This is a genomic window from Azospirillum sp. FG154 (assembly GCF_057809575.1).
Genome location: NZ_JBMDKF010000001.1, coordinates 279,833 through 478,762 on the forward strand (window position 1 = coordinate 279,833; position 198,930 = coordinate 478,762).

A 198,930-nucleotide genomic window follows, 5' to 3' on the forward strand; every position below is an offset into this window, starting at 1 on the left:
TTACCGCTGCTCCCGCTGCGATTCCCGCGACACCGAAAGCCGCCCGGCGCTGGTCCTGCCGACCGCGCTGGAGCATGAGGACGCGCCCGATCCGTCGTTCGACGCCTCGCTGGCGGCGCTGAACGGCCTGTTGGCCTCGATCCGTGGATCGGATCACGAGGAAGGGGGCGCCCCGAAGCGGGCAAGCGACCCAACGCCCGACTCGATGCCCGACTGGAACCTGGACAGCAGCGCCCCGCTGGACGCCCTGCCGCCAGACGACGAGTCGCTGGACGATCATCCGCCAGCGCGCCGCCATGACCTCGCCGACACCGACGATGAGGACGACGACCTTCCTGATTGGGCGAATTGGCGCAAAACGCTGGCCGGTCATGTCGATGAGCCTCGACCGTCCAGCAAACCAGACAACCCGCCGCCCAACCGCCCCCTGCCCAACCGCCCCCTGGAGGAGTTGATCGCCGACGGTCCCCTGGACGACGCCGATCCGCTGTGGGAGCCGGTGTCTCTCGCCGACATGGCCAGCCGCAACGGCGCGCCGCCGCCCGCCCTGGAGGATGACGCGGAGGACTGGTCGCCACCCAGCCGCAAGCCCGCGCCCATCAGCGATGACGCGCCCGCCGACGAGACGCTGGACGCCATGCGCCGCTTCTTCGCCCAGGCCGATCTTGAGGAGGAGGAGGAGGACGCCCCGGCTCCGGAGCGCGACGACGATGAGGGAGAGGACGATGAGGGAGAGGACGGGGCGCGCGCCGATCAGGACGGCGAGCCTCCGGTCTTCTCGCACAAGGCTCTGGTCCGCCGCGATTTCGACGAGGATCTGGACGAGGATCTCGATGATTTCGAGGATGGCCTCGCCGAGGAGGATGTCGCCGGCGACAAGGCCGCGACCAGGATGGAGGCGCGCGGTTGGGCCGACAGCCTGGACGATGAAGAGCTGACGGAGGAGGAGCCGACGGACGAGGAAATCCTCGCTTTCGCCATCCGCGATCCTGAAAAGCTTGCGCCTCTCCCGTTCCCCCCTCCCCCGCCTTCGGTCAAGGCCAAGGCCGACCGTCCGACAAAGCGCCCCGCCGCCAGCGCCGAGGAGGATGGCGGTTTTGACAAGACCTTGGCCGCGTTGCGCTCAATGATCGAAGACGCGGCGACCGAACCGAAGGCGGCGCCGCGACGCAAGGCCAAACCGGCGGCTCCGCCGCCAGTGGAGGACGATGAGGCGGACGACGCCCCCCCGCCCTTCGCCCCGCCATCCTCCGCCACCCTGGACGAGGACGCGCCGCCGCCGCGCAAGCCCGCCGTCAAACCGTCGCTCAGCAAGGGCGGCAACGCCAAGCAATCGGCTCAGGAGCGCGAAATCGAAGAGGCGATGAAGGCCTTGCGCGATCTGGTCGAGGATGACGAAGAGGCGCCGCCCAGAGCCGCCACGCCGCCGGGCGACCGGAAAGCCCCGCCCGCTTCTTGGGACGATGATGAGACGGAGAACGCTCCGCCCAGCCGCGCAAGCGCCATGCCCCCGCCCCGCCCGGCCCCGCCTCGCCCCGCCTCGCCTCGCCCCATGGACGATGACGAACCGCTGCCGGTCGAAACCTTCACCCGGAAGGCTCAAGCCGACAAAGACGCCAGCCCGCTCAGCAAGACCATCGCCACCTTGCGCGGGATGCTGGAATTGGATGGACGGAAAAAACGCTGACGGCGACGCCGTTCAGCCATTCTCCGCCAGAACCGATCCGGCCAGATAGAGCGAGCCGCAGATCAGCACGCGGGCCGGGCCGTTTCGCCCGGCGACCAACGCCGCCAGCGCCGCCGCCACGCTGTCCGCCGCCGCCGTGTCGGCGATGCCGCAGGTCCGCCCGGCCTCCGCCGATTCCTCGGCGGTCAGGGATGCTTCCTCGCCGGGAATGACCACGGTGCGCATAGCGTGGGCGAACGGGGCCAGCGGGGCCAGAAACTCATACGGATCCTTGCTGGCCAGCATGCCGTAGATCAGCAGCAGCGGGCGGGCGCCGTCGGAACGTTCGCCATCCGCTTCCGACCAGTCCACCGCCTGCCGGGCCAGCACCTCGCCCGCCGAATCATTGTGGCCGCCGTCCAACCACAGCTCCCACCCCGTCGGCAGGGACTCGGCCAACGGGCCGCGCGTCAGCCGTTGCAAACGGGCGGGCCATTCGACCGCAGCCAGCCCCCGACGAATCGCCGCCTCGTCCACCGTCAGCGGCAGATGATCCAGACACGCCAGCGCCAGACCGGCGTTGCCGATCTGGTGCGCGCCGGGCAGGCCGGGCATCGGCAGGTCAAGCGTCCGCGCCGCGCTGGCAAAACGGAAGCCGCCCGGCTGCGGCGTGGCGGTCCAGGCGTGGATCGGCGCGTTGATGGCGTTGGCGCGCAGATTCAGCGCCTTGCGCGCGTCCGCCGCCGGTTGCTCGGCCATCACCACCGGAACGCCGGGCTTGAAGATGCCAGCCTTCTCGCTGGCGATTTCCATCAGCGACTCGCCCAGAAACTGGCGATGATCGTAAGAAATGCGGGTGATCGCCGTCACGGCGGGCCGGTCGATGACGTTGGTGGCGTCCAGCCGCCCGCCCAGGCCGGTTTCCAGCAGCACGACGTCCGCCGGAACGCGGGAAAAGGCCAGAAAGGCGGCGACCGTCGTCACCTCGAAAAAAGTGATCGGGCCGCCCGCGTTGGCCGTCTCGCACTCTTCCAGCAGAGCGGCGAGATGGTCGTCGTCGATCAAGGTTCCCGCCAACCGGATGCGCTCGTGAAAGCGCACCAGATGGGGGGAGGTGTAGACATGGACCCGATGACCGGCGGCTTCCAGAATGGCGCGCAGGAAGGCGACGGTCGATCCCTTGCCGTTGGTTCCGGCGACGTGGACCACCGGCGGCAAACGCCGTTCGGGATGGTCCAACGCCGCCAGCAGCCGGTGAACCCGGTCCAGCGACAGGTCGATGACCTTCGGATGAAGCCCCTTCAAACGATCCAGAACCGGATCGGAACGGTGTGAGTCGGTCATCGCCGCCTGTCCCTTGCGCCCGCTGTCCCTTGCGCCCTCTTGCCCGTCGCGTCCGCCGTCAGTCGTCGCCCGCGACCGGCTGGGACGACGACGCCGTCGTCACGACCACGGCGTTGCCGACCGGAGCCTCTTCAAAATCGGCGTCCATCACCTCGATCTCGCTGCGGACGGGTTGCGTCAACAGGTCGATCACCCGAACCAGAGTGTCGCGCAGGTCGCGGCGGTGGACGACCATGTCGACCATGCCGTGTTCCAGCAGATATTCCGACCGCTGGAAACCCTCGGGCAGAGTCTCGCGGATCGTGCCTTCGATGACGCGGGCGCCGGCGAACCCGATCTGCGCGCCCTTTTCGGCGATGTGGATGTCGCCCAACATGGCGAAGGAGGCGGTGACGCCGCCGGTCGTCGGATCGGTCAGCACGACGATGTAGGGCAGACCGGCTTCCTTGACCATCTCCACCGCGATGGTGGTGCGCGGCATCTGCATCAGCGACAGAATGCCTTCCTGCATCCGCGCCCCGCCCGAGGCCGGGACGACGATCAACGGGGCCTTCTTCGCCACCGCCAGCTTGGCGGCGGTCAGCAGCCCTTCGCCGACGGCGACGCCCATCGAGCCGCCCATGAAGCCGAAATCAAAGACGGCGACCACGGCGGACAACCCGCCGATCAACCCGTTGCCGACGACGATGGCGTCGGTGCGCCCGGTCTTGGCCTGCGCCTCTTTCAGGCGGTCGGTGTAGCGCTTCTGATCGCGGAATTTCAGCGGATCGGCGACCGACTTGGGCAGTTCCACCCCGTCATAGGCGCCGTCGTCGAAGATCGATTGCAGCCGCTTGATCGGGTCGAGCCGCATGTGAAAGCCGCAATGCTGGCAGACATGCAGATTCTCTTCCAGCTCGCGGTGGAACAGCATCGCCTCGCAGCTCGGGCATTTGTGCCAGAGGTTGTCGGGAACCTCCTTGCGGGCGTAGAGGGCGCGGATCTTGGGGCGGACGTAATTGGTAAGCCAGTTCATGGAACGCCTTTCAACGACACGGCGATGCGCTCGATGTCTTTGGCGGTCTCCGCGACATCGGGGATTTCGGTCAGGAGGTCGCCGTGAGCGATCTTGTTGCGGGTGTCGTAAAGCTCTTTGATGAGCTTGTAAACGGTCCTGCCCTTGTCGGTCAGGAGGGCGACGCGATCCATGAAGTGGATGTTGCGAACACCCCGTTGCCGGAGCACCTCCCAAGCCCGCCGTTGAGTCCAATCGGGCAAATCGCATCCTGATCGGATTGCATCCTCGCAAAGCCGGTTCACTTCCGTCTCAAGCTGGGTGAACAGAAGAACGAAATAGGCTTGGCGGTTGATGGTGCTGCTTCTCAGCATCTCCTGCAACAGGGAGATGTCGGCGTTGTCCGCAATCGCCTTGAGCGCACGCTGATCGGAATCGGCGTTGGTGATCGTGAAGGCGGCGACGACGTCGTGGAAATGCTTCACCGCCTGCCCTCAAGAAGCCCGTGCAGGATGTCGGCGCTCCATGGATCGCCGCCGCGCTTCCAACTGTCCGCATCCCAGTAAACCCAACGAAGACGCCCGTTGTCGTCTTCCTTGGCCAGCAGGGTCTCCCAGCGGTCATTGCCGATGCCGATTCTCACACGCCCTCGCGTGAACATCACCCAACGCCCATCGGGGCGGAAGATCAGCACCCGTCTGCCATCGCGGCGAATCTGGAGCATCGGCGCCTCGTAGGGTGGAAGCTCCAGCGCTTGCAGCATTTGTTCATAGACCGGGGCGACCCATGACAGATCCGCTTCATAGCCCATACCCTGCGGCAACCAACCGATGACGTCGCGGTAAAGCGCGTCGATCCGCTGTTTCCAGTCGGCGACTTCGGCCAGGACCTCCTCCCGGCTGGGAAGGAGGTTAGGCTCTGGCTCGTCATCGACTTCCTGGTAGGCCATGGCTTGGGTCTCCCGTTCGGAGTTCTTCCCTCACTATAGCCTACCCCCGCGCCCCGCGCACGCCCTCGGCCAGCTCGCGGACGAAGCCCAGCACATCCTCCACCACGCCGGGGCGCAACGCCCCGCTCTCGTCCAGCCCGTCGGCCAGACGGGTGACGATGGCCGAACCGACGACGGCGGCGTCGGCGACGCGCGCGATCTCGGCGGCTTGGGCGGGCGTCTTGATGCCAAAGCCGACGGCGATGGGCAGATCGGTGTGACGCTTCAAGCGGGCCACCGCCGCGTCCACGGCGGTGTTGGCGGCGCTGGCCGTGCCGGTGATCCCGGCGATCGACACGTAATAGATGAAGCCCGAGGTGTTTTGCAGAACGGCGGGCAACCGCTTCTCATCGGTGGTCGGCGTCGTCAGGCGGATGAAGTTCACCCCGGCCTTCAGCGCCGGGACGCACAGCTCGCCATCCTCTTCCGGCGGCAGATCGACGATGATGAGGCCGTCCACCCCGTCGGCCTTGGCGTCCGCCAGGAAACGGTCCACGCCATAGGCGTAGATCGGGTTGTAGTAGCCCATCAGGATGATCGGGGTGTCGGCGTCTTTCTTGCGGAAATTCCGCACCAGTTCCAGCGTCTTGCGGACGCTCATCCCGGCGGCCAGCGCCCGCAGGGACGACGCCTGGATCGCCGGGCCGTCGGCCATCGGGTCGGTGAAGGGCACGCCCAACTCGATCAAATCCGCCCCGGCGGCGGGCAGCCCATCGAGCAGCGCCTGGCAGGAGGCCGGATCCGGGTCGCCCGCCGTGATGAAGGTGATGAGACCGGCGCGGCCCTCGGCCTTCAACGCCTGGAAACGGCGGTCGATTCGCGATTCGGCGGGACGGCTTTCGGCAACGGCGTTCACAGGCTGACTCCCAGATGCTGGGCGACGGAGAAGATGTCCTTGTCGCCACGGCCCGACAGGCACAGGACCATCAGATGGTCTTTCGGCAGGGTCGGGGCGCGCTTGATGATTTCGGCGATGGCGTGGGCGGATTCCAGCGCGGGGATGATGCCCTCGGTCTTGGCGCAGAGCTGGAACGCCTCCAGCGCCGCCGCGTCGGTGGCCGAGGAGTATTCGACGCGACCGACGTCGTGCAGCCAGGCGTGTTCCGGGCCGACGCCGGGGTAATCCAGACCGGCGGAAATCGAATGGCCTTCCAGAATCTGGCCGTCCTCGTCCTGCAACAGATAGGTGCGGTTGCCGTGCAGCACGCCCGGACGCCCGCCGTTGATCGAGGCGGCGTGGTCGAGCGGCCCCTTCTCGATGCCGCGCCCGGCGGCCTCGACCGCGATCATCTGAACCGACGGATCGTCGAGGAAGGGGTGGAACAGGCCGATGGCGTTCGATCCGCCGCCGACGCAGGCGACCAGCGAATCGGGCAGGCGGCCTTCCTGCTCCTGCATCTGGGTCTTGACCTCGTCGCCGATGACCGATTGGAAATCGCGGACGATGCTGGGGTAGGGGTGGGGACCGGCGGCGGTGCCGATGATGTAGAAGGTGTCGGCGACGTTCGTCACCCAATCGCGCAGCGCCTCGTTCATCGCGTCCTTCAGCGTCTTCGCGCCGGAGGTGACGGCGCGAACCTCCGCCCCCAAAAGCTTCATGCGGAAGACGTTCGGCGCCTGACGGGCGATGTCGGTTTCGCCCATGTAGATGACGCAGGGCATGTTGTAGAGCGCGCAGACGGTCGCCGTCGCCACGCCATGCTGACCCGCCCCGGTTTCGGCGATGATGCGGGTCTTGCCCATGCGCCGGGCCAACAGGATTTGCCCGATGCAGTTGTTGATCTTGTGCGCGCCGGTGTGGTTCAGCTCCTCGCGCTTGAAATAGATCTTGGCGCCGCCCAGCAGCTCCGTCAGCCGCTCCGCGTAATAGAGCGGGTTGGGGCGCCCGACATACTGCTTGAGCTGCTGGCGCATCTCGCCTTCAAAGGCAGGATCGGCGCGGGCCTCGCGGTAGGCCTTTTCCACGTCGAGGATCAACGGCATCAGCGTTTCGGCGACGTAGCGCCCGCCATAGATGCCGAAATGCCCCTGTTCATCGGGACCGGAGCGGTAGGTGTTGGGTCTGGTCATCGTCTGGGGAACTGCCTGAAGCGAGGTTGACGCGCCGTCAAAGGCGTCACCATAGCGGTGACGAGCGCCGATTTGAAGCGTCCGGCCAATCATCGGGGAAATCAATCCCGCAAATCAGACCGTTGCGCGGCGCCGCATCAGGAGATGGGGCGGTCTCCGGCCTCGACAAGCGGCGTTGCCGCCCATGGGCCGGGCGCTTACAGTGAAATCCCACGCCCCCGGCTGTTTTCGGAAAGCGCCGCCCATGCCCGCCCCCCTCTCCCCCACGCAACCGGAACCGACCGCGCCGCGCCGCATCCTGGTGGTGGAGGACAGCCCGCTGAACCAGATGATCGTCAACGCCGTTCTGACCGCCGCCGGTTATCGGGTGGAGATGGCCAACAACGGGCTTGAGGCGGTGATGGCGGCGCAGGCCGGCGGATTCGACCTGATCCTGATGGATCTGTCGATGCCGGAGATGGACGGCTTGACCGCCACCCGGCTGCTGCGCGATTTGCCCGGCCCCGCCGGACAGACGCCGGTGATCGCCATGACCGCCGACACCGACGAGGCCGACCGCCTGCGCTGCCGGGAGGCCGGGATGAACGACCATGTTTCCAAGCCGGTGGAGCGCGCCCAGTTGTTGAGCGTCGTCGCCTGCTGGCTGCGACCGGCGGACCAGCGTGGCGCGCCCGCGCCCTGCGCGCCCGCCCTGGATCGAACCGCCGACGCGGTGCTGGATCTCGACGTGCTGCGCCAGTTGGCCCAGGATCTGGACGATGATTTGCTGGCCGAGGTGCTGCAACAGTTTCTGGCGGAAACGCAGGACCGCATCATCCGCATCATCCAGGAACCCGACCTCGACGCCCTGACGCGCGAGGCGCACACGCTGAAAAGCACGGCGGGAACCTTTGGCGCGCACGCCCTGTGCGTGGCCGCCCGCGCCCTGGAAATGTCCTGCCGCGCCAACGCGGCGGCGGAGGTGCGGGCGCTGCGCTTCGACATCCCCCGTCTGGCCGAGGAGGCCATCGCCGCCTACCGCGCCGCCGGTTATCTGCCCTGAACGGTTATCTGCCCTGAACGGTCGTCGGCGCCAGCTTCAACACGGTTTTCCCCCTCCCTAACCCTCCCCCGCCTTTGGCGGGAGAGGGAACTCCGCCGCACGCCGACAAGGTTTCAGGCTCCCTCTCCCGCTGACAAGCGGGGGAGGGTCGGGGAGGGAGCAAGCGGGGCGAAAGCCCTTACAGCTTGCCTTCGGCCTGCCAGGCCAGACGCTTGCGGTAGATGGTGGACGCGCTGATTTGCAACAGGGCGGCGGCGCGCGGGATGTTGCCGTCGCAGGCGGTGATGGCGTCCTCGATGGCGTCCTTTTCAACCTCCCACAGCGGCTTGATCGCGTCGGGCGTCAAGGGCTGCGGCGCGCGTGGAGCCGGGGCGGCGGCCTCGAACACGGTCGGCGTCAGCGGAATCAGCCCCGGCGCGCCCAGCGGCGCGGGCAGCATCTGCGGCAGAACCGTGTCGCCATCGTGCAGAACGGCGACGATGCGCACGACGTTCTGCAACTGCCGGACATTGCCCGGCCAATGGTAATGGCGCAGCGCCTGTTCGGTTTCCGGCGAGAAATGGGTGAAGCCCTTGTTCTCTTCCGCCGTGAATTCGGCCAGATAATGGCGGGCGATCTCCAGCACGTCGTCCTCCCGCTCGCGCAGGGGCGGCAGGTGGATCGGGATGACGTGCAGGCGGTAATAGAGATCCTCGCGGAACCGCCCTTCCTCGACCTCGTGCAGGGGGTCGCGGTTGGTGGCGCAGACGATGCGCAGATCGACCTTTTCCAACCGCGACCCGCCAACCGGGGTGTAGGTGCCGGTCTGGATGAAGCGCAGCAGCTTGGTTTGCAGGTCCGGCGCCAGCTCGCAAATTTCGTCCAGGAACAGGGTGCCGCCGTCGGCCCGCGCCGCCGCGCCCTCGCGGTCGGCCACCGCCCCGGTGAAGGAGCCTTTCACATGGCCGAAGATCTCGCTTTCCATGAGATCTTTGGGGATCGCGCCGCAATTGATGGCGATGAAGGGGCGGCCCGACCGCTGGCTCTGCCGGTGAATGGCCTCGGCGCAGACCTCTTTGCCGGTGCCGGATTCGCCGGTGATGAAGACGGTGGCGCGCGACGAGGCGGCGCTGTCGACGATCCGATAGACCGCCTGCATCGCCAGCGACGAGCCGATGAAGCCGTGATAACGCGCGCGCCCCAGATCCTGTTCAAAGCTGTCGACGATCTGGGCCAGCCGCAGCCGCTCCACCGCGTTGCGCACGGTGACGACCAGCCGATCCGCCGAGAATGGCTTGACCAGGAAGTCGTAGGCGCCGTAACGCATCGCCTCCACCGCCGCGTTCACCGACCCGTGGGCGGTGATGACGATGACGGCGCAGGGCAGGGCCTGGGCGTTGATCCGCTTCAGCACCTCCATCCCGTTCATGTCGGGAAGCTGAAGGTCGAGCAGCACCACCTTGGGCGCGCCGTCGGCCAGTTGCTCGATGGCGGCGGCGCCCGTCTCCACCGCGACGACGGTGTAGGCTTCCTTCTTCAGGAATTCCGCGTAGACGCGCGCCAACGACGGCGTGTCTTCGATGAGCAGAACGGGAATGGGGCCAATGGGCATGCGGAATCGGCACGCTGTGGTGGAGAGGAAAACGCTTCGCGTTCCATGTCTAGCAGATATTTTGTGAAAACCCACCCTGCACAATCGTTAACGCTGATGAAACAGACGAAACCGTGATCGGCAAGATTGCTGCGTCGGGTCAGCGCCTGGGAAGCGGCGCGGAGGGAGGCGAGACCGGACGCCGCTTGTCGCGGTCGGCGCGATGGACTATCTGCAACGGGTCGGGGCAACCCCCGAACCAACCGGGAAGATGGGGTAGGGCCATGGTCGATCACGCCAGTTTGTCCGGCAAGCGCGTCCTGCTGGTGATCGCGGGCGGCATCGCCGCTTACAAGTGCCTTGACCTAATCCGCCGCCTGCGCGAACGCGGCGTCCGCGTCCGCGCGGTGTTGACGGAGGCGGGCGCCCGCTTCGTCACCCCGCTGTCGGTCCAGGCGCTGACCGAGGACACGGTTTACCGCGATCTGTGGTCGCTGACCGACGAATCGGAGATGGGGCACATCCGCCTGTCGCGCGAGGCCGATTTGGTCGTCGTCGCCCCCGCCACCGCCGATCTGCTGGCCCGCATGGCGGCGGGCATGGCCGACGATCTGGCCGCCACCGTCCTGCTCGCCACCGACAAGCCGGTGTTGGTCGCCCCGGCGATGAACGTCCGCATGTGGGAACATCCGGCGACGCAGGACAACATGGCCCGGTTGGAGCGTCGCGGCGTGCGGCGCGTCGGCCCCAACGACGGGGTGATGGCCTGCAACGAGTTCGGGCCGGGCCGCATGGCCGAACCGATGGAGATCATCGACGCTATCGCCGCCCATTTCGCCGCCTTGGCCTATAGACCATTGTCGGGCAAACGCGCCTTGGTGACGAGCGGCCCGACGCACGAACCCATCGACCCGGTGCGCTACATCGCCAACCGCTCGTCCGGCAAACAAGGCCACGCCATCGCCGAGGCGCTGGCCCGGCTGGGGGCCGCCGTCACCCTGGTCAGCGGCCCGACCCGGCTGCCCGACCCGCCGGGCTGCGCCGTGGTCGCCATCGAAACGGCGCGCGAGATGCTGACCGCCTGCGAGGCCGCCCTGCCGGTGGACATCGCCGTTTGCGCGGCGGCGGTCGCCGATTGGCGGGTCGCCGGAACGTCGGACCGCAAGCTGAAAAAGGACGGCGGCGGCCCGCCCAGCCTGTCCCTGACCGAAAACCCCGACATCCTCGCCACCCTGTCGCAGGCCGGGCCGCGCCGCCCGGCGCTGGTCGTCGGCTTCGCGGCGGAAACCGGCGACGTCGTGGCCTACGCCACGGCCAAGCGCGCCCGCAAGGGCTGCGACTGGATCGTCGCCAACGACGTCTCGCTCGGCACCACCACCTTTGGCGGGGCCGACAACACCGTCCACCTCATCCGCGCCGACGGGGCGGAGGCGTGGCCGACCATGGGCAAGGACGCCGTCGGCGCCCGACTGGCCGAGGCCATCGCCGCTCATTTCCAAACACCCGCGCCCTGATCCGCCCGCCCTGACCGGAGACGTTCCGCCGATGACCGCCGACACCCCCGTGATTTCCTTCCTGCGTCTTCCCGGCAACGCGGATCTGCCCGTCCCCGCCTACGCCACCGCCGGGGCGGCGGGGTTCGATCTGCGCGCCGCCGTTCCAGCGGGAGAAACCCTGCGGCTCGATCCCGGCCAGCGGCTTTTGGTGCAGACCGGCTTCGCCGTCGCCGTGCCGCCGGGGTGGGAGATGCAGATCCGCCCGCGTTCCGGTCTGGCGGTGAAGAACGGCGTCACCGTGCTGAACAGCCCCGGCACGGTGGACAGCGACTATCGCGGCCCGGTCGGCGTCTGTCTGGTCAATCTGGGAAGCGACCCCTTCGCCATCGCCCATGGCGACCGCATCGCCCAGGGCGTGATCGCCCGCGCCCCCCAGGCGCGGCTGGTCGAGGTCGCCACACTGGACGCAACCGAACGCGGCGCGGGTGGCTTCGGCTCCACCGGAATCGCCTGAACCGGAAAGACGAGAGGCGTGTCAGCCGCTCAATCTAGCCGCCCAATCTACCCGCCCAAGGGCGGCGCGTAGAGCAGGCCGCCGGCGTTCCACAGGGCGTTGGCCCCGCGTTCGACCCGCAACCCTGAGCTGCGGCCCAAATTCCGCTCGAAAATCTCGCCATAATTGCCAATTTTCCCGACCATCCGCAGCGCCCAATCATCGTCCAACCCCAGATCCTGACCAAATCCCGGACTGCTCCCCAACAGGCGGCGGGTTTCGGCGTCGCCAAGGCTTTTTTGGGCGGCGGCGTTGGCGCTGGTGACGCCCTTTTCCTCCGCCGCCAGCAGCGCCAGCACCATCCAGCGCACGATGGCCTCCCACCCCCGATCATCGCCGCGCACCATGGGGGCCAGCGGTTCCCGGGTGATGATGTCAGGCAAAATCAGATAGTCCCCGGCGTTCGGCGCGCTTTGCGCCCGTTGGCCGTACAAGGCGAGACGATGGCCCGTGTACAGGTCGCAATGATGGTTGAAGAAGGCGCCCAGCGCCCCTTCGGTGGAGCGCGCCCGCTTGACGACCAACTGGGCGGCGTTGCGGCTGATCCAGCTTTCCAGGCTGCTGGCCGCCGTGGTCCCATCGACCACGCAAACGCTCGCCGTCCCGGCTTGGGCCAGCGTCGCGATTTTCAGCGAGCGGTGAACCATCAGGGCTTGGCCGTCGAACAGATAGACGACGGGAAAGGCGACCCCCTGGCCGCGTTCGCGTTCCTGCGTCCAGGTCGTCGCGTCCATCACCACATCGACCGCGCGGTCGCGCAGAACGGCGAAGCGGTTTTCAGCGCCAACCTCAACAAAGGCCACGGCCTCGGCCTTGCCCAACGTGGCGACGGCCAAGGCGCGGCACATGTCGGGGAACAAGCCGCGCCACACCCCAGCCTCGTCCAGCGTGGACAAGCCCAAACCGCTGGGCGCCACGCCGCAACGCAACACCCCCGCTTGACGCGCCTGCTCCAACGTTCCCGCCGAACCGCTTGTCACGACGCACAGGGACAGCAGCAGAATCACCAGGATTCGGATCGTCATCAGTCCGCCATCCCCGAAAAAAGACGCTGTGATTGCGTGAGACCGCCAAGGGAACCCCGCCGCGCGAACGCGCGCGCGATGAGCGCTGCGTCCAATCTATGTTCAGCACGGTGAAACACTGATTAACGCCGCCCCATCCAGGACTTGGCCGATCGCGTCGCGGCCAAACGGAAAAGGGCGCCTCCCGCAGGGGAGGCGCCCTTTCCAAAACCTGTCAGCGCGGGGGGCCGAAGCCCCCAGGCCAGACCAATCAGCGGATCATTCCGCCTTCTTGGTCAGGTCTTCGCCGGTGGCCTGATCGACCTGCTTCATCGACAGCTTGACCTTGCCGCGATCGTCGAAGCCGATGACCTTGACCTTGACCGAATCGCCCTGCGACACGACGTCCGCCACCTTGGCGACGCGCTGCGGCGACAGTTCCGAGATGTGAACGAGACCGTCGCGCGACCCCAGGAAGTTCACGAAGGCGCCGAAATCGACGACCTTCACGACCTTGCCGGTGTAGACGACGTTCATTTCCGGCTCGGCGACGATGCCCTTGATCCATTCGATGGCCGCTTCGGCCTTCTTCTGGTCCACCGCCGACACCTTGACGGTGCCGTCGTCGTCGATGTCGATCTTGGCGCCGGTCTGCTCGACGATCTCGCGGATCACCTTGCCGCCGGAACCGATCACGTCGCGGATCTTTTCCTTGGGGATGTTGATGACGGTGATGCGCGGGGCGTTCTCGTTGACGCCGTCGCGGGCGCCGGTCAGCGCCTTCGACATTTCGCCGAGAATGTGCAGGCGGCCATCCTTGGCCTGACCCAACGCGATCTTCATGATCTCCTCGGTGATCGAGGTGATCTTGATGTCCATCTGCAACGCGGTGACGCCGACCTCGGTGCCCGCCACCTTGAAGTCCATGTCGCCCAGGTGATCTTCGTCACCCAGAATGTCCGACAGAACCGCGAAGGCGTGGTCTTCCTTGATGAGGCCCATGGCGATGCCCGCCACCGGACGCAGCAGCGGCGCGCCCGCGTCCATCAGCGACAGCGAGGTGCCGCAAACGGTCGCCATTGAGGAGGAGCCGTTCGACTCGGTGACTTCCGACACCACGCGCAGGGTGTAGGGGAAGTCTTCCTTCTTCGGCAGCAGGGGATGGATGGCGCGCCACGCCAGCTTGCCGTGACCGATTTCACGACGACCCGGCGATCCCATGCGGCCCGCTTCACCCACCGAATACGGAGGGAAGTTGTAGTGCAGCATGAAATGTTCGCGGTATTCGCCTTCCAGCGCGTCGATGATCTGCTCGTCCTGGCTGGTGCCGAGCGTGGTCACGACCAGCGCCTGGGTTTCGCCACGGGTGAACAGGGCCGAACCGTGGGCGCGCGGCAGAACGCCGACTTCCGACACGATCGGGCGGACCGTCTTGGTGTCGCGGCCATCGATGCGGCGACCGGTCTTCAGAACCGCGCCGCGCAGGATGTCGGCCTCAAGCTCCTTGAATTCGGTGCCGATCTGCTGGGCCTCATACTCGCCCGCCAGCGTCTCCAGGGCCTTCGCCTTGGCGGCGCCGACCTTTTCATAGCGCGACTGCTTGACGGTTTCCGTGTAGGCGGCCTCGACGGCGGCGCCGACGACGTCGCGCAGACGGGCCTTCAGGGCCTTGCGGTCATAGGCGGGTTCCGGCAGATCCCACGGCTCCTTCGCCGCCAGTTCGGCGAGGTCGATGATCGCCTCGATGACCGGCTGGAAGTTCGTGTGGCCGAACATGACGGCGCCCAGCATGACCTCTTCGGTCAGCTCCTTGGCTTCCGACTCGACCATCAGCACGCCTTCGGTGGTCCCGGCGACGACGAGGTTCAGGTCGGTGTCGGCGATCTCGTCGGCGGTCGGGTTCAGAATGTACTGGCCATTCTTGTAACCAACGCGCGCCGCGCCAATCGGGCCGAGGAACGGAACGCCCGAAATCGTCAGCGCGGCGGACGCGCCGACCATCGCGACGATGTCCGGATCATTTTCCAGATCATGGCTGAGAACGGTGCAAACCACCTGGGTTTCGTTGCGGAAGCCCTCGGCGAACAGCGGACGGATCGGCCGGTCGATCAGACGGCTGACCAACGTTTCCTTTTCCGTCGGACGGCCTTCGCGCTTGAAGAACCCGCCGGGGATCTTGCCAGCGGCGAACGCCTTTTCCTGATAATTGACCGTCAGCGGGAAGAAATCGATGCCCGGCTTCGGCGCCTTGGCGGCGACGGCGGTGCACAGGACGGTGGTGTCGCCATACGTCACCAGCACGGCGCCATTGGCCTGACGAGCGATCTTGCCCGTCTCCATGACCAGCTTGCGACCGCCCCATTCGATTTCTTTACGATGCACAGTAAACATTGAGTCTTTCCTTCCATCCGACACCCGAGACGGCCGGATTGCCGCCCAGAGCCAGGGCCGCCAGTCGTAAGGCCCCGCAGAGATTATGATTGTCGAAACATCAGAGAATTGGCGTGAAAAAGGCCGGTTCCCGAGGCATCGGGCCGGCCTGTTCCTCACAAAGCTCTAAACACCAATGACACAAAAAAATGCGCGCTTCCAAAAACGAACGACGCCCCAACCGGCGCACCGCGCCCGCCGGAACCCGAAGGCGCGGCGAGGCGATGGCTGGTCAGGGCGTTGCATCCGGTCACAGGCTGAACGGCGCGTCGATCAACGACGCAGGCCCAGACGCTCGATGAGCGTGGCGTAACGGGACTGGTCCTTCTTCTTGAGGTAATCAAGAAGACGACGACGCTGACCAACCATCACCAGCAGACCACGGCGGGAGTGGAAGTCCTTCTTGTGGCCCTTCAGGTGTTCAGTCAGGTTGCTGATCCGCTCGGTCAGGATCGAAACCTGGACCTCGGGCGAGCCGGTGTCGGCTTCACCGCGCGAATATTCCTTAATCAGCTCTTGCTTGCGCTCGGGCGTAATCGACATCGGGGTCTCCTAAATGTTCAGAGGTTGAGCACGCGCACCGGACGGACCTCCGCCCCCTCGACCCGCGCCAGCGCCACCGGCTTTCCGCCGAAAAGCGCAATGACAGCGCCATCCCCACCAACAGCCCCGCGAAGCGCCTCCAGGCGTTCGCGGTCTTGTCGGGTGAGGAGAGCCACCGTCTGGCCGTGTCTCAGTCGGTGCGCTTCCGCTTCGGTCAGGGCCAGCGCCGGGATGTCGTCCAGCGCGGTCTCGATCGGCAACAGAAGTCGTTCGACGGCGGCACCTTGCTCCAAGCCCGCCAATTCGTCCAGGGAAATCGCGTTGTCCAGGGTGAAGGAGCCGACGCGCAGGCGGCGCAACAGCGCCACATGGCCGACCGTGCCCAAGGCTTCGGCCAGATCGCGGGCCAGCGAGCGCACATAGGTGCCCTTGCCGCAATCCACCTCGAACAGCGCGTGGTCGTCGTCGATGATCTCGACCAAATCGAAGCGGTCGATGCGCACCCGGCGCGAGGCCAGATCCACCACGTCGCCCTCGCGCGCGATGTCATAGGCGCGCTCGCCGTCGATCTTGATGGCGCAATATTGCGGCGGCACCTGGTCGATCTCGCCCAAAAAAGCGGGCAGGGCGGCGTTGATCGCGTCGACGGTCGGGCGCAGGGTCGAACGGTCGATCACCTCGCCTTCGCGGTCGTCGGTGCTGGTGCGTTCGCCCCAGCGCACGGAAAAACGGTAGGTCTTGGCCCCGTCCATCGCGTAGGAGACGGTCTTGGTCGCCTCGCCCAGCGCGATGGGCAGAATGCCGGTGGCCAGCGGGTCGAGCGTGCCGCCGTGACCGGCCTTTTCCGCGTTCAACAGGCGCCGCACCTTGGACAGCGCCTGAGTCGAGCTGATGCCTTCGGGCTTGTCGAGCACGATCCAGCCATGGATCGGCTCGCCCTTGCGCTTACGAGCCACGACGCTCGCCCTTGCCGCTCTTGTCCTCGTCGTCCAGCGCGGCGGCGTCTTCGTCGCTCTCGCGGTCGAGGTCGTCGTCCTCGTCGTCGGGGGACTCGTCGCCGTCCTCCTCGTCATCCCACGAATCGTCGTCATCCTCCTCGTCGTCATGGTCGTCGTCGCCGTTGACGCGGCTCAGGTCACGGGCGACCGCCGGGCTGTGCAGGATGGTGTCGATGTGGTGGGCGTAGTCGAACGAGGTGTCGCCCTCAAAGACCAGGGTCGGGGCGTGGCGCAGATTGACCATGCGGGCGACTTGCCCACGCAGGAAGGCCGCCGCCCGGCGCAGAGCCACCGACGCCTCTTCCATCTGACCGCCGCCCAGCGTGGCGAAGAACACCGTGGCGTTGCTCAGATCGGGGCTGATCCGCACCTCGGTGATGGTGATGTTGAAAGAGGACAATTCCGGGTCGTAGAAATCCCCCCGACGGAACAGATCGGCCAGAGCGTGGCGCAGTTCTTCGCCGACGCGCAATTGCCGCTGGGACGGGGGTTTTCCGGCGTTGACCGCGCTGCGCTTCTTGCTCGCCATGGGGTGTTCGTCTTTCGTCGCTGTCGTGTCGTGTCGGACGGCTGTGGATCGCGGAACCGGAACCGGGGTTCAGGACCAGAGAACCGGCGCGTCATAAAGTGTGACCATTCGGTCGGCGCTGACCAGGGCGAAGAGCGTGTGTTTCGCAGCAGGTCACGCGGGTGCGGAGGACTCTTGCAAGGTCAACTCCGGCCAATCCTCATCAAGAGCCAGACCGTAAAAACTCTTAAGAAGGTCCTCGGGCAAGGGATCATCAAAATCGTCGGCGATCCAAATCAACCCTTTGGCAAGGCCAAAGCGAACGGAAGGTTTGGATGAAATCAGCGTTTCCGACAGCGGCGCCCGGTCCATGCGTCACGCCCTTCCGATAAGGATGCGGAAAACCCGCCCGCCCCTGGTTGAGACAACCAAGGGCGGGCGGGCGATCCAAACCCGCTTGGCTTTACAGCTCGCGGGCGATTTCCTCGATCTCGAAGGCTTCGATCTGATCGCCCGGCAGGATGTTGTCGTAATTCTCGAAGGCCATGCCGCACTCGTAACCCTCGCGGACGTCTTTGACTTCGTCCTTGAAACGCTTGAGCGTCTTGAGCGTGCCTTCGTGGATGACGACGTTGTCGCGCAGCAGTCGGACGCCGGCGCCGCGCTTGACGGTGCCTTGCGTGACCATACAACCGGCGACCTTGCCGACCTTGGTGATGTTGAAGACCTCGCGGATCGTCGCGTAACCGATGAAGCGTTCCCGCAACGTCGGCGACAGCAGGCCGGTCAGCGCCGCCTTCACATCGTCGATCACGTTGTAGATGATCGAGTAGTAGCGGATTTCCACCCCGTCCCGCTTGGCCATGTCGCGGGCCTGCGGGTTGGCGCGGACGTTGAAGCCGATAATCATCGCGTTCGACGCGTTGGCGAGCGTGATGTCGGATTCGTTGATCGCGCCGACCGAGTTGTGCAGAACGCGGACCTTGACCTCGGTGTTTTCGGCCGTGAGCTTCTCCAGCGAGCTGGCGATGGCTTCGATCGACCCCTGCACGTCGCCCTTGATGACGACCGGCAGTTCCTTGGCTTCGCCCGCCTGGATGCGGCTGAACATGTCCTGCAACGAGCCGCGCGCCGTCGCCGCCACCGTCGCTTCGCGCTTCTTGCGCTGACGGAATTCGGCGATTTCACGGGCGCGCGCTTCGGTTTCGACGACCGAGAAGTCGTCGCCCGCCATCGGCGTGCCGTTCAGGCCCAACACCTCCACCGGGACGGCGGGGCCGGCCTCGGTGACGTTCTGGCCACGGTCGTTGATGAGGGCGCGGACGCGGCCCCATTCGGCGCCGGTGACGAACACGTCGCCGACCTTCAGCGTGCCGCGCTGGACCAGCACGGTGGCGACCGAACCACGGCCACGCTCCAGCTTCGCCTCGATGACGACGCCTTCGGCGCTGCGGTTGGCGTTGGCGCGGAGTTCCAGAATTTCGGCCTGAAGAAGGATCGCCTCTTCCAGCTTGTTCAGGTTCCGCTTGGCCTTGGCCGACACCTCGACGTCGAGCACGTCGCCGCCCATCTCTTCCACCACCAGCTCATGCTGGAGCAGTTCCTGACGGACCCGTTCCGGCTTGGCGTCGGGCAGATCGCACTTGTTGATGGCGACGATGATCGGAACCTTGGCCGCCTTGGCGTGGCGGATGGCTTCGATGGTCTGCGGCATGACGCCGTCGTTCGCCGCCACCACCAGCACCACCACGTCCGTGACGTTGGCGCCACGGGCGCGCATCTCGGTGAAGGCGGCGTGGCCGGGGGTGTCGATGAAGGTGATCTTGGCGCCCGACTCCAACGTCACCTGATAGGCGCCGATGTGCTGGGTGATGCCGCCGGCCTCGCCCGACACCACGTCGGTCTGGCGCAGCGCGTCGAGCAGAGAGGTTTTGCCGTGGTCGACGTGGCCCATGATCGTGACGACCGGGGGACGCGACACCAGAACGGCATCCGCCTCCTCGTCGGCGCGCAGACCGATTTCGACGTCCGATTCCGACACGCGGCGCACGCGGTGGCCGAATTCGGTAATCAGCAGTTCGGCGGTGTCCGCGTCGATCGGCTGGTTGATCGTGGCCATGACGCCCATGCGCATCAGCGCCTTGATGACGTCCGCGCCACGCTCGGCCATACGGTTGGCGAGTTCCTGCACGGTGATGACTTCCGGCAACACGACGTCGCGCGTCACCTTCGCCGTCTCCTGACGGCTCATCAGGCGAAGACGTTCGCGTTCACGGGCGCGGCGGACGGCGGCCAGCGACCGGGTGCGGTCGCTGCCATCGTCGCTGAGCGCCTGCGACACGGTCATCTTCGACCCCTTGCGGCGATCGCCGCCGACCGGCGCCTTCGCGGCGGGACGGGCGGGCGCGGCCTTCGCCGGACCACCAGGACCGCTGCGGCCACCCTTGCGGCGGTTGTCGTCCTCGTCCTCGGCGCGGGCCGGGGCGGCGGACGCGCCGGGCGCGGGGCGGGCGTTGTCCGTGCCGCCGGGACGCGCCGGAGCGGCGGACGAGCCGGGGCGTGAATCGCCGCCCGAACGGGACGGACCGACGCCAGCGGGGCGAGCGCCCGCGCCGCCGTCTCGGCTGCCGCCGTCACGGCCATCACGACCGCCAGCGGCCTCGCGGCGCGGAGCCGGTTCGGCTTCGCGGCGCTTGGCCTCTTCGGCTTCCTTGCGGCGGGCCTCTTCTTCCTTGCGGCGGCGCTCGGCCTCCTCGGCGACCTTGCGCTCCTCTTCCTGAATCGCGCGCATCTCTTCCAGCTCGCGCTGGCGGAGGGTCTCGGCGTCTCGGATGATCGGGGCGATTTCTTCAACGGGGGCGGGGGGCGGCGCGGCCTCGGCGGCGGCGGCGGCTTCAACCGCTTCGGCGGCGGCGGCCTCGGCGCGGACGGCTTCGTCCTCGGCGTCGATGCGGCGCTGCTCTTCCTCCTGCACGGCGCCACGCAGGGCGCGCATGCGGGATTCCAACTCCTCGCTGGTCAGTTTGCGGCCGCCCGTGGGGGCGCCGCCACGCGGTCGTTGACCGGCCGCGCCACGAATGGGCAAGCCCTGGGCGGCCTGACGAGCGGCGGCGCCGCCATCGGCGATGCCGGGGACGGCGCCCTTTTCTACGTGACGCTTGCGCTTGACCTCCACGGTCACCGCTTTAGACCGGCCATGGGAGAAGCTCTGCCGGACCTGGGTCTCGACCGGCTTCTTCGACTCCAGCTTCCCTTTGCCGGAGCCGGAGAGGTGCAAGACTTTCTTCTGGTCCTGGTCGTTGCTGTCGGTCATCGGTTCCCGAATGGTCAGACGTTACATCGCAGGCCGGTCGGCGCCATCGCCGACTCCCAAGCCCTTATCACACACCGGGGGCACCTGCCCCCTAAGCCCCTTAAGGCGGGCCGCATCGCGCGCCAGCCCCTTGGCCAGCCTGCCGCGCGCCACCACCGCGTGCACCGCGTGATCCCGCCCCAACGCGGCGGCCAGAGCGGCCGACTCGAAAAGGGCGATCACGGGAAGCGTCGGCGCGAGCGCCGTCACCTTGCCGCGTTGGTCGAGCGAACCGTCGGCGGCCTCGACCAGAAGGGCCGGCGGGGGACCCGCGCGACCAACCTGGTTGACCTTCAACGCCTCGCGCACCTTCTCATACCCAGCCAGAACGTGGCCCGCCCGGCGGGCCAGGCCCAAACCGTTCAAGCAACGCCGTTCCAGCAGCCGATCCAGCCGTTCGGCCAGATCCGGCGGCACCTTCACCGCTCGGCGCGCGGCCTTGGCGAAGACGGACTTCCCCATGGCCTTCGCCAGAGCCGCCCGATCCGCCGTGACCCACAGGCCACGACCGGGCAACGATTCCTCAAGGTCGGGAACCACCTCGCCGTCGGGGGCGATCACGAAACGGATCATCCCATCCTTCGGCCCAACCGTTCCCGACGCGATGCAGCGGCGCAAAGGCCCCTTCTCGTCGTCCGCCGGTTGGTGGTCCACCACCTCCGGGGCCGCGTCGGCGGCGGCGTTCGGCGCCTGTGGGTCTTCCCGCTCGGTCATCCGTTCGTCATCCGCCTTTCGCGGTCCTCAAACACTCAACGCCGGTTCGTCGCGATTCAGCCGATCAGGCCGACGCGCCCTGACCCTGCTCGCCAGCCTCGCCGCCAGCCGCCGCGCCTTCGCCCTCAAACCAGTGAGCGCGCGCGGCCATGATGATCTCGTTGGCCTCCTCTTCCGAGGGGCCGTCCTTGCCGAGAATCTCCACCAGCTCGTCGCCCGCCAGATCGGCCAGATCGTCCAGCGTCTTCACGCCGTTCTCACCCAGCTTGACCAGTTGCGCGGCGGTGCAGCCCGTCAGTTCGGCCACGACGTCTTCGACGCCCAGCTCCAGACGGCGCTCGTTCGCCTGGCTTTCCTGTTCGTCGAGGAAGGCCAGCGCGCGCTGCTTCAGCTCGTCGGCGACCGATTCGTCGAAGCCCTGGATTTCCGCCAGCTCTTCGGTTTCGACATAGGCGATTTCCTCGACCGAGGAGAAGCCTTCGGCGACCAGCAGATGGGCGATGACGTCGTCAACGTCCAACGCCTGCATGAAGACGCCCGAACGGTTCTGAATCTCGTCGGAACGACGGTCCGATTCTTCTTGTTCGGTCAGAATGTCGATGTCCCAGCCGGTCAGCATCGAGGCCAAACGCACGTTCTGGCCACGGCGACCGATGGCCAGCGACAATTGGTCGTCCGACACCACCACCTCGATGCGGCGATTCTCATCGTCCAGCACGACCTTGACCACTTCCGCCGGGGCCAGCGCGTTGACGACGAAGGTCGCCGCCTCGCTCGCCCACGGAATGATGTCGATCTTTTCGCCCTGAAGCTCGCCGACCACCGCCTGAACGCGGCTGCCGCGCATGCCGACGCAGGCGCCGACCGGATCGATCGAGCTGTCGTGGCTGAGAACGGCGATCTTGGCGCGCGAACCGGGATCGCGGGCGACCGCCTTGATCTCGATGATGTTGTCGTAGATCTCCGGCACTTCCTGGGCGAACAGCTTCGCCATGAACATCGGATGGGTGCGCGACAGGAAGATCTGCGGACCGCGCGGCTCTTCGCGCACGTCGTAGATGTAGGCGCGCACACGGTCGCCGTTCTTGAAATGCTCGCGCGGCAGCAGTTCGTCGCGGCGCAGGATCGCTTCGGCGCGGCCCAGATCGACGGTGACGTTGCCGTATTCGACGCGCTTGACCAGACCGTTGACGATCTCGCCGTTGCGGTCCTTGTACTCATTGAACTGGCGCTTGCGCTCGGCGTCGCGCACCTTCTGCACGATGACCTGCTTGGCGGTCTGCGCGGCGATGCGGCCAAAATCGATGGGCGGCAGCGGATCGACCAGGACGTCGCCAACCTTGGCGCCCGCCTTGCGACGCTGGGCGTAGGCGAGCGTGATCTGCGTCGCCTCGTTCTCCACCGTCTCGACCACCTCAAGATGGCGGGTCAGATGGATGTCGCCGCTCTTGCGGTCGATGCGCGCGCGGATGTCGTGCTCGTGCCCGTATTTGGACCGACCGGCCTTCTGAATCGCCTGCTCCATCGCCTCCAGGACTTCATCCCGGTCGATGTTCTTTTCGCGAGCGACGGCGTCAGCGACTTGCAGCAGTTCCATCCGTTACACTTCCTGGGTCGGCGTGTGGTCTTAGGGGAGAGGCGGCGGAGGGATCAACCCTGCTGCTCTTGGCTGGCGCGGATCAGTTCGTCCGTCAAAACCAGCTTCGCGCGCAGGATGTTGTCAAACTCCAGCCGGGCGGCTCCCTGTTCGGTGTCGATGCACACGAGGCCGTCTTCGACGCCCTTCAATATGCCTCGGAAGCGCTTGCGTCCGTCGCTTGAGGCCAGACGGGTGTCCAGCTTGGCCTCGAAACCGGCGAACCGGGCGAAATCTTTCAAACGGGTCAGCGGTCGGTCGATGCCGGGCGAGCTGACTTCCAGCGTGTAGGCGTCGCGGATGGGATCTTCGACGTCCAGCAAAGCGGAGACGGAGCGGCTGATGTCGGCGCAATCTTCGACGGTCATCGCCGCGCCGTCGGCGCGTTCCGCCATGATCTGAAGGATCGACCGCTGGCCGCCCGAAATCTGAACACGCACGATCTCGTAGCCCATGGCCTCGACCGACGGCGTGATGATCTGTTCGATGCGACCTGATGCGTCCATATCCACCCAACCTACAGCCTGTGACCGGGATTGAACCGATCCAGGTTTCCACCCGTGCGTCGCCGCACGCCGATAAAAAAATAAGTGGGCCAAAGCCCACCCGCAAAGCGTCCCGACGGTCCAGTTTCCCGGGCCGCCGATCCGTATGGGTTCATGAAGGCTGACTATAGTCATTCCGCCCGATCCCGCAAGCTTTTTCCCTAGCCTTGTCCCGCGCGGCAAGCAAGGCTGGGGCGGCGTCATGATTTTGCGGGAGCGCGACGATGATTTTGGAAGCCGCTTTGTTGATGGTCCGACCAGGGCAGGAGCGGGATTTCGAGCGGGTGATGGCCGAGGCCCGCCCCTTGATCGCCGCCACACCCGGTTTTCGTGGTCTGGAGCTGCGGCCTTGTCTGGAGGTTGGCAACCGTTACCTTCTGCTCGTCCAGTGGGAACGGTTGGAGGACCATACGGAGGGCTTCCGTGGGTCCGACCGTTACGCGCGGTGGAAGGCGCTTTTGCACCCTTTCTACGACCCGTTCCCGCTGGTCGAGCATTTCGCCGAACCGGTGGTGGCGGCGCCCGATCCGGTTTCAGCTTAAGCGGAAGCGCGCGGGTTGCGGACGAAGCGCAGGAAGACCGGCTTGCGCCCGGCTTCGATGGCCTTTTCCTCGTAACGGGTGGGCGGCCAATCGAACGGGCGGACCCGCCAGTCCGACGGAACCCGCGCCGTCCAGGCGAAGTCCGGATGCTTGACCAGATGCTCCAGACTCCAGCGCACCAGCCCCATGTCGTCGCTGGCCACGCGCAGCTCAGCCCCATCCTTCAGCACGCGCGACAGGCGGGCGAGATTCTCCGGGCCGATGAAGCGGCGGCTGTGGTGGCGGGTCTTCGGCCAGGGATCGGCGAACAGAACGAAAGCCCGGCCAACCGAGGCGTCGGGCAAGGCGTCGATCAACGGACGGGCGTCGTCGGGCAGAATCCGCACCCGCTTGTCCAACCCGGCGTCCTCGACCAGAGCCAGCAGGCTGGCCACGCCGTTGATGAAGGGTTCCGCCCCGATCACGCCGACCGTCGGGTTTTCGGTCGCCACCTGGGCCAGATGATGCCCGCCGCCGAAACCAACCTCCAGCCAAACATCCTCGACCGGCGCGTCGAACAGGCTGAACGGGTCGAGTCGGTCGCCGGGCGCGGGCGTGGGGATCTCCAGCGTCGGCAGCAGGCTGGTCAACAGGCTGGTCTTGCGCTTGTGCAAGGGCCGCCCTTTGCGGCGTCCATACACGCGGTTTTTCACATCGCCCGAGGTCGCGTCGGCGTCGGAATCGGCGGGAGGAGTCGAGTCGGTCATGGCGGTGCGGAACGCTTTTCAGAAAATCCAGGCTTCAAAAACACGGCAGGGGCCGCGAACGGCCCCTGCTGTCTCGTCACATCCGTTGACGGGCGACGGGCGTTAGAGCAACGCGCTGCGCAGATCGCCCACCAGATCGGTCTTCTCCCACGAGAAGCCGCCATCGGCGTCCGGGTTGCGGCCAAAATGACCGTAAGCGGACGTGCGGGCGTAGATCGGCTTGTTCAGGCCCAGATGCGTGCGGATGCCGCGCGGGCTGAGATCGACGAGCTGCTGCAACACCTGCGACAGGCGATCCTCGTCCACCGCGCCGGTGCCGTGGGTGTCGACATAGACCGACAACGGCTTCGACACGCCGATGGCGTAGGACACCTGGATCGTGCACTTCTCCGCCAATTCCGCCGCGACGACGTTCTTGGCGAGGTAACGGGCGGCGTAGGCGGCGGAACGGTCAACCTTCGTCGGATCCTTGCCCGAGAAGGCGCCGCCGCCGTGCGGGGCCGCGCCGCCGTAGGTGTCGACGATGATCTTACGGCCGGTCAGACCGGCGTCGCCGTCCGGGCCGCCGATGACGAAGCGGCCGGTCGGGTTGACGTACAGGCTGGCCTCGTCGCACATCCAGCCTTCCGGCAGGCAGTTGACGATGTGCGGGCGAACGATCTCGCGCACGGCCTCCTGGTCCAGCCCTTCGGCGTGCTGGGTGGAGAGCACGATGGCGGTGGCGCCGACCGGCTTGCCGTCGATGTAACGCAGCGTCACCTGGCTCTTGGCGTCGGGACCGAGCTGCGGGGCCGCGCCCGAATGACGGGCCTCGGCCAACGATTTGAGAATGGCGTGGGAGTAATAAATCGGCGCGGGCATCAGCGCCGGGGTTTCGCGGCAGGCGTAACCGAACATGATCCCCTGGTCGCCGGCGCCTTCGTCCTTGTTGCCAGCGGCGTCAACGCCGACGGCGATGTCGGCGGACTGGGAATGGACCAGGCATTTGACGTCCATCTTTTCCCAATGGAAGCCGTCCTGCTCGTAACCGATGTCCTTGACGGCGGCGCGGGCGACTTCGACCAGATGATCGGCCTTGATGCTGTCCGGTCCACGGACTTCACCGGCCAGAACGACCTGGTTGGTGGTGGCGAGAGTCTCAACGGCGACGCGGGCCTGCGGGTCGTGCGACAGATAGAGATCGACGATGGCGTCGGAAATGCGGTCGCAGACCTTGTCGGGATGGCCTTCCGACACGGATTCGCTGGTGAAGACGTAGTTCAGCTTAGCCACGGGGAACCTCGGCTTTTGGCGGCGCGCTATTTCACAAGTCGATACGACAGATCGGTACAGCGCCCGCAGGACACCGACCCAATTTCGTATTTGACAAGGATTTCCCCCGGGGTCAAGCAATCTCCCCGTTCAACATACGGGCGTCATCAATAATGGTGGCGAACACTGTTTTTCATCATCGAATGGGGAATGCGGCCAAAAATCGCACTCCCCTTCGATGATCGGCATGATCCGACGTTATTCCGCCGCTTCGGCGACGGCGGCGTTGGCGACGGCCTTGGTCAACTCGAACAGGCGCTTGCGCACCGACGGGTCGTTGATCTTGTAATAGGCGCGCACCAGCTCCAGCGTTTCCCGCTTGGCCATCGGATCGGGTTCGTAACCGCCGGTCGCCCGGTCGTCGCCCGCCGCGTCCTCGTCATCGTCGATGCGCGCCGCCGCCGCTTCGGCCGGCATGTCGTCGAAGAAGAAAGACACCGGCACATCCAGCACGCGGCTGAGGTCGAACAGACGCGACGCGCCGATGCGGTTGGCGCCGCGTTCGTACTTCTGCACCTGCTGGAAGGTCAGACCAATGGCTTCACCCAATTTTTCCTGGCTCATGCCCAGCAGCGTCCGGCGCAACCGGACGCGCGATCCGACATGAACGTCGATCGGGTTCGGCTTTCCGGTCTTCGGACGACCCGCACCCGCACGGCGCCCGCGTGGCGCCCCTGTTGCTGCTTGCATCTGGCTAATCCCTGTAACAGTTGTGCAACTTTGATATGGCATATCCACGTATGCAGTCAAGCCCGCCGCTCCTTTTCCTTCATGTCAAAGGAGAAAATTCGCTCAGATCTCGGCCTCGTGGATCGCGTCGGGCGAAAGCGGAAACAAGAAAACACGCGACAAGCACGAAGCCGAAGAGACGATCCCCGGCACGGCTATAAAGAGTGGTTCCATCCGGCGCTTTCGGCAACGTGGTATCGATGACGCCGCGTTCCCCCAACCCGAGTGACTGTCTCACACGCCCATAGGCGTCCACCAGCCCGGAGATACCCGTATTGGCGACGCGAACCAGCGGCAAACCCTCTTCCACGGCGCGCACCTGATTGATGGCGAAATGCTGGTGCGGGCCAGCGGTGTGGCCGTACCAAGCGTCGTTGGTCAGATTCAGCAGCCATTGCGGTCGGTCGGTCGGGTCGGTGACGGCGCCGGGGAAGATCCCTTCGTAACAGATCAGCGGACTGACCGGCGGCAGTCCCGCCAGACGCAGCGTCTTCGGGCCGGGACCGGGCGAGAATTCGGCGCCGTTGCCCGCGATGGCGCCGACCGGCATCCAACGCCGCAGCGGCATGTATTCGCCAAACGGCACCAGATGGGCCTTGTCGTAGCTTCCCGCCACCGCGCCGCTGCCGTCCACCGCGATCAAGCTGTTGTAATAGCGCCATTGCCCATCGCTGGTGGTTTCCGAACGCGGCGCCCCGGTGATGAGCAAACCGCCGGACGGCGTCACCGATCCCAACACCTGCCGAACGCGGGCGTCGCGCTCGATGAAGAAGGGAACCGTGGTTTCCGGCCAGATGATGTGGGTGATCGGCTCCGACGCGGGCAGGGCGGAAAGATCGAGATTCTCCTGAACGTTCTTTTCACGTTGGCCATTGGCCCATTTCAGCTTCTGGTCGATGGCCGCCTGGACCAGCCGCAGCCGCACGCCCGGAACCACCGCGTCGGACGCGGTCGCCAGCCGCCAGCCGCCCCAACCGCCCAGCGCGACGAACAGCAGCAGCCCGGCGGCGACGGCGCCCCAAGCATGCCTTGGCCTTATTCCCGGATCGGCCAGCGCGGCGGGCAGGGACGCCGCCAACACCGTCAGCAGCGACAGACCGTAAATCCCAAACAGCGACACGCTTTGCAGAACCGGCAAGACGTCAACCCAGCCATAGCCGATCAGGTTCCACGGAAAGCCGGTGAACACATGACCGCGCAGCCATTCCAGCAGCGCCCAGCACCCGGCGAACAGCAGCGGCCCAGCCAACCCGCCACCGAACCCGCGCGCGCGCAAGACGTGGAACAGCCACCCAGCCGTCCCGGTGAACAGCCCCAGCAGCACCGGCAACCCGACCGCCGAAAAGGGCAAGGCCCACCAGAATTGCTTGATGTCGGTGAACAGCGCCGCGCTGATCCAATAGAGGCCCAACAGGTGATGGCCAAAGCCGAAGAACCAACCAACCGCGAAGGCCCGGCGACCGGACGTCGCGCCCTCCAACAGCCAGATCAAGCCGGGAAAGGCGATCAACAGAACGGGCAGGGCGTAGGCCGGGGGCAAGGCGAAGGTCGCCAGCCCGCCCAGCCCGGCGGCCATCGCCCAGCGCCGCCATCCGGTCAGGGACAGTAGGAACGCGCGCGCGTGGCCCAGCCGCGACGGATTGGGCGCCGTGTCAAGAACGGTCACAACAAGAACTCCGGGATCGGCGACGGCGATGCAGCCCATAAATGGCGCCGCGTGTGACAAACACAATCCCCCACCGTCAAACCCTGGTCGGGATCAACGGCGTGGGGGTGTGACAAAGAGGGGATCGTCAGGCGGTTTCGGCCAGCGCCGAGCTGTTCGCCGGGGCGTTGCGCACCCGCAGCCGCTTCAGACGACGGGAATCCGCGTCGATGATCTCGAACTCCAGGCCCGACGGGTGGGTCAGCAACTCCCCCCGGCCCGGCACGCGGCCCGCCAGCGAGACGACCAAGCCACCCAGCGTGTCGATGTCCTCGCGCTCCTCGTCGGTCAGAACCGGGCCGACGCGCTCCTCGAAATCCTCAATGGGGAGGCGGGCGTCGACGATCAGGCTGCCGTCGGGCCGTTCGTCCAGCCGGGGGGCGGCGGCCTCGTCATGCTCGTCCTCAATCTCGCCGACGATTTCCTCGACCAGATCCTCGATGGTGACAAGCCCGTCGATGCCGCCGAACTCGTCCACCACCAGGGCCAGATGGCTGCGGCTCTGCCGCATCTCGACCAGCAGGTCGAGCACCCGCATCGACGGGGCGACGATCTTCACCTCGCGGACGATGCTTTGCAAATCGGCGTCGGCGCCTTCGCCCAGCGCTTGGCGCGCCATGATCGTCAGCACATCCTTGATGTGGATGACGCCGATCACGTCGTCGAGCGTTTCACGGTACACCGGCAGCCGCGAATGGCCTTCTTCGGCGATCTTCTGAATCAGCGCGGGAAAGGGGGTGTCGATGTCCAGCGCGACGATGTCGGCGCGCGGCACCATGACGTCGGCGACCGTGCGCCCGCGCAGCTTCAAAATGTTGGTGAGCAGCGCGCGTTCGCCCGCCCCCACCGATTCTTCCGCACTGTCGGAATCGTCGATCAATTCCTCGATGGTGGCGCGCAGCGAGGAATCGCCGCGCCCCCCCATGACCGTGCGGAGCCATCCCTTGAACAGATGGCCCAGGGAATGATGGTCTTCGGCCCCGTCGTCACGGGGCGTGCGACTGTCGGAAATTTCGCTCATTGGTCCGGCGGTTCATGGTTGACGGCATACGGGTCGGCGACGCCAAGGGTGGCGAGCAACCGGGTTTCCAGCGCCTCCATCTCTTCAGCCTCGTCGTCCGTTTCGTGATCGTACCCCAGAAGATGCAAAACACCATGCACCACAAGATGGGTCAGGTGATCGTCGGGGTTTTTGTTTTGCTCGGCGGCTTCGCGTTGGACCGTCTCATAGGCCAGAATGACGTCGCCCAGCAGGATGGGCGCGCCCTCCTCCAGCTCCGGTTCTTCGGCTTCGGTCAGGGCGAAGGACAGCACGTTGGTCGGCTTGTCCTTGCCGCGATAGTCGCGGTTCAGTTGTTGGACCAGCGCGTCGTCGGCCAGCACCACCGACAATTCGGCGGGGCCGTCGTCGGGCGGGTAGCTGGCGGCGAGCGTGGCGTAAGCGACGCGTTCGGCCAGCGCCTCGGCGCCGTCCGGCCAGGCCCCCGCTTCACGTGAAACGCACACCTCAAGCTCAGGGGCCGCCGCGTCGGGGGTGTTCATGCCGTTCTCAGCCTCGGTCATCGCGCGTTCTCCCAGGCGCGGGGGGCCGCCGTCGTCGCCCGCTGCGCGTCGGCCCGGTCATAAGCGCGGATGATGCGCGCGACCATCGGGTGGCGCACGACATCGGCGTCGGTGAATTGGACGAAGCGCACGCCCTCGACCCCCTTCAGGATCTCCATGGCGTCACGCAGGCCCGATCTGGCCCCGGTGGGCAGGTCGATCTGGGTGATGTCGCCGGTCACGGCCATCCGCCCGCCCTCGCCCAGACGGGTCAGGAACATCTTCATCTGCATCGGCGTGGTGTTTTGCGCCTCGTCCAGAATGACGAAGGCGTTGCCCAGCGTCCGACCGCGCATGAAGGCCAGCGGGGCGATTTCGATCTCGCCCGATTCCAACCGCTTCTTCACCTGTTCGGCGGGCAGCATGTCGTGCAGCGCGTCGTAGAGCGGGCGCAGATAGGGATCGACCTTGTCCTTCAGATCGCCGGGCAGGAAGCCCAGCCGCTCCCCAGCCTCCACCGCCGGGCGCGACAGGATGATGCGGTCCACCTGACCCGTGGTCAGCAGGGCGACGGCCTGCGCCACCGCCAGATAGGTCTTGCCGGTGCCGGCCGGTCCCAGCCCGAACACCAGCTCGCTTTCCGCCAGCGCCTGGAGATAGGCCGCCTGCATCGGCGAGCGCGCGGTGATCGAGCCGCGCCGCCGGGTGCGCAGGGTGATTTCGGTCGAGGCCACCGTCGCCAAGGTCTGCAAACGGGTTTCCTCGTCGGTGTCGGAGGTCGCCATGCGGACGGCGGCGTCGATTTCCCCGGCCCCCACCGGCAGCCCCCGGCTCAGCCGGGCGTAGAGCGCGTTCAGGGCCGAACGCGCCGCGTCGGCGGCGTCGGACGGGCCGGAGACGATCAGCGTGTTGCCGCGCGAGGTCAGCGACACGCCCAACAGCGCCTCGATCCGGGCGAGGTGGCGGTCATGCTCCCCGTACAGCATCGGCAGCAGCCGGTTGTCGTCAAACTGAACGTCGATCCGCCGATCAGGCTGGCCGTTCAAGCGCGTGCCTCCAGAGCATGGACAGGGTTGCGCGCGGTCGAGGCGTAATCGCCGGTGACGACCGTGCCCGCCAGACTGTTGGGCCGGGCGTCGTCGATCCGCACCTCGACGATGTGGTTGAGCAGCCGCTCGTTCGCTTCGGCGTGGACCGACTGCATCCACGGGCTGCGGCCCAGCAATTGGCCGGGACGGCGGCCCTTGCGGTCGAACAGGATGGGCATGGTCCGCCCGACGAAGCCCTGGTTGAAGGCGACCTGCTGCGCGCCGATGAGCTGTTGAAGGGCCTGCAAGCGGGCCTCCTTCACGTCTTCGGGCACCTGCGCGCTTTCCAGAGCCGCCGGGGTTCCCGGACGCGGGCTGTATTTGAAGCAATAGGATTGGGCGTAGCCGACATCCGTCACCAGCTTCAGCGTCGCCGCGAAATCGGCGTCGCTTTCGCCGGGGAAGCCGACGATGAAGTCGCTGGACAGCGCCAGATCCGGGTTGACCCCGCGCAGCCGGTCCACCAGACGGCGGTAATCGTCGGCGCTGTGCTTGCGGTTCATCGCCGCCAGAACGCGGTCCGACCCCGATTGCACCGGTAGATGCAGATAGGGCATTAGTTGCGGCACGTCGGCGTGGGCGCGAATCAATTCGTCGTCCATGTCGCGCGGGTGCGAGGTGGTGTAGCGGATGCGCGCCAGCCCGTCGATCTCCGCCAATTCGCGGATCAGACGGCCCAACCCCCAGGTCGATCCGTCGGGACCGTCGCCGTGCCAGGCGTTGACGTTCTGGCCGAGCAGGCTGATTTCCCGCGTGCCGCCCGCCACCAGCCGCTTGGCCTCGACCAGAATCTGGTCCGCCGGGCGGGAGAACTCGGAGCCGCGCGTGTAGGGCACGACGCAGAAGGTGCAAAACTTGTCGCAGCCTTCCTGCACCGCCAGAAAGGCGGCGACGCCCTGGCTGGTCGCCTCTTCCGGCAGGAAATCGAACTTCGACTCCGCCGGGAAATCCGTGTTCAGCACGCTGCCCGCCGCGCGGCTGGCCTTGGCGACCATTTCCGGCAGGGTGTGGTAGGTCTGCGGGCCGAACACCATGTCCACATAAGGCGCGCGGGCGACGATTTCCTCGCCTTCGGCCTGGGCGACGCAACCGGCGACGGCGAGGATCATCGTGCCGTCCTGCGCCTCGGCCTTTTCGTCCTTCAGGATGCGCAGGCGTCCCAACTCCGAGAAAACCTTGTCCGCCGCCTTTTCGCGGATGTGGCAGGTGTTGAGGATCACCATGTCGGCGCCGTCCGGCTCATCGACCGGACGATAACCCAGCGGCGCCAGGACATCCGCCATCCGGGCGGAGTCGTAGACATTCATCTGGCAGCCCCAGGTCTTGATGAACAGTTTCTTGCTCAACCCGCACCCTTCCGCGCAAAAGCCGGCGTCAAAACGCCCGGCGCAAAAACAAACAGCGCGCCACACGGCAGGGCGTGGCGCGCGAGTCGCCGTTCAATCGGCGTCGCTGTGAAGCAAGATGGTAGCACGGGCGGGGCAAAGCGAGTCAATGCCCGTCCGCCCCGCGTTCTTCCGTCCAGCGCTCTTCGGCGCCAACGGGATCAGCCTGCGCCGTCCCCGTCAGGGCCGCCAACCTCACGCCGCGCTGGCGGCGTCCGACCACATCCGATCCCGCCAAGTCCGGGAGAAGAGAAAAGACAGCGGGGCCGCCTCCTCAATTTCAGGAACCAGCGTGACGCCCTGCGGCGGAACCCGGCCGATCATGCCCGCCACGCCGTCCAGCGCGCCGTCGACCAGTTCCAGACCCAACAGCCGGTTCATGTCCACCGGGCCGGGCATCTGCATGCCCATCGTCAGCGCCCGGGTGAAGCCGAACCGCTCGTAATAGGGGGCGTCGCCAACCAGGATCACCGATTTGTAGCCCAAGGCCACCGCCTTGTTCAGGCTCATGCGGATCAGCTTGCTGCCCAAACCGCCGCCCTGGAGATCGCCCGACACGGCGATGGGGCCAAGCATGATCGACGGGGTGGCGCCGACCATGATCGGCCAATAGCGGATGGTGCCCCGCAGGACTTCATGACCATGCTCGTCATGGTCGATGGCGACGAGGTTCAACTCGGGGATCGAGTCGATTCCGTCCCGCAGCCGATAGGCGGTTTTTTTGAAACGGTCAGGCCCAAAGGAGGCGTCGAGCAGGGCTTCGATGGCGCAGGCGTGCTTGGGCTGTTCAACCGTGATAATCATGCGATGGCTCCCGGCGGGAAGAATGGTCTTCTGCTGCGGGTCGCGCCGTCGCCTATGGCCCTTGGGGATCAGGTCCCGCTGTGGCCTTTGGCGTTCGCACGCGACCCAAGGACGGCCGCACCCGCGTTTTGCGGGGCGTGGCTCCGTCGTCGGATGCGAAGGGCGTGCGAACGAGACATTGCGTAGGCTCATGGGCCGTTTCAGACGATTGCGCATATAACACCCACACCCCCCCAGCGCAAGACCATGTTGACCCCTATGGAACGCATGACTGCCTCCACCCGCCGCCCCTGATTTTTCACAGGCTTTCCAAGGGGGTTGGCGGGGCTTCCAGCGGTGGATGACGGGGCGGTCGAGTCGGTGTCTGGACAGTGGGGGAGACCCGCCTTTATGGTGATGGCCGTTGATCCCGCCGCCCTGTTAGGCCACCCGATGTACACCGCCGTCACCCGCGCGATCCGCGTCACCGTCCAGCCCGTTTTTCTGGAAGACCAGTCGGCCCCCGCCGAGGGCCGCTATGTCTGGGCCTACCACGTCCGCATCGAGAATGAGGGGGAGGAGACGGTGCGCCTCCGCACCCGCCATTGGCGCATCACCGACGCCATGGGCCGGATGCAGGAAGTGCGCGGCCCTGGAGTCGTCGGCGAACAGCCGGTGTTGGAGCCGGGCGGCTCCTTTGAATACACCAGCGGCACCCCGCTCGGCACGCCGTCGGGCATCATGGTCGGCAGCTACGGCATGGAAGACGCCGACGGCGCGGCCTTCGACATCGCCATTCCCGCCTTTTCGCTGGACAGCCCGCACCAGCCGATGCGCCTGAACTGATGCCCCCGCGATTTTGTGGTCATTTGGTCCCTTGAAAGTTGTGGGGCTTGTGCAATTTTGGGATTCTCGACCGGCTGGCGGGTCAAGGCTCAGGGTTTGCGCAAACAGGCTTGAGCCGATGATCCACGCCAGCCTTCGCCGCGTATCGACGCGCACACGCCGGACCGGGCCGCCCAACGACAGGCGGGCGCCGGAATTGCGGCCCAGCATCGAAAGGTTTTCCCCGTGACGGCTTCCAAGACCCCGCTCGCCGAGAATGTGGTTCCCGGCCCCGGCCTGCCGCGCGCCGCCGCGCCCGAGATCGTTCGCCCATCCCGCGAGGAGGCTGAAGAGGCGGTGCGCACCCTGCTGCGTTGGGCGGGCGACGACCCGTCGCGCGAAGGGCTGGTCGGCACCCCCGACCGCGTGGCGCGGTCTTACGAAGAGTTCTTCGCCGGTTACACGATTGATCCGGTCGATCTGCTCCAGCGCACCTTTGAAGAGACCGACGGTTATGACGAGATGGTGATTCTGCGCGACATCCGCGTCGAATCCTATTGCGAGCACCACATGGTGCCGATCATCGGCAAGGCCCACGTCGCCTATCTGCCCAAGCGCCGGGTGGTCGGCATCTCCAAGCTCGCCCGTCTGGTCGAAGCCTACGCCAAGCGCCTGCAAATCCAGGAAAAGATGACGGCGCAGATCGCCAACACCATCGATCAGGTGTTGCAGCCCGACGGGGTGGCGGTGGTGATCGAGGCGCAGCACCAATGCATGACCACGCGCGGCGTCCACAAGACCGGCGTCACCATGGTGACAAGCCGGATGTTGGGGGCCTTCCGCACCGACCCCTCGACCCGGCGTGAATTTCTGACCATGATCGGCAACCCGGCCTCGCGCGGCGAGTGACGCCCAGCGAATGATCGGGCCGGACGGCCTCATGGATGGGAAACGATGGCGGCGAAGGTGACACCGGCGGTCAACGCGGCGAAGGCGGCGGGAGTCGCCTTCCGCTTGATGGAATACGACTATGACCCCTCCGCCGACGCCATCGGCCTGCACGCCGCCGCCGCCCTGGGGCTGGATCCGGCGCTGGTCTACAAAACCCTGATCGTCCAGTTGGAACCGAAGGGGCTGGCCTGCGCCGTCATCCCGGTGGCGGCCAAGCTGGATTTGAAAGCCATAGCGGCGGCGGCCAAGGTGAAAAAGGCCGATCTGGCTGATCCCGCCTTGGCCGAAAAAACCACCGGCTATCTGGTCGGCGGCATCAGCCCGCTTGGCCAGAAAAAACCCCTGCCGACCTTCGTGGACGCCAGCGCCGAGGGCTTGGCCGAAATGGTGGTGAATGGCGGACGGCGCGGCCTGCAAATCCTGCTGGCCCCCGCCGACCTCGCCCGAATCGCCAAGGCGACGGTCTGCCCGATCACGGCGGGTTGACCGGGTCGGCGGCAGTCCCCTCTCCCGCTGACCAGCGGGGGAGGGTTAGGGAGGGGGCCGGAAGGAGCAAACCCGCGATGTCGCGCGCCGAACGGCTTCTTGATCTGATGCAAATCCTGCGGCGTCACCGCCAGCCGGTCAGCGGCCCCACGCTGGCGGCGGAGCTGGGGATCAGCCTGCGCACGCTCTACCGCGACATCGCCACCCTGCAAGGGCAGGGCGCCGGGATCGAGGGGGAGGCGGGCGTCGGCTATGTCCTGCGCCCCGGCTTCCTGCTGCCGCCCCTGATGTTCACCGAGGAGGAGGTGGAGGCGCTGGTTCTCGGATCCCGCTGGGTGGTGGACCGGGGCGACAGCCGTCTGGCCGGAGCCGCGCGCAACGCGCTGGCCAAGATCGCGGCGGTTCTGCCGCCCGACCGGCGCGAGGGGATGGACGGGTCGGCCCTGCTGGTCGGGCCGGGCGCCCCCATCGCCGCCGGAGACGCCGAACTGGCCGCCATCCGCCAGGCCATCCGCGCCGAACACAAGCTGGATCTGTCCTACCGCGACCGCGACGGTTCGGAAAGCCGTCGGGTGATCTGGCCCTTCGCGCTCGGCTTTTTCGACCGGGTCCGGGTGGTGGTGGCGTGGTGCGAGTTGCGTCAATCCTTCCGCCATTTCCGCACCGACCGCATCGTCGCCCTGACCCCCACCGATGCCCGTTACCCCCGCCGCCGTCAGGCGATGCTGAAGGAATGGCGCGCGGCGGAGGGAATCCCGACGCCCCGCTGACAAGGGACTTGCCTCTCGCGACCGCCGAAGTGGTTTCCCTTTGTCCGTTTCCCGTATATTCCCACTCGCTCCTCTGGCGCCCTCCCTTTTCGTCTGGAACGCTGATGACCGCACTGATCCACCGGCTCGCGCTGCCCGTCTTTCTCACGCTGATTTGCCTTGCCGCCGGCGCCGCCAGCGTCTGGGTTGGCCAGGACATCAACGGCGATCAGTTGATGTATCATCTCTACACGCCGCATCTTTTGCTGGATAATCGGTTTGAGCTGGACATCGCCGCAGGCGGAATGGGAACCTTCACCAATCCATTGCCATTCCTGCCCTTTTTCCTCGCGGCGCATGCCCTTCCGGCGGTGGTGGTCGGGTTTCTCATCGGAGCGTTTCAGGGATTGAATCTGGTCGCGGTCTTCTTGATCGCGATGCAGTTGGTTGATCGGCGCGAGACCTCCGCAAGGTTTGCCTTTGCCCTTGGGGCCGTGTTTCTGGCGGCGGCGCTGCCGATGAACCTTCTGGAGCTGGGACGGAGTTTTGCCGACAATTGGGGCAGCGTTCCGTTCCTGTTCGGCGCGTTGTTGGTGATTCGGCAGCTCAAACGGCCTGATCTTGGCCTCGTGCTTCTGCTGATTGGCGGCGCTCTGGTCGGGTTCAGCGGTGGACTGAAAAACACCAATCTGGTTCCATGCATCGCCTTCGGCTTTGCGTATCTTGTGACCACGCGCGCCATCTGGCCGACCATCATCCTTGGTCTGTCCATGATCGCTGGTTTTGCGCTGTCGAGCGGTTACTGGCTGATGTTGATGCAATCGCATTACGACAGTCCGTTGTTTCCCTATTACAACGCGCTGTTCAAGTCGCCGCTCTACGACATTGTCAACTGGCGCGACACCCGTTGGCAGGCCCATGGGGTCCGTGATCTTCTGCTGGCGCCGTACCATCTCCTGGTGGATGGACAGAGATTTGCCGAGGGCGGTCTCCGCGATGGGCGGTGGCTGACGTTCCTGGTTGTCCTTACGCTCACAGCGGTCGTCACGCTGGCAAACCGGTTGCGCCGCCAGCCTCCGGTCGCCACAGCCACCGAACCGGCCAGCAACCACCGGCCATTGCTGTTCGCTGCCATCTTCGTCCTGACAGGCTTCGCCCTGTGGGCCGCCATGTTCTACTACGCCCGTTATCTCCTCATCGTCGATTATGTGATGCAAGCCGTTCTTGTCGCGTTGTTCGCGGCGTTGCCGCTGCCGCGAGACGCGCGGGCCATGATCGCCGGAATCGCCGTTGGCGCGCTCGTCATATCCTCACAAGCCCTGCCGATGGGGTGGGCGCGCCTGCACAAATGGGGCAAATCGTGGTACGAGATTGAAAATCCAGATCTGCCGCCCGGATCGGTCGTGCTCCTGGGCAACGGGATCGGATCATTCGCGTCGTTTCTGCCAACATCCGTGCGCGTTGTTGGGATCGGGTCAAACTACTTCTTCACAGGCGGCGACTCCAAACCAATGCTGAAGCGGGTGCAGGACGCCATCAATGACAGCCAGGGCAAAATCGTGCATCTGGAGATGCGCGGTCTTCCCCGTCCTGATCCATACGCTGACCTCGCCAAGATTTATGGGCATTTTGGGCTGACATTCGGCGCGTGCCGTGTCCTTAAGGGCAATGTGGCGGATTTTGATCTTTGTGAATTGTCACGCGTCGCTCCGAACTGGGATGCTCCCGTCTCGCTTTACGGTCGTCTGCCTGGAACATAAGGACAGAAGTTTTGGGTCTTTTGCAGGCCGCCGCCGGATCGGCCTGCCCCCCAACGTCACGCGCAGATCCACCATGCTGACAGAATCTGACAGCAGGTCCGCCTAAGGTTTGTTTCACCGGACGGGACGCCCCCGACCGGCTCCTTCGACAAACCAAACGGAAGCGACCCATGCCCGATCTGAATTTCGTCCTGCTCTATGTGGACAGCCCGACCGCCAGCGCCGCCTTTTACGCCGACCTGCTGGGCAAGCAACCCGTGGAAGCCTCGCCCACCTTCGCCATGTTCGCGATGGACTCGGGCGTCATGCTCGGCCTGTGGTCGCGCCACACGGTGGAACCGGCGCCGAGCGCGGGCGGCGGCGGGTCGGAGATCGCCTTCGCCGTCGCCGACGCCGACGCGGTCAGCGCCACCCACGCCGATTGGGCGGCGCGCGGGCTGCCGATCCTCCAGACGCCGACGGCGATGGATTTCGGCCATACCTTCGTCGCGCTCGACCCCGACGGGCACCGGCTGCGCGTGTTCGCGCCGTCCGCCCCGCCGTCGGCCTGATTTCAGGATCTCGGGCCATGGGCCGGAACTGGATCGCCGTGGCCTCCGCCGAGCATGTCCGGCGGGGCCGCGCGGGCGGCTTCATGCAGGTGTGCCACGGCAAGGCCGCGCCCCTGCGCCGCATTCAACCGGGCGACCGCGTCGCCTATTACTCGCCGACGGAGAGCTTCGGCGGCAAGGACCGCGCGCAAGCCTTCACCGCCATCGGCGTGGTGCGCGACCGCGACCCTTATCCGTTCGACATGGGCGGCGGCTTCGTGCCGTTCCGGCGCGACGTGGCGTGGCTGGACGGGGTGGAGACGCCGATCCAACCCATGCTCGACCGGCTGGATTTTTCCGCCGGGGTCAAGAATTGGGGCTATCAACTCCGCTTCGGCCTGTTCGCCGTCAGCGACCACGACGCCGACCTCATCGCGCAAGCGATGGGCGTCGCCTTTCCGGTTCCAGCCCAACCAGCGCTTCTGTAAAGAATTTTTGCCACGTCCGCGCCGGGGAGAGGGATGAAACGCCCGTTCCCCGGCGTCTGGCGTTCAGGCCCTGTTCAGCAATCTCATACCATCGTCGGATCGGGGATGGACAGGCGGTCCCACCTGACCAAGATCAAGGCGAAACCCCTCGCGCTCTGGCATCCATGCGCTTATATCCTCGGCAAGAGCTATTGTAAGGCCCCCATCCGTAAGGCCCAGCCCGATGCACCGTTTCGCCAATCCCGCCCGCTTCCTGCGCCTGTCGGCCCTGCTGCTGCCGTGGAGCGCCGGGGCCACCGTGGTCCTGCTGATCGTCGGGCTGTATTTCAGCCTGTTCGGCTCGCCGCCCGACTACCAGCAGGGCGACACCGTGCGGATCATGTACATCCACGTCCCGGCGGCCTGGATGAGCCTGTTCGTCTACACCAACATGGCCGCCGCCGCCGCCGCCGGGCTGGTGTGGAAACACCCGCTGGCCGACCTGTTCGCCAAGGCCGCCGCGCCCATCGGCGCGGGCTTCACCCTGGTCTGCCTCGTCACCGGGTCGCTGTGGGGGGCGCCGATGTGGGGAACCTGGTGGGTGTGGGACGCGCGGTTGACCAGCGTGCTGATTCTGTTCTTCCTCTATCTCGGCTACATGGCCCTGGTGAACGCCTTTGACGATCCGCAGCGCGGGACGCGGGCGGGCAACGTTCTGCTGCTGGTCGGCATCGTCAACGTGCCGATCATCAAATTCTCGGTCGATTGGTGGAACACGCTGCACCAGCCCTCCAGCGTCATGAAAATGGGCGGCCCCAGCATCGATTCCAGCATGTTGATTCCCCTGCTGGTCATGGCGGGCGCCTTCACCAGCTATTTCATCGCGGTCGTCATCCTGCGGCTGCGGACGGAGATCGCGCAGCGCAAGATCCAGACGCTGCGCTTCAGCGTCGCGGGCGACGGAGCGACGGGGTAAGAGCATGACCGACTTTTTCGCCATGGGCGGGTACGCCGCCTTCGTCTGGCCGTCCTACGCGCTGGCCGCGCTGGTGCTGCTGGGCCTGTTGATCGCCAGCCTGAAGGGCCTGCGCGACGCCGAGGCCACGGTCAAGGCGCTGGAAAGCGCCCGACCGGCCCGCCGCCGGTCACGACCCGCCGTCAAACCCGAAACCGACAGCGCCCCCGATCTGCCGGGGAAAGCGAGCGAAGGATGACCAAGAAGAAACGCCGCCTCTACATGCTGGGCCTCGCCCTGCTGGGGCTTGGCGCCGCGACCGCCCTGACGCTGACCGCGTTCCAGGACAACATCGTGTTCTTCTACAGCCCCAGCCAGTTGCAGACCCAACAGGTCGGCGAGCGCAATTTCCGCCTGGGCGGGCTGGTCGAACAGGGCAGCGTCCGCAAGCTGACCGACGGCGTCACCACCGAATTCCGCGTCACCGACACCGCCCACACCATCGACGTCCGCTATCGCGGCCAATTGCCCGACCTGTTCCGCGAAGGGCAGGGGGTGGTCGCCGAAGGCAAGCTGACCGGCGGCGTCTTCGTCGCCCGCGAAGTCTTGGCCAAGCATGACGAGAACTACATGCCGCCGGAGGTGTCGGAGGCCCTGAAGCAGGCGGGCGTCTACAAAAAGCCGACCGACGCCAAAACCGCCGCGAACGACGCGCCCGTCACCACCTCCGCCAGTCCGGCGGCGACGAAGAAGGAGTAGCGGGACCGTGATCCCCGAACTCGGCCATTACGCGCTGGTGCTGGCGCTGTTCGTCGCCTGTGTCCAGGCCGGGCCGCCGCTGATCGGCGCCGCCACCCGCAACGCCGCCTGGATGAACGTCGCCGGTCCCGCCGCCATCGCCCAGATGCTGCTGGTGCTGGTCGCCTATGGCGCGCTGACCTGGGCGCATGTGGCGTCGGATTTCAGCGTGCAGAATGTGGTGCAGAACAGCCACTCGCTGAAGCCGATGCTCTACAAGGTGTCGGGCGTCTGGGGGAATCACGAAGGCTCGATGGTCCTGTGGATCGTCATGCTGACCCTGTTCGGGGCCGCCGTCGCCGTCTTTGGCCGCAACCTGCCGCCGACGCTGAAGGCGCGGGTTCTGGCGGTTCAGGGCTTGATCGGCATCGGTTTTCTGCTGTTCATCCTGACCACCTCCAACCCCTTCATCCGCGTGATCCCGGCCCCGCTGGACGGCAACGACCTGAACCCGCTGTTGCAGGATCCGGGGCTGGCCTTCCACCCGCCCTTCCTCTACGCGGGCTATGTCGGCTTCTCCATGGCCTTTTCCTTCGCCGTCGCCGCCCTGATCGAGGGGCGGGTCGATCCGGCCTGGGCGCGCTGGGTGCGGCCCTGGACGCTGGCGGCCTGGTCCACCTTGACCATGGGCATCGCGCTCGGATCCTGGTGGGCCTATTACGAGCTGGGCTGGGGCGGCTGGTGGTACTGGGATCCGGTCGAAAACGCCTCTTTCATGCCGTGGCTGGCCGGTACGGCGCTGCTGCATTCCGCCATCGTGGTGGAAAAGCGCGACGCGCTGAAAAGCTGGACCATCCTGCTGGCCATCGTCACCTTTTCGCTGTCGCTGATGGGCACCTTCCTGGTGCGGTCGGGCATCTTGACCTCCGTCCACGCCTTTGCCGTCGATCCGGCGCGCGGGGCCTTCATTCTGGTGCTGCTGGCCATCGCCACCGGCGGGTCGTTGCTGCTCTACAGCCTGCGCGCCCCGGCGTTGAAGGGGGGCGGGCTGTTCGCCCCGGTCAGCCGCGAAGGCGCGTTGGTGCTGAACAATCTGCTGCTGTCCACGGCGACCGCCACCGTCTTCATCGGCACGCTCTACCCGCTGTTCCTCGACATTCTGAAGATGGGCAAGGTGTCGGTCGGCCCGCCCTTCTTCAACGCCACCTTCGTGCCCATCGCCATTCCGCTGGTCGCCGCCATGGTCGTCGGCCCCTTCCTGTCGTGGAAGCGGGCGGATCTGGGGGCGGCGCTGACCCGGCTGTGGGTCGCCGGGGTGGTCGTGGTGGTCTGCGTCGCCGTCACCGCCTATCTGACGGCGGGCGGCGGGCCGCTGCTGGCGCTGGTCGGGGTGGCTCTCGCCGCCTGGGCCATCGTCGGCTCGCTGATCGAATTCGCCGAGCGCATCCGCCTGTTCCGCATCCCCTTGGCCGACAGTTGGACGCGCGCCGTCCATCTGCCGCGCAGCGCCTGGGGCATGACCATCGCCCACACCTTCATGGGCGTGTCCATCGCGGGCATGACCGCCACCTCGGCGTGGCAGAGCGAGCGGATCGACGCGATGCGTCCAGGCCAGACGGCCAGCCTCGCCGGGTACGAGTTCCGCTTTGACAGCGTCGGCCCGGCAGCGGGTGAAAATTACAAAGCCGACCGCGCCGTCTTCACCGTGACGAAGGACGGCCAGCCCGTCGCCACCCTGACGCCGGAACGGCGCAGCTACCCCGTCACCCGAATGACCACGACGGAATCGGCGATCCACACGACGATCTTTTCCGATCTGTATGTGGCGCTGGGCGACCCGACGCAGAACGGCGCGGCCTGGATCGTCCGCATCTATCACCACCCGATGGTGCCCTGGATCTGGATCGGCGGCGTCGGCATGATGCTGGGCGGGCTGGTCAGCCTGACCGACCGCCGGTTCCGCATCGGCGCGCCCGAACGCCGCCGCGCCGCCAAAGCCGGGGTTTCCGCCCCGGCCCAGCCCGCCGAATGAAGACGAGAACGCCGTCATGCGCCGCCTGCTGTATCTGCTGCCCTTCCTGCTGTTCATCGGCGTCGGCGCGGCCTTTTATCTGGGGTTCCAGCGCGATCCGCGCGACATCCCGTCAGCCCTGATCGACAAGCCGGTCCCGGCCTTCGACCTGCCGCCGCTGCCCGGGCGCGCGGAAGGGCTGTCGTCGGCCCGGCTGACCGGCGACGTCACGCTGGTCAACGTCTTCGCTTCCTGGTGCATCCCCTGCAAGGCGGAACATCCGGTCATCACCCGGCTGGCCCGCGAGCAGGGCGTGACCGTCCGCGCCATCAACCACAAGGACAAGGCCGAGGACGCGCTGAACTGGCTGGCCCGCAACGGCGATCCCTACGCCAGCATCGGCGCGGATCTCGACGGGCGGGTGTCGATCGACTGGGGGGTTTACGGCGTGCCGGAAAGCTTCCTGATCGACCGGCAGGGCCGCATCCGCTTCAAGCATGTCGGCCCGCTGACCCCGCAGGTGATCGAGGAGCAGATCCTTCCCATGGTCAAGCATCTGAGGCAGGGATGAGCGCGCGCCGTCTCGCCGCCGCGCTGGCCCTGTCGGCGCTGGTCCTGTCTCCCGCCCTTGCGGTGCAGCCCGACGAGGTGCTGAGCAACCCGGCGCTGGAATCCCGCGCGCGGGACATCAGCAAGGATTTGCGCTGTCTGGTCTGCCAAAACCAATCCATCGACGACAGCAACGCCCCGCTGGCCCGCGACCTGCGGATTCTGGTGCGGGAGCGGCTGACGGCGGGCGACGACGACGCGGGCGTGATGGCCTACGTCACCGCCCGTTACGGCGATTACGTGCTGCTGCGCCCGCCCTTCAAGGCGACGACGCTGGTTCTGTGGATCGCCCCCTTCGCCATTCTGGCGTTGGGCGGTCTGGCGACCGCGCTGTTCCTGCGGGGACGGCGCGGCGTGACGGCGGGGGCCGACACCGCCCCCTTGAGCGAGGATGAGCGGCGTCGGTTGGACGCGCTGCTGCGGAAAGACGACGCCTGATGCTGTTCTGGATTCTCGCCGCCGCGATGACGGCGGCGGCGCTGCTGCTGATCCTGCCGCCGCTGCTCCGCGCGGCCCCCCCGGCGCCGACCCGCGAGGCGTATGACCGCGAAGTCTACCGCGACCAGTTGGGCGAGGTGGACCGCGACCACGCGCGCGGCCTCATCAACGCCGCCCAGGCCGACGCCGCCAAGGCGGAGATCGCACGGCGGATGCTGGCCGGAAGCGACGCCGCCGCCAGCGCCCCGGCGACGCCACGCGCCGCGCGGGTTCTGGCCCTGCTGCTGGCCCTGCTGGTCCCCGTCGGCGCCGTGACCGTCTACGCCGTGCTGGGCCGCCCCGACGCGCCAGCCCAGCCGCTGGCGTCGCGCGCCTTGGAGAAGGAACGCTCCGGCCCGCCGCAATCGGTGCTCGCCGCCGTCGAGTCGCTGAAAAAGCAACTGGCCGAAAACCCGGACGATCCCCAGGGCTGGACCATTTTGGGCCAAGCCTACGTCAAGATGAACCGCCCGGCCGAGGCGGTGGACGCCCTGCGCCGCGCCGTCGCGCTGAGCAAGGACGACGCCGAACTGCTCGGCCTGTTCGGCGAGGTGCTGACCGACGCCAACGACGGCACGGTGACGGAAGAGGCGCGCAACGCCTTCGATCAGGTGCTGGTCAAGGATCCCAAGGACGCCCGCGCCCGCTTCTTCGCCGCGCTGGGCCGCTTTCAGGCGGGCGCCCAGCGCGACGCGCTGGACCGTTGGCGCGCCCTGCTGGCCGATTCACCGGCCAACGCCCCGTGGGTGCCCATGGTGCAGACCCAGATCCGCGAGGCGGCGGTCGCGCTCGACCTTGACCCCGCCACCGTCATGCCGACGCCGCTGCCCGCCGAACAGCCCCCAGCCAACGCCGCCGCGCCGCAGGCCGCCACCGCCGGACAAGCGCCAGGACAGCCCAGCGCGGAGGACCGCGACCAGATGATTCGCGGCATGGTCGCCAATCTGGCCACGAAGCTGGACGCCGACCCGTCGGACATCGACGGCTGGCTGAAGCTGATCCGCTCCTACGGCGTGCTTGGCGAGCGGGCGAAAGCCATGGAGGCCGCCGCCAAGGCCAAGGAACGCGCGCCCAACCGGCCCGACGTGCTGGTCGCCTACGCCGGGGCGATCCTGCAATCCATCCCGCGCAGCGACACCCCCGCCCCGATGCCGGGCGAGGTGACGGCGGCCTTGCGTCAAGCGCTGGCGGTTGACGCAACCAACCGTGACGCCCTGTGGCTGCTGGGCCTTGACGCCATGACCACAGGCCACAAGGCCGACGCGCAAGAGTTTTGGGGCCGTCTGATCGCCCAATTCAAGCCGGGCGACCCGGAACACACCCTGTTGAAGGCGCGTTTGGACGCGTTGAAGGCGGGCGGCTGAGCCACGTTTGACCCTGTTGAGTCGCGTGGTGGGTTGGGGCGCGTGGTGGTGTTTTCTTCCGATCCTGGGCGGGCTATGCTGCCGCCCATGATCGTGCTGTTCACGGATTTCGGCCTGTCCGGTCCCTACACCGGGCAGGTCAAGGCGGCCCTGGCGCAGCAGGCGCCCGGCGTTCCGGTGATCGACCTGTTCGCCGACGCCCCCGCCTTCGACCCGCAACTCTCCGCCTATCTGCTGGCCGCCTACGCCCCCGCCCTGCCGCTGGGCAGCGTCTTTCTGTGCGTGGTCGATCCCGGCGTCGGAACCGACCGCCATCCGTTGATCGTCGAGGCCGACGGGCGGCTGTTCGTCGGTCCCGACAACGGCTTGTTCGCGATTCTGGCCCGGCGCGCCGCGACTCTGCGGGTCTGGCGGATCGACTGGCGACCGGAACGGCTGTCAGCCAGCTTTCACGGGCGCGACCTGTTCGCGCCCGTGGTCGCCCGTTTGGCGCTGGGGCAGGGGGTGGAGCGAGGGGCGTTGGACCCGGCGGCCATCGCGCGGCCCGACTGGCCGGATGATCTGGCGCGGATCGTCTATGTGGACGTCTACGGCAACGCCATGACCGGGCTGCGCGCGGCGACCCTGCCGGACTCCGCCCTGTTGCGGGTCGGCGAACGCGCGGCGCGGCGGGGCCGGACCTTCGCCGACGTCCCGGCGGGGGCGGCGCTGTGGTACGAGAATTCCAACGGTCTGGCGGAAATCGCCGTGAATTGCGGGCGGGCCGACCGGGATTGGGGATTGGCGGCGGGGGATTGGGTGGTGGTGGGGTAGGGGAGGTTTTGGCCGCGTTTCGGCTTCGATGGCCCCCTCCCTAACCCTCCCCCGCTAACGCGGGAGAGGGGATTGCCGCCGCCTCCCTGCAAAGCTCCCTCTCCCGCGAAGCGGGGGAGGGTTGGGGAGGGGGCAAAAGGCGCTTACCCGATAAAACTCAAATCGACTTGGTGTCGAGCGCGTAACCCGCTGACCGCACGGTGCGGATCAAATCCAGTTCGGTTTCTTCGTTCATCGCCTTGCGCAGGCGGCGGATGTGGACGTCGACCGTGCGCGGCTCGACGTAGACGTCATGCCCCCACACCAGATCCAGAAGCTGTTCGCGCGAGAAGACGCGCCCCGGATGCTGCATGAAATGGCGCAGAAGGCGGAATTCGGTCGGGCCGAGATGGACGTCGCGCCCGTTGCGGCGGACCCGGTGAGCCGCCAGATCCATGGTGACGTCGGCGAATTGCAGCGTCTCGTCGGTCATGCCGGGCGAGGCGCGGCGCAGCACGGCGCGCATGCGGGCGACCAGTTCGGTCGGCGAAAAAGGCTTGGTGATGTAATCGTCGGCGCCGGAATTCAGGCCGCGCACCCGGTCGCCTTCTTCCCCGCGCGCCGTCAGCATGATGATCGGGATGTCGCGGGTCTTGGCGTTGCGGCGAAGCTGGCGGCAGACCTCCAGCCCGCTCATCAGCGGCAGCATCCAATCGAGCAGGACGATGTGCGGCGTCTGCTCCCCGGCCAGCAGCAGGGCCTCTTCGCCGTCGGTGGCGGTGACGACGCGGAAGCCATCCTTTTCCAGGTTGTACTTCAGCAAGGTGACGATGTCGGCCTCGTCCTCGACGATCAGGACGAGCGGCTTCAGCGCCGCGTTCATGGTGGCTCCGTTGACTGCGCGCGCTTCGACGTTACCCAGCATCTTCTTTTCCTTCAACAGAACAAGGCGTCAAGCCCGCCCGAAACTCCCCCTCCCAAGACGGGAGAGGGAGAGCGCGGCGGCGATCAGCCGTAACGGCCGGTGATGTAGCCCTGGGTGCGCTCGTCGCGCGGGTTGGTGAAGATTTCCTCGGTGTCGTCGCACTCCACCATGTCGCCCAGATGGAAGAACGCGGTCTTTTGGGAGACGCGGGCCGCCTGCTGCATGTTGTGGGTGACGATGACGATGGTGAAATTCTCACGCAGTTCGTCGATCAGCTCTTCGATGTGGGCCGTCGCGATGGGGTCGAGCGCGGAGCACGGCTCATCCATCAGGATGACTTCCGGGCTGACGGCGATGGCGCGGGCGATGCACAGGCGCTGCTGCTGACCGCCCGACAGGCCGGTCCCCGGCTCGCGCAGGCGGTCCTTCACCTCGTTCCACAGACCGGCGCGCTGCAACGACTTTTCGACGACCTCGTCCAACTCTTCACGACCCGTGGCCATGCCGTGGATGCGCGGGCCATAGGCGATGTTGTCGTAGATCGACTTGGGGAACGGGTTCGGCTTTTGGAACACCATGCCGACGCGGGCGCGGAGCTGCACGGCGTCGATGCTCTTGCCGTAGATGTCCTCGCCGTCGAGCGCGATCAGGCCATCGACCCGGCAGTTCTCGATGGTGTCGTTCATCCGGTTCAGGCAACGCAGGAAGGTGGATTTGCCGCAGCCCGACGGGCCGATCAGCGCCAACACCTTGTTTTCCTGAATCTCGACGTTGATGCCCTTCAGCGCCTGCTTGGCCCCGTAGAACACCTTGACGTCGCGGGCGATCATCTTGTTCGGCACGACCGTTGCGGAACGCGCGGCGGCTTGCGGCTTGGTGTGGATCTGGGTCTGGACGCTCATGGCTTACCACCGCCTCTCGAATTTCTTGCGCAGGAAAACGGCCAACCCGTTCATCACGATCAGGAAGCCCAGCAGGATCATGATGGCCGCCGAGGTGCGTTCGGTGAAGGCGCGCTCGGGGCTGTCGGCCCACATGTAAATCTGAACCGGCAACACGGTCGCGCTGTCGGTCAGACCGTGCGGAATGTCGACGATGAAGGCGACCATGCCGATCATCAGCAACGGCGCGGTCTCGCCCAGGGCGCGGGCCATGCCGATGATGGTGCCGGTCAGAATGCCCGGCATCGCCAGCGGCAACACATGGTGCGTCACCGTCTGCAACGGCGAGGCGCCGATGCCCAGCGCGGCTTCGCGGATCGACGGCGGCACCGATTTCAGGGCGACGCGGGCGGAGATGATGATGACCGGCAGGGTCATCAACGCCATCACCAGACCGCCGACCACCGGCGCCGAACGCGGCAGACCGAAGAAGCCGAGGAACACCGCCAGACCGAGCAGACCGAAGATGATCGACGGCACGGCGGCGAGGTTGTTGATGTTGACCTCGATCAGGTCGGTCCATTTGTTCTTGGGCGCGAACTCTTCCAGATAGACCGCCGCCGCGACCCCGATGGGAACCGACAGCGCCATCGTCACCAGCAGCGTCAACATCGAGCCGACGATGGCGCCCCAGATGCCCGCCTGTTCGGCCTCGCGGCTGTCGCCGGCGGTGAACAGGGTGGTGTTGAAGGCCTGAACCAGCGACCCTTGCGCGACCAGCGCGTCGATGGCGGCGATCTTCGCCTCGCTCAGGCGGCGCTCGGCCTCCGGCGCGTTGCGGGAGAAATAGCCTTTGACGAACTGGTCGATCTCGTCGTCCGACCGCACCCAGACGGTTTGCGTCGTGCCGACGATGGCCGGGTTCTGCTTGACCAGCGCCTCCAGCTCATAGGGCGCGCCGGACGAGAGCAGCTCGTTCAGCGTCCGCTTGCCAGCGCGATCGGTGATCTGCGGGAACTGGGCGTAGAGCGCCTGACGGAGGATAGCGACGTAGTTCCGCTCCTCCACCTGGGCCTTGTCCAGCGTCACCTCAAGACGGATCTGCGACTGCCAGAAGGCGGTGTAACCCTTCGACACGATGGAGGTGAGCAGCACCACCAGCATCATCGAGGCCAGCGCCAAGGCGGCGACGCCCGCGATCTTGAAATTGCGCTCGGCGGCGTAGCGACCGCGCAGGCGACGAGCGAACTCTTCGCTCTGGTAATGGGATTTGGCGGCGGTTACGGACATGGCCCGCGTATCCTGTTGCACGAGATCAGTCATATTTCTCTCGATACTTCTGGACCACCCGCAGGGCGACCATGTTGAGGGAGAGAGTGACGAGGAACAGCACAAGGCCAAGGCCGAAGGCCGACAGCGTCTTGGGGCTGTCGAACTCCTGGTCGCCGACCAGCAGCGTGGCGATCTGCGTCGTCACCGTCGTCACGGCGTCCAGCGGGTTGGCCGTCAGATTGGCGGTCAAGCCCGAGGCCATGGTCACGATCATCGTCTCGCCGATGGCGCGGCTGACCGCCAGCATGACGGCGGCGACGATGCCGGGCAGGGCGGCGGGGATGACGACCTGACGGATGGTTTCCGACTTGGTCGCGCCCAGACCGTAAGAGCCGTCGCGCAGCGACTGCGGCACCGCGTTGATGACGTCGTCCGACAGCGAGCTGACGAAGGGGATAATCATCACGCCCATGACGATGCCCGCCGACAGCGCCGATTCAGAGCTGACGTCAAGGCCAAGCCCGTGCCCGATCGAACGGACGAAGGGGGCCATGGTCAGCGCGGCGAAGAAGCCGTAGACCACCGTCGGGATGCCCGCCAGAATTTCCAGGATCGGCTTCAGCCAGGTCCGCACGTTCGGATTGGCGTATTCCGACATGTAGATCGCCGACATCAACCCGACCGGAACCGCCACGACCATGGCGATGACGGTGATGAGCAGCGTGCCGGAGAAAAGCGGGATGACGCCGAAGGACCCCGACGAGCCGACCTGATCCGCCCGCATCGCCATCTGGGGACTCCAGTGGGTGCCAAGCAGGAAGTCGATGGGGGAGACGACCGAGAAGAAGCGCAGCGCCTCGAACAGCAGCGACAGGACGATGCCGACCGTCGTCAGAATGGCGACCATCGAGCAAACGACGAGCGCGACGCTGACCACCCGCTCCACCCGGTTGCGGGCGCGCAGGTTCGGGCCGATGTGCTGGCGGCCATAGGCCAGCCCAGCCACCGCCAGGCTGGCGCCGATGGCCAGAAGGCTCCAGTCGCTGATCGCGCGCAGGCTGTTGTAATGGGCCGCCGCCGCCGTCACCGCCGGATCAACCTCGCGCCCGGTGGAAATCCCATGGGCGATGTTGAGAATGTCGGCTTTCAGCAGGTTCAACACCTGGGGATCGCCGCCGCTCAGCCGGTCGGGCAGGGCCGACATGACCATGCGCATGATGAGCCAGCCTTCCGAGGCCGTCCACAGCACGAACAGGAACAGCGCGGGCAGCCCGGCCCACAGGGCGACGTAGAAGCCGTGATAGGACGGAACCGAGTGAAGCTCGACAAGACGACCACCGACGGAGGCGGCCGCACGCGTCCGGCCCATCTGGTAGCCGGACACGGTGAGCAAGGCCAGGATGAGGACAAGAACTGTGATCTGCATGCGGAACCGCCGGGTCGGGGGCCAAAGACGCCCACTTCAACGCGCGAAACGGCGGCCCCGTCAAGGGCTGCCGTCCGCGCGTCGCGTCAGGATCAGAGGTGGAGCGGCGTCAGGTTGATCGCCGAGCTGCGGGCCGCCTCGCGGGCGTCCTTCGGCTCGGGGATCAGGCCCTTGTCGACCAGATAGCCGTCGTCGCCCATGGCGCGGTCGGCGGTGTATTCGGCCAGGAACTCGCGGATGCCGGGGATGACGCCCGCATGCGCGTTCTTGACATAGACGAACAGCGGACGCGACAGCTCATACTTGCCGCTGGCGACGTTTTCGGCGGTCAGCTCGACGCCGTCCATCTTGGCGGCCTTCAGCTTGTCGCGGTTCTGGTCGATGTAGCTGTAGCCGAACACGCCGAAGGCCGACGGGTTGGCGTTCAGCTTCTGAACGATCAGGTTGTCGTTTTCGCCGGCTTCCACATAACCGCCGTCTTCGCGGATGGTCATGCAGGCCTTCTCGAACGCCTTTTCGTCGGCGATGATCGCCTTGACGTCCTTAACCTTCTTGCAGCCTTCGAGCATGGCCAGCTCGTTGAAGGTGTCGCGCGTGCCCGAGGTCGGGGGCGGGCCGATGACTTCGATTTCCTCGTTCGGCAGCTTGGCGTCGATGTCCGACCACTTCTTGTAGGGGTTGGCGACCATCTTGCCGTTGACCGGAACTTCCTTGGCCAGCGCCTTCCAGATCACGGCGGTGCTGAGCGCGACGTCCGGGCCTTTCTTGGAATAGGCCAGCGCGATGCCGTCATAGCCGATCTTCAGTTCGGTGATCTGCGTGACGCCGTTGGCGGCGCACTGCTCGACTTCCGACTTCTTGATGCGGCGCGAGGCGTTGGCGATGTCCGGATGGGCCGGGCCGACGCCGGCGCAGAACAGCTTCAAGCCGCCGCCGGTGCCGGTCGATTCGATGACCGGGGTCTTGAACTTGCCGCCCTTGCCGAAGGCTTCGGCGACGGCGGTGGTGAAGGGGAACACCGTGGACGAGCCGACGGCGCGGATCTGGTCGCGCGACTGCGCTTGAGCGGAGGTGCTGACGCCAGTGACGGCGACGGACAGAGCCACGGCCGCCGCTGCGGTGAAGACGTGCTTCCTGGTAATCACGGGTAAACCCTCCGAATTGATCTGATGGTTCGCGGGCGCGGCCCGCTGGCCTTGCCCCGTTGCGCGAAGTGGCTCGAACACCCCATCCGCGTTTCGCCGGACCTTAGTCAGGGAGGGAGACGCAATGATTACGGATTTATGACAGTTTCGTGACGTCGTGTCCGCGACGTATGCCCACCATGCCCAAAACGGGCGCATGCTGGGCGAACTCTGGATTCAGGCCCGTCATCCGGCCTTGCGCCGAGCCGCCGCGTCGGACACTTCGTCCGCCGCAGGAAGATAGACGGTGAAGGCGCTGCCAATCCCGACCTCGCTCTCGATGGTCAGGCGTCCGCGATGGCGGTTGAGAATGTGCTTGACGATAGCCAACCCCAGCCCGGTTCCCCCCATGGCGCGGGAGCGCGCCGCGTCCACCCGGTAAAAACGTTCGGTCAAACGGGGCAGGTGGGTCCGGGCGATGCCCTCGCCCTGGTCGCGCACCGACACCGACACCATGGCCGCGCCTGCGCGTCCGGCCCGACGGCCAACGGTGGGAAGCCCGGCGAAACCGACCGCCGAACCGTCAACCAGCGCGACGCTGACCGTCACGTCGCTGTTTTCACGGGTGTATTTGATCGCGTTGCTGACCAGATTCTGGAAGACTTGCGTCAACTGGTCGTCGTCGCCAACCACGCGCGGCAACCCTTCCGGCGCGTCCAGGATCAGCCGGATCCGGCGTTGCGCCGCCTTGATCTCCAGCGCGGCGATGACGTTTTCCAGCTCGTCCAGCACATCGACTCGACCGTTGGGCGGCATATGCTCGTCCAACTCGATGCGCGACAGCGACAGGAGGTCGTTGACCAGACGGCTCATCCGGCTGGCTTGATCGTGCATGATGGCCAGGAAGCGTTCCTGCGCGTCGGGATCGTCGCGCGCCGGTCCTTGCAGCGTTTCGATAAAGCCCAGCAAGGAGGACAGCGGCGTCCGCAGCTCGTGGCTGGCGTTGGCGATGAAGTCGGCGCGCATCTGTTCCGACCGGCGGGCGGCGGTGACGTCGTGCAGCGCCAGAATGGCCATGCGAACGATTTGCGGTGGCGGCAAGGGCGCGGCGACGACTCCGTCAATGGGATCCGGCAGCGGATCGGCGACGGGCAGGCTGCGCTGAAAAGGCTTCACCTGCGCTTCAAAGGTCCGCTCGACCGGCACCGGCAGGGTGAATTCGATGACCCGCGTCGCCCCGCCGCGCAGCACGGCGTCCACCGCCTCCAGCACATGCGGGTTGCGCAGGGTGGAGGCCAGATCGCGGCCCAACACCTTGTCGCCGAACAGCTCTCGCGCCGCCAAATTGGCCCGCGCCACCTGCCGGGAAGCGTCCATCACCACCAGCGGATCGTGCAGCGCGTCGAGAATCGAGTCGTTGGCGTCCAGTTGAGCCTGAACGCTTTCCGTCCGCCGGGCGGCGGCGCGGTGCAGCCGGGCGACCGCCGCGACCAGCCCCCCCATCGCCACCGGATGTCCCGCCGGAGGCGTCGGACTCCCCGCGTCGCTCAGCCGGGTGGCGTAATCCGCCACAGCGGCGGCCTCGCGCTGGTGAATCCGCAAGGCCAAGGCCGCGCCCAGCAGCGGCAGCAAGCCGACCAGAGCGGCCAAACCGGGCCGCAAGGCTTCGGACCGGACCGCCAGCGCTAGCGCCAGCAGCAGCGGCGCCAGCATCAGGCCAACGGCGATCATCAATCGGAAGGGCGGCATCGCCTTGAGGCGCATGGCGGCACCGGAATGGTGGAAGGGACAAACGATGCGCCGTTTTACACCATCACTGTGTCTCTTGCGCGATGGTCACAAAAGATTCACTCGCGCCGCACACCAAGGCGTGCGCTCCACCGCAATCCCGAAGGATCGCGGGGGAGCGGGCCACAGCGCCTCTTACCAGGGCGACCTCTTACCAGGGCAGCGAATCATGCGCCGCCAACGCGGCGGCGGTGACGATGTCGTTGACCGACGATCCCATGCTGACGATCTGGGCGGGCTTGTCCAAACCAATCAGCAACGGGCCGATCATCTGGCCGCTCGCCATCTTGCTCAGCAGCTTGGCCGAGATGTTGGCCGAATGCAGACCGGGCATAATCAGCACGTTGGCCGGGCCGTTCAGCCGCGAGAAGGGGTAAACCCGCTTCATCAACTGGTAATCCAGCGCGACGTCGGCGGACATTTCGCCGTCATACTCGAAATCGACGCGGCGGCTGTCGAGGATGCCCAGCGCCTCGCGGATCGGGTCGGTGTTGGGGTGCGGCGTCTGCCCGAAGTTGGAGAAGGACAGCAGCGCCACGCGCGGCTCATGCCCCATCTGTCGGGCCTTGGCGGCGGCGCCGACGGCGATGTCGGCCAACGTCGCCCCGTCGGGACGGACATGCACCGTGGTGTCGGCGATGAAGACCGTGCGGTTGCGGGTGATGAACAGATGCAGGCCGAACACCGGCTCGCCAGCCTTGGCGTCGATGACCCGGCGCACCTCTTCAAACGCCACGCCGAAGCTGCGGGTCAGGCCCGTCACCATGGCGTGGGCGTCGCCCTGCGCCACCATGCAGGCGGCGAAGACGTTGCGGTCCTGGTTCACCATCCGCTGGCAATCGCGCAGCAGGGCGCCCTTGCGTTGCAGGCGACGGTAGAGATGGTCGCTGTAACGGCGGTTGGCGTCGGACAGGCGGGCGTTGTGGATTTCAAAAGTCACGTTGGGCTGGCCCATGGCCGCCAACTGCTCCTTGATGACCTCTTCCCGACCGATCAACACCGGCGTGCCATAGCCCGCGTTGCGGAAGGACATGGCGGCGCGGATCGTCCGCTCCTCCTCGCCCTCGGCGAAGACGACGCGGCGCGGGTTGGTCCGCACCTTTTCCAGGATCAACTCCAGGCTGTCCGCCGTCGGATCCAGGCGGGTGCGCAGGGTGTGGCGGTAGGCCGACAGATCGACGATCGGCTTGCGCGCCACCCCCGATTCCATCGCGGCCTGCGCCACGGCGGCGGGGATGGTGACGATCAGGCGCGGGTCGAAGGGCACCGGGATGATGTATTCCGCGCCATAGCGCAGACGACGGCCCGAATAGGCGGCGTCCACCTCGTCCGGCACATCCTCGCGCGCCAAAGCGGCGATGGCCTTGGCGGCGGCGACCTTCATCGCCTCGTTGATGGTGGTCGCCCGCACGTCGAGCGCGCCCCGGAACAGATAGGGGAAGCCCAGGACGTTGTTGACCTGGTTGGGATAGTCCGACCGCCCGGTGGCGACGATGGCGTCGCCGCGCACCGCCTTGACCTCTTCCGGGGTGATTTCCGGGTCGGGGTTGGCCAGCGCGAAGATGATCGGCTTGGCGGCCATCGACTTGACCATCTCCTGCGTCATCGCCCCCTTGGCCGACAGACCGACGAAGACGTCGGCCCCGGCCACCGCCTCAACCAGCGTGCGGCGGTCGGTGTCGGTGGCGAAGGCCGATTTCCACTGGTTCATGCCCTCGGCGCGGCCGCGATAGACGACGCCCTTGGTGTCGCACAGCGTGATGTTTTCACGTGAAACACCGACGGTGCAGAACAGCTCGGCGCAGGCGATGCCCGCCGCGCCGGCCCCGTTCACCACCATCTTGACGTCCTTGATGTTCCGCCCGGTGATGTCGCAGGCGTTGATGAGACCGGCGGCGGCGATGATCGCCGTGCCGTGCTGGTCGTCGTGGAACACCGGAATGTCGAGCAGTTCGCGCAACCGCTCTTCGATGATGAAGCAGTCGGGCGCCTTGATGTCTTCCAGATTGATGCCGCCGAAGGTCGGGCCGAGGAAGCGCACGCAATTGACGAACTCGTCCACGTCGCGGGTGTCGACCTCCAGATCGATGCCGTCCACGTCGGCGAAGCGCTTGAACAGCACCGCCTTGCCTTCCATCACCGGCTTGCCCGCCAGCGCGCCCAGATCGCCCAGGCCAAGCACCGCCGTGCCGTTGGAGATGATGGCGACCAGATTGCCCTTGGCCGTGTAGTCGTAGGCGAGCGAAGGATCCTCGGCGATGCGCAGGCAGGGCACCGCCACGCCGGGCGAATAGGCAAGCGCAAGGTCGCGTTGCGTCGTCAACGGCTTGGTCGCCGTGATCTCCAGCTTGCCGGGCCGCCCGCTGGAATGCAGCAGCAGGGCTTCTTCGTCGGTGACGCGCTTGTTGTCAGACATGGGTGTCGTGTTCCTCAACGGAGAGCTGATGCCCGTCGGTCGTCGTTGGGCCTGCTGCGGTTGTGTCCCGGTGGGTCTCGCTGCCGACGGTGGGGTTGCGATGTTAGCCTCCCCACCGTGGCGTCGCCAAGCCCGCTTTGCGGTTTCCCGCACGAAAGATGCAAAAAAAGAGCCGTCTGCGACATAACCCGTCATGAAGCGGCAACAAGCCGCACGCGGGCCGTCCGATTCCGCCCGCCTCGACAAAGCTCCAGCCTCCCTCTCCCGCGAAGCCTACGGCATTCACCCATCTTTTTCTTTCCGCAACCAATTGAAATAAAACGGATTTTCCGTCATCCCCGCGCAGGCGGGGATCCAGAGTTTGCCAGACGAACCCTATGGGTAAGTCTGGATTCCCGCCTTCGCGGGAATGACGGAGAAAAGTTCTTTTTCTTCCAATGAGTTGCCTAAACTGAAGATGTGTGAATGCCGTAGCCCGCGAAGCGGGGGAGGGTCGGGGAGGGGGCAAGCGTTTCCCGCATGGCCGTCGCGATTTGGCGGGAGCGCAAACCATGTCTACAGTGCCTTCACATCCCTTCTCGTCCTTCCCATTCCGTCGGAGCCATCCGCTTGTCCCTGACCCCGCAGGAACGCCGCCTCACGCTGGTCATCGCGGCGGTGCAGTTCATCAACATCCTGGATTTCATGATGGTGATGCCGCTTGGTCCCGATTTCGCCAAGGCGCTCGACATTCCGGTCGCCCACATCGGCTACATCGGCGGCAGCTACACGGCGGCGGCCAGCGTCGCCGGGCTGCTCGGTTCGCTGTTTCTCGACCGTTTCGACCGGCGCAAGGCTCTGGCCGTGGCGATGGCCGGGCTGGTGCTGTCCACCGCGCTGGGCGGGCTGGCCTGGGATCTGCCCTCGCTGCTGGCCGCCCGCGTGCTGGCCGGACTGTTCGGCGGCCCGGCGGTCGCCATCGCCATCGCCGTGGTCAGCGACAGCGTGGCGGCGGAGCGGCGCGGGCAGGCGACCGGCATCGTCATGTCGTCCTTCTCGCTGGCCGCCATCGCCGGGGTGCCGGTGGGGTTGGAGTTGGCCCGACTGGGCGGCTGGCGGTTGCCCTTCTTCGCCGTGGCCGCCGCCGGTCTGATCGTCGCCGCCGTCGCGCTCGCCATTCTGCCGCCGCAGCGCGGCCATCTGACCAGCGAGACCGGCCCCGGAGTTTGGGTCCGCTTCACCGCGCTGTTGACCCGGCGCAAGACCTGGCTGGCCTACGCCACCGTGGCTTTGGTCCAGATCCAGCAATTTATGATTATTCCCAACATCGCCTCCTATGTGCAGGGCAATCTGGGCTTCCCGCGCGAGCATTTGGGGCTGTTCTATCTGATTGGCGGCAGTTTGAGCTTCCTCACCACGCGCTGGGCCGGGCGGCTGGTGGACCGGATGGGGGCGTCGCCGGTGACGTTGGCGGGGACGGTTGGTCTGACGGCGGTCATCTACGTCGCCTTCATCAACTACCCGGTCTGGATGCCGGTGCTGGCGGTGTTCCCGCTGTTCATGATGTTCATCGGCATCCGCATGGTCGCCAACGGAACCGCCCTGTCGCGCGTTCCCGACCCGGCGGAGCGCGCCGGATTCATGGCGCTGGTCTCCGCCGTGCAGCACATGAGTTCGGCCTTTGGCGCCTTTCTGTCCGCCCACATCCTGGAAAACGCGGCGGATGGCGCGCTGGTCCATGTTCCCTTCATGGCCACGGTGTCGATCGGAATCGGCCTCGCCGTGCCGCTGCTGACCCTGTGGCTGGAACGCGCCTCGCGCCCCGCCGTTGCGGCGCTGGACGCGGTGGGGCGGAGTCGGTAGCTTGCGCCGACTTGACAACCGACCGTTTGGATGACGCCCATGCGCCCCTCAGGCCGCGCCCTCGATCAATTGCGCACCGTCTCGCTTGAACCCGGATTCAGCAAATACGCCGAAGGGTCCTGCATGGTGCGCTTCGGCAACACGCATGTGCTGTGCACGGCCAGCGTGGACGAGACGGTGCCGCGCTTTCTGAAGAACACCGGCCTCGGCTGGGTCACGGCGGAATACGGCATGCTGCCGCGCTCCACCCACAGCCGCACCGACCGTGAAGCCGCCAAGGGCAAGCAGTCGGGCCGCACGCAAGAGATTCAGCGTTTGATCGGCCGCGCGCTCCGCGCCGTCACCAACCGCGCGGCGATGGGTGAGAAGCAGATCAAGATCGACTGCGACGTCATCCAGGCCGACGGCGGCACCCGCACCGCCGCCATCACCGGCAGCTACGTCGCCCTGCATCTGGCCTTCCAGCATCTGATCGACATCGGCGCGCTGAAAACCATGCCGTTGACCGATCAGGTCGCCGCCGTGTCCTGCGGCCTCTACAAGGGGAACGCCGTTCTCGATCTGGATTACCCCGAGGATTCCAACGCCCAGGCCGACGCCAATTTCGTGCTGACCGGCAAGGGCGGCATCGTCGAAATCCAGGGCACCGCCGAGGAAGCCCCCTTCACCGAACCGCAATTCCTGGAACTGCTGGCGCTGGCCCGCAAGGGCGTGGACGAGCTGGTGGCGCTGCAAAAATCCGTTCTCGGCGTCAAGTAAGGGCCAATGACCATGAGCGCGCCCCGCCGCTTCACCGGCGACACCCTGGTGATCGCCAGCCACAACGCTGGCAAGGTCCGCGAGATCGCGGAACTGCTTGGCCCCTACGCGGCGCATTTCACCACGGCGGGGGCGCTTGGCCTGCCGGAACCGGAAGAGACCGGCGACAGCTTCGTCGCCAACGCCGAATTGAAGGCGCGGGCGGCGGCGGCGGCGGGACACGTCGCGCTGGCCGACGACAGCGGGCTGGTGGTTCCGGCGCTGAACGGCGATCCCGGCATCTATTCCGCCCGTTGGGCCGGGCCGGAGAAGGATTTCAGCCTCGCCATGCGCAAGGTGGAAGAGGGGTTGGCGGGCAAGACCGACCGTTCGGCCTATTTCGTCTGCGCCCTGTCGCTCGCCTGGCCTGACGGCCATGTCGAAACGGTGGAGGGCCGCTGTTACGGCACGCTGGTGTGGCCGCCGCAGGGGGAGCACGGCTTCGGCTATGACCCGATGTTCCGCCCCAACGGCCACGCCATCACCTTCGGCGCGATGGACCCGGCGGAAAAGCACGACATGAGCCACCGCGCCGACGCCTTCGCCCAGTTGGTGGAGCGTTGCTTCCAGTGAGTCCTGATCCGGGCTTCGCCGCCCCCGGCTTCGCCATCTATGTCCATTGGCCGTTCTGCAAGTCGAAATGCCCCTATTGCGACTTCAACAGCCATGTCCGCGAGCGGGTCGATCACGACCGCTGGCGGGCCGGTCTGTTGCGCGAGCTGGACCATTACGCCGACCAGACCGCCGGACGCCGCGTCACCTCGGTGTTTTTCGGCGGCGGCACCCCGTCCTTGATGGAACCGGCGACGGTCGGCGCGGTGATCGACCGCGTCGCCCAACGCTGGTCGGTCGCCGACGGGCTGGAAATCACGCTGGAGGCCAACCCGACCTCGGTCGAGGCCGACAAATTCCGCGCCTTCCGAACCGCCGGAATCAACCGGGCGTCGCTGGGCATCCAGGCGTTGGACGACACGGCTTTGCGCTTTCTCGGTCGTCAGCACAGCGCGGCGGAAGCCACCGGGGCGATCACGCTGGCCGCGACGATCTTTGACCGCTTTTCCTTCGACCTGATTTACGCCCGCCCCGGCCAGAGCGTCGCCGCGTGGGAGGCCGAGTTGACGCAAGCGCTCGACCACGCGGTCGACCATCTGTCGGTCTATCAGTTGACGATCGAGGAGGGGACGGCCTTTTTCCCCCTGCACGCGCGCGGCGATCTGGTGTTGCCGGACGAGGATTTGGCCGGTGATCTCTATGAGGCCACGCAAAGCCTGCTGAGCCGCGCCGGCCTTCCGGCCTATGAGATTTCCAACCACGCCCGCCCCGGCGAGGAAAGTCGCCACAATCTGACCTATTGGCGTTATGGCGACTACATCGGCGTCGGGCCGGGCGCGCATGGCCGTTTGACCCTGGACGGTGAAAAAGTCGCCACCCGCGCCCACCGCGCCCCGGAAATCTGGCTGGAGCGGGTGGAACGCGACGGCCATGGCGCGGCGTCGCCCGATCCCATCGATCGGCGCGCGCGCGGCGCCGAGTTGCTGATGATGGGGCTGCGGCTGACCGAAGGCGTTCCGCTCGCCCGTCTGGTCGAGGAATCCGGCCTGGATCTGGGGGCCTTCATCGACCCGGCGGCCCTGAACCGGCTGACCGACGGCGGGTTCTTGACCGTTGAGAACGACCGCCTGCGCGCCACCCATGAGGGGCGGCAAAGGCTGAACGCGGTGCTGGCGGCCTTGCTGGCCTGAGTCGGGCGGGGTAGGGATGGGAAAACCTATGCCCCCACCCTAACCCTCCCCCGCCAACGCAGGGGAGGGGATGACAGCCAAGCCCGCAAAAGGCCCCCTCCCTTGCGAAGCGGGGGAGGGTTGGGGTGGGGGCATTCCCGCAACCACTCATCCCAAAGGAACACCCTCTGCATGCGCATCACTCTGGTGGTCGCCGCCGCCGCCAACGGCGTGATCGGCAAAGACGGCGGCCTGCCCTGGGATTTACCCAGCGATCTCAAGCGCTTCAAAGAGTTGACGCTGGGCAAACCCATCCTGATGGGCCGCAAGACCTGGGACTCGCTGCCGCGCCGCCCGCTGCCCGGTCGCGACAATCTGGTGGTCAGCCGAACGCAAGCGACGGGACCGCGCGACGGCGCCCAGTGGTTTCGCGATCACACCGGCGCGCTGGATTGGGCGCGCAAGGTGGGTCCGGCGGAGCTGTGCGTCATCGGCGGGGCCGCTCTGTTTGCGGATATCATGCCGCTGGCCACCCGCATCCACTTGACCCGCATCGACCACGCCATCAACGGCGACACCATCCTGCCACTGCTTGGCGACGGTTGGGTCACGCGCTGGTCAAGCGACCCGCAGGAGGAAAACGGCCTGCGGTTCCAGTATGTTGATTATGAACGGGACAGGGTTGGAGAGGGGTGAACCCCGCCAACCACGCCCCCAAAAGCCTTACGCCTCGCCGCCCAGCCGGTGCAGCACGTCGTCCAACTGGTCCAGCGTCTGGTAATGGATGGTGATGGTCCCGCGTTGGCCCTGCGGGTTGATCGCCACCTTCAGCCCAATCCGGGCGGAAATTTCCTCTTCCAGATTGAGCAGATTGACGTCCTTGACCGCCGGGGCTTTCGCCGCGCCGCCGGATCCGGCCTCGCCCTTGCGGGGCTTGGGCTGGTCGCCGCGCATCAAATCTTCGGTTTGCCGCACGTTCAGGCCGCGCGCCACCACCTCGCGCGCGACCGACGCCGGATCGCTCGCCGTCAACAGCGCGCGGGCGTGACCGGCGGACAACGCGCCGTCCTGCACCATGGCCTTGACCGGGTCGGGCAGGGCGAGCAGGCGCATCATGTTGGCGACGTGGCTGCGGCTCTTGCCCAGCGCGCGGGCCAGATCCTCTTGCGTGTGGTCGAACTCGTCCATCAGGCGGCGGTAGCCCTCCGCCTCTTCCAGCGGGGTCAGATCCTGGCGCTGGATGTTCTCGATCAGGGCGATTTCCAGCGCCTCGCGGTCGCTGAGATCGCGGATGATGACCGGAACCTCGTGCAGACCGACGATCTGCGCCGCCCGCCAGCGGCGTTCGCCCGCGATCAACTCATAGGCGTTCGCCGTCTCGGGATCGCGGCGGACCAGCAGCGGCTGCAAGATGCCCTTGTCGCGGATCGACTCGACGAGGCCCTGGATGGCCTCCTCGTCGAACTTGCGGCGCGGCTGGTATTTGCCGGGATGGACGAATTCGATGGGCACCTGTTTGGACTGGCGCACCTTGTCCAGCGCCGAATAATCCTCCGTCACCTCGCCAAAGAGGGCGGACAGGCCACGGCCGAGACTGGCGCGGCGCGCCCCCCCGCCATCCATACGCTTGGCGTCGTCGATCATGCGCACAGCCTCTTTTCGCGGCGCAGCACCTCGCCCGCCAGATGGATGTAAGCCTGCGACCCCGGGCAACGCATGTCATAGATCAGCACCGGCTTGCCGTGCGACGGCGCTTCGGAAACCTTGACGTTGCGCGGAATCACCGTTTCGTAAACCTTTTCGCCGAAGAAGCCCCGGACGTCGGCGGCGACCATGTCGGACAGATTGTTGCGCTTGTCGAACATGGTCAGCACCACCCCGTGAATGTCGAGGTTGGGGTTGAAGGCGCGCTTCACCCGTTCGATGGTGCGGACCAGATGGCTGAGACCTTCCAGCGCGTAGAACTCGCACTGCAACGGCACCATGACCGCGTGCGAGGCGACCAGCGCGTTCAGCGTCAACAGACCCAACGCCGGGGGGCAGTCAATCAGCACGTAATCATACTCAAGCGCGCTGTTGGCCACCGCCTCGCGCAGGCGGAACTCGCGGCGTTCGGCCCCGACCAACTCAATCTCCGCGCCCGACAGATCGACAGAGGAGGTGATGATCGACAGGTTCGGCACGGCGGATTCGATGGCGGCGTCTTCCAACGGCACATTGTCGAACAGCACGTCGTAAATGCCGATCCGCCGGTCGGAGCGTGGAATGCCCAAGCCGGTGGAGGCGTTGCCCTGCGGATCAAGGTCAATGACCAGCACGCGCTTGCCGATGACGGCGAGCGCCGTGGCCAGATTGATGGTCGTCGTCGTCTTGCCAACGCCACCCTTCTGGTTCGCGACAGCGACCACGCGGGCGGGAGGAGTGATGACGTCGGACATGGCAGCCTCTTGGGAAGCCTCGGGACAGGAGAGGGGCGGCGTCGCGCGGGTCTCAGACACGCGCGATTCCGCTCACACGCAAAATGGTTCCGGTGGGATCGGTGCGGCTGTCAAAACGTTCGGCGCGCATTGTCCAGCTTTTGGCGGCGGCGGTCAATTCGTCGTCCAGAGCCTGCCCCTTCAGGAACAGCCCAACCCGCTGCGGCCCCATCAGGGGAACCGCCCAATCCAGCAAATCGGCGACCGGGGCCAGAGCGCGGGCGGTGACGACGTCGGCGGCAAGGCCGCTGACCGCCTCGATCCGCTTGTTGTGAACGGTGACGGCCACGCCCGCGACCCGCGCCGCCTCGCGCAGAAAGGCGGCCTTGCGCGAATCGCTTTCGATCAAATGAACCTCGGGCACGCCCAGGATCGCCAACACCAGACCGGGGAAACCGGCGCCGCTGCCCAGATCGACCAGCACGCGGGCCGGATCCGGCAGCAGCGGCAGAAGCTGCGCCGAGTCATAAAAATGACGCCGCCACAGATCGGGCAGGGTGGAGGGGCCGACCAGATTGATTTTCGGCTGCCACTTGCGCAGCACCGTTTCATAGGCGGTCAGCCGGTCGAGCGTTTCACGTGAAACACCCGTGGCCTCTTGAAAGGCCGAAGCGTCGAATGGAGCCATCATTCCGCCGCCTGCAAATCGCGCCGCTTCACATGGCGCAGCAAGGACACCAGCGCCGCCGGGGTCATGCCGGGAATCCGCGCCGCCGCGCCCAGGGTCGCCGGACGGGACTGGCGCAGCTTTTGCCGGATTTCCGCCGACAGGCTGCCGATGCCGTCCACGTCGAGATCCTCGGGCAGAACCAACGCCTCATCCTTGCGGAAGGCGCGAATGTCGGCCTCCTGCCGTCCGAGATAACCGGCGTATTTACCGTCAATCTCCAACTGCTCGGCGATCTCCGGCCCGATCTCGGCCAACTCCGGCCACAGGCGGGTCAACACCGACAGGTCGATGTCGGGATAGCGCAGCAGATCCGCCGCGCTGCGCCGCACGCCGTCCTGGTTGACGGCGACGCCCTGGCGCAGCAATTCCACCGGCGTCGCTTGCAGCGCGTTGACCAGAGCGCGACCGACCTGCAAGGCGTCGCTCTTGGCGGCGAAGACCTCGCGACGGTGGGAGCCGACGCAGCCGATGGCGACGCCCTTGGCGGTCAAACGCTGGTCGGCGTTGTCGGCGCGCAACAGCAGCCGGTATTCGGCACGCGAGGTGAACATGCGGTACGGCTCGTTGGTGCCGCGTCCAATCAGATCGTCGATCAACACGCCGATGTAAGCGTCGGCGCGGTCAAGCACGAAGCCGTCGGTCGAACCGCCCGCCGTCAGGGCGGCGTTGATTCCCGCCATCAGACCTTGCGCCGCCGCCTCTTCATAGCCGGTGGTGCCGTTGATCTGACCGGCGAGGAACAGACGCGGGGCGCGCCGGGTTTCCAGCGTCGGCTTCAACTCGCGCGGGTCGACGTAATCATACTCAATGGCGTAGCCGGGGCGGATCATCACCGTGCGTTCCAGGCCGGGCATGCTCTTCAAGATGCCAAGCTGAACGTCGCGGGGCAGGGAGGTCGAAATCCCGTTGGGGTAAACGGTGGGATCGTCCAAGCCCTCCGGCTCCAGGAAAATCTGGTGACGCTCCTTGTCGGCGAAGCGCACCACCTTGTCCTCAATGGACGGGCAATAGCGCGGGCCGGTGCCGGTGATCTGGCCGGAATACATCGGCGCGCGGTGCAGGTTGGCGCGGATCAGGTCATGCGCGGCCTGCGTCGTCCAGGTGATGGCGCAGTCGATCTGCGGCGTGTCGATCCGCTCGGTCAGATAGGAGAAGGGCGGCGGCGGCAAATCGCCGGGCTGCTTTTCCAGCGCGTCCCAATCAATGGTGCGCCCGTCCAAACGCGGCGGCGTGCCGGTCTTCAAGCGGCCAAGCGGGAAGCCCAAGCGAGCCAGCGTGTCGGACAAACCCAGCGACGGCGCTTCGCCGACGCGGCCCGCCGGGGTGCGTTCCTCGCCAATGTGAATCAGGCCGCGCAGGAAGGTGCCGGTGGTCAGCACCACCGCCCCGGCGGCGACGCGCTCGCCCGCGCCGGTGACGACGCCGGTGATTCGACCGTCGCCATCGACGATCAAATCCTCGGCCCCGCCCGCCGCGATGGTCAAATTCGCCTGTTCGGCCAACAGGCTTTGCATCGCCCGACGGTACAGCTTGCGGTCGGCCTGGGCGCGCGGGCCGCGCACCGCCGGTCCCTTGCTGCGGTTCAGGATGCGGAATTGGATGCCGCCCCGGTCGATGGCCTTGGCCATCACGCCGTCGAGCGCGTCAATCTCGCGCACCAAATGCCCCTTGGCCAGACCGCCGATGGCGGGGTTGCAGGACATCTCGCCAATGGTTTCGATTTTGTGGGTCAGCAGCAGGGTGCGCGCGCCCATGCGCGCCGCAGCCGCAGCCGCTTCACAGCCGGCGTGGCCGCCGCCGACAACGATGACGTCAAAGCTTTGCATGGCCGGGACCATACCCGAAGCGCTGGGCTTCGCCAAGGGGGAGGCTGTCGGCGTCCCGCGCAAGGCGGCGATGTTTCACGTGAAACACCGCCGCCCCCCATCCGATCCAAGCGTCGCGCGCTCACTTGCCGATGCAGAAATCCCGGAAGATGATGTCGAGCAAATCCTCGACATCGACCCGCCCGGTGATGCGGCCCAACGCCCGGCTGGCCAAGCGAATGTCCTCCGCCGCCAGTTCCGGCAAGGGGGCGGTCAAGGCCCGATCCAGCGCCGTGCGGCACTCGTCAAGCGCGGCGCGGTGGCGGGCGCGGGTCAAAGACGGGGCGCCGCCCATCGCCAGACGGTCGGCGCTAAACGCGGTTAAACGCTGCTCCAGATCGCGCAAACCCGCCCCGGTGCGGGCCGACACAAGAACCGGAGCCGCGCCAGCGATGGCGGTCGGCGTCGCCGTCGCCACGTCGCATTTGTTGAGAACCACGACGCTGTCGGCGTCGATCAGGGCCAGCGTCGCCGGGTCCAGATCGGGCAGGGCGGTCGCGTCGAACACGGCCACCTTCACGTCGGCCCGCGCCGCGCGGTCGCGCGCCCGGCGGATGCCTTCCTCCTCCACCTCGTCGGCGGCGGCCTCGCGCAGGCCCGCCGTGTCGGCCAGCACCACCGGATAGCCGCCCAGATCCAACTGCACCTCGATGATGTCGCGGGTGGTTCCGGCGCGGGCCGAGACGATGGCGGCGTCGCGCCGGGCCAGGGCGTTCAGCAGGCTGGATTTCCCGGCGTTGGGCGCGCCGACGATGGCGATGTGCAACCCCTCGCGCAGCCGCTCGCCGCGCCCGCCGTCGTTCAGATGGTCGGCGATCTCGGCCAACAGACGCTCGATCACCGGGCGCACGGCGTCGGCGACGCCGCCCGGCAGATCGTCTTCGGCAAAGTCGATGTCGGCCTCGATGTGGGCGAGCGCGCGGGTCAGACGGTCGCGCCAACCGTCGTAGAGCCGTCCGAGCGCGCCGTCCATCTGGCGCAGGGCCTGGCGCCGCTGCGCCGTGGTTTCCGCGTCGATCAGATCGGCGACGGCCTCGGCCTCCGTCAAATCCAACTTGCCGTTTTCAAAGGCGCGGCGGGTGAATTCGCCGGGTTCGGCCAGACGCAGGCCGGGGCGGGCGGCCAGGGCGCCAATCACCCCGGCGACCACCGCGCGCCCGCCATGCAGATGCAGCTCCACCACATCCTCCCCGGTGAAGCTGGCCGGGGCTGTGAAGCGCAGAACCAGCGCGTCGTCCAGCGCGTCGCCGCTCGCCGGGTCGCGCAACGTGACCAGAGCCGCGCGGCGCGGCTCCGGCAGAGGCCGGTTTGTCAGAGCGGCCAGCGTCGCGGCGGCGTCTGGCCCGGACACGCGAACCACCGCCACGCCGGAGCGTCCGGGCGCGGTGGCGAGCGCGAAAATGGTCGCGGTCATTGGTGAATGATCCAGTCTCAGCCGCGCTGATCCGAGCGCAACTGGTCCGGGCGCAACTCCCGTTGCTCCGGCGTCAGCATCAGCCGCTCCACCCGACGGCCTTCGACCAGATGGGTTTGCAGAATGGCGTCGACATCCTCGGTGGTCTGATAGACGTACCAAACCCCTTCGGGATACACGACCAGCGTCGGCCCCAATTCGCAACGGTCCAGGCATCCGGCGGCGTTGATGCGCACGCGGCCGTCCAGGCCCAACTCACGGGCGCGCACCTTCATATAGTCGCGCAGCTTTTCCGACCCGTGGGCGGCGCAGGAGCCGCGCTTGTGCCCGTCAGGGCGGCGGTTGGTGCAACAAAACACATGGGCTTCAAAATAAGGCTTCGGGTCGCTCACGTTCGTCCTTCCTGTTTAAGGGCCGAGGACATCTGGGTCCAAAACATCTTCTGGAATTGCTCCATGCCCTGAAGCCCGGCGGGAAGCCAGGTCTTCAGCATGGTGTCGGGATCCATCGCCTGGAGATTGGCGCTCATCCGCTCCTGAATCTCCCGCATCATGGCGTCCTGCATCGGCTTGACGTCCGGCAGGCCCAGAAAATGCCGGGCCTCGTCCGGGGTGCAATCGATGTCGATGGTGATCTTCATGCCCGAACCCCTCTGGCGACGCGGAGGAGGGAACTCATCCGCACAACAGAAATTTTGGGGTTGAGCGCCGCGTCGGCTCATGCCCCACTATACAGATAGGGCGCACTGGCGCAACGCCACCACCACCCCACCTTATTCGCAACGCCACAGCGATGGCGGCCAAACCGACGGAACCCCGCCATGACCGCCAATCTGCTGGAATTTGAAACCAGTCCCTATCTGTTGCAGCACAAGGACAACCCGGTCCACTGGATGCCCTGGGGGCCGGAGGCCTTCGCCCGCGCCCGCGCGGAAAACAAGCCGGTGCTGCTGTCCATCGGCTACGCCGCCTGCCACTGGTGCCATGTGATGGCGCACGAGAGCTTCGAGACTCCGGCCATCGCCGCGCTGATGAACGAGCTGTTCGTCAGCGTCAAGGTGGACCGCGAGGAGCGCCCCGACCTCGACCAGATTTACCAGTCGGCCTTGGCGATGCTGGGGCAACAGGGCGGCTGGCCGCTGACCATGTTCCTGACCGCCGACGCCGAACCCTTTTGGGGCGGCACCTATTTTCCGCCAGCGGCGCGCTATGGCCGCGCCGGTTTCCCCGACGTGCTGCGCGGCATCGCCGAAACCTACGGCGACGAACAGGACAAGGTGTCGCGCAACGTCGCCGCGCTGAAAAGCGCGTTGGCCGCTCAGGCGGAAAACCGATCCGGCGGAACCCTGGATCTGGCCGCCATCGACCAGATCGCCGGACGTCTGGCGCGCGAGGTCGATCCGATCCATGGCGGCGTCGGCGGCGCGCCGAAATTCCCGCAAGTCCCGCTGTTTGAATTGCTGTGGCGGGCCTGGCAGCGGACGGGCCGGGAGTCTTACCGCGAGGCGGTGTTGAACACGCTGGCCAACATGGCCCAGGGCGGCATTTACGATCATCTCGGCGGCGGCTTCGCCCGCTATTCCACGGACGAGCGGTGGCTCGCCCCACATTTCGAGAAGATGCTCTACGACAACGCCGAGCTGCTCGACCTGCTGACCCTGGTTTGGCAGGACACCCGCAGCCCGCTGTTCGAGGCGCGCATTCGTGAAACCGTCGACTGGCTCCTGCGCGAGATGATCGCCGACGGCGGCGCCTTCGCCGCGACGCTCGACGCCGACAGCGAGGGGGAGGAGGGTCGCTTTTACGTGTGGGACGAGGCGGAGATCGACCGGCTTCTCGGCCCCGACGCCGCGCTGTTCAAGCGGGTCTACGACGTCACGCCGCGCGGCAATTGGGAAGGCGCGACGATTTTGAACCGGCTGGGCGGCCTGGATCTGGCCGACGACGCCACCGAAGCCAAGCTGGCCGCCGCGCGGGAAACTCTGTTGCGGGCGCGCGGCAAGCGGGTGCGGCCCGGTTGGGACGACAAGGTGTTGGCCGACTGGAACGGCCTGATGATCGCCGCCCTGACCCACGCCGGGCTGGCGCTGAACGAACCGGAGTGGATCGCGGCGGCGGCCCGCGCCTTCGCCTTCGTCCGCGACCGGATGAACGAGGGGAACCGGCTGCGCCACAGTTGGCGGAACGGGCAGGCCAAGCATCCCGGCATGCTCGACGATTACGCGGCGATGGCGCGCGCCGCCCTGGCGCTGCACGAGGCGACTGGCGATCCCGCCGCGCTCGATCAGGCGCGCGACTGGGTTTCGGTGGTCGACGCCCATTTCTGGGACGAGTCCAGCGGCGGCTATTTCTTCACCGCCGACGACGCGGAGGGGCTGATCGTCCGCAGCAAGAGCGCCTACGACAACGCCACGCCGAACGGCAACGGAACCATGCTGGCCGTGCTGGCGACCCTGCACAGCCGCACCGGGGAGGAGGCCTACCGCGAGCGGGCCGAAGCCCTCGCCGACGCCTTTTCCGGCGAGATCGCGCGGAACTTCTTTCCGCTGCCGACCTTCCTCAACGCGGTGGAGCGTCTGCACCGCCCGGTGCAGATCGTCATCGTCGGCCCGCCGAAGACGCCGGAGACCGAGGCGCTGCGCCGCGCGGTCTTGGGCTGTTCACTGCCGAACCGCATCCTGACAATGCAGCCGCCGGGGGCGGATCTGCCGCCCGGCCATCCGGCTGAGGGCAAGGGAATGCGGGACGGTCTCGCCACCGCTTATGTCTGCGTCGGGACCAGTTGCTCCGCCCCGGTGACGGCGGCGGCGGATCTGGTCCAGGCGCTCAGCCATCGTCACGCCTGACGGGCTTGATCGGGGAACGCGGAAATGGGGACACGGATCATCGACAGCCCGCTGGGGCCGCTGCGGCTGACCAGCGACGGGCGGGCGCTGACGGCGCTGGATTGGGTCAACCGGGACGGGGGCGGGGCGGATCGGCACCCGGATCCGGGGCCGGATCTTGGGCCGGATCCGCTGTTGCAGGAGACGGCCCGCCAGTTGGACGCCTATTTCGCCGGGCGGCTGCGCGATTTCGACCTGCCGCTGAATCCGGCGGGAACGCCCTTTCGCCAACGGGTTTGGGATTTGATGCTGACCATTCCCTATGGCGAGGCCGCGACCTATGGCGGGATGGCCAAGGCCCTGAGCAGCGCGCCGCGCGCCGTCGGCGGGGCCTGCGGAGCCAACCCGATTCCGATCATCATCCCCTGTCACCGGGTCCTGGCCAGCGGCGGCGCGCCGGGCGGCTATTCCGGCTTTGGCGGGCTGGACACCAAAACGTTCCTGCTGACGCTGGAACGCCGCCACGCGCCCGCCCAATCGCCCATTCGATCAACGGCGCGGGACGGCCAACTCGCGCTGCTTTGAGTTTAGGTGATCTCTCGAACAACCCGATATGGACAAAGGCCCTTCTCCCCTTGCGGGAGAAGGGTTGGGATGAGGGGGGCGGCCATATAGGCCGGGAAAGGTCGCCTCGCCACCCTCACCCCAACCCCTCTCCCGTCAAGGGCTACGGCATTCACACATCTTTTTCTTGCTTCAACCAATTGAAATAAAACAGATTTTCCGTCATCCCCGCGCAGGCGGGGATCCAGAGTTCGCCAGACGAACCCTATGGGTAAGTCTGGATTCCCGCCTTCGCGGGAATGACGGAGAAAAGTTCTTTTTCTTCCAATGAGTTGCCTAAACCGAAGATGTGTGAATGCCATAGCCCGTCAAGGGAGAGGGGCTTTGTTCATTCTCCCAAGACATTGAAGCGTTTGATTCACTCCAAGTTTTCCTCACCCATCCCACCATCACATCAAGGATTGAACACGATCATGGTTCACGCCATCCGCATCCATGAACACGGCGGGCCGGAGGTTTTGCGTTGGGACGCGGTCGAGGTCGGCGAACCCGGCCCCGGACAGGCCCGGATCCGCCAGACGGCGGTCGGGTTGAACTACATCGACACCTACCACCGCTCCGGCGCCTACAAGCTGCCGGTTCTGCCCGCCACGCTGGGCACCGCCGCCACCGGCGTGGTCGAGGCGGTCGGGCCGGACGTCACGTCGGTCAAGATCGGCGACCGGGTGGGGTACGCCATGCTGATCGGCGCCTACGCCGAAGCCCGGCTGGTTCCCGCCGACCGGCTGGTGGTTCTGCCCGAGGGGGCCGACGAGCGGGCGGTCGCCGCCATGCTGTTGCAGGGTCTGACCGCGCAATATCTGCTGCGCTCCACCTACGCGGTGCAGCCGGGCGACGCCATTCTGGTGCAGGCGGCGGCGGGCGGGGTCGGGCTGCTGCTGTGCGAATGGGCCAAGCATTTGGGCGCCACCGTCATCGGCACCGTCAGCACTCCAGAAAAAGCCGACCTCGCCAAGGCGCATGGCTGCGACCACACGATCCTCTACACCAGCGAGGATTTCGTCGCGCGGGTGAAGGAGCTGACCGACGGCAAGGGCGTTCCCGTCGTTTATGACGGCGTCGGCAAAACCACCTTCCTGAAGGGGCTGGACGTGCTGCGCCCGCGCGGGCTGATGGTTCTGTTCGGCGCGGCGTCGGGCGCGCCCGATCCGCTGGATCTGGGGCTGTTGGCCGCGAAAGGCTCGCTCTACGTCACCCGTCCGACGCTGGCGACCTACATCGCCACGCGCCCGGATCTGACGGCCTGCGCCGCCGATCTGTTCGGCGCCATCGCGGCGGGCGGGGTGAGCGTCACCGTCGGCCAGACCTTCGCCCTGCGCGACGCCGCCGACGCGCACCGCGCCTTGGAAGGCCGGGCGACCACCGGATCGACCGCGCTTATCCCGTAAGACGCGGGCCGGATCCGGCGGGTTCGTCCCTGGATCCGGCCCTCACATCGCCGCGCGCCGCAGCCAGTCCAGCAACGGCGCCGCCCGCCCGCCATCGGCGAGCGGTTCGGGCGACAGCAGATGATAGGCCGAGCCATCCTCGACGAAGCCAAGCGGGGCGGCCAGAATGCCGCTCTCCACATCGTCGCGCACCAATTGCCAGGGACCGATGGCGACGCCCAACCCGGCGACGGCGGCTTGAAGGCTGAAATAGAAATGCTCGAACATCTGGGACGGGCCGTCCGGCGCCGGTTCTGACACGGTTCGGCCCGTCACCGCGCTCCAAAGGTCCCAGGCACCCGGACGGGTCCGGCTGTGCAGGCGTGGCGCGGTCGGACGCAAAACCGGCGATCCGTCGCCGGTCATGGTGAAAAACGCCTCCACCCGGTCAGCGCGGCAGACCGGGCCGACCCGTTCGGCGAACAGCCGGTTCGCGCTCACATGATCGGGCCACAGGAAATCATCGCGGCGAATCGCCAGATCGACGCCATGGCCCAGCGTCACCGGGCCGCCGCCCGCCGTCAGATGGATGGGAATGTCGGGGTGGGCGGCCTGGAAGGACGACAGGCGGGGAATCAGCCAGCGCATCAACAAGGTCGGTTCGCACGACACCGTCAGCGGCGCGTTCCGCGCGCTTTGCCGCAGGCTGCGCGTCGCCGCCTCGATGGTGCGCAGCCCCTCGCGCACGGCGTTGGCCAGCGTGCGACCGGCGGCGGTCAGGAAAACCCGGCGGTTGCGCCGCTCGAACAGGGCGACGCCCAAATCCTCCTCCACCGCGCGAACCGCCCGGCTGACCGCGCCGTGGGTCAGATGCAGGGCGTCCGCCGCCTGGCTGAAGCTTTCCAACCGGGCGGCGACCTCGAAGCAGCGCAAGGCGGCCAGCGGCGGCAGGCGGGTCGCCCCGATCTGTGTGTCCGGCTCACCCATTCCGTCAGAAACCATCGTTATTCCAGCGCGTTCGGATCGGCTATCCCGGTCTTGTCTTCACCACCACAGGCAAGGCCGATCATGACAGAGCTTCTCGCCGTTATCACCATCACCATCCTGGCCGTCATCAGCCCCGGCCCGGATTTCGCCATGGTGTCGCGCAACAGCCTGCTGTTGTCGCGACGGGCCGGGTTGCTGACGGCGCTGGGCATCGGCGGCGGCGTGTTGGTCCATGTCGCCTACACGATTTTAGGGGTGGGGCTGCTGATCCAGAACTCCATCGCGTTGTTTCACGCGCTGAAGCTGGTGGGCGCCGCCTATCTGGTCTGGCTGGGCGCGCGGATGCTGGCGGTGAAACCGGGCGGGAACGCGACGGAAAGCGCCGCCGCGACGCTCAGCGACGGTCAGGCCTTGCGGGTCGGTTTTCTCACCAACGCCTTGAACCCGAAAACCACGGTGTTCATCGTCAGCCTGTTCATCCAGGTGGTCGAACCGGCGACGGCGCTGCCCGCGCAGATCGGCTATGGGGCCTTCATCGCCGCCGCCCATATTGTGTGGTTCGCGCTGGTCGCCCTGTTTTTTTCCGCCGGGGCCGTGCGTCAGCGGATCCTGGCCGTTCGCCATTGGATCGACCGCAGTTTCGGCGCGCTGCTCGTCGGCTTCGGCGTGATGCTGGGGGTCAGCGGCCTGTCGAAGTGACCGCCGGACAAAAGCAATCCGTCATTCGGCCAGCCACAAGGGGTTTTTCAGCTTCTTCAGAAGATCGCCGTGCGCGGCGATTTCCTCCGGGCTGGCGGAGAAGGGGCGGGGTTCGCGGAAGGGGCGCTCCAGCCGCGCCGCCGGGGCGCCGCCCTTGGACAGCGGACCGGAGGCGAGGGCCAAACCGGCCTGACGCCCGCCCAGCAATTCCAGATAGACGTCGGCCAGCAATTGGGCGTCGATCAAGGCGCCGTGCAGCGAGCGGTTGGTGTTGTCCACGCCAAAGCGTTTGCACAGCGCGTCAAGGCTGGCGGGCGAGCCGGGAAATTTCTGGCGAGCCATCAACAGCGTGTCGATGGCGCGGTCCTTCGGCATCGTCGGGTATCCGGCGATCTTCAATTCCCAATTCAGGAACGTCATGTCGAAGGCCGCGTTGTGGATCACCAACGGCGCGTCGCCGATGAAGGCGACGAAATCGGCGACGATGTCGGTGAACAGCGGCTTGTCGGCAAGAAACTCGGCGCTCAGCCCATGGACGGCGAAGGCCTCCGGCGGCATGTCGCGCTCGGGATTGATGTAGACGTGAAAGCGTTCGCCGGTGGACACATGGTTCACCAGCTCGATGCAGCCGATTTCCACCAGCCGATGGCCTTCCTCCGGCTTGAAGCCCGTGGTTTCGGTGTCGAGAACAATTTCACGCATGGTCACACTCTGGCTTGACGGAGATGGGGGCTTGACGGAGATGGGGGCTTGACGGAGATGGGGGCTTGACGGAGATGGGCTTTGGAAAACGGGCTTTGACGGAGACGGGCTTCAGATGGGGTGATAGCCGCGTGGCGGCCACCGCCGTCCGCGCCGCCGCCGCACGTCCCGCACTATGCCCGCAAGCGCCCGCCGCGTCACCAACCGCCCGGCCCCGGTCGGAATCACCCAATCGGCGCGGCGTCGTTTTTCCATGTCGGGAGTCTGGCGGGCGAGGATTCCGGCGAATTTGTCCGCCGTCATGCCGGGCCGGGCCAGCACCCGGCTTTTCTGCACGCGGAAGGGGGCCGACACCACAAGAGTCGCGTCAACCCGCCGCTCCCCCTTCGTCTCGAACAGCAGGGGTATGTCGAGCACGGCGACGCGGACCCGACGCCGGGCGGCGCGCGCAAGAAACCGCCGCTGCGCGTTTTGCACCATCGGGTGGAGGATCGCCTCCAGCCGGGCGAGCGCCGGGGGGTTGCCGAACACCGCCGCCCCCAAGGCCCGGCGATCCACCGCGCCATCCACCACCACGCCAGGAAAGGCGGCGGCGATGGCGGCAACGGCGGCCCCGCCCTTGGCGAGCAGACCATGGACCAGAGCGTCGGAATCGCAGACCGGCGCGCCCATCGCCGTCAGCATTTTGGCCGCCGTGCTTTTGCCCATGCCGATGGATCCGGTCAGCCCCAGAACGAACATCGGCGGATCAGCCTTCCAGAACGAAACGGGTCAGCTCCGGCGTGACATCCGGCTCCACGCCGAACCAGGCGGAAAATCCGGGGCGGGCCTGATGCAACAACATGCCGATGCCGTCCACCACCCGGTTGCCGCGCGCCCGCGCCGCCGCCAGCAGCGGGGTTTCCAACGGGACATAGACAATGTCGTTGACCAGCGCCGAGGCGGGCAGGGCGTCGAGCCGCAGATCAAGCGCCGGTTGCCCGGCCATGCCCTGCGTCGTCGTGTTGACCAGCAAGGCCGCGCCGTCGAGCGCCGTTTCACGTGAAACCCAATCGACCACGGTGACGGCCCGATCCAGCCCCAAATCCTTGCCCAGATCCGCCGCCAGATCCTCGGCCCGCGCCGCCGTGCGGTTGATGAGACGGACCTCCGGCGCGCCCGCGTCGAGCAGCGCCACCACCACCGCCCGCGCCGCGCCGCCGGCGCCCACCACCACGGCGGGTCCGCTCTCGGCGCTCCACTCCGGGCGCCCGGCTTTCAGATTTTCCAGGAAACCAAAGCCGTCGGTGTTGCCGCCGACCAGCGCGCCGTCGCCGTCCACGACGATGGTGTTGACGGCGCCCATGCGGCGGGCGACCGGATCCAGCCGGTCCATGGTGCGGAAGGCGATCTCCTTCAACGGCACCGTCACGTTGCAGCCGCGAAAGCCCAAGGCGGGCAGGGCGCGGATCGCCTGTTCGGCCCGCTCCGGCGCGACCGCCAGGGGGACATAGGCGCCGTCGACGCCGTAACGCTCCAACCAATAGCCGTGCAAACGGGGCGAGCGGGAATGGCCGATCGGCCAGCCCATCACCCCGGCCAGCTTCGCCTTGCCGCTGATCGTCATTCCGTCCCCACTCCATGCACGCGCAGAAAACCAAGCAGAGGCAACAGCGGCAGGCCAAGAATGGTGAAGAAATCCCCCTCCACCCGCTGGAACAATTGCGCCCCCAGCCCTTCCAACTGATAGGCCCCGACCGAATGCAACACCTCGTCGCCAACCGCGTCGAGATAGCCGTCCAGGAAGCTTTCCGAAAAATTCCGCATGGTCAGCCGCGCCCGGTCAACCTTGTGCCACAGCCGTTCGCCGTCGCGCACGATCACCGCGCAACTGACCAGTTGGTGAGTTTTGCCGCGCAGCGCCAACAACTGCGCGCGCGCCGCCGCCCGGTCGGACGGCTTGTCGAACCAAACCCCCTCGCACTCCAGCATCTGGTCGGCCCCGATGACCAGCGCGCCGGGATGGCGACGAGTCACGCGCTGGGCCTTCAACTCGGCGAGCGCCTCGGCCACCGCGTCGGCCCCGACGCCCTCGGCCTTGCCCGCGAGCTTGACCTCCTCCTCATCGACCAACGGCTTGTCGAGGATTGGATTCAACCCGGCCTTTTCCAGCATCAGCGCGCGGGTGCGCGAGCCAGAGGCCAGAACCAACGTCGGCGTCATGGCAGAGTTCCATCCGGTTTGCCGCCGTCAGCCAACAGGCCGCTGCTTTGGCGGCGAGCCAGCAGCATCATGATCTCCGCCGCAGTCTCTTCGATGGAACGGCGCGACACGTCGATCACCGGCCATTTGCGGCGGCTGAACAGACGGCGGGCCTCCGTCACCTCATTGCGGACGATCTCAGGATCGGCGTAGGTCGAGGTTTCGCCCTGATTCAACAGCTTTAGGCGGTTGCGGCGGATTTGCACCAAGCGGTCCGGGTCCTTGGTCAAGCCGACGATCAACGGCTTGGTCAACAGATCGATCTCGGCGGGCAGGGTGGCGCCGGGAACCAAGGGGATGTTCGCCGCCTTGATCCCCCGGTTGGCCAGATAGATGCAGGTTGGCGTTTTCGAGGTGCGCGACACGCCGATCAGCACGACGTCGGCCTCGTGCAAATCCCAATTGGATTGGCCGTCGTCGTGGGACAGGGCGAAATCCACCGCGTCGATCCGGCTGAAATATTCAGCGTCCAGCATGTGCTGGCGGCCCGGCTGGCGCTGGGACTCGATGCCGAGGAAGGCGGCGAGCGCGTTGATGAGCGGGTCAAGCACGGCGATGCAGGGCGTCTGCACCTCGCGGCAGAACTCCTGAAGCCTGCGGCGCAACGTCTCATCGACCAGGGTGAACATCACCAAACCCGGATTGGCCCGGATCCCCTCCAGCACCAGATCAAGCTGGCGGTCGGTGCGCACCAGATTCCAGAAATGCTCGACCGGGCGCACCGCGTCGAATTGGATCACGCAGGCGCGCGCCACGCTGTTGATCGTTTCACCCGTGGCGTCCGACACGAGATGTAGGTGGAACTGTTTCATCCGTCCTCAACATGCTGTGGAGAACCCGGCCCATTGTGTGGACAACCGGAAGACCCTCCGTTCCATCCCGAATGGGGGACTCCCCATCCCCTTTAAGGCCCCCCGACGAACAAGTCGGCCGACCTGTTCGCGAGCTGGGAGAATCCTCTGTTCGTCACCCTGTTATCCACGGGACTCCCGTGCTTCCAGCTATAGCATTTCCGCCATTTCCGAGGGTAGCCCTCCGATTCATCCACAGGCTCGCGCACAGGGTGAAACAGGGGGCCAGATCTGTGGATAGATCGGGGCATGACGGGGATTACCGTTATCCACAGGCATCCACTACCTCTACTTCCTTTCAAACCATAAAAAGAATAATGAAGGGGAAGAGAGAAACCTTGTTCAGGAAACCTCCGCCTTGTCCGTGACCGTCCCCGCTCGCAAGCCGATGCTCGCCGCCCTCGCTGGCGAGGCGCGCGCCCGTCCGCCCTTCTGGCTGATGCGTCAAGCCGGGCGCTATCTGCCGGAATACCGCGAGTTGCGGGCCAAGGCGGGCAGCTTTCTGGATCTCTGCTACAACCCCGACTTCGCGGTCGAGGTGACGTTGCAGCCGCTGCGCCGCTACGGCATGGACGCGGCCATCCTGTTTTCCGACATTCTGGTGGTGCCGCACGCGCTGGGCCAACCGCTGGCCTATCTGGAAGGCGAGGGGCCGAAACTCGACCCCATCCGCAAGACCGAGGAGCTGTCCCGGCTGTCGCGCGACCGCTTTCACGAGGTTCTCGCCCCGGTCTATGAGACGCTGCGCCGTCTGACCACCGCCATCCCCGCTGAAACCACGCTCATCGGCTTTGCGGGCGCTCCCTGGACCATCGCCTGCTACATGGTGGAGGGGGGAGGCTCCAAGGAGTACGCCCACGTCAAGCGGTGGGCCTACGGCGATCCAGAGGGGTTCGCCCAGTTGATCGATCTGCTGGTCGAGGTCACGGCGGATTATCTGTGCGCCCAGATCGAGGCGGGGGCGGAAACGGTTCAACTGTTCGACAGTTGGGCCGGGGTGTTGCCCATTGGCCAATTCCGCCGTTGGGTGATCGAGCCGACCCGGCGCATCGTCGCGGCGGTCAAGGCCCGGCATCCGGGGACGCCGATCATCGGCTTCCCGCGCGGGGCGGGCCACGCCTATGAGGATTACGTCGCCGACAGCGGCGTGGACGCCGTCGGCCTCGACACCACGGTGTCGCCGCTGTGGGCGGCGCGCAACCTGCAAACCCGCCTGCCGGTGCAGGGCAACCTCGACCCGATCATGCTGGCGACCGGCGGCAAGGCGCTGACCGACGCCACCGCCGAGATCCTGGAATCCTTCGCCGCCCGGCCCTTTGTGTTCAATCTGGGCCATGGCGTCATCCAGACGACCCCGCCCGAACATGTGGCGGATCTGGCCCGGCAACTGCGCCGTTGGCCGGATCTGGGCTGACGCCCGGACACAACAGCGGGACAAAGCGACGCAACAAAGCGACGCGAGGGGGCTGGACAGGGACGGGGGAAGACCCCAGTTTAGCGAACCATGTCCAGCCCCTCCGCTTCCCCGCGACGCGTCGCCGTCGTTCTGTTCAACCTCGGCGGCCCTGACGCCCCCGAGGCGGTGCGCCCGTTCCTGTTCAACCTGTTCGCCGATCCGGCGATCATTCGCCTGCCCAACCCGTTCCGCTTTCTGATCGCCAGCCTGATTTCCGGGCGGCGGGCGAAACCGGCGGCGGCGATCTACGCCCAGATCGGCGGCAAATCGCCTTTGTTGGACAACACCGAGGCCCAGGCCCAGGCGCTGGAACGCCAGTTGGCTGAGGATGGGGTGGAATCGCGCGTCTTCATCGCCATGCGCTATTGGCATCCGATGAGCGCGGAAACGGCGGCCAAGGTGAAGGACTACGCCCCGGATCTGGTGGTGCTTCTGCCGCTCTACCCGCAATTCTCGACCACCACCACGGCGTCGAGTTTCAAGGCGTGGGACGAGGCGGCCAAGACGGTCGGGCTGGATGTTCCGACCAAACGCCTGTGCTGCTACCCGACGCAGGCCGGCTTCATCGACGCGGTCGCCGACCAGATCCGGCCCCTGTATGAGGCGGCGTCCGCCCATGGGACGCCGCGCGTGCTGTTCTCCGCCCATGGCCTGCCCAAGAAGGTGGTCAGCGGCGGCGACCCCTATCAGTGGCAGTGCGAGCGGACGGCGGAATCCATCGCCGCCGCGTTGGGGGTGGATCATCTGGATTGGGTGAACTGCTACCAGAGCCGCGTCGGCCCGATGGAATGGATCGGTCCCAGCACCGACGCCGAGATCAAGCGGGCGGGGCAGGACGGCGTGCCGATCCTGATCGTGCCGATGGCCTTCGTGTCGGAGCATTCCGAAACGCTGGTCGAAATCGAAATCGAGTACCGCCATCTGGCCAAGGAGTGCGGCGTGCCGCATTTCACCCGCGTGCCGACGGTGGGGACCAACCCCATCTTCATCAGCGGGCTGGCCGGGCTGGTGCGACAGACGGTCGCCGCCAAGGCGCCGCTGTGCAGCCACACCGGCGGGCGGATCTGCCCGTCAAACTTCTCCGGTTGTCCGCAAGCCAACCGCTGACGGCGATTGTTCCTGACACGACGCTCAAAAAGGGGTTTCCGGTGCTGTATCTGTGGATCAAGGCGTTGCACGTCATCAGCGTCATCGCTTGGATGGCTGGGTTGCTCTATCTGCCGCGCCTGTTCGTCTATCACACGCAGGCCGCCCCCGGATCCGAGGCGTCGGAGACCTTCAAGGTGATGGAGCGGCGTTTGCTGCGCGCCATCATGAACCCGGCGATGATCGCCTCCTACCTGTTCGGCGGAACCATGATCGCCATGGATCTGTCGATCTTCCACCAAGGCGGCTGGCTGCACGCCAAACTGCTGTTCGTGGCGCTGCTGACCGTCAGCCACATGATGATGGCCCGCTGGCGGCGGGAGTTCGCCGAAGACCGCAACCAGCGGCCCCAGCGCTTTTACCGGATCGCCAACGAGGTTCCGACCCTGCTGATGATCGGCATCGTGATGTTCGTCATCGTCAAACCCTTCTGACCAACCACCTCGTTTGGTTGAGGGAAAAGCGGGCGGGCGTCGCCGGATCCGCCCCGCTTTCGTTTGACTTGCGCCGATCCTTCCGATAATCCTGTTCTCACCACAGGGTTTTTCGCCCTGCGGCACCCATCCCCACATCCGCCATTCCGACGCTCGTTCCTTGAGCCGGACGCGGTGGCTGGCGAGTCTGTTCAACTCCGCCAGGATTCCATCGCCGTCCAACCGACGCGACCGCCCCCACGCACGCGCTGTCGGCCGGGATTTCAGGCGCTCCCCCGCTGACGACATCACAGGCATCCCCATGCATCTCCAAGAGCTGAAGTGCAAAAGCCCCGCCGAACTTCTGGCGTTCGCGGAGGAGTTGCAGATCGAAAACGCCAGCACCCTGCGCAAGCAGGACATGATGTTCGCGATCCTCAAGCAACTGGCCGAAAACGACATTCCGATCTTCGGCGACGGGGTTTTGGAGGTTCTTCAGGACGGTTTCGGTTTTCTGCGCTCGCCCGAGGCGAATTATCTGCCCGGTCCCGACGACATTTACGTCAGCCCCAGCCAGGTCCGCCGCTTTGGCCTGCGCACCGGCGACACGGTGGAAGGGCAGATCCGATCGCCCAAGGACGGCGAGCGCTATTTCGCCCTGCTCAAGGTCAACACGATCAATTTCGACGCGCCGGACAAGGTCCGTCACCGCATCAACTTCGACAACCTGACGCCGCTCTACCCGGAAGAGCGCATCCGGATGGAGGTCGAAGACCCGACCAAGAAGAATTTGACCGGACGCATCGTCGATCTGGTGGCGCCGCTGGGCAAGGGGCAGCGCGGTCTGATCGTCGCGCCGCCGCGCACCGGCAAGACGGTGATGTTGCAGAACATCGCCCATTCCATCGCCACCAACCATCCGGAAGCCTATCTGATCGTTCTTCTGATCGACGAACGTCCGGAAGAAGTGACCGACATGGCCCGCTCGGTGAAGGGCGAGGTCATCAGCTCGACCTTCGACGAACCGGCGACGCGTCACGTCCAGGTGGCCGAAATGGTCATCGAGAAGGCCAAGCGGCTGGTCGAGCACAAGCGCGACGTCGTCATCCTGCTCGATTCCATCACCCGTCTGGCCCGCGCCTACAACACGGTGGTGCCGTCGTCGGGCAAGGTGCTGACCGGCGGCGTGGACGCCAACGCGCTGCAACGGCCCAAGCGCTTCTTCGGCGCGGCGCGCAACATCGAGGAAGGCGGGTCGCTGACCATCATCGCCACGGCGTTGATCGACACCGGCAGCCGCATGGACGAAGTGATCTTTGAAGAGTTCAAGGGCACCGGCAATTCGGAAATCGTCCTGGACCGCAAGCTGTCGGACAAGCGTTCCTTCCCGGCCATCGACATTTCCAAGTCGGGCACCCGCAAGGAAGAGCTGCTGGTCGACAAGGGCACCATGTCGAAGATGTGGATCTTGCGTCGCATCCTGATGCCGATGGGCGTGACCGACGCGGTGGATTTCCTGGTCGACAAGCTGAAGCACACCAAGTCGAACAACGAATTCTTCGACAGCATGAACCAATAACGTCGCGGATTTTGAACATGAAAAAGGCGAGGGGCCGATGGCCTCTCGCCTTTTTTCTTGTCCGCCATCTGGATGGAAGCAGGGCCGGATCCGGCCCTGTCTTCGATCAACGTTCGTTAGAACGGGGGCTGCTGCGGCTGTTCGGCCGTGGCCGCAGCGGCTTGGCCCTGGCGGTGGAAAAGGTCGGCGAAGTCGATGGGGTTAATCATCAGCGGCGGATAGCCGCCTTCGCGGGTCGCCGTCGAGATGATCGAGCGGGCGAAGGGGAACAGCATGCGCGGGGCTTCGATCATCAGCACCGGGCGATGATGCTCCTGCGGCAGGCCGGGAAGCTGGAACAGGCCGCCATAGGACAGCTCGGCGAGGAAGGCGACGCCTTCGCCCTGGCGGGCTTCGCAACGGAGCTGGAGAACGACTTCGTAGATGTCCTCACCGACGGCCTGGGCCTGGACGTCGACGCCGATGTTCACCTGGGGCTGCGGCTGGTTGGGCAGCAGGCTTTGCGGCGCGTTGGGGTTCTCGAAGGAGAAATCCTTCACATACTGGGCCAGGATGTGCATCGGCAGCGAGGACGCCTGGGTCTGCTCGGCGCCATTGCTCGGCTGATCGGACATAACGGACTCCTGAATCATCGGTCCGTCCGTCCTGGGGGCGGCGGGCCGCGATGGGTTGAGGTGGAGAAGCTTTCGCCAAAAGGCTGGCTATCATGGATCGGCGGGGCCTGCCAACGGAAAGCGAGATGGTCAGTCCCGGCTGCTTGGGCGCCGATCAGGTGATTGATTGCCCCATTGGGAATCGGACAGGCGCGGCGTGCCGGGAACATCGCCGGGCGTCGGGTCGGAAATCTCCTGGAAATCGCCGTCGATCACCCCTGGTTGCGCCCGGAAGGGCTGCGCGGCTGGGCTGGATCCGGCCCTGGATCCGGGTGAAAATCCGTCGGGTGTTTGGGAAAAGCCCGCCGACCCGAAGACTTGAAAGGCGTTTCCAGCGGCCAACCGACCGACCAGCCAGCGGCCCATCACCCGGCGCAAGGGCGGAATCAGCAGGACCAGCGCCAGAAGATCGCTCAGGAATCCGGGAATAATCAGCAAGACGCCAGCGATCACCACGCACACGCCGTCCAGCAGCCCGTTGAGCGCCGCGTCGCCCTGAAGGGCGGCTCCCTGGACGCGGGAGAGGGAGGCCAAACCGCGATGGCGGATCAGCAAAACGCCGATCGCCGCCGACAACAGCAGCAGCCCGATGGTCGGCCCGGCGCCGATCCAATCGCCGACCTGGATGAAACCGACGATCTCCAGGATCGGCAGCAAAAGGAACCACAACAGGATGGGCATGGCTGTCCTTGCTCTTCGGGCCGTCAAGCCCTATCTACAACTGGCTAAGACGTCCGGTCGATCATTGGGCCGGGCGTGCGCCAATTGCGCGTCTGTCGATTACAGGTAATGTGGCGCGGGCGATGGGTCCAGGGGGAAGCCGGTGCGAACGCTCGGTTTGATCCAAGCCTGGACGATGAAACCGGAAGGATGTGGACAATGGGAGATGGGTTCGTGTTCATCGAGATCGTGATCTTCGCGATGATCGCGGCGTTTCTCGTCTACCGCCTGCGCAGCGTTCTCGGTCGCCGCACGGGCGAGGAGCAGCAACGCCCCAACCCCTTCACCGCGCGGGCCGGTCAACCCGACAACGTCATTCCCTTGCCCAACCGCGACCGTCCGCGTCTTGACGTGGCGACCGCCGCGCCGGACGAACCGCTGTCGCTGGCCGCGTCGCTCGACCAAATCAAAGCCGCCGATTCCAACTTTGACGAAAAACATTTCCTGGACGGCGCCAAGGCGGCCTTCCAGATGATCGTCGAATCCTTCGCCCGTGGCGATTCCGCAACCCTGCGCCCGCTGTTGGCCGACGACGTGTTCGCCAGCTTCGACCGCGTGATCCGCGAGCGTCAGAGCCGGGGCGAGACCGACGAAACCCGCGTCGAGCGGGTGCGCGAGGCCGAGGTGGTGGAGGCCCGTCTCGATCAAGGTCGGTACGCAGTGGTGACGGTGCGTCTGGTCTCCGATCAAATCAACGCCCTGCGTGGTCGCGACGGCGTGGTGATCGAAGGCGATCCCAACGCGGTGGTGGAGGCCAACGACGTTTGGGCCTTTGCCCGCGACACCCAATCGCGCAGCCCCAATTGGGCCCTGATCGAAATTAAGGCGGTTCACTGATCGTGAGGGTTTGGCGTCGGACATCGGCCTGTCTGTTGCTGGCGGCGGTCGCCCTGACCGCCTGCGAGCGCAAGGAGGAGGAGGCCAAAGCCCCGCCGCCCGCGCCGACGCAACCAGCCGCGCCGCCTGACGCCCTGACCCTGTCGCCGCTGGCTTTCGCCGATCTGCCGGGCTGGACGGACGACGCGCTGTCGGCGGCGCTGCCCGCCTTGGCGCGCTCCTGCAAGCGGATGATGAGCCTGCCGCTGGACCGCCCGGTTGGGCCGGGCGGGATCGCCGGGACCATCGCCGATTGGCAGACGCCCTGCACCCGGCTGGCGCTGCTGGCCTCGGCGGACGACGCCACGGCGCGCAGCTATTTCGAGGCGCACTTCACCCCCTACGCGGCGGGCAACAACGGCGACCGCCAGGGGCTGTTCACCGGCTATTACGAAACCGAGCTGGAAGGCTCCCGCCAGCCGGATCCGGCCTATCCCGTGCCGCTCTACAAGCGGCCCAGCGATTTGGTGATGGTCAATCTTGGCGATTTCGCCGAGCGCTGGAAAGGCGAACGCACCGCCGGGCGGGTGGTGGACGGGCGTTTGAAGCCGTTTGAAGACCGCGCGGCCATCGAGGCCGGAGCCTTGCGCGGCAAGGGGCTGGAGCTGCTCTGGCTGAAGGACCCCATCGCCGCCTTTTTCCTGCACATCCAAGGCTCGGGCCGCGTGCGCCTGCCCGATGGAACGGAGGAGCGGGTCAATTACGCCGGGCAGAACGGTCACAAATACGTGGCCATCGGTCGGGAGCTGATCGAGCGGGGCGAATTGAAGAAGGAGGAGGTTTCCCTCCAAACAATTCGCGCCTGGTTGATCGCCCATCCCGACGAGGCGCAGGCCTTGATGAACAAAAATCCGTCCTATGTCTTTTTCCAGACGATGACGGGCGACGGGCCGATTGGCGCCCAGGGCGTGGCGTTGACGCCGGGCCGCAGTTTGGCGGTGGATTCCAAATTTCTGCCCTATGGCGTTCCGGTCTGGCTGGACGCGGAAGACCCGATTGACGTCAAACAGCCGTTGCGTCGCCTGCTGGTGGCGCAAGACACCGGCGGGGCCATTCGTGGTCCCGTGCGCGGCGATGTTTTCTGGGGTCATGGCGCGGAGGCCGAGAGCAAAGCGGGGGTGATGAAAAGCAAGGGCGGTTATGCGCTGCTTCTGCCCCAGACGGTAAAAGTTACAACAAAGAAATAAGACGCAAAAATCAACGAAACGGACGAAGCGATTTTGCGCTCCAATGTTGTTTGGGTTAGAGTGAAAGGAGCCCACACGGCAATCGCGGATACCAAAAAGAATGCGACTGCGGATTCCCTTGCTTGGCGGCACAAAACAGGAAAACTTTGTACGGCGAATGGTGATCGGCGCTGTGCTTGCCAGTCTGTTGGTTGGTTTTCTCGTAGTCCTTGTGCTGGTTCAGGGGTATCGGCAACGTCAGGATCAGGCGGTTGTCACGGTTGAAAACTTATCTTGGGTGATTGAGCAAAATCTAAGGGGATCGATCAATTTGATCGATCACGCTCTGCTGTCGGCCAGCGATGACGTCAGCCGACAAATGCAGAATGGCGGCGCGCTGGATCCCGTGTCTTTCAACGCCTTCCTTGCCCGTCAGAACGCCCGTCTTCCCAACGCCGATGGGTTGCGGGCGACCAACGCCGAGGGCGCCACCCTGTATGGCGAGGGCGTAATCCCCGGAGCCAACGCGGTGGGACGCGACTATTTCATCAAGCTTCGCGACGATCCCAACGCCGGTTTGGCGATGTCAAAACCATTGATAGGTCGGATCAGCAAAAAATGGGCGGTTATCTTTGCTCGTCGCCTGAACAAACCCGATGGTTCTTTTGCCGGCGTGGTGTTTTCGCCGATAAATCTTGAATCTTTTACAAGTATATTTTCTCAAATCAACGTTGGCCGGAAAGGCTCTGTGTCCCTGTTTGACAGCGAAGCGGCTCTGGTTGTCCGCTATCCCGAACAAGAGGGGTTTGGCAGCACCATTGGGAAAAAAATAAAATCAGATCTCCTTCAAGAACTGATTAAAACGGGAAACACAGTCAAAGCCTACAATGCGAAATCTCAGGTTGATGATATTAATCGAATCTATTCAAGTCGAAAAATTAAAGATTATCCATTGTATATTTCTGTTGGGCTGAACACGGATGAGTATTTAGAGGAATGGAGAACAAACGCAATAACGTTGCTCAGCATCTGGTTGCTGTTCACACTTGTTTTCTTCTCTCTAACCATTCAGACGGTTCGTGGCTGGCGGCAACGGATGGCCACCCTGAAGACCCTTGAGGAAAATGCTGAGTTGGAGGCCAAGGTGGCGGATCGCACCCGCGATCTGGAGGAATCGAACCGCAAGCTGTCGGCGCTCAGCGCCACGGACGGATTGACCGGCATCGCCAACCGCCGCCGCTTTGACGAAACTTTCGCCCAAGAATGGAATCGGGCGGCGCGCACCGGCCAGACCTTGGCCCTGGCGCTGTTCGACGTCGATTTGTTCAAGAATTACAACGACCATTATGGCCATTTGAAGGGGGATGATTGCCTGCGCAAAGTCGCCCATCTTCTGCACGGGCACGCGCGCCGTTCAGGCGATCTGGTGGCCCGTTACGGCGGGGAAGAGTTCGCTTTCATGGCCCCGGCGATGGACGCCGAAGCGATTTTCGCGCTGACCGAAACCATCCGCAAGGCTTTGGAAGCTTTGGAAATTCCCCACGCCATGTCGCCCTTGTCGCGGGTGACGATCAGCGCGGGGGTGGCGGTGTGCGTTCCAGGCTTCAACGACTCGCCAGAAAATCTGGTGACTCTGGCCGATCAGGCGCTTTATCAAGCCAAACATGAGGGGCGCAATCGGACCATCCTGGCGGAGGACGTCGTCGCCGCCGAGTGATCGGCGGGGATTGCGCCGCCCCTGATTACGCCTTGCCGATCATCCGGCCCAGGTCGCGCCCGGCGAACAGGTGGATGTGCAGGTGCGGCACTTCCTGATGCGCGGCTTCGCCGCAATTGGACAGGATGCGATAGCCGGGTTCCGCCGCGCCGGTCAGGCGGGCGACCTCGCCCACCGCGCGGAACAGACCGGCGATTTCCGCCTCCGACGCCTTGGCGGTGAAATCGTCCAGGTCGATGTAAGCGCCCTTGGGGATCACCAGGACATGAGTCGGCGTCTGCGGCTCGATGTCGTGGAAGGCGAGCGCGTGCTCGGTTTCCAGCACCTTCTTGCAGGGGATTTCGCCGCGCAGGATGCGGGCGAAGACGTTGTTGGAATCGTAGCTCTTGGCCATCGGGCGGGTCCTTGTGCGTTTGGTCAGGACTTACGGGCTTTTTTCTCGTCCAGGCCGCTGACGCCTTCGCGCTGGGCCAGCTTTTCCCAGACGACGGCGGGATCCAGCCCGGCGTCGGCCCACAGCACCATCAGGTGATAGAGCAGGTCCGCCGATTCCGCCGCAAGCGCCGCCTTGTCGCCGCGCACCGCCTCCAAAATGGCCTCGACGGCTTCCTCGCCCACCTTTTGGGCGATTTTGGCGGTTCCCCGGCTGTAGAGCTTGGCGGTGTAGGAGCTTTCCGGGTCGGCCCCCTTGCGCGACAGCACGGTGGCGTAAAGCCGGTCGAGCGCCTCGCCCGACAGTTTGGGCGGCTTGGGATCAGCCATGACGGGCGCCCCCCTGGCTGTTGGCCGGGCGCACCGGAATCCCGGCGTCGCTCAGGGCCTGTTTGGCCTGGCCGATGGTGTAGGTTCCGAAATGGAAGATCGACGCGGCGAGCACGGCGGTGGCGTGGCCCTCGCGGATGCCCTCCACCAGATGGTCGAGCGTGCCGACGCCGCCGGACGCGATGACCGGAATTTTCAGGCTGTCGGCCACCTTGCGGGTCAGCCCCAGGTCAAAGCCGCTCTTGGTGCCGTCGCGGTCCATCGAGGTCAGCAGGATTTCCCCCGCCCCCAGCGATTCCATCCGCTTGGCCCAGTCGACGGCGTCGATGCCGGTGGCGTTGCGCCCGCCATGGGTGAACACCTCCCACTTGCCGGGGCCGACATTCTTGGCGTCGATGGCGACGACGATGCATTGCGCGCCGAACTTCTCGGCGGCTTCCTGGACGAATTCGGGGCGATGGATGGCGGCGGTGTTGATCGACACCTTGTCCGCCCCGGCCAGCAGCAGCTTGCGGATGTCCTCGACCACGCGGACGCCGCCGCCGACGGTCAGCGGCATGAAGACCTGTTCGGCGGTGCGGCGCACCACGTCATAGATGGTGTCGCGGTTTTCGTGGCTGGCGGTGATGTCGAGGAAGGTCAGCTCGTCGGCCCCCTCGCGGTCATAAACGCGGGCCTGTTCGACCGGATCGCCAGCGTCCACCAGATCGACGAAATTGACCCCCTTGACGACCCGTCCGTCCTTGACGTCCAGGCAGGGGATGACGCGCATCTTCAGCATCAGTCGGCGTCCTCGACGGCGGGGGCGGACAGGAGGGCGAGCGCCTCTTTCGGGTCGATGCGCCCGTCATAGAGCGCGCGGCCGCAGATGACGCCCTCGATGCCGGTGTCCTCCTCGGCTTTCAGCGCGATCAAATCCTCCATCGACGACACGCCGCCGGACGCGATGACCGGCGTGGTCAGATGGAAAGCGAGGTCGGAGGTCGATTCGACGTTCACCCCGCCCATCGCGCCGTCGCGGTTGATGTCGGTGTAGATGATGGCGGCCACGCCGCAATCCTCGAACTTCAGGGCCAGATCCAGCGCCTTGATGTCCGACGTTTCGGCCCAGCCCGCCACCGCGACATACCCCTCGCGCGCGTCGATGCCGACGGCGACCTTGCCGGGGAATTCGCGGCAAGCCGCCTTGACCAGTTCGGGATCGCGCAGGGCGACGGTGCCGAGAATGACGCGGCTCACGCCCTTTTCCAGCCACATCCCGATGGTCTTCAGATCGCGGATGCCGCCGCCCAACTGGACGGGGATGGTCACGGCCTTCAGGATGCTTTCGACCGCCGCGCCATTGACCGGCTTGCCTTCAAAGGCGCCGTTCAAATCGACCAGATGCAGCCACTCGAACCCCTGGCTTTGAAACAGGCGGGCCTGATCGCCCGGATCGGTGTTGAAAACCGTGGCCTGGCTCATCTCGCCGCGCAGCAGGCGGACGCAGGCGCCGTCTTTGAGGTCGATGGCGGGGTAGACGATCATGGCGGCGTTCCGTCTTGTGGCGTGGTGGGTCCGAGGTCTTTGGAATAGAAATGTCCGGCAAGCCGGTCGCCCTTGACCAGCGCGTAAAAGGGATGGGTGCCCCAACGCTTGAAGCCGAGCGTCTCGTACAGCGCGATCGCCGCCGTTTGGGTTTCGCGGACGTCGAGATTCAGCACGCGGAATCCGGCGGCGCGCGCCTCCTCCTCCACCGCTTGCGTCAAGCGACGGGCCAAACCGTGGCTGCGCGCCCAAGGCGCGACGAAGGCGGTGGTCAATGACGCGGCGTGAGCCTGCGCCTCGTTGTTGCGCGGCGGCTTGACCAGTTGGGCCGACCCGGCGATGACGCCGTCCAGCCGGGCGACGAACAGAATCCGTTCGGGCACCACCAGGACGCCCTTCCAATAGCGTTCCATGACGTCGCGCGACGGTGGATCGACCCAGCCGAAACCACCGCCGACCTTGATCGCGTCGTCGGCGGCGTCGCACAAATCATGCAGGTCGCCGTTTTTCAGCGCGTCCACCCGCTCGATGGCGATGTGCGCCATCGATCAGGCTTTCCAACGCAGGAAATTGGCGATCAGGGCGAGGCCGGTCGCCTGGCTCTTTTCCGGGTGGAACTGGGTGCCGACCATGTTGTCGCGCCCGATGACCGCCGCGAACGGCCCGCCATATTCGACCGAGGCGATCAGCGTGTCGGGGTCGTCCAGTTTGAACTGGTAGGAATGGACGAAATAGGCGTGCGCGCCCTCCGGCAACCCGGCCAGCACCGGATGGGGGCGCTGGATGTTCAGCTCGTTCCAACCCATGTGCGGAATCTTCAGCGATGGATCGGATGGCTGAAGCTTCACCACCTCGCCCTTGATCCAACCCAAACCCTCGGTCACGCCGAACTCGCGGCCCCGTTCGGCCATCAACTGCATGCCGACGCAGATGCCCAGAAAGGGGCGGGCGCGGCGGTGAACCACCTCGTCCAACGCCTCCAACATGCCGGGGACGTTCGACAGACCACGCTTGCAGTCGGCGAAGGCGCCGACGCCCGGCAAAACAACCCGGTCGGCGTGGCGCACCGCGTCGGCGTCCGACGTCACGAGAATGGTGGTGGAGGCTTCGGCCTCACCGGCGGCGCGCTCGATCGCCTTGGCGGCGGAGCGCAGGTTGCCAGAGCCGTAATCGATCAGCGCGACCGTTTCCATGAACGTCTCAAACCCCAATCAGAAGGAAAAGGCCCCTTGGCTTACAAAGAGCCGCCCAAGGTGCCCTTGGTCGATGGCACGGCGTCGCGCTTGCGCGGGTCGATCTCCACCCCAGCGCGCAGGGCGCGGGCGAGCGCCTTGTAGCAGCTTTCGATGATGTGGTGGTTGTTCTCGCCATACAGGGTTTCGACGTGCAGCGTCACCCCGGCGGCCATGGCGAAGGCCTGGAACCATTCCTTGAACAGTTCCGTGTCGAAATCGCCCAGCTTGTCGCGGGTGAAGGCGACCTTCCAGATCAGATAGGGGCGGTTGGAGAAATCCAACGCCACGCGGGTCAACGTCTCGTCCATCGGGACATAGGCGTGGCCATAGCGCTGGATGCCCTTGCGGTCGCCCAACGCCTTCGCCACCGCCATGCCGATGGCGATGCCGCTGTCTTCGGTGGTGTGGTGGGCGTCGATGTGCAGGTCGCCGTCGGCGTGGACCGTCAGGTCCATCAGGCTGTGGCGCGACAACTGCTCCAGCATGTGATCGAGAAAACCGATGCCGGTTTTGACGTCATACACGCCGGTTCCATCCAGATTCACCGCAACCCGGATCCGGGTTTCGGTCGTGTTCCGCTCGATCGAGGCGCGGCGGACGCCATTGGCAAGGCTCTGGTCCATGCTGATTTTGTAGCAGGAAGCGGGCAGGGGCGCCAGCGGCGGCGCGCTGGACCGCCCGCTTGTTGTTGTCGGACGCGCGTGTGTGAATTACTGTTGAACACACGTATTGCGAGCATAACCCGATATGTCGATCCAGCCGCGACCATCGCATCGCTTTTACCCCGTCATTCTCCTGGCGATGGCCGCCGCTTTGCCGTTGACGGGCTGTTTGACCGCGACGACCCAGCCACGCCCCGACCCCGCCGCGCGCGTCGCGCCGGGAACCACGGAGCCGCTGCGCTTTGGCGGGTTGTCCATCGACGGGATGCGGCGGGGGATGGAGATTGGGCGCTATGTGTGGGACCTGGATTGCGCCCCGCCCTATGACCCGGTGTTCTGGACCAGCGGCGTGGGCATGCGGCGCGGCTCCACCATCGACGCGCGCTTTGCCGAGGTGATGGCCGACACCGGTTTTGACGTGATCGGGCGCCAAGGCGGGCCGGACGCGGCAAGCGCCAGCGACAGCCGGGCGCGCTTCACCGTGCAGGGCGAGCTGCGCGACGTGCGGCTGGAGCTGTGCCACCGCAACAACTGGCTGACCGGGGCCAACAAGGGCGTGTCGGGAACCGGCAGCTTGCGGGTGGATTGGACGGTCTATGACGCGCGCGGCGGTCGGCTGGTTCACCGCCTCGCCACCAGCGGGGTCAGCCGCCAGGACAGCGGCGTTCCCCAGGGGGACATTCTGCTGATCGAGGAAGCCTTCGCGGCGGCGGCGGATCGTCTGGCGGCCGACCCTGGATTCCGCGCGGCGCTGCGTCGCGGCGGCCCGCCGGTTTCCTCAGGCGGCGGCGGATCGGCGGTGGCGGCGGGGGAGACGGTCGGGCGCGGTCTTGCGGATCCCGGCTTGGAATCTCCGCCGGGCCGCCCAGCGTCCACGCTGACCATGCTTACACCGGCGGCGGAGCCGGGCGGTTCGGACAGGACGGACGCGCGGCTTGGCGCGGCCCGGATCCGGGCCGGATCCGGCCATGGCCTTGTGATCGGCGCGGTGTCTCGGGATGGTGATTGGCACTCCGTGTTGCTGGCGCCGCAAATCAGCCCCGGCCACAGCGTCATGGTTCACCCGGCGCGTGGGGTGGAGTTGACCGGCAGCGTGGAGGATTGGGACGCGGTCAGCGGTTTCGCCCTGGTCCGTGTCCCGGCGCGGCTGACCGCCGTTCCGGTGCGAAGCGCGCCGCTGCGGGTCAGCGATCCAGTCCGCGCCGTGTTGGCGCGGCAGGGCGGCGCGGATGGACAGCGGGAGGCCAAGGGCATCGTTGGCGGTCTGCCGCTCGATCCTCAGCGGGGGGTCGTGGTGATTCAGGCGGATCTGGGGTTGGCCGATCCGTCGGGGGGACGCGTTGAGGCGGGCGACGCCCTGTTGGACGGCGACGGCGCGTTGGTTGGCGTGGCGTTGGGGCCGTCCGGCATGGCGACGACGGCGCCGCCGGGTTTGACGGCTTTTTTGCCGGTCAGCGAAATCCTGTCACGTCTTGGGGTGGATCTGAAGCAGGAGGGGCGGCAGGAGGGGGCGGCGCCGGTCAGCCGGAATGATCGGGACCGCTCCCCGGACCACGACGCGGAGCTTGACGGGAACGGCGACCCTCCCACATAGACCGCAGGCCCGCGCGCGTGTCATCCTGAATGGTCGCCGCCGTGGGTTTGGCGTGTCCTTTTCACAAGCGCGGTTGTCCATGTCTTCTCAAGCGTCCAACCCCCATGACCCGATCCAGTGGCACGGCACGACGATTTTGTCGGTGCGCAAGAATGGGCAGGTGGTCATCGCCGGCGACGGTCAGGTGTCGGTCGGTCCGACGGTCATGAAGTCGAACGCGCGCAAGGTGCGCTGGTTGGCGGGCGGCAGCGTCATGGCCGGATTCGCCGGGGCGACCGCCGACGCCATGACCCTGTTCGAGCGGCTGGAAGGCAAGCTGGAGCAGCATCCTGGCCAACTGACCCGCGCCTGCGTGGAGATGGCCAAGGATTGGCGCACCGACCGCTATCTGCGCCGGTTGGAGGCGATGATGGCGGTCGCCGACAAAAACGTCAGTCTGGTGCTGACCGGCAACGGCGACGTGCTGGAACCGGAAGACGGCTTGATCGGCATCGGGTCGGGCGGCTCCTACGCCCTGTCGGCGGCGCGCGCGCTGATCGACCTGGACGGCTTCGACGCCGAGGCGGTGGCCCGCAAGGCGATGAAGATCGCCGCCGGAATCTGCGTCTACACCAACGAAAACGTCACGCTCGAAAAGCTCTGATCGGGGAATCCGCCATGACCGCCGCCTTCAGCCCCCGCGAGATCGTCTCGGAACTCGACCGCTACATCATCGGCCAGAACGACGCCAAGCGCGCCGTCGCCATCGCGCTGCGCAACCGCTGGCGCCGCCAGCAACTGCCCGAGGCGCTGCGCGACGAGGTGCAGCCGAAAAACATCCTGATGATCGGCCCGACCGGCGTCGGCAAGACCGAAATCGCCCGCCGTCTGGCCAGGCTGGCGCAGGCCCCCTTCCTGAAGGTCGAGGCGACCAAATTCACCGAAGTCGGCTATGTCGGGCGCGACGTCGAGCAGATCATCCGCGATCTGGTCGAATCCGCCATCGTCATGACCCGCGACAAGCTGCGCAAAGAGGTGGAGGCCAAGGCCGAATTGCGCGCGGAGGAGCGCGTGCTCGACGCGCTGTGCGGCGACAGCGCCAGCGCCGAGACGCGGGCCAAATTCCGCAAGATGCTGCGCGAAGGGACGCTGAACGACAAGGAGATCGAGATTCAGGTCGCCGAGACCGGATCCGGCGGCGCCCTGCCGACCTTTGACATTCCTGGCGTGCCGGGCGGCCAGATGGGCATGCTGAATCTCAACGACATGTTCGGCAAGATGATGGGCGGGCGGACCAAGCCGCGCCGCCTGACCGTCGCCGACAGCCACGCCGTGCTGATGGCCGAGGAATCCGACAAGCTGCTGGACCAGGATAAGGTCATCGCCGAGGCGATTCGCGCGGTGGAGCAGAACGGCATCGTTTTCCTTGATGAAATCGACAAGATCACCGCCCGGTCGGACGCGCGCGGCGGGGCCGACGTCAGCCGCGAAGGCGTGCAGCGCGACCTGCTGCCGCTGATCGAGGGCACCACCGTGTCCACCAAGCATGGCGCGGTGAAGACCGACCACATCCTGTTCATCGCGTCGGGGGCCTTCCACATCGCCAAGCCGTCGGACCTGCTGCCCGAACTGCAAGGCCGCCTGCCGATCCGCGTCGAGCTGAAGGCGCTGGGGCAGGAGGATTTCAAACGCATCCTGACCGAACCGGAAGCCAGCCTGATCCGCCAGTACAAGGCGCTGCTGAAAACCGAAGAGGTGGATCTGGTCTTCACCGACGACAGCATCGACGAACTTGCCCGGCTGGCGACCGAGATCAACGCGTCGGTCGAAAACATCGGCGCCCGCCGTCTGCACACCGTGCTGGAACGTCTGTTGGAAGAGGTCAGCTTCACCGCCAGCGACAAGAGCGGCGAAACCATCACGATTGATGGCGCCTATGTCCGCGACCGCGTGGCCGCCTTGGCCAAGAACGCGGATTTGTCAAAGTTCATTTTGTAAGGGCGGTTTTCTGGAGCGAAGGCCCCATTTTCCAGGTGGAGGAGGGGGCTTTCGCTCAGTAATCGGGCCAACTGGCTTGCGAAAACACCCCGCCATCGACCCACAGGGTTTGACCGGTGACGAAGGACGAATCCGGACCGGTCAGGAACATCACCGGGCCGACGATGTCGTCGGGCGTTCCCACCCGGCGCAGGGGCGTGAGACGCGCCCATTTGTCGGCGTAGCCCGCCGCTTCGCCGTTGGTGCGTTCGGTGGCGATGGCCCCCGGAGCCACGCAATTGACCCGGATTCCATGCGGACCCAATTCGACCGCCGCCGCCTTGGTGAATTGCTCGACCCCGCCCTTGGACGCCGTGTAGTCCACCAGCTTCGGGAAGGCCAGCTTGTTGCAGCCGGATCCGATGTTGACGATGGATCCCGGCTTGCCCGCGTCGATCATCAGACGGGCGGCGGCCTTGGTGTTCAGGAAGCAGCCCTTCAGGTTGGTGCGGATCACCCGGTCCCAGGACTCCTCGTCCAGGTCCAACAGGCCCGCCCAGGTCTGCACCCCGGCGTTGTTGATGAGCACGTCGGGCGCGGTCCCGAACCAGTCGGCGGCCTCCTGGTAAAAGCGCTCCACCTCCGGGCCGACGCCGACGTCGCAGGCAAAGCCGCGCGCGGTTCCGCCAAGACGTTCGGCCTCTGACGCCAAGCTGTCGGCGGAATCCGTCAGGGACCGGTCGCTGAACGCGACGGCGCAGCCAGCCTCAGCGAAGGCGAGGACCAGCCGCCGCCCGATGCCGGAGCATCCCCCGGTCACAACGGCGCATCGGGTCATGGTGGCGCTTCTCCATCGGTTCGGTCTGGTTGGAACCGCCTTTGCGGTTCAAGGCTCCGTCGTCGAGGCGATGACGATGGCGGCGAGTCCGGCGTGGGTCAACCGCCATTCCAAACCGACGCCGAACCGTCACCGCCGCCGGATCGCCGACCGTCGGCTGCCCACGCCTTTGCTGGGCGGCACGGCGTCGAGGATCGTCAACAGGCGGTCGAGCGTGTCCTCGTCCAGATCGCCGATGCGCTCCGACAGGCGGTTCGCCAGCTCCGTCGCCCGCGCGTTGAGGCCGGAGGTGTCGACGGTGACGCGCGGGTGGGACAGATCCGCCAGCCGCTCCAGCGCCTCCGCCTCGTCCCAGATGATGCCGAAATAGGCGCAGATCTGGCGGACCAGTTGGGGGGAGGGCTGGCCGCGTTTGCCATGCTCCAACGCCGACAGATAGGCGGACGAGATCGACAGGTCGGTCGCCATCTGCTTCAGCGTCACGCCTTTGGCGTCGCGCAGCGAACGGACCCGTTCGCCGAACGGAGTCATCGGGGGTTTCCCAAAGGGGCAAGGACGGGTTTAGTCCTTACGGTCACGCCGCCTTTTTATCAAGACATACAAGGCGCCGTCGCCGCCGTCCTTGGGTTGGGCGGGTTGAATGGCGACGATCATCGGGCGCAGGGCCGGGTCGCCCAACCAACGCGGCACGGCTTGACGCAACACGCCCAATCCGCCCCCCAATCCGCTTTTGTCGCTGCCCTTGCCGGTGATGACCAGCACGCAGCGCCGCCCGTCGTTCCAGGCGTGATGAACGAATCCGGCGAGCGCCAGGTGGGCTTGCGCCTGGGTCATGCCGTGCAGGTCGATCCGCCCCTCGATCACCAATTGACCCTTGCGGAAACGGTCGCTGGTGCGGCGGTCGATGTTGGCGGTCGATCCCGGCGTCAGCGGGGCCAGGCTGCGCCCTGGTCGGGCGGCGGCGGCGCGCGGCTGGGCGGTGGGGGGCGGAGCGAGGCGGGTCGCCACCGGCTCCTCCAACGCGGGCGGCGGCGGTTCCGGTTCGGGGTCGAGCGCCCGGCCCGGCATGGGATCGGCGTCGCGCATGGCGATCCGCCACAAATGCCGCTCCTCAGGCGTGGGCAGGCGTCGGCGGGTCATCGGCGCGAATCTTCTTCGGTCTGGTGGAGCGGTTGGCTCGGAGATTGGGGGGATAAATCCCGACGGCGCTCCGCTGTCAATCGCCGTCGCCGCAAGGCTCCCGTCTTCAGCGCGCCGATCACGGGCCGGATCCGGTCAGCGGCCCAGTGAGCGGCCCGGCTAGCGGCCCGGCCAGCGGATAGTCGCTCAACGCCTCATACACCGACCCGCCGTTGCCGAGATGGCTGCGGTAGAGGGTGACGCGATCAACCGTCATCGGCGCGGCGCGGAACAGCCCGTTGTCGGTCAGGAAGCGGCCCAACCGATCCGGCGGCGGGTCGCGCAGCCGGGCCAGCGTGACGTGGGGGGAGAATTTCCGCTCCTCGGCGGGCAGGCCGCAGCGGACCATCGCCGATTCCACCTTGGCCTGAAGATGGTTCAGCGCCTCGTTCCGCTCCACCCCGGCCCACAGGATGCGGGCGCGCCGCGCGGAACCAAAGACGCCGACCCCTTCCAACGTCAGGGCGAAGGACGGCGCGCGCAGCGCCGTCAACGCCGCGTCGATGTCGATGGCTTGATCCTCATGGACGTCGCCGATGAAGCGCAGGGTCAGATGCAAACTTTCCGGCTCCATCCAGCGCGCGCCCGGCACCCCGCCGGACAATCCGGCGAGGCGCTGGCGAACCGCGTCCGCGATGGTGATGGCGACGAAGAGACGGATCATCGGGGCCGGGTCCGCGTCTGGGTTCGGGGCAGGGGGCTTAGGGGCAGGGGAATTAAGGACAAGGGTCGGGAAGGCGGTTGTGGACGGCGTCGATCTCGGCCAGCACCTCGTCCGACAGGGCGACGTCGATGGCCTCGATGTTGGAGATCAGCGTCTCCATCGTCGTCGCCCCGATCAGGGAGGAGGCGACGAAGGGTTGATGGAGCGTGAAGGCGATGGCCATTTGCGACGGCGACAGGCCATGACGCTGGGCGATGTCCAGGTAAGCCTCCGTCGCCGCGTCGGCGTTGATTGTGGCGTAGCGCGAGGCGCGGTGATCCAGCGCGCGGCGCGAACCGGGCGGCACGGCGCCGTTCAGGTATTTGCCGGTCAGGGTGGCGGCCCCCAGCGGCGAATAGGCCAGCAACCCGACCTCCTCGCGCAGGGAAACCTCCGACAGCCCCTGTTCATAGGTCCGGTTCAGCAGATTGTAGGCGTTCTGAACCGAGACGACGCGCGGCAGCCCGACCGTCTCGGCGGCGCGCAGGAAGCGCATGACGCCCCACGGGGTTTCGTTCGACAAGCCGACATGGCGGATCTTGCCCGCCGTCACCAGATCGGCGAAGGCCGCCAACGTCTCTTCAATCGGCACGCCGTCCTTTTCCGGCGTGTGGCTGTAGAGCCGGGCGCCGAAACGCGCGGTGGCGCGGTCGGGCCAATGGAGTTGGTAAAGGTCGATGTAGTCGGTCTTCAACCGCGACAGGCTGGCCTCGACCGCCGCGAACAGGTTGGCGCGGTCGGGCCGGGATTTGCCGTCGCGCACCCAGGCGAACCCGCCGCCGCCGCCGATGGCCTTGGTCGCCAGGATGACCTTGTCGCGCTGGCCGCGCGACTGGAACCAGGAGCCGATGATCGCCTCGGTCTTGCCATAGCTGCTGGCGGTCGGCGGGATGGCGTACATTTCCGCCGTGTCCCAAAAATTGACGCCCCGCTCCAACGCGGCGTCCATCTGGGCGTGGCCTTCGGCCTCGCTGTTTTGGGCGCCCCAGGTCATGGTGCCAAGGCCGATGGCGCTGACCGACAGGCCGCTGCGGCCAAGGGAACGATACTGCATCCGAAACAATCCTTACAGGAAAATGGTCAATACGCCTGTGTAACCATAAAGGCGGTTGTGGGATATCTCGCCGGACGCATAGAATCCGACCAGCGGCACGTCGCCGAAGGCTTCGCGGATCATCGCCAATTCGGCGTTGGGGTCGCCGAACAGGCTGGGGCCACGGGCGATGCAACTGACATAGACGGCGCCCTTGGGCGGCGACGTCACCCGCTTTTTCAGCGTGGCGAGAGTCCGGCGCATGTCGGCGGCGGCGTTGTCGCCGTCGCGGCGGGTGAACAGGATGCTTTGCCCGGTCGTCACCGGCTCGGCGATGGACAGCCACCCGGCGCGCGGGTCGATGGCGACAAGGTCGCGCACCAGATAATCCTGAGTGTCCGACCCGGCGATGGGCAGCCCGGCGCAGATCAGCCCGGCGACGCGGCGCAGATCGTTGGCCAGATCCGGGCCGATGTCCTCCTTGAAGACCTCCAACGCCGGGCGTCCGTCGATCTCCAGGATCACATTGTCGTCGCTGGCGGTGATGGTCCGCTTCGGCCCGATCGGCAGGCAGCCTTGCGTCTTGGCGGTCGCCACGGCGACCGACGGGGCGAACAGCACGCCGGACAGGCCGCCGTCGGCCACGGCGCCGCCGCTGTTGTCGCCCGTCAGGGTGAATTGCGGAAACTCCGCCCGCGACGCGCTGGTTCCGCCGACCAGAAAGGCGCTGGCGCTGTCCGACAGGTTGGCGACCAGACTGGCGAGCTGTTGGCAACGCGGGTCGGCGTGGACCAGGGCGAGCGCCGCGCCATGCTTGTCCAGCCAACCGCCCGCCGCGCGGCGCAGCGGGTCGAGGTCGGTGGTCAGCATCGGGAACAGGCGAAAGCTGTCCTCGGGCAGACGGACGGTCATCACCGCCATCGCCGGTTCGTCGAACAACACGCCGTCGGTGCTGACGACGCCGATGCCGACGGTGCCGACCCAATCCTGCACGCCGGTGACGCCGCGCAGCAGGGTGACGATGCTGGTCGCGTGTTCGGCCAGCCCGTCGGTGATGTAAAGCAGGCCCAGATTGCAGCCCGCCACCGGCCCCAGCCGGTCGAGGCAGGCTTTCGTCGTCAGCCCCCAATCGGCGCCGGTGGCGCTGGCGGCGTGAAAGGGCTGGTCGGGCGGGGCGGAGGCGGTTCTCATTGGGGCGTCAGCCTCCGGTTTTGGGCAGGGAATCCAGCAGGCGGGCGACGGCGGGCAGCATCCGCTCGACGATCACCGCCACGCCTTGGGCGTTGGGGTGCAGCCCGTCGGCTTGAAGCAAGCCCCGATCCGTCGCCACCCCGTCGAGGAAAAAGGGGTAGAGCGGCACATTGTGGCGGGCCGCCAGATCGGGATAGAGCGCGTTGAACGGCTCGGTGTAGGAACGGCCAAGGCTGGGGCTGGCCAGCATGCCGAGCAGCAGGACGGGGATGTTCCGCTCTCCCAGACGGGTCAGGATGGCGTCCAAATTGGTCTTCGCCGCGCCCGGATCAAGGCCGCGCAGCATGTCGTTGCCCCCAAACCCGACCAGGGCCGCGTCGGGCGGATCGGCCAAGGCCCAATCCAGCCGGGCCAAACCGCCCGCCGTGGTGTCGCCGGACACCCCGGCGTTGACGATGGTGACGGCGTAGCCCTTGGCGATCAGCGCCCGTTGCAACTGGCTGGTGAAGCCCTGCGCCTCGGGCAATCCGTAACCGGCGGTCAGGCTGTCGCCGAAGGCCAGCAGCTTGACCGGCGAGGCGGCGGAGGCGGGCGCGGCAAAAGCGGGCGCGGGCGGGGTCACGACGCCGACGCCCAGCAGCAGGGCGGCGGCGGCGACCAGCGCGCGCCCGTTGAAAGCGCGGCGGTCCATGCCATATGGCGAACGTCCTTTCCGCATGATCGAGAGACGCATGTCCAGGGTTCACTCCAACGCAACGCCGTCCGACACCATCGTCGATCTTGACGACGTCCATCTGAGATTGGACAGCGGGGCCGGACCCGTCAACATCCTGCGGGGCGTCAATCTTCACGTCGAGCGCGGCGAGCGGGTCGGCGTCGTCGGTCCCAGCGGTTCGGGAAAATCCACCATGATGATGGTGATGGCGGGGCTGGAGCGCGCCAGTTCGGGCCGGATCCGGGTGGCCGGGCAGGATCTGGCCCGGCTGAACGAAGACGGTCTGGCGCGCTTCCGCCGCGACCATGTCGGCATCGTCTTTCAGGCGTTCCATCTGGTGCCGACGATGACGGCGTTGGAAAATGTGGCGATCCCGCTGGAGTTCGCCGGGGTCCGCGACGCCTTCGCGCGGGCGCAGACCGGGTTGGAGTCGGTCGGGCTGGGCCACCGCGTCCACCATTATCCGGGGCAATTGTCGGGCGGCGAGCAGCAGCGCACGGCGCTGGCCCGCGCCTTCGTCACCGAACCGTCGCTGTTGCTGGCCGACGAGCCGACGGGGAATCTCGACATCGACACCGGCGCGACCATCGTCAAACTGCTGTTCGATCTGGCCGAGCGGCGCGGCACGACGCTGGTGCTCATCACCCACGATCCGGCGCTGGCGGCGCGCTGCGACCGCACGGTGCGGCTGGCCGACGGGCGGATCGCCGACGACGGTTTGGCCAGCCGCCGGGCGCGGCCCGCGCTGGTCGGGGAGTAAGGGCGATGAGCGGAGACGCGACGCCCTCGCCCTTTTTCACCTTGCGGCTCGCCCTGCGCTTGGCCCGTCGCGAGCTGCGCGGCGGCTTGAAGGGCTTCTGGATTTTTCTGGGCTGCCTGACGCTGGGCGTCGCCGCCATCGCCGCCGTGCAATCGGTGTCGAGCGGCCTGCTCGCCGGGCTGAACCAGGATGGGCAAGCCATTCTCGGCGGCGACGTGGCGATCCGCCAGCTTTACACCCCGCCGACCGCCGAACAGACGGCCTTCCTGACCGGGGCCGGGCGCGTGTCCACCGCCGCCGAAATGCGCGGCATGGCGCGGGCGCTGGACGAGGGCAAGGCGTCGCTGGTCGAGTTGAAGGCGGTTGACGATCTTTACCCGCTCTATGGCGCCTTGAGCTTGCGCGACGGCGTCGATCTGAAAAGCGCGCTGGCCCGCCGCGACGGCCAATGGGGCGCGGTGGTCGAAGCCAGCCTGATGGACCGGCTGGGCGTGGCGCTGGGCGATCCGATCCGGGTCGGCGACAGCGTCTATCGGGTGGCGGGCGTTCTGGACCGCGAACCGGACCGCGCCTCGTCCAACGCCTTTTCCCTGGGGCCGCGCCTGATGGTCGCCTTGCCGTCGCTGGAGGCGACCGGGCTGTTGCAACCGGGCAGCCTGACCTGGTGGAGCGCCAAGATCGCCCTGCCGCCGGGGACCGACGCGCGGGCCTGGCAAAAAGAGGTGAAGGCCCGCTTCCCGACCGCGCCCTGGACGATGCGCGACGTCGCCAACGCTTCGCCGCAGGTCGAACGCTTCATCGAGCGGATGACGCTGTTTTTGACGCTGGTCGGTTTGACCGCGCTGCTGGTCGGCGGCGTCGGGGTCGGCAACGCGGTGCGCAGCCATCTCGATTCCCGCGCCCGCAGCATCGCCACGTTGAAATGCGTCGGCGCGCCGGGCGCGTTGGTGTTTCAGCTCTATCTGGCGCAAATTCTGGCGTTGGCGCTGCTGGGCATACTCGCCGGGCTGGTCTTGGGGGCGGTCGCCCCCTTGGCGCTGGGCCGTGTGCTGGAGGGGGTGTTGCCGGTGTCGGCCCACATCGGGGTCTATCCCGGCGCGCTGGCGTTGGCGGCGCTCTATGGGCTGCTGACGGCCCTGACCTTTTCCCTGTGGCCGCTGGGCCGGGCGCGCGAGGTTCCGGCGGGCGCGCTGTTCCGCGACGTGATCGCCCCGGCGCAGGGCCGCCCGCGCGCGCCCTATCGGATCGCCCTGGCGCTGGCGGCGCTGGCGCTGGCCGGTTTGGCGGTGGCGACGGCGGACAACAAGCTGTTCGCCCTGTGGTTCGTCGGCGGCTCCATCGCCACCTTTGCGACCTTTCGCGGGGCGGCGGCGCTCATCACGCTGGCGGCGGCGCGGGTCGGGCGCGTGCGTCATCCGGGCTTGCGGCTGGCGCTGGCCAATCTGCACCGACCCGGCAACCCGACGGCGGCGGTGGTGCTGTCGCTGGGGCTGGGTCTGACCGTGCTGGTGGCGGTCGCGCAGATCGAGGCGAATTTCTCCCGCCGGGTGTCGGAAACCATCCCGAAGGACGCCCCGGCCTTTTTCTTCGTGGACATCCAGCGCGACCAGTTCGCCGCCCTGCGCGACACCGTGACCGGGGTTCCCGGAACCAGCGCCTTCGAGGCGGTGCCCAGCCTGCGCGGGCGGATCGAGCGGGTGAACGGGGTGGAGGCGGAAAAGGCGCTGGTCAATCCCGAACAGGCCTGGATCCTGGCGGGCGACCGGGGCATCACCTATTCCGCGACCCTGCCGGAGCATTCGCAGATCATCACGGGCGACTGGTGGGCGGCGGATTATCGCGGGCCGCCCCTGCTGTCGATTCACCAGAGCGTCGCCGACGCCTTCAACATCGGGCCTGGGGCCAAGCTGACCGTCAACATTCTGGGGCGCGGAATCGAGGCGACGGTCGCCAGCGTGCGCGCCGCCGAATTCAGCTCCATGGCGATCAACTTCACCATGGTGTTCGCCCCCGGCACGCTGGAAGGCGCGCCGCAAACCTGGATCGCCACCGTCCGCGCCACGCCCGAGGCCGAAGGCGCGGTGCAAAAGGCGGTGCTGGGTCGTTTCCCCAACATCACCCTGGTGCGGGTCAAGGACGCGCTCGACACCGTGGGCGACATGCTGGGTCACATCGGCGCGGCGGTGCGCGTCGTCGCCCTCATCACGCTGGCGGCGGGAACGCTGGTGTTGGCCGGGGCGGTCGCCGCCGGGCATCGCCGCCGGGTCTATGACGCCGTGGTGCTGAAGGTTCTGGGGGCGACGCGGGCCGACGTGCTGCGCGCCTTCCTGCTGGAATACGGCCTGTTGGGGCTGCTGACGGCGATCATCGCCGGGGCGGTCGGCACGCTGACCGCCTGGGCGGTTCTGCGCTTCCTGATGCGGTGGGATTGGGACTTTCAGCCGTCGGCGGTGCTGACGACCGTTCTGCTCAGCACGGCGATCACGCTCGCCTTTGGCTTTTACGGGACATGGCGGGCGCTGGGCCAGCCGTCGGCCCCGCTGCTGCGCAACGAATGACCATGAACGTGCGGTGCGTCCAAAGGAGTTTCACAGACGCCGAATCATGACGTCTTTTTTATCGGACGAATCCTCTTTCGATTCCTATTGAACCGTTGGGAGGACTCGCCAATATGTCAGAGCACCGGGACCACCTACTATGACCGAGGATTGAACCATGGCTGACCCGACCTTTAACCGCTTCGCGACCATGGGCCGCGCGACAGATCGGGGATACTTCGACGAAGGCCTGCGCCAGCACATGCTGCGCGTCTACAATTACATGGGCGCGGGTCTGGTGTTGACCGGCCTGATCGCCGCGTTGGTGTCCACCAACGTCGCCCTGATGGCCGCCATTTTCGGCACGCCCCTGAAATGGGTGGTGATGCTGGCGCCGCTGGCCTTCGTCATGGTGCTGTCGTTCGGCATCAACCGGCTGTCCTTCGCCACCGCTCAGCTCGTCTTCTGGGGCTATTGCGCGTCGATGGGCCTGTCGATGGCCTCCATCTTCATGGTCTTCACCGGCGCCTCCATCGCGCTGACCTTCTTCGTCACCGCCGCGACCTTCCTGTCGATGAGCCTCTACGGCTACACGACCAAGGCCGACCTGACGAAGATGGGGTCGTTCCTGATGATGGGCGTGCTGGGCATCGTGATCGCCGGTCTGGCGAACATCTTCTTCCAGTCGCCGGCCCTGCATTTCGCGATCTCGGCCATCGGCGTGGTGATCTTCACGGGCCTGACCGCCTATGACACCCAGTCGATCAAGGAAAGCTACGCCGAGGGTTACGACCGCGAGAGCAACGGCAAGCTGGCTCTGATGGGCGCGCTGACGCTGTATCTCGACTTCATCAACCTGTTCCAGTTCCTGTTGCAGTTCCTGGGGCAGCGCGACGAGTAACCCGCCGTCTTGGCGCCAAGCCTTCAAACCGCCCGGAAGCGCCCCGCTTCCGGGCGGTTTTCGTTTGCGCCGACTCTAAGATGGGTGAATCAGGCGGGCGGGTTGGTCAGGAAGGGCGTCAGTTCCTGGAAAAAGCGCTGGGCGTTGGCCGGGTCGGACAGGTCCGACAAATGTTGCAGGCCGCAAAAGACCAAGCCGCTGTTCGCCTTGATGAGTTCGACCGATTCCATGAAGCAGGCGGAAATTTGATCCTGCAAGTCGAGCCGCTGCGACAGGACGAAGACGCCGATGCCGCTGTCCTCGCTCATGTTGAAGGTCATTTCGGCGATGCTGTAGGGAAACACCCGGCGGACGTCGCCGGGGCCATAGCTGGCGACATGGGCCTCCCACGGGTTGCCCATGAACTCATCCTGCGGCCAATGGCCGATGGGGATCGACAGCAGGACGGCGTCGCAGCGGTCGAGCAGGGCGAGCACCACCGCCTGGGCCTCGTCCTTGGTCATGTGCTCCAGCATGTCGCCCAGCACGGCCAAACCGCCGGTGGGCAGCCGCCGGTAATCGAAGACGCGGGCGTCGGCGATGTGGACCTCGTCATAGATCTCGGTCAGTCCGAACTCTTTGACATAGGGCGCCCAGATCTCGACGGCGATGAAACGGGCTTGCGGCAGGATCGGGCGCAGAAGCCGCCCGTAGGTTCCCAAACCCGGCCCGACATCCACCAGTTGGGTCAGCGCCTTGCGCGCGTTGAGCCGGTCGGCGGTCAGAACGGCCAGTGATTTGCCGAGAATGCTGCTGAACGGCACAGGTGGAGTCTCCGACGATGGGCGCGCGCGCATCTTAGCATGCGGCGGCAACCATCGTCTCACGCGGTCGCTCAATCGGCGGGTGACGTCTCTTTCGTTTCGACGCCGACCACCCGGTTCTTGCCCGCCTGTTTGGCCTGATACATGCGCTGGTCGGCCAGTTCCACCAGAGCTTCCCAATCGAACAGGCGGTCGGCGCCTTGCTCGGCGAGGCCGACGCTGGCGGTTTGAGGACTGCCGTCGGGGCGCTTGCCGAAACCGGCCAGCCGCATCCGTTCGATGGCGATCATCGCCCCGCTGGCCGACGTGTCCGGCATAATCAGCAGGAACTCTTCGCCGCCCCAGCGCACCAGCGCGTCGGATTCCCGCAGCATGCTGCGGATCGTCGTGGCGGCGTGGCGCAGCACCCGGTCGCCCTCGTCATGGCCGAAGCGGTCGTTGACCGTCTTGAAATCATCAAGATCGACGAAGACGGTGGACAGTGGTTGATGCGAGCGTTGCGCGTTGGCGACCTGGAGCTTCAACAACTCCTCGCCGATGCGGCGGGAAAAGGCGCCGGTCAACACGTCGTGCGCCGCTTGTTCCAACAGCGCGATCATGAAATGCAACTGGCTCATCGCCGCCAGCGTCGCCACCACGGCGATCAGCACGAGCAGCCACAAGGCGCTGAGATAAGACGGGAAGGGCAGCACCAGCGAGCCGTAGAACCCGGCCCCCAGATGCGCCGCCAGCATGGGCGCGGCGAACAAGGCGCCCTCAACGGCGGTCAACGGAAAGACGCTGAGGCCCGCGACCATGACGAAGGGCAGATAGCCATACCCCGCCGTCACGGCGACGCGCAGATCATCCATCCCTTCGTCGTAGAGCAGGGGGTGGGAGATGGTGAAGAACAGGGTGGGGATGGCCAGCAGGGCGCTCAACCGCAGCCAAGCGTTCTGAATGTCCTCGCAGGGGCGGGGATCCAGGGCCAGGGCGAGGAAGGCGGCGCTGGCGGTCAGCCGCAAGGCCATCAACTGCCCCGACAGCGGCCAACGGAAGACGCTGACGTCGATGATGATCCACAGCGGCGTCAGCAGGCCGAAGACCAACGCCACCATGCGGATGCGCGATTGGATCATCGCGGCCCGGCGTCGGCTCAAGATCGGCGTGTGGCGGTCGGGACGGATCAGGTCACGAAGCTGGTCGCCACGAACAAGGTCCGTGAGGAACAATTTACTGAGCATCACGCGGGATTTTCCCAGCAACAGCCGAAGTGAACATGATCTGGGCTGATTACACGGGCATTCAAAGCCCGGCAACGTATTTCGCCAGAATGGACCGGGTGTCGGGCGGTTGCGGCTGCGACAAAGCGCGCCAAAACGAAAAGAAGCGGCTTTCGCCGCTTCTTTCGTCGCAAGGACACAAACTGAACGCGTCAATCTTTCAAGTCAGACCACAGTTCCTTCACCTTGGCGAAGAATCCTTCCGATTGCGGATTCGATCCTTCTTTCCCGCCGCTCTCGAACTCGCGCAGCAATTCCTGCTGGCGCTTGGTCAGATTGACCGGGGTTTCCACCACGGCCTGAATGTACATGTCGCCGCGCTGCGGGCTGCGCAGCACTGACATGCCCTTGCCCTTGATGCGGAACTGGTGGCCGGATTGGGTGCCGGGCGGCACCGTCACCTTGGTGCGGGTGCCGTCGATGGTCGGCACCTCGACCGCGCCGCCCAGGGCCGCCGTGGTCATCGGGATCGGCACCCGGCAATGGATGTTGGCCCCGTCGCGCTGGAAGATCGGGTGCGGCGCGATGGCGAGGAAGATGTAGAGATCCCCCGCCGGCGCCCCGCGCAAGCCCGCCTCGCCCTCGCCCGCCAAGCGGATGCGGGTGCCGTCCTCGACGCCCGCCGGAATGTTGACCTGAAGGGTCTTTTCCTTGCGCAGCCGTCCGGCGCCGCCGCAGGTCTTGCAGGCGTCCTTGATGACCTTGCCGGCGCCGTGGCAGCCGGGGCAGGTGCGTTCGATGGTGAAGAAACCCTGCTGGGCGCGCACCTTGCCGTGGCCCTGGCAGGTCGGGCAGGTGATCGGCTGGGTGCCCGCCGCCGCGCCGTTGCCGTTGCAGCCGTCGCACTGGACCGAGGTCGGGACGCGCACGTTGGTTTGCGTGCCCTTGAACGCCTCTTCCAGGCCGATTTCCAGGTTGTAGCGCAGATCCTGGCCGCGCCCGGCGGACCCGCCGCCGCCGCCCCGACGTCCGCCCATGAATTCGCCGAACATCTCGTCGAAGATGTCGGCGAAACCGCCCGAGCCGCCGAAATCAAAGTTGAAGCCGCCGCCGCCCGCCCCCGGCCCGCCGCGCCCACCGCCATTTTCAAAGGCGGCGTGGCCGAAACGGTCGTAAGCCGCGCGCTTTTGATCGTCCTTCAGGACTTCATAGGCTTCGCTGACTTCCTTGAACTTGTGCTCGGCGTCCTTGTCACCCTGGTTGCGGTCCGGGTGGTACTGCATCGCCATCTTGCGGTAAGCCTTTTTCAGCTCGTCCGCGCTGGCGCCTTTTTCCACACCGAGCAGCTCGTAATAATCCTGTTTCGCCATGGGGGTCCGACCGCCTTCACATCGTTCTGGGTCCGGGTCACGCTGGACCTTGACCCCAGCATACCGAAGGCCCGCCGCCGGTCAAAGGCGGCGGGCCAACGATGCTCGCATCACATTCCGATCAAAAAGAAACGGCTGACTTAGGCCGACTTCTTCTTGTCGTCATGGACCTCTTCAAAGTCGGCGTCAACGACGCCGGCTTCCTTGGGCTGCTGCGGGGCGGCGGCCTCGCCGGCGCCCTCGGCCTGACCGGCCTTGTACATCGCCTCGCCCAGCTTCATCGAGACCTGGGCCAGAGCCTCGGTCTTCGCCTTCACCGTCTCCAGATCCTCGCTGTCCATCACGCCCTTCAGCTCGGCCACGGCGGCTTCGGCGGCGGTCTTGTCGGAGGCGGGGATCTTGTCCGCGTTCTCCTTGATGGTGCGTTCGGTCGTGTGGATCAGCGCGTCGGCGTGGTTGCGGGCGTCCACCAGCTCACGACGCTTCTTGTCGTCGGCGGAGTGGGCTTCGGCGTCCTTCACCATCTTCTGGATGTCGGCGTCCGACAGGCCGCCCGACGCCTGGATGCGGATCTGCTGCTCCTTGCCGGTCGCCTTGTCCTTGGCGGTGACGCTGACGATGCCGTTGGCGTCGATGTCGAAGATCACCTCGATCTGCGGCACGCCGCGCGGGGCGGGCGGGATGCCGACCAGATCGAACTGACCCAGCGGCTTGTTGTCGGCGGCCATCTCGCGCTCGCCCTGGAACACGCGGATCGTCACCGCGTTCTGATTGTCCTCGGCGGTCGAGAAGGTCTGGCCCTTCTTGGTCGGCACGGTGGTGTTGCGGTCGATCAGGCGGGTGAAGACCCCGCCCAGCGTCTCGATGCCCAAGCTGAGCGGGGTGACGTCGAGCAGCAGGACGTCCTTGACCTCGCCCTTCAGCACGCCGCCCTGGATGGCGGCGCCGATGGCGACCACCTCGTCCGGGTTCACGCCACGGTGCGGCTCGCGCCCGAAGAACTGCTTCACCGCGTCGATGACGCGCGGCATGCGGGTCATGCCGCCGACCAGGATCACCTCGTCGATTTCGGCAGCCTTCAGACCAGCGTCTTTCAACGCGGCCTTGCACGGCTCGATCGTGCGCTGGACCAGATCATCGACCAACGCTTCCAGCTTGGCGCGCGTCACCTTGATGTTCAGGTGCTTCGGCCCGGTCTGGTCGGCGGTGATGAAGGGCAGGTTGACTTCGGTCTGCGTGGTCGAGGACAGCTCGATCTTCGCCTTTTCGGCGGCTTCCTTCAGACGTTGAAGGGCGAGCTTGTCCTTGCGCAGGTCGATGCCCTGCTCCTTGTGGAACTCGTCGGCCAGGAACTCGATGATGCGGGCGTCGAAATCCTCGCCGCCCAGGAAGGTGTCGCCGTTGGTGGACTTCACCTCGAACACGCCGTCGCCGATTTCCAGGACGGAGATGTCGAAGGTGCCGCCGCCGAGATCATAGACCGCGACGATGCCGCTGCCCTTCTTCTCCATGCCATAGGCGAGCGCGGCGGCCGTCGGCTCGTTGATGATGCGCAGGACTTCCAGCCCGGCGATCTTGCCCGCGTCCTTGGTCGCCTGGCGCTGGCTGTCGTTGAAATAGGCGGGAACGGTGATGACGGCCTGGCTGACCTTCTCACCCAGATAATTTTCCGCCGTCTCCTTCATCTTGCCCAGAATGAAGGCGCTGATCTGGCTGGGGCTGTATTTCTTGCCATGGGATTCGGTCCAGGCGTCGCCGTTGTCACCGGAGATGATCTTGTAGGGAACCAGACCCTGATCCTTCTTGGTCAGCGGATCGTCGTAGCGACGACCGATCAAACGCTTGATCGCGAAGAGGGTGTTTTCCGGGTTGGTCACGGCCTGACGCTTGGCGGGCTGGCCGACCAGACGCTCGCCGCCCTGGGTGAAGGCGACCATCGACGGCGTCGTGCGCGCGCCTTCCGCGTTTTCGATGACTTTGGCGGTCCCGCCTTCCATCACGGCGACGCAGGAGTTGGTGGTGCCGAGATCGATACCGATGACTTTGCTCATGTTCAGCCTCTTGTGTTCGGCAGATGCGTGGCGGCCCGTCAAGTCCGGCGCCGCCGCGATCCCCTTGGGGTCGGTGGAACGGTTTCGCGTGGATCACTGCTGGGCGAGATATAGGCGGGTGTGTTTCGGGCTGCAACGGTGCGCTGAACAGATCCTGTCGCAAATTCCAGGAAATCCGCCCTGGTGGTGGATTCCATCGTTTTCGATCCGGCCGACCGACCGGAATAGAATACCCGAGTATTCAAGCACAGACGGTTATATACCGGGGTATTCAATGATGATGAGACAAATTGTAGCAGATGTTACAAGTCTTTCATCAAGAACACCAAAAGGCTCAGTCAATCTTAACTTTTCATTAACAAGCATCCGAGTGATTAATAGAAGGAAATCAATTCGGAGTTGTCATTTTTATTGGCGGTTTTGGGATTCTTTGAGTGAACTTGACAAAGGATTGTGCTATCTCCTTTTCATGCACGATGGCGTTGCTGGCCGCCGCCTTGCCAATTGCGCTCCAGTTTGCGCGATTGTGGGGTGTTTGCGATTTGGGATCGCTGGCGGCGTTGCGCTTTAAGGACAGCTCAGCGTAAAGGGGAAGCGCGATGATGGATGAACGACGCGATGTGGCCTTGGCCATCAAGTCTTGCCTGGACAGCCTGATGAGCGACGCCGCGCGCTGCGACTTGGGCGATCTCGCGCATTTCATCAGTCTGGCGGTTTTGGCGGCGGAAGACGCGGTGGCCGCCCATGACCCGCAGGCGGCGCGCCTGAAGGTTCTGATGGCGAACGACGCCGGTCATTGCTGACGGCGCCTCGCCCGGCGACGCGGGAGGTTGCCGGGGATGGTCGCGCCGGTTCAGAGAATCCGCTTCAAAGAACACGGGTCGTTTAGAGAATCCGCGCGGCGCGGATCGCGTCGTCAATTTGGCCAAGCATGGCGGCGCAGGATTCATCCCCATCCAAAATCGCGGGCAGGGCGACGCTGAACATGGCGACGGCGGCGACGCCGTCGCGGTCGGCGCCGATCAGCCACAGATAATGGGTTTCGGCCCGGCCATCCTCGTCGGTCCGCATCATCGCCTGGGCGATCACGCCGCCGTCGGGGCGGGATTCCACCGTGCGGTCGCCCGCCCGTTGATCGTGGGGGCGAACAAAGCGCAAGGCCATTTCCTGCAAGGTTCCGGCGACGCCGCCGGAGTCCGGCTTTGGCGTCACCCGGTCCGTGACCAAGCGCAGCGTGCCGCCAGCGGGCGGCGGCGGGCGGAAGGTGGCGACGGGCTGGCCCTCATGCTCCTCCACCTCGGCGGCCCAGTTGGGGGGCAGGCGGAAACGGACGGTGTCGTTCCAGCCGATCATCCGGCCTTCGGCTTCGCCGTCGCCGTTCGGGATTTGCGCGCCGCTCATCGCATGGTCCTTGGTGTCGTGGTCCTTGGGGGAGCGGCACTGTAGGCGGACCAAGAGCGCGATCCAATCCCTCAAGCGGAATCGCGCGCGAGGGGGCGACGACGGACGGTCGGGCTTGCCGCCGTCCGGCGGGCGGGCCATCCTTGGCCGATGATCGTCTCCGCCAGCTACAAGACCGACATTCCCGCCTTTTACGGTCGTTGGTTTCTCAACCGGCTCGACGCCGGGTTCTGCATGATGGTCAATCCCTACAGCGGGAAAAGCCTGCGGGTGGATCTGACGCGCCCGGCGGTGGACGGCTTCGTCTTCTGGACCAAGAATCTCGGGCCGTTCCTCGGCGCGCTCGACGAGGTGGCGGAGCGGGGCTTTCCCTTTGTCGTGCAGCACAGCGTCACCGGCTTGCCCGGCGGGTTGGAGCGCTCGGTGCCGGATTGGCGGGTGACGGTCGGCCATCTGGCGGGGGTGCGCGACCGTTGGGGGCCGCGCGCGGCGGTGTGGCGCTATGACCCCATCATCCTCACCGACGCCACGCCCGCGTCCTGGCACCGGGCGACCTTCGCGGCGCTGGCCCAGGCGCTGCGCGGGGTGACGGACGAGGTGACGGCGTCCTTCCTTCAGCCCTACCGCAAGACGGCGCGCAATCTGGCCGCCGCCGGAATTGGCTGGCGCGATCCCGACCGGGAGGAAAAACAGGCGTTGTTGGTCGATCTGGCGGAAATCGCGGCGCAGGAAGGGATGAGCCTGACCCTGTGCGCGCAGCCGGAGTTGGTTGACGCGCCCGGCCTGTCAGCGGCGCGCTGCGTGGACGCCGGGCGTTTGTCGGACGTCGCCGGGCGCCCCCTGGCGGCGCGGGAAAAGGGCAACCGGCCCGGCTGTCTGTGCGCGGAAAGCCGCGACATCGGCGATTACGACAGTTGCCCGCACGGCTGCGTCTATTGCTACGCCGTGGCCGACCGGGCGGCGGCGCGACGGCGCTTCGCCCGGCATGACCCGACGGATGCGTTTCTGGTCCCGCGCCCGGTTACGGGCAGACCTTCTTGACGGTTTCGACCAGCTTTTCCGGGTTGAAGGGCTTGACCAGCCAGCCGGTGGCCCCGGCCTCGCGCCCGGCGGTCTTTTTGGCCGGGTCGGCTTCGGTGGTCAGCAGCAGCACCGGGGTGGCGCGGTTGCTGGCGCTGGCCCGGATGGCCTTGGTCAAGGCCAGACCATCCATGCCGGGCATGTTCAGGTCGGTGATGATGCAGTCGAATTTTTGCCGGTTGACCAGCAGCATCGCCGCGTTGCCGTCCGAGGCTTCGGCCACGGTGTAACCGGCCTTCTGCAAGGTGAAACCGACCATGTCGCGGATGGTCTTGGAATCATCAACGGTCAGAACGCTTTTGGCCATGGGGATCGTTTCCTCGGGATCGGCCCAAAAATCGGGGACTTGGTTGTTGTCCGCCGCTGATCCGGGCCGTTGGTCATGCCGAAGCCCTAGGCAATTTTGTCGGTAGCGTCAACAGGAAGGCGGCGGCGGTCATTTTCCGCCGCCGCCCTGTCACAGGGCGTCGTCGTCACGCCGTGGTGTTGACGTGCTGGCCGCCAGCGTCGTTGGCCCCGGCCTTGGCGACGCCGACCATGGCTTCGCGCAGCAGGCGGCCATGGATGGTGTAGCCGGGCTGGAGCACCTGGACGACGGTGCCCGCCGCCTTGCCGGTGTTCTCGATCTCGAACATCACCTGATGGAAATTCGGGTCGAACATGTCGCCGGTCGGGTCGATGCGCTTGATCCCGGCGCGGTCGAAGGCGGCGAAGAGCTGGCGTTCGGTCGCCTCGACGCCGACGGCCAGGCTTTTCAGCATCTCGTCCTGCTCGCGGCCGTCCGCCGGAACGGCGTCCAGGGCGCGGCGCAGATTGTCGGCCACCGTCACCAGCTCCTTGGCGAAGCTCGACACCGCGTATTTGCTGGCGTCCTCGCGGTCGCGCTGGGCGCGGCGGCGGGTGTTTTCGGTTTCCGCCACGGCGCGCAGAAGCTGATCCTTCAGGCTGGCGACCTCGGCCTCCAGCGTGGCGACGCGATCCTCGGCGGCTTCGGGGGCGGCGGTCTGGTCGATCTCGGCGTCGGCGGGCTTGTTCTGCTCTTCGCTCATGGGATTCTCGGCTTCTTGGTTCGGTCGATTGAGGCGGGTTGCGTGATGCTGGTTGTGGGCCTTGGCCGCTCAGCCGACAAGGCGGCTGATGACCTTGGCGGTATAATCCACCAGCGGGATGATGCGGGCGTAATTGATGCGGGTCGGGCCGATGACGCCGATGGCCCCGATCACCTGTTCGCGGCTGTTTTGGAAGGGCGAGATAATCATGGTGCAACCGCTGTGGTTGAACAGGACATTCTCCGCCCCGATGAAAATCTGCACGCCGTCGCCCTGTCCGGTGGCGTCGAGCATGCGCAGCATGGCTTCCTTGGTCTCCAGCGCCTCGAACAGGGCGCGCACGCGCTCCAGGTCGGACAGGGCGGTGACGTCCTCCAACAGCTTGGACTGGCCGCGCACGATGAGTTGTCCGGCGTTCGACCCGGCGCTGCCCGACCAGGTGGCCAGACCGGCGGCGACGACGCGACGCGACAATTCGTCCAGTTCGGTCTGTTGCTCCTGAATTTCGGTCAGGACGCTCTGGCGGGCCTCGTCCAGCGTGCGGCCGACCAGCCGGGCGCTGAGATAGTTGGACACCAGTTGCAGGGTGGAGGCGGGCAGGCCGAGCGGCACCTCGATGACGCGGTTTTCCACCAGCCCGTCTTCGTTGACCAGCACGACCAGCGCGCGGCCCGGCCCCAGCGAGACGAATTCGATGTGTTTCAGCGGTCGGTCGGTTTTGGGGGCCAGCACCAGCCCGGCGCAGTGCGACAGGCCCGACAGCATGCCGGTGGCCTCCAACAGCACGTCGGACAGGGCGCGGCCCGACACGGCGCATTGCGCCTCGATCGACACCCGTTCGTCTTCGCTCAGCGAGCCGATCTCCAGCAGGCCGTTGACGAACATGCGCAACCCCGCGTCGGTCGGGATGCGGCCCGCCGAGGCGTGCGGGGCGTAAAGCAACCCTTGCTCTTCCAGATCCGCCATGACGTTGCGGATGGTGGCGGGCGACAGGCTCATGCCAAGCCGCCGCGAAATCGTGCGCGACCCCACCGGCTCGCCCGACGCCACATAGGCGTCGACGATCAACCGGAAAATTTCGCGCGACCGCAGGTTCAACTCGGTAATCATGGCCTGGACAGGTTGGACGGCGTTGGGCGAAGGCGTCAACGCCGTCCGAATTTAGGCAGGTCCGACCGCTGAATCAACGTGCGGGGCGCAAGCTTCCTCACGCGTCGGCGACAAAGGCGCTGTATTGGGCGGCGATGGCGGCCACGGCGGCGTCATACAGGCGCTTGCCGTCCTCCGGGCTGGCCAGACCGGGGGCGGAGCCGATGCGCCCGTCGGGGTAGCGGCGGCGGAAATCGCGGGCGTCGTGGAAACCACCGGCGGGGGCCTGTTCCGGCTCCATCGTCGCGCGCTTGATCGCCTCAGGATAGGCGTATTGCGTCAAGGAGACCTCGCTGGGGGTGGCGTGCGAGCCTTCCTTGCCGTGGTAGAACTCGCGCGACAGGCGGCCAATCTCCGGGCTTTCCCACCAATTGACCAGGGCGCAGCGCAGATCCGGGGCGGCGCGGCCCTTCAAGGCGCGCTGTTCGGCGTACACTTCGTAAAAGGCGGCGCGGATCGACGGGATGTTGCCGCCATGGCCGTTGATGAAGAAGAAACGCTCGAAACCATGTTCGGCCAGCGAGCTGACGTAATCGCGGATCACGGCGATCAGGGTGGACGGCTTCAGCGTCATGGAGCCGGGAAATTCCATGTGATGAACCGCCATGCCGACCGGAATCGTCGGACCGACCAAAGCGCCGACAGCGTCGCCGACGCCGCGCGCCAGAACCTCGGCGCAAATGGCGTCGGTGCCGACCAGACCGTTCGGCCCGTGCTGCTCGGTCGAACCGATGGGCATGATGACGCCCTTGGACGTCGTCAGATAGGATTCGACCTCGATCCAGGTGCTCAGATGCAGTTGCACGGTGGTCCCTTCCCGCCGGGGTGATTGGTCCCGCCAGCATAGGACGGCGGGTTTTTCCGACCAACCCCGCTCGGCGTGGGGGGCGCCATGCGGCGGACGCTTACGCCGTATGATGGGCCTTGCGGTGAACGCCGTTCCAGGGCCGCAACGCCAAATCGGCGATCCAGCCCCCGGCCAGCAGGGCGGCGACGAACAGCAGGGCTGACAGGCCGTCGGCGCCCAGCAGAACCAGCGCCGGGCCGGGGCAGATCCCGGCCAGCCCCCAGCCCAGTCCGAACAGGGCGGAGCCGCCGATCAACCGCGCGTCGATCCGCTTGGTGTCGGGCAGGCTGATCGTCTCGCCCAACAGGGCGACCGGCTGGCGGCGGGCGAGGGCGAAGGCGGGGGCGGCCACGGCGATGGCCCCGATCATGACGAAGGCCAGGGTCGGATCCCAAGCCCCGGCGACGTCGAGAAAGGCCAGAACGCGGGCCGGATCGGTCATCCCGGCGACGATCAAGCCGATTCCAAAGAGAAAGCCGAAAAGCCCGGCGGTGAGGCTGCGCATCATCACGCTCCTTACAGAAGATGGCCCTTACAACACATGGCCCTTACAACACATGGCGCATGACGAAGACCGTCGCGGCGGCGACGGCCATGAACACCAGGGTGGCGGTCAGCGAACGCGGCGACAAATTGGCCATGCCGCAGACGCCATGCCCGCTGGTGCAGCCCGACCCGATCCGCGTGCCGACCCCGACGATCAACCCGGCGGCGATCAACAGCGCCGCCGGATGCAGCGCGAAGGCCTCCGGGGTTGGAACCCCCCACAGCCGCGCGGCCAACCCGGCGGCGACCAGGCCGCCGACAAAGGCCCATTGCCAGGGCGCGCCGCCCGGACGGACGGCGCGGGCCAGAATGCCGCTGATTCCGGCGACCCGCCCATTCACCAACAACATTCCCGCCGCCGCCGCGCCAATCAACGCGCCGCCGATCAAAGCCTCAATTGGACCCGCCATCACGTCACCTCGCTTCGTCGCCCTGTGGGGCGCCTCGTCAACGCGCCATCTATTGCATAACCAATCTCTAATGTAATGCGTTTTGTCGAGCGCGCAAGTGACGACCGTTGCGGTCGTCACCACCTGTGGCGTCATGGATTGAACGGAACCTCGCGGATCGGGATTGACCAAAGCGCGATCCTCCCGCCATACACAGGTGTTCCATTTGGCTTTGCAACGAGGCTCCGCCCTTGGTCGCCCGCATCAACACCGTCGCGTTTCAGGGCATCGAGGTGCTGGGCATCGACGTGCAGGTCCAGATGTCGGGCGGCATCGTCGCCTTCACCGTGGTCGGCCTGCCCGACAAGGCGGTGGGGGAAAGCCGGGAACGGGTGCGCGCCTCGCTGCACGCGCTGGGGTTGGCGCTGCCCGCCAAGCGCATCACCGTCAACCTCGCCCCCGCCGACGTGTTGAAGGAGGGCAGCCATTTCGATCTGCCCATCGCGCTGGCGCTGCTGACCGTCATGGGCGTGCTGCCCGACGCCGAAATGGCCCGCTACGTCGCCTTGGGCGAGTTGGCCTTGGACGGCGCGCTCACGCCGGTGGCGGGGGTGCTGCCCGCCGCCATCGACGCGCTGGCCCACGACCGGGGCCTGATCTGCCCGGCGGCCTGCGGCGGCGAAGCGGCCTGGGCCGGGCCGGATCTGGACGTGCTGGCCCCAGCCAATCTTCTGGCGCTCATCAACCATTTCAAGGGCAGCCAAGTGCTGACCCCGCCCAAGCCGCGCCTGCAAGAGGCGGGACCGCCGCCGCTCGACCTGCGCGACGTCAAGGGCAACGAAACCGCCAAACGCGCCTTGGAGGTCGCCGCCGCCGGGTCGCACAACCTGCTGATGATCGGCCCGCCCGGTTCGGGCAAGTCGATGCTGGCCGCCCGCTTGCCCGGCCTGCTGCCGCCGCTCGACCCGGCGGAGGCGCTGGAGGTGTCGATGATCCACAGCGTCGGCGGGTTGCTGGAGGACGGCAAGCTGCTGCGTCAACGCCCCTACCGCGCGCCGCACCAGTCGGCCAGCCTGCCGGCCCTGGTCGGCGGCGGCACGCGGGCCAAGCCGGGGGAAATCTCCTTGGCCCATCAAGGCGTGTTGTTTCTGGACGAGCTGCCGGAGTTCCCCCGCCCGTTGCTGGAGGCGTTGCGCCAGCCGCTGGAAACCGGCAAGGCGGTGGTCAGCCGGGCCAACCACCACGTCACCTACCCGGCGCGGGTCCAGTTGATCGCGGCGATGAATCCCTGCCGTTGCGGTTATCTGGACGACGCCTCGCTCGCCTGCGCCCGCGCGCCGAAATGCGCCGCCGACTACCAGTCAAAGATCAGCGGCCCCTTGTTCGACCGGATTGATTTGCACATCGACGTGCCCGCCGTCAGCCCCGCCGATCTCAGCCTGCCGCCCCCCGCCGAGGGCAGCGCCGAGGTGGCGGTCCGCGTCGCCGTCGCCCGCGCCATCCAGACGGAGCGTTTCGCCGCGCTCGCCGGGTCGGGAAGCGTCGCGGCGGCGCGCACCAACGCCGAGGCCGACGGCGAGTTGCTGGAAAAAATCGCCGCCCCCGACGCCGCCGGGCGCAGCCTGCTGACCGAGGCGGCGGAACGGATGAAGCTGTCGGCGCGCGGCTATCACCGCGTGATGCGGGTGGCGCGCACGCTCGCCGATCTGGACGGGCTGGACGGCGTCCGCCGCCGCCACATCGCCGAGGCGCTCAGCTACCGACGGATTGCGCCGGGGCGGTGACGGCGCCGGTCAGAGTGAATGGATGGCTCGGGCGATGGCCGCTTCGATGGCCTTCCGCGCCTGCGGGCTGTTTTTCCAACAGGAGCTGCCCAGCGCGGCGGCGGCGGCGCTGCACACGGCGGCGGCGTCTTGCCGGGCCAGCGTGGCGAAGCTGTCGATGCCCAGTTGCTCAAGCCGTTCGACGACCTTCGGGCCGACCCCCTTGACCCGCAACAGGCTGTCACGCTCTTCCTGGGAAAACGGCATGGCGGGATCCAGTTACGGCTTGTCGAACTGCGGCGGCTTGGCCGCGCCGGGGCAGGCGTTGGCGGGCAGGGTTTCGCTGTCCAGGAAGGTGACGGCGGCGGTCATCGCGCAATCCTCGTTCGCGGTGACGATGTGTCCGGCGCTGCGGAAGACGAGGTGGCGGCTTTTCGGCAGGGTGGAGGCGGCGCGCTCGCCCCACTCCGGCGGCGTCACCGGGTCATAGGCGCCCGACAGCAGCAGGACCGGCGCCGGGCTGGCGACCGGCAGGCGTTCGGACGGCTCTTGCTGCCCGGCGGGCCATAGGCGACACACCCGTTGGCCCGGATCGTCGGCGACGACGGAGCCATAGGGGGAATAACGGCGGGCGCTTTCCGCCTGCTTGATCGGGTCGGCGGGGTTGACCGTCTCGCGGCATTCGGTGGAAAAGGCCAGACCGTCGGCGATGTCGGGATCGCCCAGCCAACTGGTCGGCGCCCATTCCGCCACCGCGTCGTAGCGGCCACGGGCGGCGCGGTCGAGCATCGCCGGGACGCTGGCCAACGCCTCGCCGGTGGACATGGCTTCCAGACCGGCGGCGATCACCGCCGCGCCGGTCAACCGCAAGGCGCGCCGCGACTCAAACTCGCCAACCACCAGATCGACCGGGTTTTGGTCCAGCCGCTCGACCATGGCGAGGAAGCGTTTTTCCAGATCGGGATAGGCGGCGCGGCAGGCGCGGTTGGCGGCGCAATCGTCAAACAACCGCCGAAAGGCCCGTTGGGCCAGCCACGGCGCTTCCTCTTGCGCGTTCACGTCGGGCGGGTAGACCGAATCCAGCACGGCGCTGCGCACCCGGTTGCCCTGGCGGCGCAGGATCTCCAGCGCCACGCGGGTGCCATAGGACACGGCGAACAGATTGACCCGCTGCGCCCCCAGCGCGGTCGCCACGTCCAGCGCGTCGTCGGCGGCGATGGGGGTGGAGAACAGGGCGCCGCTCAGCCCGGTGGCCTTGAAACGGTTGGCGCAGGTGGTGACGGCGGCGCGTTCCGCCGCCGCCCGCTGTTCGCGGGTGACGGGGTGCGCGCGCGGCGAGGCGCCGACGCTGTCCAGTTCCGGGCAATCGGTGTCGGGTTCGGCCCGGCCCACCCCGCGCGGGTCGAACAGGATGACGTTGCGCGACCGGCGGAAGGGGGCGGACAGCTCCCACCACACCTCCATCCTTTCTTCCGTCGCCTCGCCGACGCCGAAGGGGGAGGCGCCGGGGCCGCCCTCCAGAAACAGGACCGGATCGGCGGCGGGCTGGCGGGCGGTGCTCAACAGCACGGCGACGGGCAGGCGGAAGCTGCCGGACCCGGCGCGGTCGCGCCGCTCCGGCACGGCGACGGCGCCGCACAGCGCGGCCTCGCCGTCCGGCACGGTGAACCAGCAGGGGCCGGGGGTGAAGCGCGGTTCGGCCCGCGACGGCGGCGACCAAACCAACGCGGCCACGCCGACGACGACTCCAAAAGCAGCGGCGACCAAGCGCGCCGTCGGACCCAATCGACCGATTGACGACCGCCGGAGCGGCGCGGAGGTGGCGCGGACAGGCACGGTGACAGGCTCGCTGGCGAGATCAAGGATGGGAACAAGGCCAAAACGGCTTCGGACTGTTTGACCGAGCCGCCGCCGCTTGTCCAGATGTGCCGGGTCGCGGGTGCGCGCGCGGGAAAACGCCGTCACAGCGATGCGAAATTGCCACAGTCGCGCCGCCCGCCACAGGATTGAGGATCGGCGCCGTCGGCTATTCCTGCCAAAGGCGACGGAGAACCCGCAGGGAGCCGCTGGGGCTGTCCCCCAAGGCGCGCGACAGGGCGGCGGGGCTGGCGTAACCGACCTCCGCCGCCACGCGCTTCAGCGGTTGACCGGCGGCGATGCCGGTTCGCGCCAGTTGCAGCCGCCATTCGCGCAGATAATCGCCGGGCGTGGTTCCGACGACGCTGCGGAAGGTTTCGGCGAAGGCGCTGCGCGACATGCCCGCCTCGTCGGCCATCCGCTCCAACGTCCAGGATCCGGCGGGGTTGGCGTGCAGACCGGCCAGAACGCGGGACAGCGCCGGGTGCGCCATTCCGGCCAACAGGCCGACGTCGCTTTCTCCGGTTTCCATCAAGCGGCGCAGCAGGTGGATCAACACCACCTCCGCCAGACGATCCAAGGCCACCTGGCGCCCGCTGCCATGCCCCATCGCTTCGCCGAACAGCAGGCCGAGCGAACCGCTGAGCATGTCCGACGGGTCGAGCGGCAGGGCGATCATTGCGGGCAGGGCGCTTTCCAGCGGGTTGCCCTGCCCGCCCAGATCAATCTCGGCGCAGACCAGATCGGCGCCCTCGTCGCCGACGATGAAGCGGTGATCCTCCGGGCGGGGCAGGAACAGGGCGGTCGGGCTATCCAGCGTCAACCGCGCCGCGCCTGGGCCATGCACCGCCAACTGGCCGGATCGGAACAGATGCAGATGCCCGGCCCCGCCCGCCGGGAAATCGACGCGCTGGCACAGCACCCCGGTGTGGAACACCCGCGCGGTCAAGCGGACCCGGCTGAAGACGGCGGCCAATTGATCGGAGGCGCTGATCGGGGGCGTGGTCATTTGGACGATCTGCAATCTCATCAGGACGATTTGTTTTCAACGGTACGGCACTCTCCGTCCTGTGTCGAGCGGCGCTCCGCTCTCCCCCCCACCGCAGACCCTGCGACCTTGCACCAAGGATTTTCCCGATGCCGCGCATTCTTCCCCTGGACCGCAACGCTCCCCCGGCCTCCGTCGCCCCGCAATTCGCCGCCGTCAAGGGCAAGCTGGGCATGGTGCCGAATCTGGTCGCCACGCTGGGCCAGTCGCCGGTCGCGCTCAACGCCTATCTCGGTCTGGCCGAGACCGTCGGCGCTGGCCTGCTCTCCGCGCCCGACCGTGAGCGCGTCGCGCTGGCGGTCGCCGAGGCCAACGGCTGCGACTATTGCCTCGCCGCCCACAGCCTGATCGGCAAGGGCGCCGGTCTCACCCCGGACGAGATCGACGCCGCCCGCAAGGGCGAAGCCGCCGAGCCGCGCGGTTTGGCTTTGGTCCGTCTGGCCCGCGCCATCGTCGCCGATCACGGCAAGCTGTCGGACGCCGACCTGCACGCCGCCCGCGCCGGCGGCCTGAACGACGGCGAGGTTTTGGAGGTTCTGGCCAACGTCGTCCTGAACATCCTGACCAACTACGCCAACCACATCGCCGAAACGGCCATCGATTTCCCGGCGGCCCGCCCGCTGTCGGTCTGACCGTCGCCGATACGAACCCCGCAAGAGAGAGCCATCATGCCCGTGACCACTGTGTCTTTTCTCCGCCGCGCCGCGTTGGTTGGTTTGACCGTCGCCGGACTGGCGGTCGCCGTCGCGCCGTCGCCCAGCTTCGCCTATGACCCGGCGTCCACCGCGACGATCAACATCGACAAGGACACGCTGATTCTGCGCGGCTACGACGCCGTCGCCTATCAGACTCAAAACAAGGCGGTGAAGGGGATGGCCCAATATTCGGCTGCCCACAACGGCGCCACCTATCAGTTCGCTTCGGCGGCCAACCGTGATCTGTTCAAGGCCAACCCGGCGAAATACGAACCGGCCTATGGCGGTTTCTGCGCCATGGGCGTCGCCCTGGAAAAGAAGCTGGACGGCGACCCCGAACTGTTCCGGGTGGTGGACGGCAAGCTGTTCCTGAACGTCAACGCCGACGTTCAAAAAGTCTGGAGCCGCGACGTTTCCGGCAACATCGCCAAGGCCGAAACCAATTGGCCCGACATCAAGGCCAAGGCGCCGAAGGATCTGAACTGAGGCGATCAACGGCTGGCGGCGGGCGGGCGTTGATCCCGCCCGCCCCGGCCTTGCTTCCACTCGGCCTTGCTTCCAATGGGCTGAACATCCTTATCGAAAGGGATCCCTCATGAATCGTCGTGATTTCCAACTGGCGCTGGCGGTGTCGATCGCCAGCACGCTCGCCCTCGCCGCGCTGCCGTCGCAGGCGGGAACCAACAGCGGCAAAGAGAAGTGCTACGGCGTCTCGCTGGCCGGTCAGAATGATTGCGCCACGCCGGGCACAAGCTGCGCCGGAACCTCGAAGGTGGATTACCAGGGCGACGCCTGGAAACTGACGCCAAAGGGAAGCTGCACCAGCATCTCCACGCCCTATGGGCCGGGATCGCTGGATCCCGTGAAGCGTCCGGCCTGACCTGACCGCGCTCTGGGGAGTCGTCATGACCGTTCTCACCAGCCTGACCCGCGCCACGGCGCAAGCCTCATATATTCCCGACGCGGTCCTTCTGCTGGCGGCCCGCCTGTTTCCGGCGGCGGTGTTCTGGCAGTCGGGACGCACCAAGATGGAAGGGTGGCGGCTGTCGGACAACGCCCTGTTCCTGTTTGAAGAGGACTACCGGCTGCCGCTGATCGACCCGGTTGTCGCCGCGCATTTGGCGGCGCTGGCCGAGCATGTGTTTCCTCTGCTGCTGGTGGTTGGTTTCGCCACCCGCCTGTCGGCCTTGGCGCTGTTGGCGATGACCGCCGTCATCCAACTGTTCGTTTATCCGGCGGCTTGGCCGACTCACGGCGTGTGGGCGACCTGCTTTCTGTTGCTGATCGCGCGCGGCGCCGGTTCCTGGTCGCTGGACGCGGCGTTGGCCCGTCGGTTCGGCCCTGCCGCGCTCTGAAACACACACCTGTCGCAAAATCGTCTGGAAAACACGGTGGACGGCGGATCGCTGCTTGACGCAACACATCCGACTGCGGAATTATTTCGTGAGCAGGAGGCGACCGACCCCGGTCGTCTCCCACGCTCATGAAAGGAGCATCATCATGCCGACCCTGTGGACGGCCTTGCGGAGTCGCTGGCTCGATTCCGACGGCGGCGCCGGGATGGATCGTTTGACTGGATTTGACCATTTGAACGAGCATCTGCGGCGCGACATCGGGCTGCCCCGCGAAGACCAGCGGTTCCAGACCCCCACGCCCCTCCGCGACCGCAGCCTGACCGACGCGCGGAGCTTTTTGGCGTTGCAAGCGCAACGCTGAACGGCGATACCCGACCTGCTGGCGCGCTGACGCGCCGGTCTCCCATCAACTCTCAATTCTGTTCAACCCTTGGAGAACCACGATGAAAACCGTCGTACCCGCCACTTGGACTTGCCGAACCGGCGGTCCGGCCAATCACGCCGCAACGCCAAATCGCCAATATCACGCCGCCCCCGAACCTTTGAGCGAACGCGATTTTCGGACATCGAGAGGATCCTATGAGTGTCTTTCTGGGCTTTTGCGGCCATCGTCTCTTCGTTGAACACGCCCTTTGGGCATCGCCGACCGGGTCGTTCGACCTGCGGCGGGAAAACGGGGAAGTCATCCTATGGCTTGGACGTTTGAACGTCATCTACACACCGGCCCGTTGGGGACCACCGTCGCGCTCCGCGTAGCGCTGGACAGCGGATCTGACGTGGCGACGGACGTCGCGAGGGCGATCTGATGCCGAACCATGTTCGTCATGACGAGGTCGCCACCGTCGTCCAGGTGCTTGAGGCGTTCCGCAAGCTCGACCCCGACCTGCCGATTCAATACGCGCTGAGTTTCATGACCATCGCGCAGAGCGACGGCATTTCCATCGGCGAGCTGGCGGAACGTTTGGCCATCGCCCAATCCTCGGCCTCGCGCAACGTCGCCGCGCTCAGCCGCTGGCACAGCTTCGGCAAGGCCGGGCTGGATCTGGTCCAGGCGCAGGAAGACCCGCGCGAACGCCGCCGCAAGATCGTGACGCTGACCGACCAGGGTCGCGCCTTTCTGGCGGAGCTGCGCGTCATCGTGAACCCGCCGGACAACCGCCGGGCCGCCGCCGTCAAATCCGCTTGATCGTTGTGTGGTTTTAAGCGGTCGGGACCAACGCCCGCCGCAGCATCGTCGCCAGCGTGCGCACGGCCAATTCCTGACGTTCCAAACCCATCCCGCGCCGCCCCGGAACCGCTTGCGCCTGTCCGGGCAGCAAGGGCATGTGGAAAAAGCCCATGGGCGCGTCCAGATTGGCGCGTTCGATGGCGTGGCGGGCGCGGTAGAACAGGTGGTTGCCGAGAAACCCCCCGGCAAAATCGCTGAAGGTGACGGGAACCCCGGCCATCGCCAACTCCCGCATCACACGCGGCAGCGGCAGGGTGGAGCCGTAGGCGGTCGGCCCGTCGGCGAGGATGGGTTGGTCGAGGCGGATGGTTCCCGCCGCGTCGGCCTGTTCGCTTTCGTCGCGGTTCCAGGCCAGCCGTTCGATCTGGACGCTGTCGCTGCGCGCCGAGGCGGCGAAGCACAGGGCGGCCAGCGGGCGGTGCTCGTTCAACAGGGCGACAAAGGCGTCGCCGCAGGCGTCATAGACGGGGGGCAGCAGGGCGGCGACCACCCCCGGCTCCCCGGCCAGCCGGTCCATCAGGATGGCGGTCGGATCGACCGCGTCATCGTTCATGGGCTGGAAGCCGGTGAGCAGGATCGGCGGCGTCATCGCGCGGGTCTTTCCCCTTATGGCCGCAGCAGGCCGATGATGTCCTTGACGTCGTTCAGGTTCTTTTCCGCGATGGCGGCGGCGCGCTCGCCGCCCTGGCGCAGCAGCCGGTCAATTTCGCCCTTGTCGGACAGAAGCTCTTTCATCCGGGTTGTCATCGGCGCCAGCTTGGCGACCGACAGATCGACCAGCGCCGCCTTGAAGCCGGAGAATTGCGCCCCGGCGAACTGGGCCAACGTCTGCTCGCGGGTCTGGCTGGACAGCGCCGAATAGATGGTGACGAGGTTGTCGGCCTCGGGCCGGGCTTCCAGTTCGGTGACGGTGTCGGGCAGGGGTTCCGGGTCGGTCTTGGCCTTGCGGATCTTCTGGGCGATGGTGTCGGCGTCGTCGGTCATGTTGATGCGCGAATATTCGGACTCGTCCGACTTCGACATCTTCTTTTTGCCGTCGCGCAGGCTCATCACGCGGGTGGCTTCGCCCAGGATCTGCGGCTCGGGCTGCGGGAAAAACTCGGTCTCATAGCGGCGGTTGAAGGCCCCGGCGATGTCGCGGGCCAGTTCCAGATGCTGCTTCTGGTCCTCGCCGACCGGAACATGGGTCGCCTTGTACAGCAGGATGTCGGCGGCCATCAGGGTGGGGTAGGCGTACAGGCCCAGATTGGCCATGTCCTTTTGCTTGCCAGCCTTTTCCTTGAACTGGGTCATCCGGTTCAGCCAGCCGAGCGGCGTGTGGCAGGACAGGATCCAGCCCAGTTCGGCGTGCGCCGAAACATAGGATTGGTTGAACAGGATGTTCTTGTCCGGGTCGATGCCGGCGGCGATGTAGGCCGCCGCGACCTCGCGGATGTTGTTGCGCAGAACCTCGGGATCCTGGTCGATGGTCAGGGCGTGCAGATCGACGACGCAGAAAATGCATTCGTAGCTGTTCTGCAACTCCACCCAATTGCGCAGCGCCCCCAGATAGTTGCCGAGGTGAAGCTGCCGGGTCGGCTGCATGCCGGAGAAAATGCGGTTCACGGGTGGTCTCGCTCGAAAACTCTGGGAGGCCGACGTTATCGCCCCCTGCGGTTCGATGGTCAAGGCGCGGCGCGAAAAAGCGGGGTGGCCTGCGAGTGTAAAAATGCAGAATTCAACAACCGGAAGATGATTTGTTTCGGTTGTGCCGCATGCCGTCGTGTGCTACCGCCAATCCGTGTGGTCGGGAGGGGGCGGACAGGCCGCCCCCGCCACACGAGGAGGAGTTGAGGATGCGCGACATCCTGACCCTTCTGGTCCTGATCCTGGAAGTCATCAAGCGACTGCTTGACCTTCTCGGCTAAGGACCGGACCGGGGGGACGGCGTCTAGCCACGCCGTCCCCTTGATCCCGAAGATAAGACGACGCCCGCCTGACCGCAAGAGGGGGACACCGCCAAACGCACGATAAGATTGCAGAAACCCAGGCGTCAGGCCGCCGCGCGGCGGCGTTCGATGGCGTCCCACAGCAGGGATTCCAACTGAACGCCATCCAGGCGGTTGATCTCCTGGATGCCGGTGGGGGAGGTGACGTTGATCTCCGTCATGTAGTCGCCGATGACGTCGATGCCGACGAAGACCAGCCCCTTTTCGCGCAGCACCGGGCCGATGGCGGCGCACATGGCGCGTTCGCGCTCAGTCAGTTCGGTTTTCTTGGCGCTGCCCCCGGCGTGGAAGTTGGCGCGCGCCTCGCCGTCCTGCGGCATGCGGCTGACCGCGCCCGCCGGTTCGCCGTCGATCAGGATGATGCGCTTGTCGCCCTGGCGGATTTCCGGCAGGTAGCGCTGGACGATCACCGGCTCGCGGTACAACTGCGTGAACATCTCCAGCAGGGAGCCGAGATTTTCGTCGTCCGGCTTCAGGTGGAACACCCCGGCCCCGCCGTTGCCGAACAGCGGCTTGACGATGATGTCCTTGTGCTCGGCCCGGAAATCCAGGATCGCCTGCTTGTCGCTGGTGATGAGCGTCGGCGGCATCAGGTCGGGGAAGCGGGTGATGAACAGCTTTTCCGGGGCGTTGCGGACCTCCGCCGGGTCGTTCAGCACCAGAACCTTGGGCTGTACATGCTCCAGCAGATGGGTCGAGGTGATGTAGGCCATGTCGAAGGGCGGATCCTGCCGCAGCAGGATGACGTCCAGCGTCGACAAATCGGTCATCACCGGCTCGCCCAGCGTGTAATGGGCGCCGCGCTGGCGGACGACGGTCAGTTCGCGGACGCGGGCGGTCAGGCGGTTGCCGGTCAGGATCAGGTCGCGCGGGTGGTAGTGGTACAGGCGATGGCCGCGCTTTTGCGCCTCCAGCGCCATCATGAAACTGGAATCGGTGTCGATGTTGATCGACTCGATGGGGTCCATCTGGAACGCGACGGCAAGGCTCATGGCGGATCTCCGGCCTTCAAACGGCCCTAGGGATTGCTTGGTCGGTTGGTTCGGGTGTTCGGCGCGAAAGACCTGTTCAGTTCAAACGCTTTTTCAAGGTCTGGATCAACGAGGCGGTCTGGTGACGCTGGTGCTCGTCGCCGCTCAGCGCCATGAAGGTCTCCAGCGCGGCGATGGCGTCGGCCAGCTTGCCGGTGTGGGCTTCCAAAAGGCCGGTTTCCCGCCACAGGGCCGGTTCATGCGGGGCGAACAGGCGCATGCCCGCCAGAATCTCCAGCGCCTTGGGGATGTCGTGGGCCGACAGGTGGCGCAGTTTGATGTTGTTTTGCAGGCGCAGCAGCACGTCGCGGTTGGCCACCGGCTGGTAATGGTCGGGCGTCAATTCGGCGGCGCTGCCCGCCGTGGCCTTCAACAGGTCGCGCAGATCGACGACGTTGCGGACCTGCCCCTCGTTGAACGGGTCGATGATGGCGCGGGCCGATCCCAGATCGACGCGGACCAGGAAATGGCCGGGAAAATTCAGCCCGACGATGGACCAGCCCTGAGAACGCGCCGCGTGCATGTAGAGGATGCCCAGCGCCACCGGCAGGCCGCGCCGCCGGTCGATCACCCGGATCATGTTGGCGTTTTGCAGATCGTCGTAGGTGTCGTGATCGCCGGAATAACCGTGGCGCTCGCCGATCACCTGACGCAGCAGGGCGATGCGGGCCTCCAGGCTGTCGGACTCCCGAAAGCCGTCGTCAACCCGTTCGGCCAGATCGGCGACGATGGCCTGGATGTGGCGGCGATAACCGCCGAGGTCGGCGGTGGGCAAGTCCAGCGCGGCGAGCGCCAAAGCGGCTTCGGCCAGATCAATGGCGTCGTCGGGCTGGTCGCCGATCTGGCGCAGAATCTCGCGGGCTTCGGCGTGGCTGGTCAAAGGCCTGTCCTTCTGTCCTTCCAAGGGGGAGGGGGCTGTCTCTGTCCCGTGGTCAGAGCCGCCACGCGTCGATCAGGTGGCGGGGCCAGGACCAAGGCGTAACGAGCATCACGTCGAAGCGCAAGACATAGCCCGCATATTGTGGGTTGGCCGCCAGATAGACATGCGCGGCGCGGGCCAACCGACCGCGCTGGCGGGCGTTGACCGCCTCGTTGGCGGAATCCCAGTCGCGGCGCGCCTTCACCTCGACCACGGCGATGGTCTGGCCGCGCCGGGCCACGATGTCGATTTCGCCCAGCGGCGTGCGCAGCCGGTTGGCGAGGATGCGGTAGCCCTTCAGGCGCAAGGTCCAGCGGCAGAGTTCCTCGGCGAAGCGCCCGAAACTCTCGGCGTGTCGGCGCATCGCGTCGGGGTCAGACATGGCCTTTTCCCTCGTCCCGCGCCAACTCCAAGGCGCGGGCGTAGACGGCGCGCTTGGGCTGGCCGGTGCGGGCGGCGACGTCCGCCGCCGCGTCGCGCACCGACAGCCGGGTCAGCGCCTCGCGCAGCAGGCTGTCCACGTCGGCCTCGCTGGGGGTGGCCTCTTCGCCGGGCGGGCCGATGACCAGCACCACTTCGCCCTTGGGCGGCCCGGCCTCGGCGTAATGGGCGGCCAACTCGGGCAGGGTTCCGCGCCGCACCTCTTCGTAGAATTTGGTCAGCTCGCGGGCGACGGCGGCCTCGCGCGGCCCCAGAATCTCGGCCAGATCGGCCAGCGATTCCGGCAGGCGCTGCGGCGATTCAAAGAAGACCAGGGTGGCGGGAACGCCCTTCAACTCGCCCGCCGCAGCGCGGCGCGCGCTGCTCTTGTTCGGCAGGAAACCAGCGAACAGGAAGCGGTCGGTCGGCAGGCCGGACAGCACCAGCGCCGCCAGCGGAGCGGAAGCGCCGGGCAGGGTGGTGACGGCCACTCCCGCCGCGACGCATTCGCGCACCAGCTTGTAGCCAGGGTCGGAGACCAGGGGCGTTCCGGCGTCGGTGACGAGCGCGATGGAGTCGCCCGCCGTCATCCGCTCGATCAAAATCGGGCGCATTTTGGCGGCGTTGTGCTCGTGGTAGGAGACGAAGGGCGTGTGGATGCCGTGCATCCCCATCAGCTTCGCCGTCACGCGGGTGTCTTCGCAGGCGATCGCCGTGGCGCGGGTCAGGGTGTCCAGCGCGCGCAGGGTGATGTCGGCGGCGTTCCCGATGGGGGTCGCCACGACATACAGACCGGGCGCGAGTTTACTTACAGACTCCGTGCCGCTACCTTGGGCTTCGGTTTGAGCCGTAGCGGATGTGGAGACAATCGGTGGCACGCTTGGCAACAGCTTTCTCACTGGGTCTGAAACGTCACGGCGTGGCGGCCTTGCTGATCGCCGGCGGTGTGTCGGCGTGCTCGACTGTAACGGCCCCGCCGCCCGTGGCACAAGGGCCGCAACCGGGCGCCATTTCGGCGGCGCCGTCCGCCGACGCGTCGCAAACGGTCAAGGTGGCGATTCTGCTGCCGTTGACCGGGCCAAGCGCCAGCATCGGCCAATCAATGCTCGACGCCGCCCAACTCGCTTTGTTCGACATGGCGGGCGACCATTTCGAGCTGTTGCCCCGCGACACCAAGGGCACCCCCGCCGGAGCCGCCGAGGCGGCGCGGCAGGTGTTGGCCGAGGGCGCGCGACTCATTCTTGGCCCGCTCTTCGCGGCGGACGTCGCGGCGGTCAAGCCGGTGGCGCAGAACGCCGGAGTCGACGTGTTGGCCTTCACCAACGATTGGACGCAGGCTGGCAACGGCGCCTTCGTGATGGGCTTCGTTCCCGGCGATCAGGTCGGGCGGGTCGCGGGCTTCGCCAAATCACGCGGCGTCAGCCGTTTCGTCGTGCTGGCCCCGCGCACGCCCTACGGCGACGCCGTGGTCAGCGCCATGCAGGGCGCGACCGAGCGGTTGGGCGCGGTGGCGCAGGTCGAGCGCTACGACGCCGCCGTCACCGATCTGTCGGGTCCGGCCAAGCAGGTGGCGCAGGGCGCGGGCCAGCCGCAAGCGGTTCTGTTGGCCGAGGGCGGCAACCGCGCCCAGGGGTTGGCCGCCGCGCTGGCGGCGAACGGCGTGTCGCCGCAGCAGGTCAAATTCCTCGGCACCGGCCTGTGGGACGACGCGCAGCAGGGAACGGCGGCGCTGGGCCAGGAACCGGCGTTGGTCGGTGGCTGGTACGCCGCCCCGACGCCGCAGGCGCGCGCCGCTTTCGAGTCGAAGTTCGAGCAGACCTATGGCCGCAAGCCGCCGCGCATCGCCACGCTGGCCTATGACGCGACGTCGATCGCCGCCGTGCTGAGCCGCGCGGGCGGGGCGATGGACCGCAAGGCGATGACCAACCCAAGCGGATTCGAGGGGCTGGACGGTCTGTTCCGCCTGCGCGCCAACGGTTTGGTGGAGCGTGGTTTGGCGGTTCTGGAGGTCGCCCCAACCGGCGCCCGCGTCGTCGACCCGGCCCCGCCGAGCTTTGACGTTCTGGGGCAGTGAGGGGCGGGTTTCTCACATTGTCGCCGCCGCAACCTTTTCCCCCTCCCTAACCCTCCCCCGCTTTGCGGGAGAGGGGACTCCTCTGAACCCCGACAAAACAGAAGCCTGACAAAACTCCGGCCCCCTCTCCCGCAACGCGGGGGAGGGATGGGGAGGGGGCCGCGACGCCGACGCTTTACCGTCGGGCCAGGGACGCCAACTGAAACAGCACTCGCGCGCAGATGGTTTCGTCGGGCATGTGGGTCTTTTTGCAATCGGCCTCGGCGTCCACCAGCCGTTCCAACGCCTGACGGGCGAGGTTGGGCGACCAGCGGCGGGTCTGGGCGATCAGGCGGGATTTCAGCTTGAAGAAGACCGGCGGGCGGATCGACTCGACGGCGGCTTCAGCGGATTTTCCCGCCGCGATCTGGCCGCCGATCAGATGCAGCCGCTGGAAATGGCGCTGCGCCCCGCGCAAAATTGGCACCGGCGAGGTTCCTTCGGCGAACAGCCGGGCGAGCGAGCGGTCGAGCGTGGCGAAATCGCCCTCCGCCGCCGCCCAGACGGGTTCGTCCATCGACAGGGCGGCGCTGTCGCCGACGCAGGCCTGGACGTCTTCCAACCGCACCCGCTTGGCGTCGCCGATGTAGATCGCCAGTTTTTCCACCTCGCCGCGCGCCACCATGCGGTCGCCGACGAGGTGGGCGCTGAGAAACTCCAGCGCGTCGGGATCGGCGCTCAGGCCATGACCGTGCAGAAGATCGGCGATGACCCGCCCCAGCGACGCTTCATCCTCGACGTAACAGGGAATGGCGACGCCGCCTTCGGCCCCCTCGAACAGCAGGCGCAGTTTGGAGCGGGCGCCGAGGTCGCTCGACTCGACGACGATCAGACTGTCGCCGGGGGGGAGCGGGTCGAAAAAGGCGGCGAAGGCGGCGGCGGCGTTGTCTTCGGCCTCGCGCACCCGGATCAGGCGGCGCCCGCCGGTGAAGGACAGGGCGGCGGCCTCGTCCACCAGCCGGGCGGGATCGTCGGCAAGCGCCCGCCCGAGAAATTCGGCGACGCGGAAGGGATCGGACAGGTCGGTGACGATCTTGTGGCCCAACTGCTGGGCGCGGTCGCGCACCAGCCCGCCGTCGGGGCCATACAGCAACACAGCCCGGACCTTGGGGTCCGGGTTGCGCAGAAAACCGTCAATCGCCCTGGCTTGCAGCTTCACAAACGGCGTCCTTGTGGCCGCCCCGCAGGCGGAGGCGCTTACGGTTGACGGCCAAGATGCATGGCGACGCGGGTGGTGATGTCGTTCGAGATGTCCAGCAACGCCCGATCATAGGCGTTTTCGACCGTCAGCACGCCCGCGTAATGCTGCTCAAGAACATTGTAGCTGATGATCGTCCGGGAGCTGGATTTGAACACCACCGCGCCGTTGGTGGTGTCGATCAACCGGTAGGGCGCCGTCACGTTGAGCTGGGCGCGCACCGCAGAGGCGTCTTTCTGCAAGGCCAGTTTCTGCTCGCTGGCGGTCAGGGAAACCTCCAGACGGTAGCGCGTGCTGCTGGGCCGACTCGACGGGTAGAAACGGTCGATCAGCAGGTTGCGCAGCTTTTGCCCTTCCCGGTCGGGGATGGGGCCGATGTCGACCTCGCTCAGCTTTTCCGTCGCCCCCGCCCCATAGCTTTTGTCGCCGTACAGCGGCTGGAAACCGCAGGCGGACAGGAGGACGAGGGCGAAAGCCAGAAGCCCGCCCCGCAGGGCGGGCGCCAAGGCGCGGCGGACACTGTTGAGGTCAGACGACGACATTAATCACCCGGTTCGGGACGACGATGACTTTGCGGACGGGCTTGCCCTCCAACGCACGTTGCACGTTGGCGTCCGCCAGAGCAACCTGTTCGGCGGCGTCCTTGGCCATGTCGCGCGGCAACTCCAGCGTGGCGCGCAGCTTGCCGTTGACCTGAACGGCCATGGTGACGCTGTCCTCCACCACCAGGGCGGGGTCGGCCTCGGGCCAAGGCTGGTCGGCCAGCAGGCCGCTGTGGCCCAACTCGATCCACAGCTCTTCGGCCAGATGCGGCATCATCGGGCCGATCAGGCGGACGACCGACTCGAAACCTTCGCGCAGAACCCAGGCTTCGCCCTCTCCGGCGCCGTCCAGCTCGCCAAGGGTGTTGGACAGTTCACGAACGCGGGCGACCGCCTTGTTGAAGCGGAATTTGTCGAGATCCTCCGACATTCCGGCGATGGTCTTATGGACCAGGCGGCGGGCGGCTTCGGCCTTGGCGCTGAAGGCGACGGGCTTGGGCGATCCGGGGGCGGGCAGGGCGACCGGCGTTTCGGTCATCATCCGCCACAGGCGGTTGATGTAGCGCCACGCCCCGTCGATGCCGGATTCGGTCCATTCCAGATCGCGTTCCGGCGGGCTGTCGGACAGCATGAACAGGCGGGCGGCGTCGGCGCCGTAGGTGCCGATGATGTGGGCCGGATCCACCACGTTCTTCTTGGACTTCGACATCTTTTCGACGCGGCCAACCGTGACCGGGACCTTGCTGTCGGCGCGGACCCACTGGCCCTTGTCGTCCTTTTCCAGATCGGTCGGGGCGAGCCAGGCGCCGCTGTCGGCGTCCTTGTAGGTCTCGTGGTTGACCATGCCCTGGGTGAACAGGCCGGTGAACGGCTCGTCCAGGTTCAGATAGCCGCAGGTCTTCAGCGCGCGGGTCCAGAAGCGCGAATAGAGCAGATGCAGGACCGCGTGTTCGATGCCGCCGATGTACTGGTCAACGCCCAGCCAGTAATCGACCGACTCGCGGGTGAAGCCGGTGGAATCTTCCTTGGGCGAGCAGAAGCGGGCGAAATACCACGACGACTCGATGAAGGTGTCGAAGGTGTCGGTTTCGCGCAGCGCCGGTTTGCCGCAATCGGGGCAGGTCGTGTGCTTCCACGTCGGGTGGTGCGACAGCGGGTTGCCCGGCTTGTCGAAGGTCACGTCTTCGGGCAGCACGACCGGCAACTGGTCGGCGGGAACCGGGACGATGCCGCAGGAGTCGCAATGAATGACCGGAATCGGGCAGCCCCAATAGCGCTGACGCGACACGCCCCAGTCGCGCAGGCGGTACTGGGTGGTGCGTTCGCCTTGACCCGCCTCTTCCAGCCTTTTGCCGACCTCTTGCTTGCCCGACTCGGTGTCGAGTCCGTCGAGGAAGCGCGAGTTGCGCAGCAGGCCGGGGCCGGTGTAGGCCTCGGTCCCCACCGTGAAGGTCGCCGGGTCGGCGTCGGCGGGAACGACCACCGGCAGCACCGGCAGGCCGTATTTGCGGGCGAAGTCCAGATCGCGCTGGTCATGGGCCGGGCAGGCGAAGATCGCGCCCGTGCCGTATTCCATCAACACGAAGTTGGCGACGTAAACCGGCAGCTCCCACCCCGAGTCGAAGGGGTGAACGACCTTCAGGCCGGTGTCGAAACCGCGCTTTTCCGCCGTTTCGATGGCTTCCTCGCTGGTGCCCAGCCGGTTGCATTCGGCGATGAAGTCGGCCAGTTCCGGGTTCGATGCGGCGAGTTCGGCGGCCAGCGGGTGGTTGGGCGAAATCGCGGCGAAGGAGGCGCCGAACAGGGTGTCGGGCCGGGTGGTGAAGACCTCCAGCGTGTCGGCGCGGTCCTTCAGCGCGAAGCGGAAACGGACGCCGGTCGATTTGCCGATCCAGTTTTCCTGCATGACGCGGACGCGCTCGGGCCAACGGTCCAGCGTCTCCAGGCCCTTCAGCAGATCCTCGGCGAAGGCGGTGATTTTCAGGAACCACTGGGACAGCTTGCGCTTTTCGACCAGCGCGCCGGTGCGCCAGCCGCGCCCGTCGATCACCTGTTCGTTGGCCAGCACGGTGTTGTCGACCGGATCCCAATTGACCCAGCTTTCCTTGCGGTAGGCGAGGCCCGCCTTCAGGAAATCCAGGAACATTTTCTGCTCGTGGCGGTAATATTCCACGTCGCAGGTGGCGATCTCGCGGTCCCAGTCGATGGACAGGCCCATCGTTTTCAACTGGCCGCGCATGGTCGCGATGTTTTCGCGCGTCCAGGCCGCCGGGTGGGTCTTCTTTTCAAGCGCGGCGTTTTCGGCGGGCAGGCCGAAGGCGTCCCATCCCATCGGGTGCAGGACGTTGAAGCCCTTGGCCCGTTTGAAACGGGCGATCACGTCGCCGATGGTGTAGTTGCGGACGTGGCCCATGTGGATGCGCCCCGACGGATAGGGGAACATCTCCAACACATAGTATTTCGGACGGGACGCGTCCTCACGCGCGGTGAAGCAGCCTTGGCTCTCCCACGCGCTCTGCCACTTCGCTTCGGTTTCCTTGACATTGTAACGCGACATGAGGAGGACGCCGTTTCCCGTTGAATCGATCAGCTTGCAGAGAAGGAGGCGGGGGCGTGTCGGCCACCCCCCGCCGGTCTTGGCCTGTGGCGCGCGAAAGCCTTAGCGCGCGGCGGCTTGCGCGGCGACGCGCAACTGGCGGGCGCGGGTCAGAACCGCGTCTTCCAGCGTGCTGGCGGTTTCGGCGCCGACGTTGCTGTCGCGCCAGTCCGATCCATTGCGCTGCTGCTTGAACACCGACACCCGCACGCCGTCGGCGCGCAGTTGCTTGTCCAGAATGTAGAGATTCACCTTGAAACGTTCATTGGGCGTTTCCGGCGCGGTGTACCAGTCGGTCAGGATGACGCCGCCAAACGGATCGGCGGACGCGATGGGCATGAAGGACAGGGTGTCGAGCGAGGCGCGCCACAGGAAGCTGTTGACGCCAAGACCGCTGGCGTTGTCCTGCTCGCCGCTGCCGCGTTTGTTCTTGCCGAACAGGTTGAAGCCACCCTCGGTGCCGAGGATGCTGCCGTACTTATAATCCTTCTTCATTTGCTCTTCCATCGTCTCGGTCTTGCCGCCCCAACTGGAGCAGCCGGCGGTCGCGAGCGACCCGACGACGAGGACGGAGAAGAGCTTCAAGGCATGGACACGGCGCATGATTGGAAACCCAACGTCAAGAATGGGGATGTGCGCACGATGCCGTGCACAGGTGCCGCTGAAAAGACCATAAAAGCCCGACCGGGCGCAACAGGGGAGAGAGGCGTCGCGCCGGGAAAGCCGAGGCAAAAAAAAGCGGCAGCCCGAAGGCTGCCGCTTTCCTGGAACCATCCAACAGAGATCGGTTGATCCCTATTAGAAGGAGATCCAGCTGCGCAGAATGACGACGTTCGCCTTGTCGTCGTTCGCGGCGAGGTTGGTCTCGTCGTCGAACTTGACGTAGGCGTACTCGGCGCCGACCACCAGACCGGGGGCGACCTTGTAGTTCGCGCCGATCGAGTAGTAGTCCTGCTTGTCCTTGCCGGCGATGGCCTGGCTGCCTTCACCCGAACCGTGGGTGTAGCCGATGCCAGCGGTGATCGGGCCAGTGACGTACTGGGCGCCGATGTTCCAGACCTGGAAGTTCGACTTGTTGGCCGAGGACTTGGTCAGGCCGGAGTCGTACTTGTTGATGTAGCCGCCGCCCAGCGTGAAGCCGGCGTAGTCGATCGACAGGCCAGCCTGGACAGCCGACAGACCTTCAACGGTCGACAGCTCGTTGCGGCCGCCGGTGTAACCAACGCCAGCCTTGACGCCAACGCCCGAGAAGGTCTCGGTGTAGTTGACGCCCAGTTCCCAGATGTCCTGGTAGCCGGCGGTGGTGTTCTTCACGCGGTCAATGTCGGTGAAGTTGCTGCTGGGCTGCGGGGTGAACGAACCACCGATCTGGAAGCCCGAGAAGCGCGGCGAGGCGTAGAACACCTTGGTGCCACGGCTGTTGTCGGTCAGCGTCAGGTCGGCCATGGCGGTGTTGATGCCCGTGCCGTTGCCGGTCGAGGCCCAGTTGACCGGCTCGTCCCAGAAGCCCAGGAACGAGTAGTCGATCGGACGGAACACCGCGCCCAGATCGTCGCTGTAGCTGTTCGACACGCCCAGACGGACATGGCCGAAGCTGCCGTTCAGGAACATGTAACCACGATCCGCTTCGGTGACGCGGTCGTTGGTGTTGTTGCGCAGACGCAGACGAGCGCCGTACTCAAGGCCGTTGTCGGCCTTGGCCGAAGCGACGATGTTCAGGCGGAAGCGGTTGTTGAATTCGGTCGAACGACGGTTGGTGTCGCGGTCCTGGTCGACAAAGCCGGCCTGGAAGAACGCGTCGCCACCGATCTTGAGATCAAACTTCGCCTGGGCGTTGGCCGAGCCGGCGCCCAGCGCCAGCGCAATGGCGGCAGCGCCGGCCAGAAGATTACGGTTCATGGTGTTGTCTCCATCCTGGCAACAAATTCATACAGCCCGGTTTGTTCCGTGGCCATGCCCAGTGGTACGCACAGCCGATGCGAGCGACAAGCGGGAAACGCGATGAGCGCAGCGTTGATGGAACAGTGTGGCAAGTTTAGCACAATTTTGCAGGCGCCCGATCCCATCGCCTGATTCAGCGCAAGCTGTCGCGGCCCTGCGCCATGAAATCTTCATGGAAGAGATAGGGCGGCGGATTCCTTTGACCTTGAGTTTGAGGTGTGCGGCGCAACAGAAACATTGCGAACTCCTCCGTTTCGACTCCGTTTCGGGTCCAAAGGAACGTTTCTTCATTGTGTCCGTATTCGCGACTGTTCAAGCATTTTCCAATCAACGGGAGAGAGTCCAAAATTTTTGCAAATAGCGCAAAAAGCAGGCGACGCGATGCTTAAAATTCAAGCCAGAACCGGATTGTTTTGGTCTCTTACTGATTGGTCTGTGTCGAATGTGCAACTTGATAAAAGGATTACAATGGGAAGTCATTTTCGGGCTTGTCTGGAAAAAGACAACAGGGCTAAGTCGGACAACTCCCCCGGGGGACGGGGCTTTAATAAGAAGGACAACACGATCATGAAGCGTACTCTCCTCATCGGCTGCGCCGTTTCCGCCATCGTCGGCGCCGCTGGCGCCGCGTCGGCTCAGACGAAGTCGAAGTTCGACATCCTGGTTGGTGGCGACGCTTATTTCCTGGCCGCCTACGCCAAGGAAGACATTGACACGAACCTGCGGTCGACTGAGTTCAGCAACCGCTTCCGCATCCACTTCACGCCGACGGCCAAGGCTGACAACGGCCTGGAATACGGCGCCCGCGTGCGTCTGCGCGCCGCCAACGCCAACCGCACGGTTGACGCGGATCGTGGCTTCCTGTTCGCCAACGGCGCCTTCGGCACCATCCAAGCGGGCGTCATCAACGGCCTGGGCGACGAGTACGGCAACATCGGCCCGAACGCCGATGGCGTCGGCGGCACGCCGGACGGCAACGCCCTGAACTTCTACGCGGGCAGCCTGCCCTACGCTCTGGGCAACCTGCGCACGCAGGATTCGGCGGACAACGCCACCAAGCTGGTTTACCTGACCCCGGTCTTCTCGGGCTTGCAGTTTGGCGCCGCCTACACCCCGCGCACCGGCGACTATTACACCTCGGTCAACCGGACCAAGAACACCACCAACTACTTCGACGCGGGCGAACTGGGCGCTTTCTACAAGGGCGCTTTTGGCGACGTGACGGTTGACGCCAGCGCTGAATACAGCTTCGGCAAGGCTGGCGTGTCGAGCGTCAAGAACCTCAGCTCGGGCCACGCTGGTCTGACGCTCGGCTACGGCGCCTTCAAGTTTGGCGGCAGCTACGCCTACAGCGGCAAGAGCGGCCACGCGAACACGGCGACCAACCTCGACAAGAACCAGGTCTGGATCCTGGGCGCTCAGTACGCGGTCGGCGCGCTCACCTTCGCGGGCACCTACACCGACGCCAAGGGCGGCGTCGAGAGCTTCGCCGCCACCACCAACGCCAAGGCTCACCTGTGGCAGGCCGGCGTCACCTACGCCATCGCGCCCGGCCTGACGACCAGCCTGGAATACAGCTTCCTCGACAACAAGGTTGGCAGCGTCAACAACGACGCCAACATCGTTCTGATCGACACGCGCGTCGCGTTCTGATCAACGTTGTTCTGTTGAGTGAAAGGGCGGCGGGGAAACCCGCCGCCTTTTTTCTTGGAGTCGCTTGTGGGTCGGGCGCGGGGAATTCTGACGCTGGCCTTCCGGAAATCACTTGGTCTTTTTGGCCGTTGTGGTTTCGCAAAGGATCAGCATGGCGGCCTCCTGCAAGGGAACCCAGACCATCAGGACGTGGCGCTTGTCCTTGTCGGCAAATTGGGCGACCGTTTCCTTGTCGGTGATGGCGGGCGAGGTTGACGCGGTGAGCTTGTAGCTGTTCTTGGTCAAAGCCGCTTGCGTTGAGGCGAAGAGCCGGTCGAGCGAGGCTTGATCGTCCTTTGCGAACTCCCAGCCGAACTGTTCCTGCTTGCCGCATTTGCGACCGGCGTCAGCGGCGATCTTGCTCAGATAGGCGCGGTAGGTGCCGTCGTCGGTGAGCGGAAAGGCGGGGATCGCAAAGGGAATCTGCGCCAGCGGAGAACCAGCCATGGTGCGCGACGTGGCTTTTGGGGCGTTCTCAGGTTGGGCCTGGAGGGACAGCCCTTGAGGCGCGGCTTTGGTTTCGGCCTGGACGCCCGACGCGCTGGTCAGAACAACCATCGCCAGAATGGCGGCGGCTGCCGAGCGGGCCGCCATGTGCAACCGTTTCCGCATGCGTGGTCTCCTTAGGGATGCTTGCGTTTCGACAGGCTGTCCGCTACCACGCCGGACGGGCGTCTGTACACCCCACCGACCAGAAAGGACACGCCATGGCGCGCGCGCAGGGCATGGATTCCTCCCCCGATGCCGATGGAACCATCGCGTCACGCTTGATCGCGGTTCGTGACCGCGTCATGGCGGCGCAGGCTGGCGACTCGAAGGGATCGTCTCGTCCGGCGACGCTGATCGCGGTGTCGAAGACCCATCCGGCGGAGGCCGTGGAAGAGGCGTTGGCCGTCGGCCAGCGCGTGTTCGGCGAAAACCGGGTGCAGGAGGCCAAGGGCAAGTTTCCGGACCTGAAGGCCCGCTTTCCCGATTTGGAGCTGCATCTGATTGGCCCGCTCCAGACCAACAAGGTCAAGGACGCGGTGGCGCTGTTCGACGTCATTCAAACGCTGGATCGTCCCAAATTGGCCGAAGTCTTGGCCGAGGAGATGGCGAAATCCGGGCGTCGTCCCCGCTGTCTGATCGAGGTCAACACCGGCGAGGAACCGCAAAAGGCGGGCGTGTCCCCCGTTGAGGTCGAGTCGTTTCTGGCGGACTGCCGGGATCGGCTTGGGCTTCCCGTCACCGGATTGATGTGCATTCCGCCGGTGGACGAAGAAGCGGCGATGCATTTCGCTCTGCTCGCCGATCTGGCCCGACGCCTTGGTTTGGCCGAGGTCAGCATGGGGATGAGCGGCGATTTTGAAACGGCCCTCCGTTTCGGCGCCACCCATGTCCGGGTCGGAACGGCCATTTTTGGGTCGCGGCCCTATCCGGCGGGTTGAGCCGACGCCGTTTGCGGATTGGGGATGGTCACGGCGCTGCCCGGTCCGCACTCTTTCAGAAGATCCAGAAGATCGGTCAGCGCCAAGGCGACGCAACCCGCCGTCGGCCGCCAATCCGGGCGGGCGACGTGCAAAAACACGGCGCTGCCCAGTCCGGGAACGATGGGGTCGTCGTTGTGGCCGATCACCACGATCACGTCATAGACGCCATCCTCCCGCCACAGCGACTCGTGGCTGGACGGGTGCGGGCGTCGGACGGGCTGGTTGTAGGCGGGATCGCTCGGCGCGTCGCACCAGCCATCGTCGGGCGTGATGGGCTGGGTGGGCAGGTCGGTGTCGGGGCGGGGCAGGCGATCCGCGCGCCACAGCACCCGGCGCAATGGAAAACGGCCAACGGGCGTGGCCCCGTCGCCTTCGCGCTTGTCCGCGCGAATGCCGCCACGGCCCAACGCGCAGCGGACCGGTTTGCCGAGCGACGTCTGGTCAGCCGACGTCAGGTCCGTCCAGGTCAGATGGCCATCGGGGTGGACGGCGATTTCCATTGGTCCGCTCAACTGGACACCCGCATGGTCGGGGCGGCGGATTGCGCGGCTTTGCGGGATTGCTCGTATTTCGCAAGGTTGCGCATCATCGTTTCCGACAAGGCTTCCGGCGATCCGTTCACGTTGGGCGCCGCCTGAGCGTTGACCGGGATCGAGCCGGGCATTGGCGCGGCGTATTTCGGCGCGGCGTGCTTGACCAGGGTCGAGCTGGCCAGCGGGGTGTCGCGCGCCGGCATCTTGCTGGCGGCGATGGTCGCCGCGTTGGAGGATTGCGGGTTGGCGGCCATCAAGGAGGCGGTTGCGGCGGTGTTTGCCGGGGCGCCGATGGGTGGGCGGGCCATCGACGCGGCGGTGAGTTTGATCGGCGCGCCCACATTGGATTGATTCGCGTTGGCGACCGCCGCGCTGGCGACGCTGGAGGGGTTGGCCGCCGCCAGAGCGGGAGCGGCCTGGGGCGTTGCGGGCTGGGCGGGGGACGCGGCGGTCGCCGCTCCCCCCGCGTTCGCCGCCGTGGCGACGGAGGCGGCGGGATGGGCGTCCTCTCCGAAGCCAAGCGCCGCCAGGGTTTGATCGCCAAGATCCTGGCCGCTGGTCTGTTCAGCCACCGCGTTGGCGATGGCGGCCACGCCGCCGACCACGCCGCCATAGAGAATGCCGCCCATGACGCGGGCCGCTGGCTGAATGGTGTCGCCGGTTATGTTGCGGTAGAGCGTGTTGACGATGGGAATGTGTTGCAGCGGGTTGATGACGTCGAGAAAGTCCCAAAAGGACATCTCGCCGCTTTGTTCGGGAATCCCGCCCTCGCGCCCATCGTCGCGCCCATAGCTTCCGACCGGCGACGAGTCACGCTCGCGGGCGACAACCGGGCGCGCCGTGGCGGTGTTCTCATATGAGGTGGCGTCGATGGCCATGGGCGCTCTCCCGGCACGAAGGTCATTTCAGACAGAAGCAAACAATGTGCCAGCTCTGAAAGCCATCTTTGCGCCGATTCACCCGGAATCGGATTCCCCCGTGGACGCGGGGCGGCAAGAACTGCCGGGCGTTGGGGGCGATTCCTGCCCCGAACCTGTGGAATCAGAACATGTGGCCGCTGCGTTCGGCCTTGGTGCGCAGATAAGCCTCGTTGTGGCCGTTGGCTGGGAAGATGTGGGCGACCCGCTCGACCACGGCGATGCCGCAGCGGGCGAGCTGGCGCAGCTTCTCCGGGTTGTTGGTCATCAGCCGCACGGAGTCGTAGCCCAGTTGACGCAACATCTCGGCGGCGGGCAGATAGACCCGCTCGTCGGCCTCAAAGCCCAAAATCTCGTTGGCGTCCACCGTGTCGAATCCCTGGTCCTGGATGCGGTAGGCGCGCAGCTTGTTGACCAGCCCGATGCCGCGCCCTTCCTGGGCCAGATACAGCAGAACGCCGTCGCCCTGGCGGGCGATTTCGGCGATGGCCCCGCGCAGTTGGTCGCCGCAATCGCAGCGCAGCGATCCCAGCAGATCGCCGGTGAAGCATTCCGAATGCAGGCGGGCCAGCACCGGTTGGTTGGGATCGGGATCGCCGATGACGATGGCCAGATGCTCCGGCCCGCCGTCGGCGGGGCGGAAGGCAAAGATCCGCGTGTTCTCCGCCCCGCTCAGCGGCACCCGCGCGTCGGCGACGCGGCGCAGCGTGCGCACCACATGCGCCCGGTAATCGGCGACGTCGCGGGCGCGCACCAGCAACAGATCATGCTCGGCGGCCCAATCGGCGGCGTCGCGGTTGGCGCCAACCACCGCCGCCGTGATCGCGGCGGGCAGCAGGCGGGCCAAGCGGGCGAGATCGACCGCCGCCGCGTCGCGGCTGTGCGCGTCCATCAGGGTGACGGTCAGACCGGAAGGCAGGGCGGCTTCAGGGGCGCGCTGTTCCGGGTCGGCCAGAGCGTGCGCCTGGTCGGCGGTCAGCCCGCCGACGCAGCCAAGGGCGACGACGCTGCCGGACAGGGCGGGGGAATCGTCCTCCCCCTCGGCCAGCAGGCCAAGGACGATGGCGCGGCGGCGGGTGACGGCCAGGCTGGGCGCGCCGCCGGTCAGGCTTTTCAGCCGCTGCACCGCGTCGAGCGGCACCGATTCCACCGACACGGCGGCGCCGATGGAGCCGTCGGTGTTTTCGATGGCGACCACCTCGCCCCGGCGCAGCGCGGCGAGCGCGCGGTCCACGGCGCGCACGGCGGCTTCGTCAATCGGGGGGATGCTGTCAGGGCGGCGTTCGGCGTGCATTGTCGGAATACTTCGTGGCAAAAGCGAAAGATGGTGCGCGGGGCGGGCGAAGCAAAGCGCAGGTGGCGCGCCCCTGTCCAGCGTTTCCCGCGCGCCAGACCGTTGCTGTGGCCGCAACGGTGCGGGCGGACCTGCGACCAATGGGCAGGGGCCTGCTGCGGCGCAACCGATTAAGATGGCGCCAACTCAGCCCAAGGAGCCTGTTTCGTGTCTTTCCATGCCGTGATCCCCAACGCGCCTTCCAGCGATTCCTACGCCTTGCGGATGATCGCGGCGCTGGCGCGCGTTGTGGGAACGACGGCGACCTTGCACCGGCTGCCCGGTCCCCATGCGCAGCTTGATCCGTCGGCCATCTTCGCCGCCGAGCTGCTGGTGTCGCGGTTGCCCGATGGCGCGGTGGTGTTGATCGACGGAACGACGCTGCCCAATCTGGCCGCCGCGCTGTCGCTCGACGACCGGCGTTTGCGTCTGGTCGCTCTGGTGGAGCGCCTGCGCTGGACCGAACCGGGGTTGAGCGCGCAGGCGGCGGCGGCCCACCGCCACATCGAACAGGGCGCGTTGGCCTTGATGCGGGCGATCGTCGCGCCGACCGCCGCCGTCGCCGCCGAGGTGAGCGCGCTGGGGGTGACGCCCGACGCCGTGCTGCGCGCGGCGGGGGACGAAGCGGGCGCGCGGGCGTTGCTCGCCCGTCTGCCCGAGGTCGTCGGGTTGGCGATGGCCGATGAAGCGCCCCCGCTCTGACGACGCCGCTCTGACGGGGCCGCTCTAACGGGGCCGACGACAAGGAGTCTCGGCTCATGATAAGGTCCGGGCGATTTTCCCGGCATGGTTTCGTCCGCTCATGACGTCTTTCAAACGCATTCTTCTGGTCGATGACGACATCGCGCTGCGCCAGTCGCTGGCCGAACAGCTCCGCCTGCTGGAGGAGTTCGAGACGGTGGAGGAGGGCGATGGGGCCGGGGCGCTGGCGGCGGCGCGCGAAGGCGGCTTTTCCGCCATTCTTCTGGACGTTGGGCTGCCCGACATGGACGGGCGCGACGTCTGCAAGCTGTTGCGCCGCGACGGCGTGCGTTGCCCGATCATCATGCTGACGGCCTCGGCCACCGATTCCGACACCATCTTGGGGCTGGAATCCGGGGCCAACGACTATGTCGCCAAGCCGTTCCGGTTGGGGGTGCTGCTGGCCCGGCTGCGCGCGCAGCTCCGCCAGTTTGAACAGACCGAGGACGCGGTGTTCGCCATCGGTCCCTACAGCTTCCGCCCCGCCGCCAAGCTGCTGCTGGACGAAGCGAAGAACCGCAAGATCCGCCTGACCGAAAAGGAAACGGCGATCTTGAAATATCTCTATCGGGCGGGCGATCAGGTGGTCGGGCGCGACATTCTGTTGGGCGAGGTGTGGGGCTACAACGCCGACGTCACCACCCACACCCTGGAAACCCACGTCTACCGGCTGCGCCAGAAGATCGAAAGCGATCCATCCTGCGCGGAAATTCTGGTGACGGAACCCGGCGGCTACCGCTTGGTGCCGTAAGGCGAACCGCCGCTGCGGGCGTTGGTCTGGCCGCCGCGCCCGGCGATGGTGATCTGGGCGGTGACGGCGGGCCAGCGTTGCCGCGCGCGGTCAAGCGCCAGCGGCTTTTTGCCCGGCAAGCCCCACAGGCCCCGCCCGCGCGACACCACCGGCAACAGACGCAGCTTGCGCCCGACGATGGCCAGCCGCCGCCGCCAATGGGCGACGATGTGGGCCGACAGGCCGATCCGCCGGGCGATCTCCTGATCCGACAGCAGGGCGCTGGCCGGATCCTGCAACAGATCCAGCGCGGCGCGCCGTTTGTCGGTGTCGGTGTGACGGGAGTGTTTGCGCTCCAGCGCCTTGCCGACGTCCCACAGCTTTTCCGCCGTCTCGCGCGCCAGGGTGCGCCAACGTTCGGCCTCGTCCTTGTGGCGGTCCAGATCGCTGGCGGTCTTGTCGAGCTGGCGGCGCAGGGTCGCCAGCTCCAGCTCCAGATCCTTCACTTGACGGCGCAGGCCGTGGACCAGCTCGTCGGGCGGCGGCGGTTGGGCCGGGGTGGTCGGGGTGACGACGGTGGGCGGCGGTTCGGGCGGCGGCTGGTCGTGCCGCGCCCGTTCGGCCAGATCGCGGAAGGTCAGACCGGCGCGCGACAGCATGATGCGGGCGGCGCGCAGGGCGGACAGCGCCTCTCCCTGATGCTCCGACTCGGCCATGGCCAGGACTTTGGCGAGTTTGTCTGGATCCATCCGTCGTCAGGTCCGTCGTCAAGTCCGTTGGTCTCACCATCGCAAGGGTGGTGGCGAACGGGAAGCCGCGCTGTGCGCGATGTGCGGCACGCTACCACATCTTATAGGCTTCACCACATTCCCATCATTGGGGGAAGCCCGGCAATTCGTGGGAACCGGGCGGGGCGGGGGATGGAAAATTTCTCGACTTGGGCTTCGGGCGTCGCCAACATGACCGAGCCATGACCGCCGGATCCGCGCCCACCCCCGCCCAGGCCCCCGCGCCCTTCACCGTCCGGTTCTGGGGCGTCCGAGGCAGCATTGCGTCTCCCGGCCCGGACACGGTGCGCTATGGCGGCAACACCGCCTGCATCGAGGTTCGTTGCGGCGATTGCCACGTCGTTTTTGATTGCGGCACCGGCATCCGCCCGCTGGGCGAGTCGCTGGCGCGCGGCGGGCCGGTGGACATCGATCTGCTGCTGACCCACAGCCATCTCGACCATATTTGCGGGCTGCCCTTTTTCGCCCCGGCCTTTCACCCGGACAGCCGGTTGCGCTTTTGGGCCGGGCATTTGCCGCCGGAGCGGCCCTTCCGCACCGTGCTGTCGGGCATGATGAGCGCGCCGCTGTTTCCGGTGCCGGTCGAGATTTTCCGCGCCGATTGCTCGTTCCGCGATTTCGCCGCCGGGGAAACGCTGGAGCCGAAACCCGGCGTGATCGTCCGCACCGCGCCGCTGAACCACCCCGACGGCGCCACCGGCTACCGGGTGGAGTTCGGCGGGCGCAGCCTGTGCGTGCTGACCGACACCGAACACCCGGCGCAGGGCCGCGACCCGATCATTCTGGAACTGCTGCGCGGCGCCGATCTGATGATCTACGACAGCACCTACACCGACGCCGAATACCCGACGCGCGTCGGCTGGGGGCATTCGACGTGGCAGGAGTGCCTGCGGCTGGCCGAAGCCGCCGGGGTTGGCCGCGCGGTGATCTTCCACCATGACCCGGCCCGCACCGACGCCGAACTGGACGTCATCGCCGCCGCCGCCGAGGCGACGCGCCCCGGTTCCCTGGTCGCGCGCGAAGGCATGGAATTGACGGTTTGACCGGCTGGCCGACGGCTTGGCTTTCTCAGCTTTTTGCCTCCAACCCCTTGATCGGGAGTCGATGTCACAGTTTCAGCCTGTGACAATTCTGGTAGAACCGACTCATCACGTCCGTGCGGGATGATGCGGGTGGGGCCGCGCGGCGACGCTCCGGGGGAAGCGATGCGGATCATGCTGCGTGCCGCTGTGAAGCGGGCTTGTGCCGTTCGGGTCTTCGCGCCGCTTCTGTTGGTCGCCGCTGGTCTGGCGGGCTGCGCCTCCCAACCGACCGGATTGGGGGATGGGCCGCGCTCCGTCGTGCTGAATCACCCCAGCGGCGAGACCGTCGCCGTCACCTATTGGCGGCCCGGCGGCGGGTATGACGCCGACGCGCTGCGTGAGATTTCCATGCTGTTTCGCGACCGCCGCAGCGGCGAGGTCATCCCGGTCGATCCGGCGTTGATCGACATGCTGGTGGAGTTGCGTCAACGCGCGGGCGCGCCGCCCGAAGCCCCGATCCGTCTGACCTCCGGCTACCGTTCGCCCGCCAGCAACGCGCTGTTGGCGCGGACCAACGCGAACGTCGCCGACAATTCCTATCACATGCGTGGTCAGGCGGCGGATTTCTCGATTCCCGGCGTTCCTCCGGCCCGTTTGGCCGAAGAGGCGGCGGCGATGCGGCGCGGCGGCTACGCGATGTACCCCAGCACCGGCCATGTCCATGTCGACACCGGCCCGTTCCGCACCTGGACGCCGAAGGGCGGCGGCGGGGAGCCGCGCGTCGCCCCGGTCCTGCAAGAGGCCAGAGCGCCGGAACAGGCGCCGCCGAAGGCGCCGGAACGGATCGTGTTGGCCGACGCGTCGCCGGTTCCACACCGTCCGTTGCCCACCGGGCCGATTGTCCTGCCGCCCGACATTCTGGCGGCGAACCCGCCCCCGGCGCGGGTCGCCCCGATCAAGGCGACGGCGGGGACAAAACCAGCGCTTGGCAAGGGGGCGGTCGCCAAGCCCCCGGTTCCGCCCGATCTGGTCCGGGTGCGGGCGGTGCTCGCCCAACTGAAGGAACAGCCGAAACCGGCGGCGGTGAAGAAGAAGCCGCAGTCGTAGAAGCCACAGTCGCAAGGGCTGGGGAAAGCGACGGGGCAAGAGCCGCCCCCGCCGCTTCCTCATCCCCAAAATCAGGTGTCCAGATCGACCAGAACCGGCACATGGTCGGACGGTTTCGGCTCCCAGCCCCGGACGTCGCGCAGCACGCGATGACCGCGCAAGGCGTCCTTCAACGGCGGCGTCACCCAGACATGATCCAGGCGGCGGCCCCGGTTCGACGCCGCCCAATCCTTCGCCCGATAACTCCACCAAGTGTAAAGCTTTTCGTCCGGCGGCACGAAATGGCGCATGGCGTCCACCCAGCCCAGCGACGCCTGCATCGCGGCCAGCTTTTCCACCTCGATCGGCGTGTGGGAGACGATGGAGAGCAACTCCTTGTGGCTCCACACATCCTGTTCCAGCGGGGCGATGTTCAGGTCGCCGACCAGCACCATCTTTTGATCCGCCGCGCGCTGGCCGCCCAGCCACGCCGTCATCTCGTCGAGGAACTGGAGTTTGTGGGCGAATTTGTCGTTCACCGCCGGGTCGGGGACGTCGCCGCCCGCCGGGATGTAGACGCAATGCAACTCGATCCCGTTCGCCAGCGTGGCGTGCGCGTGGCGGCGGTCTTCCTTGCCGCACCAATGCCGCACGTCCTGCGCGGCGAAGGGCAGGCGCGACAGGATGGCGACGCCGTTGTAGCTCTTCATCCCGTGGATGTGGGTGTGGACGTAGCCCTGCGCGACCAGCGGGGCCAGCGGGAAATCGGCGTCCACCACCTTGGTTTCCTGAAGGCAGATCACATCCGGCGCCTCCTCCGCGATCAGGCGGAGGAGGAGGTCCAGACGCATGCGGACCGAATTGATGTTCCAGGTTGCGATGCGCATCGTGCCGCCGCTCAGGCTATGGTGATGGTCAGGGCGCCCACGCCCTCGACCGCGCCGGTCAGCACGTCGCCGCTGACCACCGGGCCGACGCCCTCGGGCGTGCCGGTGTAGATCAGGTCGCCCGGTTGCAGCGCGACCAGACCGGACAGGTAGGAAATCGTTTCAGCCACCGACCAGATCAGATCGGACAGGTCGCCGCTCTGCCGCAGCGCGCCGTTGACCGCGACGGTGATCGCGCCCTTGTCCGGGTGGCCGATGTCGGCGGCCTTGCGGATGGCGCCGCAGGGGGCGGACTGGTCAAAGCCCTTGCCCATGTCCCAGGGCTTGCCTTCCTTCTTGGCGGCGTTTTGCAGGTCGCGGCGGGTCATGTCGAGACCGACGGCGTAGCCGAACACATGCTCCAGCGCCTGATCCACCGGGATGTCCCGCCCGCCGCCGCCGATGGCGACCACCAGCTCGATCTCATGGTGCAGGTTGGCGGTTTTGGGCGGGTAGGGGATGGTCGCGCCGTCGGGAACCACCGCGTCGGCGGGCTTCATGAAGAAAAAAGGCGGCTCGCGGGTCGGGTCGGCCCCCATCTCGCGGGCGTGGGCGGCGTAGTTGCGGCCCACGCAATAGATGCGGCGGACGGGGAACGGATCGCCGCCCGTCACGGGAACGGTCGGCTGGGACCACAGGGGAACGGCGTAGGCCATGGGGCGGCTCTTGCGGTGGGGGTTGGTCACGCGGATGCCATCCACAGGTACCCGAAACTGGACGGCGGACCAAGCCCCCAACCCGCGCCCCGGAAAGCCGACTCGACGGGCGGGAGGGCGGACATGAAGACGCCCGGTCTGGGGGAACCGGGCGTCGGAAGCTCCGTTTCCAGAACCCGCAGGCGGCAGGGGAAACCGCAGGGCGGGCGATCATTGCCGAAACCGGGGCTGATCGCTTCTTGATTCATCAAATTGGCGTTTGTTTGATGCGCAACCAATGTGAAAAACGCATGATTGATATGCGTTGACTGTGGAGCGTGCGGTTCTTGCTGACAAAGCGACTCTTCGGCCCCATTTTATCCGTTCATCCCACAGTATCATTCAACTACGGCATTCGCGGTGACTGACAACGAGCGTTCCACCCCCGCCGACCGGCGTTCGCGCCTGCGTCCTGGCAAAAACGGCAAGCTCGCCCTTGGGCCTCTTCCTGACCTCGTGGGCTACAACCTGCGCAAGGCTCAGGTCGCGCTGTTCCAGAGCTTCCAGAACGCGGTTTCTCCGCAGGATGTGACGCCCGGCCAGTTCGGCGTCCTCATCATGATTCGGGAAAACGAAGGGCTGTCGCAATCCGATCTGGGCACGGCGGTCGGCATCGACCGTTCGACCATGGTCGCGGTGATCGACCGTCTGGAGTCGCGTGGCTTGGTGGTTCGCGCCCCCTCGCCGAACGACCGCCGGTCCTACGCCCTGCGCCTGTCGCCGGAAGGTCAGGCCATGATGGATGACCTGATTCCCCGCGTTCAGGCGCACGATCAGGGAATGGTCAAGGATCTGACCCCGGAAGAACAGGTCCAGTTCATCGACTTCCTCCGTCGGGTTTCCCGCGCGAAGTAAGGTGGATTGGTCTGGGCTTAGGGCCAGACTTGAGTGTTGACGCACCTTGAGTGTTGACGCACAAGGGGACCGGGCGACGCGCGCGGTCCCCTGTTTGTGTTTGTGCCGGGTTGATGTCCAGCGGATTCAGCGCAGACGGCGTTGCGCGTGCGCGGCGGCGGCGGCGCCAAAGGCGTGCAGCAGGGCCGCCGACAGCGGATCCTCCCAAAACCGCCATTCCGGGTGCCATTGGACGGCGAGCGCGAAGGCCGGGGCCGCCGTCACCCGCACGGCTTCGACCAACCCATCCTCGGCCCGCGCCTCCACGGTCAGGCCGTCGGCCAGCCGGTTCAGCCCCTGGGCGTGCAGCGAGTTGACCGCCACCGAGTCGGCGCCGTTGGCCAACCCGGCGAGAATTCCGCCCGGCGTCAGATGGACGCGGTGCGATGGGCCGTACTGGACGGTCAGGGGCGCGGATTTGTCCTCGCGGTGGTTGGTGTAGCCGGGGAGTTCATGCACCCGCTGGTGCAGCGACCCGCCCAGCGCGACGTTCAACTCCTGAAACCCCCGGCAGATGCCCAGCAGCGGCACCCCCATGTCCAGCGCGGCGAGGATCATCGGCAGGGTGGTGGCGTCGCGGGCGGGGTCGTGCAGGGTTCCAGGCTCGCTCGGCTCGCCGCCGTAACGCTGCGGCTCCACGTTGGACGGGCTGCCGGTGATGAGCAGGCCGTCGAGGCGCCCGACCAGATCGTCGATGTCGAGGCTTCCGCCCAACGCCGGAATCAGCAACGGCACGCCGCCAGCCCCGTCGGACACGGCGCGCACATATTTGTCGCCGCAGACGTGAAAGGGATGCTCGCCAATGGGGCGGGTGCAGGCGGGGATGCCGATCAATGGCTTTTGCATCATGGATGACCTCCGGTGCGCGGACCCGTCGCCATTCTGCGCGCTCGCCACGCTCTTGCCCAGAGGGCGACGGCAGCCCAAAGGGCGGTGAAGACCGATGGATCAGTTGTCCTTGCCGAAGTCCGATCCGGTCTTTGGTTCCTTGAAATAGAACAGATTCGAGTCGAACGTCACGTCGGCGCGCGGGTTGAGCAGGGCGACCTCGGTCGTCAGCCCTTGGGCGTCCAGCACGCGCCATTTGCGCAGTTGAAAGGGGTGATCCTCGAACACCAGGGTCATCGTGCCTTTGCCGGCGTCCTTGGTTTCGACAAGACTGACTTCGATGACGCCGGGGGTCTGGAACACGGTGGTCACGGTCACGTCGCCCGACAAACGGATCGTCTTGCGCAAAATGAAATCGGCCAGCGTCGTGCCGATGGGCGTGCTCGACTGCTGGCGCATCTCGCCGTCCCAATAAAAGATGAAACTGCCGTCGGCGACGACGAAATCCTTGATCGGCTTGTCATATTCCAGCCGCATCTTGCCGGGGCGCGACAGATAGAAGGTGCCGGACGCTTGCCGCCCGTCGGGGGCCACCTGAATGAACTTCGACTGAAGGCTCTGCACGCCGTTCAGATACTGCTCGACCTGGGCGATGGTGGCCTTGTCCTGGGCCGACAGGGGCGCGGCGGCGGGCGCGGCGCCAGCGTCGGGCGGGGCGATGGTCAGCGCGGCGGCGGTCAACAGAAGGGTGGCGAAAATACGGGCAAGCACGGGCGTCATCCCTGGACAGAGTGAACCCGACCGTCATAACCGGGCGTTGTGGCGGACATAAGGCGGATGCCCAGAAAATCCAAGAGGGAAAGCCAAGAGGGAAAGCCAAAGGGGAAAGCGGGGCGTGGCATTGCCCCGCCTTTGCCGCGCGCGGCTTTACAGCGGTTGCCCGCGAATCATCCGGGGCAGGTCGCCGACGATGCCCATGGCGTGCTTCATGAAAAAGCGTTTGACCGGCGGCAGGCGGTTGACCAAGCCCATGCCCAGATCGCGGGCCAGCCGGATCGGCGGGATGTTGTTGGAGAACAGATGCACCAGCCCGTCGCACACCGCCGCCAACAGCACGGTGTCGAAGCGGCGCCAGCGTTGGAAGCGGGCCAGCACCTCCGGCCCGCCGACGTCCAGCCCCAGACGGTGGGCGTCGACGATCACCTCGGCCAGGGCGGCGACGTCGCGCAGCCCCAGATTCAGGCCCTGCCCGGCGATGGGGTGGATGGCGTGGGCGGCCTCGCCGATCAGGGCGAGGCGTTCGGCGATGAAGCGTTCGGCCAGCAGCACCGACAGCGGCCACGCCTCGCGCCGGGTGGCCAGCGTGATCTCGCCCAGATAACCGCCCGACCGCCGCGACAGCTCCTCGATGAACTGGTCGTCGGGCAGATCGAGGTAGGTTTGCACCAGCGACCGCTTTTCGCTCCAGATGATGGAGCAGCGGTTCTCGGTCATCGGCAGGACGGCGAAGGGGCCGTTCGGCATGAAATGCTCGACGGCGATTCCCTTGTTCGGTTCGGAATGATGGATCGTGCAGATGATGGCGCTCTGGTCGTAGGACCAGCGCCGCACCTTGATGCCCGCCCCCTCGCGCGCCAGCGACTTTCGGCCATCGGCGCCGATCACCAGCTTGGCCCGCACCACCCGGCCGTCGGCCAGCGTCACCGACGCGCCGTTGCGGTTGCGGGTGATGGCTGTGGCCTTGGCCGGGGCCAGATGGATCAGGCCGGGCAGCTCGGCCACGCGGGCGAACAGGGCGCGGCGCATGTCCTTGTTGTCGAGGATCCAGCCGAAGGGCCGGTGCTGGCCGTCCACCGCCAATTCGGTGTGGTCGTAATGGACGAACAACGGCGAAAACTGGTCGGCGATGCGGATGTCGAGCATCGGCCCGGCCTTGTCCGCCATGTGCTTCCACACCCCGGCCCCTTCCAGCACCTTCATCGAGGCGTAGGCGATGGCGGTGGTGCGGATGTCGAATCCGTCGTCGGCCTGCCGGTCGGGGCTGTCCTGGTCGATGCAGACCACGGGAACGCCCGCCGTCGCCAGCGCCGCCGCCATGGAAAGTCCGGCCAGACCGCCGCCCAGGATCGCCACCTCGGTGGCGAGGTCGCCGCTGGTGGCGGTGGAGGGGGGCGTGTTCGCGGTCGGGTTGCCCGATTCGGCCATGATGCGCTGTCCTTCGCTTCGCAATCCTGCCCGGCGACGGGTCGCCGCCGCCGGGGTCGCGATGGACAATTGTCCTCCGCCGGGCCGATGTCCAGTGTCGCCGCGCCGCTTCGGCGACGGACAGATTGTCGCTGAACAATAAATAGGCACATGCTGCCGTTTTAAGCGCCCAATCCGCAGGCATACCCTCGCGGTTGCGGTAGAAATCAACCGGCACGATTCTTGAAGTCATTGATTTTTGCGGTCGAGACGAACAGGCTTGAACCCGAACGGGATCCCCATCGTCAACCCGGCGACGGGGAAGAACCGCGAAGGGTCGATCTGATCGGCCAAGACCGGAACAACGCTTTTTAGGGGAAGCCACATGAAACTGGTTATGGCCATCATCAAGCCGTTCAAGCTGGACGAAGTGCGCGAGGCGCTGACGTCGCTTGGGATTCAGGGCTTGACCGTCAGCGAGGTCAAGGGTTTCGGTCGGCAGAAGGGCCAGACGGAAATCTATCGCGGCGCCGAATATTCGGTGAGCTTCCTGCCCAAGGTGAAGGTCGAGGTCGCCGTGTCCGACGACCAGTTCGAGCAGGTGGTCGAGGCGATCCAGAAGGCCGCCAACACCGGCCGCATCGGCGACGGCAAGATCTTCGTTCTGGAGATTGCCCAAGCCGTGCGCATCCGCACCGGCGAGACCAACGGCGAGGCGCTCTGACCACCGCCCCTCCCGGTTCGTCCGGGCGGGGGGTTCCGGCCTTGGTCCGGGTTCGTCTCTGCGGGGGACGGACCCGGACGGCGCGTCCCGCTGGGGATTGCCCGGAATTGGGGCGGTTTCCGGTCGGCGTCGTCGCTTTTCCGTGTTTGTCCGGTTGAGTTGGTCCGGTTGACGGCCAACGCCGTGAACCGGCTTTGCGCGCTTGTACCCTCCTTGTTCCGCCGATAGGATCATCGCTGATTTTGAGCGGGCGCGGTCCGTCGGTGATGGGCCGGATTGGCTAATGGGGAAGGTGCGGGGCGTTATGGTGTCTGCCGATTTCAGCGTTCACTCCGGCGCGGCGTTCAGCGCGGCGATTGGCAACGACCGGCTTGACCGGCTCAGCGATTACCCGTTCACGCGATTGGCGAATTTGCTGGCGGGCGTCACGCCGCGCGCCAACGTCGCCCCCGTCGTGCTGACGGTCGGCGAACCGCAGCACACGCCCCCCGCCCTGATCGACGAGACGTTGCGCGCCAACACCGCCGGATGGGGCAAATACCCGCCGGTCGGCGGAACCCCGGAGTTCCGCGCCGCCGCCGGTGACTGGCTGACCCGCCGCTATGGGCTGCCCGCCGGGCTGTTCCACGCCGAATCCTCGCTGCTGCCGGTGTCGGGCACGCGGGAGGCGCTGTTCATGCTGGCCTTGCTGGCGGTTCCGCCGCAGAAGGCGGGCAAGCAGCCCGCCGTGCTGATGCCCAACCCCTTTTACGCGCCCTATGAGGGGGCGGCGGTGATGGCGGGGGCGGAGCCGGTCTTCCTGCCCGGCACGCGCGCCACCGGCTTCCTGCCCGATCTGGACGCGCTGACGCCGGAGCTGCTGGAGCGGACGGCGCTGTTCTATCTCTGCACCCCGGCCAACCCGCAGGGGGCCGCCGCGTCCGCCGCCTATCTGGCCAAGGCCATCGGGCTGGCGCGGGACTATGGTTTCGTGCTGGCGGTCGATGAATGCTACGCCGAAATTTACCTGGACCGCCCGCCCATCGGCGCGCTTGAGGTCGCGGCCTCCCTGCCGCACGGCGGCGCGCCTTGGTCCAATCTGCTGGTCTTCCATTCCCTGTCCAAGCGGTCGAGCGCGGCGGGCTTGCGGTCGGGTTTCGTCGCCGGGGATCCGGCGTTGATCGGGCGCTTTTCCCGGCTGCGCAGCTACGCCAACGCGGGCATGCCGCTGCCGGTGGTCGCCGCCAGCACAGCCTTGTGGCGGGACGAGGCGCATGTCGAGGAAAACCGCCGCCTCTACCGCGCCAAATTCGCCGCCGCCGAGGCCGAGTTGCAGGGCCGTTACGGCTATTACCGCCCCGACGGCGGCTTCTTCCTGTGGCTGGAGGTTGGCGACGGCGAGGAGGCGGCCAAGCGCCTGTGGGCCGACGGCGCCGTGCGCGTGCTGCCCGGCGGCTATCTGGCCCATTCCGTGCCGGGGGAACCCAACCCCGGCGCCGCCTTCATCCGGGTGGCGCTGGTGCAGGACGCCGAAACCGTCGGCCAGGCCTGCGCCGCCATCGTCCGCATCCTTGGCTGAGCTTTTCTGACCGCCGCCTCCGCCCCGCTTCCGGGGCGGACCGAGAACGAGGTTTCGACCCATGGCCCGACCCGCCGGTCCCCCTTCCGCGCGCCCCCGGCCCAGTCTGGGACGGACCGCCGCCGCGCGCCTTGGCGCGCGCGAGGAAAAGGGGCGCCTTGGCGCGCGCGAGGAAAAGATCACCGGCAAGGACACGGGCAAGGACCGGGTCCGTCCGCCCACCGCGCGCCAGGAAAAGCCGCCCTTCTTTTCGCCCGCCACGCGGCGGTTGGTGGTGGCCCGCGCGCGCGAGGCCATGGGCTTCGTGCTGGGTTTGTTCGGCTTGATGCTGATGGTTCTGTTGGGCAGTTACGATCCGGCGGATCCCTCATGGAACTCGGTTCCCGCCAACGCGGACAAGACGCGCAATCTGTTCGGTTTTCCCGGCGCCTACCTCGCCGACCTGTTGATCCAGTCGCTGGGCTGGGCGTCCTTCGTCATCGCGCTGGTGCCGATGTTCTGGGGCTGGCGGTTGGGCGCCCAGCGCAGCCTGGGCAACCCGATGTTCCGCACCGTGCTGGCGCTGTGGGGGGTGATTCTGGTGGCGATGGCGCTGGCCGGGCTGACCACCGAATCCTCGGACCCGCTGGCGGCCTTGCCCGGCGGCAGCGTCGGCGACGTCATGTTGCGTGGCGTCAGCAATCTGTTCGGCGGCACCCCGATGGTGGCGACGGTCGCCGCCTTTTCCGGCGGTTTCGTTCTGTTCCTCGCCGCCGGTCTGTCCATCGCCGAATGGGTCACGGGCTTCAAGGCGCTGGGGTCGGGCAGCGTCACGGCGACGCGCTTCGCCGTTCGCGGCGCCCACTACGCCGTCAACACGGTGGGCCGTCGCGGCGTCATCGCCGCCCGCAACGCGGCGCAAGCCGCCGCCCAAACCGCCAGCGGCGCGGTGGACGACGCGCTGCTGCGGCGGACGCCGGGCGTCGACCGCCGGGGCCGCGCCGTGCCGAGCTTTGACGACGCGCCGCGTTTCGACTCGGGCGCGCATGGCCCCTCGCAGGTCCACCCCGCCGGGCTGGACGCCGCGCCGATCCTCCATCACCCGCCCCATGGCCACCCGCCCCACGGCGCGGCGGAGGCCAAGCCGTTGCGCCCGATTCCGGTCGTCGCCCGCAAGCCGGACGACGACGGGCCGCTCCCCGCCCAACGCGCCCTGCCGTTGGAGATGGTCGAGGAGGACGAGGAGGAGAGTTACGAGCTGCCGCCGCTCGATCTGTTGCAGCCGCCGCCGCAGGGCGTGCGCGGCGAGCAGGTCGATGAAGGCCAGTTGCGGCGCAACGCCGCCCAGTTGGAAGAGGTGTTCGGCGATTTCGGCGTGCGCGGCGCGGTGCAGAAGGTTCATCCCGGCCCGGTCGTCACCCTGTATGAGCTGGAACCCGCCCCCGGCACCAAATCATCCCGCGTCATCGGTCTGGCCGACGACATCGCCCGTTCGATGAGCGCGGTTTCGGTGCGCGTCGCCGTGGTGTCCGGGCGCAACGTCATCGGCATCGAACTGCCCAACGCCCGGCGCGAAACCGTGCTGCTGCGCGAGCTGATGGCGTCCGACAGCTTCGACAAGAGCGGGGCCAAGCTGGCGCTGGCGCTGGGCAAGGACATCGGCGGGCACCCGGTGGTCGCCGATCTGGCCCGCTTCCCCCATCTGCTGGTCGCCGGAACCACCGGATCGGGCAAGTCGGTGGCGATCAACACGATGATCCTGTCGCTGCTCTACCGGCTGCCGCCGGAACGCTGCCGCTTCATCATGGTCGATCCCAAGATGTTGGAGCTGTCGGTCTATGAAGGCATCCCGCATCTGCTGACGCCGGTCGTCACCGACCCGAAAAAGGCGGTGGTCGCCCTGAAATGGGCGGTGCGCGAGATGGAAGACCGTTACCGCAACATGTCCAAGCTGGGCGTCCGCAACATCGAGGGCTACAACGCCCGCCTGCGCGAAGCCCGCGAGGATGGCGAGTCGCTGACCCGCCGGGTGCAGACCGGCTTCGATCCCGACACCGGCAAACCGCTGTTCGAGGAACAGCCGCTCGACCTCACCGAACTGCCCTACATCGTCGTCATCGTCGATGAGATGGCCGATCTGATGCTGGTGGCGGGCAAGGACATCGAGGCGGCGATCCAACGCCTGGCCCAGATGGCGCGCGCGGCGGGCATCCATTTGATTATGGCGACGCAACGCCCCTCGGTGGACGTCATCACCGGCACCATCAAGGCGAATTTCCCCACCCGCATCAGCTTCCAGGTGACGAGCAAGATCGACAGCCGCACCATTCTGGGCGAGCAGGGGGCCGAGCAGCTTTTGGGGCAGGGCGACATGCTCTACATGGCGGGCGGTGGGCGCATCACCCGCGTTCATGGCCCCTTCGTCTCCGACCATGAGGTCGAGCAGATCGTCCGTTTTCTCAAGTCGCAGGGCGAACCGAACTACGTCGACTCGATCACCGAGGATGAGGACGGCGACGCCAGCTTTGACGACGGCGGGGCGCTGGCCGCCAACGGCGGCGGGTCGGGCGATGATCTCTACGACAAGGCGGTCGCCGTGGTCTGCCGCGAGCGCAAGGCGTCCACCAGCTTCATCCAGCGCCAATTGCGCATCGGCTACAACTCCGCCGCCCGCCTGATCGAGCGGATGGAGACGGAGGGCGTGGTCAGCAAGCCCAACCATTCGGGCAAACGCGAGGTTCTCGCCCGCAACATCGACGAGTGAGTCGTTGGAGCGCGGATTGACAACCGCCGGTCCGCTCACCAATATTGGGGGTAGGCGGGCAGGGGCTGCTTTCCCCTGCCCGCCCGCCCGATCTTAGTGCAGAAGGTCAAGCAACCGCTTGACGATCTCCAGCACCAGGATCAGGAGAGCGAGGATCTTTTCCATCCTCAGCACCTCCCGGTAGTGCGGCGGCGATGGCGGCCAGTCCGCCATCGCGTCCGCCGGGTGATTTTGACAAAAAAGTGCAAAAATACAATTGTGTTCCACCAGCGGATGTCGCCCGCGCGCGTCACCCCCGCAGCGGAACCAGCGATCCGACCAGGAACAGACTGGCCGCCGCCACGACCACGCTGGGGCCGCCCGGCAAATCCCAGGTCAGCGAGGCCAGCAGCCCGGCGACCACGGCGACCACGCCAAAGACCGAGGCCAAGGCCGCCATGCTTTCGGGCGTGCGGGTGAAACGGCGGGCCGCCGCCGCCGGGATGATGAGCAGCGACGTAATCAGCAGGATGCCGACGATCTTCATGGCGATGGCGATCACCAGCGCGATCAGCAGCATGAAGGCCAGACGCAGGGCGTCCACCGGCATGCCCTCCACCCGCGCCAGATCCTCGTCCACCGTCACGGCCAGCAGACGCCGCCACAGCAGCGCCAGCCCGGTCAGCGCCACCGCGCCGCCGCTGTAGATCCAGACCAGATCATTGGCCGTCACCGACAGGATGTCGCCGAACAGATAGGCCATCAGATCGACGCGCAGCGTCTCCAGAAAGGCCAACGCCACCAGCCCCAGCGACAGCGAGCCGTGCGACAGGATGCCCAGCACGGTGTCGGCGGCCAGCGTGCGCCGCCGTTGCAACCCGACCAGCGCCAGCGCCAGCGCGACGCAGACCACCATCACCCCGATCATCGGGTTGACGCCCAGCAGAAAGCCCAGAGTCACCCCCAACAGGGCCGAATGGGACAGGGTGTCGCCGAAATAGGCCATGCGCCGCCAGACCACGAAGGATCCCAGCGGCCCGGCCAACGCGGCGATGCCGCAACCGGCGGCCAGCGCGCGGATCAAAAAATCATCCATGGCAACAGCCCCCGTCCTGACTCTTGACGACGCCGCGCTCCGGGTCGTGCGCGTGGTCGTGATGGTGCAGATAGACCGCCAGCTCCGCCGCGTGGCGGCCAAACAGCGCGTGGTATTCCGGGTGGCGGCTGACGTCCTCGGGCCGCCCGTGGCAACAGACATGGCCGTTCAGGCAGATCACCCGGTCGGTGCGCGCCATCACCGTGTGCAGATCATGGCTGACCAGCAGGATGCCGCAGCGGTGATGACGGCGGACATGCTCGATGCGGGCGAACAGTTCGGCCTGGCCATGGACGTCCACCGCCTGGTCGGGTTCGTCCAGCACCAGCAGATCGGGGTCGCTCAGCAGGGCGCGGGCCAGCAGCACCCGTTGCATCTCGCCGCCCGACAGGGTTTGCACCGCCGCGTTCGCCAGCCGGGCGACGCCCGCCTCCTCCAGCGCCGCTGTGATCTGGTCGGGCGTGGTTGGGCGCCACAAGGTCAGAAAGCGGCGAACGGTCAGCGGCAACGTCGCGTCCACCGCCAATTTCTGCGGCATGTAGCCGACGCGCAGACCAGGGCGCCGCGCCACCCGACCATCCGACGGGCGGACCAGCCCCAGAACGGCGCGGGCCAGCGTGGTCTTTCCCGCCCCGTTGGGACCAATCAGAGTCACCACCTCGCCAGGGTTGACGGCCATGGTGACGCCGCTCAGCACCGGCCGTCCGCCCAGACGCACGGACAGATTCTCGGTCCACACCAGCGGATCGGGAGCGGGCGCGGGCGCAGTGGACGCGGGGGGAGCGTGTGGGTGGGTGATTGACATGTTATGTTATAACGTGACAAATGAAGGCCGGTTCATCCGTATGCTCTCAAAGCTTCATCCTGTCCAGAATGACAATAAGGATTGCACCCATGCGCCGTATCGCGTGTTTCCCGGCGGTCGCCGTCACCCTGATGCTGGCGGTCGCCCCGGCTTTGGCCGACGCGCCGAAGGTGGTCGTGTCGATCAAGCCGATCCATTCCCTGGTGGCGTCGGTGATGCAGGGGGTTGGCGAACCGGCGTTGCTGGTGCGCGGCGGCGCCTCGCCCCACACCTACACGCTGAAGCCGTCGGACGCCAAAAGCCTGTCCACCGCCGATCTGGTGGTCTGGGTCGGGCCGGAGATGGAAGGCTTTCTGGAAAAGCCGCTCTCCAGCAACGCCCGCAAGGCGAAAATCCTGACCTTGATGGACGCCCAGGGCCTCCACCTTCTGGACGCGCGCGAGGGCGGGGCCTGGGAGGCGCACGATCATGGCCATGAGCATAAGGGCGACGCCCACAAGCATGAGGCCAAAGGCCACGACGCCAAGCACGATCACCATGACGAGCATGACCATGACGAGGTGAACACCCACATCTGGCTCGATCCGGCCAACGCCCGCCGCATCGTCGCCCTGACCGCCGAGGCGCTGGCCGCCAAGGATCCGGCCAACGCCGAAGCCTACCGGACCAACGCCGACAAGACGCTTGGATCCATCGACGCGCTCGACGCGGAGCTGAAAGCGGCGCTGGCCCCGGTGGCGGGCAAGCCCTTCGTCGTCTTCCACGACGCCTATCAGTATTTCGAGGATCGTTACGGCCTGTCGGCGGTCGGCTCGATCACCGTCAGCCCGGACCGTCGCCCCTCGGCCAAGCGCCTGTCGGCGGTGCGCGCCAAGATCGCCGGTCTGGACGCCGCTTGCGTCTTCGCCGAGCCGCAGTTTGAACCGGCGCTGGTTCGCACGGTGGCGGAGGGAACCAAGGCCAAGACGGGAATCTTGGACCCCGAGGGCGCTGATTTGGCGGAAGGCCCGGCGCTCTACCCGACTCTGCTGCGCAATCTGGCCGCCTCGCTGCGCGGCTGTCTTGGCGCTTAAGCCAACCGCCTCCCTGTGCTAAAGGCTTGATGAGAAGGTCCGGCTGTTTGGTCAGGGAGTGAGGCGTCATGAAGATCGGTGTCATCGGCTGCGCGGGGCGCATGGGCCAGATGTTGGTGCGGGAAATCACGGCGACGGCGGGTTGCACGCTGATCGGCGGCACCGACAAGGTCGGCGGCGAGGCCATCGGCAAGGATCTGGGGCTGCTGGCCGGTCTGGACGCGCTGGGCGTCGTCGCCATCGACGATCCGGTGGCGCTCTTCGCCCAGGCCGACGCGGTGATCGACTTCTCCAACCCTGAAGCGACGGAGCGTCACGCCGCGTTGGCCGCCCAGGCGGAAACCGTGCTGGTCATCGGCACCACCGGCCTAAACCCGTCGCAGCAGGCGGCCATCGCCCAGGCGGCGACCCACACGGCGATTCTGCAATCGCCCAACATGTCGCTGGGCGTCAATCTGCTGCTGGCGCTGGTCGAGCAGGTCGCCAGCAAGTTGGACGACGCCTACGACATTGAAATCCTGGAGATGCACCACCGCAACAAGGTGGACGCGCCGTCCGGCACCGCGCTGGGGTTGGGCCGCGCGGCGGCGGCGGGGCGGGGCGTGGCGCTGGAGGATGTCTGGCAAAAGACCCGCGACGGCATCACCGGCGTCCGTCCGCGCGGCGAGATCGGCTTCGCCACCCTGCGCGGCGGCGACGTCATCGGCGATCACGTCGTCATGTTCGCGGGCGACGGCGAGCGGATCGAGCTGACCCACAAGGGATCGGGCCGCCAAATCTACGCCAAGGGCGCCGTGCGCGCCGCCCTGTGGGCGCGCGACAAGACGCCGGGCCTTTACAGCATGAAGGACGTGCTGGGGCTGTAACCGTTTTCCAAGCCCTATTGCGCTGGTTCGGCGCCGCTGGCCCCCTCCCCAACCCTCCCCCGCTTTGCGGGAGAGGGGGCCTGGAGCCTTGTTGGCGCGCGGTTGTCGGCGTGCGGCGGAGTTCCCTCTCCCGCCACAGGCGGGGGAGGGCTAGGGAGGGGGCAAAACGCTAACCACCCTCCGGCCTCCGCATAGGAACGGTTGACGGTCAGGCGACCAGCGGCAACCCGTCGCGCGCCAGAACGGCCAGGAAGGCGTCGATCACGCGCGGGTCGAAATGTCGGCCCGACTCGGCGCGCAGCAGGTCCAACACCTCCTCCATCTCCCACGCCTTTTTGTAAGGGCGGCGGTGGAGCAGGGCGTCGAAGACGTCGGCGACGGCGACGATGCGGCCCGACAGCGGGATGGCGTCGCCGCTCAAGCCGTGGGGGTAGCCGCCGCCGTCGAACCTCTCATGATGGCTTTCGGCGATTTGGGCGCCCATCGACAGGCAGTTGCGCGGCCCCTCGCCCCCGGCGTCGCGCAGGATGGCGCCGCCGATGGCGGCGTGTTCGCGCATGTGGCGCATTTCCTCCGCGTCCAGCCGTCCGGGCTTGCGCAGAATGGCGTCGGGGATGGCGACCTTGCCGACGTCGTGCAGGACGCTGGCCAACCCGATCATGCCGCAGAATTCTTCATCCAACTCGTCGGGGAACAGGTCGCGGGCGCGCAGTTCGCGCGCGATGGCGGTGGCCCAGCGGCCCAGCCGCTTCACATGGTCGCCGGTGACTTCGTCCTTGTATTCGGCCAGCTTGCCCAGCGCGTGGACGGTGGCGATCTGCGCCTCTTGCAGCCGCTCGACCAGATGCAGATTGTCGAAGCCGGTTCCGGCCTTGGCGCAAAACAGCTCGATCAGGCGCTGCTCCACCTCGGGCAACGGGCCGTCGGCGCGGACGCACAGCGCGTGCGGCGCTTGGCTGCGGCTGCGCAGCCGGGCGACGCCGTGCCGGTCGCCCCAGCGGGAGCGGCCATCGTCCAGCGTCGCGCGGATGTCCGGCATCACCTCATCGGGCAGGGTCGCGTCCAGCGGTCCGTCGCCCGCGCTGGCGGCGGACAGCACGCGCGGTTCGCCGTCGGGGGAGGCGGCGCAGAGCAGGACCGAGCCGGAAACGGGCAACAGATCGGCCATCCGTTCGGTCAGGGCGCGGAGAAAAGCGGCGCGACTCGGCTGTTCGAGCAGATGATCGGCGGCCTCCATCACCGCTTCAACCCCTTGGCGTCCACGCTCGATCAGCGTGATGTGCTGGTAGGATCGCAGGGCGGCGACGGTCGCGGTGAACAGTTTTTGCGCGGTCAGTTCGCTCTTGGCTTTGTAATCGTTGATGTCATAGGCGGCGATGATCGCGCGTTCGGGGGCCTGTCCGGGTTGGCCGGTGCGCAGGATGATGCGCACCTGTTGGTTGCCCAGCGTTTCGCGGATGTGACGGACCAGGGTCAGCCCGGCGTCGTCGGTTTCCATCACCACATCCAGCAGAATGACGGCGATGTCCCGATGCTCGTCCAGCAGGGCGCGGGCCTGCTTGGCCGAATAGGCCGAGAGGAAGCGCAACTGGCGCTTTTCAAAACTGGCGTCGCCCAACACCACGCGGGTGATGGCGTGGACCTCGTGGTCGTCATCGACGATCAGGATCCGCCAGGGCGGGTTGCGCCGGACGGCCAAAGCGTCTTCGTCGGTGTTTTCATCAGCGAACAGCAGATCGTCGCTGGCGTTTTCCGCCGCTGCCAAGTCCGCCATCGCCCCTGCTTCCTCCGGGCGCGAAGCCGCGCCGTCTCGTCGAACGAAAACCACGTCACGCGGTGAGCGTGAAAAGTCGGCGCAATCTTCGGATTAGCAACAGAATGTTGTCAACGCCGTCCAACCCTCAACGCGCCGGGTCAGGGTGATGGGATCAGGCCGCCGCCTTCTTCCAGGCGGCGGTCAGCAAGCCAGCCCCGATCAGCAGGGAGCCGCCGGTTCGGTTGACCGCGCGCTGCACCGACGGGGTGCGCACCGCCTTGCGCGCGGCGGACGCCAACAGGGCGTAGAGCGCGGCGTTCAGCGTCGCCAGAACCAGAAAGGTCGCCTCCATCGTCGCCATCTGGCCGACCAGTGGCTGCGCGGCGTCGAGGAACTGCGGCAGGAAGGCGACGAAGAAGACAAGGCTTTTGGGATTAAGCGCCGTGACGGCGTAGGTGTGCAACAGCATCCGCAGCGGTTTGACGTCCGGCTCGTCGGCGGACTCGGAACCAACGGTGATTGGCGCCCGCCACAGCTTGACGCCAAGATAGATCAGATAAGCGGCGCCGACCCATTTCAGCCCGGTGAACAGCGCGGCGGAGGCGGACAGCAACACGCCCAACCCCAGCATCGAGGCGGTCATCGCGGTGAAATCGCCCAACGCCACCCCGGCGACGGTCGCCATCGCGGATCGACGGCCATGGCCCAAGGCGTAGGACACGACAATCAGCACCGTCGGCCCCGGTATCATCAGCATGACGGTCGAGGCGGCGGCGAAGGCCAGCCAGAGTTCCAGGGACATTGGACGGATCCTTGCGGAGAGCGGGGTGGACCCGTCTATTAATCCTTGCCGCGAATTGACGCGCAACAGCGGCGTTGCGTGTCGGCGGCGCGTTCAGCGTTTTGCGCTGAACACCCCGGCGGCGTAAGGAAGGGCGAGCAGGGCTTGCAGGGCGGCCCAGGCCAGAGCCTCCCAATTGGGCAGCGACCAATCGACCTCATGCAGCGCCTCGCGGAAGGGAAGCTGGCCGTAAATCAGTGATTCCAGCGGCACGAAACCCTCGGCCAGCACGGTCAGCAGGGCGGTCAGCAGCAGCCCGGCGGCGAGCAGCGACTCGACGGGCAGGCGGCGCGCGGCCCGGCACAGGCGGCGGGCGGGCGCGTCGGTCATCGGCACGGCGGGGCGGAACAGACCGGCGATGGCGCTGGCCGCGCCCCGCGTGGCCCCGACCGGGCGGCGGGCGGCGCGGACCATGCCCAGCCCCAGCAGCCCAACCACCGGGATCATGAAATAGGGGTTGGGGAAGTCGCGGTAACGGCCATCCCAAACGATCAAGGCCGCCCAGATCAGAGCCAGCCCGGTCAAGGCCAACGCCGACCAGCGGCCAACCGACTCGACGGCGGACAGGGACGGGCGGTTGACCCGCAGGCCCGCCAGCGGCTCCCGCGCCAGCCCGCCGCCCGCCAGCGTCCGTTGCGCGGTCAGCAGAACGGCCAGCGACAGCGCCGCCGTCAACGCCAGCATGACGCCCGCCAGGGCGGTGTCGTGCCAGTAATGTTTCCCGTGAAGCGCCGCGTGAACGGCCTGGACGAACAAAGTGGACAGCGCTTGCGTCAACAGGATCAAGCCGGTCCAACCGCCGTTGGTCAGACGCCCGCCGCGCAGCGCCAGACCGGCCAGCAGAAGCAGGGCGAGGCCGCCGGAGACGGCGTAAAGGCGCGGCCAGTCGCGGTTTTCCACCACCGGCCCGGCCAGCGAGAATTTCGCCACGCGGTCGGCGCCATACAGGCCCCAATGGCCGCCGACGGTGCCCTCCAGCTTGGCTTTCCAATCCTGATCGAAGGCTTCGATGACGTTGTAGTCAAAGCCCTCCTGCGCGGCCATGCGGACGAAGCCGTTGACGAAGGTCGCCTTGTTGACCAGCCCCGGCACGGCGGCCCCGCGCGAACGGCCCGCCGTCGGCCAGCCGGTTTCGCCGACCAGGATCGGCTTGCCCGGAAAACGCTTCGCGATGGTGTGGTAGGAGGAGCGGATGCGTTCCGTCGCGCCCGCGACCCCGGCGGGGACGTCCTCCCAATAGGGCAGCAGATGGATGGTCAGGTAATCGACGTGATCGGCGATCTGCGGGTATTTCAGCCACCATTCCCAGACGTCGGCGTAGGACACCGGCTGTTTGACCGCCGCCTTGACCCGGTCGATGTAACCGGCGACCTGATCGGGCGTCAGCTCGCGGCGCAACAGCACCTCGTTGCCGACGATGACGCGGGTGATGGTGTCGGGAAAGCGGTTGGCCAGATCGATCAGCGAGGCGATTTCCGCCTCGTTCTTTTCCGGCTTCGACGACAGCCACGCCCCCATCGTCACCTGAAGCCCATGCTTGCGCGCCAGCTCCGGCACGATTTGCAAGCCTTCCAGCGACGTGTAGGTGCGGATTCCGGCGACCTGCGGGGCGAGCGCGGCCAAATCCTCCTCAATCTCCGCCGGGCTGGGGAAGATCTGCGTCAACGGGCTTTGCCCGTCGCGGAAGGGGGCGAAGGACACGCTTCGCAGCTTGCCGCCGGGCGGCGGTTCAAGGGGAACCGGCCGGTTCGGCAAGGACCACACGGCGAGGTTCGCAAGGCCGACGACGAGAATCGCGGCGAGGATCGGGATCAGGCGCATGGGCGGGATGTCTACACCAAAGGCGGGGCGGGTTGAACGGGGTTGGTGATTCGCGTCGCCCCCTCCCTAGCCCTCCCCCGCTTGTCAGCGGGAGAGGGGACGGGTGCGGCCCGACCATCGTCTCCCTCTCCCGCGTGAGCGGGGGAGGGTCGGGGAGGGGGCCGGAGGCGACGGCCAACCAAAAGAAAGGCGCGTTCCCCATCATGGAAAACGCGCCGGTCGCAAGGTTGAGGATGGATACCCCGATCAAACAGCGGCGGGCGCCGCTTTATTCCATCAGCGCTCCCATCAGCGCTCCCAATCAGCGTTCGACGAACGCCTTTTCGATCACGTAATTGCCCGGCTCGCCGTTCGTGCCCATGACGAAGCCCTTGCGGTCCATCATGTTGGTGGTTTCGGTCAGCATCGCCGGGCTGCCGCAGATCATCACGCGGTCGTGCGCCGGATCCAGCTCCGGCAGGCCAAGGTCGCGGTAGAGCTTGCCGTTTTCCATCAGCGTGGTCAGACGCCCGCTGTTGCGGAACGGCTCGCGCGTCACGGTGGGGTAATAGAGCAGCTTTTCCTTCACCTGCTCGCCAAAGAACTCATTCTCCGGCAGCTCGTGCTGGATCAAATCGTCGTAGGCGAGTTCGGCGACCGTGCGGGTGCCGTGGGTCAGGATCACCCGCTCGTACTTCTCGTACAGTTCGGGATCCTTGATGATGCTGAGGAAGGGGGCCAGCCCCGTCCCGGTGCTGAGCAGATAGAGGTTCCGGCCCGGCAGCAGATTGTCGGAAATCAGGGTGCCGGTCGCCTTGCGGTTGACCAGAACCGTGTCGCCTTCCTTCAGATGCTGAAGGCGGGAGGTCAACGGGCCGTCCGGAACCTTGATGCTGAAGAACTCCAGCGTCTCTTCGTAATGCGCGCTGACGAGGCTGTAGGCGCGCAGCAGCGGGCGCCCGTTCACCTCAAGCCCGATCATCGTGAACTGGCCCGGCAGAAAGCGGAAGGACGGGTCACGCGTGGTGGTGAAGGTGAACAGCGTGTCGGTCCAGTGGTGAACGCGCAGAACGCGCTCCTGAATGAGGTTGCTCATGGAGATTCCAAAGACAGTAGCAATGCCAGAGCCGGCTTTCGGGTTCGGGGCGCGTTCCGGTGGCTGTGAACAGGCTGCCGCCGCGCGACGCCGAAAACCTAGCAACAATTCCGCCGGAAGGCCACGGCTTTATACCAGTCCATCTGACGAGTCCGCCAACAAACAACACAGAAATTAAAGTAGAACATTGACGCAGATCAATGGCCGCTCACTCGGCGCTGGGTGGGGCGAAGAGATAAGGCGACAGGCCGCGCAGATTTTCATCGACGATAAGCCGATGATTCAGCGGCGGAAACGCCCGTTGCGAGCAATCCAGCCGGGGGCAGAGGCGGCAATTCACGCCGATCGGCGTCGCCGCTTCGGTGTTGGCCAGATCAAAGCCGTCCGCATAGGTGACGTGCGCCGCGTGGTGGGCGTCGCAGCCCAGCGCGATGGCGAATTGCTGCGGCGGGCTGCGGTGGCCGCCGCCCGCCTTCACCACGGTGCGGGCGATGGAGAACCAGGTGGTCCCGTCCGGCATCTGCGCGACCTGGCTGTGAACCTTGCCCGGCGTTCGGAACGCTTCGTAAACGATCCAGCGCGGACAACCACCGCCGAAGCGGGCGAAGTGGAATCCGGCGCCGGAGAAGCGTTTGGACACGTTGCCCGCGCTGTCCACCCGCATGAAGAAGAAGGGAACCCCCTTGGCCCCGCTGCGGTGCAGGGTGGTCAGGCGTTGGCACACCTGCTCAAACGAAGCATCAAACCGCCTTCGTAATATTTCGATATCATAACGAACCTGTGTGGCGGCCTCGTGGAAGCGCTGGTAGGGCATCAGCACGGCGGCGGCGAAATAGTTGGCCAGCCCGATGCGGGCCAGCCGCCGCGCCTCGTCGTCGGACAGGTTGGCGGTCTCGACGATGCTGTTCAGCAATTCGCGGTGGCGCAGCAGGGCGATTTGGCAGGCGAGCTGAAAATTGCGGCCCGACGGGGCCAGCATCTCCGACAGCAGCACCCGGCGGCTGTGGCGGTCGAAGCGACGGACGGCGTAGCCCATGACCTCCGACGGCAACAGGCGGACGCGGACGCTGTGCTGGGTGTTCAGCCAATCGACCAGCCCGCGATAGAGATCGCCCTTTTCAAGAGCGCCGTCCTTCCACAGCGCGTCGGCGGCGTCCTCCAACTCCGGGAAATGGTTGGAATGGGCCTGGAACAGGTCGCGCACCTCGTCCTGGGGAAAGCCGCTGCTTTGCACCAGATGCAGCTTTTCCCGGTCGGCCACCCGTTCCGACAGCGCTTGCAGATCGTCGCGCGCGCCGCGAAAGCCGCGATAGAGCGCGACCACCGCCTGCCCCAAGGTGGGGGCGACGGCGGCCAATTCGCGGAAATCCTGGTTCTTGATGTCGGATCCGTTGAACAGCGGGTCGGCGAACACCTCGCGCAGGCCCGCGACCAGACGGCTTTCCTCATCCTCGGCGAAGGCCTGGAGATCGACGCCGAAATTCTGCCCCAGCTTCAGCAGCAGCGGCACCGTCACCGGGCGCTGGTTGTGCTCGATCAGGTTCAGATAGCTGGGGGAAATGCCCAACTGGTCGGCCATCTGCGCCTGGGTCAGACCCTGGTCGCGGCGCAGCCGCCGCACCTTCGGCCCCAGCATCGCCTTCTTGTCCATGCCCTTGCCCTCGACCGTCCGGCCCCGGCGTCCCAGGGGCTGTAAACTTTACAAACTTTACTGATTTACAGAGTTTTCGCGACGACAGTTTACAAACGGACCTTTTTACAAACAAGGGCTTATTGCAACGCACAGAGGCCCGGCGTAACACTCTGTCCATGGCCGCGCTGTAAAGCCAACGGCACCAGACAAAAGGCTCGATCCAGACCAAAAGCTGGGAAACGAGCGTTGGGACCGAACAAGGCCCGCCCCGAGAATCCTTAGACTTGCCCCCTGAACCAGGGCTTACGGACAGAAGGACACCGATCATGGCGCTCGACGAAAAGACCAAGGCCGCCCTCCGCGCCGCTCGTTACGAAGGCATCCGCCGCGACTACACCGAGGAGGACGTCAAGCGTCTGAGCGGCTCGATCAAGATCGAACACACGCTGGCCGAACTCGGCGCGCAACGCCTGTGGGAACTGCTGAACACCGAGCCGTACATCAACACGCTGGGCGCGCTGACCGGCAACCAGGCGATGCAGGCGGTCAAGGCCGGCCTGAAGGCCATCTACCTGTCGGGTTGGCAGGTCGCCGGCGACGCCAACAGCGCCGGTCAGATGTACCCCGACCAGAGCCTGTACCCGGTGAACTCCGTCCCGGCGGTCGTCGAGCGCATCAACAACGCGTTCAAGCGCGCGGACGAGATCCAGACCTCCGAAGGCAAGGGCGACACCTATTGGTTCGCGCCGATCATCGCCGACGCCGAAGCCGGTTTCGGCGGCCCGCTGAACGCCTTCGAGCTGATGAAGTCGATGATTAAGGCTGGCGCGGCGGGCGTGCACTGGGAAGACCAGCTCGCTTCGGAAAAGAAGTGCGGCCATCTCGGCGGCAAGGTTCTGATCCCGACGCAGCAGCACATCCGCACCCTGAACGCCGCCCGTCTGGCCGCCGACGTCAGCGGCACCTCGACCCTGGTGATCGCCCGCACCGACGCGGAGTCGGCGCAGCTCATCACCTCGGACATCGACGAGCGCGATCATCCCTTCATCGATTTCGCGGCGGGCCGCACCACCGAAGGCTTCCACCGCCTGAAGACCGGCGTCGGCGTCGAGCATTGCATCGCTCGCGGCCTGTCCTACGCCCCCTACTCCGATCTGCTGTGGTGGGAAACCTCCAAGCCGAACCTGGACGACGCCCGCAAGTTCGCCGAAGCCATCAAGAAGGAATTCCCGAACAAGCTGCTGGCCTACAACTGCTCGCCGTCCTTCAACTGGAAGGCCAACCTGGACGACGCGACCATCGCGAAGTACCAGAAGGAGCTGGGCGCCATGGGCTACAAGTTCCAGTTCGTCACGCTGGCGGGCTTCCACTCCTTGAACTACTCGGCCTTCACGCTCGCCAAGGGCTACGCCGAGCGCGGCATGGCCGCTTACTCCGAACTGCAACAGGCCGAGTTCGCGGCCGAGAAGGACGGCTACACCGCCACCAAGCACCAGCGCGAAGTCGGCACCGGCTACTTCGACGCGGTCGCCACGGCGATCTCGGGCGGCACCTCCTCGACCACCGCGTACAAGGACTCCACCGAGGCTGACCAGTTCCATTGATCGGGAGTTGGTCCGTGATCCGGTGTGCGAGCCGGATCGTTTTGAACGGCTGATGCTTTGACTTTTCAACGGCCGGGGGGAAACCTCCGGCCGCTTTTTTGTGACAAACGCCCGCCGTTCGCCGTCATAGCCCCGCCCCATTGGTATGGCTGCCTTGCGCGGCCTCAATTCAAGGTCGTCGGCAAACGGGGCCGAAAGTCTTGAACAGCACGGGAAAACGCCGATTTGGTGTTGTTGTTCCGTCCGTATCTCTTCCGCTGCGGCGCGGAATCCCCTGTTGACTTGAGAACGCTTCAAGACCACTTACATCGCATGCTGAAAACAAACCGATCCGGGACGTAACGGTCCCTCCACGCCGGGCGCCCAACGCGGAGTCCGGCGGCGGGTCCCGCCTCCGCGCGACGCCTGTCGCGCCGTGACGGTCGATTCCGCCCCCGCGTCTTTCCGCGTGGATGTTTGCTCCGGTGGTTGCCGCTCCGTCGCCTCCGGCCTCGGCGCTTCTGATCGACATGATGAAAGGACAGTGCAGTATGGATTATTCGCTCACGGGAAAAACCATTGCCATTCTCGTCTCCAACGGCTTTGAAGAAGCGGAGATGACCGAACCCCAACGCGCTCTGCTGAAGACCGGCGCGACCCTGCGCACGATTTCGACCGAGACGGGTCTGGTGAACGGCTGGCACGGCAAATCCTGGGGCCATTATTTCCCGGTCGACAAGCAGTTGGGCGAGGCGCTGGGCGCCGATTTCGACATGCTGCTGCTGCCGGGCGGCGAGCGCAGCGTGGCCAAGCTCAGCCAGTCGGCGCACACCCGCCGCATCATCGGCCATTTCCTGGACGCCGGGAAGCCGATCGCCGCGATCGACCAGGGAATCCAACTGCTCGCCATCCCCGGCAAGCTGCGTGGCCGTCTGCTGGCCGCGCCGGAAGCCTACCGCGCCAATTTGATCGCCGCTGGCGGCAAGATCAGCGACGAGGCCCTGGTGGTCGATGAGATCACCGTCAGCGCGCTGGGCCAGGACCAGCTCGCCGAGTTTGTCGAGGCGGTGGTCAAGCTGTTCGGCGAATCCGCCGCTCTGCGCGCGGCGGCCTGACCGCTTCGCGCCTTTTGATAGTTTTGGTTGCTGAACAGCCGCCGCGCCGCCGGGCGCGGCGGCTGTTTTGCGTTTGCGTGAAAGATCTGCGTTGATAATTTTAAACATATCCCGTAGGAAAATTAGACACCGAATGATCGGATCTTTCCCACAATCACCGCCTTGACGGGCGCGCGGAGGAGTCTTGAGAATGGCTAAAATGCAGGCATTTTCACGATTCACCATCCGCGCGAAAATCATGGCGGCGGTTCTCGGAACCGTGGTGATGGCCGGCGGCTTTGGTCTGTTCACCCTGGATCGGCTTGATATTCTAAACAACGCGGCGGAAACCATGCGGGGCCGTTCGCTGCCCAGCACCCAGTTGGCCGGGCAATTGGCGGCGGCGGCCCAGAGCCACCGCATCGCCGAGGCCGCCTACGCGCTCTCCACCAACGCCATGCAGATCAATCATGTGGAAACCGACCTGAAGGCGGCCGAGACGAACGTCGCGCGTCTGCGCGCCGACGCCGGGCCGCTGTTCGCCAGCGGCGAGACGGCGGAGCGGTTGAACGCCTTTGACGAGGCCTGGAAAAATTACGCGTCCGCCGCCGACCGCGTGCGCAGTCTGGTTCGCGACAACCAGAGCCAAGCCGCCGCCAGCGTGTTCAAGCGGCCCAGCGCGGTGGCCTTCGCCCGCGTTCAGGAGACGCTGACCGCCCTGGTGGACGCCACGATCAAAGAGGCTGGAACGGTCGCCGACCGGGGGGCCGAGGTTTACCAGGCGGCTTATGGTTTGGTGTTGAGCGTGGTGACGCTGTGCACGCTGCTGTCGCTGGCTTTTGGCTGGGCGCTGGTGCGCAGCGTGTCGCGGCCCATTCTGGCGGTGGCGTCGGCGCTGGAACGGTTGGCCGCCCGTGATTTCTCCGCGTCGTTCGACGATGACCGCCGCGACGAGATCGGGCGGATGGCCGCCGCCGCGCGGGTGTTCAAGGACAACATGCTGGAAACCGAACGGCTCCAGACCGAACAGGAGCGCTTGAAGGCCGCCGCCGCCGACGAGCGTCGCCGCGAGTTGCAGCGGTTGGCTCAGGGTTTCGAGGCGACGGTCAAGCGTCTGGTCGAGGCGTTGACCGACTCCACGGCCCGTCTGGCGACGGCGGCCAGCGGCATGGCGACCAGCGCGGCGGACACCGCCAGCCACGCCGACGCGGTGTCGGCGGCGTCGGAGCGGGCCTCGGCCAATGTGGACAGCGTGGCGGCGGCGACGGCGGAATTGTCGGCGTCCTTCGCCGAAATCGTTCGATTGGTCGGCGATTCGGCGGGCATCGCCGCCACGGCGACGCGCGACGCCGAACGCGGCACGGTGGTGATGGGCAGTCTGGCCAACGCGGCGGCGGAAATCGGCAAGGTGGTCGATCTGATTTCGGGCATCGCCGGGCAAACCAATCTGCTGGCGCTGAACGCCACCATCGAAGCGGCGCGCGCGGGCGAGGCTGGCAAGGGCTTCGCCGTCGTCGCGTCGGAGGTGAAGATTCTGGCCGGGCAGACCGCCAAGGCGACCAGCGAGATCCAGGCGCGCATCGCCGAGATTCAAGCGGCGTCCGGCACGGCGGTGGAGAGCATCGACGCCGTCACCCGCACCATCGCCAAGCTGAACGAAATTTCCGGCGCGGTCGCGGCGGCGGTTGAACAGCAGACCGCCGCCGTTGACGAGATCGCCGCGAACATCCACGACGCCGCCGACGGCGCCCGCGACGTGTCGGGAAACATCGCCGCCGTCACCGCCGCCGCCGCCGTTTCCGAACAGGCGTCGTCGGTCATGGTCGACACGGTGGACGCCGTGTCGGGCGACACCGCCCGGATGCGGGCCGAGGTTGACGGCTTTTTGTCGGCGCTGCGGGCCGGATAAAGCGCCGTCGCGGGGGCGTCAGACCCGCTCTTCCATCACAACCCGTTCGGCGGGGAAGGTCAGCCGCACGGTGGTGCCCCGGCCTGGCGCGCTGTCGATGTCCAGCCGCCCGTTGTGCAGGGCCAGCAGGGCGCAGGTCAGCGGCAGGCCAAGGCCGGAACCGTGTTCGGTCGTCGTCATCCGGTCGTGCGCCTGGGAAAAGGCGGTCAGCGCCAGGGGGATTTGCTCCGGCGTCATGCCGCGCCCGGTGTCGCTGACCGACAGGCTCAGGCCGCCTTCGTCGGTCAGGCTGGCGGCCACCCCGATTCGTCCGCCGGGCGGGGTGAATTTCACCGCGTTGCCGACCAGATTGGTCAGCATCTGGCGGATCAGCGTCGGGTCGCCGTACAGGCTGGGCAAATCATCGGCCACGCTGCTGTTCAGCGCCACCCCGGCCCCTTCCGCCCGCGCGCCCAGCATCGCGGTGGTGGCGTCGATGATGAGCGGCAGATTGCACGGTTCCTCATACAGCTCCATCTTGCCCGCGTCGATCCGGGCGAGGTCGAGCAGGTTGTTGATGAGTTCCAGCATGTATTCGCCAGCGGTGGCGATCTGCGCCGCCGCGTCGCGGTAACGCGGGTTGTCCAGCGGCCCCATCACCTCGTCCCGCAGAATCTCGGCGAAGCCCATGACGGCGGTCAGCGGGGTGCGCAACTCGTGGCTCAAATGATGGACGTAGTCGGATTTGTGGCGGTTGGCCTGTTCGGCCTCGTCGCGGGCGGCGGCCAACTCCAGGGCGCGGTTCTTCAGGTCGGTGATGTCGGCGCGCACGCCCACGGCGCCGCCGTCGCTGGTCCGCCGCTCCTCGATGCGCAGCCAGCGGCCATCCTGCAACTCCACCTCGATCGGCGGGCCGCCGTCGCGGTGCAGGGCGAGCCGCTGGGCGATCCAGGATTCCAACGCCTCGGCCGGCATCCGGTAGACGCCGCGCCGGGCGGTTTCGCGCAGCACGGTTTCAAAGGGGGTGCCGGGGGCGAGCAGATCCGGGTTGGCGGCGAACAGGTCGCGGTAACGCTGGTTGCACAGGACCAGCCGATCCTGGGCGTCGTAGAGAACGAAACCCTCCGCCACGCTGTCGATGGCGTCGAGCAGCCGGGCGTGCGCCTGCCGGGCGTCCCGTTCGGCGCGGACCCGTTCGCTGACGTTGCGGACGCTGCACAACACCCGGTCGCCGTCCATCAGGGCGACCAGCCGCGCCTCAAAGGTGGCGTCGCTCTGGCTGGATGAGGGGGCGGGCAGGGTGAATTCGATGCCGACCACAGTTTCGCCAGCGGACAGGCGGGCCAGCGCGTCGGCCACCAGGGCGCCCGCCGGATCGGGCAGAACGTCTTGCACCCGACCGTTGAGGAAGCGCTCCGCCGGAATGTTCAGCTCCGTCGGGCTGGCGGTGGCGAAATCCAGGATGGAGCCGTCGCGCCGCAACTCGAACCGCAAATCGGGGTAGGCGTAGGACAGCGCCACAAGCTGCTCGGTCAGCCGCGCCAGCTCTTGCCGGGCGACATGGTCGGCGGTCGCCTCGATCACCAGCAGCGGCGTCGCCGTACCGAATTGGCTGGCGGGCGCGCGGGTGACGCGGACGTCGAGATCAGGGGTGGGCGCCGTCGCGTCGGTTTGGAAGGCGATGGTGGCGTTGGTCGCCCGTCCGCTGGTCAGGCAAGAGGTCAAAGCGGCGCTGGCCTTGGCGTCGGCGCGCAGGCGGATCAAGGCCGCGTCGGCGGCGTCCGGCAGATCGAGCAAGCCGCGCGCCGAGTCGTTCAACCAAACGACGCCGCCGTCGGGTTGAACCAGCCACAAAGGAACCGCAAGCCCGGCCAAAAGGTCGAGACCCAAACACCCGGACTCTTCGATCTGGGGAAAGGCCATCGGCGTCCCATCAATCCAGCGGTCAGGGCATCCTACTACGTCGTCGCCTGGAAAACAGCCATGCGATGGTGTTGCGCTTCAGCGGCGTTGCGCGGGTCGGCGCCGCTTGCCCTCTCCCCAACCCTCCCCCGCGTTGCGGGAGAGGGGGCCTTGAACCTTGTCGGCGGGCGGCGGAGTTCCCTCTCCCGCTGACAAGCGGGGGAGGGTTAGGGAGGGGGCGAAGCGTGGAACGACGTCCGGCGTTTGTTTAAGGCGTGTCCCAGTAATGGCAGGCGACCTGATGGCCGGGGGCGACCGGCTCCAAAGCCGGGACGGCCTGGGCGCAAAAGCTCCGCGCCTTGGGGCAGCGCAGGCGGAGCGCGCAGCCGGCGGGCGGGCGCAAGGCCGATGGCGCGTCGCCGTCCAAGGCCGGGGCCGCGCCGCGCGCCGCGCTCAGCATCGCCTGGGTGTAGGGGTGGCGGGCGTGGCGCAGCAGGGCGTCGGCGTCGCCGCTTTCCACCACCCGGCCCATCAGCAGAACCAGCGCGCGGTCGGCGTGGCGCAAGCCCTCCTCGGCCCGTTCCGTCGTCAGGATGACGGACAGCCGCCGCCGGTCCCGCGCGGTCAGCAGATCGTCCCAGAAATCGGCGCGCTCTTCCGCCGACAGGGTGGCGAGCGGCTCGTCGCAGACCAGCGCGCGCGGCTCCGGAATCAGGGCGCGGGCCAGCCCGACCCGTGCGGCTTCGGGTGGATTCAGGGTCGCGGGCCAGCGCGCCGCCGTGTCGGCGGGCAACCCCACCGACCGCAGGGCGTCGGCCACCCGATGGGCGCGGCGGTCGGCGGGGATCTCGGGCCGCAGGGATTCCAGAACCGTCGCCAGTTGGCCGCCAACGGTCATCGCCGGATCCAGGGACGCCGCCGGGTCGGGAAACAGCGGTTGCAGGTCGCGGCGGATCCGCCGCATCCCGGCGGCGTCGGCCTTGGCCAGATCGCGGCCCATCCAGGCGACCTGGCCCTTGGTGGGCGGCGGCAGATGCAGCAGGGCGCGGGCGAGCATCGCCTTGCCGCTGCCGGTTTCGCCCAGCAGAACCAGGGTTTCGCCGTCGGCCAGATCAAGATCCAACGGGTGGACCACGGTCAGGCGCCGTTCCTCCCCCGTCGGGCCGACGCCCAGCGGAAAGGACACGGCGAGGCCGCGCGCGCTCATCACGTCGGCTCCCGCCTGCCCGCTGGTCGGGTTGGGGGCGGGCAGCGGGGTGGGGGCGGCGGGGGTGGGCAGCAATCGCCCGTCATGCAGGGCCAGCCGCTGGTCGGCGGGGCCGTCCAGCCCGTCTTCGGGCCGCCCGGCGAGGATCAGCGCGACGGCGCTGTCGCGCGCCCAATCGGCCAGCCGGTGCAGCAGGCGCAGGCGCACGGTCGGATCCAGCCCGGCGGCGGGCGCGTCGGTCAGCAGAACCGCCGGGCCGACGGCGATGGCCAAGGCGAACAGCGCCGCCCACCGCAGCGAGTCAGGCAGGCGGTCGGGCGGCAGGTCGAAACGCCGGGCGGCGGCGGGAACCCCCATGCGGTCGAGCGCGTCGGCCATGCGGCGCAGCGCGGCGCTGGTGTCCAGCCCCAGGTGATGGCCGATGACGTCCGCCGCCTGCAAGGCCAGCGGGCGTTGCGGGGCCATCCGTCCGCCCTGCGCGATCAGCAGGCGGCGACCGTCCACATGGGCTTGTCCGGCCTGCGCGACTCCGGGCAGGGGCAACCCGGCCAGGGCGCGCAGCAGCAGGGTTTTTCCCGCGCCCGCCCCGCCGGTCAGGGCGAGCACCGCGCCTGCCTCCAGCCGCAGGTCGGCGCGGTCGATCAACACGCGGTCGCCCGCCAACAGGGTCAGCCCATCGGCGGCGACGGGCGGGTTGGTCGCGGCTGCGGCGGGGGCGGAGGTGGCGATGATGGTCATGCGCGGGCGTCCGTGGCCGCGCCGCCGTGCGGTCCCTCAGCGGCGAGACTCAGCGCCTCATCCGCCACGGCGTGAAGCGCCCACAGGGACAAGGACAGCAGCAGCGCCGCCGGGATCAAGGCCAGACCGTCGCCCAGCCGCGCGGCCAAGCCGATCGTCGCCCCCCAACTTCCCACCGGCGACGGCAGGCCAAGGCCCAGCAGGCTGGCGAAGCTTTCCACCGCCAGCGCGCGGGGCAGGGCGACGGCTCCGGCGGCCAACAGGGGGCGGACGGCGTTGGGAATCAGGTGATGGCGCAGGATCGCCCCCCGCGACAGCCCGGCGGCGCGGGCGGCGATCAAAAACTCCCGGCGCAGCAGGGCGCGCAAGTCCTCATGCGCCAACCCGGCCACCAGGGGGGCGGCGCTGAGCGCCACCAGCAGGGCGAGCAGCGGCAAGCCGCCGCCCATCAACCCGGCGCCCAGCGGGGCCAGCAGCGCCAGCGGCAGGCCCGCCAACCGGGCGGCGGCGGCCATCAGGCGGCGTTCCGTCCGTTCCCCCAGCGCGGTCGCCAGCACGGCCCAACCCAGGCCGAGACCGGCGCCCAACAACCCGCTCAACAGGGCGAAGGACAGGCTGCCGCGTCCGTCGGTCAACGCGGTCAGAACCGGATCGCTGTCGGCGCGCAGCGGAGCCGCGCCGTCGCTCAACAGCGGCGCGACGGTGCAGGCCAGGGCCAGCGCCGCCAGCAGGGCCAGCCCGGCGGCGCCCCGCCCGTGGCGGCGGCCATGCGGGTCGGGCCGCGCGCTCATCGGCCCATCCCGCTGGATCCGGCGAGCGGCTGGAGCCACGCGCCAAGGGCGGTTCCCAGCGCGGTCAGCAACCCGGCCAGCCCGCACAGCGCGATCAGGGCGGGCAGCGCGCCGGACGCGGATCCGGCGCGGGCGGCGTCGATCAGCAGCCCGCCCAATCCCGGCAGGTCGAGCAGGCTTTCCAGCGCCACCCCTCCGGCCAGCGCCGCCAGCACGGCGTTGGCGAAACCGCCCAGCACCGGGGCCATCGCGGCGGGCAGGGCGTGGTGGCGCAGCATTTTGCGGTCGTCCAGCCCAAAGCCCTCGGCCATGCGCAGGGCGTCGCTGGTCAGCGCCTCCGTCATCGCCGGGCGGGCGAGCCGGGCGGCTTGGCAGGCGGCGGGCAGGGCCAGCGCGGCCCAAGCGAGCGGGGCGGCGGCGGCCCCGTCGCGCACCGCCAAGGCGGCCAAGGCGGCCAACAGAAAACCGGGCAGCGGCGGCCCGGCGGCGATCAAGGCCCGGCCCACCAGACCGCTTCCCGTCTGCGGGGCCAACCCGGCCCAGGCCCCGGCGACGGCGCCCAGGGCGGCGCCCAGGAACAGGGCGGGGGCGATCAGCAGAAAGGTGAGGCCCAGCGCCGCCAACAGCCCACGCGCCGCGCCCAGCGCGTCCAGACCCGTCGCCCAGGCCAGCGCCGAAGCCAGGGCGACCCCGGCGGCGATGGGCAGAAGGGTGGTGGGCAGCGTGTCGATCAGGCGGCGGGCGGCGGTGCGCGGCATCGGGGGCGGGGCGATCTTCCGAAAAGGCGGGGACGGGACGAGGCAAAGATGCAGAGGTTCGGCCTCGTTTGCCCCCTCCCCGACCCTCCCCCGCCTGTGGCGGGAGAGGGAGCCTGGAGCCTTGTCGGCGCGCGGCGGATTTCCCTCTCCCGCTGACAAGCGGGGGAGGGCTAGGGAGGGGGCAAAGCGTCGCCAAACCGGCGCAACTCTGCTCAAGGCCGAACCGTAAGCGCGCCCACCCCAGCGGGGCAACGAAATTGGCGCGGAGGTCCGACTCGGGAGCGTAATTTTCTCCAATCAAGCGGCGGCAGGATGGAGCGCGCGCCCCCACATGAGGCAGGATGCCCTGCGCCGCCGCCTTTGGATCCGTCTGATGACCGCTGACCCGCCTCGCTCGCTCGCTCCGCCTCCCGACGCCGCCGGGCGGTCCGGCGTTGCGGCGGCGTCGCTGGAGACGGCGGCGATTTTGGAGCCGGGGCGCACCTGCTGGCGGATCGAGCGGACGAACCGTCTGTCGGTGATCGTCGACGCCGAGGCGTATTTCCTCCACGCCAAGGCGGCGCTGCGCCGGGCGCGGCGCAGCGTGTATCTGTCGGCCTGGGATTTCGACGCGCGCATCCGGCTGACGCCGCAGAACCGCCGCGCCCACCGCCCCGACCGGCTGGGCCATCTGCTGAACTGGCTGGCGACCAGCCGCCCGGATCTGCGGATTCATGTGCTGAAATGGGACTACGCCGAACTGTTCGATCTGGCGCGTTGGACCCATCCCTTTCTGTTGCGCAACTGGCTGACCCATCCGCGTCTGCAATACCGGCTGGACGGCGACCACCCGACCGGGGCCTGCCATCATCAAAAGCTGCTGGTGATCGACGATTCCCTCGCCTTTTGCGGCGGGCTGGATCTGACGGCCAACCGTTGGGACACCCGCGCCCACCGGGGGCAGGAGCGGTTGCGCCGCCAGCCCGACGGCGCGCCTTACGAACCGTTCCACGACGTGATGATGGCGGTGGACGGCGACGCGGCCCGCGCCTTGGGCGATCTGTTCCGCGCGCGCTGGCTGCGCGCCACGGGGGAGGAGCTGACGCCCCCCGCCGCGCCCTTGCCGCCGCCGCGTCGCTTCGCCTACCGGCGTTTTCTGCTGCGTCGGACGCCCGCCGATCCTTGGCCGCCCGGTCTGGCACCGCTGGTGACGGGCGCGCGCGTCGGCCTGAGCCGCACGGATCCCGCCTGCAACGGGCGGGCGGAGGTGCGCGAGGTCGAGGCGCTGTTCCTCGCCGCCATCGCCCAGGCCCGCCGGGTCATCTATCTGGAAAGCCAGTATTTCGCCTCCATCGCCGTGGCCGAGGCGCTGGCGGCGCGGCTGGGGGAGGCCGACGGGCCGGAGGTGGTGGTGGTCAACCCGGCGCGCTCCACCAGTTGGCTGGAAAACGCGGTGATGCTGGGCGCGCGGGCGACCATGACCCAGAACTTGCGCGCGGCGGACCGCCATGGCCGCTTCGCCCTCTATTGCCCGCGCGCCGACGATGGAACCGCCATCACCGTCCACGCCAAGGTGATGGTGGTCGATGATCGGCTGTTGCGCGTCGGCTCAGCCAATCTGAACAACCGCTCGATGGGGTTGGACACCGAATGCGATCTGACGTTGGAGGCGCGGCCCGACGATCCGGCGGACGCCGCCCTGCGCCGCGCCATCGCCCACAGCCGCGACGATCTGATCGCCGAGCATCTGGGGATCGCCCCGGCCACCGTCGCCGGAGAGTTCGGGCGTCGCGGCTCGCTGATCGCCGCCATCGAGGCGCTGCGCCGTCCCGACGGGCGGCGGCTGGAGCCGCTGGTCGAACCGGAACTGGACGGGCTGACCCTGGCGGTGGCCGAGGCGCGGGTGTTCGACCCGGAACGCCCGGTGGACGCGGTGGACATTCTGCGCCGGGTGCTGCCTTCGCGCATTCCACGCCGCCATCGGTGGTTGATCCTTGGGCTTGGTCTGTTGGCCTTGCTGCTGGCGCTGGCCCCCACCGGCGCCGCCCCCACTGACGCCGAGGGGTGGGACGAGGACGGCGTCGCGACCATGGTCGGGCTGGCGTCGCTGCTCCGCGCCGTCACCATGGTCGAGCGCTGGCTGGGGCGTCTGGTGGGCGATTATGGTTTGGCGCTGGCCGCGCTGCTGCCGATTCTGGCGTGGCTGGCGCGCTGGGCGGCGCGGACCGCCGCAACGACGACGATGAAGGGACGTGATCGACCGTGATCCGATTCAGCCGTGAGCGCGCCGAGCGCATCGCCTCCGCTTTGCGCGCCGCCGCCGCCCGCCGTCCAGGCCGCCGCCCTGAGGGGCGTTGTGATCCGATTCCCGACGGGTTGATCGGCTTTTCGGTCGCGACCTGGAACATCCACAGTTGCGTTGGGCTGGACGCGCGGTTCGCGCCCGACCGCGTCGCGCAGGTGATCCGCGATCTCGACGTCGATCTGATTGGTTTGCAGGAAATCGGCTGGCACCATCGCGGCGAGCCGGGGCTGGACCAGTTCGCCTATCTGGAGCGGGCCACCGGCCTGACGGCTTACGCCGCGCCGACCAAACACAACGACCGCGCCCATTACGGCAACGCTGTGCTGACCCGGCTGCCGGTGCGGTCCTTCACCGGCGTCGATTTGTCCATCGGGCGGCGGGAACCGCGCGGCGCCATCGACGCGGTGGTGGAGGCGCAGGGGCGTCCGTTGCGGGTGATCGTCGCCCATCTGGGTTTGGACCCGTGGGAGCGGGCCGAGCAAATCAGCATCATCTTGTCGCGGGTGGCGGCGGAGCCTGACATGCCGACCCTGTTCATGGGCGATCTGAACGAATGGACGCCGACCTCGCCCCGGTTGCGGACGTTGGGGGAGTTCTTCGCCGACGTCGCTGATCCGCGCAGCTTTCACGCCCGCCTGCCGACCCTGCGGCTGGACCGGATCTACGTGTCCAAGGGCTTGCAAATTCCCGCTTTTGAAAGCGTCCGCACCGCGTTGACCCGGCGGGCGTCGGACCATCTGCCGGTGCGCGCCACGTTGGCTTTGACCTGACGGATCCGTATGGTTTGACCCTATGAGCCTATGGTGATAGGGGGTGGTCCCTAGGTCTTATGCAGGCCAGCAAAATGGCGCGCCGCAATGTTCTTTGCACAACAGAGCCTTGCGCGCATCATAGGGGCTATTGACCTATACGAACACCGCACTGCAAGATACAGTTGGTCATACGATCAATACGCCAGCCCATCAACCGGACGCCCAGAGGGCCAAGGTCGCCGGGAACCAGCACGACGCGAGGACGGGATTTGCTGTACCATCTGTACGACATGCAACACGCGGCCATGCGGCCGATGCGTTTTTGGGCCGAAGCCGCTCAGCACACCTTTCAGAATCCGCTGATGCCGTTGTCCTACACCAAGCTGGGCCGCGCGGTCGCCGCCGGCGCCGAGTTGATGGAGCGGACGACCCGGCGCTTCGCCAAGCCAAGTTTTGGTTTGAAGGAAACCACGGTCCAGGGCCAAACGGTGGCGATCACCGAACGGATCGTGACGGCGACGCCCTTCTGCAATCTGCTGAATTTCGCCAAGCCCGACGGCGCGCCCCGGCAGCCGCGCGTGTTGCTGGTCGCCCCGATGTCCGGCCACCACGCCACCTTGCTGCGCGGCACGGTCGAGGCGTTGATCCAGGACCACGACGTCTTCATCACCGACTGGATCGACGCCCGTCTGGTGCCGGGCGCCAAGGGCCGCTTCGATCTGGACGATTACATCGAGACGGTCGCCGGGCTGGTCCGCTTCCTGGGCGAACGCACCCACATCGTCGCCGTCTGCCAGCCCGCCGTTCCGGTGATGGCGGCGGTGTCGCTGATGGCGGCGGCGAACGAGCCGGTGCAGGCCCGCAGCATGACCCTGATGGGCGGCCCCATCGACCCGATGGCCAACCCGACGACCCCGGTCAAGCTGGCGGTCGAACGCCCGCTGAAATGGTTCGAGCGCAGCGTCATCACCACGGTGCCGGTCTATTATCCGGGCGCTTTCCGTCGCGTGTATCCCGGTTTCATCCAGTTGTCGGGCTTCATGTCGATGAATCTGGACCGCCACATCGGCGAGCACATCGGCCTGTTCCGCCATCTGGTGCGCGGCGACGGCGATTCCGCTGAACAGCACCGCCGTTTCTACGACGAATATCTGTCGGTGATGGATCTGCCGGCGGAATTCTATCTGCAAACCATCGAGACGGTGTTCCAGAAGCACGCTTTGCCGAATGGAACCTGGGTGTCGCGCGGGCGCAAGGTCGATCCGGCGGCGATCACCAAGACGGCGGTCATGACGGTGGAAGGCGAGCTGGACGACATTTCCGCCCCCGGCCAGACCATCGCGGCGCAGCGTCTCTGCGCGTCCCTGCCGGACAGCATGCGCAAGACGCATTTCCAGAAGGGCGTCGGCCATTACGGCATCTTCAACGGCCGCCGCTGGCGCGAAAGCATCCTGCCGGAAATCCGCAGCTTCATCCAAAGCCACGACGGGGAGTGAATGGGGTGGGGCTTGTCGGCTTCGACGGCCCCCTCCCTCCCGCTTCGCGGGTCCCTCCCTCCCCCGCCCTTGGCGGTGGAGGGGCAAGGAGCGGCAGTCCCCTCTCCCGCGTCAGCGGGGGAGGGTTAGGGAGGGGGCGAGCGCATCCCCCTCATGCCATGCTGTTGAAATCATCCAGCAGGGTGGCGATGCGCCCGGTGTCGCTCTGGTCCATGATGACGCGGGCGCGGCGGCTGGATTCCATCAAATCCAGGCCCCGGATGCGCTTCTTCACCGCCGGAACCGACGGCGGCGACATCGACAACTCCCGCACGCCCAACCCCAGCAGCAGGGCGGTGTAACGCGGATCCCCGGCGATTTCGCCGCACACCGACACCGGAATGCGCGAGCGCAGCGCCGCTTCGATGGTGAATTGGATCAGGCGCAGCACCGCCGGGTGCAGCGGATCGTACAGCGTCGCCACCTGTTCGTCGGCGCGGTCGATGGCCAGCGTGTATTGCGTCAGATCGTTGGTGCCGATGGAAAAGAAATCGGCGGCGTAGGCCAGCGCGTCGGCGGCGAGCGCCGCGCCCGGCACCTCGATCATCACGCCGACCGGCGGCAGGGGATCGGCGATGGCCACCCCCCGGCGGCGCAGACGGCGGGCGACCTGCCCCATGATCTCGCGCACCTTCTGCACCTCCGACACCGACGAAATCATCGGCAGCAGGATGCGCAACGGCCCGTGCGCGCCCGCCCGCAGCATCGCGGCGAGCTGGGTTTCCAACAGCTTCGGTTCGCGCAGGCTGAGGCGGATGGCGCGCAGGCCCAAGGCCGGGTTGGCGGGTTCGCCGTAGCGCCCGGCCATCCAGCCCGCCAGCTTTTCCCCGCCGACGTCCATGGTGCGGGCGGTGACGGTGCGCCCGCCCATCCCCTCCACCATGGCGCGGAGCACGGTGTATTGCTCCTCCTCGTCGGGGAGATCGTCGCGGTTCATGAACAGGAATTCGGTGCGCAGCAGGCCAATGCCCTGCGCGCCGTTTTCCAGCGCATGTTCCAGGTCGCGCGGCATTTCCAGATTGGCCATCAGCGTGATGGCCATGCCGTCGCGGGTCACGGCGGGCAGCTTGCGCAGGCTTTTCAACTGTTCGCGCTCGCGCTCACGCGCGGCGCGGCGGTTGCGGTACTCGTCCAGCACCTCGGGCGCCGGGTCGATGACGACGCGGCCCTGGACGCCGTCGACGATGACGGTCACGCCGTTGCGCACCCCGGCCAACAGCCCGGCGGCCCCCAGCACGGCGGGCAGCCCCAGCGAGCGGGCCAGAATCGCCGTGTGGCCCTCCGCCCCGCCCAGCACGGTGGCGAAGCCGCCGACCGCCTTCGGATCAAGCAGGGCGGTGTCGGCGGGCGTCAGCTCTTCGGCCAGAATGATGCTGCCGGGCGACAGGGTGGAGAAGGCGCGGTATTCGTGCTTGAGCAGATTGCGGGTCAGCCGCCGCCCAACCTCGCGGATGTCGCCGATGCGGGCGGCGAGATAGGCGTCGTCCATCTCGGCGAAGGTCTGGGCGATGCTGGCGATTTCCGCCTGGATCGCCGCCTCGGCGTTGACGTGGTCCTGCTTGATCCGGCGCTCCACCCCACGGGTCAGGCGGGAGTTCGTCACCATCGACAGATGGGCGTCGAGCAGGAAGCCGATCTCCTCCGACGCCGAGTCGGGAAGGACCAGCGCCTTGCTCTTCAGCTTCTTGATCTGGCGCCGCGCCTTGGCGGCGGCCTCGTTGAAGCGCGCGACCTCGCCGTCCACCGCGTCGGCGGCCAGCGTGTATTCGGGGATGGTGACGGATCCGCTTTCCACCACATGGGCGGGGCCGATGGCGACGCCGGGCGACACGCCCAGACCGCGCAGGCAACGGTTCGGGCCGGTGGCGGCGTGGCCTCCCGGTCCGTCGTGCTTGGCGTCACTCTTCATCGAATTTGCGGTTTATCAGGTCGAGCAGAGCGGCCATCGCGTCATCGGCCTGCGGGCCTTGCGCGCGCAGCTCCACGCAGGTGCCGGGACCGGCGGCCAACATCATCAGCCCCATGATCGACTCGCCCGAGACCATCGATTCGCCCCGGCGCACCATGATTTCAGCGTTGAAGGTGGCGACCAGCTTGACGAATTTGGCCGAGGCGCGGGCGTGCAGGCCGCGTTGGTTGGTGATGGTGGCGGTGCGGCGAAGCTCGCCGTTGGGCAAACCGTCGGGGGCCAGACCGTCGGGGGTGTCGTCCGAATGGCTCATGCAGGGGTCAGTCCGACAGCAGGGAGGAGGCGACGTTGATGTATTTCTGCCCGGCGTCGCGGGCGGAAATCACCGATTTGTCCAGCGTTTCGGTCTTGCGCACGCTGGCGAGCTTGATGAGCATCGGCAGATTCATGCCGGCGATCACCTCGACCTTGGCCTTGTCCATGATGGAAATGGCGAGGTTGGACGGGGTGCCGCCGAACATGTCGGTCAGAACCACCACGCCGGACCCGTCATCCACCTCGGCGACCGAGTTCAGGATGTCCTGGCGCCGCTGCTCCATGTCGTCTTCGGGACCGATGCACACGGCGCGCACCTGATCCTGTTCGCCGACCACATGAAACAGGGCGGCGATGAACTCTTCGGCGAGCCGCCCATGAGTGACAAGAACCATACCGATCATGGGACATCCTTCAAGGTTGGATCCTCCCCAGGAAATTTTGTGTCGCTTCTGCGGATCGTTCGATCATGTGGATCGTTCGTCGGGTTTGTGTCGTCAAGGTGCAAATTGCATCATCCGGTTCCGTTGGGCCGGGCGTTCTGACGAGTCAGGTCGCGGTGGCTGAGATTGACTCGGACGCCCAGCTCCGTCAGCCACGCCGCCAATTGTTCGGCGACGAACACCGAGCGGTGCTTGCCGCCGGTGCAGCCGATGGCGATGGTCAGATAGCTCTTGCCCTCCTGGGTGAAGCGGGGCAGGAGCGGGCGGAGAAGGCTGGTGAGATTGGCGAAAAAGGCCGGGAAATCGGCGTCGCCCGCCACCCGCGCCGCGACGGCGGGATCAAGCCCGGTCAACGGGCGCAGGGCCGGATCGTAATGGGGGTTGGTCAGAAACCGCACGTCGAACACCAGATCGGCTTCGCGCGGCAAACCCAGCCGGAACGAGAAGGACGTCACGAACACCTGAAGGGCCGCCTGCGCGTCGCGTTGAAAATGCCCCGACAGGATGCGCCGCAAATCGTGAATGGACAGTTGCGTCGTGTCGATGGTGACGTCGGCCTGTTCTTTCAGCGGAAACAGCAGCGCGCGCTCGCGCGCGATGCCGTCGGGCACCGTCCGGTCCACCGCCAGCGGGTGGCGGCGGCGGGTTTCGGTGAAGCGGCGTTGCAAAACCTCGTCGCCGCAATCGAGAAAGACCAGCCGGACGTCGAGATCGTCGCGGGCGCGCAGATCGTCCAACTCGTCCAGAAAAGCCTGCGCTGAAAAATCGCGGGTGCGGCTGTCGATCACCAACGCCAAAGGGCGGCGGCGCGGGTCGGCCTGTCGCAGCAGGGCGGGAACCAGCGACAGGCGCAGATTGTCCACCGCCTCATACCCCAGATCCTCCAGCGCCTTCAGCGCCACCGACATGCCGGCCCCGGACAGGCCCGTCACCAGGACGATCCGACCGGGTGGTTCGGAAGGCTGCGAGGGGGTGGGCAGGGGGGCGGCGGCCATGGTCATGGACAGGCGGCCATGCTGGCGGGAATCGACCCCAACGCGCCATCGCGCGCGGCGACGGCGGCCAGACGCAGCTTGGCCGTGGCCGAGGCGTCGAAGGGATGCAAAGTCAGGTGGGGAAGGGCAACGTTCAGGATCGTCTCATGTTCCACGTCGGGCAGGCGTTCGATCCGGTCACGCGGAACCAGATCGACGATCAGACCGATTTCAGCCGAGGCGACGGACGAAACCGGCATGATCCCGACGCCCCGCACCTCCAGATATCCGGCCAGCGTCGGCGGCGGCGCGGCGATCAGTCGATCACCTTCCACACGCATCGAAACCTGGTCATCGGAAACCAGCTTTGCGCCTTCGTCGATCAGTCGCAAAGCCAGATCGGATTTCCCACTTCCCGAAGCCCCTCTCAGCAAAACGCCGATGCCGGAGATCAGAACGCAGGTGCCGTGCATCGTCACCATGATCCATCGAAGGTGAGACGTGCGGCGTCTTCTGTCAATGGACTCGAATGTGGGGGGCAAAGCGCGGACCGCCCGATCCGATCAAGGGCGGTCAATCAGCGTCGTTGACTCAGGTTCCCGTGGATTCGCGGGGCGCGCGGCGGATGGATTCCAACTCGCGAACCAGCGCGTCGCGCCGACGGATCATTTCGTCGAGATCTTCCAGTTCGGCGGCTTCCTGGCAGGCGTCGCGAAAATCCTTTTCACGCTTCAACCGAATCAGCAGGAGTTTGTAGCTGTCGGCGATCCGCGCCAGATGCTTTTGCGCGCCGTTCAGCGCCTCGGCCAGTTGCGTCCGTTCCTGCGCGGAATCGCGCATCAGGCGGGCCAACTCACCTTGCTGACGACCAGCGTCGCTGATGAGTCTCGCCAGACGATAGCGCCGAATATCAATGACTTGAGCGGATCCAGACATGGAAACCTCACACAGTTGCCACGGTCAGGCGCGCGCGCAAACGAAAGCGGGAAAAGGGTGCGAGCGAAGAATGACCGTCAACAGAATTGACCTATACTCGGGCTTTGTCCACAGCATAGCGACGGGTCATACAACTTTTCCGCAAAAATTCACAACAACGGCAGCGTAACGTGAAAGTCAGCGCCGTCAATGCGACCATCGTCTGCGCGTCTATTCTGTGCGCGTATCAAACCATTGTGCGCACTGATTATCTGTTGGGATATGGAAAGTCCAAGACCGGAATGGGTGCCGAACTTCTCGCCCGCCGGGCGTTCGGTGTAGAAACGCTCGAAGATCGCTTGTTCTTTGCCCTCCGGAATGCCGGGGCCATGGTCGGACACGACCACCTGAACCGCGCGTCCGACCCGTCGGGCGCTCACCCGAACCTCGCCGCCGGGGGGTGAAAAGGACAGGGCGTTGGCGATCAGGTTCTGGAACACTTGGGTCAGCCGTCCTTCCAGACCCGGCACGATCAACCGCTCGCCGACGGGGGCGTCGATGACGAGGCGCGGCGGCGCGGCGCGCTCCGACTCCATCTCCTTCTCTCCATCATCGTCGTCGGTCTCCTCCACGCTGCGCTGAAGGTCCGCCAGCATCGCCAGCATGGCGCCGATGTCCACTGGCTCCAACTCCGCCCGCGACAGCTCGGCGTCCAGGCGCGAGGCGTTGGAGATGTCGCTGATGAGGCGGTCGAGCCGCTGCACGTCGTCGGCGATGATCGCCAGCAACCGGGCGCGGCGGCCCGGATCCTCGATGCGGACCACGGTTTCCACCGCGCTGCGCAGGGAGGTCAGCGGGTTCTTGATCTCGTGGGCCACGTCGGCGGCGAAGCGTTCGATGGCGTCCATCCGCGCCCACAGCGCGGCGGTCATGTCGCGCAGCACGCCCGACAGCTCGCCGATCTCGTCGCCCCGGTGGGTGAAGTCGGGGATTTCGGTGTGGCGGCCATGGCTGGCGCGCAGCCGGTCGGCGGCCTGGGCCAGCTTGCGGATGGGTTGGGCGATGGTTCCGGCCAGATAGATCGACAGCGCCACCGTCACCAGCAGGGCCACGGCGAACACCTTCAGAATGTCGAAGCGCACGGAACGGATGGCCCGGTCGATCTCGCCGCCGCCGCGCGTCAGCAGCACCGCCCCCAGCACCTCGCGGTAACGCTGGACCGGGACGGCGACCGTCAGCAACAATTCGGGATCGCCCGTGGCCGACTCCACGCGCCAGACGGTCGCCCCGGTCTCGCCGGTCAAAGCGCGTTCAACGTCGGTGGACGGCTTGCCCCGTTCCTCGCGGTGAATCGGCAATCCTTCGCGGCTGGGGACCACGTCGATCAGACGGTTGTACAAGCTGTTGATCGCTTGCGAGAGCACGTCTCCGGCGGGTGGGGAGGGCAATTCGCGAATCTCGATCCGCCCTTGCGAGCCGGTCAGCACCCGGCTGTCGGACAGCATGCGCCCGCCGATGTCGTACAGGCGGGTGCGGGTGGCGGTCGCCTCGGCCAGACGGCGGATCATCGGACGGGCCAGTTCGGGTTCCAGCTCAAAGCGTTCGCCCCCGACATCCTCCGCCATGTTCCCCCCGGCGGGGGCGGGCGGCGTCAGGATGCGGTTGACCGCCCCTTCGCCAAGGGCGGAGGCGAAGATGCGCGCCTCGGTCGCCAGCGCCTCCATCTCGGCCTGAATCAGCCGGTCCTGGTAGCGGCCCAGATAGAGCAGGCCAACCACCAGCAGCGCCAGCGCCAGGACGTTGACCGCCAGGACGCGCAGCGTCAGCGGCGAAATCCGCCGCCGCCGGTGGGGGCGCCCTTCGGTCGAAGCCGCCGAGGGGGGGGCGCTATTCCTTGTAACGATAGCCGACGCCATAGAGGGTCTCGATCTGCGAGAAATCGGCGTCAATCGCCTTGAACTTCTTGCGAAGCCGCTTGATGTGGCTGTCGATGGTGCGGTCATCGACATAGACATGCTCGCCATAGGCCGCGTCCATCAACTGGTCGCGGTTCTTCACATGGCCGGGCCGCTGGGCCAACGCTTTCACCAGCAGGAATTCGGTCACGGTCAGGTCGATGGGCTGGTCGTTCCAGAAGCAGGCGTGCCGCGCCCCGTCGAGCAGAAGCGGCCCGCGCGTGATGATCTGGCCTGGATCGGCGACGGCGGCGCCGTCGTCGCGCAGCGCCTCGCGCCGCAGCAGGGCGCGGATGCGCTCGACCAGCAGGCGTTGCGAGAAGGGCTTCTTGATGTAGTCGTCGGCGCCCATGCGCAGGCCCATCACCTCGTCCATCTCATCATCCTTGCTGGTCAGGAAGATGACGGGGATCTGCGAGGTTTGGCGCAGGTTGCGCAGCAGCTCCATCCCATCCATGCGCGGCATCTTGATGTCGAGCACGGCCAGATCGGGCAGACGTTGGGTCAGGCCGCGCAGGGCCTCGGCCCCGTCGGCGTAGGTCCGCACCTCGAACCCTTCGGCTTCGAGCGCGATGGAAACGGAGGTCAGGATGTTGCGGTCGTCATCCACCAAGGCGACGGTGTGGGCCATGGTCGTTGGTCAGTCTCTCTAGGGTGGCGGGCGCCGGAAAAGGGAAAGAGCCATTCCGGCAGATTATGACAGACAGGAGCCTCGTAAGGCAGTTTTCGCTTTTCCCAGGGCATTTTTCTGGTCCAATATGGCGGCAATGCGGCGCTGAACAACGGCGCCGCGCGGGAGAGCGCACTCGTTTTTTGGCATGAGTTTCACGCAAGCCTTTGGCGCGTCCTCCCCAGGCGGGGCGGACGGCGCGTCGCCCATGGGGGCGGCCAAGCCACACGCCGATTTGGCGCGCCGCCTGATGCGCGCCTGCGACCGCGCGACTCTGGCGACGGCGGGGCGTGGAGCGGACGACGGCGACCCATCCGCCGGTTGGCCTTACCCGTCGCTGGTCCTGGTCGCCTTCGATCTGGACGGCAGCCCGTTGCTGCTGATGTCCACCCTCGCCGAGCACACCCGCAATCTGGCCGCCGACCCGCGCGTCGGCCTGCTGTTCGACGGCACGGTCGGGCTTGACCAGCCCTTGACCGGCGCCCGCCTGTCGGTTCTGGGCCGCGTCGCCCGTTCCGACGAACCGCGCCACCGCGCGCGCTTTTTGCGCCGCCATCCCGACGCCGCGCTTTACGCCGACTTCGCCGATTTCGCGCTGCACCGCGTCGCCATCGACCGCGCCCATCTGGTCGCCGGGTTCGGGCGCATCCATTGGTTGACCGCTGACGAATTGGGGGCGCCGATGGGCGCGCCCGCGTTGGCCCAGGCCGAAGCCGCTCTTCTGGACGAGGTCAACGGCGCGTTGGCCGCCACGTCCGAGGGGACGGGCGCCAACGGCGCCTGGACCGTGACCGGACTCGATCCCGACGGTTGCGACCTGCGTCGCGGCGGGACGGTCGCGCGGATTGATTTCAATCAGCGCGTCAATGATCCCGAATCGGTTAGACTGGCTTTGGCTGGTCTTCCGCCATGGGTCCGCCAAGGCGGACCGCAACCCGCTTCCAAGCCCGATGGCCCCGGTTCGCAAGATCCGGGACGCCCCGGCGCCGCGCCGTCCGACGCAACGACCGTCTGAAGACGCCCCGCGCCCAACAACAAGAAAGCACAGCCGCGACACCGTTCGACACCAGCAGACGCCGCACCAAAAAAAACAACGCGGCGCATGACCAGCGCAACCAGGAGATCACTTCAGTGGACCATAACGGATCGACCCGTTTTCCGTCCGGGCCTTTCGCCCTCGGACCGCCCTTTGCACCGTTTTGTCTCGGCTCCGGCCCAGCGGGAATCGCGGGGGGCTTCGGCTTCCTCCGGTTCGCCGCCGCGCCGGGCCGCTGAATCGGCGGTCGCCGCCGCTTTTTCGCACAAGACACAACGACCAAAGCCGGATCGGCCCAACCCAGCCGCCGCACCGTCGCGCGCAATCAACGCGTGGCGCCTCCCGTCGCCGTCGGCGACAGGGGAGTTGACGGACAGCGGGCATGGGGCCGGACCGGCGCGCAACGGATGAGAACGACGATGACTGGAAACACGCGGACGCGGAACAAGAAGCTCCTGGCTTGGGTTGAGGAAATCGCCCTGAAATGCAAGCCGGAGCGGGTTCACTGGTGCGACGGGTCGCAGGAGGAATATGACCGCCTGTGCGACGAAATGGTCGAGGCCGGAACCCTCATTCGCCTGAACGAGGCCAAGCGCAAGAACTCCTTCCTCTGCCGCTCCGATCCGGGCGACGTCGCGCGCGTCGAAGACAGCACCTACATCTGCTCCAAGACCAAGGAAGAAGCCGGTCCGACCAACAATTGGATGGATCCGGCGGCGATGAAGGCCAAGCTGGACGGCATGTTCGACGGCTGCATGCGGGGCCGCACCCTGTATGTGGTGCCGTTCAGCATGGGTCCGCTGGGGTCCGACATCGCCCACATCGGCGTGCAGCTCTCCGACAGCCCCTACGTCGCCGTCAACATGCGCATCATGACCCGCATGGGCCAGAAGGTGCTGGACGTGCTGGGCGACAGCGATTTCGTGCCCTGCCTGCATTCGGTCGGCGCGCCGCTGGAACCCGGTCAGGCCGACGTGGCGTGGCCGTGCAACGCCGATCACAAATACATCGTCCATTTCCCTGAAGAGCACTCCATCGTCTCGTATGGCTCGGGCTATGGCGGGAACGCGCTGCTCGGCAAGAAGTGCTTCGCGCTGCGCATCGCCTCGTCGATGGGCCGCGAGCAGGGTTGGCTGGCCGAACACATGCTGATCCTGGGCGTTGAAAGCCCGACCGGCGAGAAGACCTATGTCGGCGCCGCCTTCCCGTCGGCCTGCGGCAAGACCAACTTCGCCATGCTGGTTCCGCCCAAGGAGTTCGAGGGCTGGAAGGTCCGCACGATCGGCGACGACATCGCCTGGATCAAGCCGCAGCCCGACGGCACGCTGCGCGCCATCAACCCGGAGGCGGGCTTCTTCGGCGTCGCGCCGGGCACCAGCGTGAAGTCGAACCCGAACGCGCTGAAGACCCTCGACCACAACGTCATCTTCACCAACGTCGCCTTGACCGACGACGGCGACATCTGGTGGGAAGGCCTGACCGACACCCCGCCCGACCACTTGATCGACTGGCAGGGCAAGGATTGGACGCCGGGCTGTGGCCGCGTCGCCGCGCACGCCAACTCGCGCTTCACCGCGCCTGCGGCGCAATGCCCGTCGATCGACCCGGCGTGGGAGGATCCCGCCGGCGTTCCGATCAGCGCCTTCATCTTCGGCGGTCGCCTGTCGAAGACCTTCCCGCTGGTGTTCGAGTCGTACAACTGGCGCGAAGGCGTCTATTGGGCGGCGACCATGGGGTCGGAAGCCACCGCCGCCGCCGTCGGCCAGGCCGCCATCCGCCGCGACCCGTTCGCCATGCTGCCCTTCTGCGGCTACAACATGGCTGATTACTGGAACCATTGGCTGTCGATGGAAGGCAAGGTCGAAAGCCTGCCGCGCATCTACCGCGTCAACTGGTTCCGCAAGGACGAGAACGGCAAGTTCGTGTGGCCGGGCTTTGGCGACAACATGCGCGTTCTGAAATGGATCGTCGACCGCGCGCGCGGTCGGGCTACCGACGTCGCCGAGTCGCCGTTCGGTTATTCGCCGCGCTACAAGGACCTCAATTGGGCCGGTCTGGATTTCGCGGAAGACAAGTTCCGCAAGATCATGGACATCGACCGCAAGGAAGCCGAGGCGGAAGCCAAGGACCAGGAAGAGCTGTTCAACCGCTTCGGCAGCCGTCTGCCGAACGAGATCGAACAGCAGCGCGTCGCCGTGCTGAAGCGTCTGGAAAACATCCCGGACGTCTGGCGCATCGGTTGATCCGCCGGTTCGAGCGGTAAGGGTTGAGAAAGGGGCTGCCGCAAGGCGGCCCCTTTTTCGTTGTGGCGTGTGTCGGCTTGCGATGCCCCCTCCCTAGCCCTCCCCCTCTTCGAGGTGGAGGGGATCGGCGTGGCCATTGTGAAAGGCCCCCTCTCCCGCGTCAGCGGGGGAGGGTCGGGGTGGGGGCGTCGCAAGCCGACGTCGCGCCATCCCCATTCCCCGCGCATCCCAGCCATCCCCCCGCCGCGCATCTCAATAACGCTCAATTATATTGCGTACAATTAAATATGACGCTATCAATAAGCCCAGCACGAACCACCCCACACCCCCAAGCATAAGGATCGCCCCAATGACCGCTCTCTACACCGCCCACGCCCGCACCGCCGGTGGCCGCGATGGCCATGTCCAGACCGACGACGGCCTGCTCAGCCTCAAGCTCGCCATGCCCAAGAGCCTGGGCGGCAAGGGCGACGCCACCAACCCGGAACAGCTTTTCGCCTCGGGCTACGCCGCGTGCTTTGAAAGCGCGGTGCGTCACGTCGCCCGCCTGCAAAAGCTGCCCTTGACCGACGCCTCGGTCGCCTCCAGCGTCAGCCTGTTCCAAAACGCCGAGGGCGGTTTCTATCTGGGGGTGGCGTTGGCCGTTTCCGTGTCGGGGCTGAACCAAGCGGCGGCGGAAGAATTGGTTGCCACCGCGCACCAGGTCTGCCCCTATTCCAACGCTGTGCGCGGCAACATCGACGTGACTCTCACCGTACAGGCGGCATGATCGACAATCAGGACCAGGACCTGGATCAAGATGGGGGGGCGGCGGCGCCGCTCCCCAGCATGACCGACGCGGACGACGCGGCTGGCGGCGAGCTGTTGCGGCTCGACCGCCAGCTTTGCTTTGCGCTCTATTCCGTCAGCAACCGAATCACCCGGCTGTACCGCCCCTTGCTGGACAAGCTTGGTTTGACCTACCCGCAATATCTGGCGATGCTGGTGCTGTGGGAACGCGCGCCCCGGACGGTGGGCGAATTGGGCGACGCGCTGGATCTGGATTCCGGCACCCTGACGCCGCTTTTGAAGCGGATGGAGGCGAATGGTCTGGTCCAGCGCCGCCGCGACCCGGCGGACGAACGCCGGGTGATCGTGGCCTTGACCGAGGCGGGGGCGGCGTTGCGCCAGTCGGCCCTGTCGATTCCGCGCACTCTGGCCTGTCACTTCGCCCTGCCGCTGGACGAGGTTGGACCGTTGCGCGACCGGATCAAGGCGCTGCTGCCCCCCGACAAACCCTGATGGACCAGTCCTGTCGTGACAGGACGTTCCCGCGCGTCTAGGATCAAACAGGTTTTCTGCGAAAGCGGTAGGCCGTTTGGGGGATTTTCGGGCTGGGCATGGAGTCTCCCGCCACAAGGCCGCCATAGGATGGTCGCAGGCTGACGTTGAGCGTCGGCAGGCGACGGCGCCGAAATTCAGGAGGAATGAGACCCCATGTTTGTGATGATCGGTTTCGGCGTCGTGGTCTTCTGCGTGTTCGGTGGTTATGTCCTGGGCGGCGGCCACATGGGCGTGCTGTGGATGCCGTTCGAGTTCATGATTATTCTGGGAGCGGCGGCGGGCGCCTTTTTCATCGCAAATCCAAAATCCGTCATATCGCACACCGGAAAAGAAATCGGCCATCTCTTCAAAGGGCCAAAATACAAAAAAGAGGATTATCTCGAAGCCCTGACCATGATGTATCAGGTCTTCAAGATCGCCAAGACCAAGGGATTGCTGGCGCTTGAACAGCACATTGAAAAACCGGAAGATTCTCCACTCTTTCAGCAATTTCCAAAGTTCTACAGCGACCATCACGCGATCGAATTTCTTTGCACCTATCTGCGGCTGATGTCGCTGGGGGCCGACAACCCGCATGAACTCGTCGATCTGATGGACGAGGACATCGAAACCATGCACCACGAGCATCAGCGCGTGTCGGACGCCATCCAGGCGGTGGCCGACGCGGTGCCGGCGCTGGGCATCGTCGCGGCGGTGCTGGGCGTGATTCACACCATGGGATCGATTTCCGAACCGCCGGAAGTGCTGGGGAAGCTGATCGGCGGCGCGCTGGTCGGCACCTTCACCGGCATTCTCGTGGCCTACGGCTTCTTCGCCCCCATGGCCAGCGGCCTGAAGAGCATCTACCACGCCGAAGGCAAATATTATCAGGCGATGAAAACCGGGATGATCGCCCATCTCTCCGGCTACGCCCCAGCGATTTCCGTGGAATACGCCCGAAATGTGCTGGAACCGGAATACCGACCCACCTTCGCCCAGGTGGAAGAGGCGACCGGCGCCTTGCCGCCCGCCTGACCGAACGGCCCACAGTCATGGCGGAGATCTCCATCGCCTGGAACGAGGGGACGGTCGGCGAGTGGGACTCCTTGTTCGCCCGCGCCTCCCATTCGACCCTGTTGCAAAGCTTCGCCTATGGCCGGGCCATGGGGCGGACCTACGGCTATCTGCCCCGGTTGGGGGTGATCCGTCGCGACGGCGTCGCCATCGGGCTGGCGCAGATCCTCGAACGGCGGATGCTCAAGATTTTCCACGACCGGCAGTTCCATCGCGGCCCCCTCTGGCTCGACGGAATCGAACCGGACGCCGAAACGCTGGAAGCGACCTTCCGCTTGCTGCGCAAGGCCTGCCCGCGCTCTCCGCTCAGCCGCTCCAGCGTCCTGCCCGAACTGTCCGCCTCGCCGGAGAATGAAGACCTGCTGAAACGCTGCGGCTTTCACCGCCATGGTCCAGGCTATCAGACGGTGTGGCTCGACCTTGGGATGAGCGAGGAGGCGTTGCGCGCTGGTCTGGCGCGGGATTGGCGGCAGCGTCTGCGTGGGGCCGAGAAAAGCGGTTTGGTGATCGACGCGGATTGGCAGGCCGACAATCTGCCCTGGCTGATGAAGCAAGAGCATGACCAGGCGCTGGGCAAAGGCTTCCGCCCAATGACGGGCGCTTTGGCGGTGCGGCTGCGCAACGCTCTGGTCAAGGCGGGAGGGGCCGAGTCCGGCGCGTTGATGGTGACGGCGATGGACAAGCGGTCGCCGGTGGCCAGCGGTTTGTTCTTCCGCCATGGGGCGACGGCCACCAGCCAAGTCAGTTGGGCGAACGAAGCTGGCCGCAAAAGCGGCGCCATGCGTTTTGTGCTGTGGCGGGCCATTCTGGCGCTGAAGGAACGCGGCGTCCGCCGTTTGGATTTGGGCGGCGTCAACCCGGACAGCGCCCCCGGCGTGACCGAGTTCAAGCTCGGAACCGGCGGTCAGGCGGTGGAAACCGTCGGTCAATACCGCTGAGCCGCGTGGCGATTGCGGCGGCGGGCCGCTTGGCGCAGGATGGGGCGGAACATCCGTTCAGGAAGCAGGGCGCGCGCCATGTCGGACAATGAAGTGATGAAAGCGGGCGAGGCCGAGGTCGCCATCGAACGCGCGATGAACCAAAAGCCAAAGGCCATGCTGATGCGCGAAAAGCTGCAACGCATGCTGGACGATGACGCGAATTGCAAACAGTTCGTCGGGGCGCTGCGCCGGATGATGCATCAGGATTGACGGAAGACGGCGCCGCGCCGTCCTCCCGTCAGCAGCTTGTCGTCTTGCAGCTCTTGTCGTTTTGCAGCCCGGAATGCGGACCGCCAGGGCTGCGCGCCAGTTGCAAGCCGCCGCGCGTGTCTTGATAGCTCTTGTCGAGCGACCGCACCGTCTGCACAAACTCCTGCAATTCGCGTCCATTCAGCTTTTCCCCGGTCGGCAGATCGACCGAGCGCGGGTTGACTTGGTGGCCGCCCTTCAGCACTTCGTAATGCAGATGCGCTCCGGTGGCGCGCCCCGTGGCCCCGACATAGCCAATGATGTCGCCTTGATCGACCCGCGCGCCGCGCCGCGTGTCGCTGGCGAAACGGCTGAGATGGGCGTAGGCGGTGGCTGTGTCGGTGTTGTGGCGGATGCGGATGTAATTGCCATAGGCGCCGTGCGGTCCGGCTTCCTCGATCACCCCGCGACCGGCGGCGTAGATCGGCGTTCCTTTCGGCGCGCCGAAGTCGACGCCCTGGTGCATCTTGCTGAAGCCCAGGATCGGGTGCTGGCGCATGCCAAAGCCCGAGGTGATCCGCGCGCCGTCGATCGGCGTGCGCAGCAGGGCGCGGCGGATGCTTTCGCCGTCGCGGTTGTAATAGTCAACGCGACCGTCGCGGGTCTTGTGCCGGTAGATCGGCATTTCCTCGTCGCTCAACACCAGGGCGGCGTAGAGCACGTCGCCGTCGCCAACGGTGTCGCCGTCCGCCGTGACCAGCTTTTCATACAGAATCTCGAAACGGTCGCCGGGTTGCAGGTCGCGCTGGAAATCAACGTCGTAAGAATAATCGCGAATGAAGGCCATCATCACCGAGGTCGGCACCCCGGCGTCGGCGCCCGCCTCGAACAGGCTGGAGCGAATGACGCCCTGCGCCGCGACCAGTTGGCGCGACACCGCCTTTTCCTCCTGGCTGGAGGCGAAGCCGCTGTCGCCCTTGCGGGCGATGGACACCGAGCGTGTCGCGTTGGGCTGGAACTCCAACCCAACAAATTTGCGGGTTCCGCCCCGGCGCGGCTCAAACAGAACCGTCACCTGCTGGCCGATCTTCAGCTTCTTGGGGTCATAGACGTCGCGCAGGGCGGCGATGGCCTCGCTGGCCTCGTTGCGTGGAACCGAGGAGCCGGTCAGCAAATCCATCAGCGTGTCGCCGCGCTCGACCGCGCGGGTGTGGCGATCCAGTCCGGAGGGGGGCTTGTTGGCGACGTCGCGGTGCAGGCCGTCCAACTCGCGCTCCATCTCGGTGGAGCCGCTGTCGGCGGCGCGCGCCGTCGTGGATGTCGCCAAAACCGTCAACCCAAAGGCCAATCCAGCGGCGGTCAGGGCGAGCGTGGGAAGGCGGGAAAGCCTCGAACGCATCGTCATTCTCCTCGGATGCTCCATCCTGCGCATTCCAACGAGTGAATGCAGCCTATGCCCCGGCCAGCCGGGTTATGTCCAACGGGGAGGACGATGCCTAGCATGAGCGGCGCTGTCAATCCGAGGAAGGCCGCGTCGGGATCGCGTCGAACGCCGCCGCGCTGTTGAGGACACCATACAGTGAGGGGCTGGCGCTTGGCTTTGTCCGCTGGCCCCCGGATCATGACCTTGGAATGACGGTGGCAAAATCCGACCGAAATCGAAGCGTCAGAAATTTTTCACGCAGACGCAAAAAAGGAGTTGCGTGGATTGGTGTGGTGCCACTATAACCCGCTCCACCGACGGGGCGGCGCTTCACGAAGCGGCGCGGCGGC

Annotated in this window: 194 protein-coding genes and 1 pseudogene (1 of these 195 running past the window's edge); 77 read left to right on the forward strand and 118 right to left on the reverse strand. The window is 66.7% G+C overall.

Annotated features, from left to right (window positions below):
• Positions 1-1,687, forward strand: the 3' portion of a protein-coding gene (locus tag ACODS4_RS01360) for a hypothetical protein (protein WP_488859959.1). Its footprint begins 143 nt before the window's first position; only the last 1,687 of its 1,830 coding nucleotides appear in the window; its start codon lies beyond the left edge, outside the window; its stop codon occupies positions 1,685-1,687.
• A gap of 12 nt (positions 1,688-1,699) precedes the next feature.
• Here the strand turns inward: ACODS4_RS01360 and ACODS4_RS01365 are convergent, their stop codons facing one another.
• The 6 genes from ACODS4_RS01365 to trpB are packed head-to-tail and all read right to left on the reverse strand — an operon-like array spanning position 1,700 to position 7,062.
• The gene (locus tag ACODS4_RS01365; RefSeq protein WP_488859961.1) at positions 1,700-3,010 is read right to left on the reverse strand and encodes a bifunctional folylpolyglutamate synthase/dihydrofolate synthase; all 1,311 of its coding nucleotides are present in this window, start codon (positions 3,008-3,010) and stop codon (positions 1,700-1,702) included.
• A 58-nt stretch (positions 3,011-3,068) separates the two neighbouring features.
• Complete coding sequence (accD, locus tag ACODS4_RS01370) at positions 3,069-4,025, reverse strand: acetyl-CoA carboxylase, carboxyltransferase subunit beta (RefSeq protein ID WP_488859963.1); 957 nt, start codon at positions 4,023-4,025, stop codon at positions 3,069-3,071.
• Positions 4,022-4,489, reverse strand: a complete 468-nt coding sequence (locus ACODS4_RS01375) for a hypothetical protein (protein WP_488859965.1) — start codon at positions 4,487-4,489, stop codon at positions 4,022-4,024. Before ACODS4_RS01375 ends, accD begins: the two co-directional genes overlap by 4 nt.
• Positions 4,486-4,953, reverse strand: coding sequence for a hypothetical protein (locus ACODS4_RS01380; protein ID WP_488859967.1), 468 nt, complete (start codon positions 4,951-4,953; stop codon positions 4,486-4,488). Before ACODS4_RS01380 ends, ACODS4_RS01375 begins: the two co-directional genes overlap by 4 nt.
• 40 nt (positions 4,954-4,993) lie before the next feature.
• Complete coding sequence (gene trpA / locus ACODS4_RS01385; RefSeq protein ID WP_488859969.1) at positions 4,994-5,848, reverse strand: tryptophan synthase subunit alpha; 855 nt, start codon at positions 5,846-5,848, stop codon at positions 4,994-4,996.
• Complete coding sequence (trpB, locus tag ACODS4_RS01390; RefSeq protein ID WP_488859971.1) at positions 5,845-7,062, reverse strand: tryptophan synthase subunit beta; 1,218 nt, start codon at positions 7,060-7,062, stop codon at positions 5,845-5,847. Before trpB ends, trpA begins: the two co-directional genes overlap by 4 nt.
• Before the next feature lie 244 nt (positions 7,063-7,306).
• Here trpB and ACODS4_RS01395 point away from each other — a divergent pair, with 244 nt between their 5' ends.
• Positions 7,307-8,104 carry a response regulator gene (locus tag ACODS4_RS01395; protein ID WP_488859973.1) on the forward strand — a complete coding sequence of 266 codons (798 nt, stop codon included), beginning with the start codon at positions 7,307-7,309 and terminating at the stop codon, positions 8,102-8,104.
• Positions 8,105-8,282: 178 nt separating this feature from the next.
• On the opposite strand, the gene ACODS4_RS01400 is transcribed toward ACODS4_RS01395, so the two are convergent.
• Positions 8,283-9,695 (reverse strand): sigma-54-dependent transcriptional regulator, encoded by a 1,413-nt coding sequence (locus tag ACODS4_RS01400; protein WP_488859975.1) that lies wholly within the window; start codon positions 9,693-9,695, stop codon positions 8,283-8,285.
• Positions 9,696-9,958: 263 nt separating this feature from the next.
• Between ACODS4_RS01400 and coaBC the strand changes: the two genes are divergently transcribed.
• Positions 9,959-11,188, forward strand: a complete 1,230-nt coding sequence (gene coaBC, locus ACODS4_RS01405; RefSeq protein WP_488859977.1) for a bifunctional phosphopantothenoylcysteine decarboxylase/phosphopantothenate--cysteine ligase CoaBC — start codon at positions 9,959-9,961, stop codon at positions 11,186-11,188.
• Between the two features lie 31 nt (positions 11,189-11,219).
• Entirely contained in the window at positions 11,220-11,684 is a 465-nt protein-coding gene (dut, locus tag ACODS4_RS01410; protein WP_488859979.1) for a dUTP diphosphatase, read from the forward strand.
• 47 nt (positions 11,685-11,731) lie between these two features.
• On the opposite strand, the gene ACODS4_RS01415 is transcribed toward dut, so the two are convergent.
• The 10 genes from ACODS4_RS01415 to rimP all read right to left on the reverse strand — a co-directional run bounded on the left by ACODS4_RS01415 (position 11,732) and on the right by rimP (position 23,414).
• Positions 11,732-12,748, reverse strand: coding sequence for a transporter substrate-binding domain-containing protein (locus ACODS4_RS01415; RefSeq protein ID WP_488859981.1), 1,017 nt, complete (start codon positions 12,746-12,748; stop codon positions 11,732-11,734).
• 258 nt (positions 12,749-13,006) lie between these two features.
• On the reverse strand, positions 13,007-15,118 hold the full coding sequence (gene pnp, locus ACODS4_RS01420) for a polyribonucleotide nucleotidyltransferase (RefSeq protein WP_488859983.1): 2,112 nt from the start codon (positions 15,116-15,118) through the stop codon (positions 13,007-13,009).
• Between the two features lie 312 nt (positions 15,119-15,430).
• On the reverse strand, positions 15,431-15,700 hold the full coding sequence (gene rpsO / locus ACODS4_RS01425) for a 30S ribosomal protein S15 (RefSeq protein WP_119831611.1): 270 nt from the start codon (positions 15,698-15,700) through the stop codon (positions 15,431-15,433).
• A gap of 17 nt (positions 15,701-15,717) precedes the next feature.
• The gene (gene truB, locus ACODS4_RS01430) at positions 15,718-16,656 is read right to left on the reverse strand and encodes a tRNA pseudouridine(55) synthase TruB (protein WP_488859985.1); all 939 of its coding nucleotides are present in this window, start codon (positions 16,654-16,656) and stop codon (positions 15,718-15,720) included.
• Positions 16,646-17,227: a 30S ribosome-binding factor RbfA gene (gene rbfA / locus ACODS4_RS01435; RefSeq protein ID WP_488859987.1), complete on the reverse strand. Its 582-nt coding sequence runs from the start codon at positions 17,225-17,227 to the stop codon at positions 16,646-16,648. Before rbfA ends, truB begins: the two co-directional genes overlap by 11 nt.
• Positions 17,228-17,380: 153 nt before the next feature.
• Positions 17,381-17,578: a hypothetical protein gene (locus ACODS4_RS01440; protein ID WP_488859989.1), complete on the reverse strand. Its 198-nt coding sequence runs from the start codon at positions 17,576-17,578 to the stop codon at positions 17,381-17,383.
• 91 nt (positions 17,579-17,669) lie between these two features.
• On the reverse strand, positions 17,670-20,519 hold the full coding sequence (gene infB / locus ACODS4_RS01445) for a translation initiation factor IF-2 (RefSeq protein ID WP_488859991.1): 2,850 nt from the start codon (positions 20,517-20,519) through the stop codon (positions 17,670-17,672).
• Positions 20,520-20,540: 21 nt separating this feature from the next.
• Positions 20,541-21,272, reverse strand: coding sequence for an RNA-binding protein (locus ACODS4_RS01450; protein ID WP_488859993.1), 732 nt, complete (start codon positions 21,270-21,272; stop codon positions 20,541-20,543).
• Between the two features lie 64 nt (positions 21,273-21,336).
• Complete coding sequence (gene nusA, locus ACODS4_RS01455) at positions 21,337-22,869, reverse strand: transcription termination factor NusA (protein WP_488859995.1); 1,533 nt, start codon at positions 22,867-22,869, stop codon at positions 21,337-21,339.
• A gap of 53 nt (positions 22,870-22,922) precedes the next feature.
• On the reverse strand, positions 22,923-23,414 hold the full coding sequence (gene rimP, locus ACODS4_RS01460) for a ribosome maturation factor RimP (RefSeq protein WP_488859996.1): 492 nt from the start codon (positions 23,412-23,414) through the stop codon (positions 22,923-22,925).
• 263 nt (positions 23,415-23,677) lie between these two features.
• Here rimP and ACODS4_RS01465 point away from each other — a divergent pair, with 263 nt between their 5' ends.
• Positions 23,678-23,995: an antibiotic biosynthesis monooxygenase family protein gene (locus ACODS4_RS01465; RefSeq protein WP_488859998.1), complete on the forward strand. Its 318-nt coding sequence runs from the start codon at positions 23,678-23,680 to the stop codon at positions 23,993-23,995.
• On the opposite strand, the gene trmB is transcribed toward ACODS4_RS01465, so the two are convergent.
• From trmB to ACODS4_RS01510, 9 genes are all read right to left on the reverse strand, one after another.
• A complete protein-coding gene (gene trmB / locus ACODS4_RS01470; protein WP_488860000.1) occupies positions 23,992-24,741 on the reverse strand; it encodes a tRNA (guanine(46)-N(7))-methyltransferase TrmB in 750 nt (249 codons plus the stop codon). The two genes, ACODS4_RS01465 and trmB, sit on opposite strands and share 4 nt — an antisense overlap.
• Before the next feature lie 102 nt (positions 24,742-24,843).
• Entirely contained in the window at positions 24,844-26,013 is a 1,170-nt protein-coding gene (gene metK / locus ACODS4_RS01475; RefSeq protein ID WP_488860002.1) for a methionine adenosyltransferase, read from the reverse strand.
• 237 nt (positions 26,014-26,250) lie between these two features.
• Positions 26,251-26,742 (reverse strand): helix-turn-helix domain-containing protein, encoded by a 492-nt coding sequence (locus tag ACODS4_RS01480; RefSeq protein WP_488860004.1) that lies wholly within the window; start codon positions 26,740-26,742, stop codon positions 26,251-26,253.
• Positions 26,743-26,821: 79 nt separating this feature from the next.
• Entirely contained in the window at positions 26,822-28,447 is a 1,626-nt protein-coding gene (lnt, locus tag ACODS4_RS01485; RefSeq protein ID WP_488860006.1) for an apolipoprotein N-acyltransferase, read from the reverse strand.
• Between the two features lie 127 nt (positions 28,448-28,574).
• Positions 28,575-29,507: a hemolysin family protein gene (locus ACODS4_RS01490; protein WP_488860008.1), complete on the reverse strand. Its 933-nt coding sequence runs from the start codon at positions 29,505-29,507 to the stop codon at positions 28,575-28,577.
• Positions 29,504-30,049 (reverse strand): rRNA maturation RNase YbeY, encoded by a 546-nt coding sequence (gene ybeY, locus ACODS4_RS01495; RefSeq protein ID WP_488860010.1) that lies wholly within the window; start codon positions 30,047-30,049, stop codon positions 29,504-29,506. The genes ACODS4_RS01490 and ybeY overlap by 4 nt, the downstream gene beginning before the upstream one ends.
• Entirely contained in the window at positions 30,046-31,074 is a 1,029-nt protein-coding gene (locus ACODS4_RS01500; RefSeq protein WP_298377976.1) for a PhoH family protein, read from the reverse strand. Before ACODS4_RS01500 ends, ybeY begins: the two co-directional genes overlap by 4 nt.
• Positions 31,071-32,462 carry a tRNA (N6-isopentenyl adenosine(37)-C2)-methylthiotransferase MiaB gene (gene miaB / locus ACODS4_RS01505; RefSeq protein WP_488860013.1) on the reverse strand — a complete coding sequence of 464 codons (1,392 nt, stop codon included), beginning with the start codon at positions 32,460-32,462 and terminating at the stop codon, positions 31,071-31,073. Before miaB ends, ACODS4_RS01500 begins: the two co-directional genes overlap by 4 nt.
• A 234-nt stretch (positions 32,463-32,696) precedes the next feature.
• Positions 32,697-33,305 (reverse strand): GNAT family N-acetyltransferase, encoded by a 609-nt coding sequence (locus ACODS4_RS01510; RefSeq protein WP_488860015.1) that lies wholly within the window; start codon positions 33,303-33,305, stop codon positions 32,697-32,699.
• A 432-nt stretch (positions 33,306-33,737) separates the two neighbouring features.
• Between ACODS4_RS01510 and apaG the strand changes: the two genes are divergently transcribed.
• The 15 genes from apaG (at position 33,738) to ACODS4_RS01585 (ending at position 46,019) form a co-directional block, all read left to right on the forward strand.
• Positions 33,738-34,130, forward strand: a complete 393-nt coding sequence (gene apaG, locus ACODS4_RS01515) for a Co2+/Mg2+ efflux protein ApaG (protein WP_488860310.1) — start codon at positions 33,738-33,740, stop codon at positions 34,128-34,130.
• Positions 34,131-34,388: 258 nt separating this feature from the next.
• A complete protein-coding gene (gene folE / locus ACODS4_RS01520; RefSeq protein WP_488860312.1) occupies positions 34,389-35,018 on the forward strand; it encodes a GTP cyclohydrolase I FolE in 630 nt (209 codons plus the stop codon).
• A 45-nt stretch (positions 35,019-35,063) separates the two neighbouring features.
• Positions 35,064-35,546, forward strand: a complete 483-nt coding sequence (gene ybaK, locus ACODS4_RS01525) for a Cys-tRNA(Pro) deacylase (RefSeq protein ID WP_199720816.1) — start codon at positions 35,064-35,066, stop codon at positions 35,544-35,546.
• A gap of 77 nt (positions 35,547-35,623) precedes the next feature.
• Positions 35,624-36,316 carry a helix-turn-helix transcriptional regulator gene (locus ACODS4_RS01530; protein WP_488860018.1) on the forward strand — a complete coding sequence of 231 codons (693 nt, stop codon included), beginning with the start codon at positions 35,624-35,626 and terminating at the stop codon, positions 36,314-36,316.
• Positions 36,317-36,420: 104 nt separating this feature from the next.
• Positions 36,421-38,055, forward strand: a complete 1,635-nt coding sequence (locus ACODS4_RS01535; protein WP_488860019.1) for a hypothetical protein — start codon at positions 36,421-36,423, stop codon at positions 38,053-38,055.
• 170 nt (positions 38,056-38,225) lie between these two features.
• Positions 38,226-38,606, forward strand: coding sequence for a VOC family protein (locus ACODS4_RS01540; protein ID WP_488860021.1), 381 nt, complete (start codon positions 38,226-38,228; stop codon positions 38,604-38,606).
• Between the two features lie 17 nt (positions 38,607-38,623).
• Entirely contained in the window at positions 38,624-39,073 is a 450-nt protein-coding gene (locus ACODS4_RS01545) for an EVE domain-containing protein (protein WP_488860023.1), read from the forward strand.
• Between the two features lie 223 nt (positions 39,074-39,296).
• Positions 39,297-40,028, forward strand: coding sequence for a heme ABC transporter permease (locus tag ACODS4_RS01550; RefSeq protein WP_488860025.1), 732 nt, complete (start codon positions 39,297-39,299; stop codon positions 40,026-40,028).
• Between the two features lie 4 nt (positions 40,029-40,032).
• Positions 40,033-40,266 carry a heme exporter protein CcmD gene (gene ccmD, locus ACODS4_RS01555; protein ID WP_488860027.1) on the forward strand — a complete coding sequence of 78 codons (234 nt, stop codon included), beginning with the start codon at positions 40,033-40,035 and terminating at the stop codon, positions 40,264-40,266.
• A complete protein-coding gene (ccmE, locus tag ACODS4_RS01560; protein WP_488860029.1) occupies positions 40,263-40,766 on the forward strand; it encodes a cytochrome c maturation protein CcmE in 504 nt (167 codons plus the stop codon). Before ccmD ends, ccmE begins: the two co-directional genes overlap by 4 nt.
• 7 nt (positions 40,767-40,773) lie before the next feature.
• Entirely contained in the window at positions 40,774-42,777 is a 2,004-nt protein-coding gene (locus ACODS4_RS01565; RefSeq protein WP_488860031.1) for a heme lyase CcmF/NrfE family subunit, read from the forward strand.
• Positions 42,778-42,793: 16 nt separating this feature from the next.
• A complete protein-coding gene (locus ACODS4_RS01570; protein ID WP_488860033.1) occupies positions 42,794-43,327 on the forward strand; it encodes a DsbE family thiol:disulfide interchange protein in 534 nt (177 codons plus the stop codon).
• Entirely contained in the window at positions 43,324-43,803 is a 480-nt protein-coding gene (locus tag ACODS4_RS01575) for a cytochrome c-type biogenesis protein (protein WP_488860035.1), read from the forward strand. The genes ACODS4_RS01570 and ACODS4_RS01575 overlap by 4 nt, the downstream gene beginning before the upstream one ends.
• Positions 43,803-45,206: a c-type cytochrome biogenesis protein CcmI gene (ccmI, locus tag ACODS4_RS01580; RefSeq protein WP_488860037.1), complete on the forward strand. Its 1,404-nt coding sequence runs from the start codon at positions 43,803-43,805 to the stop codon at positions 45,204-45,206. The genes ACODS4_RS01575 and ccmI overlap by 1 nt, the downstream gene beginning before the upstream one ends.
• 87 nt (positions 45,207-45,293) lie before the next feature.
• Entirely contained in the window at positions 45,294-46,019 is a 726-nt protein-coding gene (locus ACODS4_RS01585) for an SAM hydrolase/SAM-dependent halogenase family protein (protein ID WP_488860314.1), read from the forward strand.
• 157 nt (positions 46,020-46,176) lie between these two features.
• Here the strand turns inward: ACODS4_RS01585 and phoB are convergent, their stop codons facing one another.
• From phoB to ACODS4_RS01620, 7 genes are all read right to left on the reverse strand, one after another.
• Positions 46,177-46,881 carry a phosphate regulon transcriptional regulator PhoB gene (phoB, locus tag ACODS4_RS01590; RefSeq protein ID WP_119832470.1) on the reverse strand — a complete coding sequence of 235 codons (705 nt, stop codon included), beginning with the start codon at positions 46,879-46,881 and terminating at the stop codon, positions 46,177-46,179.
• 125 nt (positions 46,882-47,006) lie between these two features.
• Positions 47,007-47,825, reverse strand: a complete 819-nt coding sequence (pstB, locus tag ACODS4_RS01595; RefSeq protein WP_488860039.1) for a phosphate ABC transporter ATP-binding protein PstB — start codon at positions 47,823-47,825, stop codon at positions 47,007-47,009.
• A gap of 3 nt (positions 47,826-47,828) precedes the next feature.
• Positions 47,829-49,094 carry a phosphate ABC transporter permease PstA gene (pstA, locus tag ACODS4_RS01600; RefSeq protein ID WP_488860041.1) on the reverse strand — a complete coding sequence of 422 codons (1,266 nt, stop codon included), beginning with the start codon at positions 49,092-49,094 and terminating at the stop codon, positions 47,829-47,831.
• 25 nt (positions 49,095-49,119) lie between these two features.
• Positions 49,120-50,502 carry a phosphate ABC transporter permease subunit PstC gene (pstC, locus tag ACODS4_RS01605; protein WP_488860043.1) on the reverse strand — a complete coding sequence of 461 codons (1,383 nt, stop codon included), beginning with the start codon at positions 50,500-50,502 and terminating at the stop codon, positions 49,120-49,122.
• Positions 50,503-50,594: 92 nt separating this feature from the next.
• The gene (locus tag ACODS4_RS01610) at positions 50,595-51,647 is read right to left on the reverse strand and encodes a PstS family phosphate ABC transporter substrate-binding protein (RefSeq protein WP_488860045.1); all 1,053 of its coding nucleotides are present in this window, start codon (positions 51,645-51,647) and stop codon (positions 50,595-50,597) included.
• Positions 51,648-51,872: 225 nt separating this feature from the next.
• Positions 51,873-53,390 (reverse strand): ATP-binding protein, encoded by a 1,518-nt coding sequence (locus ACODS4_RS01615; RefSeq protein WP_488860047.1) that lies wholly within the window; start codon positions 53,388-53,390, stop codon positions 51,873-51,875.
• Positions 53,391-53,565: 175 nt separating this feature from the next.
• Positions 53,566-55,830 carry an NADP-dependent malic enzyme gene (locus ACODS4_RS01620; protein ID WP_488860049.1) on the reverse strand — a complete coding sequence of 755 codons (2,265 nt, stop codon included), beginning with the start codon at positions 55,828-55,830 and terminating at the stop codon, positions 53,566-53,568.
• A gap of 609 nt (positions 55,831-56,439) precedes the next feature.
• Here ACODS4_RS01620 and ACODS4_RS01625 point away from each other — a divergent pair.
• The 5 genes from ACODS4_RS01625 to ACODS4_RS01645 all read left to right on the forward strand — a co-directional run bounded on the left by ACODS4_RS01625 (position 56,440) and on the right by ACODS4_RS01645 (position 60,887).
• On the forward strand, positions 56,440-57,672 hold the full coding sequence (locus ACODS4_RS01625) for an MFS transporter (RefSeq protein ID WP_488860051.1): 1,233 nt from the start codon (positions 56,440-56,442) through the stop codon (positions 57,670-57,672).
• Positions 57,673-57,711: 39 nt separating this feature from the next.
• Positions 57,712-58,431 carry a ribonuclease PH gene (gene rph, locus ACODS4_RS01630; RefSeq protein WP_488860053.1) on the forward strand — a complete coding sequence of 240 codons (720 nt, stop codon included), beginning with the start codon at positions 57,712-57,714 and terminating at the stop codon, positions 58,429-58,431.
• 12 nt (positions 58,432-58,443) lie between these two features.
• Positions 58,444-59,043: an RdgB/HAM1 family non-canonical purine NTP pyrophosphatase gene (gene rdgB / locus ACODS4_RS01635; RefSeq protein WP_488860055.1), complete on the forward strand. Its 600-nt coding sequence runs from the start codon at positions 58,444-58,446 to the stop codon at positions 59,041-59,043.
• Positions 59,031-60,212, forward strand: coding sequence for a radical SAM family heme chaperone HemW (hemW, locus tag ACODS4_RS01640; RefSeq protein ID WP_488860057.1), 1,182 nt, complete (start codon positions 59,031-59,033; stop codon positions 60,210-60,212). The genes rdgB and hemW overlap by 13 nt, the downstream gene beginning before the upstream one ends.
• A 171-nt stretch (positions 60,213-60,383) precedes the next feature.
• Positions 60,384-60,887, forward strand: coding sequence for a dihydrofolate reductase (locus tag ACODS4_RS01645; protein ID WP_488860058.1), 504 nt, complete (start codon positions 60,384-60,386; stop codon positions 60,885-60,887).
• 27 nt (positions 60,888-60,914) lie between these two features.
• On the opposite strand, the gene ACODS4_RS01650 is transcribed toward ACODS4_RS01645, so the two are convergent.
• The 7 genes from ACODS4_RS01650 to ACODS4_RS01680 form a co-directional block, all read right to left on the reverse strand.
• On the reverse strand, positions 60,915-61,835 hold the full coding sequence (locus ACODS4_RS01650) for a ParB/RepB/Spo0J family partition protein (RefSeq protein ID WP_488860060.1): 921 nt from the start codon (positions 61,833-61,835) through the stop codon (positions 60,915-60,917).
• On the reverse strand, positions 61,832-62,629 hold the full coding sequence (locus ACODS4_RS01655; protein WP_488860062.1) for a ParA family protein: 798 nt from the start codon (positions 62,627-62,629) through the stop codon (positions 61,832-61,834). Before ACODS4_RS01655 ends, ACODS4_RS01650 begins: the two co-directional genes overlap by 4 nt.
• 52 nt (positions 62,630-62,681) lie before the next feature.
• Positions 62,682-63,296 carry a 16S rRNA (guanine(527)-N(7))-methyltransferase RsmG gene (gene rsmG / locus ACODS4_RS01660; RefSeq protein ID WP_488860317.1) on the reverse strand — a complete coding sequence of 205 codons (615 nt, stop codon included), beginning with the start codon at positions 63,294-63,296 and terminating at the stop codon, positions 62,682-62,684.
• Complete coding sequence (mnmG, locus tag ACODS4_RS01665; RefSeq protein ID WP_488860318.1) at positions 63,296-65,176, reverse strand: tRNA uridine-5-carboxymethylaminomethyl(34) synthesis enzyme MnmG; 1,881 nt, start codon at positions 65,174-65,176, stop codon at positions 63,296-63,298. The genes rsmG and mnmG overlap by 1 nt, the downstream gene beginning before the upstream one ends.
• Positions 65,177-65,285: 109 nt before the next feature.
• Positions 65,286-66,617 carry a tRNA uridine-5-carboxymethylaminomethyl(34) synthesis GTPase MnmE gene (mnmE, locus tag ACODS4_RS01670; RefSeq protein WP_488860064.1) on the reverse strand — a complete coding sequence of 444 codons (1,332 nt, stop codon included), beginning with the start codon at positions 66,615-66,617 and terminating at the stop codon, positions 65,286-65,288.
• A 17-nt stretch (positions 66,618-66,634) separates the two neighbouring features.
• Positions 66,635-67,009: a (2Fe-2S) ferredoxin domain-containing protein gene (locus ACODS4_RS01675; protein WP_488860066.1), complete on the reverse strand. Its 375-nt coding sequence runs from the start codon at positions 67,007-67,009 to the stop codon at positions 66,635-66,637.
• Positions 67,006-67,257 (reverse strand): DUF6489 family protein, encoded by a 252-nt coding sequence (locus ACODS4_RS01680; RefSeq protein WP_488860068.1) that lies wholly within the window; start codon positions 67,255-67,257, stop codon positions 67,006-67,008. Before ACODS4_RS01680 ends, ACODS4_RS01675 begins: the two co-directional genes overlap by 4 nt.
• 180 nt (positions 67,258-67,437) lie before the next feature.
• Between ACODS4_RS01680 and ACODS4_RS01685 the strand changes: the two genes are divergently transcribed.
• The 3 genes from ACODS4_RS01685 (at position 67,438) to ACODS4_RS01695 (ending at position 71,453) form a co-directional block, all read left to right on the forward strand.
• Complete coding sequence (locus tag ACODS4_RS01685; RefSeq protein ID WP_488860070.1) at positions 67,438-69,462, forward strand: thioredoxin domain-containing protein; 2,025 nt, start codon at positions 67,438-67,440, stop codon at positions 69,460-69,462.
• A gap of 24 nt (positions 69,463-69,486) precedes the next feature.
• Entirely contained in the window at positions 69,487-70,026 is a 540-nt protein-coding gene (locus ACODS4_RS01690) for a methylated-DNA--[protein]-cysteine S-methyltransferase (protein ID WP_488860072.1), read from the forward strand.
• Between the two features lie 452 nt (positions 70,027-70,478).
• Entirely contained in the window at positions 70,479-71,453 is a 975-nt protein-coding gene (locus tag ACODS4_RS01695) for a quinone oxidoreductase family protein (protein WP_488860074.1), read from the forward strand.
• A 42-nt stretch (positions 71,454-71,495) separates the two neighbouring features.
• Here ACODS4_RS01695 and ACODS4_RS01700 read toward each other — a convergent pair whose 3' ends face one another.
• Positions 71,496-72,434 carry a LysR family transcriptional regulator gene (locus ACODS4_RS01700; protein WP_488860076.1) on the reverse strand — a complete coding sequence of 313 codons (939 nt, stop codon included), beginning with the start codon at positions 72,432-72,434 and terminating at the stop codon, positions 71,496-71,498.
• A 66-nt stretch (positions 72,435-72,500) separates the two neighbouring features.
• Here ACODS4_RS01700 and ACODS4_RS01705 point away from each other — a divergent pair, with 66 nt between their 5' ends.
• On the forward strand, positions 72,501-73,118 hold the full coding sequence (locus tag ACODS4_RS01705) for a LysE family transporter (protein ID WP_488860078.1): 618 nt from the start codon (positions 72,501-72,503) through the stop codon (positions 73,116-73,118).
• A gap of 21 nt (positions 73,119-73,139) precedes the next feature.
• Here ACODS4_RS01705 and dnaQ read toward each other — a convergent pair whose 3' ends face one another.
• The 5 genes from dnaQ to ACODS4_RS01730 all read right to left on the reverse strand — a co-directional run bounded on the left by dnaQ (position 73,140) and on the right by ACODS4_RS01730 (position 76,873).
• Positions 73,140-73,820 carry a DNA polymerase III subunit epsilon gene (dnaQ, locus tag ACODS4_RS01710; RefSeq protein WP_119831562.1) on the reverse strand — a complete coding sequence of 227 codons (681 nt, stop codon included), beginning with the start codon at positions 73,818-73,820 and terminating at the stop codon, positions 73,140-73,142.
• Positions 73,821-73,931: 111 nt separating this feature from the next.
• Positions 73,932-74,561, reverse strand: a complete 630-nt coding sequence (coaE, locus tag ACODS4_RS01715; protein ID WP_488860081.1) for a dephospho-CoA kinase — start codon at positions 74,559-74,561, stop codon at positions 73,932-73,934.
• A gap of 7 nt (positions 74,562-74,568) precedes the next feature.
• Positions 74,569-75,426, reverse strand: a complete 858-nt coding sequence (locus ACODS4_RS01720; RefSeq protein WP_488860083.1) for a shikimate dehydrogenase — start codon at positions 75,424-75,426, stop codon at positions 74,569-74,571.
• Positions 75,423-76,022 carry a Maf family protein gene (locus tag ACODS4_RS01725; protein ID WP_488860085.1) on the reverse strand — a complete coding sequence of 200 codons (600 nt, stop codon included), beginning with the start codon at positions 76,020-76,022 and terminating at the stop codon, positions 75,423-75,425. Before ACODS4_RS01725 ends, ACODS4_RS01720 begins: the two co-directional genes overlap by 4 nt.
• Complete coding sequence (locus ACODS4_RS01730; protein ID WP_488860087.1) at positions 76,019-76,873, reverse strand: pyruvate, water dikinase regulatory protein; 855 nt, start codon at positions 76,871-76,873, stop codon at positions 76,019-76,021. The genes ACODS4_RS01725 and ACODS4_RS01730 overlap by 4 nt, the downstream gene beginning before the upstream one ends.
• 397 nt (positions 76,874-77,270) lie before the next feature.
• Between ACODS4_RS01730 and hemE the strand changes: the two genes are divergently transcribed.
• The 4 genes from hemE to rho all read left to right on the forward strand — a co-directional run bounded on the left by hemE (position 77,271) and on the right by rho (position 81,506).
• Positions 77,271-78,326 (forward strand): uroporphyrinogen decarboxylase, encoded by a 1,056-nt coding sequence (gene hemE / locus ACODS4_RS01735; RefSeq protein WP_488860089.1) that lies wholly within the window; start codon positions 77,271-77,273, stop codon positions 78,324-78,326.
• 90 nt (positions 78,327-78,416) lie between these two features.
• Positions 78,417-79,475: a ferrochelatase gene (gene hemH / locus ACODS4_RS01740; protein WP_488860090.1), complete on the forward strand. Its 1,059-nt coding sequence runs from the start codon at positions 78,417-78,419 to the stop codon at positions 79,473-79,475.
• 41 nt (positions 79,476-79,516) lie between these two features.
• Entirely contained in the window at positions 79,517-79,948 is a 432-nt protein-coding gene (hemJ, locus tag ACODS4_RS01745) for a protoporphyrinogen oxidase HemJ (protein WP_488860092.1), read from the forward strand.
• A gap of 301 nt (positions 79,949-80,249) precedes the next feature.
• On the forward strand, positions 80,250-81,506 hold the full coding sequence (gene rho, locus ACODS4_RS01750; protein ID WP_488860094.1) for a transcription termination factor Rho: 1,257 nt from the start codon (positions 80,250-80,252) through the stop codon (positions 81,504-81,506).
• A 116-nt stretch (positions 81,507-81,622) separates the two neighbouring features.
• Here rho and secB read toward each other — a convergent pair whose 3' ends face one another.
• Together secB and ACODS4_RS01760 are read right to left on the reverse strand one after the other, a co-directional pair.
• Positions 81,623-82,120 carry a protein-export chaperone SecB gene (gene secB, locus ACODS4_RS01755; RefSeq protein ID WP_488860095.1) on the reverse strand — a complete coding sequence of 166 codons (498 nt, stop codon included), beginning with the start codon at positions 82,118-82,120 and terminating at the stop codon, positions 81,623-81,625.
• A 129-nt stretch (positions 82,121-82,249) separates the two neighbouring features.
• The gene (locus ACODS4_RS01760; protein WP_488860097.1) at positions 82,250-82,840 is read right to left on the reverse strand and encodes an FxsA family protein; all 591 of its coding nucleotides are present in this window, start codon (positions 82,838-82,840) and stop codon (positions 82,250-82,252) included.
• Positions 82,841-83,038: 198 nt separating this feature from the next.
• On the opposite strand from ACODS4_RS01760, the gene ACODS4_RS01765 reads away from it, so the two are divergent.
• The 3 genes from ACODS4_RS01765 to ACODS4_RS01775 all read left to right on the forward strand — a co-directional run bounded on the left by ACODS4_RS01765 (position 83,039) and on the right by ACODS4_RS01775 (position 86,638).
• The gene (locus ACODS4_RS01765) at positions 83,039-83,716 is read left to right on the forward strand and encodes a Tim44/TimA family putative adaptor protein (RefSeq protein ID WP_488860099.1); all 678 of its coding nucleotides are present in this window, start codon (positions 83,039-83,041) and stop codon (positions 83,714-83,716) included.
• A 2-nt stretch (positions 83,717-83,718) separates the two neighbouring features.
• On the forward strand, positions 83,719-84,942 hold the full coding sequence (gene mltA, locus ACODS4_RS01770; RefSeq protein ID WP_488860101.1) for a murein transglycosylase A: 1,224 nt from the start codon (positions 83,719-83,721) through the stop codon (positions 84,940-84,942).
• A gap of 100 nt (positions 84,943-85,042) precedes the next feature.
• Positions 85,043-86,638 (forward strand): sensor domain-containing diguanylate cyclase, encoded by a 1,596-nt coding sequence (locus ACODS4_RS01775; protein WP_488860103.1) that lies wholly within the window; start codon positions 85,043-85,045, stop codon positions 86,636-86,638.
• A gap of 25 nt (positions 86,639-86,663) precedes the next feature.
• Here ACODS4_RS01775 and ACODS4_RS01780 read toward each other — a convergent pair whose 3' ends face one another.
• From ACODS4_RS01780 to hisB, 7 genes are read right to left on the reverse strand one after another with little or no spacing between them, the layout of a single operon-like run.
• Entirely contained in the window at positions 86,664-87,032 is a 369-nt protein-coding gene (locus ACODS4_RS01780; RefSeq protein WP_488860105.1) for a histidine triad nucleotide-binding protein, read from the reverse strand.
• A 23-nt stretch (positions 87,033-87,055) separates the two neighbouring features.
• Positions 87,056-87,400: a phosphoribosyl-ATP diphosphatase gene (locus ACODS4_RS01785; RefSeq protein ID WP_488860106.1), complete on the reverse strand. Its 345-nt coding sequence runs from the start codon at positions 87,398-87,400 to the stop codon at positions 87,056-87,058.
• Complete coding sequence (gene hisF, locus ACODS4_RS01790; protein ID WP_488860108.1) at positions 87,393-88,181, reverse strand: imidazole glycerol phosphate synthase subunit HisF; 789 nt, start codon at positions 88,179-88,181, stop codon at positions 87,393-87,395. The genes ACODS4_RS01785 and hisF overlap by 8 nt, the downstream gene beginning before the upstream one ends.
• Positions 88,181-88,927 (reverse strand): 1-(5-phosphoribosyl)-5-[(5-phosphoribosylamino)methylideneamino]imidazole-4-carboxamide isomerase, encoded by a 747-nt coding sequence (hisA, locus tag ACODS4_RS01795; protein WP_488860109.1) that lies wholly within the window; start codon positions 88,925-88,927, stop codon positions 88,181-88,183. The genes hisF and hisA overlap by 1 nt, the downstream gene beginning before the upstream one ends.
• Positions 88,924-89,472 (reverse strand): GNAT family N-acetyltransferase, encoded by a 549-nt coding sequence (locus ACODS4_RS01800; protein ID WP_488860111.1) that lies wholly within the window; start codon positions 89,470-89,472, stop codon positions 88,924-88,926. Before ACODS4_RS01800 ends, hisA begins: the two co-directional genes overlap by 4 nt.
• 3 nt (positions 89,473-89,475) lie before the next feature.
• Complete coding sequence (gene hisH, locus ACODS4_RS01805) at positions 89,476-90,120, reverse strand: imidazole glycerol phosphate synthase subunit HisH (protein WP_488860113.1); 645 nt, start codon at positions 90,118-90,120, stop codon at positions 89,476-89,478.
• A gap of 41 nt (positions 90,121-90,161) precedes the next feature.
• Complete coding sequence (gene hisB / locus ACODS4_RS01810) at positions 90,162-90,785, reverse strand: imidazoleglycerol-phosphate dehydratase HisB (RefSeq protein ID WP_298377847.1); 624 nt, start codon at positions 90,783-90,785, stop codon at positions 90,162-90,164.
• 124 nt (positions 90,786-90,909) lie between these two features.
• On the opposite strand from hisB, the gene ACODS4_RS01815 reads away from it, so the two are divergent.
• From ACODS4_RS01815 to hslU, 3 genes are all read left to right on the forward strand, one after another.
• Positions 90,910-92,418: a S1 family serine peptidase gene (locus tag ACODS4_RS01815; protein WP_488860116.1), complete on the forward strand. Its 1,509-nt coding sequence runs from the start codon at positions 90,910-90,912 to the stop codon at positions 92,416-92,418.
• A 79-nt stretch (positions 92,419-92,497) separates the two neighbouring features.
• Positions 92,498-93,061, forward strand: a complete 564-nt coding sequence (hslV, locus tag ACODS4_RS01820; RefSeq protein WP_488860118.1) for an ATP-dependent protease subunit HslV — start codon at positions 92,498-92,500, stop codon at positions 93,059-93,061.
• Between the two features lie 14 nt (positions 93,062-93,075).
• Positions 93,076-94,395, forward strand: a complete 1,320-nt coding sequence (gene hslU, locus ACODS4_RS01825) for an ATP-dependent protease ATPase subunit HslU (protein WP_488860120.1) — start codon at positions 93,076-93,078, stop codon at positions 94,393-94,395.
• 55 nt (positions 94,396-94,450) lie between these two features.
• Here the strand turns inward: hslU and ACODS4_RS01830 are convergent, their stop codons facing one another.
• From ACODS4_RS01830 to ACODS4_RS01860, 7 genes are all read right to left on the reverse strand, one after another.
• Entirely contained in the window at positions 94,451-95,212 is a 762-nt protein-coding gene (locus ACODS4_RS01830) for an SDR family NAD(P)-dependent oxidoreductase (protein ID WP_488860122.1), read from the reverse strand.
• A 129-nt stretch (positions 95,213-95,341) separates the two neighbouring features.
• Positions 95,342-95,743, reverse strand: coding sequence for a helix-turn-helix domain-containing protein (locus tag ACODS4_RS01835; protein ID WP_488860124.1), 402 nt, complete (start codon positions 95,741-95,743; stop codon positions 95,342-95,344).
• Between the two features lie 30 nt (positions 95,744-95,773).
• On the reverse strand, positions 95,774-96,352 hold the full coding sequence (locus ACODS4_RS01840; protein ID WP_488860126.1) for a Smr/MutS family protein: 579 nt from the start codon (positions 96,350-96,352) through the stop codon (positions 95,774-95,776).
• A gap of 118 nt (positions 96,353-96,470) precedes the next feature.
• Positions 96,471-97,055: an RNA 2',3'-cyclic phosphodiesterase gene (thpR, locus tag ACODS4_RS01845; RefSeq protein WP_488860128.1), complete on the reverse strand. Its 585-nt coding sequence runs from the start codon at positions 97,053-97,055 to the stop codon at positions 96,471-96,473.
• A 52-nt stretch (positions 97,056-97,107) separates the two neighbouring features.
• Positions 97,108-98,148 (reverse strand): NADP(H)-dependent aldo-keto reductase, encoded by a 1,041-nt coding sequence (locus tag ACODS4_RS01850; RefSeq protein WP_488860130.1) that lies wholly within the window; start codon positions 98,146-98,148, stop codon positions 97,108-97,110.
• A gap of 12 nt (positions 98,149-98,160) precedes the next feature.
• On the reverse strand, positions 98,161-99,318 hold the full coding sequence (locus ACODS4_RS01855; protein ID WP_488860132.1) for an FIST signal transduction protein: 1,158 nt from the start codon (positions 99,316-99,318) through the stop codon (positions 98,161-98,163).
• Positions 99,319-99,325: 7 nt separating this feature from the next.
• Positions 99,326-100,009 carry an arylesterase gene (locus tag ACODS4_RS01860; RefSeq protein WP_488860134.1) on the reverse strand — a complete coding sequence of 228 codons (684 nt, stop codon included), beginning with the start codon at positions 100,007-100,009 and terminating at the stop codon, positions 99,326-99,328.
• Between the two features lie 40 nt (positions 100,010-100,049).
• Here ACODS4_RS01860 and ACODS4_RS01865 point away from each other — a divergent pair, with 40 nt between their 5' ends.
• The 3 genes from ACODS4_RS01865 (at position 100,050) to ACODS4_RS01875 (ending at position 104,231) form a co-directional block, all read left to right on the forward strand.
• Complete coding sequence (locus ACODS4_RS01865; protein ID WP_488860136.1) at positions 100,050-100,793, forward strand: ABC transporter ATP-binding protein; 744 nt, start codon at positions 100,050-100,052, stop codon at positions 100,791-100,793.
• 5 nt (positions 100,794-100,798) lie between these two features.
• Positions 100,799-103,351: an ABC transporter permease gene (locus tag ACODS4_RS01870; RefSeq protein ID WP_488860137.1), complete on the forward strand. Its 2,553-nt coding sequence runs from the start codon at positions 100,799-100,801 to the stop codon at positions 103,349-103,351.
• Positions 103,352-103,508: 157 nt separating this feature from the next.
• Positions 103,509-104,231 (forward strand): Bax inhibitor-1/YccA family protein, encoded by a 723-nt coding sequence (locus tag ACODS4_RS01875; RefSeq protein ID WP_488860139.1) that lies wholly within the window; start codon positions 103,509-103,511, stop codon positions 104,229-104,231.
• 89 nt (positions 104,232-104,320) lie between these two features.
• Here ACODS4_RS01875 and ACODS4_RS01880 read toward each other — a convergent pair whose 3' ends face one another.
• The 5 genes from ACODS4_RS01880 to ACODS4_RS01900 all read right to left on the reverse strand — a co-directional run bounded on the left by ACODS4_RS01880 (position 104,321) and on the right by ACODS4_RS01900 (position 110,291).
• The gene (locus tag ACODS4_RS01880; protein ID WP_488860141.1) at positions 104,321-105,034 is read right to left on the reverse strand and encodes a hypothetical protein; all 714 of its coding nucleotides are present in this window, start codon (positions 105,032-105,034) and stop codon (positions 104,321-104,323) included.
• A 71-nt stretch (positions 105,035-105,105) separates the two neighbouring features.
• A complete protein-coding gene (locus ACODS4_RS01885) occupies positions 105,106-106,257 on the reverse strand; it encodes a GGDEF domain-containing protein (protein ID WP_488860143.1) in 1,152 nt (383 codons plus the stop codon).
• A 191-nt stretch (positions 106,258-106,448) separates the two neighbouring features.
• Complete coding sequence (gene dnaJ, locus ACODS4_RS01890) at positions 106,449-107,606, reverse strand: molecular chaperone DnaJ (protein WP_488860145.1); 1,158 nt, start codon at positions 107,604-107,606, stop codon at positions 106,449-106,451.
• 140 nt (positions 107,607-107,746) lie between these two features.
• Positions 107,747-109,657, reverse strand: coding sequence for a molecular chaperone DnaK (gene dnaK / locus ACODS4_RS01895; protein ID WP_488860147.1), 1,911 nt, complete (start codon positions 109,655-109,657; stop codon positions 107,747-107,749).
• Positions 109,658-110,045: 388 nt separating this feature from the next.
• Complete coding sequence (locus ACODS4_RS01900) at positions 110,046-110,291, reverse strand: hypothetical protein (protein ID WP_488860149.1); 246 nt, start codon at positions 110,289-110,291, stop codon at positions 110,046-110,048.
• Between the two features lie 22 nt (positions 110,292-110,313).
• Between ACODS4_RS01900 and ACODS4_RS01905 the strand changes: the two genes are divergently transcribed.
• On the forward strand, positions 110,314-110,460 hold the full coding sequence (locus ACODS4_RS01905; RefSeq protein WP_488860151.1) for a hypothetical protein: 147 nt from the start codon (positions 110,314-110,316) through the stop codon (positions 110,458-110,460).
• A gap of 82 nt (positions 110,461-110,542) precedes the next feature.
• Here the strand turns inward: ACODS4_RS01905 and ACODS4_RS01910 are convergent, their stop codons facing one another.
• The gene (locus ACODS4_RS01910) at positions 110,543-111,058 is read right to left on the reverse strand and encodes a hypothetical protein (RefSeq protein ID WP_488860153.1); all 516 of its coding nucleotides are present in this window, start codon (positions 111,056-111,058) and stop codon (positions 110,543-110,545) included.
• 150 nt (positions 111,059-111,208) lie between these two features.
• Here ACODS4_RS01910 and ACODS4_RS01915 point away from each other — a divergent pair, with 150 nt between their 5' ends.
• Positions 111,209-112,099 (forward strand): DUF1848 domain-containing protein, encoded by an 891-nt coding sequence (locus ACODS4_RS01915; protein WP_488860155.1) that lies wholly within the window; start codon positions 111,209-111,211, stop codon positions 112,097-112,099.
• Here ACODS4_RS01915 and ACODS4_RS01920 read toward each other — a convergent pair.
• From ACODS4_RS01920 to ACODS4_RS01945, 6 genes and pseudogenes are all read right to left on the reverse strand, one after another.
• Positions 112,080-112,445: a response regulator gene (locus ACODS4_RS01920; protein WP_488860156.1), complete on the reverse strand. Its 366-nt coding sequence runs from the start codon at positions 112,443-112,445 to the stop codon at positions 112,080-112,082. The two genes, ACODS4_RS01915 and ACODS4_RS01920, sit on opposite strands and share 20 nt — an antisense overlap.
• A gap of 166 nt (positions 112,446-112,611) precedes the next feature.
• Positions 112,612-113,208: pseudogene (gene grpE / locus ACODS4_RS01925) on the reverse strand (nucleotide exchange factor GrpE); the annotation flags it as partial.
• Positions 113,209-113,256: 48 nt separating this feature from the next.
• Positions 113,257-114,297, reverse strand: a complete 1,041-nt coding sequence (gene hrcA, locus ACODS4_RS01930) for a heat-inducible transcriptional repressor HrcA (RefSeq protein WP_488860158.1) — start codon at positions 114,295-114,297, stop codon at positions 113,257-113,259.
• Between the two features lie 97 nt (positions 114,298-114,394).
• Positions 114,395-115,141: a creatininase family protein gene (locus ACODS4_RS01935; protein ID WP_488860160.1), complete on the reverse strand. Its 747-nt coding sequence runs from the start codon at positions 115,139-115,141 to the stop codon at positions 114,395-114,397.
• A gap of 100 nt (positions 115,142-115,241) precedes the next feature.
• Positions 115,242-115,691: a DUF6691 family protein gene (locus tag ACODS4_RS01940; protein ID WP_488860162.1), complete on the reverse strand. Its 450-nt coding sequence runs from the start codon at positions 115,689-115,691 to the stop codon at positions 115,242-115,244.
• Between the two features lie 40 nt (positions 115,692-115,731).
• Positions 115,732-116,274, reverse strand: a complete 543-nt coding sequence (locus ACODS4_RS01945; protein ID WP_488860164.1) for a YeeE/YedE family protein — start codon at positions 116,272-116,274, stop codon at positions 115,732-115,734.
• 95 nt (positions 116,275-116,369) lie between these two features.
• Between ACODS4_RS01945 and ACODS4_RS01950 the strand changes: the two genes are divergently transcribed.
• Positions 116,370-117,902, forward strand: a complete 1,533-nt coding sequence (locus tag ACODS4_RS01950; RefSeq protein ID WP_488860166.1) for a YifB family Mg chelatase-like AAA ATPase — start codon at positions 116,370-116,372, stop codon at positions 117,900-117,902.
• A 9-nt stretch (positions 117,903-117,911) separates the two neighbouring features.
• On the opposite strand, the gene ACODS4_RS01955 is transcribed toward ACODS4_RS01950, so the two are convergent.
• The 3 genes from ACODS4_RS01955 to ACODS4_RS01965 all read right to left on the reverse strand — a co-directional run bounded on the left by ACODS4_RS01955 (position 117,912) and on the right by ACODS4_RS01965 (position 120,747).
• The gene (locus ACODS4_RS01955) at positions 117,912-118,148 is read right to left on the reverse strand and encodes a hypothetical protein (protein WP_488860167.1); all 237 of its coding nucleotides are present in this window, start codon (positions 118,146-118,148) and stop codon (positions 117,912-117,914) included.
• 12 nt (positions 118,149-118,160) lie between these two features.
• Positions 118,161-119,615 (reverse strand): alpha/beta hydrolase, encoded by a 1,455-nt coding sequence (locus ACODS4_RS01960; protein WP_488860169.1) that lies wholly within the window; start codon positions 119,613-119,615, stop codon positions 118,161-118,163.
• Positions 119,616-119,907: 292 nt separating this feature from the next.
• On the reverse strand, positions 119,908-120,747 hold the full coding sequence (locus ACODS4_RS01965) for an AraC family transcriptional regulator (RefSeq protein WP_488860170.1): 840 nt from the start codon (positions 120,745-120,747) through the stop codon (positions 119,908-119,910).
• 128 nt (positions 120,748-120,875) lie between these two features.
• On the opposite strand from ACODS4_RS01965, the gene ACODS4_RS01970 reads away from it, so the two are divergent.
• From ACODS4_RS01970 to ACODS4_RS01995, 6 genes are all read left to right on the forward strand, one after another.
• Positions 120,876-121,418, forward strand: coding sequence for a carboxymuconolactone decarboxylase family protein (locus ACODS4_RS01970; RefSeq protein ID WP_488860172.1), 543 nt, complete (start codon positions 120,876-120,878; stop codon positions 121,416-121,418).
• 36 nt (positions 121,419-121,454) lie between these two features.
• Complete coding sequence (locus ACODS4_RS01975; RefSeq protein WP_488860174.1) at positions 121,455-121,967, forward strand: YHS domain-containing (seleno)protein; 513 nt, start codon at positions 121,455-121,457, stop codon at positions 121,965-121,967.
• Positions 121,968-122,076: 109 nt separating this feature from the next.
• A complete protein-coding gene (locus ACODS4_RS01980) occupies positions 122,077-122,361 on the forward strand; it encodes a BufA1 family periplasmic bufferin-type metallophore (RefSeq protein ID WP_488860176.1) in 285 nt (94 codons plus the stop codon).
• 25 nt (positions 122,362-122,386) lie between these two features.
• Entirely contained in the window at positions 122,387-122,836 is a 450-nt protein-coding gene (locus tag ACODS4_RS01985; RefSeq protein WP_488860178.1) for a DoxX family protein, read from the forward strand.
• Positions 122,837-122,981: 145 nt separating this feature from the next.
• On the forward strand, positions 122,982-123,197 hold the full coding sequence (locus ACODS4_RS01990) for a hypothetical protein (protein WP_488860179.1): 216 nt from the start codon (positions 122,982-122,984) through the stop codon (positions 123,195-123,197).
• A 444-nt stretch (positions 123,198-123,641) separates the two neighbouring features.
• Positions 123,642-124,022, forward strand: coding sequence for a MarR family winged helix-turn-helix transcriptional regulator (locus tag ACODS4_RS01995; protein WP_488860181.1), 381 nt, complete (start codon positions 123,642-123,644; stop codon positions 124,020-124,022).
• Positions 124,023-124,035: 13 nt separating this feature from the next.
• On the opposite strand, the gene ACODS4_RS02000 is transcribed toward ACODS4_RS01995, so the two are convergent.
• From ACODS4_RS02000 to rsmI, 6 genes are all read right to left on the reverse strand, one after another.
• The gene (locus ACODS4_RS02000) at positions 124,036-124,653 is read right to left on the reverse strand and encodes a pyroglutamyl-peptidase I (RefSeq protein ID WP_488860183.1); all 618 of its coding nucleotides are present in this window, start codon (positions 124,651-124,653) and stop codon (positions 124,036-124,038) included.
• Positions 124,654-124,670: 17 nt separating this feature from the next.
• Complete coding sequence (gene trpS / locus ACODS4_RS02005; protein ID WP_488860185.1) at positions 124,671-125,669, reverse strand: tryptophan--tRNA ligase; 999 nt, start codon at positions 125,667-125,669, stop codon at positions 124,671-124,673.
• Between the two features lie 427 nt (positions 125,670-126,096).
• Complete coding sequence (gshB, locus tag ACODS4_RS02010; protein WP_298377769.1) at positions 126,097-127,044, reverse strand: glutathione synthase; 948 nt, start codon at positions 127,042-127,044, stop codon at positions 126,097-126,099.
• A gap of 76 nt (positions 127,045-127,120) precedes the next feature.
• Positions 127,121-127,963, reverse strand: coding sequence for a SirB1 family protein (locus tag ACODS4_RS02015; RefSeq protein ID WP_488860187.1), 843 nt, complete (start codon positions 127,961-127,963; stop codon positions 127,121-127,123).
• A 52-nt stretch (positions 127,964-128,015) separates the two neighbouring features.
• Positions 128,016-128,384: a YraN family protein gene (locus ACODS4_RS02020; RefSeq protein ID WP_488860189.1), complete on the reverse strand. Its 369-nt coding sequence runs from the start codon at positions 128,382-128,384 to the stop codon at positions 128,016-128,018.
• The gene (gene rsmI / locus ACODS4_RS02025) at positions 128,377-129,213 is read right to left on the reverse strand and encodes a 16S rRNA (cytidine(1402)-2'-O)-methyltransferase (protein ID WP_488860320.1); all 837 of its coding nucleotides are present in this window, start codon (positions 129,211-129,213) and stop codon (positions 128,377-128,379) included. Before rsmI ends, ACODS4_RS02020 begins: the two co-directional genes overlap by 8 nt.
• A gap of 191 nt (positions 129,214-129,404) precedes the next feature.
• Between rsmI and ACODS4_RS02030 the strand changes: the two genes are divergently transcribed.
• Positions 129,405-130,496, forward strand: coding sequence for a penicillin-binding protein activator (locus ACODS4_RS02030; RefSeq protein WP_488860191.1), 1,092 nt, complete (start codon positions 129,405-129,407; stop codon positions 130,494-130,496).
• A gap of 175 nt (positions 130,497-130,671) precedes the next feature.
• Here the strand turns inward: ACODS4_RS02030 and holA are convergent, their stop codons facing one another.
• The 5 genes from holA to ACODS4_RS02055 all read right to left on the reverse strand — a co-directional run bounded on the left by holA (position 130,672) and on the right by ACODS4_RS02055 (position 136,770).
• Positions 130,672-131,694, reverse strand: a complete 1,023-nt coding sequence (holA, locus tag ACODS4_RS02035; RefSeq protein WP_488860192.1) for a DNA polymerase III subunit delta — start codon at positions 131,692-131,694, stop codon at positions 130,672-130,674.
• A 38-nt stretch (positions 131,695-131,732) separates the two neighbouring features.
• Positions 131,733-132,275 carry an LPS assembly lipoprotein LptE gene (lptE, locus tag ACODS4_RS02040; protein ID WP_488860194.1) on the reverse strand — a complete coding sequence of 181 codons (543 nt, stop codon included), beginning with the start codon at positions 132,273-132,275 and terminating at the stop codon, positions 131,733-131,735.
• The gene (gene leuS / locus ACODS4_RS02045; protein ID WP_488860196.1) at positions 132,262-134,832 is read right to left on the reverse strand and encodes a leucine--tRNA ligase; all 2,571 of its coding nucleotides are present in this window, start codon (positions 134,830-134,832) and stop codon (positions 132,262-132,264) included. Before leuS ends, lptE begins: the two co-directional genes overlap by 14 nt.
• Positions 134,833-134,934: 102 nt before the next feature.
• Positions 134,935-135,474, reverse strand: coding sequence for a DUF3576 domain-containing protein (locus ACODS4_RS02050; RefSeq protein ID WP_488860198.1), 540 nt, complete (start codon positions 135,472-135,474; stop codon positions 134,935-134,937).
• Between the two features lie 195 nt (positions 135,475-135,669).
• Complete coding sequence (locus ACODS4_RS02055; protein WP_488860200.1) at positions 135,670-136,770, reverse strand: porin; 1,101 nt, start codon at positions 136,768-136,770, stop codon at positions 135,670-135,672.
• 609 nt (positions 136,771-137,379) lie between these two features.
• Between ACODS4_RS02055 and ACODS4_RS02060 the strand changes: the two genes are divergently transcribed.
• Positions 137,380-138,465, forward strand: a complete 1,086-nt coding sequence (locus tag ACODS4_RS02060; protein ID WP_488860202.1) for a porin — start codon at positions 137,380-137,382, stop codon at positions 138,463-138,465.
• Positions 138,466-138,573: 108 nt separating this feature from the next.
• On the opposite strand, the gene ACODS4_RS02065 is transcribed toward ACODS4_RS02060, so the two are convergent.
• Positions 138,574-139,116 (reverse strand): hypothetical protein, encoded by a 543-nt coding sequence (locus ACODS4_RS02065; RefSeq protein ID WP_488860204.1) that lies wholly within the window; start codon positions 139,114-139,116, stop codon positions 138,574-138,576.
• A gap of 95 nt (positions 139,117-139,211) precedes the next feature.
• Here ACODS4_RS02065 and ACODS4_RS02070 point away from each other — a divergent pair, with 95 nt between their 5' ends.
• Entirely contained in the window at positions 139,212-139,931 is a 720-nt protein-coding gene (locus ACODS4_RS02070) for a YggS family pyridoxal phosphate-dependent enzyme (RefSeq protein WP_488860206.1), read from the forward strand.
• On the opposite strand, the gene ACODS4_RS02075 is transcribed toward ACODS4_RS02070, so the two are convergent.
• From ACODS4_RS02075 to ribA, 3 genes are all read right to left on the reverse strand, one after another.
• Positions 139,916-140,473 (reverse strand): L,D-transpeptidase family protein, encoded by a 558-nt coding sequence (locus ACODS4_RS02075; RefSeq protein WP_488860208.1) that lies wholly within the window; start codon positions 140,471-140,473, stop codon positions 139,916-139,918. The two genes, ACODS4_RS02070 and ACODS4_RS02075, sit on opposite strands and share 16 nt — an antisense overlap.
• Before the next feature lie 8 nt (positions 140,474-140,481).
• Entirely contained in the window at positions 140,482-141,384 is a 903-nt protein-coding gene (locus tag ACODS4_RS02080; protein WP_488860210.1) for a hypothetical protein, read from the reverse strand.
• Between the two features lie 163 nt (positions 141,385-141,547).
• Positions 141,548-142,717: a GTP cyclohydrolase II gene (ribA, locus tag ACODS4_RS02085; RefSeq protein WP_488860212.1), complete on the reverse strand. Its 1,170-nt coding sequence runs from the start codon at positions 142,715-142,717 to the stop codon at positions 141,548-141,550.
• A gap of 207 nt (positions 142,718-142,924) precedes the next feature.
• Between ribA and ACODS4_RS02090 the strand changes: the two genes are divergently transcribed.
• Both ACODS4_RS02090 and ACODS4_RS02095 read left to right on the forward strand, forming a co-directional pair.
• Positions 142,925-143,458 carry a glycosyl transferase gene (locus tag ACODS4_RS02090; protein ID WP_488860214.1) on the forward strand — a complete coding sequence of 178 codons (534 nt, stop codon included), beginning with the start codon at positions 142,925-142,927 and terminating at the stop codon, positions 143,456-143,458.
• Between the two features lie 100 nt (positions 143,459-143,558).
• Positions 143,559-144,248 carry a response regulator transcription factor gene (locus ACODS4_RS02095; RefSeq protein ID WP_488860216.1) on the forward strand — a complete coding sequence of 230 codons (690 nt, stop codon included), beginning with the start codon at positions 143,559-143,561 and terminating at the stop codon, positions 144,246-144,248.
• On the opposite strand, the gene ACODS4_RS02100 is transcribed toward ACODS4_RS02095, so the two are convergent.
• On the reverse strand, positions 144,230-144,976 hold the full coding sequence (locus tag ACODS4_RS02100; RefSeq protein WP_488860218.1) for a hypothetical protein: 747 nt from the start codon (positions 144,974-144,976) through the stop codon (positions 144,230-144,232). The two genes, ACODS4_RS02095 and ACODS4_RS02100, sit on opposite strands and share 19 nt — an antisense overlap.
• Positions 144,977-145,197: 221 nt before the next feature.
• Between ACODS4_RS02100 and ACODS4_RS02105 the strand changes: the two genes are divergently transcribed.
• The gene (locus ACODS4_RS02105; protein ID WP_488860219.1) at positions 145,198-146,058 is read left to right on the forward strand and encodes an MBL fold metallo-hydrolase; all 861 of its coding nucleotides are present in this window, start codon (positions 145,198-145,200) and stop codon (positions 146,056-146,058) included.
• Positions 146,059-146,229: 171 nt separating this feature from the next.
• Positions 146,230-147,144 (forward strand): YcbK family protein, encoded by a 915-nt coding sequence (locus tag ACODS4_RS02110; protein ID WP_488860221.1) that lies wholly within the window; start codon positions 146,230-146,232, stop codon positions 147,142-147,144.
• A 71-nt stretch (positions 147,145-147,215) separates the two neighbouring features.
• Here the strand turns inward: ACODS4_RS02110 and xth are convergent, their stop codons facing one another.
• A complete protein-coding gene (gene xth / locus ACODS4_RS02115; protein WP_488860223.1) occupies positions 147,216-148,010 on the reverse strand; it encodes an exodeoxyribonuclease III in 795 nt (264 codons plus the stop codon).
• Between the two features lie 11 nt (positions 148,011-148,021).
• Complete coding sequence (locus ACODS4_RS02120; protein WP_488860322.1) at positions 148,022-148,705, reverse strand: fumarylacetoacetate hydrolase family protein; 684 nt, start codon at positions 148,703-148,705, stop codon at positions 148,022-148,024.
• Positions 148,706-149,104: 399 nt separating this feature from the next.
• Here ACODS4_RS02120 and ACODS4_RS02125 point away from each other — a divergent pair, with 399 nt between their 5' ends.
• Entirely contained in the window at positions 149,105-149,599 is a 495-nt protein-coding gene (locus tag ACODS4_RS02125) for a MarR family winged helix-turn-helix transcriptional regulator (RefSeq protein WP_488860225.1), read from the forward strand.
• Positions 149,600-149,725: 126 nt separating this feature from the next.
• Here the strand turns inward: ACODS4_RS02125 and ACODS4_RS02130 are convergent, their stop codons facing one another.
• From ACODS4_RS02130 to ACODS4_RS02140, 3 genes are all read right to left on the reverse strand, one after another.
• The gene (locus ACODS4_RS02130; RefSeq protein ID WP_488860227.1) at positions 149,726-150,487 is read right to left on the reverse strand and encodes a gamma-glutamyl-gamma-aminobutyrate hydrolase family protein; all 762 of its coding nucleotides are present in this window, start codon (positions 150,485-150,487) and stop codon (positions 149,726-149,728) included.
• Positions 150,488-150,586: 99 nt separating this feature from the next.
• Positions 150,587-151,246 (reverse strand): LolA family protein, encoded by a 660-nt coding sequence (locus ACODS4_RS02135; RefSeq protein ID WP_488860229.1) that lies wholly within the window; start codon positions 151,244-151,246, stop codon positions 150,587-150,589.
• 147 nt (positions 151,247-151,393) lie between these two features.
• Positions 151,394-152,671, reverse strand: a complete 1,278-nt coding sequence (locus ACODS4_RS02140) for a UbiH/UbiF/VisC/COQ6 family ubiquinone biosynthesis hydroxylase (RefSeq protein ID WP_488860324.1) — start codon at positions 152,669-152,671, stop codon at positions 151,394-151,396.
• Between the two features lie 364 nt (positions 152,672-153,035).
• On the opposite strand from ACODS4_RS02140, the gene glnK reads away from it, so the two are divergent.
• The 3 genes from glnK to ACODS4_RS02155 all read left to right on the forward strand — a co-directional run bounded on the left by glnK (position 153,036) and on the right by ACODS4_RS02155 (position 157,675).
• Positions 153,036-153,374, forward strand: coding sequence for a P-II family nitrogen regulator (gene glnK, locus ACODS4_RS02145; RefSeq protein WP_119831484.1), 339 nt, complete (start codon positions 153,036-153,038; stop codon positions 153,372-153,374).
• A 304-nt stretch (positions 153,375-153,678) separates the two neighbouring features.
• Positions 153,679-154,932, forward strand: a complete 1,254-nt coding sequence (locus tag ACODS4_RS02150; RefSeq protein WP_488860231.1) for an aminotransferase class I/II-fold pyridoxal phosphate-dependent enzyme — start codon at positions 153,679-153,681, stop codon at positions 154,930-154,932.
• A 61-nt stretch (positions 154,933-154,993) separates the two neighbouring features.
• Positions 154,994-157,675 carry a DNA translocase FtsK gene (locus ACODS4_RS02155; protein ID WP_488860233.1) on the forward strand — a complete coding sequence of 894 codons (2,682 nt, stop codon included), beginning with the start codon at positions 154,994-154,996 and terminating at the stop codon, positions 157,673-157,675.
• 289 nt (positions 157,676-157,964) lie between these two features.
• Here the strand turns inward: ACODS4_RS02155 and znuB are convergent, their stop codons facing one another.
• Together znuB and znuC are read right to left on the reverse strand one after the other, a co-directional pair.
• Entirely contained in the window at positions 157,965-158,750 is a 786-nt protein-coding gene (znuB, locus tag ACODS4_RS02160) for a zinc ABC transporter permease subunit ZnuB (RefSeq protein WP_488860235.1), read from the reverse strand.
• Positions 158,743-159,555 carry a zinc ABC transporter ATP-binding protein ZnuC gene (gene znuC, locus ACODS4_RS02165; RefSeq protein WP_488860237.1) on the reverse strand — a complete coding sequence of 271 codons (813 nt, stop codon included), beginning with the start codon at positions 159,553-159,555 and terminating at the stop codon, positions 158,743-158,745. Before znuC ends, znuB begins: the two co-directional genes overlap by 8 nt.
• A gap of 89 nt (positions 159,556-159,644) precedes the next feature.
• On the opposite strand from znuC, the gene znuA reads away from it, so the two are divergent.
• On the forward strand, positions 159,645-160,628 hold the full coding sequence (znuA, locus tag ACODS4_RS02170) for a zinc ABC transporter substrate-binding protein ZnuA (protein WP_488860239.1): 984 nt from the start codon (positions 159,645-159,647) through the stop codon (positions 160,626-160,628).
• A gap of 68 nt (positions 160,629-160,696) precedes the next feature.
• Positions 160,697-161,494, forward strand: a complete 798-nt coding sequence (gene dapB, locus ACODS4_RS02175; protein ID WP_488860240.1) for a 4-hydroxy-tetrahydrodipicolinate reductase — start codon at positions 160,697-160,699, stop codon at positions 161,492-161,494.
• 208 nt (positions 161,495-161,702) lie between these two features.
• Here dapB and ACODS4_RS02180 read toward each other — a convergent pair whose 3' ends face one another.
• From ACODS4_RS02180 to ACODS4_RS02200, 5 genes are all read right to left on the reverse strand, one after another.
• Positions 161,703-163,268, reverse strand: a complete 1,566-nt coding sequence (locus tag ACODS4_RS02180) for an HD domain-containing phosphohydrolase (protein ID WP_488860242.1) — start codon at positions 163,266-163,268, stop codon at positions 161,703-161,705.
• A 154-nt stretch (positions 163,269-163,422) separates the two neighbouring features.
• The gene (locus tag ACODS4_RS02185; RefSeq protein WP_488860244.1) at positions 163,423-164,052 is read right to left on the reverse strand and encodes a LysE family translocator; all 630 of its coding nucleotides are present in this window, start codon (positions 164,050-164,052) and stop codon (positions 163,423-163,425) included.
• Positions 164,053-164,145: 93 nt separating this feature from the next.
• Positions 164,146-165,912 carry a glycoside hydrolase family 17 protein gene (locus ACODS4_RS02190; RefSeq protein WP_488860246.1) on the reverse strand — a complete coding sequence of 589 codons (1,767 nt, stop codon included), beginning with the start codon at positions 165,910-165,912 and terminating at the stop codon, positions 164,146-164,148.
• A gap of 301 nt (positions 165,913-166,213) precedes the next feature.
• Positions 166,214-166,987, reverse strand: coding sequence for a ferredoxin--NADP reductase (locus ACODS4_RS02195; protein ID WP_488860248.1), 774 nt, complete (start codon positions 166,985-166,987; stop codon positions 166,214-166,216).
• Positions 166,988-167,195: 208 nt separating this feature from the next.
• A complete protein-coding gene (locus ACODS4_RS02200; RefSeq protein WP_488860250.1) occupies positions 167,196-168,638 on the reverse strand; it encodes a helix-turn-helix domain-containing protein in 1,443 nt (480 codons plus the stop codon).
• A gap of 308 nt (positions 168,639-168,946) precedes the next feature.
• Here ACODS4_RS02200 and aceA point away from each other — a divergent pair, with 308 nt between their 5' ends.
• The 3 genes from aceA (at position 168,947) to ACODS4_RS02215 (ending at position 173,206) form a co-directional block, all read left to right on the forward strand.
• Positions 168,947-170,224, forward strand: coding sequence for an isocitrate lyase (aceA, locus tag ACODS4_RS02205; RefSeq protein WP_488860252.1), 1,278 nt, complete (start codon positions 168,947-168,949; stop codon positions 170,222-170,224).
• A gap of 530 nt (positions 170,225-170,754) precedes the next feature.
• A complete protein-coding gene (locus ACODS4_RS02210; protein WP_488860254.1) occupies positions 170,755-171,318 on the forward strand; it encodes a DJ-1/PfpI family protein in 564 nt (187 codons plus the stop codon).
• Positions 171,319-171,508: 190 nt separating this feature from the next.
• Positions 171,509-173,206, forward strand: coding sequence for a methyl-accepting chemotaxis protein (locus tag ACODS4_RS02215; protein WP_488860256.1), 1,698 nt, complete (start codon positions 171,509-171,511; stop codon positions 173,204-173,206).
• Positions 173,207-173,224: 18 nt separating this feature from the next.
• Here ACODS4_RS02215 and ACODS4_RS02220 read toward each other — a convergent pair whose 3' ends face one another.
• The 4 genes from ACODS4_RS02220 to ACODS4_RS02235 form a co-directional block, all read right to left on the reverse strand.
• Positions 173,225-175,108: a sensor histidine kinase gene (locus tag ACODS4_RS02220; protein WP_488860258.1), complete on the reverse strand. Its 1,884-nt coding sequence runs from the start codon at positions 175,106-175,108 to the stop codon at positions 173,225-173,227.
• Between the two features lie 247 nt (positions 175,109-175,355).
• Complete coding sequence (locus tag ACODS4_RS02225) at positions 175,356-177,032, reverse strand: oligopeptide/dipeptide ABC transporter ATP-binding protein (protein WP_488860260.1); 1,677 nt, start codon at positions 177,030-177,032, stop codon at positions 175,356-175,358.
• Entirely contained in the window at positions 177,029-177,823 is a 795-nt protein-coding gene (locus ACODS4_RS02230) for an ABC transporter permease subunit (RefSeq protein WP_488860262.1), read from the reverse strand. Before ACODS4_RS02230 ends, ACODS4_RS02225 begins: the two co-directional genes overlap by 4 nt.
• Positions 177,820-178,581: an ABC transporter permease subunit gene (locus ACODS4_RS02235; RefSeq protein ID WP_488860264.1), complete on the reverse strand. Its 762-nt coding sequence runs from the start codon at positions 178,579-178,581 to the stop codon at positions 177,820-177,822. The genes ACODS4_RS02230 and ACODS4_RS02235 overlap by 4 nt, the downstream gene beginning before the upstream one ends.
• A gap of 373 nt (positions 178,582-178,954) precedes the next feature.
• On the opposite strand from ACODS4_RS02235, the gene ACODS4_RS02240 reads away from it, so the two are divergent.
• The 3 genes from ACODS4_RS02240 to ACODS4_RS02250 all read left to right on the forward strand — a co-directional run bounded on the left by ACODS4_RS02240 (position 178,955) and on the right by ACODS4_RS02250 (position 183,113).
• Positions 178,955-180,826, forward strand: coding sequence for a phospholipase D-like domain-containing protein (locus ACODS4_RS02240; protein ID WP_488860266.1), 1,872 nt, complete (start codon positions 178,955-178,957; stop codon positions 180,824-180,826).
• The gene (locus tag ACODS4_RS02245; RefSeq protein ID WP_488860268.1) at positions 180,823-181,635 is read left to right on the forward strand and encodes an endonuclease/exonuclease/phosphatase family protein; all 813 of its coding nucleotides are present in this window, start codon (positions 180,823-180,825) and stop codon (positions 181,633-181,635) included. Before ACODS4_RS02240 ends, ACODS4_RS02245 begins: the two co-directional genes overlap by 4 nt.
• Before the next feature lie 251 nt (positions 181,636-181,886).
• Positions 181,887-183,113, forward strand: a complete 1,227-nt coding sequence (locus tag ACODS4_RS02250) for a polyhydroxyalkanoate depolymerase (protein ID WP_488860270.1) — start codon at positions 181,887-181,889, stop codon at positions 183,111-183,113.
• A 151-nt stretch (positions 183,114-183,264) separates the two neighbouring features.
• Here ACODS4_RS02250 and ptsP read toward each other — a convergent pair whose 3' ends face one another.
• The 8 genes from ptsP to ACODS4_RS02290 all read right to left on the reverse strand — a co-directional run bounded on the left by ptsP (position 183,265) and on the right by ACODS4_RS02290 (position 190,294).
• The gene (ptsP, locus tag ACODS4_RS02255) at positions 183,265-185,061 is read right to left on the reverse strand and encodes a phosphoenolpyruvate--protein phosphotransferase (RefSeq protein ID WP_488860272.1); all 1,797 of its coding nucleotides are present in this window, start codon (positions 185,059-185,061) and stop codon (positions 183,265-183,267) included.
• On the reverse strand, positions 185,051-185,374 hold the full coding sequence (locus tag ACODS4_RS02260) for an HPr family phosphocarrier protein (protein WP_488860274.1): 324 nt from the start codon (positions 185,372-185,374) through the stop codon (positions 185,051-185,053). Before ACODS4_RS02260 ends, ptsP begins: the two co-directional genes overlap by 11 nt.
• A 7-nt stretch (positions 185,375-185,381) precedes the next feature.
• A complete protein-coding gene (locus tag ACODS4_RS02265) occupies positions 185,382-185,780 on the reverse strand; it encodes a PTS sugar transporter subunit IIA (RefSeq protein ID WP_119831462.1) in 399 nt (132 codons plus the stop codon).
• A 110-nt stretch (positions 185,781-185,890) separates the two neighbouring features.
• On the reverse strand, positions 185,891-186,820 hold the full coding sequence (gene rapZ / locus ACODS4_RS02270) for an RNase adapter RapZ (protein ID WP_488860276.1): 930 nt from the start codon (positions 186,818-186,820) through the stop codon (positions 185,891-185,893).
• Positions 186,817-187,266 carry an HPr kinase/phosphorylase gene (locus ACODS4_RS02275; protein ID WP_488860278.1) on the reverse strand — a complete coding sequence of 150 codons (450 nt, stop codon included), beginning with the start codon at positions 187,264-187,266 and terminating at the stop codon, positions 186,817-186,819. Before ACODS4_RS02275 ends, rapZ begins: the two co-directional genes overlap by 4 nt.
• A 118-nt stretch (positions 187,267-187,384) precedes the next feature.
• Positions 187,385-187,729, reverse strand: coding sequence for a hypothetical protein (locus tag ACODS4_RS02280; protein WP_488860280.1), 345 nt, complete (start codon positions 187,727-187,729; stop codon positions 187,385-187,387).
• A gap of 149 nt (positions 187,730-187,878) precedes the next feature.
• The gene (locus ACODS4_RS02285; protein ID WP_488860281.1) at positions 187,879-189,624 is read right to left on the reverse strand and encodes a stimulus-sensing domain-containing protein; all 1,746 of its coding nucleotides are present in this window, start codon (positions 189,622-189,624) and stop codon (positions 187,879-187,881) included.
• Complete coding sequence (locus tag ACODS4_RS02290; RefSeq protein ID WP_488860283.1) at positions 189,596-190,294, reverse strand: response regulator transcription factor; 699 nt, start codon at positions 190,292-190,294, stop codon at positions 189,596-189,598. The genes ACODS4_RS02285 and ACODS4_RS02290 overlap by 29 nt, the downstream gene beginning before the upstream one ends.
• A gap of 187 nt (positions 190,295-190,481) precedes the next feature.
• On the opposite strand from ACODS4_RS02290, the gene ACODS4_RS02295 reads away from it, so the two are divergent.
• From ACODS4_RS02295 to ACODS4_RS02325, 7 genes are all read left to right on the forward strand, one after another.
• Complete coding sequence (locus ACODS4_RS02295; protein WP_488860285.1) at positions 190,482-191,348, forward strand: HugZ family pyridoxamine 5'-phosphate oxidase; 867 nt, start codon at positions 190,482-190,484, stop codon at positions 191,346-191,348.
• A 440-nt stretch (positions 191,349-191,788) separates the two neighbouring features.
• Positions 191,789-193,612, forward strand: coding sequence for a phosphoenolpyruvate carboxykinase (GTP) (locus tag ACODS4_RS02300; protein ID WP_488860287.1), 1,824 nt, complete (start codon positions 191,789-191,791; stop codon positions 193,610-193,612).
• A 349-nt stretch (positions 193,613-193,961) separates the two neighbouring features.
• A complete protein-coding gene (locus ACODS4_RS02305; protein ID WP_488860289.1) occupies positions 193,962-194,381 on the forward strand; it encodes an organic hydroperoxide resistance protein in 420 nt (139 codons plus the stop codon).
• The gene (locus tag ACODS4_RS02310) at positions 194,378-194,893 is read left to right on the forward strand and encodes a MarR family winged helix-turn-helix transcriptional regulator (protein ID WP_488860291.1); all 516 of its coding nucleotides are present in this window, start codon (positions 194,378-194,380) and stop codon (positions 194,891-194,893) included. The genes ACODS4_RS02305 and ACODS4_RS02310 overlap by 4 nt, the downstream gene beginning before the upstream one ends.
• A gap of 195 nt (positions 194,894-195,088) precedes the next feature.
• Entirely contained in the window at positions 195,089-195,949 is an 861-nt protein-coding gene (motA, locus tag ACODS4_RS02315) for a flagellar motor stator protein MotA (protein WP_488860293.1), read from the forward strand.
• A gap of 17 nt (positions 195,950-195,966) precedes the next feature.
• Positions 195,967-196,926 (forward strand): lipid II:glycine glycyltransferase FemX, encoded by a 960-nt coding sequence (locus ACODS4_RS02320; RefSeq protein WP_488860295.1) that lies wholly within the window; start codon positions 195,967-195,969, stop codon positions 196,924-196,926.
• Between the two features lie 78 nt (positions 196,927-197,004).
• The gene (locus tag ACODS4_RS02325; protein ID WP_488860296.1) at positions 197,005-197,178 is read left to right on the forward strand and encodes a hypothetical protein; all 174 of its coding nucleotides are present in this window, start codon (positions 197,005-197,007) and stop codon (positions 197,176-197,178) included.
• A 28-nt stretch (positions 197,179-197,206) separates the two neighbouring features.
• Here the strand turns inward: ACODS4_RS02325 and ACODS4_RS02330 are convergent, their stop codons facing one another.
• Complete coding sequence (locus ACODS4_RS02330) at positions 197,207-198,556, reverse strand: M23 family metallopeptidase (RefSeq protein WP_488860298.1); 1,350 nt, start codon at positions 198,554-198,556, stop codon at positions 197,207-197,209.
• Positions 198,557-198,930 lie beyond the last annotated feature (374 nt).

Bases quoted from the DNA above. Each gene is read 5' to 3' on its own strand.
- ACODS4_RS01615 (WP_488860047.1), bottom strand. From the start codon at position 53,390: ATGCGCCTCAAGGCGATGCCGCCCTTCCGATTGATGATCGCCGTTGGC.
- ACODS4_RS01450 (WP_488859993.1), bottom strand. From the start codon at position 21,272: ATGACCGAGCGGGAAGACCCACAGGCGCCGAACGCCGCCGCCGACGCG.
- secB (WP_488860095.1), bottom strand. From the start codon at position 82,120: ATGTCCGATCAGCCGAGCAATGGCGCCGAGCAGACCCAGGCGTCCTCG.
- leuS (WP_488860196.1), bottom strand. From the start codon at position 134,832: ATGTCGCGTTACAATGTCAAGGAAACCGAAGCGAAGTGGCAGAGCGCG.
- ACODS4_RS01940 (WP_488860162.1), bottom strand. From the start codon at position 115,691: ATGATGCGCAGCCTCACCGCCGGGCTTTTCGGCTTTCTCTTTGGAATC.
- ACODS4_RS02260 (WP_488860274.1), bottom strand. From the start codon at position 185,374: ATGAGCCATTCGGACGACACCCCCGACGGTCTGGCCCCCGACGGTTTG.
- ptsP (WP_488860272.1), bottom strand. From the start codon at position 185,061: ATGAAGAGTGACGCCAAGCACGACGGACCGGGAGGCCACGCCGCCACC.
- ACODS4_RS02320 (WP_488860295.1), top strand. From the start codon at position 195,967: ATGGCGGAGATCTCCATCGCCTGGAACGAGGGGACGGTCGGCGAGTGG.
- phoB (WP_119832470.1), bottom strand. From the start codon at position 46,881: ATGAACGCGGCGCTGAAGCCGCTCGTCCTGATCGTCGAGGACGAGGCC.
- ACODS4_RS02265 (WP_119831462.1), bottom strand. From the start codon at position 185,780: ATGATCGGTATGGTTCTTGTCACTCATGGGCGGCTCGCCGAAGAGTTC.
- ACODS4_RS02190 (WP_488860246.1), bottom strand. From the start codon at position 165,912: ATGCGCCTGATCCCGATCCTCGCCGCGATTCTCGTCGTCGGCCTTGCG.
- rho (WP_488860094.1), top strand. From the start codon at position 80,250: ATGCATCTCCAAGAGCTGAAGTGCAAAAGCCCCGCCGAACTTCTGGCG.
- ACODS4_RS01650 (WP_488860060.1), bottom strand. From the start codon at position 61,835: ATGATCGACGACGCCAAGCGTATGGATGGCGGGGGGGCGCGCCGCGCC.
- ACODS4_RS01695 (WP_488860074.1), top strand. From the start codon at position 70,479: ATGGTTCACGCCATCCGCATCCATGAACACGGCGGGCCGGAGGTTTTG.
- ACODS4_RS02070 (WP_488860206.1), top strand. From the start codon at position 139,212: ATGGCGCGCGCGCAGGGCATGGATTCCTCCCCCGATGCCGATGGAACC.
- ACODS4_RS02055 (WP_488860200.1), bottom strand. From the start codon at position 136,770: ATGAACCGTAATCTTCTGGCCGGCGCTGCCGCCATTGCGCTGGCGCTG.
- ACODS4_RS02280 (WP_488860280.1), bottom strand. From the start codon at position 187,729: ATGTCTGGATCCGCTCAAGTCATTGATATTCGGCGCTATCGTCTGGCG.
- rbfA (WP_488859987.1), bottom strand. From the start codon at position 17,227: ATGGCGAGCAAGAAGCGCAGCGCGGTCAACGCCGGAAAACCCCCGTCC.
- ccmI (WP_488860037.1), top strand. From the start codon at position 43,803: ATGCTGTTCTGGATTCTCGCCGCCGCGATGACGGCGGCGGCGCTGCTG.
- ACODS4_RS01545 (WP_488860023.1), top strand. From the start codon at position 38,624: ATGGGCCGGAACTGGATCGCCGTGGCCTCCGCCGAGCATGTCCGGCGG.
- ACODS4_RS01965 (WP_488860170.1), bottom strand. From the start codon at position 120,747: ATGACCACGCCCCCGATCAGCGCCTCCGATCAATTGGCCGCCGTCTTC.
- gshB (WP_298377769.1), bottom strand. From the start codon at position 127,044: ATGAGCCTTGCCGTCGCGTTCCAGATGGACCCCATCGAGTCGATCAAC.
- ACODS4_RS02200 (WP_488860250.1), bottom strand. From the start codon at position 168,638: ATGGACAAGAAGGCGATGCTGGGGCCGAAGGTGCGGCGGCTGCGCCGC.
- ACODS4_RS02310 (WP_488860291.1), top strand. From the start codon at position 194,378: ATGATCGACAATCAGGACCAGGACCTGGATCAAGATGGGGGGGCGGCG.
- ACODS4_RS02100 (WP_488860218.1), bottom strand. From the start codon at position 144,976: ATGGATCCAGACAAACTCGCCAAAGTCCTGGCCATGGCCGAGTCGGAG.
- ACODS4_RS02065 (WP_488860204.1), bottom strand. From the start codon at position 139,116: ATGCGGAAACGGTTGCACATGGCGGCCCGCTCGGCAGCCGCCGCCATT.
- ACODS4_RS02185 (WP_488860244.1), bottom strand. From the start codon at position 164,052: ATGTCCCTGGAACTCTGGCTGGCCTTCGCCGCCGCCTCGACCGTCATG.
- ACODS4_RS01885 (WP_488860143.1), bottom strand. From the start codon at position 106,257: ATGCTCAGTAAATTGTTCCTCACGGACCTTGTTCGTGGCGACCAGCTT.
- ACODS4_RS01905 (WP_488860151.1), top strand. From the start codon at position 110,314: ATGAGCGACGCCGCGCGCTGCGACTTGGGCGATCTCGCGCATTTCATC.
- lptE (WP_488860194.1), bottom strand. From the start codon at position 132,275: ATGTCGTCGTCTGACCTCAACAGTGTCCGCCGCGCCTTGGCGCCCGCC.
- ACODS4_RS01700 (WP_488860076.1), bottom strand. From the start codon at position 72,434: ATGGTTTCTGACGGAATGGGTGAGCCGGACACACAGATCGGGGCGACC.
- ACODS4_RS02215 (WP_488860256.1), top strand. From the start codon at position 171,509: ATGGCTAAAATGCAGGCATTTTCACGATTCACCATCCGCGCGAAAATC.
- ACODS4_RS02330 (WP_488860298.1), bottom strand. From the start codon at position 198,556: ATGCGTTCGAGGCTTTCCCGCCTTCCCACGCTCGCCCTGACCGCCGCT.
- hisB (WP_298377847.1), bottom strand. From the start codon at position 90,785: ATGGACCAGAGCCTTGCCAATGGCGTCCGCCGCGCCTCGATCGAGCGG.
- ACODS4_RS01510 (WP_488860015.1), bottom strand. From the start codon at position 33,305: ATGATTATCACGGTTGAACAGCCCAAGCACGCCTGCGCCATCGAAGCC.
- ACODS4_RS02120 (WP_488860322.1), bottom strand. From the start codon at position 148,705: ATGGCCTACGCCGTTCCCCTGTGGTCCCAGCCGACCGTTCCCGTGACG.
- hisA (WP_488860109.1), bottom strand. From the start codon at position 88,927: ATGATCGTCTACCCCGCCATCGACCTCAAAGACGGCGCCTGCGTCCGC.
- infB (WP_488859991.1), bottom strand. From the start codon at position 20,519: ATGACCGACAGCAACGACCAGGACCAGAAGAAAGTCTTGCACCTCTCC.
- xth (WP_488860223.1), bottom strand. From the start codon at position 148,010: ATGCGCATCGCAACCTGGAACATCAATTCGGTCCGCATGCGTCTGGAC.
- dnaK (WP_488860147.1), bottom strand. From the start codon at position 109,657: ATGAGCAAAGTCATCGGTATCGATCTCGGCACCACCAACTCCTGCGTC.
- nusA (WP_488859995.1), bottom strand. From the start codon at position 22,869: ATGGAACTGCTGCAAGTCGCTGACGCCGTCGCTCGCGAAAAGAACATC.
- ACODS4_RS01760 (WP_488860097.1), bottom strand. From the start codon at position 82,840: ATGCCCATCCTGTTGTGGTTCCTTTTGCTGCCGATCCTGGAGATCGTC.
- ACODS4_RS01730 (WP_488860087.1), bottom strand. From the start codon at position 76,873: ATGAAACAGTTCCACCTACATCTCGTGTCGGACGCCACGGGTGAAACG.
- ACODS4_RS01530 (WP_488860018.1), top strand. From the start codon at position 35,624: ATGTCGCGCGCCGAACGGCTTCTTGATCTGATGCAAATCCTGCGGCGT.
- ccmE (WP_488860029.1), top strand. From the start codon at position 40,263: ATGACCAAGAAGAAACGCCGCCTCTACATGCTGGGCCTCGCCCTGCTG.
- znuB (WP_488860235.1), bottom strand. From the start codon at position 158,750: ATGGATGATTTTTTGATCCGCGCGCTGGCCGCCGGTTGCGGCATCGCC.
- ACODS4_RS01480 (WP_488860004.1), bottom strand. From the start codon at position 26,742: ATGCAAGCAGCAACAGGGGCGCCACGCGGGCGCCGTGCGGGTGCGGGT.
- ACODS4_RS02050 (WP_488860198.1), bottom strand. From the start codon at position 135,474: ATGCGCCGTGTCCATGCCTTGAAGCTCTTCTCCGTCCTCGTCGTCGGG.
- ACODS4_RS01995 (WP_488860181.1), top strand. From the start codon at position 123,642: ATGCCGAACCATGTTCGTCATGACGAGGTCGCCACCGTCGTCCAGGTG.
- ybeY (WP_488860010.1), bottom strand. From the start codon at position 30,049: ATGACCGAGGCTGAGAACGGCATGAACACCCCCGACGCGGCGGCCCCT.
- znuA (WP_488860239.1), top strand. From the start codon at position 159,645: ATGCGCCGTATCGCGTGTTTCCCGGCGGTCGCCGTCACCCTGATGCTG.
- ACODS4_RS01990 (WP_488860179.1), top strand. From the start codon at position 122,982: ATGCCGACCCTGTGGACGGCCTTGCGGAGTCGCTGGCTCGATTCCGAC.
- ACODS4_RS01690 (WP_488860072.1), top strand. From the start codon at position 69,487: ATGGGGACACGGATCATCGACAGCCCGCTGGGGCCGCTGCGGCTGACC.
- ACODS4_RS02285 (WP_488860281.1), bottom strand. From the start codon at position 189,624: ATGGCGTCGGCTATCGTTACAAGGAATAGCGCCCCCCCCTCGGCGGCT.
- ACODS4_RS02230 (WP_488860262.1), bottom strand. From the start codon at position 177,823: ATGAGCGCGCGGCCCGACCCGCATGGCCGCCGCCACGGGCGGGGCGCC.
- ACODS4_RS01870 (WP_488860137.1), top strand. From the start codon at position 100,799: ATGAGCGGAGACGCGACGCCCTCGCCCTTTTTCACCTTGCGGCTCGCC.
- ACODS4_RS02155 (WP_488860233.1), top strand. From the start codon at position 154,994: ATGGCCCGACCCGCCGGTCCCCCTTCCGCGCGCCCCCGGCCCAGTCTG.
- ACODS4_RS01980 (WP_488860176.1), top strand. From the start codon at position 122,077: ATGAATCGTCGTGATTTCCAACTGGCGCTGGCGGTGTCGATCGCCAGC.
- ACODS4_RS02000 (WP_488860183.1), bottom strand. From the start codon at position 124,653: ATGACGCCGCCGATCCTGCTCACCGGCTTCCAGCCCATGAACGATGAC.
- ACODS4_RS01970 (WP_488860172.1), top strand. From the start codon at position 120,876: ATGCCGCGCATTCTTCCCCTGGACCGCAACGCTCCCCCGGCCTCCGTC.
- dut (WP_488859979.1), top strand. From the start codon at position 11,220: ATGACCGCCGACACCCCCGTGATTTCCTTCCTGCGTCTTCCCGGCAAC.
- ACODS4_RS01855 (WP_488860132.1), bottom strand. From the start codon at position 99,318: ATGAGAACCGCCTCCGCCCCGCCCGACCAGCCCTTTCACGCCGCCAGC.
- ACODS4_RS02195 (WP_488860248.1), bottom strand. From the start codon at position 166,987: ATGAGCAACCTCATTCAGGAGCGCGTTCTGCGCGTTCACCACTGGACC.
- ACODS4_RS01705 (WP_488860078.1), top strand. From the start codon at position 72,501: ATGACAGAGCTTCTCGCCGTTATCACCATCACCATCCTGGCCGTCATC.
- hslV (WP_488860118.1), top strand. From the start codon at position 92,498: ATGTCTTCTCAAGCGTCCAACCCCCATGACCCGATCCAGTGGCACGGC.
- ACODS4_RS01780 (WP_488860105.1), bottom strand. From the start codon at position 87,032: ATGGCCAAGAGCTACGATTCCAACAACGTCTTCGCCCGCATCCTGCGC.
- ACODS4_RS01585 (WP_488860314.1), top strand. From the start codon at position 45,294: ATGATCGTGCTGTTCACGGATTTCGGCCTGTCCGGTCCCTACACCGGG.
- ACODS4_RS01575 (WP_488860035.1), top strand. From the start codon at position 43,324: ATGAGCGCGCGCCGTCTCGCCGCCGCGCTGGCCCTGTCGGCGCTGGTC.
- ACODS4_RS02080 (WP_488860210.1), bottom strand. From the start codon at position 141,384: ATGGCCATCGACGCCACCTCATATGAGAACACCGCCACGGCGCGCCCG.
- ACODS4_RS02140 (WP_488860324.1), bottom strand. From the start codon at position 152,671: ATGGCCGAATCGGGCAACCCGACCGCGAACACGCCCCCCTCCACCGCC.
- ACODS4_RS01850 (WP_488860130.1), bottom strand. From the start codon at position 98,148: ATGCAGTATCGTTCCCTTGGCCGCAGCGGCCTGTCGGTCAGCGCCATC.
- ACODS4_RS02275 (WP_488860278.1), bottom strand. From the start codon at position 187,266: ATGCACGGCACCTGCGTTCTGATCTCCGGCATCGGCGTTTTGCTGAGA.
- ACODS4_RS02075 (WP_488860208.1), bottom strand. From the start codon at position 140,473: ATGGAAATCGCCGTCCACCCCGATGGCCATCTGACCTGGACGGACCTG.
- ACODS4_RS01840 (WP_488860126.1), bottom strand. From the start codon at position 96,352: ATGACCCGCCGACGCCTGCCCACGCCTGAGGAGCGGCATTTGTGGCGG.
- ACODS4_RS01720 (WP_488860083.1), bottom strand. From the start codon at position 75,426: ATGACGATCAGCGGCAAGGCGAAGCTGGCCGGGGTGATGGGCTGGCCG.
- ACODS4_RS01830 (WP_488860122.1), bottom strand. From the start codon at position 95,212: ATGACCCGATGCGCCGTTGTGACCGGGGGATGCTCCGGCATCGGGCGG.
- ribA (WP_488860212.1), bottom strand. From the start codon at position 142,717: ATGCACGCCGAACGCCGCCCTGACAGCATCCCCCCGATTGACGAAGCC.
- ACODS4_RS02225 (WP_488860260.1), bottom strand. From the start codon at position 177,032: ATGACCATCATCGCCACCTCCGCCCCCGCCGCAGCCGCGACCAACCCG.
- ACODS4_RS01910 (WP_488860153.1), bottom strand. From the start codon at position 111,058: ATGAGCGGCGCGCAAATCCCGAACGGCGACGGCGAAGCCGAAGGCCGG.
- trmB (WP_488860000.1), bottom strand. From the start codon at position 24,741: ATGACCGACTCGACTCCTCCCGCCGATTCCGACGCCGACGCGACCTCG.
- ACODS4_RS02235 (WP_488860264.1), bottom strand. From the start codon at position 178,581: ATGCCGCGCACCGCCGCCCGCCGCCTGATCGACACGCTGCCCACCACC.
- hslU (WP_488860120.1), top strand. From the start codon at position 93,076: ATGACCGCCGCCTTCAGCCCCCGCGAGATCGTCTCGGAACTCGACCGC.
- ACODS4_RS01785 (WP_488860106.1), bottom strand. From the start codon at position 87,400: ATGGCTGATCCCAAGCCGCCCAAACTGTCGGGCGAGGCGCTCGACCGG.
- ACODS4_RS01915 (WP_488860155.1), top strand. From the start codon at position 111,209: ATGATCGTCTCCGCCAGCTACAAGACCGACATTCCCGCCTTTTACGGT.
- ACODS4_RS01490 (WP_488860008.1), bottom strand. From the start codon at position 29,507: ATGAGCGAAATTTCCGACAGTCGCACGCCCCGTGACGACGGGGCCGAA.
- ACODS4_RS02135 (WP_488860229.1), bottom strand. From the start codon at position 151,246: ATGACGCCCGTGCTTGCCCGTATTTTCGCCACCCTTCTGTTGACCGCC.
- ACODS4_RS01765 (WP_488860099.1), top strand. From the start codon at position 83,039: ATGGGAGATGGGTTCGTGTTCATCGAGATCGTGATCTTCGCGATGATC.
- ACODS4_RS02305 (WP_488860289.1), top strand. From the start codon at position 193,962: ATGACCGCTCTCTACACCGCCCACGCCCGCACCGCCGGTGGCCGCGAT.
- thpR (WP_488860128.1), bottom strand. From the start codon at position 97,055: ATGATCCGTCTCTTCGTCGCCATCACCATCGCGGACGCGGTTCGCCAG.
- aceA (WP_488860252.1), top strand. From the start codon at position 168,947: ATGGCGCTCGACGAAAAGACCAAGGCCGCCCTCCGCGCCGCTCGTTAC.
- ACODS4_RS01620 (WP_488860049.1), bottom strand. From the start codon at position 55,830: ATGTCTGACAACAAGCGCGTCACCGACGAAGAAGCCCTGCTGCTGCAT.
- ACODS4_RS01550 (WP_488860025.1), top strand. From the start codon at position 39,297: ATGCACCGTTTCGCCAATCCCGCCCGCTTCCTGCGCCTGTCGGCCCTG.
- hrcA (WP_488860158.1), bottom strand. From the start codon at position 114,297: ATGATTACCGAGTTGAACCTGCGGTCGCGCGAAATTTTCCGGTTGATC.
- glnK (WP_119831484.1), top strand. From the start codon at position 153,036: ATGAAACTGGTTATGGCCATCATCAAGCCGTTCAAGCTGGACGAAGTG.
- ACODS4_RS02105 (WP_488860219.1), top strand. From the start codon at position 145,198: ATGACCGCCGGATCCGCGCCCACCCCCGCCCAGGCCCCCGCGCCCTTC.
- ACODS4_RS01975 (WP_488860174.1), top strand. From the start codon at position 121,455: ATGCCCGTGACCACTGTGTCTTTTCTCCGCCGCGCCGCGTTGGTTGGT.
- pnp (WP_488859983.1), bottom strand. From the start codon at position 15,118: ATGTTTACTGTGCATCGTAAAGAAATCGAATGGGGCGGTCGCAAGCTG.
- mnmE (WP_488860064.1), bottom strand. From the start codon at position 66,617: ATGACCGCGACCATTTTCGCGCTCGCCACCGCGCCCGGACGCTCCGGC.
- ACODS4_RS01920 (WP_488860156.1), bottom strand. From the start codon at position 112,445: ATGGCCAAAAGCGTTCTGACCGTTGATGATTCCAAGACCATCCGCGAC.
- ACODS4_RS01725 (WP_488860085.1), bottom strand. From the start codon at position 76,022: ATGACGCCGACGTTGGTTCTGGCCTCTGGCTCGCGCACCCGCGCGCTG.
- ACODS4_RS01570 (WP_488860033.1), top strand. From the start codon at position 42,794: ATGCGCCGCCTGCTGTATCTGCTGCCCTTCCTGCTGTTCATCGGCGTC.
- ACODS4_RS01835 (WP_488860124.1), bottom strand. From the start codon at position 95,743: ATGACTCCGTTCGGCGAACGGGTCCGTTCGCTGCGCGACGCCAAAGGC.
- ACODS4_RS01775 (WP_488860103.1), top strand. From the start codon at position 85,043: ATGCGACTGCGGATTCCCTTGCTTGGCGGCACAAAACAGGAAAACTTT.
- pstC (WP_488860043.1), bottom strand. From the start codon at position 50,502: ATGCAGATCACAGTTCTTGTCCTCATCCTGGCCTTGCTCACCGTGTCC.
- ACODS4_RS01985 (WP_488860178.1), top strand. From the start codon at position 122,387: ATGACCGTTCTCACCAGCCTGACCCGCGCCACGGCGCAAGCCTCATAT.
- ACODS4_RS02220 (WP_488860258.1), bottom strand. From the start codon at position 175,108: ATGGCCTTTCCCCAGATCGAAGAGTCCGGGTGTTTGGGTCTCGACCTT.
- hisH (WP_488860113.1), bottom strand. From the start codon at position 90,120: ATGGAAACGGTCGCGCTGATCGATTACGGCTCTGGCAACCTGCGCTCC.
- ACODS4_RS02295 (WP_488860285.1), top strand. From the start codon at position 190,482: ATGAGTTTCACGCAAGCCTTTGGCGCGTCCTCCCCAGGCGGGGCGGAC.
- rph (WP_488860053.1), top strand. From the start codon at position 57,712: ATGCGCCCCTCAGGCCGCGCCCTCGATCAATTGCGCACCGTCTCGCTT.
- ACODS4_RS01875 (WP_488860139.1), top strand. From the start codon at position 103,509: ATGGCTGACCCGACCTTTAACCGCTTCGCGACCATGGGCCGCGCGACA.
- ACODS4_RS01365 (WP_488859961.1), bottom strand. From the start codon at position 3,010: ATGACCGACTCACACCGTTCCGATCCGGTTCTGGATCGTTTGAAGGGG.
- ACODS4_RS02150 (WP_488860231.1), top strand. From the start codon at position 153,679: ATGGTGTCTGCCGATTTCAGCGTTCACTCCGGCGCGGCGTTCAGCGCG.
- coaE (WP_488860081.1), bottom strand. From the start codon at position 74,561: ATGTTCGTTCTGGGGCTGACCGGATCCATCGGCATGGGCAAAAGCACG.
- ACODS4_RS02095 (WP_488860216.1), top strand. From the start codon at position 143,559: ATGACGTCTTTCAAACGCATTCTTCTGGTCGATGACGACATCGCGCTG.
- ACODS4_RS01400 (WP_488859975.1), bottom strand. From the start codon at position 9,695: ATGCCCATTGGCCCCATTCCCGTTCTGCTCATCGAAGACACGCCGTCG.
- coaBC (WP_488859977.1), top strand. From the start codon at position 9,959: ATGGTCGATCACGCCAGTTTGTCCGGCAAGCGCGTCCTGCTGGTGATC.
- ACODS4_RS01645 (WP_488860058.1), top strand. From the start codon at position 60,384: ATGCGCATCACTCTGGTGGTCGCCGCCGCCGCCAACGGCGTGATCGGC.
- ACODS4_RS01800 (WP_488860111.1), bottom strand. From the start codon at position 89,472: ATGGCGCACATCGCCATCGAGCGGGTGGACGCGCTGAAAAACGGCGAC.
- mnmG (WP_488860318.1), bottom strand. From the start codon at position 65,176: ATGGTCCCGGCCATGCAAAGCTTTGACGTCATCGTTGTCGGCGGCGGC.
- ACODS4_RS01540 (WP_488860021.1), top strand. From the start codon at position 38,226: ATGCCCGATCTGAATTTCGTCCTGCTCTATGTGGACAGCCCGACCGCC.
- ACODS4_RS01815 (WP_488860116.1), top strand. From the start codon at position 90,910: ATGTCGATCCAGCCGCGACCATCGCATCGCTTTTACCCCGTCATTCTC.
- rimP (WP_488859996.1), bottom strand. From the start codon at position 23,414: ATGGACGCATCAGGTCGCATCGAACAGATCATCACGCCGTCGGTCGAG.
- ACODS4_RS02210 (WP_488860254.1), top strand. From the start codon at position 170,755: ATGGATTATTCGCTCACGGGAAAAACCATTGCCATTCTCGTCTCCAAC.
- dnaQ (WP_119831562.1), bottom strand. From the start codon at position 73,820: ATGCGTGAAATTGTTCTCGACACCGAAACCACGGGCTTCAAGCCGGAG.
- ACODS4_RS01415 (WP_488859981.1), bottom strand. From the start codon at position 12,748: ATGACGATCCGAATCCTGGTGATTCTGCTGCTGTCCCTGTGCGTCGTG.
- ACODS4_RS01955 (WP_488860167.1), bottom strand. From the start codon at position 118,148: ATGCCGTTTTCCCAGGAAGAGCGTGACAGCCTGTTGCGGGTCAAGGGG.
- ACODS4_RS02290 (WP_488860283.1), bottom strand. From the start codon at position 190,294: ATGGCCCACACCGTCGCCTTGGTGGATGACGACCGCAACATCCTGACC.
- ACODS4_RS01680 (WP_488860068.1), bottom strand. From the start codon at position 67,257: ATGAAGATCACCATCGACATCGATTGCACCCCGGACGAGGCCCGGCAT.
- ACODS4_RS01440 (WP_488859989.1), bottom strand. From the start codon at position 17,578: ATGGACCGGGCGCCGCTGTCGGAAACGCTGATTTCATCCAAACCTTCC.
- rsmG (WP_488860317.1), bottom strand. From the start codon at position 63,296: ATGGCTCCATTCGACGCTTCGGCCTTTCAAGAGGCCACGGGTGTTTCA.
- ACODS4_RS01685 (WP_488860070.1), top strand. From the start codon at position 67,438: ATGACCGCCAATCTGCTGGAATTTGAAACCAGTCCCTATCTGTTGCAG.
- trpB (WP_488859971.1), bottom strand. From the start codon at position 7,062: ATGACCAGACCCAACACCTACCGCTCCGGTCCCGATGAACAGGGGCAT.
- znuC (WP_488860237.1), bottom strand. From the start codon at position 159,555: ATGTCAATCACCCACCCACACGCTCCCCCCGCGTCCACTGCGCCCGCG.
- pstA (WP_488860041.1), bottom strand. From the start codon at position 49,094: ATGTCCGTAACCGCCGCCAAATCCCATTACCAGAGCGAAGAGTTCGCT.
- hemH (WP_488860090.1), top strand. From the start codon at position 78,417: ATGTCCAGCCCCTCCGCTTCCCCGCGACGCGTCGCCGTCGTTCTGTTC.
- ACODS4_RS02300 (WP_488860287.1), top strand. From the start codon at position 191,789: ATGACTGGAAACACGCGGACGCGGAACAAGAAGCTCCTGGCTTGGGTT.
- ACODS4_RS02060 (WP_488860202.1), top strand. From the start codon at position 137,380: ATGAAGCGTACTCTCCTCATCGGCTGCGCCGTTTCCGCCATCGTCGGC.
- rpsO (WP_119831611.1), bottom strand. From the start codon at position 15,700: ATGTCGATTACGCCCGAGCGCAAGCAAGAGCTGATTAAGGAATATTCG.
- ACODS4_RS01860 (WP_488860134.1), bottom strand. From the start codon at position 100,009: ATGGACCGCCGCGCTTTCAACGGGCGCGCGCTGGTCGCCGCCGCCGCC.
- accD (WP_488859963.1), bottom strand. From the start codon at position 4,025: ATGAACTGGCTTACCAATTACGTCCGCCCCAAGATCCGCGCCCTCTAC.
- pstB (WP_488860039.1), bottom strand. From the start codon at position 47,825: ATGAGCGTCCAGACCCAGATCCACACCAAGCCGCAAGCCGCCGCGCGT.
- motA (WP_488860293.1), top strand. From the start codon at position 195,089: ATGTTTGTGATGATCGGTTTCGGCGTCGTGGTCTTCTGCGTGTTCGGT.
- ACODS4_RS02240 (WP_488860266.1), top strand. From the start codon at position 178,955: ATGACCGCTGACCCGCCTCGCTCGCTCGCTCCGCCTCCCGACGCCGCC.
- ccmD (WP_488860027.1), top strand. From the start codon at position 40,033: ATGACCGACTTTTTCGCCATGGGCGGGTACGCCGCCTTCGTCTGGCCG.
- ACODS4_RS02180 (WP_488860242.1), bottom strand. From the start codon at position 163,268: ATGGCGGACTTGGCAGCGGCGGAAAACGCCAGCGACGATCTGCTGTTC.
- ACODS4_RS01900 (WP_488860149.1), bottom strand. From the start codon at position 110,291: ATGGCCAAGGCCACATCGCGTCGTTCATCCATCATCGCGCTTCCCCTT.
- ybaK (WP_199720816.1), top strand. From the start codon at position 35,064: ATGGCGGCGAAGGTGACACCGGCGGTCAACGCGGCGAAGGCGGCGGGA.
- ACODS4_RS01465 (WP_488859998.1), top strand. From the start codon at position 23,678: ATGATTTTGGAAGCCGCTTTGTTGATGGTCCGACCAGGGCAGGAGCGG.
- ACODS4_RS02110 (WP_488860221.1), top strand. From the start codon at position 146,230: ATGCTGCGTGCCGCTGTGAAGCGGGCTTGTGCCGTTCGGGTCTTCGCG.
- rdgB (WP_488860055.1), top strand. From the start codon at position 58,444: ATGAGCGCGCCCCGCCGCTTCACCGGCGACACCCTGGTGATCGCCAGC.
- ACODS4_RS01865 (WP_488860136.1), top strand. From the start codon at position 100,050: ATGTCCAGGGTTCACTCCAACGCAACGCCGTCCGACACCATCGTCGAT.
- ACODS4_RS01380 (WP_488859967.1), bottom strand. From the start codon at position 4,953: ATGGCCTACCAGGAAGTCGATGACGAGCCAGAGCCTAACCTCCTTCCC.
- dnaJ (WP_488860145.1), bottom strand. From the start codon at position 107,606: ATGGCGAAACAGGATTATTACGAGCTGCTCGGTGTGGAAAAAGGCGCC.
- dapB (WP_488860240.1), top strand. From the start codon at position 160,697: ATGAAGATCGGTGTCATCGGCTGCGCGGGGCGCATGGGCCAGATGTTG.
- ACODS4_RS01655 (WP_488860062.1), bottom strand. From the start codon at position 62,629: ATGTCCGACGTCATCACTCCTCCCGCCCGCGTGGTCGCTGTCGCGAAC.
- hisF (WP_488860108.1), bottom strand. From the start codon at position 88,181: ATGCTGAAGATGCGCGTCATCCCCTGCCTGGACGTCAAGGACGGACGG.
- ACODS4_RS01945 (WP_488860164.1), bottom strand. From the start codon at position 116,274: ATGACGCCACAGGTGGTGACGACCGCAACGGTCGTCACTTGCGCGCTC.
- ACODS4_RS02020 (WP_488860189.1), bottom strand. From the start codon at position 128,384: ATGTCTGACCCCGACGCGATGCGCCGACACGCCGAGAGTTTCGGGCGC.
- ACODS4_RS02325 (WP_488860296.1), top strand. From the start codon at position 197,005: ATGTCGGACAATGAAGTGATGAAAGCGGGCGAGGCCGAGGTCGCCATC.
- apaG (WP_488860310.1), top strand. From the start codon at position 33,738: ATGTACACCGCCGTCACCCGCGCGATCCGCGTCACCGTCCAGCCCGTT.
- rapZ (WP_488860276.1), bottom strand. From the start codon at position 186,820: ATGACCATGGCCGCCGCCCCCCTGCCCACCCCCTCGCAGCCTTCCGAA.
- ACODS4_RS01395 (WP_488859973.1), top strand. From the start codon at position 7,307: ATGCCCGCCCCCCTCTCCCCCACGCAACCGGAACCGACCGCGCCGCGC.
- ACODS4_RS01535 (WP_488860019.1), top strand. From the start codon at position 36,421: ATGACCGCACTGATCCACCGGCTCGCGCTGCCCGTCTTTCTCACGCTG.
- ACODS4_RS02130 (WP_488860227.1), bottom strand. From the start codon at position 150,487: ATGATGCAAAAGCCATTGATCGGCATCCCCGCCTGCACCCGCCCCATT.